This is a genomic window from Streptomyces hyderabadensis, assembly GCF_020404845.1.
Lineage (GTDB): Bacteria > Actinomycetota > Actinomycetes > Streptomycetales > Streptomycetaceae > Streptomyces > Streptomyces hyderabadensis.
On record NZ_JAIOJZ010000001.1, the window covers coordinates 284,106 to 487,569 of the forward strand.

Annotated in this window: 196 protein-coding genes, 1 tRNA gene, 1 other RNA gene and 3 pseudogenes (1 of these 201 running past the window's edge); 116 read left to right on the plus strand and 85 right to left on the minus strand. The window is 72.7% G+C overall.

Translation table 11 applies throughout. The features are described from left to right. Positions 1-951 carry the 5' portion of an NsdA family TPR-like regulatory protein gene (locus tag K7854_RS01275; RefSeq protein WP_226024450.1) on the minus strand. It extends 513 nt beyond the left edge of the window, so only the first 951 of its 1,464 coding nucleotides appear in the window; it begins with the start codon at positions 949-951; its stop codon lies off the left edge, out of view. A 234-nt stretch (positions 952-1,185) separates the two neighbouring features. Between K7854_RS01275 and lipB the strand changes: the two genes are divergently transcribed. From lipB to K7854_RS01295, 4 genes are all read left to right on the plus strand, one after another. Continuing rightward, positions 1,186-1,986 (plus strand): lipoyl(octanoyl) transferase LipB, encoded by an 801-nt coding sequence (lipB, locus tag K7854_RS01280; protein WP_226024451.1) that lies wholly within the window; start codon positions 1,186-1,188, stop codon positions 1,984-1,986. Positions 1,987-2,198: 212 nt separating this feature from the next. Next, positions 2,199-3,152 (plus strand): lipoyl synthase, encoded by a 954-nt coding sequence (lipA, locus tag K7854_RS01285; RefSeq protein WP_226024452.1) that lies wholly within the window; start codon positions 2,199-2,201, stop codon positions 3,150-3,152. A 244-nt stretch (positions 3,153-3,396) separates the two neighbouring features. Continuing rightward, complete coding sequence (locus tag K7854_RS01290) at positions 3,397-3,612, plus strand: SCO2195 family GlnR-regulated protein (protein ID WP_226024453.1); 216 nt, start codon at positions 3,397-3,399, stop codon at positions 3,610-3,612. A 93-nt stretch (positions 3,613-3,705) separates the two neighbouring features. Next, entirely contained in the window at positions 3,706-4,410 is a 705-nt protein-coding gene (locus K7854_RS01295) for a DUF4191 domain-containing protein (RefSeq protein ID WP_226024454.1), read from the plus strand. Between the two features lie 111 nt (positions 4,411-4,521). Here the strand turns inward: K7854_RS01295 and K7854_RS01300 are convergent, their stop codons facing one another. Next, positions 4,522-4,989 (minus strand): RDD family protein, encoded by a 468-nt coding sequence (locus K7854_RS01300; protein WP_052839906.1) that lies wholly within the window; start codon positions 4,987-4,989, stop codon positions 4,522-4,524. A 220-nt stretch (positions 4,990-5,209) separates the two neighbouring features. Here K7854_RS01300 and glnA point away from each other — a divergent pair, with 220 nt between their 5' ends. Continuing rightward, a complete protein-coding gene (gene glnA / locus K7854_RS01305; protein WP_226024455.1) occupies positions 5,210-6,619 on the plus strand; it encodes a type I glutamate--ammonia ligase in 1,410 nt (469 codons plus the stop codon). Positions 6,620-6,800: 181 nt separating this feature from the next. Continuing rightward, positions 6,801-7,061: an SCO2583/SCO2584 N-terminal domain-containing protein gene (locus tag K7854_RS01310; protein WP_030403936.1), complete on the plus strand. Its 261-nt coding sequence runs from the start codon at positions 6,801-6,803 to the stop codon at positions 7,059-7,061. Between the two features lie 22 nt (positions 7,062-7,083). Here the strand turns inward: K7854_RS01310 and K7854_RS01315 are convergent, their stop codons facing one another. Continuing rightward, on the minus strand, positions 7,084-7,923 hold the full coding sequence (locus K7854_RS01315; protein WP_226024456.1) for an SDR family oxidoreductase: 840 nt from the start codon (positions 7,921-7,923) through the stop codon (positions 7,084-7,086). 112 nt (positions 7,924-8,035) lie between these two features. Here K7854_RS01315 and K7854_RS01320 point away from each other — a divergent pair, with 112 nt between their 5' ends. From K7854_RS01320 to K7854_RS01335, 4 genes are all read left to right on the plus strand, one after another. Beyond that, positions 8,036-8,407, plus strand: a complete 372-nt coding sequence (locus K7854_RS01320; RefSeq protein WP_226024457.1) for a winged helix-turn-helix transcriptional regulator — start codon at positions 8,036-8,038, stop codon at positions 8,405-8,407. A gap of 78 nt (positions 8,408-8,485) precedes the next feature. Next, a complete protein-coding gene (htpX, locus tag K7854_RS01325) occupies positions 8,486-9,400 on the plus strand; it encodes a zinc metalloprotease HtpX (RefSeq protein ID WP_226024458.1) in 915 nt (304 codons plus the stop codon). A 102-nt stretch (positions 9,401-9,502) separates the two neighbouring features. Continuing rightward, positions 9,503-10,081 (plus strand): PspA-associated protein PspAB, encoded by a 579-nt coding sequence (gene pspAB / locus K7854_RS01330; protein WP_226024459.1) that lies wholly within the window; start codon positions 9,503-9,505, stop codon positions 10,079-10,081. Positions 10,082-10,168: 87 nt separating this feature from the next. Continuing rightward, complete coding sequence (locus K7854_RS01335; protein ID WP_226024460.1) at positions 10,169-11,356, plus strand: winged helix DNA-binding domain-containing protein; 1,188 nt, start codon at positions 10,169-10,171, stop codon at positions 11,354-11,356. Positions 11,357-11,483: 127 nt separating this feature from the next. Here the strand turns inward: K7854_RS01335 and K7854_RS01340 are convergent, their stop codons facing one another. After that, positions 11,484-11,798, minus strand: coding sequence for a hypothetical protein (locus tag K7854_RS01340; protein ID WP_226024461.1), 315 nt, complete (start codon positions 11,796-11,798; stop codon positions 11,484-11,486). Positions 11,799-11,973: 175 nt separating this feature from the next. On the opposite strand from K7854_RS01340, the gene K7854_RS01345 reads away from it, so the two are divergent. Both K7854_RS01345 and K7854_RS01350 read left to right on the plus strand, forming a co-directional pair. Next, positions 11,974-12,333 carry an arsenate reductase family protein gene (locus K7854_RS01345; protein WP_226024462.1) on the plus strand — a complete coding sequence of 120 codons (360 nt, stop codon included), beginning with the start codon at positions 11,974-11,976 and terminating at the stop codon, positions 12,331-12,333. A gap of 116 nt (positions 12,334-12,449) precedes the next feature. After that, positions 12,450-13,151, plus strand: a complete 702-nt coding sequence (locus K7854_RS01350; protein WP_226024463.1) for an SCO2207 family protein — start codon at positions 12,450-12,452, stop codon at positions 13,149-13,151. Between the two features lie 3 nt (positions 13,152-13,154). Here K7854_RS01350 and K7854_RS01355 read toward each other — a convergent pair whose 3' ends face one another. Further along, positions 13,155-14,027, minus strand: coding sequence for an alpha/beta fold hydrolase (locus K7854_RS01355; protein ID WP_226024464.1), 873 nt, complete (start codon positions 14,025-14,027; stop codon positions 13,155-13,157). A gap of 136 nt (positions 14,028-14,163) precedes the next feature. On the opposite strand from K7854_RS01355, the gene K7854_RS01360 reads away from it, so the two are divergent. From K7854_RS01360 to K7854_RS01390, 7 genes are all read left to right on the plus strand, one after another. Then, positions 14,164-14,640, plus strand: coding sequence for a MarR family transcriptional regulator (locus K7854_RS01360; RefSeq protein WP_226024465.1), 477 nt, complete (start codon positions 14,164-14,166; stop codon positions 14,638-14,640). 135 nt (positions 14,641-14,775) lie between these two features. Further along, a complete protein-coding gene (gene glnII, locus K7854_RS01365) occupies positions 14,776-15,807 on the plus strand; it encodes a glutamine synthetase (RefSeq protein ID WP_226024466.1) in 1,032 nt (343 codons plus the stop codon). A gap of 95 nt (positions 15,808-15,902) precedes the next feature. Continuing rightward, positions 15,903-16,832 carry a DUF6891 domain-containing protein gene (locus K7854_RS01370; protein WP_226024467.1) on the plus strand — a complete coding sequence of 310 codons (930 nt, stop codon included), beginning with the start codon at positions 15,903-15,905 and terminating at the stop codon, positions 16,830-16,832. 109 nt (positions 16,833-16,941) lie between these two features. Continuing rightward, a complete protein-coding gene (locus tag K7854_RS01375) occupies positions 16,942-17,970 on the plus strand; it encodes an SDR family oxidoreductase (RefSeq protein ID WP_226024468.1) in 1,029 nt (342 codons plus the stop codon). 52 nt (positions 17,971-18,022) lie between these two features. Beyond that, the gene (locus tag K7854_RS01380) at positions 18,023-19,300 is read left to right on the plus strand and encodes a sensor histidine kinase (RefSeq protein ID WP_226024469.1); all 1,278 of its coding nucleotides are present in this window, start codon (positions 18,023-18,025) and stop codon (positions 19,298-19,300) included. After that, positions 19,285-19,938: a LuxR C-terminal-related transcriptional regulator gene (locus K7854_RS01385; protein WP_226024470.1), complete on the plus strand. Its 654-nt coding sequence runs from the start codon at positions 19,285-19,287 to the stop codon at positions 19,936-19,938. Before K7854_RS01380 ends, K7854_RS01385 begins: the two co-directional genes overlap by 16 nt. A 159-nt stretch (positions 19,939-20,097) precedes the next feature. Continuing rightward, positions 20,098-21,600, plus strand: a complete 1,503-nt coding sequence (locus K7854_RS01390) for a DUF1996 domain-containing protein (protein ID WP_226024471.1) — start codon at positions 20,098-20,100, stop codon at positions 21,598-21,600. An 80-nt stretch (positions 21,601-21,680) separates the two neighbouring features. Here K7854_RS01390 and K7854_RS01395 read toward each other — a convergent pair whose 3' ends face one another. After that, a complete protein-coding gene (locus tag K7854_RS01395; protein WP_226024472.1) occupies positions 21,681-22,109 on the minus strand; it encodes a hypothetical protein in 429 nt (142 codons plus the stop codon). 134 nt (positions 22,110-22,243) lie between these two features. Between K7854_RS01395 and K7854_RS01400 the strand changes: the two genes are divergently transcribed. The 4 genes from K7854_RS01400 (at position 22,244) to K7854_RS01415 (ending at position 26,680) form a co-directional block, all read left to right on the plus strand. After that, entirely contained in the window at positions 22,244-22,753 is a 510-nt protein-coding gene (locus K7854_RS01400) for a tetratricopeptide repeat protein (RefSeq protein ID WP_226024473.1), read from the plus strand. Positions 22,754-22,814: 61 nt separating this feature from the next. Further along, on the plus strand, positions 22,815-24,746 hold the full coding sequence (locus K7854_RS01405) for a hypothetical protein (protein ID WP_226024474.1): 1,932 nt from the start codon (positions 22,815-22,817) through the stop codon (positions 24,744-24,746). Positions 24,747-24,845: 99 nt separating this feature from the next. Continuing rightward, complete coding sequence (locus K7854_RS01410; protein ID WP_372480978.1) at positions 24,846-25,934, plus strand: PDR/VanB family oxidoreductase; 1,089 nt, start codon at positions 24,846-24,848, stop codon at positions 25,932-25,934. Between the two features lie 56 nt (positions 25,935-25,990). After that, a complete protein-coding gene (locus K7854_RS01415; protein ID WP_226024475.1) occupies positions 25,991-26,680 on the plus strand; it encodes a TetR/AcrR family transcriptional regulator in 690 nt (229 codons plus the stop codon). Here K7854_RS01415 and K7854_RS01420 read toward each other — a convergent pair. From K7854_RS01420 to K7854_RS01445, 6 genes are all read right to left on the minus strand, one after another. Then, positions 26,677-27,033 (minus strand): 5-carboxymethyl-2-hydroxymuconate Delta-isomerase, encoded by a 357-nt coding sequence (locus K7854_RS01420; protein WP_226024476.1) that lies wholly within the window; start codon positions 27,031-27,033, stop codon positions 26,677-26,679. The two genes, K7854_RS01415 and K7854_RS01420, sit on opposite strands and share 4 nt — an antisense overlap. A gap of 55 nt (positions 27,034-27,088) precedes the next feature. After that, complete coding sequence (pulA, locus tag K7854_RS01425; protein WP_226024477.1) at positions 27,089-32,503, minus strand: pullulanase-type alpha-1,6-glucosidase; 5,415 nt, start codon at positions 32,501-32,503, stop codon at positions 27,089-27,091. Positions 32,504-32,710: 207 nt separating this feature from the next. Continuing rightward, positions 32,711-34,444: a glycoside hydrolase family 13 protein gene (locus K7854_RS01430; RefSeq protein ID WP_226024478.1), complete on the minus strand. Its 1,734-nt coding sequence runs from the start codon at positions 34,442-34,444 to the stop codon at positions 32,711-32,713. A 146-nt stretch (positions 34,445-34,590) separates the two neighbouring features. Beyond that, the gene (locus tag K7854_RS01435) at positions 34,591-35,502 is read right to left on the minus strand and encodes a sugar ABC transporter permease (protein ID WP_226024479.1); all 912 of its coding nucleotides are present in this window, start codon (positions 35,500-35,502) and stop codon (positions 34,591-34,593) included. Positions 35,503-35,515: 13 nt separating this feature from the next. Continuing rightward, positions 35,516-36,520 (minus strand): carbohydrate ABC transporter permease, encoded by a 1,005-nt coding sequence (locus tag K7854_RS01440; protein WP_226024480.1) that lies wholly within the window; start codon positions 36,518-36,520, stop codon positions 35,516-35,518. Positions 36,521-36,633: 113 nt separating this feature from the next. Then, positions 36,634-37,905 (minus strand): extracellular solute-binding protein, encoded by a 1,272-nt coding sequence (locus tag K7854_RS01445; RefSeq protein WP_226024481.1) that lies wholly within the window; start codon positions 37,903-37,905, stop codon positions 36,634-36,636. A 390-nt stretch (positions 37,906-38,295) separates the two neighbouring features. Here K7854_RS01445 and K7854_RS01450 point away from each other — a divergent pair, with 390 nt between their 5' ends. Beyond that, a complete protein-coding gene (locus K7854_RS01450) occupies positions 38,296-39,330 on the plus strand; it encodes a LacI family DNA-binding transcriptional regulator (protein WP_226024482.1) in 1,035 nt (344 codons plus the stop codon). Positions 39,331-39,424: 94 nt separating this feature from the next. Further along, the gene (locus K7854_RS01455; protein WP_226024483.1) at positions 39,425-40,288 is read left to right on the plus strand and encodes a phosphatase PAP2 family protein; all 864 of its coding nucleotides are present in this window, start codon (positions 39,425-39,427) and stop codon (positions 40,286-40,288) included. Positions 40,289-40,383: 95 nt separating this feature from the next. Here K7854_RS01455 and K7854_RS01460 read toward each other — a convergent pair whose 3' ends face one another. Continuing rightward, on the minus strand, positions 40,384-43,383 hold the full coding sequence (locus K7854_RS01460) for a bifunctional [glutamine synthetase] adenylyltransferase/[glutamine synthetase]-adenylyl-L-tyrosine phosphorylase (protein WP_226024484.1): 3,000 nt from the start codon (positions 43,381-43,383) through the stop codon (positions 40,384-40,386). A gap of 187 nt (positions 43,384-43,570) precedes the next feature. Between K7854_RS01460 and K7854_RS01465 the strand changes: the two genes are divergently transcribed. Genes K7854_RS01465 through K7854_RS01475 form a run of 3 tightly spaced genes read left to right on the plus strand, consistent with a single transcriptional unit; the run spans position 43,571 to position 44,567 of the window. Continuing rightward, positions 43,571-43,834, plus strand: a complete 264-nt coding sequence (locus K7854_RS01465) for a type II toxin-antitoxin system Phd/YefM family antitoxin (RefSeq protein ID WP_052839935.1) — start codon at positions 43,571-43,573, stop codon at positions 43,832-43,834. Then, entirely contained in the window at positions 43,831-44,085 is a 255-nt protein-coding gene (locus K7854_RS01470) for a Txe/YoeB family addiction module toxin (RefSeq protein ID WP_226024485.1), read from the plus strand. Before K7854_RS01465 ends, K7854_RS01470 begins: the two co-directional genes overlap by 4 nt. A 35-nt stretch (positions 44,086-44,120) precedes the next feature. Beyond that, the gene (locus tag K7854_RS01475; RefSeq protein ID WP_226024486.1) at positions 44,121-44,567 is read left to right on the plus strand and encodes a VOC family protein; all 447 of its coding nucleotides are present in this window, start codon (positions 44,121-44,123) and stop codon (positions 44,565-44,567) included. Positions 44,568-44,616: 49 nt separating this feature from the next. Here K7854_RS01475 and K7854_RS01480 read toward each other — a convergent pair whose 3' ends face one another. The 3 genes from K7854_RS01480 to K7854_RS01490 form a co-directional block, all read right to left on the minus strand. Beyond that, positions 44,617-46,386 (minus strand): NAD+ synthase, encoded by a 1,770-nt coding sequence (locus tag K7854_RS01480; protein ID WP_226024487.1) that lies wholly within the window; start codon positions 46,384-46,386, stop codon positions 44,617-44,619. Positions 46,387-46,469: 83 nt separating this feature from the next. Beyond that, positions 46,470-47,096: a DUF305 domain-containing protein gene (locus tag K7854_RS01485; RefSeq protein ID WP_226024488.1), complete on the minus strand. Its 627-nt coding sequence runs from the start codon at positions 47,094-47,096 to the stop codon at positions 46,470-46,472. Further along, complete coding sequence (locus K7854_RS01490; protein WP_226024489.1) at positions 47,093-47,761, minus strand: thioredoxin-like domain-containing protein; 669 nt, start codon at positions 47,759-47,761, stop codon at positions 47,093-47,095. The genes K7854_RS01485 and K7854_RS01490 overlap by 4 nt, the downstream gene beginning before the upstream one ends. 291 nt (positions 47,762-48,052) lie before the next feature. Between K7854_RS01490 and glnA2 the strand changes: the two genes are divergently transcribed. Beyond that, positions 48,053-49,414, plus strand: a complete 1,362-nt coding sequence (gene glnA2 / locus K7854_RS01495; protein ID WP_226024490.1) for a gamma-glutamylpolyamine synthetase GlnA2 — start codon at positions 48,053-48,055, stop codon at positions 49,412-49,414. A gap of 35 nt (positions 49,415-49,449) precedes the next feature. On the opposite strand, the gene K7854_RS01500 is transcribed toward glnA2, so the two are convergent. Both K7854_RS01500 and K7854_RS01505 read right to left on the minus strand, forming a co-directional pair. Beyond that, positions 49,450-49,701, minus strand: coding sequence for a hypothetical protein (locus tag K7854_RS01500; protein WP_226024491.1), 252 nt, complete (start codon positions 49,699-49,701; stop codon positions 49,450-49,452). 148 nt (positions 49,702-49,849) lie between these two features. Continuing rightward, positions 49,850-51,925 (minus strand): WD40 repeat domain-containing serine/threonine protein kinase, encoded by a 2,076-nt coding sequence (locus K7854_RS01505; protein WP_226024492.1) that lies wholly within the window; start codon positions 51,923-51,925, stop codon positions 49,850-49,852. A 337-nt stretch (positions 51,926-52,262) separates the two neighbouring features. Between K7854_RS01505 and K7854_RS01510 the strand changes: the two genes are divergently transcribed. Both K7854_RS01510 and K7854_RS01515 read left to right on the plus strand, forming a co-directional pair. Continuing rightward, entirely contained in the window at positions 52,263-53,873 is a 1,611-nt protein-coding gene (locus K7854_RS01510; protein ID WP_226024493.1) for an amidohydrolase family protein, read from the plus strand. A 431-nt stretch (positions 53,874-54,304) separates the two neighbouring features. Continuing rightward, positions 54,305-54,535 carry a hypothetical protein gene (locus K7854_RS01515; RefSeq protein ID WP_226024494.1) on the plus strand — a complete coding sequence of 77 codons (231 nt, stop codon included), beginning with the start codon at positions 54,305-54,307 and terminating at the stop codon, positions 54,533-54,535. A 6-nt stretch (positions 54,536-54,541) separates the two neighbouring features. Here K7854_RS01515 and K7854_RS37770 read toward each other — a convergent pair whose 3' ends face one another. The 5 genes and pseudogenes from K7854_RS37770 to K7854_RS01540 form a co-directional block, all read right to left on the minus strand. Next, positions 54,542-54,712, minus strand: coding sequence for a DUF397 domain-containing protein (locus tag K7854_RS37770; RefSeq protein ID WP_372480979.1), 171 nt, complete (start codon positions 54,710-54,712; stop codon positions 54,542-54,544). Then, positions 54,657-54,770 (minus strand): annotated as a pseudogene (locus tag K7854_RS01525) (Scr1 family TA system antitoxin-like transcriptional regulator); the annotation flags it as partial. The pseudogene K7854_RS01525 and the gene K7854_RS37770, both read right to left, overlap by 56 nt. A 55-nt stretch (positions 54,771-54,825) precedes the next feature. Next, on the minus strand, positions 54,826-55,698 hold the full coding sequence (locus K7854_RS01530; RefSeq protein ID WP_226024495.1) for an alpha/beta fold hydrolase: 873 nt from the start codon (positions 55,696-55,698) through the stop codon (positions 54,826-54,828). 71 nt (positions 55,699-55,769) lie between these two features. Beyond that, positions 55,770-56,996, minus strand: a complete 1,227-nt coding sequence (locus K7854_RS01535) for an MFS transporter (RefSeq protein ID WP_226024496.1) — start codon at positions 56,994-56,996, stop codon at positions 55,770-55,772. 115 nt (positions 56,997-57,111) lie between these two features. Then, the gene (locus tag K7854_RS01540) at positions 57,112-58,164 is read right to left on the minus strand and encodes an endonuclease/exonuclease/phosphatase family protein (protein WP_226024497.1); all 1,053 of its coding nucleotides are present in this window, start codon (positions 58,162-58,164) and stop codon (positions 57,112-57,114) included. A 321-nt stretch (positions 58,165-58,485) separates the two neighbouring features. Between K7854_RS01540 and panB the strand changes: the two genes are divergently transcribed. The 3 genes from panB (at position 58,486) to K7854_RS01555 (ending at position 61,404) form a co-directional block, all read left to right on the plus strand. After that, entirely contained in the window at positions 58,486-59,361 is an 876-nt protein-coding gene (panB, locus tag K7854_RS01545) for a 3-methyl-2-oxobutanoate hydroxymethyltransferase (RefSeq protein WP_226024498.1), read from the plus strand. A 190-nt stretch (positions 59,362-59,551) separates the two neighbouring features. After that, the gene (locus K7854_RS01550; RefSeq protein WP_226024499.1) at positions 59,552-60,583 is read left to right on the plus strand and encodes an ATP-binding cassette domain-containing protein; all 1,032 of its coding nucleotides are present in this window, start codon (positions 59,552-59,554) and stop codon (positions 60,581-60,583) included. Beyond that, complete coding sequence (locus K7854_RS01555; RefSeq protein WP_226024500.1) at positions 60,580-61,404, plus strand: ABC transporter permease; 825 nt, start codon at positions 60,580-60,582, stop codon at positions 61,402-61,404. Before K7854_RS01550 ends, K7854_RS01555 begins: the two co-directional genes overlap by 4 nt. A 12-nt stretch (positions 61,405-61,416) precedes the next feature. On the opposite strand, the gene K7854_RS01560 is transcribed toward K7854_RS01555, so the two are convergent. Beyond that, positions 61,417-64,782 (minus strand): AfsR/SARP family transcriptional regulator, encoded by a 3,366-nt coding sequence (locus K7854_RS01560; RefSeq protein WP_226024501.1) that lies wholly within the window; start codon positions 64,780-64,782, stop codon positions 61,417-61,419. Positions 64,783-65,020: 238 nt separating this feature from the next. On the opposite strand from K7854_RS01560, the gene K7854_RS01565 reads away from it, so the two are divergent. After that, the gene (locus tag K7854_RS01565; RefSeq protein ID WP_226024502.1) at positions 65,021-65,818 is read left to right on the plus strand and encodes a site-2 protease family protein; all 798 of its coding nucleotides are present in this window, start codon (positions 65,021-65,023) and stop codon (positions 65,816-65,818) included. A 6-nt stretch (positions 65,819-65,824) separates the two neighbouring features. Here K7854_RS01565 and K7854_RS01570 read toward each other — a convergent pair whose 3' ends face one another. Both K7854_RS01570 and npdG read right to left on the minus strand, forming a co-directional pair. Further along, positions 65,825-66,013, minus strand: a complete 189-nt coding sequence (locus K7854_RS01570; protein WP_226024503.1) for a hypothetical protein — start codon at positions 66,011-66,013, stop codon at positions 65,825-65,827. Positions 66,014-66,066: 53 nt separating this feature from the next. Next, positions 66,067-66,786: an NADPH-dependent F420 reductase gene (gene npdG, locus K7854_RS01575; protein ID WP_226024504.1), complete on the minus strand. Its 720-nt coding sequence runs from the start codon at positions 66,784-66,786 to the stop codon at positions 66,067-66,069. A 131-nt stretch (positions 66,787-66,917) separates the two neighbouring features. Here npdG and K7854_RS01580 point away from each other — a divergent pair, with 131 nt between their 5' ends. Next, entirely contained in the window at positions 66,918-67,532 is a 615-nt protein-coding gene (locus K7854_RS01580; RefSeq protein ID WP_052839956.1) for a hypothetical protein, read from the plus strand. 180 nt (positions 67,533-67,712) lie between these two features. After that, on the plus strand, positions 67,713-69,044 hold the full coding sequence (locus K7854_RS01585; protein WP_226024505.1) for an MFS transporter: 1,332 nt from the start codon (positions 67,713-67,715) through the stop codon (positions 69,042-69,044). Positions 69,045-69,079: 35 nt separating this feature from the next. Here the strand turns inward: K7854_RS01585 and K7854_RS01590 are convergent, their stop codons facing one another. Continuing rightward, positions 69,080-69,322, minus strand: a complete 243-nt coding sequence (locus K7854_RS01590; protein ID WP_052839957.1) for a hypothetical protein — start codon at positions 69,320-69,322, stop codon at positions 69,080-69,082. Between the two features lie 57 nt (positions 69,323-69,379). Between K7854_RS01590 and map the strand changes: the two genes are divergently transcribed. Beyond that, entirely contained in the window at positions 69,380-70,237 is an 858-nt protein-coding gene (map, locus tag K7854_RS01595) for a type I methionyl aminopeptidase (protein ID WP_189750008.1), read from the plus strand. 133 nt (positions 70,238-70,370) lie between these two features. Further along, on the plus strand, positions 70,371-71,018 hold the full coding sequence (locus tag K7854_RS01600) for a biliverdin-producing heme oxygenase (protein ID WP_226024506.1): 648 nt from the start codon (positions 70,371-70,373) through the stop codon (positions 71,016-71,018). 40 nt (positions 71,019-71,058) lie between these two features. Here the strand turns inward: K7854_RS01600 and K7854_RS01605 are convergent, their stop codons facing one another. Genes K7854_RS01605 through K7854_RS01620 form a run of 4 tightly spaced genes read right to left on the minus strand, consistent with a single transcriptional unit; the run spans position 71,059 to position 75,649 of the window. After that, positions 71,059-71,703 (minus strand): PhzF family phenazine biosynthesis protein, encoded by a 645-nt coding sequence (locus tag K7854_RS01605; RefSeq protein ID WP_164270598.1) that lies wholly within the window; start codon positions 71,701-71,703, stop codon positions 71,059-71,061. A gap of 8 nt (positions 71,704-71,711) precedes the next feature. Further along, positions 71,712-72,551 (minus strand): hypothetical protein, encoded by an 840-nt coding sequence (locus K7854_RS01610; protein WP_226024507.1) that lies wholly within the window; start codon positions 72,549-72,551, stop codon positions 71,712-71,714. Between the two features lie 41 nt (positions 72,552-72,592). Beyond that, positions 72,593-74,188, minus strand: a complete 1,596-nt coding sequence (locus K7854_RS01615; RefSeq protein ID WP_226024508.1) for an HtaA domain-containing protein — start codon at positions 74,186-74,188, stop codon at positions 72,593-72,595. A 30-nt stretch (positions 74,189-74,218) separates the two neighbouring features. Continuing rightward, positions 74,219-75,649: an HtaA domain-containing protein gene (locus tag K7854_RS01620; protein ID WP_226024509.1), complete on the minus strand. Its 1,431-nt coding sequence runs from the start codon at positions 75,647-75,649 to the stop codon at positions 74,219-74,221. A gap of 113 nt (positions 75,650-75,762) precedes the next feature. Between K7854_RS01620 and K7854_RS01625 the strand changes: the two genes are divergently transcribed. The 5 genes and pseudogenes from K7854_RS01625 to K7854_RS01640 all read left to right on the plus strand — a co-directional run bounded on the left by K7854_RS01625 (position 75,763) and on the right by K7854_RS01640 (position 79,811). Next, entirely contained in the window at positions 75,763-76,791 is a 1,029-nt protein-coding gene (locus K7854_RS01625; protein ID WP_226024510.1) for a heme/hemin ABC transporter substrate-binding protein, read from the plus strand. Next, complete coding sequence (locus K7854_RS01630; RefSeq protein ID WP_226024511.1) at positions 76,788-77,882, plus strand: FecCD family ABC transporter permease; 1,095 nt, start codon at positions 76,788-76,790, stop codon at positions 77,880-77,882. Before K7854_RS01625 ends, K7854_RS01630 begins: the two co-directional genes overlap by 4 nt. After that, complete coding sequence (locus K7854_RS01635) at positions 77,879-78,721, plus strand: heme ABC transporter ATP-binding protein (protein ID WP_226024512.1); 843 nt, start codon at positions 77,879-77,881, stop codon at positions 78,719-78,721. Before K7854_RS01630 ends, K7854_RS01635 begins: the two co-directional genes overlap by 4 nt. Before the next feature lie 3 nt (positions 78,722-78,724). Further along, positions 78,725-78,937, plus strand: a pseudogene (locus tag K7854_RS37775) (hypothetical protein); the annotation flags it as partial. Continuing rightward, entirely contained in the window at positions 78,876-79,811 is a 936-nt protein-coding gene (locus tag K7854_RS01640; protein ID WP_486389169.1) for an SCO2278 family lipoprotein, read from the plus strand. The pseudogene K7854_RS37775 and the gene K7854_RS01640, both read left to right, overlap by 62 nt. Before the next feature lie 16 nt (positions 79,812-79,827). On the opposite strand, the gene K7854_RS01645 is transcribed toward K7854_RS01640, so the two are convergent. Both K7854_RS01645 and K7854_RS01650 read right to left on the minus strand, forming a co-directional pair. Then, positions 79,828-80,559 carry a bifunctional DNA primase/polymerase gene (locus K7854_RS01645; RefSeq protein WP_226024514.1) on the minus strand — a complete coding sequence of 244 codons (732 nt, stop codon included), beginning with the start codon at positions 80,557-80,559 and terminating at the stop codon, positions 79,828-79,830. 116 nt (positions 80,560-80,675) lie between these two features. Further along, a complete protein-coding gene (locus K7854_RS01650) occupies positions 80,676-81,323 on the minus strand; it encodes a TetR/AcrR family transcriptional regulator (protein ID WP_226024515.1) in 648 nt (215 codons plus the stop codon). A 107-nt stretch (positions 81,324-81,430) separates the two neighbouring features. Here K7854_RS01650 and K7854_RS01655 point away from each other — a divergent pair, with 107 nt between their 5' ends. Continuing rightward, positions 81,431-81,607, plus strand: a complete 177-nt coding sequence (locus K7854_RS01655; RefSeq protein WP_226024516.1) for a DUF6243 family protein — start codon at positions 81,431-81,433, stop codon at positions 81,605-81,607. A gap of 19 nt (positions 81,608-81,626) precedes the next feature. On the opposite strand, the gene K7854_RS01660 is transcribed toward K7854_RS01655, so the two are convergent. From K7854_RS01660 to K7854_RS01675, 4 genes are all read right to left on the minus strand, one after another. Continuing rightward, positions 81,627-82,289 (minus strand): response regulator transcription factor, encoded by a 663-nt coding sequence (locus K7854_RS01660; RefSeq protein WP_226024639.1) that lies wholly within the window; start codon positions 82,287-82,289, stop codon positions 81,627-81,629. Between the two features lie 30 nt (positions 82,290-82,319). Further along, positions 82,320-83,306: a small ribosomal subunit Rsm22 family protein gene (locus tag K7854_RS01665; protein WP_226024517.1), complete on the minus strand. Its 987-nt coding sequence runs from the start codon at positions 83,304-83,306 to the stop codon at positions 82,320-82,322. A 541-nt stretch (positions 83,307-83,847) separates the two neighbouring features. Continuing rightward, positions 83,848-84,906: a serine hydrolase domain-containing protein gene (locus K7854_RS01670; RefSeq protein ID WP_226024518.1), complete on the minus strand. Its 1,059-nt coding sequence runs from the start codon at positions 84,904-84,906 to the stop codon at positions 83,848-83,850. A 77-nt stretch (positions 84,907-84,983) separates the two neighbouring features. Then, positions 84,984-86,372 carry a multidrug effflux MFS transporter gene (locus K7854_RS01675; protein WP_226024519.1) on the minus strand — a complete coding sequence of 463 codons (1,389 nt, stop codon included), beginning with the start codon at positions 86,370-86,372 and terminating at the stop codon, positions 84,984-84,986. Between the two features lie 164 nt (positions 86,373-86,536). On the opposite strand from K7854_RS01675, the gene K7854_RS01680 reads away from it, so the two are divergent. Continuing rightward, positions 86,537-87,604, plus strand: a complete 1,068-nt coding sequence (locus tag K7854_RS01680) for a Gfo/Idh/MocA family protein (RefSeq protein ID WP_226024520.1) — start codon at positions 86,537-86,539, stop codon at positions 87,602-87,604. Here the strand turns inward: K7854_RS01680 and K7854_RS01685 are convergent. After that, positions 87,591-89,273 carry an alkaline phosphatase D family protein gene (locus K7854_RS01685; RefSeq protein WP_226024521.1) on the minus strand — a complete coding sequence of 561 codons (1,683 nt, stop codon included), beginning with the start codon at positions 89,271-89,273 and terminating at the stop codon, positions 87,591-87,593. The two genes, K7854_RS01680 and K7854_RS01685, sit on opposite strands and share 14 nt — an antisense overlap. Before the next feature lie 132 nt (positions 89,274-89,405). Between K7854_RS01685 and K7854_RS01690 the strand changes: the two genes are divergently transcribed. Next, entirely contained in the window at positions 89,406-90,197 is a 792-nt protein-coding gene (locus K7854_RS01690; RefSeq protein ID WP_226024522.1) for an SDR family oxidoreductase, read from the plus strand. Positions 90,198-90,460: 263 nt separating this feature from the next. Here the strand turns inward: K7854_RS01690 and K7854_RS01695 are convergent, their stop codons facing one another. Further along, positions 90,461-90,787, minus strand: coding sequence for a nuclear transport factor 2-like protein (locus tag K7854_RS01695; RefSeq protein ID WP_226024523.1), 327 nt, complete (start codon positions 90,785-90,787; stop codon positions 90,461-90,463). 227 nt (positions 90,788-91,014) lie between these two features. Between K7854_RS01695 and K7854_RS01700 the strand changes: the two genes are divergently transcribed. Next, positions 91,015-91,557: a DoxX family protein gene (locus K7854_RS01700; protein ID WP_226024524.1), complete on the plus strand. Its 543-nt coding sequence runs from the start codon at positions 91,015-91,017 to the stop codon at positions 91,555-91,557. Between the two features lie 37 nt (positions 91,558-91,594). Next, positions 91,595-91,933 (plus strand): MazG-like family protein, encoded by a 339-nt coding sequence (locus K7854_RS01705; RefSeq protein ID WP_226024525.1) that lies wholly within the window; start codon positions 91,595-91,597, stop codon positions 91,931-91,933. Positions 91,934-91,994: 61 nt separating this feature from the next. Here the strand turns inward: K7854_RS01705 and xynA are convergent, their stop codons facing one another. Continuing rightward, positions 91,995-92,996 carry an endo-1,4-beta-xylanase XynA gene (gene xynA, locus K7854_RS01710; protein WP_226024526.1) on the minus strand — a complete coding sequence of 334 codons (1,002 nt, stop codon included), beginning with the start codon at positions 92,994-92,996 and terminating at the stop codon, positions 91,995-91,997. A 316-nt stretch (positions 92,997-93,312) separates the two neighbouring features. On the opposite strand from xynA, the gene K7854_RS01715 reads away from it, so the two are divergent. Both K7854_RS01715 and K7854_RS01720 read left to right on the plus strand, forming a co-directional pair. Continuing rightward, entirely contained in the window at positions 93,313-94,362 is a 1,050-nt protein-coding gene (locus tag K7854_RS01715; protein ID WP_226024527.1) for an LLM class flavin-dependent oxidoreductase, read from the plus strand. Positions 94,363-94,448: 86 nt separating this feature from the next. Continuing rightward, on the plus strand, positions 94,449-95,090 hold the full coding sequence (locus K7854_RS01720; protein ID WP_226024528.1) for a LysE family translocator: 642 nt from the start codon (positions 94,449-94,451) through the stop codon (positions 95,088-95,090). 80 nt (positions 95,091-95,170) lie between these two features. Here the strand turns inward: K7854_RS01720 and rnpB are convergent. From rnpB to K7854_RS01740, 4 genes and pseudogenes are all read right to left on the minus strand, one after another. Beyond that, an RNA gene (gene rnpB / locus K7854_RS01725) (RNase P RNA component class A) lies at positions 95,171-95,584 on the minus strand. Between the two features lie 70 nt (positions 95,585-95,654). Further along, a pseudogene (locus K7854_RS37780) lies at positions 95,655-96,482 on the minus strand (DMT family transporter); the annotation flags it as partial. Between the two features lie 19 nt (positions 96,483-96,501). Further along, positions 96,502-97,335, minus strand: a complete 834-nt coding sequence (locus tag K7854_RS01735; RefSeq protein WP_226024529.1) for an AraC family transcriptional regulator — start codon at positions 97,333-97,335, stop codon at positions 96,502-96,504. Positions 97,336-97,363: 28 nt separating this feature from the next. Next, positions 97,364-97,930 carry a Uma2 family endonuclease gene (locus K7854_RS01740; RefSeq protein ID WP_226024640.1) on the minus strand — a complete coding sequence of 189 codons (567 nt, stop codon included), beginning with the start codon at positions 97,928-97,930 and terminating at the stop codon, positions 97,364-97,366. Positions 97,931-98,105: 175 nt separating this feature from the next. Here K7854_RS01740 and K7854_RS01745 point away from each other — a divergent pair, with 175 nt between their 5' ends. From K7854_RS01745 to eda, 4 genes are all read left to right on the plus strand, one after another. Next, on the plus strand, positions 98,106-98,867 hold the full coding sequence (locus K7854_RS01745; protein WP_226024530.1) for a MerR family transcriptional regulator: 762 nt from the start codon (positions 98,106-98,108) through the stop codon (positions 98,865-98,867). Then, positions 98,864-99,496: a hypothetical protein gene (locus K7854_RS01750; RefSeq protein ID WP_226024531.1), complete on the plus strand. Its 633-nt coding sequence runs from the start codon at positions 98,864-98,866 to the stop codon at positions 99,494-99,496. Before K7854_RS01745 ends, K7854_RS01750 begins: the two co-directional genes overlap by 4 nt. Before the next feature lie 35 nt (positions 99,497-99,531). Next, positions 99,532-100,314, plus strand: a complete 783-nt coding sequence (gene yaaA / locus K7854_RS01755; RefSeq protein WP_226024532.1) for a peroxide stress protein YaaA — start codon at positions 99,532-99,534, stop codon at positions 100,312-100,314. 73 nt (positions 100,315-100,387) lie between these two features. After that, entirely contained in the window at positions 100,388-101,062 is a 675-nt protein-coding gene (eda, locus tag K7854_RS01760; protein WP_226024533.1) for a bifunctional 4-hydroxy-2-oxoglutarate aldolase/2-dehydro-3-deoxy-phosphogluconate aldolase, read from the plus strand. Here the strand turns inward: eda and K7854_RS01765 are convergent. Genes K7854_RS01765 through K7854_RS01775 form a run of 3 tightly spaced genes read right to left on the minus strand, consistent with a single transcriptional unit; the run spans position 101,037 to position 103,889 of the window. Beyond that, the gene (locus K7854_RS01765; protein ID WP_226024534.1) at positions 101,037-102,257 is read right to left on the minus strand and encodes a bifunctional RNase H/acid phosphatase; all 1,221 of its coding nucleotides are present in this window, start codon (positions 102,255-102,257) and stop codon (positions 101,037-101,039) included. The two genes, eda and K7854_RS01765, sit on opposite strands and share 26 nt — an antisense overlap. Positions 102,258-102,291: 34 nt before the next feature. Then, positions 102,292-103,035, minus strand: a complete 744-nt coding sequence (locus K7854_RS37650) for a zinc ribbon domain-containing protein (RefSeq protein ID WP_308112522.1) — start codon at positions 103,033-103,035, stop codon at positions 102,292-102,294. Further along, on the minus strand, positions 103,032-103,889 hold the full coding sequence (locus K7854_RS01775; protein ID WP_226024536.1) for a Nif3-like dinuclear metal center hexameric protein: 858 nt from the start codon (positions 103,887-103,889) through the stop codon (positions 103,032-103,034). The genes K7854_RS37650 and K7854_RS01775 overlap by 4 nt, the downstream gene beginning before the upstream one ends. 209 nt (positions 103,890-104,098) lie before the next feature. On the opposite strand from K7854_RS01775, the gene K7854_RS01780 reads away from it, so the two are divergent. Both K7854_RS01780 and K7854_RS01785 read left to right on the plus strand, forming a co-directional pair. Next, the gene (locus K7854_RS01780) at positions 104,099-105,352 is read left to right on the plus strand and encodes a hypothetical protein (protein ID WP_226024537.1); all 1,254 of its coding nucleotides are present in this window, start codon (positions 104,099-104,101) and stop codon (positions 105,350-105,352) included. Between the two features lie 97 nt (positions 105,353-105,449). Then, positions 105,450-105,617: a hypothetical protein gene (locus K7854_RS01785; RefSeq protein ID WP_226024538.1), complete on the plus strand. Its 168-nt coding sequence runs from the start codon at positions 105,450-105,452 to the stop codon at positions 105,615-105,617. Positions 105,618-105,688: 71 nt separating this feature from the next. Here K7854_RS01785 and K7854_RS01790 read toward each other — a convergent pair whose 3' ends face one another. Beyond that, entirely contained in the window at positions 105,689-106,615 is a 927-nt protein-coding gene (locus tag K7854_RS01790; RefSeq protein ID WP_226024539.1) for a MaoC/PaaZ C-terminal domain-containing protein, read from the minus strand. A 140-nt stretch (positions 106,616-106,755) separates the two neighbouring features. On the opposite strand from K7854_RS01790, the gene K7854_RS01795 reads away from it, so the two are divergent. The 4 genes from K7854_RS01795 (at position 106,756) to K7854_RS01810 (ending at position 110,438) form a co-directional block, all read left to right on the plus strand. Beyond that, positions 106,756-107,682, plus strand: coding sequence for an ABC transporter ATP-binding protein (locus tag K7854_RS01795; RefSeq protein ID WP_226024540.1), 927 nt, complete (start codon positions 106,756-106,758; stop codon positions 107,680-107,682). Continuing rightward, positions 107,679-108,395, plus strand: coding sequence for an ABC transporter permease (locus K7854_RS01800; RefSeq protein ID WP_226024541.1), 717 nt, complete (start codon positions 107,679-107,681; stop codon positions 108,393-108,395). Before K7854_RS01795 ends, K7854_RS01800 begins: the two co-directional genes overlap by 4 nt. Positions 108,396-108,444: 49 nt before the next feature. After that, positions 108,445-109,659, plus strand: coding sequence for a sensor histidine kinase (locus K7854_RS01805; RefSeq protein ID WP_226024641.1), 1,215 nt, complete (start codon positions 108,445-108,447; stop codon positions 109,657-109,659). Positions 109,660-109,805: 146 nt separating this feature from the next. Then, a complete protein-coding gene (locus K7854_RS01810) occupies positions 109,806-110,438 on the plus strand; it encodes a response regulator transcription factor (RefSeq protein WP_226024542.1) in 633 nt (210 codons plus the stop codon). A gap of 532 nt (positions 110,439-110,970) precedes the next feature. Here the strand turns inward: K7854_RS01810 and K7854_RS01815 are convergent. Further along, positions 110,971-112,425, minus strand: coding sequence for an MFS transporter (locus tag K7854_RS01815; protein ID WP_226024543.1), 1,455 nt, complete (start codon positions 112,423-112,425; stop codon positions 110,971-110,973). A 305-nt stretch (positions 112,426-112,730) separates the two neighbouring features. Between K7854_RS01815 and K7854_RS01820 the strand changes: the two genes are divergently transcribed. From K7854_RS01820 to K7854_RS01840, 5 genes are all read left to right on the plus strand, one after another. Further along, positions 112,731-114,488, plus strand: a complete 1,758-nt coding sequence (locus K7854_RS01820) for an MFS transporter (protein WP_226024544.1) — start codon at positions 112,731-112,733, stop codon at positions 114,486-114,488. Between the two features lie 95 nt (positions 114,489-114,583). After that, the gene (locus K7854_RS01825; protein WP_226024545.1) at positions 114,584-115,252 is read left to right on the plus strand and encodes a class I SAM-dependent methyltransferase; all 669 of its coding nucleotides are present in this window, start codon (positions 114,584-114,586) and stop codon (positions 115,250-115,252) included. 22 nt (positions 115,253-115,274) lie between these two features. After that, complete coding sequence (locus K7854_RS01830; protein ID WP_226024546.1) at positions 115,275-116,258, plus strand: N-acetylmuramoyl-L-alanine amidase; 984 nt, start codon at positions 115,275-115,277, stop codon at positions 116,256-116,258. Positions 116,259-116,416: 158 nt separating this feature from the next. Next, positions 116,417-117,280 (plus strand): DUF5336 domain-containing protein, encoded by an 864-nt coding sequence (locus K7854_RS01835; RefSeq protein ID WP_226024547.1) that lies wholly within the window; start codon positions 116,417-116,419, stop codon positions 117,278-117,280. A gap of 122 nt (positions 117,281-117,402) precedes the next feature. Beyond that, a complete protein-coding gene (locus K7854_RS01840; RefSeq protein ID WP_226024548.1) occupies positions 117,403-117,696 on the plus strand; it encodes a hypothetical protein in 294 nt (97 codons plus the stop codon). A 30-nt stretch (positions 117,697-117,726) separates the two neighbouring features. Here K7854_RS01840 and K7854_RS01845 read toward each other — a convergent pair whose 3' ends face one another. Genes K7854_RS01845 through K7854_RS01855 form a run of 3 tightly spaced genes read right to left on the minus strand, consistent with a single transcriptional unit; the run spans position 117,727 to position 120,970 of the window. Further along, a complete protein-coding gene (locus tag K7854_RS01845) occupies positions 117,727-118,824 on the minus strand; it encodes a prenyltransferase/squalene oxidase repeat-containing protein (protein ID WP_226024549.1) in 1,098 nt (365 codons plus the stop codon). Further along, positions 118,821-119,555 (minus strand): class I SAM-dependent methyltransferase, encoded by a 735-nt coding sequence (locus K7854_RS01850; RefSeq protein WP_226024550.1) that lies wholly within the window; start codon positions 119,553-119,555, stop codon positions 118,821-118,823. Before K7854_RS01850 ends, K7854_RS01845 begins: the two co-directional genes overlap by 4 nt. Beyond that, on the minus strand, positions 119,549-120,970 hold the full coding sequence (locus tag K7854_RS01855) for a glycosyltransferase family 4 protein (RefSeq protein ID WP_226024551.1): 1,422 nt from the start codon (positions 120,968-120,970) through the stop codon (positions 119,549-119,551). Before K7854_RS01855 ends, K7854_RS01850 begins: the two co-directional genes overlap by 7 nt. 163 nt (positions 120,971-121,133) lie before the next feature. Between K7854_RS01855 and K7854_RS01860 the strand changes: the two genes are divergently transcribed. Continuing rightward, on the plus strand, positions 121,134-121,787 hold the full coding sequence (locus K7854_RS01860; RefSeq protein ID WP_372480980.1) for a TetR family transcriptional regulator: 654 nt from the start codon (positions 121,134-121,136) through the stop codon (positions 121,785-121,787). A 12-nt stretch (positions 121,788-121,799) separates the two neighbouring features. Here K7854_RS01860 and K7854_RS01865 read toward each other — a convergent pair whose 3' ends face one another. Continuing rightward, positions 121,800-122,471, minus strand: coding sequence for a phosphotransferase (locus tag K7854_RS01865; protein WP_226024552.1), 672 nt, complete (start codon positions 122,469-122,471; stop codon positions 121,800-121,802). Between the two features lie 318 nt (positions 122,472-122,789). Between K7854_RS01865 and K7854_RS01870 the strand changes: the two genes are divergently transcribed. From K7854_RS01870 to K7854_RS01895, 6 genes are all read left to right on the plus strand, one after another. Beyond that, entirely contained in the window at positions 122,790-124,043 is a 1,254-nt protein-coding gene (locus K7854_RS01870) for an SCO2321 family membrane protein (RefSeq protein ID WP_226024553.1), read from the plus strand. Beyond that, positions 124,040-124,708 (plus strand): SCO2322 family protein, encoded by a 669-nt coding sequence (locus K7854_RS01875; RefSeq protein WP_226024554.1) that lies wholly within the window; start codon positions 124,040-124,042, stop codon positions 124,706-124,708. Before K7854_RS01870 ends, K7854_RS01875 begins: the two co-directional genes overlap by 4 nt. Positions 124,709-124,799: 91 nt before the next feature. Further along, on the plus strand, positions 124,800-125,948 hold the full coding sequence (locus tag K7854_RS01880; protein ID WP_372480981.1) for an energy-coupling factor transporter transmembrane component T: 1,149 nt from the start codon (positions 124,800-124,802) through the stop codon (positions 125,946-125,948). Continuing rightward, entirely contained in the window at positions 125,945-127,636 is a 1,692-nt protein-coding gene (locus K7854_RS01885) for an ABC transporter ATP-binding protein (protein WP_226024555.1), read from the plus strand. The genes K7854_RS01880 and K7854_RS01885 overlap by 4 nt, the downstream gene beginning before the upstream one ends. Then, on the plus strand, positions 127,633-128,484 hold the full coding sequence (locus K7854_RS01890; protein WP_226024556.1) for an ECF transporter S component: 852 nt from the start codon (positions 127,633-127,635) through the stop codon (positions 128,482-128,484). Before K7854_RS01885 ends, K7854_RS01890 begins: the two co-directional genes overlap by 4 nt. Before the next feature lie 244 nt (positions 128,485-128,728). Beyond that, the gene (locus K7854_RS01895; RefSeq protein WP_226024557.1) at positions 128,729-129,142 is read left to right on the plus strand and encodes an aggregation-promoting factor C-terminal-like domain-containing protein; all 414 of its coding nucleotides are present in this window, start codon (positions 128,729-128,731) and stop codon (positions 129,140-129,142) included. A gap of 95 nt (positions 129,143-129,237) precedes the next feature. On the opposite strand, the gene K7854_RS01900 is transcribed toward K7854_RS01895, so the two are convergent. Then, the gene (locus K7854_RS01900) at positions 129,238-130,239 is read right to left on the minus strand and encodes a GlxA family transcriptional regulator (protein ID WP_226024644.1); all 1,002 of its coding nucleotides are present in this window, start codon (positions 130,237-130,239) and stop codon (positions 129,238-129,240) included. A 147-nt stretch (positions 130,240-130,386) separates the two neighbouring features. On the opposite strand from K7854_RS01900, the gene K7854_RS01905 reads away from it, so the two are divergent. From K7854_RS01905 to K7854_RS01915, 3 genes are all read left to right on the plus strand, one after another. Further along, complete coding sequence (locus tag K7854_RS01905; RefSeq protein WP_226024558.1) at positions 130,387-130,977, plus strand: cysteine hydrolase family protein; 591 nt, start codon at positions 130,387-130,389, stop codon at positions 130,975-130,977. Between the two features lie 30 nt (positions 130,978-131,007). Next, a complete protein-coding gene (locus K7854_RS01910; RefSeq protein WP_226024559.1) occupies positions 131,008-131,166 on the plus strand; it encodes a hypothetical protein in 159 nt (52 codons plus the stop codon). 97 nt (positions 131,167-131,263) lie between these two features. Continuing rightward, positions 131,264-132,919 carry a DUF8823 domain-containing protein gene (locus K7854_RS01915; RefSeq protein WP_226024560.1) on the plus strand — a complete coding sequence of 552 codons (1,656 nt, stop codon included), beginning with the start codon at positions 131,264-131,266 and terminating at the stop codon, positions 132,917-132,919. On the opposite strand, the gene K7854_RS01920 is transcribed toward K7854_RS01915, so the two are convergent. Then, complete coding sequence (locus K7854_RS01920; protein WP_226024561.1) at positions 132,873-135,062, minus strand: bifunctional glycosyltransferase 87/phosphatase PAP2 family protein; 2,190 nt, start codon at positions 135,060-135,062, stop codon at positions 132,873-132,875. The genes K7854_RS01915 and K7854_RS01920 overlap by 47 nt on opposite strands. A gap of 410 nt (positions 135,063-135,472) precedes the next feature. Here K7854_RS01920 and proP point away from each other — a divergent pair, with 410 nt between their 5' ends. The 3 genes from proP (at position 135,473) to K7854_RS01935 (ending at position 138,113) form a co-directional block, all read left to right on the plus strand. After that, on the plus strand, positions 135,473-136,858 hold the full coding sequence (proP, locus tag K7854_RS01925; RefSeq protein WP_226024562.1) for a glycine betaine/L-proline transporter ProP: 1,386 nt from the start codon (positions 135,473-135,475) through the stop codon (positions 136,856-136,858). 71 nt (positions 136,859-136,929) lie between these two features. Continuing rightward, on the plus strand, positions 136,930-137,445 hold the full coding sequence (locus K7854_RS01930) for a GNAT family N-acetyltransferase (protein WP_226024563.1): 516 nt from the start codon (positions 136,930-136,932) through the stop codon (positions 137,443-137,445). Continuing rightward, positions 137,442-138,113, plus strand: a complete 672-nt coding sequence (locus K7854_RS01935; RefSeq protein WP_226024564.1) for an O-methyltransferase — start codon at positions 137,442-137,444, stop codon at positions 138,111-138,113. The genes K7854_RS01930 and K7854_RS01935 overlap by 4 nt, the downstream gene beginning before the upstream one ends. 13 nt (positions 138,114-138,126) lie before the next feature. Here K7854_RS01935 and K7854_RS01940 read toward each other — a convergent pair whose 3' ends face one another. Then, positions 138,127-138,525 (minus strand): FHA domain-containing protein, encoded by a 399-nt coding sequence (locus tag K7854_RS01940; protein ID WP_226024565.1) that lies wholly within the window; start codon positions 138,523-138,525, stop codon positions 138,127-138,129. 81 nt (positions 138,526-138,606) lie between these two features. On the opposite strand from K7854_RS01940, the gene K7854_RS01945 reads away from it, so the two are divergent. After that, the gene (locus tag K7854_RS01945) at positions 138,607-139,014 is read left to right on the plus strand and encodes a DnaJ family domain-containing protein (RefSeq protein ID WP_226024566.1); all 408 of its coding nucleotides are present in this window, start codon (positions 138,607-138,609) and stop codon (positions 139,012-139,014) included. A 10-nt stretch (positions 139,015-139,024) separates the two neighbouring features. Here the strand turns inward: K7854_RS01945 and K7854_RS01950 are convergent, their stop codons facing one another. Together K7854_RS01950 and K7854_RS01955 are read right to left on the minus strand one after the other, a co-directional pair. Continuing rightward, positions 139,025-139,516 (minus strand): hypothetical protein, encoded by a 492-nt coding sequence (locus K7854_RS01950; RefSeq protein ID WP_226024567.1) that lies wholly within the window; start codon positions 139,514-139,516, stop codon positions 139,025-139,027. A gap of 3 nt (positions 139,517-139,519) precedes the next feature. After that, entirely contained in the window at positions 139,520-140,197 is a 678-nt protein-coding gene (locus tag K7854_RS01955) for a hypothetical protein (protein ID WP_226024568.1), read from the minus strand. 164 nt (positions 140,198-140,361) lie between these two features. On the opposite strand from K7854_RS01955, the gene K7854_RS01960 reads away from it, so the two are divergent. Continuing rightward, entirely contained in the window at positions 140,362-140,862 is a 501-nt protein-coding gene (locus K7854_RS01960) for a GNAT family N-acetyltransferase (RefSeq protein WP_226024569.1), read from the plus strand. Positions 140,863-141,024: 162 nt separating this feature from the next. Next, positions 141,025-142,182, plus strand: a complete 1,158-nt coding sequence (locus K7854_RS01965; protein ID WP_226024570.1) for a peptidoglycan-binding domain-containing protein — start codon at positions 141,025-141,027, stop codon at positions 142,180-142,182. Positions 142,183-142,209: 27 nt separating this feature from the next. Here K7854_RS01965 and K7854_RS01970 read toward each other — a convergent pair whose 3' ends face one another. Together K7854_RS01970 and K7854_RS01975 are read right to left on the minus strand one after the other, a co-directional pair. Beyond that, positions 142,210-142,875 (minus strand): HAD-IA family hydrolase, encoded by a 666-nt coding sequence (locus K7854_RS01970; protein WP_226024571.1) that lies wholly within the window; start codon positions 142,873-142,875, stop codon positions 142,210-142,212. 255 nt (positions 142,876-143,130) lie between these two features. After that, positions 143,131-143,712: a TMEM165/GDT1 family protein gene (locus K7854_RS01975; RefSeq protein WP_226024572.1), complete on the minus strand. Its 582-nt coding sequence runs from the start codon at positions 143,710-143,712 to the stop codon at positions 143,131-143,133. A gap of 478 nt (positions 143,713-144,190) precedes the next feature. Between K7854_RS01975 and K7854_RS01980 the strand changes: the two genes are divergently transcribed. From K7854_RS01980 to K7854_RS01995, 4 genes are all read left to right on the plus strand, one after another. Next, entirely contained in the window at positions 144,191-144,835 is a 645-nt protein-coding gene (locus tag K7854_RS01980) for an HNH endonuclease family protein (protein ID WP_226024573.1), read from the plus strand. 123 nt (positions 144,836-144,958) lie between these two features. After that, complete coding sequence (locus tag K7854_RS01985) at positions 144,959-146,692, plus strand: alkaline phosphatase D family protein (protein ID WP_226024574.1); 1,734 nt, start codon at positions 144,959-144,961, stop codon at positions 146,690-146,692. A 281-nt stretch (positions 146,693-146,973) separates the two neighbouring features. Continuing rightward, positions 146,974-147,432, plus strand: a complete 459-nt coding sequence (locus K7854_RS01990; protein ID WP_226024575.1) for a DoxX family protein — start codon at positions 146,974-146,976, stop codon at positions 147,430-147,432. Between the two features lie 166 nt (positions 147,433-147,598). Beyond that, positions 147,599-148,237, plus strand: coding sequence for a DedA family protein (locus K7854_RS01995; RefSeq protein ID WP_226024576.1), 639 nt, complete (start codon positions 147,599-147,601; stop codon positions 148,235-148,237). Between the two features lie 244 nt (positions 148,238-148,481). Here the strand turns inward: K7854_RS01995 and K7854_RS02000 are convergent, their stop codons facing one another. Continuing rightward, complete coding sequence (locus tag K7854_RS02000; protein ID WP_226024577.1) at positions 148,482-148,721, minus strand: DUF2277 domain-containing protein; 240 nt, start codon at positions 148,719-148,721, stop codon at positions 148,482-148,484. Between the two features lie 4 nt (positions 148,722-148,725). Continuing rightward, on the minus strand, positions 148,726-149,157 hold the full coding sequence (locus K7854_RS02005; protein ID WP_226024578.1) for a GNAT family N-acetyltransferase: 432 nt from the start codon (positions 149,155-149,157) through the stop codon (positions 148,726-148,728). Between the two features lie 115 nt (positions 149,158-149,272). On the opposite strand from K7854_RS02005, the gene K7854_RS02010 reads away from it, so the two are divergent. Further along, a complete protein-coding gene (locus K7854_RS02010) occupies positions 149,273-149,629 on the plus strand; it encodes a DUF8825 domain-containing protein (protein ID WP_226024579.1) in 357 nt (118 codons plus the stop codon). A 57-nt stretch (positions 149,630-149,686) separates the two neighbouring features. On the opposite strand, the gene K7854_RS02015 is transcribed toward K7854_RS02010, so the two are convergent. From K7854_RS02015 to K7854_RS02025, 3 genes are all read right to left on the minus strand, one after another. Next, positions 149,687-150,385, minus strand: a complete 699-nt coding sequence (locus K7854_RS02015) for a DUF305 domain-containing protein (RefSeq protein WP_226024580.1) — start codon at positions 150,383-150,385, stop codon at positions 149,687-149,689. A gap of 89 nt (positions 150,386-150,474) precedes the next feature. Continuing rightward, positions 150,475-151,008 (minus strand): DUF6153 family protein, encoded by a 534-nt coding sequence (locus tag K7854_RS02020; RefSeq protein WP_264086741.1) that lies wholly within the window; start codon positions 151,006-151,008, stop codon positions 150,475-150,477. Positions 151,009-151,090: 82 nt separating this feature from the next. After that, positions 151,091-151,165 (minus strand) — tRNA-Val (locus K7854_RS02025). 332 nt (positions 151,166-151,497) lie between these two features. Between K7854_RS02025 and K7854_RS02030 the strand changes: the two genes are divergently transcribed. The 3 genes from K7854_RS02030 to K7854_RS02040 all read left to right on the plus strand — a co-directional run bounded on the left by K7854_RS02030 (position 151,498) and on the right by K7854_RS02040 (position 154,019). Further along, positions 151,498-152,268, plus strand: a complete 771-nt coding sequence (locus tag K7854_RS02030) for a DUF4097 family beta strand repeat-containing protein (RefSeq protein ID WP_226024582.1) — start codon at positions 151,498-151,500, stop codon at positions 152,266-152,268. Positions 152,269-152,339: 71 nt separating this feature from the next. Beyond that, on the plus strand, positions 152,340-153,743 hold the full coding sequence (locus tag K7854_RS02035; protein ID WP_226024583.1) for a coiled-coil domain-containing protein: 1,404 nt from the start codon (positions 152,340-152,342) through the stop codon (positions 153,741-153,743). 57 nt (positions 153,744-153,800) lie between these two features. Beyond that, positions 153,801-154,019, plus strand: coding sequence for an FmdB family zinc ribbon protein (locus K7854_RS02040; protein WP_011028303.1), 219 nt, complete (start codon positions 153,801-153,803; stop codon positions 154,017-154,019). 46 nt (positions 154,020-154,065) lie between these two features. On the opposite strand, the gene K7854_RS02045 is transcribed toward K7854_RS02040, so the two are convergent. Next, positions 154,066-154,710 carry a response regulator transcription factor gene (locus tag K7854_RS02045; protein WP_226024584.1) on the minus strand — a complete coding sequence of 215 codons (645 nt, stop codon included), beginning with the start codon at positions 154,708-154,710 and terminating at the stop codon, positions 154,066-154,068. Further along, entirely contained in the window at positions 154,701-155,843 is a 1,143-nt protein-coding gene (locus K7854_RS02050) for a sensor histidine kinase (protein WP_226024585.1), read from the minus strand. Before K7854_RS02050 ends, K7854_RS02045 begins: the two co-directional genes overlap by 10 nt. Before the next feature lie 132 nt (positions 155,844-155,975). On the opposite strand from K7854_RS02050, the gene K7854_RS02055 reads away from it, so the two are divergent. Further along, entirely contained in the window at positions 155,976-156,830 is an 855-nt protein-coding gene (locus K7854_RS02055; protein WP_226024586.1) for a DedA family protein, read from the plus strand. Here the strand turns inward: K7854_RS02055 and K7854_RS02060 are convergent. The 3 genes from K7854_RS02060 to K7854_RS02070 all read right to left on the minus strand — a co-directional run bounded on the left by K7854_RS02060 (position 156,748) and on the right by K7854_RS02070 (position 161,358). Beyond that, positions 156,748-157,560 (minus strand): HAD family hydrolase, encoded by an 813-nt coding sequence (locus K7854_RS02060; RefSeq protein WP_226024587.1) that lies wholly within the window; start codon positions 157,558-157,560, stop codon positions 156,748-156,750. The two genes, K7854_RS02055 and K7854_RS02060, sit on opposite strands and share 83 nt — an antisense overlap. After that, positions 157,560-160,115, minus strand: coding sequence for a phosphoribosyltransferase (locus K7854_RS02065; protein ID WP_226024588.1), 2,556 nt, complete (start codon positions 160,113-160,115; stop codon positions 157,560-157,562). The genes K7854_RS02060 and K7854_RS02065 overlap by 1 nt, the downstream gene beginning before the upstream one ends. A gap of 79 nt (positions 160,116-160,194) precedes the next feature. Next, positions 160,195-161,358 carry an HpcH/HpaI aldolase/citrate lyase family protein gene (locus K7854_RS02070; protein ID WP_226024589.1) on the minus strand — a complete coding sequence of 388 codons (1,164 nt, stop codon included), beginning with the start codon at positions 161,356-161,358 and terminating at the stop codon, positions 160,195-160,197. A gap of 208 nt (positions 161,359-161,566) precedes the next feature. On the opposite strand from K7854_RS02070, the gene K7854_RS02075 reads away from it, so the two are divergent. Continuing rightward, positions 161,567-162,544 (plus strand): TerD family protein, encoded by a 978-nt coding sequence (locus tag K7854_RS02075; protein ID WP_226024590.1) that lies wholly within the window; start codon positions 161,567-161,569, stop codon positions 162,542-162,544. Positions 162,545-162,617: 73 nt separating this feature from the next. Here K7854_RS02075 and K7854_RS02080 read toward each other — a convergent pair whose 3' ends face one another. The 6 genes from K7854_RS02080 to K7854_RS02105 form a co-directional block, all read right to left on the minus strand. Further along, positions 162,618-163,355, minus strand: a complete 738-nt coding sequence (locus K7854_RS02080) for a TerD family protein (protein ID WP_159327465.1) — start codon at positions 163,353-163,355, stop codon at positions 162,618-162,620. 151 nt (positions 163,356-163,506) lie between these two features. Next, a complete protein-coding gene (locus K7854_RS02085; protein WP_226024591.1) occupies positions 163,507-164,649 on the minus strand; it encodes a DUF475 domain-containing protein in 1,143 nt (380 codons plus the stop codon). 49 nt (positions 164,650-164,698) lie between these two features. Further along, positions 164,699-165,274, minus strand: a complete 576-nt coding sequence (locus tag K7854_RS02090; RefSeq protein WP_003976437.1) for a TerD family protein — start codon at positions 165,272-165,274, stop codon at positions 164,699-164,701. 153 nt (positions 165,275-165,427) lie between these two features. After that, positions 165,428-166,003, minus strand: a complete 576-nt coding sequence (locus tag K7854_RS02095) for a calcium homeostasis/redox stress adaptation protein (RefSeq protein WP_102930837.1) — start codon at positions 166,001-166,003, stop codon at positions 165,428-165,430. A gap of 153 nt (positions 166,004-166,156) precedes the next feature. Further along, complete coding sequence (locus tag K7854_RS02100) at positions 166,157-166,612, minus strand: peroxiredoxin (RefSeq protein WP_226024592.1); 456 nt, start codon at positions 166,610-166,612, stop codon at positions 166,157-166,159. Positions 166,613-166,757: 145 nt separating this feature from the next. Further along, positions 166,758-167,195, minus strand: a complete 438-nt coding sequence (locus K7854_RS02105; RefSeq protein WP_007449195.1) for a DUF3052 domain-containing protein — start codon at positions 167,193-167,195, stop codon at positions 166,758-166,760. A gap of 436 nt (positions 167,196-167,631) precedes the next feature. Between K7854_RS02105 and aceE the strand changes: the two genes are divergently transcribed. After that, positions 167,632-170,388, plus strand: a complete 2,757-nt coding sequence (aceE, locus tag K7854_RS02110) for a pyruvate dehydrogenase (acetyl-transferring), homodimeric type (RefSeq protein ID WP_226024593.1) — start codon at positions 167,632-167,634, stop codon at positions 170,386-170,388. A gap of 518 nt (positions 170,389-170,906) precedes the next feature. On the opposite strand, the gene K7854_RS02115 is transcribed toward aceE, so the two are convergent. Further along, positions 170,907-172,517 (minus strand): MFS transporter, encoded by a 1,611-nt coding sequence (locus tag K7854_RS02115; protein ID WP_226024594.1) that lies wholly within the window; start codon positions 172,515-172,517, stop codon positions 170,907-170,909. A gap of 114 nt (positions 172,518-172,631) precedes the next feature. Between K7854_RS02115 and K7854_RS02120 the strand changes: the two genes are divergently transcribed. The 3 genes from K7854_RS02120 (at position 172,632) to K7854_RS02130 (ending at position 175,532) form a co-directional block, all read left to right on the plus strand. Beyond that, on the plus strand, positions 172,632-173,315 hold the full coding sequence (locus tag K7854_RS02120) for a TetR family transcriptional regulator (RefSeq protein WP_226024595.1): 684 nt from the start codon (positions 172,632-172,634) through the stop codon (positions 173,313-173,315). Between the two features lie 54 nt (positions 173,316-173,369). Then, entirely contained in the window at positions 173,370-174,590 is a 1,221-nt protein-coding gene (locus K7854_RS02125) for an alpha/beta hydrolase family protein (protein WP_226024596.1), read from the plus strand. 66 nt (positions 174,591-174,656) lie between these two features. Then, a complete protein-coding gene (locus K7854_RS02130) occupies positions 174,657-175,532 on the plus strand; it encodes a DUF4429 domain-containing protein (RefSeq protein WP_226024597.1) in 876 nt (291 codons plus the stop codon). 110 nt (positions 175,533-175,642) lie between these two features. Here the strand turns inward: K7854_RS02130 and K7854_RS02135 are convergent, their stop codons facing one another. Both K7854_RS02135 and K7854_RS02140 read right to left on the minus strand, forming a co-directional pair. After that, on the minus strand, positions 175,643-176,656 hold the full coding sequence (locus K7854_RS02135; RefSeq protein ID WP_226024598.1) for an aldo/keto reductase: 1,014 nt from the start codon (positions 176,654-176,656) through the stop codon (positions 175,643-175,645). Then, positions 176,653-177,150, minus strand: coding sequence for a MerR family transcriptional regulator (locus K7854_RS02140; RefSeq protein ID WP_226024599.1), 498 nt, complete (start codon positions 177,148-177,150; stop codon positions 176,653-176,655). Before K7854_RS02140 ends, K7854_RS02135 begins: the two co-directional genes overlap by 4 nt. 97 nt (positions 177,151-177,247) lie before the next feature. Between K7854_RS02140 and K7854_RS02145 the strand changes: the two genes are divergently transcribed. Together K7854_RS02145 and K7854_RS02150 are read left to right on the plus strand one after the other, a co-directional pair. Continuing rightward, complete coding sequence (locus tag K7854_RS02145) at positions 177,248-177,718, plus strand: GNAT family N-acetyltransferase (protein ID WP_226024600.1); 471 nt, start codon at positions 177,248-177,250, stop codon at positions 177,716-177,718. A 19-nt stretch (positions 177,719-177,737) separates the two neighbouring features. Beyond that, positions 177,738-178,565 carry a serine hydrolase domain-containing protein gene (locus K7854_RS02150; protein ID WP_226024601.1) on the plus strand — a complete coding sequence of 276 codons (828 nt, stop codon included), beginning with the start codon at positions 177,738-177,740 and terminating at the stop codon, positions 178,563-178,565. Here the strand turns inward: K7854_RS02150 and K7854_RS02155 are convergent. Further along, a complete protein-coding gene (locus K7854_RS02155; RefSeq protein ID WP_226024645.1) occupies positions 178,562-179,212 on the minus strand; it encodes a pirin family protein in 651 nt (216 codons plus the stop codon). The two genes, K7854_RS02150 and K7854_RS02155, sit on opposite strands and share 4 nt — an antisense overlap. Positions 179,213-179,320: 108 nt before the next feature. On the opposite strand from K7854_RS02155, the gene fasR reads away from it, so the two are divergent. The 5 genes from fasR to K7854_RS02180 all read left to right on the plus strand — a co-directional run bounded on the left by fasR (position 179,321) and on the right by K7854_RS02180 (position 184,340). Beyond that, positions 179,321-180,526, plus strand: a complete 1,206-nt coding sequence (gene fasR / locus K7854_RS02160) for a fatty acid biosynthesis transcriptional regulator FasR (RefSeq protein ID WP_052842855.1) — start codon at positions 179,321-179,323, stop codon at positions 180,524-180,526. A gap of 89 nt (positions 180,527-180,615) precedes the next feature. Then, positions 180,616-181,542 (plus strand): ACP S-malonyltransferase, encoded by a 927-nt coding sequence (locus K7854_RS02165; protein ID WP_226024602.1) that lies wholly within the window; start codon positions 180,616-180,618, stop codon positions 181,540-181,542. Positions 181,543-181,558: 16 nt separating this feature from the next. Continuing rightward, complete coding sequence (locus K7854_RS02170) at positions 181,559-182,590, plus strand: ketoacyl-ACP synthase III (protein ID WP_226024603.1); 1,032 nt, start codon at positions 181,559-181,561, stop codon at positions 182,588-182,590. 102 nt (positions 182,591-182,692) lie between these two features. Further along, entirely contained in the window at positions 182,693-182,941 is a 249-nt protein-coding gene (locus tag K7854_RS02175) for an acyl carrier protein (RefSeq protein ID WP_226024604.1), read from the plus strand. Between the two features lie 109 nt (positions 182,942-183,050). After that, a complete protein-coding gene (locus K7854_RS02180) occupies positions 183,051-184,340 on the plus strand; it encodes a beta-ketoacyl-[acyl-carrier-protein] synthase family protein (RefSeq protein ID WP_226024605.1) in 1,290 nt (429 codons plus the stop codon). Positions 184,341-184,475: 135 nt separating this feature from the next. Here K7854_RS02180 and K7854_RS02185 read toward each other — a convergent pair whose 3' ends face one another. Continuing rightward, the gene (locus K7854_RS02185) at positions 184,476-184,970 is read right to left on the minus strand and encodes a DUF3145 domain-containing protein (RefSeq protein WP_030181266.1); all 495 of its coding nucleotides are present in this window, start codon (positions 184,968-184,970) and stop codon (positions 184,476-184,478) included. Positions 184,971-185,228: 258 nt separating this feature from the next. Here K7854_RS02185 and K7854_RS02190 point away from each other — a divergent pair, with 258 nt between their 5' ends. The 3 genes from K7854_RS02190 to K7854_RS02200 all read left to right on the plus strand — a co-directional run bounded on the left by K7854_RS02190 (position 185,229) and on the right by K7854_RS02200 (position 188,743). Then, positions 185,229-186,146, plus strand: coding sequence for an SGNH/GDSL hydrolase family protein (locus K7854_RS02190; protein ID WP_226024606.1), 918 nt, complete (start codon positions 185,229-185,231; stop codon positions 186,144-186,146). Positions 186,147-186,196: 50 nt separating this feature from the next. Beyond that, entirely contained in the window at positions 186,197-187,171 is a 975-nt protein-coding gene (locus K7854_RS02195) for an aldose epimerase family protein (protein ID WP_226024607.1), read from the plus strand. Positions 187,172-187,453: 282 nt separating this feature from the next. Further along, positions 187,454-188,743, plus strand: coding sequence for a pyroglutamyl-peptidase I (locus K7854_RS02200; RefSeq protein WP_226024608.1), 1,290 nt, complete (start codon positions 187,454-187,456; stop codon positions 188,741-188,743). On the opposite strand, the gene K7854_RS02205 is transcribed toward K7854_RS02200, so the two are convergent. The 3 genes from K7854_RS02205 to K7854_RS02215 form a co-directional block, all read right to left on the minus strand. Further along, complete coding sequence (locus K7854_RS02205; protein WP_226024609.1) at positions 188,715-189,539, minus strand: EI24 domain-containing protein; 825 nt, start codon at positions 189,537-189,539, stop codon at positions 188,715-188,717. The two genes, K7854_RS02200 and K7854_RS02205, sit on opposite strands and share 29 nt — an antisense overlap. Positions 189,540-189,596: 57 nt before the next feature. Then, a complete protein-coding gene (locus K7854_RS02210; RefSeq protein ID WP_226024610.1) occupies positions 189,597-190,016 on the minus strand; it encodes an organic hydroperoxide resistance protein in 420 nt (139 codons plus the stop codon). Between the two features lie 93 nt (positions 190,017-190,109). Continuing rightward, positions 190,110-191,132, minus strand: a complete 1,023-nt coding sequence (locus K7854_RS02215) for an NADP-dependent oxidoreductase (protein WP_226024611.1) — start codon at positions 191,130-191,132, stop codon at positions 190,110-190,112. 128 nt (positions 191,133-191,260) lie between these two features. Between K7854_RS02215 and K7854_RS02220 the strand changes: the two genes are divergently transcribed. Further along, positions 191,261-191,716 carry a MarR family winged helix-turn-helix transcriptional regulator gene (locus tag K7854_RS02220; RefSeq protein WP_226024612.1) on the plus strand — a complete coding sequence of 152 codons (456 nt, stop codon included), beginning with the start codon at positions 191,261-191,263 and terminating at the stop codon, positions 191,714-191,716. 297 nt (positions 191,717-192,013) lie between these two features. Further along, a complete protein-coding gene (locus K7854_RS02225) occupies positions 192,014-192,472 on the plus strand; it encodes a hypothetical protein (RefSeq protein ID WP_226024613.1) in 459 nt (152 codons plus the stop codon). Positions 192,473-192,495: 23 nt separating this feature from the next. On the opposite strand, the gene K7854_RS02230 is transcribed toward K7854_RS02225, so the two are convergent. Beyond that, positions 192,496-193,344, minus strand: coding sequence for an SCO2400 family protein (locus K7854_RS02230; protein WP_226024614.1), 849 nt, complete (start codon positions 193,342-193,344; stop codon positions 192,496-192,498). A 214-nt stretch (positions 193,345-193,558) separates the two neighbouring features. Between K7854_RS02230 and K7854_RS02235 the strand changes: the two genes are divergently transcribed. From K7854_RS02235 to K7854_RS02270, 8 genes are all read left to right on the plus strand, one after another. Beyond that, positions 193,559-194,725, plus strand: coding sequence for a mandelate racemase/muconate lactonizing enzyme family protein (locus tag K7854_RS02235; RefSeq protein WP_226024615.1), 1,167 nt, complete (start codon positions 193,559-193,561; stop codon positions 194,723-194,725). Beyond that, the gene (locus K7854_RS02240) at positions 194,722-195,738 is read left to right on the plus strand and encodes a zinc-dependent alcohol dehydrogenase (protein WP_226024616.1); all 1,017 of its coding nucleotides are present in this window, start codon (positions 194,722-194,724) and stop codon (positions 195,736-195,738) included. Before K7854_RS02235 ends, K7854_RS02240 begins: the two co-directional genes overlap by 4 nt. A gap of 135 nt (positions 195,739-195,873) precedes the next feature. After that, a complete protein-coding gene (locus K7854_RS02245; RefSeq protein ID WP_226024617.1) occupies positions 195,874-196,845 on the plus strand; it encodes a hypothetical protein in 972 nt (323 codons plus the stop codon). Between the two features lie 95 nt (positions 196,846-196,940). Continuing rightward, positions 196,941-198,050 (plus strand): multiple monosaccharide ABC transporter substrate-binding protein, encoded by a 1,110-nt coding sequence (gene chvE / locus K7854_RS02250; RefSeq protein ID WP_226024618.1) that lies wholly within the window; start codon positions 196,941-196,943, stop codon positions 198,048-198,050. Positions 198,051-198,082: 32 nt separating this feature from the next. Beyond that, positions 198,083-199,660, plus strand: coding sequence for a multiple monosaccharide ABC transporter ATP-binding protein (gene mmsA / locus K7854_RS02255; protein WP_226024619.1), 1,578 nt, complete (start codon positions 198,083-198,085; stop codon positions 199,658-199,660). After that, entirely contained in the window at positions 199,657-200,901 is a 1,245-nt protein-coding gene (mmsB, locus tag K7854_RS02260) for a multiple monosaccharide ABC transporter permease (RefSeq protein ID WP_226024620.1), read from the plus strand. Before mmsA ends, mmsB begins: the two co-directional genes overlap by 4 nt. A 67-nt stretch (positions 200,902-200,968) precedes the next feature. Continuing rightward, the gene (locus K7854_RS02265) at positions 200,969-202,117 is read left to right on the plus strand and encodes an aldose epimerase family protein (protein ID WP_226024621.1); all 1,149 of its coding nucleotides are present in this window, start codon (positions 200,969-200,971) and stop codon (positions 202,115-202,117) included. 116 nt (positions 202,118-202,233) lie between these two features. Next, positions 202,234-203,464 (plus strand): pyridoxal phosphate-dependent aminotransferase (locus tag K7854_RS02270; protein ID WP_226024622.1); only part of this gene is annotated, 1,231 nt, incomplete at its 3' end.

Here is a 203,464-nt window from a genome sequence, read left to right on the forward strand (position 1 = left end):
CTGCGCCACCCGGGCGAGCTGCACGGCCTCCCGGCCGTGGCCCAGGTAGACGGCCTGCCGGCTCATGGTGACCAGCACGTACGAGCCGTAGGCCCGGTCCGCCGCCGCCTGGGACAGCCGCAGCGCCTGCACGAAGTACCGCTGGGCGAGCCCGTGCGCCGCGATGTCGTACGAGGTCCAGCCCGCGAGCCGGGTGAGGTCGGCGGCGGCCGCGAAGAGGCGCCGGCCGGTCTGCTCGCCGTAGGTGCCGCGGAGCATCGGCTCCAGCTCGTGCTCCAGGTAGCGCACGAGGGCCTGGCGGGCGTGTCCGCCGCCGTACCGGTCGTCGAGGCTGCGGAACAGCTCGCCGACCGAGCGCAGCGCGGCGAGGTCGCCCCCGCTGACCTTCTGCCCCGGGCCGCGCTCGGCCGGGGCCCGGCGCCTGGCCGGGTCGAGCGGGACGGCGAGCCTCGGGGTCGCGGGGCGGCCCTGCGCGGGGATGCGGACGGGCACCTCGGTGCGGGCCACCTTCTCGTCGGCGCGGCCGATCAGCCAGTCGCGGCTGGGCACCACGAGCCCGGCCGGGGTGAAGGCGATCTTCCGCAGCTCGGCGTGGCTGCCGGAGTCCTTGCGCCACAGCCCGCCGACGATGTCGACCGCCTCCTCCGGGCTCCCGGCGAACTCCAGACCCGCGTAGACGGGCGCACAGGCGTCCAGGCCGAGGTCCTGGGCGGTCAGGCGGCGGCCCAGGCGCCGGGTGAAGACCTCGGCGATCAGGGCCGGGGTGGTGCCGCGGGGCTGCTGGCCGCGCAGCCACCGGGTGACGGACGTCTTGTCATATCTCAGGTCCAGGCCGTGTTCGAGTCCGAGCTGGTCGACGCGACGCGCGAGACCCGCGTTCGAGAACCCCGCTTCGGCGATGAGCGCGGCGAGCTGGCGGTTGGGGGTGCGCTGCGCGGGTCGTTCCGTCATGGTGCGGTGCGGTCTCCTGCCTTCCGGGCGTTCGATTGCCCGGAGCGCCTGTGAGCAGCCCTTATGGCCTCGTGAACGGCGCGAATGTAGCGGAGAGTAAGCACCCGATCGCACAATTCGCCCGGCATTCATCCGATCGTGTGAGGATTGCCCGCCCGGCTGACGGCGCACGGACGGTCGTACAGTGGCGTGGGCACGCTTCGTGCCTTACGACCTTGCAGGGAGGCACGTGCCGTGAGTGAGCTGCGCTTCGTCCGGATGGGGTTCGGTGCCGATCGCGTCGAGTACCAGGAGGCGTGGGACGAACAGCGCCGGGTGCACGCCGCGCGGTTCGCCGACGAGGTCCCCGACACCGTGCTACTCCTCGAACACCCGCCGGTCTACACCGCCGGCCGGCGCACCGAGGACAGCGAACGTCCCCTCGACGGCACCCCGGTGATCGACGTGGACCGCGGCGGCAAGATCACCTGGCACGGGCCGGGCCAGCTGGTGGGCTACCCCATCCAGAAGCTCCCGCGCCCGGTCGACGTGGTGGCCCACGTCCGCCGCCTGGAGGAGGCCCTGATCCGCACCTGCACGGAGTTCGGCGTCCGGACCACCCGGGTGGAGGGCCGCAGCGGGGTGTGGGTCCTGGGCGACCCGGTCGAGCAGCGTCCCGCGCTCGGCGGGCTCTCCCTGGACTTCGACCCCCGGCTGACGGACGAGGAGTTCGACCCCCGCCTCAACGGCCCCGACTACGCCCCGTCCAACGCCGGACAGCGGCGCGAGGACCGCAAGATCGCCGCGATCGGCATCCGGGTCGCCAAGGGCGTCACGATGCACGGCTTCGCGCTGAACGTGAACCCCGACAACAAGTGGTTCGACAAGATCATCCCCTGCGGCATCCGCGACGCGGGCGTCGCCTCCCTGGCGGGCGAACTCGGCCGCGACGTGACCATCGAGGAGGTCCTCCCGGTGGCCGAACGCCACCTCCGCGACGTCCTGGAGAACGCCGAACTGAAGCCGAGGGTCATCGAGAAGACGCCGGCGGCATAAAGCCGGCCCGGCGGCACGAACCCCGCCCGGCGGCACGAATCCAGCGCCGGTGGGCATAAATCCAGCCCGTCCGGCGTTTGAGGACGAGGCCGTTCAGGCCGAAGCGGGGGCCTGGGGGCGGCAGCCCCCAGGGACCAGCACCCTCGCCGGGCATTCAAAACAACGGGCGTACCCTGAAGAACGCCGAAGAATCAAACGCTAGGGAGCCGGTCGTGTCCGCAGTCGCACCCGACGGACGCAAGATGCTGCGCCTGGAGGTCCGCAACAGCCAGACCCCCATCGAGCGCAAGCCCGAGTGGATCAAGACCCGGGCGAAAATGGGCCCCGAATACACCAAGATGCAGAACCTCGTGAAGAGCGAGGGCCTGCACACGGTCTGCCAGGAAGCCGGCTGTCCCAACATCTACGAATGCTGGGAGGACCGCGAGGCGACCTTCCTCATCGGCGGCGACCAGTGCACCCGGCGCTGCGACTTCTGCCAGATCGACACCGGCAAGCCCGAGGCGCTGGACCGCGACGAGCCGCGCCGCGTCGGCGAGTCCGTGGTCACGATGGACCTGAACTACGCCACCATCACCGGCGTCGCCCGTGACGACCTCCCGGACGGCGGCGCGTGGCTGTACGCCGAGACGGTGCGCCAGATCCACCAGCAGACCGCGGAGCGCGAGGCCGGCCGCACCAAGGTCGAGCTGCTGGCCCCGGACTTCAACGCGGTGCCGGAGCTGCTGAGGGAGGTCTTCGACTCCCGCCCCGAGGTCTTCGCGCACAACGTCGAGACCGTCCCGCGGATCTTCAAGCGGATCCGCCCCGGCTTCCGCTACGAGCGCTCCCTGAAGGTCATCACGGACGCCCGCGACTACGGCCTGGTCACCAAGTCGAACCTGATCCTCGGCATGGGCGAGACCCGCGAGGAGATCAGCGAGGCCCTGAAGGAGCTGCACGCGGCCGGCTGCGAGCTGATCACCATCACGCAGTACCTGCGCCCGTCCGTGCGCCACCACCCCGTCGAGCGCTGGGTCAAGCCGCACGAGTTCGTGGAGCTGAAGGAGGAGGCCGAGCAGATCGGTTTCTCCGGCGTGATGTCCGGCCCGCTGGTCCGCTCCTCATACCGGGCCGGACGGCTCTACGGAATGGCCATGGAGCAGCGCCGCTCCGCCACCGTGTGAATTCCCGCACAAGTCACTACTGGCCGGTAATGGCCGAGATGCCGCGGCCCCGACCGTCCTCGCTGATGAGGACACCGGTCGGGGCCGCGGGTCCGTTCCAGGACCCGGCAACGCGGCTTCATGTCCGTTTGACCGGCGGGTCACGCCCTGGTAACACCAATCAGTGACCCTGGAATCACAGCACGTACACCACCGCGTACACCCGTCTCCGTACCCGGAGCCGTACCGAGGGGGGACCTCCACGATGCAGGCCGCGCCCGCCCGACCCACCACCGTCCGTGCCACGGCCATCCCGTCCTTCACCACCGCCCTGCGGGCCGTCGAGTCGCTGCTGATGAGCGGCGGCCAGCGCACCGCCCGGCGCAACGCCTGGAACTCGGTCCTGGAGGACCGCCGCCGCGCCAAGGACCGGATCGAGACGGAGCGCGCGCTGCGCCAGTCCGTCGCCGGCCGCCCCTGAGCCCGGCCCCGGCCCTCCGGCCGCCTTCCCGCCTCCCGCATCCGCCGGGCACTGCCGTCGTCGGCGCTTTCGGGGGCACGTAGACTTCGTGCCATGGCGAGGAAGGAACCTGCAGCGGACGCTGCGAACCCCGGGCGACTGAAGCAGATCGCTCTGACCTACAAGATGACCCGCAAGGCCGACAAGAAGATCGGTCTTGTGCTCGCGGGTGTCGGCATCGTCGTCTTCGGTGTCCTCCTCGCGATCGGTTTCTGGATCGGTCACCCCATCTATCTCGGCATCCTGGGCGTGCTGCTCGCCTTCCTCGCGACGGCGATCGTCTTCGGGCGCCGGGCCGAGCGGGCGGCCTTCGGCCAGATGGAGGGACAGCCGGGCGCGGCGGCGGCCGTACTGGACAACATCGGCCGGGGCTGGACCACGACCCCCGCGGTCGCGATGAACCGCAACCAGGACGTGGTGCACCGCGCGGTCGGCAAGGCCGGCATCGTGCTGGTCGCGGAGGGCAACCCGAACCGGGTGAAGTCCCTGCTCGCGGCCGAGAAGAAGAAGATGAACCGGATCGTCGCCGACGTCCCCGTGCACGACCTGGTCGTGGGCACCGGCGAGGGCCAGGTCGAGCTGAAGAAGCTGCGCACGACCATGCTCAAGCTCCCCCGCGTGCTGAGCGGCCCGCAGGTCACCGTGACCAACGACCGGCTGCGCGCCCTGGGCGACCTGATGAGCAACATGCCGCTGCCCAAGGGTCCGATGCCCAAGGGCATGCGGATGCCCAGGGGCGGCAACCCCAGGGGCCGCTGACCCCGCAGGACTCCGAAGCGCCGGTACGGCGATGGGGGCGGCCCGGTCACTCGGGCCGCCCCCATCGCCGTACCGGCGTCCTGCTGCGCGCGAGGTGGGACGCGCAGCGGGTCAGATCCGGACTTCCACGGTGCGGGCCAGCCGGTCGTGCAGGCCCCGGCCGTCGCGGTCCCAGATCAGCGCCGGCAGGGCCAGGCACAGCAGGACCGAGCGCAGCAGGGCGCGCAGCGGGCTGGGGCGGCCGGTGGCGAGGTCCACGACCCGCAGGCCCAGCAGGCGCTTGCCGGGGGTGAAGCCGACCGTGCCGACGGTCAGCACGCTCAGCACGAAGAAGATCAGCAGCGCCCAGTTGCTCGCGGTCTGCCCGTAGCTGCCCGTGATGAGGCCGTATGCGATCAGGGAGCACAGGGCCCAGTCGACGGCCAGCGCGCCGAGCCGCCTGCCCGGGCGGGCGATCGAACCCGGTCCCTCCTCGGGCAGACCGAGCTGCTCACCGCGGTGTCCGAGATCGGCGCCGGCCTCTTCCACGGCCGCGCGGGGGCCGGAGAGCCACGATCCGATTGCTTGCCTGTTGTCCACCCGAACACGGTACTGCGCCCGTATACGTACCGGGAACGGCGGGGTGTGCGGGCCCCCGAATCGGCCTAGGCTGGGCAGGGAGCCGGTTAACTTCTGCGAAACAAATGGGTCACGCCCGAGAAATCACCCGTCCCTAGGGTCGAGGAAGCGTGTGCCACCCGCACTGGCCGCACCAACGATCTACCAACCCGGCGGGACGGTCGGGAGTAGGAGGAGCTGGATGTTCCAGAACGCCGACGACGTCAAGAAGTTCATCGCGGACGAGGACGTCAAGTTCGTCGATGTCCGGTTCTGCGACCTGCCGGGCGTCATGCAGCACTTCACGTTGCCCGCCGAGGCGTTCGACCCCGACGACGAGCAGGCCTTCGACGGATCCTCGATCCGCGGTTTCCAGGCCATCCACGAGTCGGACATGTCCCTGCGCCCCGACCTGTCCACCGCGCGCGTCGACCCGTTCCGCCGGGACAAGACGCTCAACATCAACTTCTTCATCCACGACCCGATCACGGGCGAGCAGTACTCCCGCGACCCGCGGAACGTGGCGAAGAAGGCCGAGGCGTACCTGGCCTCCACGGGCATCGCCGACACGGCGTTCTTCGGCCCCGAGGCCGAGTTCTACGTCTTCGACTCGGTCCGCTTCGCCACCAGCGCGAACGAGTCCTTCTACCACATCGACTCCGAGGCCGGCGCCTGGAACACCGGTGCCCTGGAGGACAACCGCGGTTACAAGGTCCGCTACAAGGGCGGCTACTTCCCGGTCCCGCCGGTCGACCACTTCGCCGACCTGCGCGCCGAGATCTCCCTGGAGCTGGAGCGGTCCGGCCTGAAGGTCGAGCGCCAGCACCACGAGGTGGGCACCGCCGGCCAGGCGGAGATCAACTACAAGTTCAACACGCTGCTCGCGGCCGCCGACGACCTCCAGCTCTTCAAGTACATCGTGAAGAACGTGGCCTGGAAGAACGGCAAGACGGCGACCTTCATGCCGAAGCCGATCTTCGGTGACAACGGCTCGGGCATGCACGTGCACCAGTCGCTGTGGTCGGGCGGCGAGCCGCTCTTCTACGACGAGCAGGGCTACGCCGGCCTGTCGGACACCGCCCGCTACTACATCGGCGGCATCCTCAAGCACGCCCCGTCACTGCTGGCCTTCACCAACCCGACGGTGAACTCCTACCACCGTCTGGTGCCGGGCTTCGAGGCCCCGGTGAACCTGGTGTACTCGCAGCGCAACCGCTCGGCCGCGATGCGCATCCCGATCACGGGCTCGAACCCGAAGGCCAAGCGCGTCGAGTTCCGCGCCCCGGACGCCTCCGGCAACCCGTACCTGGCCTTCTCGGCGCTGCTGCTCGCGGGCCTGGACGGCATCAAGAACAAGATCGAGCCGGCCGAGCCGATCGACAAGGACCTCTACGAGCTGGCTCCCGAGGAGCACGCCAACGTGGCGCAGGTCCCGACCTCCCTCGGCGCGGTCCTCGACCGCCTGGAGGCCGACCACGAGTTCCTGCTCCAGGGCGACGTTTTCACGCCGGACCTGATCGAGACGTGGATCGACTTCAAGCGGGCCAACGAGATCGCCCCGCTGCAGCTGCGTCCGCACCCGCACGAGTTCGAGATGTACTTCGACGTGTGACCGGCCCGTCGACCGGTGAACCGACCGGCTGACCGGCGCCCCCGTCCCCGTTCTCCGGGGGCGGGGGCGCCGTCGTGCGTGGCCGAAAACCCTTCACAGGGTGCGCGCGGGCCGGGATCATATGTACTGACACGGTTGTTCGAGTCGGATGGACGTCGGGGGGACGGGGAGAGTGCCGGAGATGCCGGAGCGTGACGACGAGGAGCGCGAGTACGACTTGCGGTGGGCGGACGGCGCCGAGCACAAGGAGCCGTCGGCGCGGGCCCGGATGCTCGCCGCGCGCTGGAAGGAGAACCCTCCCGGCCCGGTCCCCTTCCGCGCCGACCCCGACCACGTGGGTTCCGGGCGCCGGTCGTCGTGGGTGTCCACCGCCGTGGTCCTCGGCTGTGTCGCCGCGGTGATCGTGCTGCTCGGCTACCTCAACTTCCGGGCGCCCTACTAGGGCCTGTCCGGCACCCCCGGTCTCAGCGGAACGCGGTGACGTTGCGGGCGGCCCAGTCGGCGAAGGGGCGCGGGGCGCGGCCGAGGACCCGTTCGACGTCCGGGCTGACGCGCTGCTCGGCCGGGCTCGGGTTGCCGAGGATGTCCAGGGTGTCGTCGGCGAGTTCCGCCGGCATGCTCCGGGCCATCCCCGCCCTGGCCTCGTCGCGGGTCAGCTCGTGGAAGGCCACGGGCGAGCCCAGTGCCGCCGCGATGGCCTCCGTCTGCCCGCGCGGAGTGATCACCTCCGGGCCGGTCAGCTCGTACGCGCCGCCCGTGTGCCGGTCCTCCAGCAGACAGGCCGCCGCCACCGCCGCGATGTCGGCCGGGTCGATCACCGGCACCCCGACGTCGCCGAAGGGCGCCGCGACGACCCGTCGCTCGCGGACGGACCCGGCCCACCACAGGGCGTTGGAGGCGAAGCCGCCCGGCCGCAGCACGGCCCATTCCAGGCCGGACTCGCGCACCGTGTCCTCCAGCGCGCGCATCGCGATCCGCGTGCTCCCGAAGGGCCTGGTCACCACGCCGAGGGTGGAGAGCAGGACGATGCGGCGGACCCCGCTGTCCACGGCCTCGCCGATGATGTCGGCGGGGTTGGCGCCGACGGCGTGCAGGTCGCCGGAGAGCAGCAGGAACAGCGACTCGGCCCCGGCCAGCGCGGGCCGCAGGCCGGCCGGCTCGGCGAGGTCGGCCACCTGGTGGCGCACGCCGTCCGGCACCGCCGCCGGGTGCCGGGACACCGCCGTCACCTGCTCGCCCGCCTCCGCCAGCGCCCGCGTCAGCGGCCGGCCGATGTTCCCGGTCGCCCCGGTCACCACGATCATGATCAGCTCCTTGTCGGATGTGCTCAAAATGCCCGGAAGTGCTCCGAGGGCGTTCACGCTAGGAGCGGCAGCTAACTTTTGGTAAGGGCATACCTGGAGGTAAGCTCATGACATGACGGAAGGCGTGCAGCGCACACGGGTCGAGACCGGCGAGCGGTATGACGTGTTTCACACCGACTGCCTGGCGCGGGACATGGTCGACCACGTGACCAGCAGGTGGGGCGTCTGGGTGCTGATCGCCCTGCGGCGCAACGACCTCCGGTTCTACGAGTTGCGCGAGAGCATCCAGGGCATCAGCGAGAAGATGCTGGCCCAGACCCTGCGCGCGCTGGTCGAGGACGGCCTGGTCTGGCGGAGGGTCGAGCCGACGACACCGCCGCAGGTCACCTACGGGCTCACCGAGTTCGGCCGGGACGTCGGCGAGCCGCTGACGGAGCTGTTCGACCGGATCACCCGGCGGCTGACGGCGCTCGGCACCGCCTAGCCGCCGGGACGCCGGTACGCCGGGAGGCCGGGTGCACACTGGACAGCGGGACGAGTGCCCGACTGCGAGGTGGTGCAGATGCAGAGCCGCTTCCGGAGTGACCGGCGGTTGACCGTGCGCATGGGGATCACCCTGTTCCTGCTCGGCCTGCTGTACGTGGGGTTCGTGGCCGCGCTGATCGCGCTGCTGAAGTCCTGGGTGCTGGTCGTGGTGATCGTGGCGCTGGTGTTCGGGGCCCAGTACTGGTTCTCCGACCGGATCGCGCTGTTCGCGATGCGCGGCCGGGTCGTGGAGCGGGACGAGTACCCGGAGCTGCACGGGGTGGTGGACCGGCTGGCGGCGATGGCCGACATGCCGAAGCCGGTGGTCGCGGTGTCGGAGATGGAGATGCCCAACGCCTTCGCCACCGGCCGCAACCCGGACAACGCGGTGGTCTGTGTCACCACCGGGCTGTTGCGGCGGCTGGAACCGGCGGAGCTGGAGGGGGTGCTGGCGCACGAGTTGTCGCACGTGGCGCACAAGGACGTCGCGGTGATCACGGTGGCGTCGTTCCTGGGCGTGATCGCGGGGCTGATCGTGCGGTTCGCCTTCTACTCCCAGCTCTTCGGCGGGCGCCGGGACCAGAACACGATGGCGGTCCTGGCGGTCGTGATGGGCGTCTCGGCGGCCGTGTACGCGCTCAGCTTCCTGCTGATCCGGGCCCTGTCCCGGTACCGGGAGCTGGCGGCCGACCGGGCCGCGGCGCTGCTCACCGGGCGGCCCTCGGCGCTGGCGGCGGCCCTCACCAAGGTCACCGGCGACATCGCGCGCATCCCGACCAAGGACCTGCGCACCGCCCAGGCCTTCAACGCCTTCTACTTCACCCCGGCCTTCGGCAGCGAACCCGGCCTCGGCCGGTTCTTCGCCACCCATCCCAGCCTGGAGCAGCGGCTCGACCAACTGGGCCGGATCTCCGCCGAGCTGGGCGAGGCCGCGGCCCCCGGCAGGACCTGAGGCACGGGAGGCCGCGGGGCGGCGGGACGGAGGGACGGGACACGGGACGGCGCGGGAAGGTCGCGGGACAGCGGGACGGCGCGGGAAGGCGGGCACACGGGCATGAGACTGCTGGACATCCTGCTCGGCCGGACCAGGGCCGTGGGCCCGGATCTCGACCGGCTGTTCGCACTGCCCTCGGCGGCCGTGGGCCTGGAGGCCGCGGCCGGATTCCGGCCGACCGGGCAGGGGGCGGTGTGCTTCGCGACGGTCGAGGGCGCCGCCTTCGAGCGCACGCACCGCGAGATCCGCGCCCTGCTGGACGCGGACGCGGGCCGCACCCCGGTGGAGCTGACCCACGACTCCTACGGCTACTCCTGGCTCGTCTCACACCGCTCCCCGGGGGAGCTGCCGCTCCTGGTGAACGACCTGCACGCGGTGAACAGCACCCTGGAGGGGGCCGGTTTCGGCCCGCGGCTGCTGTGCTCCCTGGCCGGTTTCGCGGCCGACGACGGGCGGCGGCTCGCCCTGGTCTACCTCTACAAGCGCGGCACCTTCTACCCCTTCGCGCCCCTGCCCGGCGGGCGGCAGCAGCGGGACAACGCGCTGGAGCTGCGGATCCGGGCGGCACTGGCCGACGAACTGCCGGTGGAGGACGACCTGGGCCGCTGGTTCCCGGTGTGGGGGGCGCCCGGACTCTGAGCCGCCGGGGACCGCCGCCTGTCAGTGGGGTCGGGCACGATGTCCGTACCGAGGACGCTACGGACGTGACGACGGGCGGAGGGCCCCATGGATGGCGGCGGACGACGGCACATCGGGATGGACGAGCGGCGGCACCGGCTGGCCCTGCGGCAGCGGCTGGCGGGGGCAGCGCGGGCGGGGAGCCCGGAGGAGGTCGCCGGATCGCTGGTGGCGCTGCACGGCACGGACCCGGCGGCGGTGCACCTGGCAGTGGGCGCGCGGCTGGCGGACCCGGCGAAGACCGTGGGCGAGACCGAGCGGGCGCTGTACGAGGACGGGACGCTGGTCCGAATGCACGGCATGCGGCACACGGTGTTCGTGTTCCCCACCGAGCTGACGGCGGTCGTGCACGCCTCCACCGGCCGCACCGTCGCCGCCCGGGAGCGGGCCAGACTGCTCAAGAACATGGCGGCGGCCGGTGCGCCGGACGCCGCCTGGCTGGCTGAGGTGGAGGAGTCCGCACTGGCCGCGCTGGCCCGGCGCGGCCAGGCCACGGCGGCCGAACTGGCCCGCGACGAACCGCGCCTGAAGGAGCAGTTCGTCTACGCGGCCGGGAAGAGCTACGAGGGGGTGCACACCGTCTCCACCCAATTGCTGAGGGTGCTGGGCGTCGAGGGCAAGGTGGTGCGGGGGCGGCCGCTGGGCTCCTGGACGTCCAGCCAGTTCCGCTGGGCACCGGCGCCCGACCATCCCGAGCTGGACCCGGGTGAGGCCCAGGCCGAGCTGTTGCGCCGGTGGCTGACGGCGTGCGGTCCGGCGACCGAGGACGACCTCAAGTGGTGGACCGGGTGGCGGGTGACGGAGGTGCGCCGCGCGCTGACCGCGATCGGCGCGGAGGCGGTCTCGCTGGACGAGGGGACGGGGTATGTCGTCTCCGGTGACACCGGCCCGGTCGCCGCGCCCGCCGAGCCGTGGGCGGCACTGCTGCCCGCGCTGGATCCCACCGCGATGGGCTGGCAGCAGCGGGACTGGTTCCTCGCCCCCGAGCTGCGGCCGCCGCTCTTCGACCGCAGCGGCAACGTCGGACCGACGGTGTGGTGGAACGGCCGCGTGGTCGGCGGCTGGGCGCAGCGCGCGGACGGCGAGGTCGTCTGGCGGATCCTGGACGGTGACGGCATCGGCCGCGACGCGCAGAACGCGATCGCGGCCGAGGCGGAGCGCCTGGCGTCCTGGGTGGGCACGGCCCGGGTCACCCCCCGCTTCCGGACTCCGCTGGAACGGGAGTTGTCGGCGTAGGGGGGCGGACTCGGCGCCTGGTGTCAGCGCCGGGTCGGCAAGCCCAGCCCCTCTCGGGGTGCCCCCGCTGGGAGGGCGACGCGGGCGCCGGGCACCGCGAAAAGACACACGGCACCCGGCGCCGACGTCACCGCGAGTACCGCATCAACGCCCGCACCATGTGGCACGTGGTGTCCGACGGCGGGTGAACCCCGATGGTCAGCGCGGCGCTCCGGATCCTCTCGTTGCGCGCCTGGTCGGGCAGGTAGACGCCGGAGTCGAGCAGGGCGATGGCGAGGCGCATCGCCTTGAGCCGGCGGTTGTGCGTCACGTACCACTCGCGCGGGCGGCCCGCCGGCAGCGGACGCTTCGCCACGGGTTCGTACGGCAGGTCGAGCAGGACGGGCCGCTTGGCGGTGGACTGGGTGGGCAGCGGCTTCGGCTTCAGTGCGGCAGCGGGCACGGGCATCCTCCTGTCGCGGTCAGGGCGCCGTCCGGACTTCCCGGCGACACCCTCGAACACTGCTTCTATTTTACTGCCCACCACTGACAAAAGCCCCTGCCCACAAGGCCTTTCGGGGCCGCTGGGACCCACGTGGTGAACGAGTTCGCGCACCCCTCGGGCTACCGTGTGCGGCATGGAGATCTGGATCAATCCGGCCTGCTCGAAGTGCCGCAGCGCGATCAGCCTGCTCGACGCGGAGGGGGCCGACTACACCGTCCGCCGCTACCTGGAGGACGTGCCGAGCGCGGCGGAGATCCGCGAGGTGCTCACCAGGCTCGGACTCGAACCGTGGGACATCACCCGCACCCAGGAGGCGGCCGCGAAGGAACTGGGCCTGAAGGACTGGGCCCGTGACGAGGCGTCACGCGACCGCTGGATCACCGCGCTCGCCGAGCACCCCAAGCTGATCCAGCGCCCGATCATCACGGCGGACGACGGAACGGCCGTCGTGGCCCGCAGCGACGAGGCGGTCCGGGACGCCCTGTCCCGGTAGCCGGGCCCAGGAGTGTGACGCAGGTTACGGGCGCGCTTCGGCGCGACCGGTGAGTAACTGCGTTCGGTATCTCGTACATAGCGGCGTACGCTCCCCTACCTCTTCAGGAGGCGCGGATGTCGCGCAGGAGAACTCTCGGTACGAAGAAGAAGATCGCGCTACTGGTCGGCGCCGCCACGGTGGCCGGTGGCGGCGCCTTCGTCATGGCGAACGCCTCGAACGCCGCGCAGACCACCCAGGACGCACGGACGAAGGCCGCCCAGGACTCGGGCGTCTGCCAGGGCCTGGCCACCGCGCTCGGCAACAACCAGCGGTTCATCGAGGGACAGCGGGCCAATCCGGACGCGCAGTCGCAGGCCCGGATCGAGAACCGCGAGGCCGTCATCGCGGAGATCGAGCGCAAGCAGGCGGCTTCCGGGTGCGCGGTCGGGGAGTCGGCTCAGGACTCCCAGGCCGCGCAGCCGCCCCAGGCCGACGACGCCGCGCAGCAACCGCCGCAGGCCGGAGGAGCCGAACAGACCGGAGGTGCCGGAGAGACCGGAGGAGAGGCCGGGCAGGCCGGGCAGGCCGGCGAGCAGGTGTGTGCCGGTTCCACCGTCACCCTCTCCGGCGAGGGCGGTCCGCCCGCCGCCTCCAGCAACCAGTTCCCGGTGGGCACCGTGCTCAGGGTGACCAACCTCGACAACGACAAGTCCACGACCGTGGAGGTGAACTCGGTCTCGGGAAGCTGCGCGCTGCTCAACAACGCGGCGTTCGAGCAGGTCCGTGAGGAGGGCAAGTTCCTGATCCGGCGGGCGCTGATCGAGAAGGTCGGCTGAGGCTCAGTCACCCGGCGCGGCCAGGAAGTCGCCGAGGCGGCGGCCCAGACCGGGCGGCGCGGACTGCGGCAGCGCGTGGTGGGACACGTCCGGCAGGATCTCCGTCTCCACCCGCGGCAGCAGGGTCCGCGCCCGGGCGGCCACCTCGGCGGGGTCGTGCGTCCTGCTGCCCCCGGCCAGGAGCAGCAGGACCGGCACGTCCAGGGCGCGCAGCGCCCCGGGGGCCGGGCGCGGTCCGGTGACCGGCCTGCGCTCCGGGAAGCCGACGGCGGCCTCCTGGAGGGCGAGCCAGTCGGCGTCGAGGGGGGTCGCGCCGGTCTCCCAGTCCAGGAAGGCGCGGACCCGGCGCGGCGTCGGCCGCAGCAGCATCGGCAGCGCGCGCAGCAGGTAGGCCGTCTGGAACCCGGCGAAGCACTGGGTCGGGTCCAGGAGGAACAGGCGGCGTACCCGGTCGGGTGCGTGCAGGGCGTGGTGCAGGGCGATCCAGGCGCCGTAGGAGTGCCCGCCGAGGTCGGTCCCGGCGATGCCGAGGCCGTCGAGGAGCGCGTCCAGCCAGCCGGTGAGGTCGGCGACCGTACGGGGGTGGCGGTCGCCGGCCGGCGTGCTGCGGCCGGGGGCGCCGACCAGGTCGACGGCGTGCACGCGGTGGGTCCGGGACAGCTCGGCGGCCTGGGCGTACCAGGACGCGGAGGTCGCCGCTCCGCCCCCGGGCAGCAGGACCAGGGGGCGGGCGCCGGCCGGGCCGGTCAGGTGGACGTGCGTCTCGCCGAACGGGGTGGGCACGGTCACCCCCTCGGTGCCCGCGGGCCACTTGGCCATGACCTTGTCGTAGGCGTCCCGGAAACGGCCGGCGTCGTACGGACCGCGAGCGCTCATGGGCGGTACCCCCTGTTTCGTTCGCTCCCCTGCTCCCTGCTCGGCCGGTATTATCTCGCTGAACGAGATACTTGTCGAGCGAGGCGACCGCCGGGACGAGCGGGTCGATCGCCGACGGGACCGAAGGGAGCGCCCCATGCCCGACGAGGGACCGGAGATGGAGCTGGTCCACCTCCTGCGCGCCGTCGCCGTCGAACTGGGCGCGCACAGCGCCCGGTTCGCCCAGCGCAACGGCATGCACCCCACCGACGTCCGCGCGCTCATCGCGCTGATGGACGCCGCACGCGCGGGCGAGGCGATGACCGCCGGGCGCCTGGGTACCGCGCTCGGCCTGAACTCCGCGGGCACGACGGCGCTGGTCGACCGGCTGGAGCGGGCCGGCCACGTGCGCCGGGTGCGCGACGGACGGGACCGGCGCCGGGTCACCGTCGAGGTGGACGAACGGGCCGTGGCGCTGGGCCGGTCCCACTTCGGGCCGCTGATCGGGCGGACGGTGGAGCTGCTGCGCGGGTACGACGAGCGGGAACTGGCGGCGATCAGGGGGTTCCTGACCGGCGTACGGGAGGCCGCCGGGGACGACGGGCGTGAACCGCACCACAACGACCCCGGGTAACACGGGGTTCACATACGGGCAACGGTCGGGAAATCGCCCGTTGGCACGCTGCACGGCAGTAGCCGCGGCACCCTGCCGCGCCAGCACCGCCGCACCCGCACGTGCGCCGAGACCCACCCCGAAGGATGTGGCCCCGTGACCTTCAAGGCTGAGTACATCTGGATCGACGGCACCGAGCCGACGGCCAAGCTCCGTTCCAAGACGAAGATCATCACGGGTGCCCCCGCCGGCCTGGACGCGCTGCCGGTCTGGGGCTTCGACGGCTCCTCCACCAACCAGGCCGAGGGCAGCTCCTCGGACTGCGTGCTCAAGCCGGTCTTCTCCTGCCCCGACCCGATCCGCGGCGGCGAGGACATCCTGGTGCTGTGCGAGGTCCTGGACACGGACATGACGCCGCACCCGAGCAACACCCGCGCCGCGCTGGCCGAGCTGGCCGGGCGCTTCGCCGCGCAGGAGCCGGTCTTCGGCATCGAGCAGGAGTACACCTTCTTCAAGGGCGCCCGCCCGCTCGGCTTCCCCGAGGGCGGCTTCCCGGCCGCGCAGGGCGGCTACTACTGCGGTGTCGGCTCGGACGAGATCTTCGGCCGCGACGTCGTCGAGGCGCACCTGGAGAACTGCCTGAAGGCCGGTCTCGGCATCTCCGGCATCAACGCCGAGGTCATGCCCGGCCAGTGGGAGTTCCAGGTCGGCCCGCTGGCCCCGCTGGAGGTCTCCGACCAGCTGTGGGTGGCGCGCTGGCTGCTCTACCGCACCGCGGAGGACTTCGGGGTCTCCGCCACCCTCGACCCCAAGCCGGTCAAGGGCGACTGGAACGGCGCGGGCGCGCACACCAACTTCTCCACCAAGGCGATGCGCGAGGGCTACGACGCGATCATCACCGCCTGCGAGTCGCTCGGTGAGGGCTCCAAGCCGCTGGACCACGTCAAGAACTACGGTGCCGGCATCGACGACCGCCTCACCGGCCTGCACGAGACCGCCCCGTGGAACGAGTACTCCTACGGGGTCTCCGACCGCGGCGCCTCGGTGCGCATCCCGTGGCAGGTCGAGAAGGACGGCAAGGGCTACATCGAGGACCGCCGTCCCAACGCCAACGTCGACCCGTACGTCGTGACCCGCCTGCTCGTCGACACCTGCTGCACCGCGCTGGAGAAGGCCGGCCAGGTCTGACGCCGGCCGACTCCGACGACTCCGGCACCCACTACTCCGGCCCGGCCACTGCGGCCCGGGCCGGAGTTGTCAGTGGCGCGTGCGATGGTGGGGGCATGGAGATCGACGGGGACCTCGCCATCAGGGTCGAGACGGAGAACTGGCAGACGCACACCCGGATCCGGGCGGCGGAGCTGCGGGAGCTGGTGCTGCGCATCGGCCGGGCCGGCGACCGCTTCCTGGTGGTCCAGCGGATACCGGACGTCCCCGACGTGTTCGCGCAGGTGTGGCACGAGGAGGGCGGGGGGTACCGGCTGGAGCACCGGTCCGCCGCCGACGCGTTCTTTGGCACCGACCTCGACGACCCGCACCGCGTGGCCGCCCTCCTGACCGGCTGGGCACGCCAGGAGCCCGGCTGGGACGCGGGCGTCGCCTGGGAGCCGATCCCCGTGCCGCCGCACGAAGAGGTCCCGGACCTGCCGGACGAGGTCCGCGAACAGGTCGAGCGCCGGGTGCGCGAGCTGCTCCGCTGCGGCTACGACAGCCGGCGGACGCTGTCCGAGATCGCGGAGGATTACCTGGTCGGCGGCGAGTACGGCGCACGACCGGTGTCCCCCGCCCAGGCCCGGCAGTTGGTGGACCGGCTGTGGCTGGAGCGGCTGGCCGAGCAGGAGTCCTGGGGCGAGGAGACCACCGACCCGGACCGCCTCACCCGGGTGTTCCGGGCCCTGGACGCGGCCGGTGTCACCGCCCGGGAGAACTTCACCTGCTGCCGGGGCTGCGGCACCGCGGAGATAGGCGCCGAGCGCAAGGGCGCCCGGGGCTTCGTCTTCTTCCACCGGCAGAGCACCGAGGCCGCCGCCGAGGGGCACGGACTCATGCTGCACTACGGCGGTTTCGACGGCTCCGAGGAGACCACCACGGCCGTCGGACACGAGGTCGTGGCGGCCTTCGCGGGGTCCGGGCTGCGCACGGAGTGGGACGGCGACCCGGGCCGGGCCATCACCGTCGCCCCGCTGGACTGGCGCAGACGGCTGGAGGGATGACCGGACCGGCCCCCGACGCCCACGACGCCGTGCCGCCGCCCGTCTGCTGACGGTCTGCTGACGGCAGAGAGGTGTTCCCCGCGGCCGCCGCGCCCGGCACAGTGACGGCATGAGGCTACTGGTGCTGGGCGGTACGGAGTTCGTGGGGCGGGCCGTGGTGGAGGCGGCGCTCGGCCGCGGCTGGGAGGTGACGGTCCTGCACCGCGGACGGCACGCCCCGCCGCCCGGGGCGCGGACGCTGCACGGCGACCGCACCGCACCCGACGGGCTCGGCGCGCTGGCCGAGGGCACCTGGGACGCCGTCGTCGACACCTGGTCGGCGGCGCCCCGCGCGGTGCGGGACGCGGCGCGGCTGCTGCGGGACCGCGCCGGACGGTACGTGTACGTGTCGAGCTGCTCGGTGTACGCCTGGGCCCCGCCCGCCGGGTACACCGAGGACGCCCCGCTCGTCGAGGGCGCCTCGGCGGACGCCGGGCAGAGCGACTACGCCCGGGACAAGCGGGGCGCCGAGCTGGCCGCCCTGGACGCCTTCGGCGCGGACCGCTCGGTGCTCGTACGGGCCGGTCTGATCCTCGGCCCGCACGAGAACGTCGGCCGGCTGCCGTGGTGGCTGGACCGCATGGCCCGCGGCGGCCCGGTCCTCGCGCCGGGACCGCGGGACCTGCCCCTGCAGTACGTCGACGTGCGCGACCTCGCCGACTGGGTGCTCGGAGCGGTGGAGCGCGAGCTGGCCGGGCCGTACAACCTGGTCTCCCGGCCCGGGCACACCACCATGGGAGACCTGCTCGACGCCTGTGTGAAGGTCACCGGCGGCACGGCGCGGCTGCGCTGGACCGCACCCGAGACCGTCCTCGCCGCCGGTGTCGAGCCGTGGGGGCAGCTGCCGGTGTGGACGCCCCCGGGCAGCGAGCTGCACGACGCCCTGCAGGGCGCGGACGTCTCCCGGGCCCTGGCGACGGGCCTGGTCTGCCGGCCCGTCGGCGACACCGTGGCCGACACCTGGACCTGGCTGCGCAGCCTCGGCGGCCCGGCACCCCTGCGCCCGGACCGGCCGCCGGTCGGACTGGACCCGGAGACGGAGGCGAGGGTCCTGGCCGCCGACGGGCCCGGCGGGGGTGTATCTGGCACCACCCCCTGACCGGGGTGCCCGGACCAGTGCCCCGGACCGCCGCCTCGGCGAGACTGATGTCATGAGCATCGAGACGAAGAGCACCGCACGGCAGCCACGGTCGGGCGCGCGGATACAGGGCATGGCGCTGTCGGCCGTGCGGGGGCTGGCACTGACGTTCATCACCCTGCCCGGCGCGGTGGTGTGCTTCTGCCTGGCCGTGGTGTCCATCGCCCTCGTCCCGATCGGTGTCGGCATCGTCACCACGCCGTGGGTGCTGACGGGGGTGCGGGCGTTCGCGGACCGGCGCCGGCTGCTCGCCGCCGAGTGGGGCGGGGTGCGGATCCCGCGGGCGTACCGGCCGCTGCCCGAGGACGCCAATCCGTGGGGCCGCACCTTCGGGATGCTCCGCGACCCGGCGACCTGGCGGGACATCCTCTGGCTGCCGGTCGACATGACCGCGGGCTTCGTCACCGCGCTGCTCGCCCTCGTCCTGCCGCTCTACCCGCTGGAGGGCTTCGCCATCGCGGCCGGGCTGTGGCGGGTGCTGCCGGACGGGTACTGGTACGGCTTCGTCAAGGTCACCGACCAGACCTCCGCCTTCTACGCCGCCGGGCTGGGCGCCGTGCTCCTCCTGGCCGCGTTCTGGCTCGCCCCGCTCCTGCTGCGCGCCCACTTCCGGCTCACCGGTGCGATGCTCGGCTCCGGCCAGGGCGAACTCGCGGAGCGGGTACGGGTACTGACCGAGACCCGGCGCGACGCCGTCGACACCTCCGCCGCCGAGCTGCGCCGCATCGAGCGCGACCTGCACGACGGCGCGCAGGCCCGGCTGGTCGCCGTCGGCATGGACCTGGGCACCATCGAGGCACTGCTGGAGAAGGACCCGGCGAAGGCCAGGGAACTGCTCGCGCAGACCCGGCAGTCGTCCGCCGACGCCCTGACCGAGCTGCGCGAACTCGTGCGCGGCATCCATCCCCCGGTGCTCGCCGAACGCGGCCTGGGCGACGCGGTACGCGCCCTGGCGCTGCGGCTGCCCGTCGCCGTCGAGGTCGAGGTGGACCTGCCCGGCCGTGCCGAGGCCCCGGTGGAGTCGGCCGCGTACTTCGCGGTCAGCGAGACCCTCACCAACGCCGTCAAGCACTCCGGCGCCGACCGGATCTGGATCGACATGCACTACGCGGAGGCGCGGCTGCGCATCTCCGTCACCGACAACGGCAAGGGCGGTGCCGTGATCGGAGCGGGCTCGGGCCTGGCCGGTGTGGAGCGCCGACTCGGTACATTCGACGGCGTCCTGGCCGTCAGCTCGCCCGCGGGCGGCCCCACCATGGTCACCATGGAGATCCCTTGCGCGTTGTCCTAGCCGAAGACCTGTTCCTGCTGCGCGACGGACTGGTCCGGCTCCTGGAGGCCCACGACTTCGAGATCGCCGCGGCCGTCGAGACCGGCCCCGAGCTGTCCCGGGCGCTGGCCGAACTGGAGCCGGACGTCGCCGTGGTCGACGTCCGGCTCCCGCCCACGCTCACCGACGAGGGCCTGCAGTGCGCGCTCCAGGCCCGCCGCGACCGGCCCGGGCTGCCGGTGCTGGTCCTCTCCCAGCACGTGGAGCAGCTGTACGCGCGCGAGCTGCTGGCCGACGGGAGCGGCGGGGTGGGGTACCTGCTCAAGGACCGGGTGTTCGACGCGGAGCAGTTCGTGGACGCCGTACGGCGGGTGGCGGCGGGCGGTACGGCGATGGACCCGCAGGTCATCCAGCAGCTGCTCAGCCGGCGTGCGGCGGAGGACCGGCCGCTGGAGCGGCTCACCCCGCGCGAGCTGGAGGTGCTGGAGCTGATGGCGCAGGGCCGGACCAACGCGGCGATCGCCGGCAAGCTCGTCGTCACGGAGCGGGCGATCGCGAAGCACACGGCGAACATCTTCGCGAAGCTGAGCCTTGAGGTCTCGGACGACGACAACCGCCGTGTGCTGGCGGTTCTGGCGTATCTGGACCGCGGCCGCTGACCCTTTCGCGCGTCCCGCCCGTCCCACGGGCCCCAGCAAATCCTCGGACGGGTGAACACCTCAGGAGCGGCTTCCGTATGGAGGGGAGCCGCTTCACTCCTGTCGGGCGCCCTCGATGCCCCGCAAGCGATGCCCCCGCAAGGAAGTTTGAGGAGTTCCATGGGACGCAACACGAGAAAACGCCGTACGCCGCTGGCCACCAAGATCGTAGCCGGGGCGGCGGCCCTGGCGGTCGGCGGGGGCGGGCTGGTCTGGGCCAACTTCTACGCTTCGGCGCACGAGGAGCACGGGGGCCACAACCGCACCAGGTCGGCCGGCGCGCAGGTCGCGACGATCGACTGCCCCGACGTCGGCCAGAAGATCCGGGACGTGCCGGACCGGGCGCGCGGGGAGGTGGACGGCGAACTGGCCACGATGGACAGCCAGATCACCAACGCCTACCAGCGCCTCGCCACCACGCGGCGGGCACAGGCGGGTGACTCGCAGTTCGTCCAGAACTCCATCCTGGGGCCGCTCAAGGACCGGCGGAAGGCGATCATCGACCGGATCCAGCTGGAGATCAACCGGGCCGGCGGCAGGGCCGACGACAACCTGGACGAGCTGGCCGCATGCCAGGGACGCCCCGCCGACCAGCAGCAGAACGGCGACGGCCAGAACGGCGGCGGTCAGGACGACGGCCAGGACCAGGACGGCCAGAACGGCGACGGCCAGGGCCAGGACGACAACGGCAACGGTGTCGCCGGTCCGGTCGCCGACGACTTCATCGACATCAACGACGTCCAGCCGAACTCCCGCAACAGCCGCAACGGCCTGGCCGCCGACGGCGACGGCGGCTCCACCGGCACCTTCACCACGGACTGCGGCGTCAACGAGAACAACCTGTTCAACAGCGACAACCTGATCGCCGCCCCGGGCGTCGACAACGGCGCGCACCACACCCACGACTACGTCGGCAACCAGGACAACGACGCCTTCTCCAGCGACGAGGACCTGGCGAACGCGGACACCTCGTGCCAGAACCAGGGCGACAGGTCCACGTACTACTGGCCGGTGCTGCGCCTCCAGGACGGTACGCAGGAGTTCGACGCGAACGACCAGGGCGGCGGCGCCGAGGGGAACATCGGCAAGATCCTCAAGCCGGCCCAGGCCGAGCTGAAGTTCGTCGGCAGCCGGCAGGGCGACGTGGTCGCGATGCCGAAGTTCCTGCGCATCATCACCGGTGACGCCAAGTCGTTCACCAACGGCGACGCGAACGCCAACACCTCGTGGAGCTGCTCGGGCTTCGAGGACCGGCAGGTGACGGACAAGTACCCGCTGTGCCCCGAGGGCAGCCAGGTGCTGCGGACGACCAACTTCCAGAGCTGCTGGGACGGCCAGAACATCGACAGCGCCAACCACCGGGACCACATGGCGTTCGTCCAGGAGGACGGCAGCTGCCCGGAGGGCTTCCAGGCCGTTCCCCAGCTCCAGGTCCGCCTCGCGTACGACATCCCCACCCCGACCGTCGAGAACGGCCAGGTGCAGAACCCGTACGCGGTGGACAGCTTCCCGGAGCAGCTGCACAAGCCGATCACCGATCACAACGACTTCATCAACGTCATGGACGAGGACCTGATGAACGAGGTGGTCGACTGCATCAACCGCGGCGAGGACTGCCAGTAGGAGGCGAGGTCCGGACCGTACGGAAGTGGGCCGGTGGCGGGGATCCGCCGCCGGCCCACTCCGTGCTTCCGCACGCCCGTTCAGCCACCGTGCCCGGAGTGCCCGCCGCCCCCGTGCCGGACGCCCTGCTCCAGGGTGCCGCCGAGCCGGCCGCGCAGGTCCGCCACCACGTCCTCGTGGCCGACGGCGACCCATTTGCGGCCGACGAGGTAGTAGCCGCCGTAGTCCTTGGCGGTGTTGATCCACTCGCGCTGGCCGCGGTCGGTGGAGAAGGTGGCGAGGACGTACTTCTCGTCGCCCTTCCCGCACAGGGCCTGGCGGATGGTGTCGGCGTCGGTCTGCATGTCCGGGGTGCACTCGGCCTCGGCGGCCAGGTGTTCCAGGCTGCCGGTCGCCGTGGCGGGCACGGCGTCCCGGCCGTCCCCGCCGTCCCCGTCGGCGCCGCAGCCCGTCAGCGCCAGGGCCGCCGCAAGGGCGGCCGGCGCGAGCATCGGTCGGGTCAGCCTCATGTGTTCCTCCGGTCCGCTGGGGCGACATGCCGCACGGAGCCCCGGCGCGGGGCCCCGTCATCGATACGGGCGCGGGGTGCGAAGTACTCAGGAGCGCGGGTGCCGTTGTGCGGGCACCGTGCGAGAGTGGGCCCGTGGACCAGGACTGGGAAGAGCGCGTGACGGCCGCCTGGGCGGCATTCGAGGACTACGCCGAGGAGGATGCCGCCGACTTCCGGGCGGTGATCGACGCCCTCGCCGACGAGTTGCCCGCGGACAGCCCGCTGGGCCTGTTCGAGCGGGCCTGCGCCTGGGACTCGACGGGCCACTCCGACCGGGCCGTGCCGCTGTACCGCGAGGCGCTGGAGCGCGGGCTCGGCGAGGTGAGCGCCTACAAGGGGCGCCGGGCGAAGATCCAGCTCGCCAGCTCGCTGCGGAACACCGGGCACCCGGAGGAGGGCGTGAAGCTGCTCTCGCCGGAACTGGTGGCGCCGTCCGACGAGTTGGACGACGCCGTGCGGGCCACGCTCGCGCTCTGCCTGTCCAGCATGGGCCGTGACCGCGAGGGCCTGTCCCTGGTGGTCGGCGCGCTCGCGCCCCATCTGCCGCGCTACCAGCGGTCGATGGCCGCCTACGTGCGTGCCCTGGTGGAGCCCGAGGAGTAGCGGGGCCCGGCCCGGGGCGGCGCCACGGTGACCATCGCCGCGTTCGCTCGTTCTGCTGAACGTGCAGCCACAGGATGTCGCCCCGCGCCCCGCACCGTCCTCCGCCTCCTCGGCCGATCCGGTCGTCGACGTCGAGCAGGCCGAGGCCGCGCTCGTCGAGCACTATCCGCGCCTGGCCCGGCTGGCCTACCTGGTGCTGCCGCCGGGCCTGGGCCGGGGCCGCCGCGTCCTGACCGCGCACGCCCTCGCGCAGCGCGCCCTGCCCCGGAACCGCACGACCACCCCGGTGATCCCGGCCCAGTCCACCGGCCGCGAGGTCGACCCCGGGTATGCGCTGGTCCGGCTGCGGGTGGTGCGGATGGCGCTGGAGGCGGGGCTTCCGCTGCGCCGGCGGGCGTGGCCCCGGCGGTCCCAGCTGCCGCCGCTGCTGCCCCACGTGCGGGGCCTCAAGCTCTTCCCGCGCTCGGGCGGCGCCGACGAACTCGCCCTGGACCAGCGGCTGTCCGCGCTCTCCGGTCCCGGCCGGGCGGCGTACGTGCTGCGCGGTCTGGAGCGGCTGCCCGACGACGGGGTGCGGCAGGTGCTCGCCGCCGCCCAGGTCGCCGACGTGGACGCCGCGCTGCGGGAGGCCGACGGGGTGCCGGGGCAGTACGGGCTGCTCGGCTCCCCCGAGTTCGACCCCTGCTCGCTGCAGGCCCGGCCGACCGATCTGCTGCGCCGACGGCAGCACACCAAGGCCGCGCTGGTCGCCGGGGCGGCGCTGGTGGTGTGCGGGGCGCTGCTCGGGCTGCCCGGGGACGGCTGGGGGCCGGACGGTGCCGCCGCCCCGCCGTACGCGCAGAACCCGGCGGCCGAGGCCGCGCTCGACCCGGGCAAGCTGGCGAAGGCCGCGCCCGCCGCCTGGAAGACGTCCGCGCGCACGGACTTCTCGGTCTGGCCGGCCCGCGGTGACCTCACCGGCGACCAGGAGCTGCTGCGCCGCGCCCTGGCGGTCTGGGCCCGGCCCGGCGAGAGCGTGGGGGTGTCCGCGACGCCGGGGACCCAGACCGGCGGTCCGGCCGGTCCGCCCCAGCTGCTGTACGCCGGGGACGTCGACAACGCGCGCGTGGTGATCCTGCACGACGGTCTGCGGCTGGTCCGGTACGCCGAGCCGAAGGACGGTTCCGCCGGTGCCGCCCTGGACTTCGCGCGGACCGACGGGGCCGGCCGGGCGGCGGCGACCGCCGTGGTGCTGGGCCGCGCCGACGGCAACGTCCGGTACCTGACGGCGCCCTGGGTGACGAAGGCGGCGGGGCGCGATCTGGTCGAGCCGGACTCCGGGGCCAAGGAGCTGACGCTCACCGACGGCGTGACCTCCCCGCTGGCCAGCCCGGTGCAGCAGCAGTCCGGGGCGTGTACGTCGTGGAACGCGCTGGAGCTGACCGACGGTTCCGACACCCGGGTGGTGACCGACCTGGGCGAGCTGGTGCCGGCCCGGCTCACCACCGGGCGCCCCGGTTCCGCGAAGGACGCCTCGGGCACGAAGGCGCTGGACGCCTGGGCGCCGTACGCCTGCTCGCTGGGGGCGGTGCGCGGGCAGGGGGTGCGGTCGGTGAACGCCTGGGTGTTCGCGACGCAGCCGCTGCCCGACGGCACGGGGTCGGGCGCCTGGGTGTGCACCCGGGCGGAGACCTGGCGCGGTGCGGGGGCCCGGGTGCTGGCGCAGTTCCGGACGCCGGGCGGGGTGCAGGGCGCGGTGGCGGCGAAGGCGCAGGACGTGCCGGCCTGCGGCGAGCGGGATCCCCAGGTGCTGGCCGGGGTGCTGTGGAAGTCGCAGGGCGGGCACTGGTACCTGCTCGCGGCGGGCGGCCCGGACACCGAGTCGATCGAGGCGACGGGCGGCATCAGCGACTCCGCCGACGGCAACCTGCTGACGGCGAAGGCCGAGCAGGGCGCGCGGGCCGAGCTGAAGGGGACGCTGGACAGCGGGCGGACGATCGGCGGACTGCGCTAGCCGGCGCCGGTCCGGTCGATACCGGCCTAGTTGACACTGGCGTCAACAAGTATCGGCGGGAGGGTTCCGCCGGAGCGTACCCGTCAGTACATTGACGCCATGTCTAACAAGCCTGTCCTCCTCATGACACGGCTGCGGAAGCCGACGCCCCTGCTCCTCGCGGCCGGTGCCGCGCTCGTCGTCCGCCGGGTGGTGCGGCGCCGGGCCCAGGGCTCGCCGCCGCGGCCGCTGCCCGCGCCGGACTCTCCGGGCTCCGGGCGGCCCCGCTCCCGCGGGCTGACCCTGCTGGTGACCGCGCACGAGCGGCTCGCCGACGGGGTGGTGCTGCTCCGCCTGGAGGGGACCGGCCTGCCCCGCTGGGAGCCGGGCGCCCACCTGGACCTGGTGCTGCCGTCGGGGCTCGTACGGCAGTACTCGCTGTGCGGCGACCCGGAGGACACCTCGTCGTACACGGTGGCCGTGCGGCTGGTCGAGGACGGGCGGGGCGGTTCGCGCGAGCTGCACGAGCAGGTGCAGGAGGGCACGGAGCTGGAGGTGCGCGGACCGCGCAACCGCTTCCCGCTGGTCGAGGCGCCCGCCTACGCGTTCGTCGCCGGGGGCATCGGCATCACGCCGATACTGCCCATGCTGCGGGCGCTGCCGGAGGGCACCGACTGGCGGCTGCTGTACGGCGGGCGGACGCGGGCGTCGATGCCGTTCCTGGAGGAGATCGAGAAGCTGGATCCGGAGAGCCGGAGGGTCAGCGTCGTCGCCGAGGACGAGGACGGACGGCCCGAGGCCGGCGCCTTCCTGGCCGGCCTGCCCGAGGGCGCGGCCGTGTACTGCTGCGGTCCGGAGGGCCTGATGACGGCCGTGGCCGAACGCCTCCCGGAGGGCGCCGCCCTGCATCTGGAGCGGTTCGCGCCGCGTACGACGGCCGACGGCGACGGGGAGTTCGAGGTGGAGCTGCGCCGCAGCGGGCGCACGCTGACCGTGCCGGGCGACTCCTCGGTGCTGGCCGCCGTGCGCGCCGAGCTGCCGAACACCCCGTACTCCTGCGAGCAGGGCTGGTGCGGCACCTGCCAGCAGAAGGTGCTGGAGGGGGAGATCGATCACCGGGACGAGCTGCTGACCGACTCGGAGCGCGGCGACTCGATGCTCATCTGTGTGTCCCGGTGCCTCGGTACCCGGCTCGTGCTCGACATGTGAACACCGGCGTCCGGTCCGGCCCGTTCGGGGCCGGATTCGATCGGTAAGGTGTTCGTATGACTACCGGGGTACGCCGCAGAATGGGCGTCGAGGAGCGGCGGCAGCAGTTGATCGGCGTCGCGCTCGATCTGTTCAGCCGCCGCTCGCCCGACGAGGTCTCCATCGACGAGATAGCGTCGGCCGCGGGCATCTCGCGCCCGCTGGTCTACCACTACTTCCCCGGCAAACTCAGCTTGTACGAGGCCGCGTTGCAGCGTGCCTCGGACGATCTGGCGGCCCGGTTCGTGGAGCCGCGCGAGGGCCCGCTGGGCGCGCGGCTGCTGCGCGTGATGGGCCGCTACTTCGACTTCGTCGACGAGCACGGCCCGGGCTTCTCGGCCCTGATGCGCGGCGGCCCGGCCGTGGGCTCGTCCACGACCAACGCGCTCGTGGACTCCGTGCGGCAGGCCGCGTATGTCCAGATCCTTTCGCACCTGGACGTCACCGAGCCGCCCGCGCGGCTGGAGCTGGTCGTGCGCTCCTGGATCTCGCTCGCCGAGTCGACGGCGCTGCTCTGGCTGGACGGCCGCCGCATCCCGCGCGCCGAGCTGGAGGCGCAGCTCGTGCACGACTTCGCCGCGCTGCTGGCGGTGAGCGCCGCCTACGACGAGGAGACGGGCGCCCTCCTGCGCCGCGTGATCGCGGACGAACCGGCCGACGGCCCCTTCGCGGACCTGGTCGGCCGGCTCACCGGATTCATGGACTAGCTCTCGTACTTCCGGTACGACGGGTCGAGGTCGCGGACCTCGGCGGAGGCGTGCAGGGCGAGGCCGTCGCCCGGCTTGGCGTACTGCCGCAGCAGTTCCAGGACGGCCTCGGTCAGCCGCGCCTTGGTCTCGTCGGTGCGGCCCGCGAGCAGCCCGAGCGTGACGTGCACGACGGCGTGCCCCTCGGGGTCGGGACCGACGACGGTGTCCTCGGTGCGGCGGAACTGCGTCTTGCACGCCGGCGGCTTCGCGGCCGCGATCTCGACCACGGCCTCGTGCAGGGCCCGCGCGAAGGCGGGCCGGTCGAAGTCGTCGGCGAGCCGGTCGGAGTAGTCGACGGTGATCTGCGGCATGAGCCCTCCCGTTGCGTGAACAGCAGGGCTCACCCTAACCACAGGTCCGCCGGCCTCAGCGGGTCCGCTCGAAGACCGCGACGGTGCGGCCCGGCACGGTGAACGTGCCGGTCTTCGCCGTGTACGCCGACCCCTTCACCACCGCGTCCGCGCCCGCGGCCTGCACCGGGTGCAGCCGGTAGCCGGTCCCGGCCGCCGCCGCCACGCGCTGCTCCTGCCGCTCGGGCGTGGCGTTGAAGACGACCACGAGGTCACCGAGGCGCATGGTGATCACGCCGGGCGTCTCGTCCTTGCCGGAGAGCGGGAAGGAGAGCCGGGACTGCACCTGCCCGGCGGTGGTGAGGGAGAAGTCCCGCTCGCTCGTCCGGATCCTCAGCAGGTCCCGGTACGCCGCCGAGGTGGCGGTGATCTGCGGGCAGCCGGCCTTCACCGCGCCCAGCAGGGGCTTGGCGTAGGGCCACTTGTCCTGGTTGTCGGCGGCCGGCGGCAGGCCCCGGCCGAAGCCGTTGCCGTCGGCGCAGTTCCAGTGCAGGGCGTTGAACCAGTCGCCGCTGTCGTAGGAGTTGCGGTCCAGGGACTTGGAGCGCAGCAGGTCGGTGCCCGCCTGGGAGAGCGCCGGGCCCTGCGAGAGGGCGGCGGTCGCCATGGCGAGGACCTGCATGCGGGCCCGGTCGTCGGCGGAGGTGTCCTTGGGCAGCTTGAAGGCGAGCGCGTCGAACAGGGACTCGTTGTCGTGCGCGTCGGCGTAGGCGAGGGCGTCGCCGGGTGCCGCCGCGTATCCGGCGGGGGCGCCGTTGTAGTCGACCTCGGAGCCCTTGACCTCCTTGCCGTCGGTGTCGGTGAAGGCGTAGTCGGCGAGGTTGCCGGTCAGCCCGACCTTGATCAGGTCCTGGTAGTGCAGCAGGCGCGCCTTCTGCTCGGCCTCGGTGCCGTTGGCCTTCGAGGAGTTGGGGTCGGTGTAGAGGCCGGAGGCGAAGCCCTGGACGCCGGGGTCCTCGTCGAAGGGGCCGCCGCCGCGCACGGCGTCGCGGGCCCGGTCGGAGAAGGTGGCGACGCCGGTGCCGGCCATGTTCTTCTGAGTGGCCTGGACGAAGCGGGCGTCGTCGGCGACCTCGCCGAAGTTCCAGCCCTCGCCGTACAGGATGATCTTCTTGCCGTCGACGCCGTCCTTCTCGGGCGTCAGCTCGTCCAGCGCCTTGCGGACCGCGAGGATGTTGGCCTTGGGATGGTGGCCCATGAGGTCGAAGCGGAAGCCGTCGACCTTGTACTCCTTGGCCCAGGTGACGACCGAGTCGACGACGAGCTTGCCCATCATGGCGTTCTCGGTGGCGGTGTTGGCGCAGCAGGTGCTGTTGGCGACCGAGCCGTCGGCCAGCAGCCGCTGGTAGTAGCCGGGCACGATCCGGTCCAGGACGCTCGTCTCGGCCTGGCCGCTCGCGGCCGTGTGGTTGTAGACGACGTCCATGACCACGCGCAGGCCGTCCTCGTTGAGGGCCTTGACCATCTTCCGGAACTCGACCGTGCGCGCGGTGCCGTCCGGGTCGGTGGCGTAGGACCCCTCGGGGACCGTGTAGTGGTACGGGTCGTAGCCCCAGTTGAAGGCGTCCTTGGCGGCGGCCTTGGTCACGCACTCCTGCTGCTTCTCGGAGTCCGCCGGGAGGGCGGCGAGGTCGCAGTCGGGCGTGGTCTGCTCGGACTTCCGCTCGGGGATGGTGGCGATGTCGAAGGCGGGCAGCAGGTGCACGTAGGAGGTACCGGCCTCGGCCAGCTCGCGCAGATGCTTCGAGCCGTCGCTCTTCTTGTCGGTGAAGGCCAGGTAGGTGCCCCGGTGGCCTGCGTCCGCCGTCGGGTCGGCGACGGAGAAGTCGCGGATGTGCAGCTCCTGGATCTGGGCGTCCCTGAGCGGCACCGCCTTCGGCTTGTCGTAGTCGTTCCAGACGCGCGGGGCGAGAGAGCGGTCGTCCAGGTCGACGACGAGGCTGCGCTCGGAGTCGGTGGTCAGGGCGAGCGAGTACGGGTCGGTGACCTCGTTGGTGACGACCTTGCCCGCGGTGGGCGCCCAGACCGTGACGGCATACCGGTAGGGCTCGCCCTTCCAGGACTTCGGGCCGGTGACGGACCAGACGCCGGTGGCGTCGTCGCGCCGCATCCGCACCGTGCGGTCGCCGATCTCCAGCTTCACGTCCTGCGCGGTCGGCGCCCACACGGAGAGGGTGGGGCGGCCGTGCCGGAAGACCGGGCCGAGGTCGGCCTTCGTCGCGGCGGCGGCCCAGAGGTCGTCCAGGACACCGGCGGTCTGCACGCCGGTCGCCGCGAGCACGGCACCGGTGGCGGTGCGCTGGGTGGCGACGACCTGGCCGCGCAGGGCCTCGCGGACCCGGTCGCGGTCGCGCGGGTCGACCGACCAGGCGGTGTACTCCTTCAGGTGCGGGAACTTCGCCTTCTGGGCGTCGGTGAGAGCGCTCTTGGTGAGGCGGAGCCACTGCTGGTCGTCGCCGGTGAGCCGGCCGCCCTCGGCGGTGATCGAACCGGTGCGGGAGGCGAGCAGCTGGGTGGAGGCGGCGCCCTCGGAGCCGTTCCAGGCGACGGTGTCCCGGTCGATCCAGACCGCCTTGGAGGTGGTGAGGTCCACGGCCGCCGCCGAGCCCGCGGGCTGCGGCAGCAGGTGGTCCTCCTGACCGCTCAGCAGCCACACCTCGTGACCGTCGGCCTTGAGGTCCAGGGCCTGGTCGGTGGGCAGGTCCTTCTCGTCGCCCTTGTGGACGATGTAGCTCAGGCTGCTCGCGCCCTCGGTGAGGAGCACCTCGAAGACCGCGCCGTAGGGGTCGGTCCTGACCGGCTGGAGCGGCTTGGCCCAGTCGGTGGGGTTCGCGGCGTCGCCCCAGACGTGCAGGCCCCAGCCGTCGTAGTCGCCGTCGGCCCGGTGGTAGTGCAGTACGGCCTTGGTGGTGTCCTGGGCCGGGTACTCGGGCCGCTCCGTGGCGACCTGCTCCTTGCCCTGCTCGATCCACACCTCGCCGGTCTCGGTGACGTCGATGCTGCGGTCGGCGGCGACGTCCTTGTTGCCGTCCTTGTCGATGACGAGGAAGCCCACGTCGGAGGCGCCGGGCTTGAGCTTGACGTAGGCGAAGGCGCCGTAGGCGTCCCGGCCGCTGAAGGGGTGGCTCTTCGGCCACTCGGTGGCCTCGCCCTCGGCGAGGTCGCCCCAGGCGTACAGGCCCCAGTCGTCGTAGTTCCCGTCCGCGCGCTCGTAGTGGACGACCGCGTAGTCCCGGAAGGCGGCGGTGGGCACCTCCTCGGCGGGCGGGGTGCCGGTGGTGGAGGCGGCCGTGGCGCTCGCGGTGCGGCCCGCCGAGTCGACGACGACCGCCTTGTAGCGCAGGGCGGTGCCGGCCGGGGTGTCGGCGCCGATGGTGTGGGTGACCTTGTAGGGGGCGTGGTCGGCGGTGCCGAGGGTGCGCCACCTGCCGTCGCCGGTCTGGGCGGCGAAGACGACGCGGCTGAGCTGTCCGCCCGCGACGTCGGCGGTCAGCTCGACGGTTCCGGTGGCGCCGGGGTCCGGGGCGCGGAGGGTGATCGTCGGCTTGGCGGCGGGCGGGGCGAGCGGGCCCGCGGCCTTGAGGACGACGGCCGACCGGGCGGGGACGGTGACGGTGACCTTCTTGTCGGCTCCCGACTTCACGGTGGCGTCGGTGCCGTAGAGGCCGCGGAAGGTCATGCCGGCCGAGCCGGTGGCGAAGGTGGCGGTCTTCGCGGCGTCGGCGTTGTTGAAGGCGACGACGTACTCGGTGCCGGTCTTCGCGTCGGTGCGGGAGACGGCGTAGATCCCGGGGCCGTCGGCGGCGTACCGCTCGGTCTGGACGCCGTCGGCGAGGGCGGGGTTGGCCTTGCGGAGCTTGGCGAGAGCACTGATCTGCCGGTAGAGCGGGGCGCTCGTGTCGTAGGCCGCGTCGGCGTGGGTGCGGTCGGTGCCTAGCTGGTCGTCGTCGAGGTAGTCGGCGGTGCGGGAGGCGAACATCGGCTGGCGGGCGTCCTTGTCGCCGCCCGCGCCGGTGAAGCCCTGCTCGTCGCCGTAGTAGATCACCGGGTTGCCGCGGCTGAGGAACATCAGCTCGTTGGCGAGCCTGTCCTTCTGCAGCAGTTCGGCGTCGGTGGCCTCCGGGTCGTCCTGCTTCAGGAAGGTCCCGATGCGGCCCATGTCGTGGTTGCCGAGGAAGGTGACCTGCTCGTACGCGTTGGCCTTGTCGGTCGTGTACTTGTAGTCGTCGCCGAAGACTGAGGCGAGTCTCTGCGCGCTGCCGCCCTGGGAGGCGTAGGCGCGGGCCGCGTCCTGGAAGGGGAAGTCCAGGGTGGAGTCCAGGCGGCCCTCGGTGACGTAGGGCGCGGTGACGGAGGTGTCGGCGGAGTAGACCTCGCCGAACATGAAGAAGTCGTCGCGGCCCTTCTTGGCGGCGTAGGCGTCCAGGGCGGTCGCCCACTGGGTCCAGAACTCCATGTCGACGTGCTTCACGGTGTCGATCCGGAAGCCGTCGATGGCGAAGTCCTTGACCCACCGCTGGTAGATCTTCTCCATGCCGCTGACGACCTCGGGACGCTCGGTCCACAGGTCGTCGAGGCCGTTGAAGTCGCCGTAGGTGGCCGACTCGCCGGCCCAGGTGGAGTCGCCCCGGTTGTGGTACATGGCCGGGTCGTTGAGCCAGGACGGCACCTTGAGGTCCTGCTTCGCGGCCGGTACGACCGGGGTGCGCGGGAAGGAGTCGCCGTCCACCCGCGGGAACCGGCGCTCGCCGTCCGCGTAGTCGGCGTCGTCGAAGGGCTGTCCGTCCTTGGTCAGGTAGGGGAAGGCGCCCTTGGAGAGGTAGTCGTAGGACTTCTCCTGGTAGTCGACGACGTCGGCGGTGTGGTTGGTGATGACGTCGAAGAAGACCTTCATGCCCTTGGCGTGGGCCTTGGAGATGAGGTTCTTCAGGTCCTGGTTGGTGCCGAAGTGCGGATCGACCCGGGTGAAGTCGGTGATCCAGTAGCCGTGGTACCCGGCGGAGGCGTCCTTGCCGGTGCCCTGCACGGGCTGGTTCTTGAAGATGGGCGCCATCCAGATGGCGGTGGTGCCCAGGCCCTTGATGTAGTCGAGCTTCTCGGTCAGGCCCTTGAGGTCGCCGCCCTGGTAGAAGCCCTTGTCGGTGGGGTCGTAGCCGGTGGTGAGCCGGGTGCCGGTCAGGCCGCCCCTGTCGTTGCGGGCGTCGCCGTTGGCGAAACGGTCCGGCAGGACGAAGTAGAACTGCTCACGCGTCAGGTCGTGGCGTGCGGCGGTCCTCGCCAGCTGCGCGTCGGACGGGGGCGCGGGCGGGGTGTCGGCCCGTGCGGCGAGCGGGGGGAGCAGGGCGGCGGCGAGCGCGGTCACGGTGACGGCCGCGACCCGTCTCACTCGTGCGGTGCGGCGCGTGGCAGGCGCCGGCCATCTCGGTATCACAGGCGTGAGCTCCTTGCGAATACGGCTCGTTCGGGTCCGACCCCGGCGAGACCGTAGCGCTGCCGCAAGTCTTGCGGCAAGACTTGCGAAAGTAACGGAAAGGATTTTCACAGGACTTGCCCGGGTCACCCGGCGGGCCCGCGGACGCGCGAGGGCCCGCCACTCCCCTGGGGAAGCGGCGGGCCCTTCAGCGGTCCCAAGGGAGCGTCAGGCGCGGGTCCACCACACCGTGGTGTCCGCCGGCACCTTCGCCTCGCCGGCCGCCTCGGTGATCTCGCCGCTGGCCAGCAGGACGCGCCCGTACGCGGGCGTCGCCACCGACTCGCCGGTGGTGTTGGCGACGCACACGAAGTCGCCGCGCCGGAAGGCGACGACGCCCTCGGGGGCGCGCAGCCACTCGACCGCGTCGCCCGCGCCGAGGTCGGCGGTGGAGCGGCGGACGGCCAGGGCCGCGCGGTACAGCTCCAGGGTGGAGCCGGGCGTGCCGGTCTGCGCCTCGACGCTCAGCTCGCCCCAGCCCGCCGGCTGCGGCAGCCAGCTGCCGCCGTCGCCGAAGCCGTACGAGGAGCCCTCGCGGGTCCACGGGATCGGCACCCGGCAGCCGTCGCGGAAGCCGTCCTGGCCCGCGCCCCGGAAGTAGGCCGGGTCCTGGCGCACCTCGTCGGGCAGGTCGACGACGTCCGGGAGGCCCAGCTCCTCGCCCTGGTAGACGTAGGCCGAGCCGGGCAGGGCCAGCATGAGGAGGGTCGCGGCGCGGGCCCGGCGCAGGCCCAGGGCGCGGTCGCCGGCCAGGCGGATCTGGGTGCCGAGGCCCGCCGGGTTGGCGAAGCGGGTGGCGTGCCGGGTGACGTCGTGGTTGGACAGGACCCAGGTGGCGGGGGCGCCGACCGGGCGCATGGCGTCCAGGGTGCGGTCAATGACCGTGCGCAGTTCCTCGGCGTCCCAGTGGGTGCCCAGGTACTGGAAGTTGAACGCCTGGTGCAGCTCGTCGGGGCGGACGTAGTTGGCGGTGCGCTCGACGGTCGGGGTCCACGCCTCGGCGACGAAGATGCGCCCACCCGTCACCCGCCCCCGCCCTTCTGCGGAAGGCCCTTCGGGCCCCATTGCATCGCTGTACTCGTCGAGGATGCGGCGCCACTGCCGGTAGATCTCGTGCACGCCGTCCTGGTCGAAGAACGGCATGACATCGTTGCCCAGCAGCTTCAACTGCTCGTGGGATCCAAGGTCGGGCAGGCCCTCGGCCTTCACCATGCCGTGCGCGACGTCGATGCGGAAGCCGTCCACGCCCATGTCCAGCCAGAACCGCAGGATGGAGCGGAACTCGTCGCCGACGGCCGGGTGCTCCCAGTTGAAGTCGGGCTGCTCGGGGGCGAACAGGTGCAGGTACCACTCCCCCGGCGTGCCGTCGGGCTCGGTGACCCGGGTCCAGGCGGGGCCGCCGAAGATGGACTCCCAGTCGTTGGGCGGCAGTTCGCCGTTCTTCCCCTTGCCGGGGCGGAAGTGGTAGCGGTCCCGCAGCGGCGAGCCGGGGCCCTCCGCCAGGGCGCGCTTGAACCAGTCGTACTGGTCGGAGGAGTGGTTGGGCACCAGGTCGACGATGATGCGCAGGCCCAGCGCGTGGGCGTCGCGGATCAGGGCGTCGGCGTCCAGGAGGGTGCCGAACATCGGATCGACGGCACGGTAGTCGGCGACGTCGTAGCCGGCGTCGGCCTGCGGGGAGGCGTAGAAGGGGCTGAGCCACACGGCGTCCACGCCCAGGTCGCGCAGGTACGGCAGGCGGGTGCGGACACCCTCCAGGTCGCCCATGCCGTCGCCGTTGCTGTCGGCGAAACTGCGCGGGTACACCTGGTAGATGACCGCGTCCCGCCACCAGTCGGGGCGCCCTGCGACGGTGGCGACGGCGGAGGTGGGGGCCGGTGCGGCGGAGTGCTGCTGGCTCATGTCGTCCTTGGTACGTAGCGGAACGGAGTGGAGGCATGGGTGGGCGCGGGCGGGGGAAGGGCGGCCGGCCGCGGTGCAGCGGGGTCGGATGGGCACCGCGGCCGGACGTTTCCGGGTCGGGCTCTCGGCCCTCGGTGATCGGGCGATCAGCCCTTCGTGCCGCCCGCGGTGAGGCCGGTCACCAGGTTCTTCTGCACGAGGTAGAAGAACGCCGAGACGGGTATCGCGACCAGCACGGCGGTGGCCGCCATCAGGTTGCGCTGCGCGTCGTGCTCGCTGACGAAGCTCTGCAGTCCGACGGCGAAGGTGTACTTGGTGTCGCTCAGCATGAACGTCGAGGCGAAGGCGACCTCGCCGAAGGCCGTGATGAAGCTGTAGAACCCGGCGACCGCGAGGCCCGGCCGGGCCAGCGGCAGGATCAGCCGGAAGAAGGTGCCGAACGGGGTCAGCCCGTCCACCCGCCCGGCCTCGTCGATCTCGAACGGGATGGTGTCGAAGTAGCCCTTGAGCAGCCAGGCGCAGTACGGCACCGCCGTGGAGCAGTAGACGAGGATCAGTCCGAAGTAGCTGTCGATGAGCTGCAGCTCCGACAGGAGCTGGTACATCGGCACGATCAGGACCGCGATGGGGAACATCTGGGTGACCAGCAGGACCCACATGAGCTTCCGGTAGCCGGGGAAGCGCATCCGGGAGACCGCGTAGCCGGTGGTCGCGGCGACCAGCACGCCGATGACGGTGGTGCCCAGCGAGACGATCAGCGAACTCTTCAGCCAGTCGAAGAAGTTGGTGTCCTGGAGCACGAACGCGTAGTTGTCGAAGGTCATCTTCGACCAGATGCGTCCGGGGTGCAGGTAGTCGTTCTTGTCCGGGCCGAGGGACAGGTAGACCAGCCAGGCGACCGGGAAGAGCGCGACGAGGCTCGCGACGGTCAGCACGCCGTGGGAGGCCAGCGACGCGGCGCGGCTGCGTTCGCCGCGGCGGCGCACCTTGCCCGGCGGCGCGGTGGGCGCGGTGATCTGCTCGGCGGGGGCCTGGGTGGGTGCGGTGCTTGTACTCATGGCGGCTCCTGCCTCAGTTCGCGAGCTGCTGCTCATTGCGGTTCAGCCAGCGGCGGTAGAAGGAGGTGAAGACGATCAGGATGGCCAGCAGCAGGATGCCGTAGGCCGCGGACTGCGCGAAGTCGCGCGGCTGCTGCCCGAAGCCGAGCTGGTACGCCCAGGTGACGAGGATCTGCGCGTCGGGGGCGGTGTTCCCGAACAGCAGGAAGATCACGGCGAACTGGTTGAAGGTCCAGATGATGCCGAGCAGCACGACGGTGGAGCTGACCGAGCGCAGACCGGGGAGCGTGACGTAGCGGAAGCGCTGCCAGGCGTTGGCACCGTCCATCTCGGAGGCCTCGTAGAGGCTGTTGTCGATGGACTGCAGGCCGCCGAGGAGCGAGACCATCATGAACGGCACACCGCACCAGGTGTTGACCATGATCGCGGAGAACCGCTGCCAGAAGGTGTCCTCCAGCCAGGCCGGCGTCGGCAGGTGCAGCCAGTCCAGGGCGGAGTTGACGATGCCCTGGTCGGCGAGCATGAAGCGCCAGCCGAAGACGGTGACGAAGGTGGGCACGGCCCAGGGCAGGACCAGGACCAGCCGGTAGAAGGTGCGGCCGCGCAGCTTCTGGTTGAGCAGCAGGGCGAGCCCGAGGCCGATGAAGAAGTGCAGGCCGACGCAGACCGCCGTCCACACGATGGTCCAGATGAAGTGCGACCAGAAGCGGTCGTAGGCCGTCGGGCCCCAGAGGATGTCGGCGTAGTTGTCCAGGCCGACGAACTTGTAGGTGGCCTCGATCTCGTTGACGCCGATGGTGCGCGCGCTGTTGAGGCTGTTGGCGTCGGTGAGGGTGAGGTAGAGGCCGTAGCCCAGCGGGTACAGCACGAGGACGCCGATCACGACGGCCACCGGCGCGATCATGGCGTAGGCGTACCAGTGCTTCTGGTAGCCGTCTTTCAGACGCCGGCCGAGGCCGGGCCGCGGGGTGCGGTCACCGCGGCGCTTGCCGGTCGCGCGGTCGATGGTGACTGTCATGGTTCGACACCTTCGGGAGCGATCATCGGGAGGATCGGAAGATCAGGGGTGCGGCGCACGGCCGGTGACCGCCGGGCCCCTCCCCCAGTGCGGGGGCCCGGCGGTCGCTGGGGCTACTTGCTGAAGTCCGGCACCAGCTTGGCGATCGCGGTCTCGACGTCGCCGAGGCCCTCGTCCAGGGACTTCTTGCCGCCGGCGATCTGCGGCAGCTCGTCGTCCAGCGGCGTCCACAGGGAGCTGTACTCGGGCAGCGCCGGGCGCGGCTGGGCGGCGGGCAGGACCGTCTGGAAGCCGGCGATGCCCGGGTCGGCCTTGACCTTGGCGGTGTAGGCGTCGTCGCGGGTGGGCAGCGTGGAGTTCTTCAGGGCGACGGTCTCCTGGGACTTCGCCGAGGTCATGAACTTCACGAACTTCAGCGCCGCCTCCTGGTGGGCCTTGTCCGAGCCGGCGTAGACCGAGAGGTTGTGGCCGCCGGTCGGGGCGCCCGCCTTGCCGGTGGAGCCGGCCGGGACGGTGGCGATGCCGAGGTTGTTCTTGTCCTTGAAGGCGGAGCCCTTGTAGAAGTTGGTGATCTCCCACGGGCCCTGGATGATCGAGGCGACCTTGCCGCTGACGAACGCCTCCTGGATGTGGGCGTAGGCGTCCGCGGTGGTGTCGGCCTTGTGCAGGCCCTTGCCGTCGAAGAGGCTCAGCCAGGTGCCGTAGCCCTTCTTCGCCTCGGCGGAGTTGACGGTGACCTTCTTGGCCTCGGCGTCGACCGTGTCGGTGCCCTCGCCGTACAGGAACGGCTGCGCGTAGTAGCCGGCCGTGGAGGCCCAGTAGCCGTCGGCGCCGGTCTTGTCCTTGATGGTGGCGGCGGCCTTCTTCAGGTCGTCCCAGGTCTTGGGAACCTCGACGCCGGCCTTCTCGAAGAGCGCCTTGTTGTAGACGAAGGCGAGGGTGTCGGTGACCAGCGGCACGCCGTAGGTCTTGCCCTCGTACTTGGCCTGCTCGATCAGGTTGGGCTGGAACTTGTCCTGCTCGGCGAGGGCCTCGGTGCCGTCCAGCGGCAGGAAGAAGCCCTTCTTGGCGAAGGCGGGCGTCCAGCCGACCTCGGAGCGCAGCACGTCGGGGGCGCCCTTGGAGCCTGCGGCGGTGTCGAACTTGTTCTGCGCCTGGTCGAAGGGGACGTTGACGAAGTTGACCTTGACGCCCTTGTTGGCGGCCTCGAACTCCTTGACCAGGGCCTTGTAGGTCGGCGCCTCGTTGGTCGCGTTGGAGGTGTCCCAGTAAGTGATGGTGACCGGTCCGCCGGACTCGCTGTCGCCGCCGTCGTCTCCGCCGCACGCCGTCGCCGCCAGGGCGAGGGACGCCACCAGCGCGGTGGCCGCTATGCCACGCCGCATGAGTTCTCCTTGAGGGTGAAAGCCCGTGTGGTGCAGGGTGCGGGCCCGTCCGCCGCTCCTGCCGTCACCGACCGCGCCATCGCCGCCGTCGGGCGACGTGAACGTAACAGCGTTGTAAGCGCGGCGAAAGGTCTTGCAGCAAAAAAGTGCAAGAGATCTCCGAAGTTATCCGGGCGTGACCTCTCGGCGACCGTCATGAGACGCTTGTTTACGGGGGTCGAGCGGTATCGGGCCGGTTGTGCAAGACTCTGCAAGCTCTTGCCGCCACTTTTTCGAGGGAGCGCGATGACGCAGCAGCCCGCGCCGGGCCGTCCGGCAGGCCGCCCAACCGGCCGCCCACGGCGCCCGATCGGTGTGCAAGGAGGCGGCCGACAGGTACAGTCCACCCCTGTGACCACACGGCTTGCCGACATCGCTGCCCAGGCGGGGGTGAGCGAAGCGACCGTCAGCCGCGTCCTGAACGGGAAGCCGGGCGTCGCCGCCACCACCCGCCAGTCCGTGCTCGCCGCCCTCGACGTGCTGGGCTACGAGCGCCCGGTGCGGCTGCGGCAGCGCAGCGAGGGCCTGGTCGGCCTGATCACCCCGGAGCTGGAGAACCCGATATTCCCCGCGCTGGCCCAGGTCATCGGGCAGGCGCTGACCCGCCAGGGCTACACGCCGGTCCTCGCCACCCAGACGCCGGGCGGCTCCACGGAGGACGAGCTGACCGAGATGCTGGTCGACCGCGGGGTGGCCGGCATCATCTACGTCTCGGGGCTGCACGCCGACACCACCGCCGACATGCAGCGCTACGAGCGGCTGCGGGCCCAGGGCGTGCCGTTCGTGCTCGTCGACGGCTTCTCCTCGCAGGTCCAGGCGCCGTTCATCTCCCCCGACGACCGGGCCGCGATGAGCCTGGCGGTCACCCACCTCGTCTCGCTCGGCCACACCCGGATCGGACTGGCCCTCGGGCCGAAGCGGTTCGTGCCGGTGCAGCGCAAGATCGAGGGGTTCGTGCGCAGCATGCAGGAGCAGCTGGGCCTGAGCGCCGAGACGGTGGAGAAGGAGCTGGTCCAGCACTCGCTGTACACCCTGGAGGGCGGCCAGGCGGCGGCCGCCGCGCTCATCGGGCGGGACTGCACGGCGGTGGTCTGCGCCAGCGACATGATGGCGCTGGGCGCGATACGGGCGGCCCGGCAGCAGGGCCTGGACGTGCCCAGGGACGTCTCGGTCGTCGGGTTCGACGACTCGCCGCTGATCGCCTTCACCGACCCGCCGCTGACCACGGTCCGCAAGCCGGTGCCCGCGATGGGGCAGGCGGCGGTGCGCACGCTCCTGGAGGAGATCGGCGGGACGCCCGCGCCGCACAGCGAGTTCGTGTTCATGCCGGAGCTGGTGGTGCGCGGCTCGACGGCGTCGGCGCCGGGCGAGCGCGGCCGTCCCTGACCCGGTGGGGGGCGGCGGCTCCGGGTCGGATGCGGGTCGGATCCACCTGGGGGATGATCGGTGGAAGAGGGCTTTTCTGGCAGACTTCATGCCTATGGGTGACGCGACCGTGAGGACTCGGGAACGCCTGGAGGACGGCGTTCCGCACCCCGTCACGGAGACGACGGGGAAGGGGCTCGTGCGCCGGCTCCGCACCCCGCGCCGCCCCCGCCTCTGGTTCGAGATCCTGCTGATCGCGCTCAGCTACTGGACGTACTCCCTCGTCCGCAACGCGGTGCCGGAACAGCGCACGGCCGCGCTGCGCAACGCCGACTGGATCTGGCGGGTCGAGCAGCAACTGGGCATCGCCGTCGAGGAGTCCGTCAACCACGCCGTGAACTCGGTGACTTGGCTGGTCGTCGGCATGAACTACTACTACGCCACGCTGCACTTCGTGGTGACCCTGGGTGTCCTGGTGTGGCTCTTCCGCAGCCATCCCGGCCGCTACGCTGCGACCCGGCTGGTGCTCTTCGCGACCACGGGCGTCGCCCTGGCCGGCTACTACCTGTACCCGCTCGCCCCGCCCCGGCTGATGAACGGCGGGCACTTCATCGACACGGTGATGGTCCACCAGACGTGGGGGTCGATGGCCTCCGGGGACCTCAAGAACATGTCCAACCAGTACGCCGCGATGCCGTCGATGCACATCGGGTGGTCGGTGTGGTGCGGGCTGACGATCTTCGCGCTGGCGTCGGTGCCGTGGGTGCGGGTGCTGGGGCTGGTGTATCCGGCGCTCACGCTGGTGGTGATCGTGGCGACGGCGAACCACTTCTGGCTGGACGCGGTGGGGGGCGTGCTGTGCCTGGCGTTCGGGTACGGGGTCGCTGCCGCTTGGTACGGGAGGCTGCCGTACGCGTTGCCTCGCCTGGTGCCGGTCGCTGCGCGGCGGCGGAGGGTGTGGTTGCCGGGGCGCGCGTAGCTGCGGGTACGTGCGAGGGGGCGCGAACCGGCGCTGGCCGGGTGCCGCTGCGCCCACCCGTGCCGCCCCAGCGGCACGACTGCCCGCAGCTGCGGCTACGCGTAGAACAGGTCTTCCACCACCGTCCTCGCCCGGCGGGCCGTGCGGCGGTACTCGTCGAGCATGTCGCCCGCGTGACCCGAGCCGTGGCCCAGGTAGCGGCCGACGGCCGCCAGCTCGCGCGGGTCGGTCGGGAAGGTGTCGCCCGCCCTCCCCCGCACCAGCATCACCGCGTTGCGCACCCGCGTCGCCAGCACCCACGCCTCGTCGAGCGTGGCGGTGTCCTCCGGTGAGACCAGCCCGGCGTCACGGGCGGCGGCCAGCGCCGCGCGCGTCCCGGTGGTCCGCAGCCCGGCGATCTCGTGCCCGTGCCGCAGCTGGAACAGCTGCACGGTCCACTCCACGTCGGACAGGCCGCCGGGACCCAGTTTGGCGTGCAGCTTGGGGTCGGCCCCGCGCGGCAGCCGCTCGGACTCCATCCGGGCCTTGAGCCGCCGGATCTCCCGTACGGCGTCCTCCGTCAGCCCGCCCGCCGGGTAGCGCAGGGGGTCGATCAGCTCGATGAAGCGCCGGCCCAGCTCCTCGTCCCCGGCGACGAACTCGGCCCGCAGCAGGGCGTGCGACTCCCACCCGAGCGACCAGCGCCGGTAGTAGGCCGCGTACGACTTCAGGGTCCGCACCAGCGGCCCGGACCTGCCCTCGGGCCGCAGGTCGGCGTCGATCAGCAGCGGCGGGTCGGCGCTGGGCACCTGGAGCAGGCGGCGCATCTCGGCGACGACCTTGTTGGCGGCGTCGCCCGCCTCCCGTTCGTCCACCCCGTCCCGGGGCTCGTGCACGAAGAGCACGTCCGCGTCCGAGCCGTAGCCCAGCTCGTGTCCGCCGAAGCGGCCCATGCCGATGATCGCGAACCGGGTGGGCAGGACGTCGCCCCACTTGTCCCGCACGACCGCCCGCAGCGTCCCCGCCAGCGTCGCCGCCGTCAGGTCGGACACGGCGCCGCCGACCAGGTCCACCAGGGCGCCCTGGTCGGCCTCGACGGGCTGGGCCTCGGTGCCGTAGGAGCCGACGATGTCCGCGGCGGCCGTGCGAAACAGCTCCCGGCGCCGTACGCCGCGCACCGCGGTGACGGCCTGCACGGCGTCGTCGGCGCGCCGGACCGCGGCGAGGGTCTCCTGCTCCAGCTGGGCCCGGCCGCGCGGCCGCAGTCCCCCGGCGACGCCGTCGCCGAGCAGCGCCACGGCCTCCGGGGCCCGCATCAGCAGGTCGGGGGCGAGCCGCCCGGCGGAGAGCACCCGGGCGAGGTTCTCGGCGGCGGCGCCCTCGTCGCGCAGCAGCCTGAGGTACCAGGGGGTGGTGCCGAGCGCGTCGGAGACCTTGCGGAAGTTGAGCAGTCCGGTGTCCGGGTCGGCGGAGTCGGCGAACCAGCCGAGCAGCACGGGCAGCAGGGTGCGCTGGATGGCCGCCTTGCGGGTGACGCCGGACGCGAGCGCCTCCAGGTGCCGCAGCGCGGCGGCGGGGTCGGCGTAGCCGAGGGCGACCAGGCGCTCGCGGGCGGCCTCGGGGCTGAGCCGGGCCTCGCCGGGGGCGAGCTGGGCGACGGCGTCGAGCAGCGGCCGGTAGAACAGCTTCTCGTGCAGCCGGCGTACGACGGAGGCGTGCCGCCGCCAGGCGCGCATGAGGCCGGCGACGGGGTCGGTGCGCAGGCCCAGCGAGCGGCCGAGGCGGCGCAGGTCGGCCTCGTCCTCGGGCACCAGGTGGGTGCGGCGCAGCCGGTGCAGCTGGATGCGGTGCTCCATGGAGCGCAGGAAGCGGTACGCCTCGTCGAGCTGGGCGGCGTCGGTGCGGCCGACGTAGCCGCCCGCGGCGAGGGCCGCCAGCGCGTCCAGCGTCGTGCCGCTGTGCAGCGAGGTGTCCGCCCGCCCGTGCACCAGCTGGAGGAGCTGCACGGCGAACTCGACGTCCCTGAGGCCGCCGGGACCGAGCTTGAGCTGCCGGTCGACCTCGGCGACGGGGATGTTCTCCACTACCCGGCGGCGCATCTTCTGCACGTCGGGGACGAAGTTCTCCCGGTCGGCGGCCTGCCAGACCAGGGGCTGCAGGGCGGCGACGTACTCGGCGCCGAGGCCGGGGTCGCCGGCCACCGGGCGGGCCTTGAGCAGCGCCTGGAACTCCCAGGTCTTGGCCCAGCGCTGGTAGTAGGCGAGGTGGCTGCTGAGGGTGCGCACCAGCGGGCCGTTGCGGCCCTCGGGGCGGAGGTTGGCGTCGACGGGCCAGATGGAGCCCTCGACGGTGGTCTCGGAGCAGATCCGCATCATGTGCGAGGCGAGCGAGGTCGCGGCCCGCAGTGCCTTGGTCTCGTCGGCGTCCGTGCCTTCGGCGGGCTCGCCCACGAAGATGACGTCGACGTCGGAGACGTAGTTCAGCTCGTGTCCGCCGCACTTGCCCATCGCGATCACCGCCAGCCGGCACCGCGCCGCGTCCTCGGGCGCGGCGGCCTCGGCGAGGGCCAGGGCGGCGCGCAGGGTGGCGGTGGCGAGGTCGGCCAGCTCGGCGGCGGTCTCGGCGACGTCGATGGTGCCGCACACGTCGCGGGCGGCGATGGACAGCAGGCAGCGCCGGTAGGCGATCCGCAGGGACACCGGGTCGGTGGCCTCGGCGAGCCCCTGTTCGAACTCCTCGACCCCGCGGTGCAGGTCCCGCGGCTCGTACGTCACCAGGGCCTGCCAGTCCCCCGCGTGCCGGGCGAGGTGGTCGGCGAGCGCCTCGGAGGCGCCGAGCACCCCGAGGAGGCGGTCCCGCAGCGGCTTGGCCGCTATCAGGGTGTCCAGCAGCTCCCGGCGGGCGGTGGGGTCGGGCTGCGCCTCCAGGAGCCGGACCAGGCCGTGCAGGGCGAGGTCCGGGTCGGCGGTGGCGCCCAGCGCCTCCAGGAGCACCGGGTCGGCGCGCAGCTCGGCCAGCTCGGCGCCCTCCAGCAGCCGTTCGGCGGCCGAGGGATCGGTGAAGCCGTGCCGCAGCAGCCGCGTGAAGGTACTGCTCCTGCGCCCCGGCGCCGTCATCCCGGCCTCCTGTCGGACTGCGGGCACCCGGGCCCGGTCGGATCAAGGTCGTACGGGCTGAGCGTAGCCGGGGAACGGCGCGCGGGCGCCGGGGCGTACCCCTCTCGCTCGCCCGGTCCCGCTCTTCCGGTGGCCCGCCACGGACTCGTACGATATCTTGTACAAGCCGAGGAAGGGAGGCACTGGTATGTCCATCACCGCCAGCGAAGCCCGTCAGAATCTGTTCCCGCTGATAGAGCAGGTCAACGAGGACCACGCCCCGGTGCACATCACCTCCCGCAAGGGGAATGCCGTGCTCATGTCCGAGGAGGACTTCACGGCGTGGACGGAGACGGTCCACCTCCTGCGCTCGCCCAGGAACGCCCGCCGGCTGCTCGACTCCATCGCCGAGGCCGAGGCGGGCGACGCCCGGCAGCGCGAGCTGATCGACCCGGACGCGGAGCGGGCGTGAGGATCACTTTCACGTCCCACGGCTGGGAGGACTACGTCCACTGGGCCGAGAACGACCGGAAGGTGACCCAGCGGATCAACAAACTGATCACCGACATCACCCGTGACCCGTTCAAGGGCATCGGCAAGCCCGAGCCCCTCAAGGGCGACCTCTCCGGCTACTGGTCACGGCGCATCGACGACACGCACCGTCTCGTGTACAAGCCCACCGACGACCTGCTGGTCATCGTTCAGGCGCGCTACCACTACTGACCCCCGCGACCGACGACAGCCGAAGGAGTCACGCCATGGACTTCACGCTCGAAGTCATCCCGCTGCCCGTGAGCGACATCGACCGCGCCCGGGACTTCTACCGCGACAAGGTCGGCTTCCACGTCGACATCGACCAGGAGGTCATGCCCGGCATGCGGATCGTCCAGCTGACGCCCCCGGGCTCGGGCTGCTCGGTCGCCCTCGGCGACGCCATCTGGGACATGGCCCAGGGGCAGACCCGGCCGGAACCGGGTTCGTACCAGGGCCTGCAGCTGTGCGTCGCCGACATCAAGGCGGCCCACGCGGAGCTGACCGCGCGGGGCCTGGACGTCTCGGAGCCGGTGCAGTACGCCCCGGACGACGGCGCCACCTTCATGTACTTCAAGGACCCGGACGGCAACGGCTGGGCGATCCAGGAGTACCGGCGCCGGGCGGCGGAGCCGCTGCACAAGGTGCTGGCGGACCTCAAGCGCGGGGGCTGACCGGTACGGGGGTCGCCCCCGGGGGGTGTGCCCACGGGGGTGTGCCGCCTCAGCCGGTCTCCCGCCAGCGGTTGGTGACCGGCAGGCGGCGGTCCTTGCCGAAGCCCTTGGGCGAGATCTTGGTGCCCGGCGGGTACTGCCGCCGCTTGTACTCCGCGGTGTCCACCATGCGCAGCGTCCTCGCCACCAGCTCCCGGTCGTACCCGGCGGCCACGATCTCGTCGGCGCCCCGGTCGCGGTCGACGTACAGGGCGAGGATCGCGTCCAGCACCGGGTAGTCCGGCAGCGAGTCGGTGTCGACCTGGCCGGGGCGCAGCTCCGCGCTCGGCGGCTTGGTGATCGAGTTCTCCGGGATCGGCGGGGTCCGGCCGCGGTCCCGGGCCGCGCGGTTGCGCCACTCGGCGAGCCGGAAGACCGAGGTCTTGTACACGTCCTTGATGGGCCCGTACGCGCCCACCGAGTCGCCGTACAGCGTCGAGTAGCCGACCGCCAGCTCCGACTTGTTGCCGGGGGCCAGGACCAGGTGGCCCTCCTGGTTGGAGAGCGCCATCAGCAGCGTGCCGCGCAGCCGGGACTGCAGGTTCTCCTCGGCCAGGCCGGTCAGCTCCAGCGCGCCCGTGTACGCGTCGAACATCGGCTCGATGGAGACGGTGCGGTAGTGCAGGCCGGTGCGCCGGGCCAGCTCGGCCGCGTCGTCCCTGGAGTGCCCCGAGGAGTACTTGGAGGGCATCGAGACGCCGTACACGTGCTGGGCGCCGAGCGCGTCGCAGGCGATCGACGCGACCAGCGCGGAGTCGATGCCGCCGGACAGTCCGATCAGCACCGAGCGGAAGCCGTTCTTCGTGACGTACGCGCGCAGGCCGGTGACGAGCGCCGAGTAGACCTCCTCGTCGTCGTCGAGCGGCTCGGCGTGGCCGCCGGACCGCCACGGCTCCCCGGCGGGCAGCGGCTCCTCATCCGCGGCCGGTCCGGGGAGCGTCACCCGGTCGATGCGCAGCCCGTCGTCCACGACGCCGGCGGGCGGCTCCGCCTCGGCGGCGGGCAGGTCGAGGTCGAGGACCATGCAGCCCTCGGTGAACTGCGGCGCGCGGGCCAGGACCGCCCCGTCCCGGTCGACGACGATCGAGTCGCCGTCGAAGACCAGCTCGTCCTGCCCGCCGGTCATGGCGAGGTAGGCGGTGGTGCACCCGGCCTCCTGGGCGCGTTTGCGCACCAGCTCCAGCCGGGTGTCGTCCTTGTCCCGCTCGTACGGGGAGGCGTTGACGGAGAGCAGCAGCCCGGCCCGCGCCGCGCGGGCGGCCGGCACCCGGCCGCCGTCCTGCCACAGGTCCTCGCAGATGGCCAGCGCCACGTCCACGCCGCGCACCCGCACCACGGGCAGGGTGTCGCCGGGCACGAAGTAGCGGAACTCGTCGAAGACCCCGTAGTTCGGCAGGTGGTGCTTGGCGAAGCGCAGCGCCACCTCGCCGCCGTGCAGCACGGCCGCCGCGTTCTGCGGGGCGCCGGCCGGCTGGCCGTACCTGGGCTGCGCGGTCGTCGAGCGGTCGAGGTACCCGACGACCACGGGGACCTCGCCGAGGCCCTCGTCCGCCAGCCGCGCCGCGAGGTCGCGCAGGGCGGTGCGGGATGCCTCGACGAAGGAGGACCTGAGGGCCAGGTCCTCCACCGGGTACCCGGTCAGCGTCATCTCCGGGAACGCCACCAGGTGCGCTCCCTGCCCGGCCGCGTGCCGGGTCCAGCGCAGGACGGATGCGGCGTTGCCGTCGATGTCGCCGACGGTGGAGTCGATCTGGTTCAGGGCGAGTCGTAGTCGGGGCACGGGTCCCACTGTAATCGTCAGAACGACGCAATGGGGCGTCGCGTGTGTTACGGCGTGATGTCCGGGACCTCACGCACGTGACCTCACGTCCGCGGCTTCGCGCCCCGCTCGGCCAGCAGGTCGGCCATCAGCCGGATCTCCGACTCCTGGGACTCCACCATCCCCTGAGCGAGCCGCTTCTCCACGCCGACCGTGCACCGCTCGACGCACCCCTTCGCCATGTGGACGCCGCCCTTGTGGTGCTCGGTCATCAGCTGGAGGTAGTAGACCTCGGCCTGCTTGCCGTCCAGCGTCCCGAGCTTCTTCATCTCGGCGTCGGTGGCCATCCCGGGCATCAGCGAGCCCTCACCGGCCAAGGGCGCGTCGCCCATGCCCATCCAGGTCATCGGCGGGTCGGAGGACACCTTGGGCAACGCCCACAGGTCGAGCCAGCCGATCATCATGCCGCGCTGGTTGGCCTGGGTCTGCGCGATGTCGTACGCGAGCCGCCGCACCTCCTCGTCGTCGGTGCGGTCGCGCACGATGTACGACATCTCCACGGCCTGCTGGTGGTGGACCGACATGTCCCGCGCGAACCCGGCGTCCGCGGAGTCGGCGGCCGGGACCCGGCTGCCGCCGTCGTCCCCGGCGACCGCGTAGGTGATCCCGCCGGCCGCGACGAGGACCGCCGCCGCGGCCCCCGCGATCCAGCCGGCCCGTTTCGGGGTCACTGGGACAGCCCGTTGGTGCACGCGGCCCCCGGCTCGGGGGTCTGCTCGCCCTGGACGAACTTCTCGAAGAACTTGTCCACGTTCGGGTCGTCGGCGCCGGTCACCGTGCGCTGGTGCCCCCAGGCGGACAGCATGATCGGGTCTTTCTGCTTGTCGTCGGGGCTCATCAGCGAGTACGGCGTCTTCTTGACCTTGGCGGCCAGCTTGTCGACGTCGGCCTTGGGGGCCTGGTCGGTGTACGTCACCCAGACGGCGCCGTGCTCCAGCGAGTGCACGGCGTTCTCGTTGTTCAGCGGCTTGGTGTAGACGTCGCCGTTGCAGTTCATCCAGACCTGGTTGTGGTCGCCGCCGACAGGGGGCTCGACGGGGTAGGACACCTTCTCGGTGACGTGGTTGCGCCCCAGGTCGCCCTCCCAGGTCCGTACGCCGTCCGCGCCGGTGACGAACTTGCCGGAGGTCTTGCCGTCGGAGGCCGTGTCGCCGGAGGAGTCGTCGGACTGCGACCGGACGAGGAACACGCCGCCGACGACGAGACCGGCGACGACCACGGTGCTCAGCGTGATCGTGAGGATCCGGTTCCGGCGGTTGCGGGCCTCCTCGGCGCGCCGCATCTCGGCTATGCGGGCCTGTCGCGCCGTGTTGCTGCTCTTCTTGGCGGAACCCATGGGGTGTTGCCCTTCTGGGAAGACTTCTGGAGACGGACGAGCGTGAGGGTCCGCTGATCGTAATGGCGCGGGGCCCGTCCTTCGTAGGGCGGGCACAGGATCCGTCCCGGCCGGATCCCCGGAATGGCCCGATCGAACAGGTGGCCTCTACGCTGCGGTCACGGGGTGGGCCGGCCGACGGAGGTCCGCAACGCATACGTAACGGCGCTGTGGTGTGATGCTCAGGTGCCCGGCCGCCTCCCGCCGTACCGGAGACAGGCGGCCTGACCAGCAAGGATGGGGAAGCGGAAGATGGACAAGCAGCAGGAGTTCGTGATCCGGACGCTGGAGGAGCGCGACATCCGGTTCGTACGCCTGTGGTTCACGGACGTTCTGGGCTTCCTCAAGTCCGTCGCCGTGGCCCCGGCCGAGCTGGAGCAGGCCTTCGACGAGGGCATCGGCTTCGACGGCTCAGCGATCGAGGGCTTCGCCCGGGTCTACGAGTCCGACATGATCGCCAAGCCGGACCCGTCGACCTTCCAGGTCCTGCCGTGGCGCGCGGAGGCCCCCGGCACGGCCCGCATGTTCTGCGACATCCTCATGCCGGACGGCTCGCCCTCCTTCGCGGACCCGCGCTACGTCCTCAAGCGCGCCCTGGCCCGCACCTCCGACCTGGGCTTCACCTTCTACACCCACCCGGAGATCGAGTTCTTCCTCCTGAAGGACAAGCCGGTCGACGGCTCGGTGCCGACCCCCGCCGACAACTCCGGCTACTTCGACCACACCCCGCAGAACATCGGCATGGACTTCCGCCGCCAGGCGATCACGATGCTGGAGTCGATGGGCATCTCGGTGGAGTTCTCCCACCACGAGGGCGCCCCCGGCCAGCAGGAGATCGACCTGCGGTACGCGGACGCGCTCTCCACGGCCGACAACATCATGACCTTCCGCCTGGTCATGAAGCAGGTCGCGCTGGAACAGGGCCTCCAGGCCACCTTCATGCCGAAGCCGTTCTCGGAGTACCCGGGCTCGGGCATGCACTCGCACCTGTCCCTCTTCGAGGGCGACCGCAACGCGTTCTACGAGTCCGGCGCCGAGTACCAGCTCTCCAAGGTCGGCCGCTCCTTCATCGCGGGCCTGCTGCGGCACGCGGCGGAGACCTCCGCGGTCACCAACCAGTGGGTGAACTCCTACAAGCGCATCTGGGGCGGCACCGAGCGCACGGCGGGCGCCGGCGGCGAGGCCCCGTCCTACATCTGCTGGGGCCACAACAACCGCTCGGCCCTGGTCCGCGTCCCGATGTACAAGCCCGGCAAGACCGGCTCGGCCCGCGTCGAGGTCCGCTCCATCGACTCCGGCGCCAACCCGTACCTGACCTACGCCGTTCTCCTGGCCGCCGGCCTCAAGGGCATCGAGGAGGGCTACGAACTCCCGCCGGGCGCCGAGGACGACGTCTGGGCCCTCTCCGACGCGGAACGCCGCGCCCTGGGCATCGAGCCCCTTCCCCAGAACCTGGGCGAGGCCCTCGCCCTGATGGAACGCAGCGACCTCGTCGCCGAGACCCTGGGCGAACACGTCTTCGACTTCTTCCTCCGCAACAAGCGCCAGGAGTGGGAGGAGTACCGGTCGCAGGTCACGGCCTTCGAACTGCGCAAGAACCTGCCGGTGCTGTAACTGGGCCGGGGGCGGCCGTCCGGCCGCCCCCTCCCCTACGCCTTGCCCGTGCCGGGCGGGCGCTTCCTCTCCTCGCGCCGGCTCGCGGCGTCCGATCCGCGCCATGCCATCCACCCGACGGCGCCGAGCGCGGCGAGGCCTGCCGCACCCGCGCCGAGCAGCTCACCGGTGGCGTCCGCCTGCCCTGGCGTCCGGGGGCGGAGCACGCCTTCAGGGTCCGCGACCACGGTCAGCTCCTGGCCGACGTCGTAGAGGTCGGTCGTCGTCTCCAGCTCCGGCCCGGGCACGCGGGAGCCGTCCTCGCGCCTCAGCTCGTACCCGATTCCTCGCCGAGGCGGCGTGGATCGAGCCTCCGACGGTATCCAAGGGGCTCACGTGACCCCGTGTCGGCGCCGGTCAGGACATCGCGCAACTCTTCCCGGCAGAGTGGGGGGCTCAGCGAGCGGTCCCCGAGGGGAGCTTCCACAGGCGTACGCCGGTGTTCTTGGTCGCTTCGGACTCGGTGGTGCCCGGGGCCGGGGTCTCCTCGGGGGCGCCGCCGCCCGCGGTGCTGCCGGCGAGGAACCGTCCGTCCGGGCTGAAGGCCAGTTCGCGGATGTCGGCGCCGAAGCCGGTCTCGTCGTCGGCCAGGATGGCGCTGGGCTTGCGGTCGGCCAGGTTCCACAGGAGCACCCGGCCTTCGGCGGTGACGGCGAGGGTCCTGCCGTCGGGGCTGAACGCCAGGTCCCGGGCCTCGGTGACGAAGCGGTGGGTGAGGGTGGCCTTCAGGCGGCCGGTGGTCACGTCCCACAGCCGTACGCCGCTGCCCTGGCCGCCGGTGGCGAGGGTCTTGCCGTCGGGGCCGAAGGCGACGGCGTAGGTGACGTCCTCCAGGGCGAGGTCGTGGCGCGGACCGCCCTGGCCGTAGGGCTCCGGGTCGAGCCGGGTCAGGTCCCACAGCTTGGCCGGCTCGTTCTCCACCTGGTAGCGCTGGTCGGAGAAGTCGCCCACGGAGGCGAGTGTCCTGCCGTCGGGGCTGAACGCCATGTCCGTCGCGTGCAGGTTCTGCGACAGGTGGGCCCGCGGGTCCGCGCTGCGGCGGCCGAGGTCCCACAGGTTGGCACCCGCACTGTCGCCCAGGGCGATCCACTTGCCGTCGGGGCTGAGGGCGAGGGAGTAGGCCGTTTCCTCGATGCGGCGGACCTCCCGGCGCCGGACCACGTCCCAGACGCCGACCAGGTGGGTGCCGGTTCTCGTGACCAGGGTCTTCCCGTCGGCGCCGAACGTCACGCCGACCACTGGGCTCGGGTCCCCGGACCAGTTCTTCTCGGTGAGCGTGGCACGCACCTTGCGGGTGGCGGCGTTCCACAGCCGCACCTTGCCGTCCTCGCCGCCGGTGGCGAGCGTCGCGCCGTCCGGGCTGAACGCGACGCCGCTGGTCCCTTCGGCGAAGATGTCGGTCGCCGCGACCACGGGATACGGCTGCTTGCTCTTCGGGGGCTTCCCGGACGAGGGCAGCAGCGTCACGACCAGGACGACGACCAGCGCGATGGCGGCGACAACGCCGAGCAGGGCGGCGTACGGCGGGGTGGACGGGGTCTCGGCGTCGGCGTCCGGGGCCGGGGTGCGCGCCGGGGCCGTGGCGGTGGGCGCGTCCGGACCGGTCGCCGGGGGCGCGGACACGACGGTGGGGGTGCGGCCGTCGTCGAAGTCCCCGTTCGCCGCCCGGCCGCAGAGCCGGATCACCTCGGCGGGCGTCGGCCGGCGTGCCGGGTCCTTCTCCAGGCACAGCGCCACGACGCCGCGCACGGACTCGGGGCAGTCGTCGAGGTCGGGGGCCGCCTCCAGGATCCGGTACGCCACTCCGTGGTCGCTGCCGCCGCCGAAGGCCAGCCTCCCGGTCGCGGCGAAGTGGGCGACGAGGCCGAGCGCGAACACGTCACCGGCCTCGGTGACCTCCTGCCCCCGGATGTACTCGGGCGCCATGTAGGCCGGCGTCCCGGCGCGCATCCCCGTGGCGGTCAGGGCGGTGACGTCCGCGGCGCGGGCGATGCCGAAGTCGATGACCTTGGGTCCGTCGGCGGTGAGGACGATGTTGGAGGGCTTCAGGTCGCGGTGGATCACCCCGGCCGCATGGATCGTCTCCAGCGCCTCGGCGACCCCGGCCGTCAGCGCGAGCACCTCGGCGGCGGGCAGCGGTCCCCGTTCGCCGACGGCCTGCTGGAGGGAGGGCCCGGGGGCGTAGGCCGTGGCCAGCCAGGGCTCGTCGGCCTCCAGGTCGGCCGCGACGACGGGCACGGTGTAGAGCCCCTGCACCCGCCGGGCCGCCGCGACCTCCAGCGCGAACCGCCTGCGGAACTCGGGGTCGGCGGCGTACGCCCGGTGGACGACCTTGACGGCCACGGCGCTCCCGGCGGGCGTACGCCCCAGGTAGACGCGCCCCATCCCGCCCTCGCCCAGCAGCCGCTCCAGCCGGTAGGGACCGATCTCGGCCGGTATGCCACTGGCGGGACGGGACATACGGTCCGTCATTCCGCGTTTCCGCTACTGCCGCAGCTGCTCCTGAACCAGTGCCTCATGTCTCCCCCAGCAGCACCTGCTCGACGAAGGGCCGGTGATTCCTCGGCGGTCAGGGCCCCGGCGCGGATGGCACCATAGCGCAGTTCACGGTCCGCAGCTGCCGTGGGTCACCGAAGGGCGGCTGCTGTAGGCGGTGTTGGCCCTGCCGACCGCCGTGCCGGTCATGTGTCCCCCGATCCAGCCAAAAAAGATGAATCTTCAACTTAATAGTTGAACGCTCAACTTACTCAGTCTAGTGTCGGAGCTGTGGAGAAGACCCACAAGACGCTCGCAGACGAGGAGACGTCCGGTGATCGGAAGAGCGGGAGACGAGAGCGAGTCGGGGGAGTCGGCCGCTGCGCGGCAGGGGCGGCGTGGCTTTCTGAAGGCCTCCGCGGCGGCCGCCGCCGGGGCAGGCCTGTTCACCGTCGGTTCGGCGGCGCCGAGTGCCGCCCAGGAGGGCGGCGGTGACCGGCCGCCGAAGGACACCGGGCGGCCCGGGCGCCGTTACCTCATCCGGGGCGGTGCGGTGATGTCCATGGACCCGGACGTCGGCGACTTCGAGACGGCCGACGTCCTGGTCGAAGGCAAGAAGATCGTCGACGTCCGGCCCGGCATCCGCGCGGCCGGCGCCGACGTGATCGACGCGCGGGGGCGCATCGTCGTGCCGGGCTTCGCCGACACCCACCACCATCAGTTCGAGACGGCACTGCGCGGAACCCTCGCCGACGCGGTGCTCTTCGACGACCACTCGGGCTCGCCGAGCGCGGTCCCCAACTACGCCGATTTCGTCCTCACCCGGATGGCACCGGCGTACCGACCGCAGGACGTCTACATCAACGTGCTGTTCTCGGGCCTCACGCAGCTCGACGCCGGCATCACGACGGTGCACGACACCTCACAGATCCACCATTCCCCCGAGCACTCCGACGCCTCCGTCCAGGCGCTCGTCGACAGTGGGCGGCGGTCGGTGCTCCAGTACACCGCGGGTGATGCGCGCCCCGAATCCCGGTTCCCGGAGGATGCCCATCGCCTGCGGAACCGGTGGTTCTCCTCCGACGACCAACTGGTGGGCATGGCCATGGGCGGCGAGTTCTACGCCGGCGGCGAGGAGTCGTGGTCCCGGGCCTGGAAGATCGGCCGCCAACTGGGCCTGCAGATCACCGCGCACGTCGTCTCCGGCTCGGGAGTCGGGCCCGTCGTCGACGACTTCGCCCAGGGCACCGCCGGAATCGACAAGGACCTCGGAGCGGGAGACGACACCCTGTTCATTCACATGACAGGCGTGTCGGACATGGCGTGGCGGCGGTTCCGGGACGCCGGCGTGCAGGTCTCGGCGGCCTTCCCGATCGAAATGGCCATGCGCCACGGAACGCCGCCCATCCTCAAGATGCAGGAACTCGGCATGGAGCCCTCACTCAGCTCCGACGTCGAGACGACGATGGCTCCCGATCCGTTCACGCTGATGCGCTCCGCGTTCACCATGCAGCGCATGCTGGTCAACCAGATGATCCTGGAGCAGGGCGACTTCATGCCGCCCGACCACTGGCCGACACCGGCCGAGGGGACGCCGGACCTGCTCACCGTCCGCGACGTGCTGCGCTTCGCGACTCTCAACGGCGCCAAGCACCTGCGGCTGGACCACAAGTCCGGCTCGCTCACCCCCGGCAAGGAGGCCGACATCGTCCTCCTCGACGCGACCGCACCCCATGTGACCCCGCTCAACAACGTGCCGGGAGCGGTCGTCTCGCTGATGGACCGGAGCAACGTCGAGACGGTGATCGTCGCGGGCAAGGTACGCAAGTGGCGGGGCCGGCTGCTCGACGTGGACCTGCACCGGCTGAGCGGCGAACTCGAGGCGTCCCGCGATCACCTCTTCAAGACGGTCGGCGTCAAGCGGGACCTGTTCGGGCCGAGTTGACCCGGAAGGGGATGCCGGGCAGGCGGCGATGGCGTTGTGTCACACCCAGATGTGTCACACCCCGGTGCGCCGTGGACCGGCCCCGGATCGGTCCCGGAAACCCCCGGTATCTCCACAGCGTTCATCGCTCGGTCGCACGGTCGGGGCGCGGTCACCGCCCACTGGCCGGACCGCGCGCGTCGCGGCGCCGCAGAGCCCTTCGCCCCAGGGGATGGCGTGAAGATCCGGACGGTTTCCCCGACCGCATTCACACACTGGTGAAGTCGGCGGCGCCGGGCAGCGGCGGGCAGCGGCTCGTCGATGGTGGGCCGTTCGACCCCGTGCTTTGATCGGTGCGCGGCACGCCGGTGGCCCTGCCGGAACCCCCAACTCCGGACGTCGGGCCTGCGCACCGCACCGCTCCCCTTCCCCACGAAAGGAACAGACCTGCCATGAAGACTGTCCCCCAGGTCGAGACGGCCGAGATCTCCGACGCGGACCTGGACCAGGTGTCCGGCGGCATCGGCCTCACCGCGAGCACGGCCCTCTTCGCGGGCGACGGCGCCCTCGGTGCCGGCCTCCACGCGGAGTCCGGCCCGTTCGCCTTCACCGGCGGCATCGGCGCCTCGGCGCCCTTCGGCGGCGCGGCGGCCCAGGGTCAGGTCCACACGACGATGGCCTGAGCCCGGTCAGGACATCCGGGCCGCCGCCCCCACGAACCCCGTCCACGCCGTCCTGGTGACGGCGAGGCGGGGGCCGTGGGGGCGCTTGGAGTCGCGGACGTGGATGGTGGCGGAGGCTATCGGTGCCGTCCTCGAACTTGAGCACCTGCATTCGTCCGCCTCCCGGGTGGTCGCCACGAGACGTGGGCATCACCTGGATCTCCACATGGCGCAGTTGCGCCACTTCCAGCAGGTGCGCACGGGATGCGGCCACCCTGTCACCCGGACGTGCGGCACCGTTCCCGGCGGCGTCAGCGGCCCGCGCGGTGCGTCAGCGACGTCAGGATCTCCTCGGCGTGCGTCCACAGCAGGGCCCCGCCGATGCCGGGGACGACACGGCGGCGGGCGCCGGGGATGCGGGAGGCGAGCAGGGCGCCGTTGTCGGGCGAGTGGGCGGTGTCGTGCTCGCCGTACCAGATGTCGACGGGCAGGGCGAGGGAGCCGAGGGCGAAGGGCCACCGTCCCATGGCCAGGACGGTGTCGCGGGCGTAGCCGGCCGCCGCGCCCCGGGCGAATCCCTCGGCGAGGGCTTGGCGGTAGGCGGCAAAGAAGCCTGGGTCCCGGTACACGGCGAGGTCGCAGTCCGGGCTTCCGTCCATGACCAGGTCCCACATCCTTTCGGCGTCGAAGCCCGCGAAGAACTCCTCGGCGCCTGAAGGGTCGTGCACCGCGCGTTCGGTCAACGCACGCAGTTCGGCGGGCAGTACGGCGGCGAACTCGGGGGCCGCCACCTCGTCGGCGGCCGATACCAGGGCCAGCGCGGAGGCGAAGCCCGCCGCCGCGCAGGCGAGGGCGAACGGAGCGCCCTGCGAGTTGCCGACCACGGCGGGGCGGTCGATGCCGCGCCGGGCACACAACTCCCGTGCATCGGCGGCGAAGTCGGCGAAGGTCCGGCCGGGGGCGGGCGTGGACGCGCCCAGGCCGGGCCGGTCGACGGAGACGAGGCGGATGCCGATCGCGGCCACGGCGCCGGGGCCGAAGCCGAGGCTTCGGCTGGTGGCCGCGCCGGGGCACAGCAGAACCGGCGTGCCTTCCTGCGGGCCCCACTCGGCCCAGCCGAGCAGGCGTCCGTCCGGCAGCCGGGTCTCACCGAGGCGGGCGGGGGCGGTGGTGTGGACGATCATGGCCCCATCATGCTGCGGGGCGGGCCGCTTGGCACCGCCCTTTCCGCCGACGCGCGCCGGACGGGGGCCCGTCACCGCCGTACCGACTCTGCCGCCTCCGGCACGTGCCCCGCGACCACCCGCTCGCGACCGGTGACCCAAGTGGTGGCCGCGTGCCGCCGGTCCACCGCCCAGGCCGTGCCCGCGACCGCGAGGCCGAGGACCGCCAGGGCCGCGCCCGCCGTCGCCGGGGAGGTGACCCCGAAGCCCGCGGCCAGCGCGAGGCCGCCGATCCAGGCGCCGCCCGCGTTGGCCAGGTTGAAGGCGGCCTGGTTGGCGGAGGAGGCCAGGGAAGGGGCGGCCGCTGCCTTCTCCATGACCATGAGCTGGAGGGGCGAGCCGGTGACGAAGGCGGCCATGCCGAGCAGGGCCACCGACGCGGCCGCCGTGACCGGCGTACGCATCAGGAGGGGGAACAGGGCGAGGACCACGACCAGGGAGGCCAGGCCGCCGAAGAGGGTGCCGCGCAGGGAGTGGTCGGCCAGGCGCCCGCCCAGCAGGTTGCCCGCGGTGGCGCCGACGCCGAAGAGGGCGAGCAGCAGCGTCACGCTGGTCTCGGCGAACCCGGCGGCGTCGGTCAGCATCGGCGTGATGTAGCTGTAGGCGGCGAAGAGCGCGCCGAAGCCCGCGACCGTCGTGCCCAGCGCCAGCCAGACCGGCAGGGAGCGCAGGGCGGCCAGTTCGCCGCGCAGGCCGGTGGCGGGGGCGGGGGCGCTGTCGCGCGGGATGAGGAGGGCCAGCGCGGCTATCGCCGCCACGCCGATGGCGCTCACGCCGAGGAAGGTGGCCCGCCAGCCGAGCTGCTGGCCCATCGCGGTGGCGGCCGGGACGCCGACGATGTTGGCGACGGTGAGGCCGAGGAACATCAGGGAGACGGAGCGGGCCTTGCGTTCCGGCGCGACCATGCCGGTGGCGACGACCGCGCCGACGCCGAAGAAGGCGCCGTGCGGCAGGCCGCTGACGAAGCGGGCGGCCAGCAGGGAGACCTCGCCGGGGGCGACGGCCGACAGGGCGTTGCCCGCCACGAAGAGCGCCATGAGGGCGATCAGGACGGCCCGGCGGGACATCCGGGTCGTGGCCGCGGCGAGCAGCGGGGCGCCGATGACGACGCCGAGCGCGTAGGCGGAGACGAGGTGGCCGGCGGTGGGGATGGAGATGTCCAGGTCGTCCGCGACGTCGGGCAGCAGGCCCATCATCACGAACTCGGTGGTACCGATGCCGAAGGCGCCCACGGCAAGGGCGAGCAGGGCCAGGGGCATGAAGGGTCTCGCCTTTCGAGAGCGGAGTGCGTACGGGAGGGACGGGTCCAGGGGGACGACTGTATGTTCCCGTACGGAACAAAGACTCTCAGGGCGGGTATTCCGCAGGCGAATTTCAGGAAGCCGTTGTGTCGACCTTCACACGCGCGGCGATCGGCAGGTGGTCGCTGCCGGTCGCCGGGAGGGTCCAGCTGGTCATCGGTTCCACGCCGGTGACCAGGATCTGGTCGATGCGGGCCATCGGGAAGGAGGCCGGCCAGCTGAAGCCGAAGCCGTCGCCCACGGCGCCCTGCGGGGAGCGCAGCTGGGAGGTGATCGCGGTGAGCGAGCGGTCGTTCATGGTGCCGTTGAGGTCGCCGAGGAGGATCTTGCGGGGCAGCTTCTCGTCGGCGATGGCCTCACCCAGGGCGTCGGCGCTCTTGTCCCGCTGCCGGGCGGTGAACCCGGCCTCCAGCTTCACCCGTACGGAGGGCAGGTGGGCGACGTAGACCGCGATCGGCCCGGACGGGGTGGTGACGGTGGCGCGCATCGCGCGCTTCCAGCCCAGCTCGATGTCGACCGGCTTCACGGCGCTGACCGGGTACTTGCTCCACAGCCCGACGGTGCCGACGACCGCGTGGTGCGGGTACTTCGCCGCCAGCGCCTTCTCGTACGTCGGTACGGCGGACGCCTTCAGTTCCTCCAGGGCCAGCACGTCCGCACCGGCGGCGGCGACGGCACGGGCGGTACCCGCCGGGTCGGCGTTGTCGGCGTTGACGTTGTGCGTGGCCACCGTGAGGTCGCCGCCGGAGCCGGTCTTGTCGAAGAGCAGGCCGCCGAAGAGGTTGAGCCACACGCTCACCGGCAGAATCAGCGCGATCAGCGCCGTCGCCGACTTGCGGACCAGGGCGATCACCAGCAGGACCGGGATCAGCAGACCGAACCACGGCAGGAAGGTCTCGGTGAGGCTGCCGAGGTTGCCGATGGCGTTCGGGATGTGCGAGTGGGCCGCCATGACCGCCGCCAGGAGCAGCGCGACCGCGGCGGTGACCAGGCCCCGGCGCCAGATCCGGCGGTCGCCGCGCCAGCCGCCGACCGCCCGGCCGAGCAGGCGCCGAATCCGGGTCTCCCGGCGCTCTGGGTCCGAGCCGCCGCCGTCCGTCTCCGTCATGTACGCCTGCTGCGCCATACCGTCGCCTCACTGCCTGCTGTGCACACCGTCGCCCCCTGTGACTCAGCACCATAGGGGATGATCGGTTCCGATCCCGCCGTCCCTGGACGGCCGTACGGGCACGAGGACGTACGGGCCGCCCCACGGAGTTCCGTACTGCGCCGGGACGGGCGGCTCTGTGACACAACGGGCACATTTGCCCCCGTGAGCCACGCCCTGCCCCTCAGACGGAGCCGGTGACTGGGGTCCCCTAGCCGTCGGGGCGCGACAAGTGCCACCATGGAAGGGATCCGGGGACGCCGTCAGGGTGCCTCGAGATGACATGAAGGAGCCGTTGCCATGACGCAGCTTTCGGCTGCCCAGACGCCGCAGCGCACCCCCGCCGACGGGAGCAGGGCGCTGTACGGGGGCAAGATCAACCGCCGTATCACCGTCCGGGACATCACCGCCGCCAAGGAGCGCGGCGAGAAGTGGCCCATGCTCACCGCGTACGACTCGATGACCGCGTCCGTCTTCGACGAGGCCGGCATCCCGGTCATGCTCGTCGGCGACTCCGCGGGCAACTGCCACCTCGGCTACGAGACCACCGTGCCGGTCACGCTGGACGAGATGACGATGCTCTCGGCCGCGGTCGTCCGGGGCACCAGCCGCGCCCTGATCGTGGGCGACCTGCCCTTCGGTTCCTACCAGGAGGGCCCGGTGCAGGCGCTGCGCTCGGCGACCCGGCTGGTCAAGGAGGCCGGGGTCGGGGCGGTCAAGCTGGAGGGCGGTGAGCGGTCGCACGAGCAGATCCGGCTGCTCGTCGAGTCCGGCATCCCCGTCATGGCGCACATCGGCCTCACCCCGCAGTCCGTCAACTCCATGGGCTACCGGGTGCAGGGCCGCGGCGAGGAGGCGGCCCAGCAGCTGCTGCGCGACGCCAAGGCGGTGCAGGACGCGGGCGCCTTCGCGGTCGTCCTGGAGCTGGTGCCGGCCGAGCTGGCCGCCGAGGTGACCCGGACGCTGCACATCCCGACGGTCGGGATCGGCGCAGGTCCGGACACCGACGCCCAGGTGCTGGTGTGGACCGACATGCTGGGGCTGACCGGCGGCCGGGTGCCGAAGTTCGTCAAGCAGTACGCCGACCTGCGCAAGGTCATGGGCGACGCGACGAAGGCGTACGCCGAGGACGTGGTCGGCGGCACCTTCCCCGAGGACGAGCACTCCGTCCACTAGCTCCGTCGGCCCGTTCCGCCCACCCGTAGACCATCGCGGTACGACCACCGGCCCCGCCGATCTTCCCCCGTCGGCGGGGCCGAGTGCTTCCCCGGGGCGGGGCGGGGGTGTCTGCGGGACGTCGGTGGAACCGGGCGGCTGTCGGCGGGATGTCGGTGGTTTGTCGGTGGGGCCTGCCATCGTCTGGGGCATGAAGCGAATCGACGACATCCCCCGGGCCGCGGACAGCGCGGTCACCGTGCGGGGGCTGGTCAAGCACTACGGCGAGACCAGGGCGCTGGACGGCGTCGACCTGGACGTGCGCGAGGGCACCGTGATGGGCGTGCTCGGGCCGAACGGCGCCGGCAAGACCACCCTCGTACGCATCCTGTCCACCCTCATCGCCCCCGACTCCGGCCAGGCGCACGTCGCCGGGTACGACGTGGTGCGCCAGCCGCGGCAGCTGCGCCGGGTGATAGGACTGACCGGGCAGTACGCCTCCGTGGACGAGAAGCTCCCCGGCTGGGAGAACCTCTACATGATCGGCCGGCTGCTCGACCTGTCCCGCCGGGACGCGCGCAGCCGCGCCGACGAGCTGCTGGAGCGGTTCTCGCTCACCGAGGCGGCCAAGCGGCCCGCCTCCACCTACTCCGGCGGCATGCGGCGCCGCCTCGACCTGGCCGCGTCCATGATCGGGCACCCGGCCGTGCTGTTCCTGGACGAACCGACCACCGGCCTCGACCCGCGCACCCGCAACGAGGTGTGGGACGAGGTCAAGCGGATGGTCGGCGACGGCGTCACCGTGCTGCTCACCACCCAGTACATGGAGGAGGCCGAGCAGCTCGCCTCCGAGCTGACCGTCGTGGACCGCGGCAAGGTCATCGCGAACGGCGGCATCGAGGAGCTGAAGGCCAAGGTCGGCGGCCGCACCCTGCGGGTCCGCCCGGCCGACCCGCTGCAGCTGCGCCCGCTCGCCGCCTACCTGGACGAGCTGGGCATCACCGGGCTCGCCAGTTCCACGGTGGACGCCGAGCGCGGTGCCGTGCTGGTGCCGATCCTCAGCGACGAGCAGCTGACGGCCGTGGTCGGCGCGGTCACCGCCCGCGGCATCACCGTCTCCGCGGTCACCACCGAACTGCCCAGCCTGGACGAGGTCTTCCTGTCCCTCACCGGCCACCGCGCCAGTGCTCCGCAGGACCCCGCCCCGGCCACCGACGACACCCGCGAGGAGGTCGCCGTATGAGCGCCGCCACGTACGCGCCCGACGCCCGGACCGCCCCGGACGCGCGGATCACCCCGCGCGCCCACCTCCGGCACACCGGCGCGCTGATCCGCCGCAACCTGCTGTGGATCCGGCAGGACCCGGAGTCGATGTTCGACGCCATCCTCTTCCCGATCGTCTTCACGCTGCTGTTCGTGTACGTGTTCGGCGGCTCCATCGGGCAGTCCCTGGGCGGCGGTCAGCAGGCGTACGTGCAGTACGTCATCCCCGGCCTGATGGCCATGATGGGCATGAACATGGCCCAGGGGGTGGGGACCGGCTTCAACCAGGACTTCAACTCCGGTGTCATGGACCGCTTCCGGTCGCTGCCGATCGGCCGCGGCTCGGTGCTGTTCGCGAAGATCGCGGTGGAGTTGCTGCGGATGCTGTTCGCGACCGCGGTGCTGCTGGTCGTCGCCGTCCTGGTCGGCTTCGACATCACCGACTGGGCGGGGCTCCTGGCCTCGGTGGGGCTGTCCGCGGTGTTCGGCTCGGCGCTGATGTGGGTGTTCCTGACCCTCGGCGTGATCATGAAGAACGCGCAGTCCGTGCAGGCGATGGGATTCCTGGTGCTGATGCCGCTGCAGTTCGGCTCGTCGATCTTCGCGCCGACCGACTCGATGCCCGGATGGCTGCGGGCGTTCACGGACTACAACCCGCTGTCCTCGCTGGCGGACACCGCGCGCGGCCTGATGGTCGGCGGCCCCGTGGCGCACGACCTGTGGGTGACGCTGGGCTGGTCGGCCGTGCTGACGGCGGTGATGGCGCCGATCGCCGTCCACAAGTTCCGCACCAAGAGCTGAACCGCGCACGCGTCAGACGAGGGCGACGGCCTCCTTCGGGGAGAGCCGGCCGCCCTCGGCGTACGCGGCGTCGTAGGCCTCGGTGCCGAGCGCCTCGCGGACCCGCTCGACGGCCCGCCCGCGCGCGTCCCGCTCCATGCCCGTGGCCACGTGCCCGGGCGGCAGCATCGCGTCGGCGGCGCCGATGCACCGGGCGCCGTCCGCGGCCCGCCCTCCGCCGTCCAGGCGGGCCAGGGCCATCGCGGCGATGGTCAGGTACGCGGAGCGCATGTGCGGGGCGATGGCCGCGGACAGCGGGTCCTCGGCCTTGTGCAGCGAGGTGCGGATGCCGCTCAGACACTCCTCGTGCCGGCCCTCCAGCGTGGCGAGCCACGCCTCGGCGGCGATGATGAACGCGTCGAAGACGACGAAGTGGGCGATGGAGAACTCCTCGCGCAGCAGCCTCAGCTGCTCGCCGGCCTCGGCGGTGCGCCCCGTCATGCCCAGGTGCCCGGCGAGGAACAGCCGGGCGGCGGGCATCGCGCCGTTGTGGCCCGCCCCCGCCGTGCGGTCGATCACCTCGCGCAGGACCCGCTCGCCCCGCTCCGGGTCGCCCGCCTCCAGGAGCACGCTGCCGAGGCGGGCCTGGAGGACGTCCACCTGGGCGTGCGCGCCGAGCCGCTCGGCGTGCTTGGCGGCGGCCCGGTAGTCGGCGGCGGCCAGCCGGTACTCGCCGACGCGCTCACGGGCCTCGGCCCGCCCGGAGAGCGCCTCGGCCATGCCCCAGGCGTCGCCGAGCCGGTCGTAGATCTCCAGCGACTCGTCGGCGTCGCGGACCGCGTCGCCGGCCCAGTCGGTGCGGTTGGCGAGCATGTTGGCGCGCATCTGCAGGGCGCCGGCCAGCTCCCACTCGTAGCCCGGGGTCTCGCGGCAGGTGCGCACGGTGGCGTCCATGATCTTGCGCAGCCGCGCCATGTCACCGGTGAGCATCACGGAGTAGAACCAGAGCAGGCCGGGGCTGGAGCAGGTCTGGGGCATGCCCGGCTCGTAGGTGTCCGCGATGACGCGCAGCTTGCGCTGGGCCGCCGGGTTCTGCCAGGCGTCCAGCTCGGTGTCCATGCAGGCCAGATGGGCCAGGTGCACCCCTCGCCAGGCCTCGGCGAGGACCTCGCCGGTCATCGGGGGCGGCGCCGAGGTGCAGCGCTCCCAGACCGGCCGGGCGCGGGTGACCGGTTCGGTGAAGGGGTCCGGGCCGAGCGCCATGACCTCGGCGAACCAGTTACGCGCCTCCACCCGCAGGTCGCGCATCTGCCAGTACCAGACCAGCGACAGCGCCAGGCACAGCGCCTCCTGCTCGTCGCGCTCGGCGATGGCGTGGCGCAGCGCGGTGCGCAGGTTCTCGTACTCGCGCTCCAGCCGCTCGATGGCGGCGAGCTGCCGCGCGCCGCGCAGCAACGGGTCGGTGGTGCGGGCGAGTTCGCGGTAGTACGTCAGATGGGCGCGGGCCGCGGCGGGCCGCCCGCCGGTCTCGTCGAGGCGTTCGCCGGCGTATTCGGCGACGGTCTCCAGGAGCCGGTAGCGCATGCCGTCGCCGGATAGGCGGTCGGTCACGGGCGCCGCCACGACGAGGGACTTGTCGACGAGGGAGCCGAGGGCGTCCAGCGCGGCGGGCCCGCACACGGCCTCCGCGGCGGCGAGGTCGCAGCCGCCCGCGAAGACGGACAGCCGTCCCAGCACCTCGCGTTCGCCGGCGTCGAGCAGGTCCCAGGACCAGTCGACGACCGCGCGCAGCGTCTGCTGGCGGGGCAGGACGGTGCGGCTGCCGGAGGTGAGCAGGCGGAAGCGGTCGTCCAGCCGGTCGGCGATCTGGCGCGGGGTGAGCATGCGCAGCCGGGCGGCGGCCAGTTCGATGGCCAGCGGCAGGCCGTCGAGGCGGCGGCAGATCTCGGCGCAGGCGGCGGCGGTCTCCTGGTCGGCGTCGACGCGGAAGCCGGGGCGGGCGGCGGCGCCCCGGTCCGCGAGCAGCCGCAGCGCGGCGGGCTCGGACAGCGGCTCCACGGGACGCAGCGACTCGCCCCGTACGCCGAGGGGTTCGCGGCTGGTGGCGAGGACGGTGAGGTGGGGGCAGCGGGCGAGGAGTTCCTCGGTGAGGCGGGCGGCGGCGTCGACGACGTGCTCGCAGTTGTCGAGGACGATCAGCATGCGGCGCCGGCCGCAGTGCTCGACCAGCCGCTCGACGGCACGGGCCTGCCCGTCGGCGCCGGTGACGGCCCGCATCTCCTCGGCGCCGGCGCGGTAGAGCACCGTCTCCCGGGCGCCGACGGCGGTCAGCACGGCCTCCGGTACGTCGGCGGGGTCGTCGACGGGAGCCAGCTCGGCCAGCCACACCCCGTCCCGCGCCACCTCCCCGGCGCCCTCGGCGGCCTCCTGCGACAGCCGGGTCTTCCCGGCGCCGCCGGGCCCGAGCAGGGTGACGAGCCGGGTGGCCGCCAGGTCGGCCCGCAGCGCCTCCACGTCACCGTCCCGCCCGACGAAGGAGGTGAGCCGGGCCCGCAGATTGCCCCGGGGGCGGGCAGCGGTGGCGGGTGCGCGGGGCGCTTCGGCGGGCGCGGACGCCCCGGGCGAGCGGGGCGTCCCGGTCCCCGGTGGGGCGTCGGCGGGCACGGGCCTGGCCGGGTCGGCGGGCGCCAGCAACCCGCCGTGCAGGGCGCGCAGCTCCGGTCCCGGGTCGGTGCCCAGACGGTCGGCGAGGAGGCGGCGCACGTCCTCGTAGGCGGCCAGCGCCTCGGCGGTGCGGCCGGTGTCGCGCAGCGCGCGCAGCCGCAGCGCCTGCAGGGGCTCGTCCAGGGGGTGGCCGTCGCACAGCGCGGTCAGCTCGGGCAGCGACTGCTCGGCCTGCCCGAGGTCGAGGGCGGCGGTGTGGCGGGCCCGCAGGGCGTCCAGGCGCCGGGTCGTCCAGCGGGCCGTCTCGGCGGTGCGGTCGGGCAGGTCGGGCAGGACGGGGTCGCGCCACAGCGCGAGGGCGTCGTCGAGCACGGCGGCGGCCTTGGCCGCGTCGCCGTCGGCGAGGGCGCGGGTGCCCTCACCGGCGAGCCGCTCGAAGCGGTGCAGGTCGACGTCGTCGGGGACGGCGGCGAGCCGGTAGCCGCCGTCGGCGGACACGACCGCATCCGCGCCCAGCGCCCGGCGCAGCCGCCCGACCAGCGCCTGCAGGGCGCCCGGCGCGTCGGCGGGCGGGTCCCCGTCCCAGACCTCCTCCACCAGCAGTCCCGCGGGGACGGCGCGGCCGGCCCGGAGGGCGAGCACGGTCAGCAGGGCACGCAGCCGCGCCCCGCCGAGCGGGACGGCCGTGCCGTCGGGACGGAGTACCTGTGTGGTGCCGAGGATGCGATAGCGCACGGCCCCATTGTCCCCGCTGCCGTCGGAGCCGGTCACGGGGTTTTGGCCGCCCGGCGTGGCCGGGCTCCCCCGGCCCGCTCCGCGGCACGGTCCCCGCCCCGTGCCGCGGCACGCCGTCCCGCCCTCTCCCCCGGTCCCGGAACCGTCCGCCCCGCACGGGACGTTCTCCCCGTGCGCCCGGTACGGTCGGGCAGTCCCGCAGGTGCCAGCCGCGCGAGTCCGACAGTCAGGGAGTGCCATGTCCACCGCCACCGCCCGCCCCAGTGACCGGAGGATCAGTCCCGTCTTCCTCGGGATCGTCGCCGTCGCCGCGGTCACGGGCTGGGCCACCTGGACCGGCTTCGCCGAGCAGCCGGGGCTCGCCGTCTTCCTGTTCGTCACCGCCGCGTGGGTCGTCTCGCTGTGCCTGCACGAGTACGCGCACGCCCGCACCGCCCTGCACAGCGGCGACATCTCGGTCGGCGCGAAGGGCTACCTCACGCTGAACCCGGTGAAGTACACGCACGCGCTGCTGAGCATCGTGCTCCCGGTGCTCTTCGTGATCATGGGCGGGATCGGCCTGCCCGGCGGCGCCGTCTTCATCGAGCGCGGGCGGATCCGGGGGCGCTGGCGGCACAGTCTGATCTCGGCGGCGGGCCCGCTGACCAACGTGCTGTTCGCCGTGGTGTGCACGGCGCCGTTCTGGCTGGACGCGCTGGACGGCGTGCCGCGGGACTTCCGGCTCGCGCTGGCGTTCCTCGCGCTGCTCCAGGTGACGGCGGCGATCCTGAACTTCCTGCCGGTGCCGGGGCTGGACGGCTACGGCGTGATCGAGCCCTGGCTGTCGTACAACGTGCGGCGGCAGGTGGAGCCGCTCGCGCCGTTCGGGCTGCTGATCGTGTTCGCGCTGCTGTGGATCCCGGCGCTCAACGGCGCCTTCTTCGACGCGATCGACGCGCTGCTGCGGGGCCTCGGGATCGGCGAGATCGACACGTACTGCGGCTTCGAGCTGTACCGCTTCTGGCAGACCGACCCGCTGTGCACGCCGGGCGGCTGACGCCGGTCAGGAGGCGGCGGACGTGCGCCGGGCGTCCCGGCCGCGCTTGACGTAGTACCAGCACATGTTGGACGACAGCCCCGACAGCAGCACCCACACGACGCCGATCACGACGCTGCCCTGCACGAAGGAGACGACGGCGGCGGCCACCGCGAGGACGCAGACGACCAGGGCGTAGAGGGCGAGGCGGGGCATGGGAACGGCTCCTGTCGGGGGGACACTGGTACCGACCAGTGTCCCCCATCGCCTCATACGTCCGTGACGCGGAGCCCGGCGTGCGCCTTGTAGCGGCGGTTGACGGAGATCAGGTTGGCGACCAGCGACTCGACCTGGTGGGCGTTGCGCAGCCGTCCGGCGAAGACGCCGCGCATGCCGGGGATGCGCCCGGCGAGGGCCTGCACGATCTCCACGTCGGCGCGCTCCTCGCCGAGGACCATCACGTCGGTGTCGATCTCGTCGATCTCCGGGTCCTGGAGGAGGACCGCCGAGAGGTGGTGGAAGGCGGCGGCGACCCGGCTGTCCGGCAGCAGGGCGGCGGCCTGCTCGGCGGCGCTGCCCTCCTCGGGCTTGAGCGCGTAGGCGCCCTTCTTGTCGAAGCCGAGCGGGTTGACGCAGTCGACGACGAGCTTGCCGGACAGTTCCGCACGCAGGGATTCCAGGGTCTTGGCGTGTCCGTCCCACGGTACGGCGACGATCACGACGTCGCTGCGGCGGGCGGTCTCGGCGTTGTCGGCGCCCTCGACGCCGTGCCCGATCTCCTCGGCGGCGGCCTCGGCGCGCTCGGCGGCGCGGGAGCCGACGATCACCTTCTGGCCGGCCCTGGCGAGGCGGTAGGCGAGGCCCTTGCCCTGGGGCCCGGTGCCGCCGAGCACGCCGACGACCAGCCCGGAGACGTCGGGCAGGTCCCAGGGGTCCTTGGCCGGGGCCTTGGCGGGGGCCTTCTGTGCAGCACTGTCGGTAGAGGTCATGGGCCGACCCTACGTCCGTGACGGCCGGTCCCGGGGTACGGGTCCCGCCGGGCGGAGGGCGGTCCCCGGGCCGGGTGAATCCGGGGCGAACGCCGGACCGCGCGGCCGGGGTTGCGGCAGGATGCGGCCGCATGGACGCCGTACGGGTCGCGCTGCTGCGGGAAGTGCTCGCCGGGACCGAGTGGCTGGGGGCCACCCGGAGGTTCGCGGGGGCGCTGCGGGGGTCGGTGGTCCCGCACGGGGGCGGCCTGCTGCTGGTGGGCACCCCCGGGTTCGAGCCCTGGCACCTGGCGGCGCACCTGGTGGACGAGGCCGCCTGGTCGGGGACGCCGGAGCTGGCGCCGACGCTGGTCCGGCACGACGCGCGGCCCTCGGACCCGGCGCATCTCGCGGTCGGCCTCGGGCGGCTGGCGGCGGCCCGGCGCGGCGAGACGCTGCTGGTGGTCACGCCCGACGACCCCGGCGCCCCGCTGCTCGAGCGGGTGCACGACGCCCGCCGGGCCGGTGCGACGGTGCTGGCGCTGGGCACCGACCGCGAGCCGGGCGAGCGGGAGCTGACGGCGATGGCGCACGAGACGCTGACCGTCCCGGACGGCGCCGAGCTGGACCTGGACACGGTGCAGCACCTGGTCAGCGCCTCGGCCGGGGAGAACGCGGTGCCGCCACCCCGCGGCCGCCGCCGCTTCCGCGACCGCCTCTCCCGCCTCGCCGACCACCTGACGGCCCCACCACCGTCGGGCTGGTGACGGGCTTGCCGGAAAACCCGCCGCGCCCTCGCTTGCGGCTCCGCCCTCGCACACCGCACCAACCTCCCCACCCCCCTCGCCTCGCCGACCGCCCTGCAGCCCCACCACCGTCGGGCTGGTGACGGACCCGCCGGAAAACCGGTTGCCCGTGCTCCGGCGGCGGCCGGACGATGACCCCTCGTGACCGAGACCTCCCCCACCGACGCCCCCGCCGACAGACCCGCGGGCCCGCCCACCGGCCTGCGTGCCCTGCTGCCGGACCTGTCCCCCTGGCGGGCCTCCCGGGACTTCCGGCGGCTGTGGGTCTCGGGGCTGATCACGAACTTCGGCAGCTTCCTGACGTTCGTCGCGCTGCCGGTGCAGATCAAGGAGCTGACGGGCTCGGCGGCCGCGGTGGGCGCGATCGGTGCCGTGGAGCTGGTGCCGCTGGTGGTGTTCGGGCTGTACGGCGGTGCGCTGGCCGACGCCTGGGACAAGCGGCGGCTGATCCTGTGGACGGAGGCCGGTCAGGGCGTCCTGTGCGCGGCGCTGCTGGTCAACGCGCTGATGCCGAGCCCGGCCGTGTGGCCGCTGTACGTGATCGCCGCGTTCACCTCGGCGCTCGGCGCGGTCCAGCGCCCGGCCCTGGACTCCCTGATCCCGCGGATCGTGGCCCACGAGCACCTGCCGGCCGCCGCCTCGCTGAACGCACTGCGCTGGCAGGTCGGCGGGATCGCGGGCCCGGCGCTGGCGGGCGTGGTGGTGGCGTACGCCGGCCTCGGCTGGGCGTACGCGGTGGATCTGGTCACCTTCGCCGCCTCGGTGGCGCTGGTGGTCGGTCTCGCCTCCGCGCCCGCCTCGCACGAGGCGCGCAGGCCGTCCTGGGCGGCGATCGCCGAGGGCGCCCGGTACGCGTGGAGCCGCAAGGAACTGCTGGGCACGTACGCGGTCGACGTCGCGGCGATGCTGCTGGCGATGCCCCTCGCGGTGCTGCCCTTCCTGGCCGACGAGCTGGACGCCGAGTGGTCGCTGGGCCTGATGTACGCGGCGATCCCGGCGGGCTCGCTGCTGGTGAGCGTGAGCAGCGGCTGGACCTCGCGGGTGCACCGGCACGGGCGGATGGTGGTGCTGGCGGCGGCCGGGTGGGGCGCGGCGATCGCCGCGGCGGGCTTCGCCGGGAACGTGTGGCTGGTGCTGCTGTGCTTCGTGCTCGCCGGGGCCTGCGACATGGTCAGCGGCGTCTTCCGCAGCGCGATGTGGAACCAGACCATCCCGGACGAGCTGCGCGGCCGGCTCGCCGGGATCGAGCTGCTGTCGTACTCGGTGGGCCCGCAGCTCGGCCAGGTCCGGGCGGGCGGCACGGCCGCGCTCACCGGGGTGCGGGCGTCGGTGTGGTCGGGCGGGCTGCTGTGCGCGGGCGCGGTGGGGCTGCTGGCGCTGTGCCTGCCGACGATGATGACGTACGACGCGCGGACGAACGAGCACGCGGTGCGGCTGCGCGAGAAGCGCGCAGCCGCCGCCGCGAGCGGGTGACCGGCCCGCGCCTGACTGGCCGGCTCGGCGCGTGCTCAGTCGTCCCGGTCGCCGTCGGCACCGCCCGCCGAGGAGGCGTCGTGCCACCGGGGGTCGTTCTCCCACTCGAGGTTGCGCTCGCGGGCGGTCTGCATCGCGTGCTCGGCCTCGGTGCGGGAGGCGTACGGCCCGAAGCGGTCCCGGCCCGGGCAGTCCGGGCCCTCCTCGACCTTCTGGTGCTCCAGGCAGTAGTACCACTCGCCCGGTTTGCCGACCGTGCGCTTCTTGAACAGGGCCATGGACAGCTCCTCTCGCCACCGACATGTTCCCCCACGGCCGCTGGTTAGACTCGCTGCATGTCTGGCCAGTCGCTGCTCGTACCAGGGGAGCTGTCCCCCACCCGTTCCGTGCCCGGAAACATCCGCCGGCCCGAGTACGTCGGCAAACCCGCGCCGACGCCGTACACCGGTCCGGAGGTGCAGACGCCCGAGACGATCGAGGCGATGCGCGTGGCCGGGCGGATCGCGGCGCGGGCGATGGAGGAGGCCGCGAAGCACATCGCGCCCGGTGTGACGACGGACGAGCTGGACCGGGTGGCGCACGAGTACATGTGCGACCACGGCGCCTACCCCTCGACCCTCGGCTACCGGGGCTTCCCGAAGTCCCTGTGCAGCTCGGTCAACGAGGTGATCTGCCACGGCATCCCCGACTCCACGGTGCTGCGCGACGGCGACATCGTGAACCTCGACGTGACCGCGTACATCGGCGGGGTGCACGGCGACAACAACGCGACCTACCTGGTCGGCGACGTGGACGAGGAGAGCCGGCTGCTGGTCGAGCGGACCCGGGAGTCGCTGGCCCGCGCGATCAAGGCGGTCAAGCCGGGCCGGCAGATCAACATCATCGGCCGGGTCATCGAGTCGTACGCCAAGCGGTTCGGGTACGGGGTGGTGCGGGACTTCACCGGCCACGGCATCAACTCCTCGTTCCACTCGGGCCTGATCGTCCCGCACTACGACAGCCCGCACGCGACGACCGTGATCCAGCCCGGGATGACCTTCACCATCGAGCCGATGCTGACGCTCGGGACCCACGAGTACGACATGTGGGACGACGGCTGGACGGTCGTGACGAAGGACCGCAGGCGGACGGCGCAGTTCGAGCACACGCTGGTGGTGACGGACTCGGGCGCCGAGATCCTCACGCTGCCCTGACGACCTCGTACGCCCGGAACGGCCCGCTCTCCCCGGAGGGCGGGCCGTTTCGCGTCGCGGTGGGTAGGCTTTTACCGACAGGCCGTCGGCAAGCCTATTGACTTAGGTAAGCCTAACCATAGAAAATCCCGCCATGGACTCCTTCTCGACCCTCATCCGCACGGCGTCCCACGAGCAGCACGTGGAGGCGGAGACCTCCACCTTCATGAGCGACCTGCTCGGGGGCCGGCTCGGCGTGGACGCGTACGCGCGCTACACCGAGCAGCTGTGGTTCGTCTACGAAGCCCTGGAGGCCGGCGCCGGACGGCTGGCGGCCGACCCGGTGGCCGGGCCGTTCGTCCGGCCGGAGCTGCTCCGGCTGGCCTCCCTGGAGCGGGACCTGGCGCACCTGCGCGGCGCCGGCTGGCGCGCGGGGCTGACCGCCCTGCCCGCCACCGAGGCGTACGCGGCCCGGGTGCGCGAGTGCGCCGAGGAGTGGCCGGCCGGGTACGTCGCCCACCACTACACGCGCTACCTCGGCGACCTGTCGGGCGGGCAGATCATCCGCGACAAGGCCGAACGGACCTGGGGTTTCGCGCGGAAGGGCGACGGGGTCCGCTTCTACGTCTTCGAGGAGATCCCCAACCCGGCCGCCTTCAAGCGGGAGTACCGCGAGCTGCTGGACGGCATCCGCGCGGACGACCTGGAGAAGCAGCGGGTCGTCGCCGAGTGCAAGCGCGCCTTCGCGCTGAACACGGCGGTGTTCCGGGCGCTCGGCGAGGAGTTCCCGCTGTCCGCCTGAGCCGGTCGCCGGCGGGGTGCGCCGAGCGGGGCGGTCGCCGTCAGCGCTCCAGGCGTACCCGCCCGCCGATCTCGACCCAGCCCTCGGGCTGCGGGGCGGTGAGGATCTGGGAGCCGACGCCCTGGGTGATGTTGAGGGCGCGGCCCAGGCGACCGGTCAGCAGCAGCGCCGCCGCACCGGTCGCCTCGTCCTCGTCGATGCCGTCGTCGCGGCCGGGGAAGGCGCGGGCCCGCACCCGCCCCGCCGCCTCGTCCTCCCACGCCCAGGCGTAGATCCACTCCCCCTTCGGGGGCACGGCGAGGTCGTCGACCTCGGCGACGGTGGCGTACTGGCGCAGGGTGCGCGGCGGGGCCCACTCGGGCCGGGCCTCGATCCAGCTGAACTCGCCGTCCAGCCGGGCGCCCACCACCCCGGCCCGCGTGACGAGTTCGGGCACGTCGAGCAGCCAGGCGGTGCCGACGCAGGGGTGCCCGGCGAAGGGCAGGCGCAGGGTGGGCGTGTAGATGTCGACGACGCCGCGCTCGGGGTCGTCCACGAACACGGTCTCGCTGAAGCCGAGTTTGGCCGCCAGCTCCTGCCGCCGCTCGGGCTCGGGCAGTACGGATCCGTCCCGGACGACGCCCAGTTCGTTGCCGTAGCCGCCGTTGGGCGCGCAGAAGACACGCAGCACGTCGTAGTCGGTCACCGGTGCATTCAAGCATCATCCGCGGGCGGCCAGAGCGGCGTGGGGGCCTCGTCGTAGGGGAGGCCGGCGAGCGCGTCCGCGTACCCGCGTTCCAGGGCGGCGCGTTGCCGTTCGGTCCCGGGTCCGGCGACGCGCTCCGCCAGCCGGGACATCCGCTCCGCGTGCCCCTCGGCGACCGCGTCGGCGGTCCGCCGCCACTCCGTCTCGTCCGGCAGCCGGGCCAGCACCGTGCAGGCCGGTTCGGCGCCCTCCGCCAGCGCCGCCACGGCCCGGTCGTGCCCGTCCAGGATCAGCCAGCCGTCGAGGAACGACACCCACCACAGCAGGACCGGGGCGAGGGTGCCGTCCCGGGCGTGCTTGCGGTACGCCTTCACGCGCGGCGCGTCGGGGGGCGAGAGCGGGCGCAGGGGCAGGACGCCGTGCCAGCCGCCTCCGCAGAGCAGTTCGAGGACGGTGTCGGGCCAGTCCCGTACGAAGTCCTCGGTCCAGATGCCCGGCGGGAACGAGGCGCGTGCGGTGAGCGACCAGCGTCCGTCGTGCAGCGGACCGTGCGGGGTGTCCTCCAGCCACCGGGCGCAGCGGTGGCGCCAGTCGGCGGCCGGCGTGCGCAGCCACGCGGCGCGCAGCGGCGGCAGCGGGGAACGGTGGCCGGGCAGGCGGCGCAGGTGCAGCTCGCGGCAGCAGCCGTCGCCGTGCCACCAGGCCCGGGTGAGGGGCCGCTCGCCCTGGTGGAGGGTGGGCGGGCCGCCGTCCCGGGCCCGGACGAATCGCAGCGGTGGCGGGCCGGGGCGGCCCCGGACGTCCAGGACCAAAGGTCCCCCGGTCGCTTCCCGCACCGCCCGTTCCATACGGCCAGTATCGGGTCCCGGCCGCCCCGGCCCGCAAGGGATTACTCGGCGGACCCCGCCTGGGTCCGGCGCCTGCGGGTCGCGTACACCGCGCCCGCGCCGACCACGACCGCGACACCGGCCGCCGCGCCCAGCGCCGGGCCGGGTATGTCCGAGCCGGTGGAGGCGAGGCTGCCGCCGCCGATGGAACCGCCGGTGGTGGTCCCGGTGCCGCCGACGGTCGAGCCGGTGCCGCCCGCGGTGCCCGTGCCGCCGCCGGTGGAGCCGCCCGCCGTGCCGGAGCCGCCCCCCGTGCCGCCGGACGTGCCCGAGCCGTCGCCGCCCGGCAGTCGGGCGTCGTCGCTGAGCGCCACCGACAGGTCGACGCTGTCGAGCGCGGTGCCCGCCTGGTAGAAGTCGCCGAAGGCCTTGGCGCCGGCCGCGGTGAGGGTGGCGGCGACGTCGTCGACGGTGATGACGTCCTTGGCCGCCGTCAGGTCGCCGGACTTCGCCTTGAGGTCGGCCAGCACCACGCCCTTGGTCTGCGTGCCGAGGCTGTCGACGTCGGCGCTGAGCGTGCCGGTGCCGCCGTCGAGGGTGGCCTTGAGGTTGCTCAGGGTCAGGTCGAGGCCGTAGGTGGCGCCCGACTGGTGGCCCTTGAAGTTGACGGCGCCCTTGAAGGCGGCGGTCAGCTTGCCGGCGTCGGTGTCGTAGGTGCCGGTGGCGTCCTTGAAGGTGAACGCGCCGTTCCCGGCGGCCTGGACGGCGCCGCCGGAGACGGTGACCTTGCCCTTGGCGACGGGACCGACGACGTACGCGCGGAAGGACTCCTTCACGCCCCAGCCGAGGGTGCCGTCGGCGACGGCGCCCTTGGCGGGGGCGGCGGTCGCGGGGGCCGAGGGCGAGGCGCTCGTGCTCGCCGTGGGGCTCGGGCCCTGGGTGGCCGGCGTGGTCTGCGGGTCGGTCGGTTCCGGGTCGGTCGGGCCGCCGGTCGGCTCCTTGGAGGGTTCCGGGGTGGTGGGCTGCCCGCTGGGCTCGGTCGTGGGACCGGTGCTCGGTTCCGTGGTCGGCGGCGTCTTCTTGACCACCGTCAGCGGGTCTCCGGCCGCGCCCGCGTAGCCCGCGCTGCCGAGGTACTCCCCCGCCTCGGCGGTGAGGGTGGTCGCCATGTCGGTCATCGTGCGGGTCACGGCGACCTTGGCGAGCGGCACGTCGTCGCCCTTCTTGGCGGGCGTCGCGCCGGAGGTGTCGACCGTGGTCACGTCGGCGGTGATCTCACCGGCGCCGCTGTCGAAGCGCACGTCGGTGAGCGTGACCTCGAACTGGTGCGCGGCGGAGGCGCTGACCAGCTTGCCCTGGAAGGCGAGGTCCACGGTGTGCGCCGTGGTGTCGTAGGTCCCGGTGCCGTCGGTGAAGGTGAAGGCGCCGTTGCCCGCGGCCTGACTGGCGCCCTCGGAGGCGGTGAAGCTGCCGAACATGCCGACGTACGTCCGGTAGGACTGCTTGATGCCCCAGGTCAACTCGTAGTCGGCGAGCGGTGCTTCGGCCGCCGAGGCGCTGGAGGCGCCGCCCAGCGTGGCGAGGGCGGTGGCGCCGAGGGCGGCGGCCGTGGCCACGGCGGCGGCCAGTGCGGTGGAGCGGCGTCGTCTGACGGGCATGGCTCGGTTCTCCTTGGGTGTCGGGGGTGTTCAGCCCTGGTCCGGGTCCGCGGGGGACGCGGCGGGCCGGGCGCGGCGCCTGCGCAGGGCGACGGCCACGAGGGCCGCGGCCGCCAGCAGCAGGGCACCGGCCGCGAGGGAGACGGGAAGTGCGGGGAAGTCGCCGTCGTCGGTGGTGGCCGCGACGGGGGCGGCGGAGGTGTCGGCGCCGGTCTTCTCGGGCTGCGGGCTCGCGCTCGCGGTGGGCTCGCTGCCGAGGTCGGGCAGGGCGGGCAGTTCCGCGTCGGCGGTGAGGGCGACGGCCAGGGACACCGGGTCCATCGCGGTGCCGGCCTGGTACATGCCGCCGAAGGCCTGCGCGCCGCGGGCGGTGAGCTTCGCCGGGGCCTCGGTGACCTTCACCAGGCCGCCGGCCGGCTTCAGTTCGCCCGCCGTGAAGGTGACCAGGGGGACCCTCTTCTCCTTGACGTCCGGGCTCGTCACGTCGGCGTACAGCGTGCCCTTGCCGTCCTCGACGACGGTCCGTACGTTGCCGAGGCTCAGGTCGAGGCCGTGGCCGCCGGTGAAGCGCACGGTGCCCTCGAAGGCGGCGGTGAGGCCGCCGTCCTCGTACGTCCCCTCGCCGCCGGGGAAGCGGAAGAGCGCGCCGCCGTCCTGGGCGCCCGCGGAGAGGGTCCACTCGCCGTCGGCGATGTCGCCGGTGACGTACTCGCGGAAGGTGCGGCGCACCCCCCAGTCGACGGCACCGTCCCGGACGGCGCCGCCGGACGTCTTCGCGGGCTTCGGCGACGTCGCGGACGGGGAGGGGGTGCCCGACGGCTGCTTCTCCTTCCGCGGCGCGGACGCCTCGACGTCGGCGGACAGGCTCACCGGGTCGAGCGCGGTGCCCGCGGTGTAGTACCCGGCGAAGGAGCGGGCGCCCTCGGCGGTGAGGGTGGCGGGCAGGTTGTTCAGCGCCACCGTGGTGGCGGCGCCCCGCATGTCGATGCCGCCGAGGGAGAGGGCGGCGAAGGGCACCTGACGGGACGTCGTGACCGCCCCGGTGTCCTTCGCCTTGCTGACGACGTCCACGTAGAGCGTGCCGGTGGAGCCGGAGATGCTCACGGTGGGACGGCTGAGGGTGAGGTCGAGCTGGTGGGAACCGGCGCTCGTGCGGTGGCCGAGGAAGTGGACGCCGCCCGTGAAGGCGGCGCGGAAGGCGCCGGTGGCGGCGTCGTAGGTGCCGTTCGCCGAGTGGAAGCGGAAGGCGCTGCCGCCGACGGTCGCCGCGCCCTGGGTCAGCGAGTAACTGCCCTTGGCGATGGGCCCGGTGACATAGCTCTGGAACGAGGACTTGATGCCCCAGTCGAGCCGTCCGCCCTGCACGGTCCGGCTCTCGGCGTGGGCGGCGGTCACGGACAGCAGGGCGCCCAGAAGGGCCGCGCACACCACGGTGACCAGGGCGCGAAGGCGGGCGGGCATGCGAAGTCCTCCGGATCGGGGGGCCGGTAGCGAACAAAGGTAAGGCTAACCTAAGCTTTAGTCGACCCCGCACCGGCCGCTCGTCCGCGGCCCGAGGAGAGGAACGGACCACCGTGCGACGCTTGCGCAACCGACTGGCGGGAGCACTGCTGTCCGTGCTCGCCCTGTCCCTGACCGCGACCGGATGCGGAGGCTCCTCCGAGGCCACGCCCGGCGGCGGGACACCCTCCCGGAGCGCACCCGCCGGGGCGTCCGTCGCCAACCGCGTCGAGCCGCTCGCCCAGAGACCCGAGCCCCGCCTCCCGGTGACCGTCCCCTCCGCCGACGGCGAGCGGGTGACGGTGGAGGCGGCCGAGCGGATCGTCCCCCTCTCGGGCAGCCTCAGCGAGATCGTCTTCACGCTCGGGCTCGGCGACCGGGTCGTCGCCCGGGACGTGACCGCCACCTTCGAACAGGCCGCGAAGCTCCCGGTGGTGACCCGGGGCCACGACGTCTCCGCCGAGAGCGTGCTGTCGCTGAGGCCCGACCTGGTGCTCGCCGAGACCACCACGGGCCCCGAGGAGGCGGTGGACCAGATCCGCGCCGCCGGCGTCCCGGTGCTTTTCGTCGAGGCGGCCAAGGGGCTGGACGACGTGGGCCCGCGCATCCGGGCGGTCGCCGACGCCCTCGGCGTACCGGCGGCCGGCAAGGAGCTGACCCGGCGCTCGGAGCAGCGGATCGAGGCCGTGCGGGGGGACGTTCCGCACGGGGAGAAGCCGCGGGTCGCCTTCCTCTACCTGCGCGGCTCGGCCTCCGTCTACCTCATCGGCGGCAAGGACTCCGGCGCCGGTTCGCTGATCGAGGCGGCCGGGGCGGTGGACGCCGGGGCCGCCTCCGGCCTCGACAAGGACTTCACCGCCATCACCAGCGAGGCCCTGGTGAAGGCGGCGCCGGACGCGATCCTCGTGATGAGCAAGGGACTCGAATCGGTCGGCGGCGTCGACGGGCTCGTGAAGATCCCCGGTGTCGCCCAGACCCCGGCCGGGATGGACCGCCGGATCGTCTCCGTCGAGGACGGCGTACTGCTCAACTACGGCCCGCGCACCGACCAGGTGCTGAAGTCGGTCGTGGCGCAGCTCTACGGCGAGGACGGCGCCAAGTGACCGTACTGGACAAGCCGGTCCGCCCCCAGGCGCCCGCGGACCCCCCGGCCGCGCCCCGCGCCCGGCGCTCCACCGCCTGGCTGCTGACCGCCGCCCTCGCCGCCGGTCTGCTGGTCCTCGTCCCGGTCGCGGCCGGCACCGGCGCCTACCCGATCCCGGTCGGCGACGTGCTCGGCTCGCTGCTGCACCGGACGGGGCTCGGCGGCACGGAGCTGGACCGGGTGGCCGAGTCGGTGCTGTGGAACGTGCGGTTCCCTCGGATCGTGCTGGCGCTGCTGGTGGGCGCCTCGCTGGGCTGCGCCGGGGCACTCATGCAGGGCGTGTTCGGCAACCCGCTGGCCGAGCCGGGCGTCATCGGCGTCTCCTCGGGCGCGGCGGTCGGCGCGGTCGCCGCCATCGCGTTCGGCCTGAACTTCCTCGGCACCTGGACGGTCTCCGTCTTCGCCTTCGTCTCCGGCCTGGTCACGGTACTGATCGTCTACGCCATGTCCCGCTCGGGCGGCCGTACGGAGGTCGTGACCCTGATCCTCACGGGCATCGCGGTGAACGCCTTCGCGGGCGCGCTGATCGGTCTGTTCCTGTTCTTCGCGGACACGGCGGCGGTCAACCAGATCACCTTCTGGCAGCTGGGCTCGCTCGCCCAGGCGACCTGGCCGAAGGTGCTGGCGGTCCTGCCGTGCGCGGCGCTCGGTCTCGGGCTCGCCCCGCTGTACGCCCGCCGCCTCGACCTCCTCGCCCTCGGCGAACGCCCGGCCCGCCACCTGGGCGTGGACGTGGAGCGGCTGCGGATCGTACTCGTCCTGGTGATCGCCCTGCTGACCGCCGCGGCGGTGAGCGTGGCCGGTGTCATCGGCTTCGTCGGACTCGTCGTCCCGCACCTGCTGCGGATGCTGGCCGGGCCGGGACACCGCTTCCTGATCCCGGGCAGCGCGCTGCTCGGCGCGCTGGTCCTGCTCGCCGCCGACCTGGCCGCCCGCACGGTCGCGGAACCGGCCGAACTGCCGCTCGGGGTGCTGACGGCGCTGCTGGGCAGTCCGTTCTTCTTCTGGCTGCTGCGCCGCACCCGGCGCAGGCAGGGAGGCTGGGCATGAGAAGTGTGAAGCTGCCGCGGCTGGTGCCGTCCCGTCCGGTGCCGCCGCCCCCGCCCGCACCGGGCGAGGTCCTCGCCGCGGCCGAGGGCCTGCGCGTGCGCCTCGGCGGGCGGCCGGTCCTGGACGGGGTGGACGTGGAGGTCCGCGCCGGTGAGGTGCTCGCCCTGGTCGGCCCCAACGGTGCGGGCAAGTCCACCCTGTTGGGCGCGCTGGCCGCCGACGTCCCGGCCGCCGAGGGCGTCGTCCGCGTGCACGGCCGCCCGGTGGCGGACTGGTCCGCGCACGAACTGGCGCTGCGCCGGGCGGTGCTGCCCCAGTCGGCGTCGCTGTCGTTCCCGTTCGCGGTGGCGGAGGTGGTCCGGATGGGCCGGGCGCCCTGGGCGGGCGGCGACCGCGAGGACGAGGACGACACGGCCGTGGCCGAGGCGATGGCCCGCACGGAGGTGACCGATTTCGCCGAACGGCCGTTCTCCTCGCTCAGCGGCGGCGAACGGGCCCGCGTGGCCCTCGCCCGCGTCCTCGCCCAACGCGCTCCCCTCCTCCTGCTCGACGAACCGACCGCGGCCCTGGACCTCAGGCACCAGGAACTCGTGCTGCGGTTGTGCCGTCAGCGGGCCCGGGCCGGGGACGCGGTGGTCGTCGTGCTGCACGACCTCGCGCTGGCGGCGGCGTACGCGGACCGGGTGGCGCTCCTGCGCTCGGGCCGGATCGCGGCCGGCGGCCCACCGTCGGAGGTGTTCGCCGAAGGGCTCCTCTCCGAGGTCTACGACCAGCCGGTGGAGGTGTTCCCGCACCCGCGCACCGGCGCCCTGCTGGTCGTCCCGCACCGCGAGCCCTGACCGGAGGTCACGGTGCGGCCGCTGTACCCGGTCCCGGCACTCGCGCTCCTCCTCACCCCGGTAGGGTTCGCCTCCGGGAAGGGGAAGGTGAAGGAACCTGATGAGCCAGGACCGCGGCCCTCGACGGCCCCGCAGGCTTGGGAAGTACGCGCTCATATCCGCCTCGGCGACCACTTTGTCGCTGACGGCGAGCGGCTGCGTGGTGGTGCACGGTGAGCGCGAAGTGCTCCCCTCGGCCACCCGCGCCGAGGCCGCGAAGGCGCTGGAGCAGTTCACCACCGCCTACAACGCGGCCGACAAGGCGTACGACGCCGCCCTGGACGCCGACCACACCACCGGCGCCCTCGCCGCGATCGACTCGGCGCGGCTGAAGGCCGGGGCGACCAACCACCCGGACGGCAATCCGGCGCACCAGCCGCTGGAGCTGACCGACGCGAAGTTCACGATCCCGAAGAAGGCGGGCTGGCCGCGCTGGTTCGTCGCGGACACCAAGGCCAACAAGGGCGGGACGGCACGCTGGCTGCTGGTCTTCACCCGCGACGGCCTGGACCAGACCTGGGAGGCGGCGTACCTGACGCTGGTCGCCCCCGGCAAGGTGCCCGAGTTCAAGACCGACCGGGACGGCTGGGCCGAGGCGGTGCCCGCGAACTCCACGGACGTGAGCGTGCCGCCGGCCGACCTGAGCAAGGACTACACGACGTATCTGCAGGACGGCGGCAAGAGCTTCGCGGACGGCGTGCACACCAGCTCCTGGCGCGCGCTGCGCGAGAAGCGGTCGACCCGCCCCGGGCTGGTCACGCAGTACATCGACGAGCCGCTGACGAACGGCGACTACGCGCCGCTGGCGCTGCGCACCAAGGACGGCGGCGCGCTGGTGTTCTTCACCAGCCGGCACTTCGAGAAGCAGACCGCCGCGCGGGGCGCGTCCGTGCCGGCACCGAACAAGGACGTGCTGGCCCTGACGGACGGCGAGATCAAGCAGTCGCTGACGATGGAGTTCGTCTCCAACGAGGTCGCGCTCGACCCGGCGGACGGGCAGGTGTCGATACTGGGCCGGGTCCAGGGCCTGACCTCGGGCAAGGGCGAGTAGGAGAAGCCCGGGAGGCTCAGCGGCGCAGCGGCCAGGAGGCGCCGGCGTGCTCGCCCTCCGCGTCGGCGTGCCGGGCACAGGCGTCGGTGAGGGTCTCCAGCAGGGTCAGCGGATCCGGCAGCGGGTGCTCGGGACCGCGCACCCAGTGCACCGTGCGGTCCTCCCCGGGCAGCCGGGCCGGCGGCACCAGCACGTAGGAACCGCGGCAGTGCCAGCGCAGTCCGGGGTGCTCGTCCATGGTCTCGGGGTGGCAGTCCAGCTCGCAGGGCCACCACTCGTCCTCGTCCTCGGGGGTGCCCCGGGTGAGGGTGAACAGCAGCATGCGCCCGTCGTCGCTCTCGGCGACCGGCCCGACCGCGACACCGGCGTCGAGCAGCCTGCGCACCGCCTCCCGACCGGCCTCCAGCGGCACGTCCAGCACGTCGTGCACCATGCCGGTCGCGGTGATGAAGTTGGCCTCGGGCTGGTGCCGGGCCCAGCGCTCGATCTGCGCGCGGTCGGTGGTGGACTGCGTCTGCCAGGCGAACGACACCGGGTGCCGGGCCGGGGTGGGACAGCCCACGCGCTCGCACGAGCAACGGTATCCGGCGGGGTGCGCGGCGGGCGCCAGGGGCAGTCCGGCACCGGCGGCGGCGAGCAGCAGGTCCTCCCGGCCACCGTCCGAGGCGGCCTCCTTGGGGCGGCGTCCGCGCAGCCACGAGGAGAGTTTGCCTTGCAGACCGCTCCGACCGCCGAACTCCGCGCTCATCTATCCCCTTGCCTCGCCGTCGTGCGCTCCAGGATGCCCTATCGTCGCACCATTCCGCGCTTCGGGGTCGCGAAGGGACAAACTTCCCTGGTCAGGCCTCTTCGGTCAGGGTTTGGTCAGCGCGGGGCGAGACCGTGCAGCGCGTAGTCGACGAGGGTGTCGGTGTAGGCGTGGGAGACCGGCCCCGTGTGCTGCAGCCAGCGCTGGGCGAGCGGTGAGACGAAGAGTTCGAGGGCGATGCGCGGGTCGATCTCCGCTCGCACCTGCCCGGCCGCCTGGGCGGCACGCAGGCGGTCGACGTAGAGCTGGAGCGAGGGCTCCAGGAGCTTGGCGACGAACTCCCGGCCCAGCTGTTCGTCGACGAGACCCTCCGCGGCGAGAGCCCGGGACGGTGCCTCGAACTTGGGGTCGTACAGCTCGTCGACGGTGGCGCGCAGCACGGTCTTGAGGTCGGCGGCGATGTCGCCGGTGTCCGGGATGGCGTAGGACGCCCCCTGCCCCTGTGCGCGGGCGGCCTGCTCCCCGAGGTCGAGGAAGGCCTCCAGCAGGACCTCCGCCTTCGAGGACCACCACCGGTAGATCGTCTGCTTGCCGACACCGGCACGGGCGGCGATGCCCTCGACGGTGGTCTTCGGGTAGCCGACCTCCCCGACCAGGGCGAGGGCGGCGTCGTAGATGGCCCGGCGGGACCGCTGACTGCGCCGGGTGGCGTCGGGCTGCGGGCGCTCGGGGGCGGTGGGGACGGGTTTCCGGGTGGTGGCCATGCTCCGAAGTTATCAGGTTGACAAGACGGAACGTCTCGCCGAGAGTGAGAAGGAACCGATACGAGACGAACCGTCTCGTATTCCCTACGCATCTGGAGGGACGACCCATGACCCGAGGTGGAAACGGAAACCTGCTGGGTGTCGGCGGCACGCGCCGGAAGCTCGGACGCGACGCCCTGCGCGGCGGCGACCGGGCGGGCCGCGTCGGCGGCCCTGCGCCGCAGGCCCAGAAGCAGGAACTGCTGCGCAGACTGCGGGAGCGGCAGCAGAAACCGGCGAGCTGACCGAGGCGTCCCCGGCCGCTCAGCGGCGTGGCGCCCGCGCGTTCTCCAGGTAGTGCAGAACGGCCGCCACCCGCCGGTCGACCTGGTCGGCCGGGGACAGGTCGAGCTTGGCGAAGATGCTGCGGATGTGTTTGTGGACGGCGCCGTCGGTGACCACGAGCCGTCCGGCGATGGCGCTGTTGCCCAGCCCCTCGGCCATCAGGCCGAGCACCTCACGCTCCCGCGGGCTGAGCCGCTCCAGCCGGGTGTCCTGCCGGGTCCGGGTGAACAGCTGGGCGACGACCTCCGGATCGATGGCGGTGCCACCGTCCGCGACCCGCCCGAGCGCGTCCATGAACTCCTCGACCCGCCCCACGCGCTCCTTGAGCAGATACCCCAGACCGCCCACTCCCCCGGTCAGCAGGTCGGTGGCGAAGGACTGCTCCACGTACGCGGACAGCACCAGGACGGCGAGTCCGGGGCGCCGCCGCCGCGCCTCGACGGCCGCGCGGACGCCTTCGTCGGTGTGGGTGGGCGGCATGCGCACGTCCAGGATGGCCACGTCGGGTTCGTGCGCGTCGATGGCGTCGAGCACCGACTCGGCGGTGTCCGCGGTGGCCACCACGTCCAGGCCCTCGGCCCGCAGCAGCAGGGCGAGCCCCTCGCGCAGCAGCGGGTCGTCCTCGGCGATCACGATCCGCAGGCCGCGGCGAGCGTCGCGTTCCACTCTTCGTCAGTCCTCCCCGGGCGGCCAGGAGTCGCCCCAGGCCGCGTCGCGGGCCGCCTTGTAGAGGTCGCCGTGCCGCTTGGTGACCGTGCGCCGCCGCAGTTGCTCGTCGGGTTCGCACAGGTCGAGCAGCACCTGCCCCTTGCGGATCTGCGGACGCCGGACCACCCGGGAGGCGGCGGGTTCCGCGGGGAGCCGGGTGGCGGCGACATAGCTGAACTTCTCGTCCTCGTACGCGAGGGACCCGCTCTTGACCTGCCGGTGCAGGCTGGACCGGCTGACCCGGGCCGCGAAGTGGCACCAGTCCGCGCCGGGCACGATGGGGCAGGCGGCACTGTGCGGGCAGGGCGCGGCGACCCGGAACCCGGCGGCGATCAGCCGGTCGCGGGCCTCGATGACACGGGCGTACCCGGCGGGCGTGCCGGCCTCGACGATCACGACGGCGCGGGCGGCACCGGCGGCGGCGTCGACGAGGGCGGCGCGGTCGGGCCCGGTCAGCTCGTTCAGCACGTAGGACACCGTGACGAGATCAGTGCTCTCGATGTCGAGCGCCGCTCCGATCCGCGAGCGCCGCCAGCGGACCTCGCGCAGGGCGGGCAGCGAGGCGGCGATCTCCCGGCCGAGGGCGAGCGCGGGCTCGGCCCAGTCGAGCACGGTCACCGGACGCGTCCCGGCCCAGGTGTCGCTGACCGCCCAGGTCGCGGCGCCGGTCCCGCCGCCCACGTCCACGTGGCCGCCGGGCACCCAGCCGGGCACGGCCGCGGCGAACGCGTCCAGCGCGGAGCGCACCGCGGCGAAGGTGGCCGGCATGCGGTAGGCGGCGTAGGCGACGACGTCGGCGCGGTCGCGCAGGATGGGGGCGTCGGTCGGGGTGTCCCCGCGGTAGTTGGCGATCAGCCGCTCCACGGCCTGCGCGGCCTGCCGGGGCGGCAACCCGTCGACGAGGTCGGCGAGGGCGGCGCGCAGGGCGTCGGCGGGGGCGGGGTGGGTCACGGGGCCGATTGTACGAGGCACTCCGTGGGTGGGGGAGCTTGGTCACCCGGGGTGGGCATGGGGGCCGCGGTGGTCCGGCGCTCCCTTGGCACCCGGCGTGGGTGTGGCCGCCGGGGTGGGGAGCGCAGCCCGGCGTTACGGGGTGCCGCCGCGCCCACCCGTGCCGCCCCAGCGGCACGACTGCCCGCAGCTACGCGGCATGCGACTGCCCGCAGCGGCGGCGGCTGGCGACGGCCCGCAGCCGAGGCGGGGGCGACGCGGCGGGAAAGTCGCGTACGGCGGGAAGGGGACGTGTCGGGGGGTGTTCGCCCGCAGCGGTTGGCGCGTCAACGCCGGGCACTTCTCGGCCAACCGATTCCGCGCCGTTCCGAGGACGAACACCCCCCGGCGCGGCCCCGACCCACCCACCGAACCCAAGGCGCAACGCGCACCCCCACCAAACCCGCACAGGCGCCGCAGGCATACCGCACCCCCCACCACCCGCACAAGCGCCGCAGGCACCCGCGGCCACCACCCGCACAGGCCGCCGCAGGCACCCCCCTCAGCCGCCGGAGGCACCCCGCACCGCCCGCGCCACCCGCGTACACAGTGCCGCACGCGGCCGGTTGTCCGGTGCCCGGCGCCGTGGGTGGACCGTGTTGGCGAGGAGCACGACGAAGGTGTCCGTAGCCCGGTCGAGGACCAGCATCGTCCCGGTGAACCCGGTGTGCCCGGCCGCCCCGCGCCCCGCGAGGCCGCCCATGAACCACGGCTGGTCCAGGGCGAAGCCCAGCCCCGGCGCCGCCAGCAGCAGCTCCACGAAGTCGGGCCCGAGGATCCGCGCCGGCCCGTGGGAGCCCCCCGCGAGCAGCGTCCGGCAGAAGACCGCGAGGTCCCGCCCCGTCGAGAACAGCCCCGCGTGACCGGCCACCCCGCCCAGCGCCCAGGCGTTCTCGTCGTGGACGACCCCGCGCAGCATCCCCCGGTCCACCTTGGCCCACGGCCGCCGCTGGTCCTCCGTGGCCGCCGCACCGGGACACGGTCCGAACCGCGTCGCCGCCATGCCCAGCGGCCGGGTGATCCCGTCCCGGACGAGGACGTCGAGGCCCCGCCCGGTGATGCGCTCCAGCACCTGTTGCAGCAGCAGCATGTTCAGGTCGGAGTAGCAGTACGTGCCCGGCACCCCCACCGGCGGCTCCGCCCGCAGCCGCCGCAGCCGTTCCTCGTCGTCGGCGCAGTCGTACAGCGGGAGTTCGGGCCGCAGCCCGGAGGTGTGGGTGAGCAACTGCCGTACGGTGACCCCGTGCCGCGCCGCGGCCCGGAAGTCCGGCAGGTAGGCGCCGACCTCCGCGTCGATGCCGAGCGTGCCCCGCTCGATCTGCTGCACGGCGGCGACCGCCGTGAACAACTTCGTCAGCGAGGCGAGATCGAACGGCGTGTCCACCGTCATCGGCACCCGCGACCCCGCCGGCAGCTCCACGCCCCGGTCGGTGCGCGGATCGTGGGAGGCGTAGCGCACGGCGAACCCCGCCGCCTCCTCGACCGCGAGCACCGGCCCGCGCCCGACGGCCACGACCGCGCCCGCCGCCCAGGGACGTTCGCCGGTGGTGAGGTCGTGCACGTCGGCGACGACACGCCGCAGCTGCCCGGGGTCGAGTCCGGCCCGCTCCGGCGTGTCGCCGCGCAGTCTCGCAGCGCTCAGTTGTCTTCTCCCTCGCCTGCTCCCCGCCCGACCGCACGTTCACCCGACCGCTCGCCCGCACGTTCGCCCGACCGCTCGCCCGACCGCTTGCCCGCCTGCTCGCCCGCCCGCGCGGCCGGGACCCGGCACAGCGTCACGAGGAACCCGAGCGCCACCACCGCGGCCACCAACTGGACCACGGCCATCGGCACGGCGGTGTCCTCCCCCGCGATCCCGACCAGCGGCGAGGCGACCGCGCCGATGAGGAAGGAGGAGGTACCGAGCAGTGCCGAGGCGGATCCGGCGGACGTCTTGACCCGCATCAGCGCGAGCGCCTGGGTGTTGGGCAGGCTGATGCCCATCGCCGACATCAGCACGAACAGCACGGCGGCGACCGGTCCGAGCCCGACCTCGCCGAAGACGCCCAGGGACATCAGCAGCAGCACGGTCGCGGCGGCGATCACGATGACGAGGCCGAGGCCGAGCACCCGGTCCAGCCTGACCCGCCCGACGAGGATCTTGCCGTTGATCTGTCCGACCACCACGAGGCCGATCGAGTTGAGGCCGAACAGCAGGCTGAACGTCTGCGCGGACGCCCCGTAGATCTCCTGCATGACGAACGGCGACGCCGCCACGTAGGCGAACAGCGAGGCGAAGGCGAAGCCGCCCGCGAGCATGTACCCGGTGAAGGCCCGGTCGGCGAGCAGCCCGCGCATCGCGCGCAGGGTGTCGCCGACACCGCCCGCGTGCCGCTCCTCGACGGGCAGCGTCTCCGGCAGTTTGGCCCACACGACGGCACCCAGCACCACCCCGACCACGACGAGGACGACGAACACGCCCCGCCAGTCGGTCACGCGCAGGATCTGCCCGCCGATGAGCGGCGCGACGACCGGCGCGACGCCGGAGATCAGCATGAGGGTGGAGAAGAAGCGGGCCATGGCCACGCCGTCGTACAGGTCGCGCACGACGGCCCGGGCTATGACGATCCCGGCGGCACCCGCGAGTCCCTGGACCAGCCGGAAGGCGACGAGGAGTTCCACGTTCGGCGCGACGGCGCACAGCGCGGTGGCGACGACGTAGACGGCGAGACCGGCCAGCAGCGGGCGCCGCCGCCCCCACTTGTCGCTCATCGGTCCGACCACGATCTGCCCGAGGGCCATGCCGGCCAGACAGGCGGTGAGCGTGAGCTGGACGGTCGCGGCGGGTGCGCTCAGGGACCGGGTGACCTCGGGAAGCGCGGGGAGGTACATGTCCATCGCCAGCGGCGGCGTGGCGGTCAGGCTGCCGAGGATGAGGGTGACGAGAAGACTGACCCGCCGAGCGGCGGACAGCGTTGGCGGTACGGGTGACGACTGGGACGACTGAGACGTTTCCGGCATGTGTGTGGACGGCCCGCGCTCGGGCATGTGATGTGCCCCTCCCTCTTCTACAGATCCGCCACCTATGCTCTCAGCTCGTACGGACTGCAACGAACAAACTCGAACGACGACCAACGAACGACAACCGAACGACCAAAGACGAACAACGAACGACGAACGAACCTGAGCGAGGGTGGGGCAGGGTGTCAGCGGTGACCGGGCAGAAGGTGCGCTGGGGGATTCTCGCGACCGGCGGGATGGCGGCGAGGTTCACGGCGGATCTGGTCGATCTGCCGGACGCGGAGGTCGTGGCGGTGGCCTCGCGGACCGAGGCGTCGGCGAAGGCGTTCGCCGAGCGGTTCGGGATACCGCGGGCGTACGGCGACTGGGAGACGCTGGCACGGGACGAGGACCTCGACGTGGTGTACGTCGCGACCCCGCACTCGGCGCACCGGACCGCGGCCGGCCTGTGCCTGGCGGCGGGCCGGAACGTGCTGTGCGAGAAGCCGTTCACCCTGAACGCCCGCGAGGCGGCGGAACTGGTCGCGCTCGCCCGCGAGAAGAACGTCTTCCTCATGGAAGCGATGTGGATGTTCTGCAACCCGCTGGTGCGGCGCCTGAAGTCGCTGGTCGACGAGGGCGCGATCGGCGAGGTCCGCAGCCTCCAGGCGGACTTCGGCCTCGCGGGCCCCTTCCCGCCCGCGCACCGGCTCCGCGACCCCGCGCAGGGCGGCGGCGCGCTGCTGGACCTGGGGGTGTACCCGGTGTCGTTCGCGCAGCTGCTGCTCGGCGAGCCCGCGGACGTCGCGGCGCGAGCAGTGCTCTCCGAAGAGGGCATCGATCTCCAGACGGGCGCACTGCTCTCCTACGAGAGCGGCGCTCTCGCCTCGGTGCACTGCTCCATCACCGGCGGTACGCCCAACTCCGCGTCGATCACCGGCTCCGAGGGCCGTATCGACGTCCCGAACGGCTTCTTCTTCCCGGACCACTTCGTGCTGCACCGCACCGGCCGGGACCCGCAGGAGTTCCGCGCCGACCCGGCCGACGGACCCCGCGAGAGCCTGCGGCACGAGGCCGAGGAGGTGATGCGGGCCCTGCGCGCCGGAAAGACCGAGTCACCGCTGGTCCCCCTCGACGGCACCCTGGCCGTGATGCGGACGCTCGACGCGATCCGTGACCGCGTCGGCGTCCGCTACCCGGGAGAGACGGGAGAGACGAGAGAGACGGGAGCAACAGGGGAAACCGGCGACACGGCGGAGCCGGTCGTCACACCGGCTTGAGCCCCGGCTCCCCCACCTCCGTCACGAAGGACCCGGCGGTCGTGAGCGGCGCCCCCTCGGTGCTGACGTGGGACACCGTCTTGAAGTCGGCGCGCGCCGACTGGCGGCCCAGTGCGACCGTGGCGTAGCCGCGCAGCCCGTTGAAGAACTTCAGGTGCGGGTTGGCGGTCATGAGGGTGTCCCAGTTGGACGGCTTCGCGGAGCCGTCGCCGCCGCTGGTGACGGAGGTGGTGACGATCTCCGTGCCCAGCGTCCGGGAGTCCGGGTCGCCGAAGTCGCGCTTGATGTCGAAGCCGTAGGAGACGTGCACGTCGCCGGTGAGGACCATGAGGTTCTCGATCCCGGCGGCCTGCGCGCCGGCCAGGACCCGCTCGCGGGAGGCCGGGTAGCCGTCCCAGGAGTCCATGGACACCTTGGACGGCGTACTCGTGGAGTTGTACCGCTGGGAGAAGGTGACCTGCTGGGGCACCACGTTCCACAGGGCGTTCGACCGGTGCCAGCCGTTGATCAGCCAGCGCTCCTGGGCGTCGCCGGTGAGCGTGCGGCTCGGGTCCTCGGACTCGGGCCCGGGGAACTGCCAGCCGTCGCCGTACGCCTGGTTGGAGCGGTACTGCCGGGTGTCGAGGACGTCGAACTGGGCGAGCCGCCCCCAGTGCAGCCGGCGGTAGAGCTTGAGGTCCGGGCCGTCGGGCAACTGCGGGCGCCGCAGCGGCATGTTCTCCCAGTAGGCGCGGTAGGCGGCGGCCCGGCGGATGAGGAACTCCTCCGGCGGGACGCTGTTCTCCGGCGTCTCGTCGGCGTAGTTGTTCTCGGTCTCGTGGTCGTCCCAGGTGACGACGAAGGGGTGCGCGGCGTGCGCGGCCCGCAGGTCGGGGTCCGACTTGTAGAGGGCGTACCGCAGGCGGTAGTCCTCCAGCGTCACCGTCTCGTGGTTGAAGTGGGCGGGCAGGGTGCCCGCGGGGTAGGCGCGGGAGCCGCCGGTGGCGTTGACGGCGTACTCGTAGAGGTAGTCGCCGAGGTGGAAGACGACGTCCACGTCCTCCTGGGCCAGGTGCTTGTAGGCGGTGTAGTACCCCTGGTCGTACTTCTGGCAGGAGACGAGGCCGAAGGTGAGGCCGGAGACCCGGCTGTGCTGCGCGGGGGCGGTGCGGGTGCGGCCGGCCGGGCTGACGTAACGGCCGGCGCGGAAGCGGTAGTAGTAGACGTGGCCGGGTGCCAGGTGGTCGACCTCGACGTGCACGGTGTGGTGGAACTCGGGGTGGGCGGTGGCCCGGCCTCTTCTGACGACGCGTCGGAACCGTTCGTCCAGGGCCAGTTCCCAGCTCACCTCGACGCGTTTGGCGGGCAGCCCGCTGTCGGCCTGGTACGGGACCGGGGCCAGGCGCGTCCACAGCAGCACGGAGCCGGGCTGCGGGTCGCCCGAGGCGACGCCGAGCGTGAACGGGTCGGCGGAGAGCTGGGCCGGGTCCAGCTCGGCGGCGCTCGCGGTGCCGGCGGCCGGCAGGTTCACGGAGAAGGCGAGCGCGGCGGCGGCGCCGGTGACGGTCAGGAAGCGGCGGCGCCCCAGGCTGCGGGCGGCGGCGCGGAGTTCGGGCGCGTGCGAGGACTGCGACTGGGCCGGGACCGGGCTCGGGACCGGGGCCGGGGCCTGGTGGTTCGCGGGTGTCATCCGTTCCTCCCCTTGCGGTGGTTGCAAGGGGGATTCGAAGGGCCGGGAACGACCCGGGCTTGGCGCGGACATGGCGATCGCATGTCGGACGGATGAGTTCCGCATGTTCCGCGACCCGTACGCTGCGGACTCATGAACACCGCGAGAACCACCGACGAGGAACCCGCCGGCGCACGGAAGGTCGCCGTCGTCACGGGCGCCGGATCCGGCATCGGCCGGGCGGTAGCCGTCGAACTGCTCACCGCCGGCTGGTCGGTGGCCCTGGCCGGCCGCCGGCCGGAGCCCCTGGCACAGACGGCCGCGGCGGCACCGTCCGGAGGCGGCACGGCGCTCACCGTCCGCGCCGACGTGTCGCGCCCCGAGGACGTGGCGGCCCTGTTCGGCGCCGTGCGCGACCGGTTCGGACGACTGGACCTGCTGTTCAACAACGCGGGGACGTTCGGCCCCGGCGGCGTGCCGGTCGAGGAACTGCCCTACGAGGCCTGGCGGCACGTGGTGGACACCAACCTCAACGGGGCGTTCCTGTGCGCGCAGGCGGCGTACCGGCAGATGAAGGAGCAGGACCCGCAGGGCGGGCGGATCATCAACAACGGATCGATCTCGGCGCACACGCCGCGCCCGCACTCGGTGGCGTACACGGCGACCAAGCACGCGCTGACGGGCCTGACCAAGTCGCTCTCGCTGGACGGCCGTCCCTACGGCATCGCGGTCGGCCAGATCGACATCGGCAACGCGGCGACCGAGATGACGGCCGGCATGCAGACCGGCGCGCTCCAGGCCAACGGGGAGACGGCACCCGAGCCGGTGATGGACGTCGCCGACGTGGCGCGCACGGTGCGGCACATGGCGGAACTGCCCCTGGAGGCCAACGTGCAGTTCGCGACCGTCATGGCGACGGCGATGCCGTACGTGGGGCGCGGCTGAGCTGATTCACACAATCGGAATTTCAAGGTCCGCAGTATTGCGGCTGGTGAAGGACGTATGCTCAAATCTCCTTCACCAGAACTTCACACTCGAAGCGTTGGCCTTCCACAAGGCACCCCACGAGGCGCCCCGCAGGCACCCACGAGGCGCCTCTGCAAGGCACTCCACGACGCTCCAAGGGCCATCCCGAGGGGGGAGGCGGCAGCCGTTCCGCCGCACCGGCGCACGCCGGTGGACGGAACGGCTGCCGCACCGTTTCCCGGTTACGCCTGCCCGGTCTCGAAGCGGGCGATCCGGCCCTCCTCGTCCACGGTGAAGTCCCAGCGGGTGCGCATCTCGCCCCAGGTGTCGTTGCGGTAGCGGGCGATGAGGGCGCGCCCGCCGTTCGACTCGTTCTCGACCTCCATGTGGCCGTTGGAGGAGAAGATCTCCCGGTCGATCCACTGGTCGAGGTCCCGGTCGTCCCCGTCGTCGGCCATGGTGGCGTCCGGTGCGAGCAGCTCCTGGAAGGCCTCGCGGTCGTGGGCGTTGACGGCGGCGACGAAGGCGCGGACGGCCGGGTCGCTGAGTCGCGTGGTCTGAATCGTCATGGCCGCAGCGTCACACCGGCTCCGCACCCCCGCCACCGGAACCCCCCCCGCCCTGCCCCCACCCGCCACCACCACACCCGCTCCCCTGTACCCACCGGCCTGCACCCACCGCACCCACTCCCCTGCACCCCACCGGCCACCACCCGAACGGCGCCCCGTGACGGGCCCGGAGGCCGTCGAGGGGCGACGGTGGACAGATGAGCCGCCCCTGTCCGCGAGGAGTCGAAGTGAAGTGCTGTGACCGGCGTGATGTGGGGCTGCTGCTGCTCCGCCTGGGTACCGGCGGCGTCCTGGCCGCGCACGGCGCGCAGAAACTGCTCGGCTGGTTCGGCGGCGGCGGCCTCGGGGAGACCGGCCGGGCGATGGAGGCCATGGGCTACGCACCCGGCCGGGCCAGCGCCACCGCGGCGGGCCTCGCCGAGGCGGGCGGCGGGACGCTGCTGGCGCTGGGCCTGGCCACCCCGGCCGCGGGCGCGGCGGCGGCCGGCGCGATGGCGGGCGCCGCGGCGGTGCACGCCCCGAACGGCTTCTTCGCCCAGGCCGGCGGCTACGAGTACGCGGCCTCCCTCGGCCTGACCGCCGCGGGCCTCGCCGTCTCGGGCCCCGGCCGCCTCTCCCTGGACCACGCCCTCGGCCACGCGGTCAACCGGAACTGGATGGTCCCCGCCGCCTTCGCGGTGACGGCGGCGGCCACGACGGTGGTCGTGGGTGCGCGGAACAGGCGGCTGCGCAGGGCGGCGGAGGGGCAGCAGGAGCCGCTGTTCGAGTGACGGCCGCGGGGACCGGGACCATGGCACGCTGCTCCCCATGAGCGACCACCCTGACGGCGCCCGAGCCGACCTCTGGAACACGATCGACGACCTGTGGAAGTGGCTGCAGGCGGACCAGCCCGTCGGCGGCCGGGAGGGCCTGCTGCTGCGCATGCTGAAGCTGTCCGAGGAGGTCGGCGAGGTCGCCGAGGCGGTGATCGGCGCGACCGGCCAGAACCCGCGCAAGGGCGTCACCCACACCTGGGACGACGTGGAGGCGGAGCTGTGCGACGTCGTGATCACGGCGATGGTGGCGCTGCGGACCCTGACACCCGAGGCCCGGGAGGTGTTCGCCCGGCACCTGACGCGGGTGGCGGGACGGTCGCTGGGCACATGAGCGCGCGCGGAGGCCCGCACCCGTGGGAGTCGGTCACGAGTGCGGGCCGGTCGGGGCCGGGTCAGCCCGCGCTGCAGGACACGCTCGGCCAGGTCCAGTTACCGTTGGCCTGGATGGTGGCACCCCAGTTGTTGCCGCTGCCGTTGGACTTGGCGGTCAGCGTCTGCGCGCTCGGGTAGCTCGCGTTGACGTTCCAGGTCGACATGACCTTCGCCGGTGACGGCACGTTCATCGTCACCGTCCAGTCACTGGCACCACTCACGGAGACGTTAAGGTTGTACCGATCCCCCCACTTCTCTCCGGCGGACAGCGTCGCGGCACAGCCACCCCCGTTGCCGCCGCCACCGCCGCCGCCACCGCCACCGGTGCCCCCGACGTTGATGTTGGAGCTGCCGCTGCTCTGGTAGCCCTCGGTGGCCATGATCATGTAGTAGCTGAAGCTGCCGAGCGGCATCCCGGCCCGCGCCCACGCGTCGAAGTGGTTGCCGGTGGTGATGGTGCCGCCGGTCCGCTTCGACTGCCGCACGCTCCAGTACTGGTCGAAGGTGCGGGTGCCCTCGACGGAGGGGGCGTTGTACCGCGTCGTCTTGTAGATGTCGTAGGTGCCGCCGTCGCTGGTGACGGTGCCCTTGAACTCGCCCGTGGGCCGGTAGGTGCCCCAGTTGTCGACGATGTAGTACTCGACGAGCGGGTTCGAGGTCCACCCGTAGAGCGCCAGGTACGCGTTGCCGGACGGGTTGAAGCTGCCCGAGTACTGCACGGTCCTGCGCCCGCCGTTGCTCCAGCCCTTCCCCGCGACGAAGTTGCCGGTGTTGCGCCACGAGGTGCTGTACTGACCGCCGGAGCCCATGTTCATGGAGACGGTGCCCTGGCTGTCGGTCCAGAACGAGTAGTAGTAGCCGTTGTTGGTGCCCTCCTGATTGGTCGTGACGACCGTGTCGGCCTGGGCGGTGCCCGGCAGCATCAGCGCGGCGAGCGCGGCGAGGGCGACGGCCCAGGCGCTCCGGACGAGCAGGGTGACGGGACCGCGTCTGCGACGCCTCTGTGGAACGAGCAGGTTCATGGGGGGTGTTCCTCTCCTGCGGGTTCGGACAACGGCGACAGTGTTGACCTGCACCCATCAAGCGTCAACAGTTTCGGTAATTATTTCGAAACCTTCGTGACACGAGATCGAGCCATGAGAGGCACGAAACCGCAGACCACTCCCCTTGACTCCAAATCCGGCGCACATCCCCCACAGCCACCCCACCAGGCCGAACAGAAAGCCGGACGGGTAGATTCGAAACTTTCGAAGCGCCCTGCGCCCTGGACAGTCGCTCCCCGACCTCACATCCTCGGTGGAGGCAGAGCACCGTTCCCCACAACGGAGGTTGGCGCTCGTGAAGTTCAGCTACGCGATGCTCCCGGACTACCCGCTGGCCGAGTCCCTGGAGTCGATCCGGCTCGCCGACGAACTCGGGTTCCACGCCTGTTACGCCGCCGACGAGACCTGGCACAAGGACCTGTGGCTCCTCTTCGCCGCGGCGGCCGGCCGCACCGACCGCATCCGCCTGGGCCCCAGCGTCTCCCCGGTGACGCTGCGCGAGCCGACCCTGATCGCCCAGGCCCTCGCCACGCTCGACGAACTCTCCGGCGGCCGCGCCGAAGGCGTCCTGTCCAGCGGCAACTTCGGCCTGCTGGCCCAGTACCGCATCGACTGGGCCCGCACCAGGCCGCTGTCCCGGGTCAAGGAGGCCCTGCACGTGATGCGCACGTTCCTGGACGAGGGCGCGATCACGCACGAGGGCGAGTTCTTCTCCTACGACGGCCTGTTCACCTTCGCCCGCCCGGTCCAGGACCGCCTGCCGCTGAAGCTCGGCGCGATGCGCGGGCCCAAGTCCTTCGAGGCGGCCGGGGAGTTGTCGGACGGCTGCCACCACGCCCTGAGCTACACCCGCGAGGCCTACGACTACGCGGTGCGGCACATCAGGGCGGGCGCGGAGCGGGCCGGCAAGGACTGGCGCTCGCTGGACATCGGCGCCTGGGTGGTCTTCGCCACCGGCCCCGACTCGGCGGTCGCCAAGGAGGCGGCACGCAGCATGGTCGGCATCTACGCCTCCTCCATGCCCGAGGAACAACTGCGCCGCAACGGCGTCGACCCGGCGGAACTGAAGCCGGTCGTCGACGCGATCGCCGCCGGCGACCTGGCCCGCGGCATCGAACTCACCACCCCGGAGATCGCCGACCGCCTCTCGGTCGCGGGCACGCCCGAGGAGTGCCGGGAGAAGATCGCCCGGGACATCGCCCCCAGCGGCGTCAACCACATGATCTGCGCCATCACCGACCGCGCTCTGGTACGGGCGTTCACTGGACGGGACCTCACGGAGGCGGCGGACGTGAACACCCAGCTGCGGCTGATCGCGGAGCGGGTGATGCCGAGGGTCGGGTGAGGGCGTGGCCGGGTGGCGCGAGGCAGGCCACGAGCCTCGGGAAAAGGGGCTGAGGCCCGGCGCCCGGCCATGCTTCGATGGGCGCCATGCTGTCCTCCGACCGCTTGCTCGCCTTCGCGGCGATGTCGTTCCTGCTGATCGTGGTCCCCGGGCCCAGCGTGCTGTTCGTGATCGGGCGGGCGCTGGCCCAGGGACGCCGGGCGGCTCTGACCACGGTCGTGGGGAACACGGTGGGCGCCTATGTGCTGGTCGTGGCCGTGGCGCTCGGTGTCGGGTCGGTCGTGGAACGCTCGGTGCTCGTCTTCACGGCGCTGAAGCTCGTCGGCGCGGCCTACTTGGTGTACCTGGGCGTACGGGCCTGGCGGAAGCGGGGTTCGTTGCAGGCAGCGGTCGGCGCGGACGGGAGCGCGCACCGCGGCGGGCTGCGCACCCTGTGGGAGGGGTTCGCGGTCGGGGTGGCGAACCCCAAGACGATGGTGTTCTTCGCCGCCGTGCTCCCCCAGTTCGTGGACCGCGCCCAGGGACACGTGGTGGTCCAGATGCTGGTGCTGGGCCTGGTCTTCAATCTCATCGCGGTGGCCTGCGACAGCGTGTGGGGGCTGGCCGCGGCGACCGGCCGCGACTGGTTCGCCCGCTCACCCCGGCGGCTCTCCCTGGTCGGCGGAATCGGCGGCCTCACGATGATCGGCCTCGGTGTCACCGTCGCGGCGACGGGGCGCAAGGACTGACGCGGACCCACGAGGACTCACGACGACTGACCCGGCCCGGCTCACACGAAACCAGGTCGCCCCCTCGGGGGCAGAGGCGGCAGACGAGTCGGGCTGTACGCCGGGTTCTGTTCCGACGGGGCCTCGCGGTCCCGTCGGCGACGGCCATCCATCTAGGGCCGGCGTTGCCACCGGCCTCCAGCGGTCTACCCGCGGACTCGGGCGGGCAGCCCTCGGTCGTCCGCGCAGGGCCGCCCCTTCTTGCGAGGAGGCGTCCCCTCTTGACCTTGCTCCGGGTGGGGTTTACCTAGCTGCCCAGGTCGCCCTGGGCACTGGTGGTCTCTTACACCACCGTTTCACCCTTACCGGGGGCCGAAGCCTCCGGCGGTCTGCTTTCTGTGGCACTGTCCCGCGGGTCACCCCGGGTGGCCGTTAGCCATCACCCTGCCCTGTGGAGCCCGGACGTTCCTCGGGAAGTCCCGTGAGGGACTCCACGCGGCCGCCCGCCCGGCTCGTCTGCCGTGTCGACCATGGTACCCGGCGGACCTCCCGCCCCGGACCGGCGGCGGACGTCGCGAGGACCGAGCCGGCCAGGATCAGGGTGAAGGCGGCGCCGATGCCGAGGGTGAGGTCCTCGCCCAGGAGGAGGGCACCCGCGGCGACGGCGACCGCCGGGTTGACGTAGGTGATGACGCCGGCGCGGACCGGACCGACCTCCTTGATCAGCTCCAGGAAGGCCACGAAGGCGATCGCCGTGCAGACGACGCCGAGACCGGCCAGGGCGGCCAGGGCCTCGCCGGAGGGGAGGGTGGCGGGCCGGGTCAGGAAGGCGGCGGGGGCGTAGACGACGGCGGCCAGGGTGAGGCACGGGGTGATGAGCTGGAGGGTGGGGACGTCCTTGAGGTGGCGGGCGGCGATCAGCGGGGCCGTGGCGTAGCCGACGGCCGTCACCAGCACCTCGGCCAGCGAACGGGCGTCGCCGCCGGTGAGGTGCGGCACGGTGAGGACGGCGACGCCCCCGAGGCCGAGGCCGAGGCCGGTGACGCGGCGGGCGCCGACTCGTTCCCCGGCGCCGAAGAAGCGGGCCAGGAGCACGCCGACGATCGGCACGCCCGCGATCAGCAGCCCGGCGGTGGAGCTGGACAGGTGCCGCTCGGCGTCCGTCAGGGTCCACCAGGGGCCGATGATCTCGATGACGGCGAAGGCCAGCATCGGCTTCCAGTGGCGCCGTACGGTGCCGAAGAGGTTTCCCTTGCGCAGGGCGAAGGGGAGCAGGAGTGCCGCGCCGAGCGCGCAGCGCGCGAACACCACTGCGGACGGGGACACCTCGTCCACCGCCACCTTGATCATCAAGTAGGGGACGCCCCAGACCACTCCCATCAGGGAGAACAGGAACCAGCCGCGTGCAGTCATGCGGGGAGTCTCGGCCGCCTCACCCCGCGCGGTCTTGAACGCTGTTGCGGTACGCCGCCGGGGTCACGCCGAGGACCCGGCGGAACCAGCGGGTCAGGTGCGCCTGGTCGGCGAAGCCCACCAGCGCCGCCGCCTCAGCCGGGCGCAGGCCCGCGTCCAGGAGCCCGCGCGCCCTGGCCACCCGGTGCTGGGCGAGCCAGGCGTACGGCGGCATCCCCGTCGCCGTACGGAAGGCGCGCAGGAGTTGGTAGCGGGACAGGCCGAAGTCGGTGGCGAGGGCCGCCAGGGACGGCGGGGCGAGGAGTTCGTCGGCGAGGCGGTCGCGTACGAGGCGGGCGACGCGGTCGGCGCCGGGGACCGTGTCGTCGCCCGCGCGGGCGGTGGAGTGGCGGCGGGCGAGCGCCGTGAGCAGCCAGGGCAGGCGGGATTCCGCCTCCAGCGGGTCGGGGCAGCGGGCCAGGTCGGTGTGCGCGGCGCGCAGGGCGGCGGCGAGTTCCGGGTCGTCGAGGACGGGTTCGCGGAAGTGCGGGAGGGCGGCGGTGCGGGTGCCGTCGGTGAGGAGGCCCGGGGCCGCGTACAGGGCGCGGTACGAGTAGCCCTCGGGGGCGGCGGGGCCGCCGGTGTGCACCTCGCCCGGTTCCAGGACGACGATGGAGCCCGGCCCGGAGTGGATGTGCCCGCCCCGGTAGGCGATGACCTCCAGGCCGCCGACAGTGACGCCGACCGTGTATTCGTCGTGGGCGTGCGGGGCGTAGACGTGCCGGTCGAAGCGGGCCGTGAGGAGGTCGAGGGGCGGGCCGGCCGTCCCCAGCCGTGCCCTGGTCCAGCGTGCTTGCTCGCCTCGTGCGTCCATCGCCGACCACCCCCCTGCCCCTACGGGATCAGAGGAAGTCGGTGGTGTCCAGGTCGAAGGCGAAGGGGGTGGGGAGGGTCAGCGGCTTTCCGAAGGCGACGGTGCAGTGCTGCTGGTAGTCGTCCTGGCCCGGGTCGCTGAACAGCGTGATCGACGACTCCTGACGGTCGACGAGCAGGTAGAACGGAACGCCGCCACGCGCGTATGCACGGCGCTTGGTCTCGCGGTCGACCCTGGGCTTGCTGGAAGTCACCTCCAGCACCAGTGAGACACCGTCGCAAGACATCCAGGGCTCGGCCCCCCGATAGAGCCTGGACCTCCTGGGCGCAAAGGTGCCGTCGGGGATCATATGGTCCGCCATGAGGCCGTCGGCGTTCTCCAGCTTGAGGCCCTTGTTACCGGAGAACTGCATGCGGGTCGCGGAACCTCGGTACATCTGGTCCACGATCAGCTCAATGTAATCCTCGTGGTCCCCATCCGGCGGCGGTGTCACGACGATCTCCCCTTCGATCAGCTCCGCCCGGAACCCCTCCGGGGTGTCCAGGGCGAGAAACCACTCCAGCAAGAGGTCCTGCGTGATCGGTTCGTGTGCCATGGCAGTCATGTCACGCCCCTCCTTCGGTCGCTCGCCAGACTGGGACATCGGCTGATCACCTGTCCGAGAGATCGGAAACCGTTCCCTCGATCGTGGCACAGGAACGAGGCCCCTGTCCGGAAGGCGGGCTCGTCGTGCTTGACCCTGTCGCAACGTCAACGTTTCTACTGGGGCCATGCGGATCGGAGAACTCGCCGACGCCGTCGGCGTCACCACGCGGACCGTGCGGCACTACCACCACCAGGGCCTGCTGCCCGAGCCGGAACGGCTGGCCAACGGGTACCGGACGTACACCCTGCGGCACGTCGTCGTGCTGGCCCGGATCCGGCGGCTGACCGAGCTGGGGCTCGGTCTCGCGGAGGTGCGGGATGTGCTCGCGGACGAGGCCGGGAAGGACCTGGCCGAGGTGCTTCAGGAGCTGGACGCGGATCTCGCGCGGCAGGAGGCGGCGATCCGGGAGCGCCGGGCGCGGTTGCGGGCACTGCTGGAGACGGAGGGCGGGCTGCCGACCGAGGGGCCGGTGTCGCCGGAGCTGGCCGGGCTGTTCGCCGGGATGGGGGACGTGTCCGGCTCGCCGATGGCGCTGCGGGACCGGGAGATGCTGGCGTTCATGGAGAGCGTGGCGGGCCCGGAGGAGCGGGAGGGGCTGCTGACCGCGCTGCGCGACGCGTTCGAGTCACCGGAGTCGGTGGCGCGCGCCCACCAGGCGTACGCACTGCTGGACGAGCTGGCGGACGCCGGGGCCGACGATCCCCGGGTGCCCGGGGCGGCGCGGGCGCTGGCCGAGTGCATCCCCGCGCAGCTGCTGCCCGCGGAGGACGTCGACCTCGACTCCGGGCACGGCATCCTGCGCGCCATGTACGCCGACTTCGCGCCGGGGCAGGCGGAGGCGGTGCGGCAGGCGCTGGCCCTCGCCTCACGGGGGCGGCGGTCGTGAGGGGTGCCCGGTTCGCCACGGCCCCGTCCTTCGTCACCGTCCCCTTCCTCCTGGTCCGGCACGAGCTGCGGCTGCTGGTGAGCCTGTGGCTGTGGGCGGCCCGGCGGACCGAAGGCGCGGTGGCCGGCGGATCGGTCTTCGGGTACGCGCGGGGGCAGGGCGCGATGATGGCCGGGTTCGCCTTCGTGTGCGTCGTCGAGTCGCTGACGATGTCCGTGCTGCTGCGGGACTGGCCCGCCGTCCATCACGTGGTGCTGGTGCTGGACGTGTACACCGTGGTGATCGTGGTGGGGCTGCACGCGGCGTCCGTGGTCCGGCCGCACGTCCTGGACCCGGCCGCGGGGACGCTGCGGATCCGGCGGGCGGTGCACGTGGACGTACGGATACCGCTGGAGCGGATCGCCTCCGTCCGGCGCGAGCTGCGCGCGACGCACGAGCGGACGGACGGCGAGCTGGATCTCGCCGTGGGGTCCCAGACCTCGGTCACCGTCGAGCTGGCCGGGCCCGTCGCCCACGTCTCCTTCTTCGGACGGCGGCGCGAGGTCCGGGTGGTGCGCTGCCACGCCGACGATCCCGGGGCGCTCGTCCGGGCCGTCGAGCAGGCGCGGCAGGGGTACGCCGTACCCTGATCGGGAGCCTGTGGCTCGTGAGTGAAGGAGTACGTGTGCTTGTCCTGCTGCCGCCGTCCGAGGGGAAGGCCGCGTCCGGCCGGGGCGCCCCGCTGAAGACCGGGTCGCTGTCCCTGCCGGGGCTCACCGCGGCCCGGGAGGCCGTCCTCGGGGAGCTGGTGGAGCTGTGCGCGGGCGACGAGGAGAAGGCGCGCGAGGTGCTCGGGCTGAGCGAGGGCCTGCGCGGCGAGGTCGCCAAGAACGCGGAGCTGCTGACGGCGGGGGCGCGTCCGGCCGGGGAGATCTACACCGGTGTGCTGTACGACGCCCTGGACCTGGCCTCGCTGGACGCCGCCGCCAAGCGGCGGGCGGCCAGGTCGCTGCTGGTGTTCTCGGGGTTGTGGGGTGCCGTGCGGGTGACCGACCGGATCCCCTCCTACCGGTGCTCGATGGGCGTGAAGCTCCCGGGGCTCGGGGCGCTGGGCGGGTACTGGCGGGCGCCGATGGCCGAGGTGCTGCCGGAGGCGGCCGGGAGCGGGCTGGTGCTCGACCTGCGGTCGGCGGCGTACGCGGCGGCGTGGAAGCCGAAGGGCGAGGTCGCCGCGCGGACGGCGACCGTGCGGGTGCTGCACGCGCCGACCCGGAAGGTGGTCAGCCACTTCAACAAGGCGACCAAGGGGCGGATCGTACGGAGCCTGCTGGCGTCCGGCACCGCGCCCGAGGGGCCGGCGGAGCTGGTGGCGGCGCTGCGGGAGCTGGGGTACGAGGTGGAGGCGGAGGCGCCCGCGAGGGCCGGGCGGCCGTGGACGCTGGACGTGCTCGTGGACGAGGTTCACTGACCCGCCGACGGCGGTCGTTGCATCCAGCGCAACGGTGATTGCAGGGAGTGCGTTTGGGCGGCACGATGAGGGCATGAGTTCTCCGCTGCCCTCCTCCCCCGCCGCCTCGGTGCTGGATCTCGCGCCCGTCGTGCCCGTCGTGGTCGTCGACGACCTCGCCGACGCCGTGCCGCTCGCCAGGGCGCTCGTCGCCGGCGGGCTGCCCGCGATCGAGGTGACGCTGCGGACGCCGGTCGCCCTCGACGCGATCCGGGCCATCGCCGGTGAGGTGCCGGGCGCGGTGGTCGGCGCGGGCACGGTCGTCACGGCGGAGCAGGTCGCCGAGGTCGTGGCGGCCGGGGCACGGTTCCTGGTCAGCCCGGGGTGGACGGAGGCGCTGCTGGAGGCGATGCGGGCGTCCGGGGTGCCGTTCCTGCCGGGGGTGTCGACCACCTCGGAGGTGGTGGCGCTGCTGGAGCGCGGGGTGCGGGAGATGAAGTTCTTCCCGGCCGAGGCCGCGGGCGGCACCGCCTATCTCAAGGCGCTCGCCGCACCGCTGCCCCAGGCGCGCTTCTGCCCGACCGGCGGCATCTCCCCGGCCTCCGCGCCGGAGTATCTGGCGCTGCCCAACGTCGGCTGCGTCGGCGGCAGTTGGATGCTGCCCAAGGACGCGGTGGCCGGGCGGGACTGGGGGCGCGTCGAGGCGCTGGCCCGCGAGGCGGCGGCGCTCGGCGCGGGCGGGCTCAGCGCAGGTGGGACGTCTCGTTGAACAGCCGGACGCTCGCGCCGCCGTCCGCGTAGTACGCCACCGCCGACAGCGACGCCGCCGACAGCTCCATCCGGAACAGCGACTCGGGCGGGGCGCCCAGGGCGAGTCGCAGGAACGTCTTGATCGGCGTGACGTGGGAGACCAGCAGCACCGTGCGGCCCGCGTACGCCGCGACGAGCTTGTCGCGGGTGGCGGCGATCCGGGCGCCGGTGGCCGCGAAGCTCTCGCCGCCGCCGGTCGGTTCCGCGTCCGGGGAGGCCAGCCAGGCCTCCAGGTCGGCGGGGTACCGTTCGCGCACCTCGCCGAAGGTGAGCCCCTCCCACGCGCCGAAGTCGGTCTCGCGCAGCCCCTCCTCGACCGTCACCTCCAGACCCAGGCGGGCGGCGACGATGCCGGCGGTCTCGCGGGTGCGGGCCAGGGGCGAGGCGACGACCGCCTCGATCGTGCCGCGCCGGGCCAGGCTCTCGGCGACCCTCTCGGCCTGCTCCCGGCCCACGGGCGACAGGGACGGATCGGTGCCGCCGCTCCCGGAGAACCGCTTCTGCGGGGTGAGCGGCGTCTCCCCGTGCCGCAGCAGGACGAAGGTGGCGGGCACCCCCATGTCGGCGGGCCCCCAACCGGACGAGGCCACGGCCTTCGCGGCCCGCACGTCGGCCTCGGCGGCCCGCGTACCGGCGTCGGCGGCCCGCCTACCGGCCTCGGCGGTGGCGGTGGCGGCAGTGGCAGTGGCGGCGTCCAGTTCCGCCGTCGACGCGGCCGGCGACCACTGCTCGCCGCGAGCACCCGCGTCCATCGCCTCGTTGGCCAGGCGGTCGGCGTGTTTGTTGTCCGCGCGGGGGATCCACTCGTACGTCACCCGGCCCGGCGGGAAGACGCGGGCGGCCTCGGTCGCCAGGGGCTTCATGTCGGGGTGCTTGATCTTCCAGCGGCCCGACATCTGCTCGACGACGAGCTTGGAGTCCATGCGGACGCGCACGGTGGCGTCCGGGTCCAGTTCCCTGGCCGCGCGCAGGCCGGCCAGCAGGCCCCGGTACTCGGCCACGTTGTTCGTGACGACGCCGAGGTACTCCGCGGCCTCCCGCAGGGTCTCCCCCGTCGCCGCGTCCAGCACCACCGCGCCGTAGCCCGCAGGCCCCGGGTTGCCCCGCGACCCCCCGTCGGCCTCGACGACGAACTCCCGCGCGGAACCGGTCACCGTATCTCCCACCGATCAGTCACCGACCGGGCCCCTAAAGCCCGGAGTCGGCCGTGCGCACCAGGATGCGGCGGCAGTTCTCGCAGCGTACGACCGTGTCGGGGGCCGTGGAGCGGATCTCGCTCAGCTCGGTGATGGCCAGCTCCTGCCGGCATCCCTGGCAGCTGCGCTGGTACAGCTTGGCCGCGCCGACCCCGCCCTGCTGCTCGCGCAGCTTGTCGTAGAGCTTCAGCAGGTCGTCGGGGACGGAGCCCGCGACGACCTCGCGCTCCTTGGTCACCGAGGCCACCTCGCCGTCCAGCTCCTCGACGGCCGCGTCCCGCCGGGCGGTGGCGTCGTCGATCTTGCCCTGGACCGCGCCGACCCGCTCGGTCAGTTCGGCGACCCGCTCCTGCGCGGACTCGCGGCGCTCCATCACCTCCAGGACGACGTCCTCGAGGTCCCCCTGGCGCTTGGCGAGGGAGGCGATCTCGCGCTGGAGGTTCTCCAGGTCCTTCGGGGAGGTGACGGCGCCGGAGTCCAGGCGCTGCTGGTCGCGGCCGGCGCGCTGGCGCACCTGGTCCACGTCCTGCTCGGCCTTGGTCTGCTCGCGGGCGCAGTCGCTCTCCTCGGTCTGCGCGGCCACGAGCAGGTCGCGCAGCTGGGTGTGGTCCTTGGTCAGCGACTCGATCTCGGCGTGCTCGGGCAGGGACCGGCGCTTGTGCGCGAGCTGCTGGAGCCGCGTGTCGAGGCCCTGGACGTCGAGGAGTCGGATCTGGTCGGCGGGCGCGGCTTTCAGTTGGGGGCTCCCATTGCGCTAGAGGTCGGGGCGGACGCCACCTGGGCGGTCCAGGGGTCGGTGACCGTCTTCGAGACGTGGACCCTGAGGTCCCAGCCGTTGCGGTCGGAGATCTCGTCGAGCTGGGCCGCGCCCAGCTCGCACCAGGGCCACTCGGTGGCCCAGTGCGCCGCGTCGAGCAGCGCGAGGGGGCTGTGGGCACGGGCCTCCGAGACCGGGTGGTGGCGGAGGTCCGCGGTCAGGAAGGCGTCGACGCCGGCCGCCCGTACGTGGTCGAAGAGGCTGTCGCCGGAGCCGCCGCTGACGGCGACGGTGCGTACGGTCGCCTCCGGGTCGCCCGCGACGCGGATGCCCTGCGCCGTGGCGGGCAGCCGCTCGGCGGCGCGGGCGGCCAGCTCCCGGACGGTCAGCGGATGCGGCAGCTCGCACACCCGGCCCAGGCCGCGGCGCCCGGCGGGGTCGCCCGGGTCCGGCACCAGGGGCCGTACGACGTTCAGGTCGAGGGCGCCGGCCAGCGCGTCGGAGACGCCCGGGTCGGCGGTGTCGGCGTTGGTGTGGGCCACGTGCAGGGCGATGTCGTTCTTGATGAGCGTGTGCACGACGCGGCCCTTGAAGGTGGCCGCCGAGACCGTCGTCGTCCCGCGCAGGTACAGCGGGTGATGGGTGACGAGCAGGTCGGCGCCCAGCTTCACCGCCTCGTCGACGATCTCCTGGACGGGGTCCACGGCGAACAGGACCCGGGAGACCTCCCGGTCGGGCTCGCCCACGACGGTGCCGACCGCGTCCCAGGACTCGGCCCGCTCGGCGGGCCACAGGTCGTCCAGCGCGGCGATGACTTCTGACAGACGGGGCACGCGTGCAAGGCTACCTGGAGGTTCTGCGCCGGTGTACCCGCGGACGTACCCGCCGCCCGCCGCCGCGACCGGACGGTCCGGCACAGCACATGGCGTGCCCTTCCCTCAGGCGAATCGTTCCTGTGACACACGTATGTGTGATGGGGACGGTCGCCGGTCCCCCGCCCGTGCGTACGAAAACTAGCTTCGTCGCCGGAGGTGACCGAACGATGACGGCCTGTGCTATCGAGCCTTCGGCGGACCCCGGGAACGGCGGGGGTCCACGGGCGGGCTGCAGCATCACCGCGGAGGGTGCCTACGCCGCACGCCTGGCCCGCGGCGGACCGGGCGGCGACGCCTGGTACCCGGAGCGCTGGACCCTGGACGGCCCCGAGCCGTACGCGGTGCCGCTGCCGGGCAACCAGCCCGAGGAGCCCGGCACCGAGGTGCAGCCGATGGGCGACGGGCGGGTCCTGGTCCACCGGGTCGCGGCCGGCCGGCACGTCTTCGCGCTGCTGTACCCGACCGGACCCGGCACCGGCGAGCTGCCGCTCGGCGCGGTCGAGTGCCCGGAGGAGGCCACCGGACTGCGGCTGCTGCCGCCGGCCCCGGGCGGCGAGCGTGCGTACGCCCTCGCGGCCGGTCCGCGGTCGACGGTGCTGTGGCAGGTGGCGGGCGGCGCCTTCGGGCCCGAGCGGGTGGCGGAGATCCCCGGCCGCTGCTCGGGCGGGGTCTGGCTGGACCGCACCGGCCGGATACTGGCGGTGGACCGGGAGACCGGCGGGCGCACCAAGGCGGTCGTGGTGGACCTGGGGCGGGACGGCGAGGTGTCGCCGCTGCTGCAGATCGCCGCGGACAGCGACGACCGGCTGCTGCTGGCCGACCCGGACAGCGGGCTGGTGCTGATCCGCTCGGACGCCCCCTCCCCGGGGCGGGAGCGGCTCGGCTGGGGCGTGCTGGGCAGCACGCTGCCGGTGCGCTTCCCGGAGTGCCTGCGGCTGCCGGACTGCGTCGTGACGCCGTTCGCCGTCCAGCCGGGGCAGGTGCTGACCCCGGAGCGCTGTGCGGTGGCGCTGCGGGTGGACGGCGCGTTCGGCAGCTGGGTCGGGGTGTGGCGGCCCGCCGAACGGCAGGTGCGGCACCTTCCGGCGCCCGAGGGCTGGTTGACCGGCGCCGGACTGTGGACCCCGGACGGGGAGCTGCGGCTGCCGTGCTCCACGCCGCGGTCGCCGTGCGGCCTGGCCCGGCTGGCCGCACCCGACGCCCCCGCCGCGGAGTCGGGAGAGGCGACTCCAGAGGGATCGGCTCCGCAGGGACCGGCTCCGCAGGGATCGGTTCCGGACGAACCCGCTTCGGAGGAATCCGCTCCGGGCGCACCCGCCGGACCCGTCGCGCCGGACGGCCCGGCGACCGCTCCCGCCTCCGCTCAACCCCGCCCCGTACCGCTGCAACAGGCCCCGCTGGCGCGGCTTGTAACGAAGTAGTGCCGGTTGGCGTGACCGCCTGGATTCCGCCCGAGGTGTGCCGGTTAGACTCGCCCGGCTGTAGGAAAGATCATGTTGACGGGGTGAATTCCTTCCGATGAACGACGCCAGCACGACCCAGCCGATCCAGGCCGCCGGTGCCGACGTTCCCGAGACCGACACCGGACACGGCAAGCACCGTGGACCGGTCTCCAGCCAGGAGGACGGGGCGACTCCCAAGGGCCGTCACCGCAAGCCGGCCGAGGAGTCCGAGACGGCCGCCTGACGGCACAGGCACTCGCAGAGCAAGCGGCTCCGGCCCCGTTCGTCGCATCCGGCGGACGGGGCCGTTGTCGTTCACCCGTACCGGACGACCGTGTCGGCGAGGACGGCCGCGTCGTCGCGCTCGACGGCGCTCACGGTCACCCGCACCTCCCCCGTCCCACCGCTCTCCGTCCCATCCCTCTCCGTCCCGCCTCTCTCCGCCCCGTACCGCCCCGCCCCGGCGGGCCGCCACATCCGCACCCGCAGCGTCTCCCCCGGGTACACCACCCCGGCGAACCGCGTGCGGTAGGCCCGCACCCGGGTCACGTCCCCGTCCAGCAGCGTGTCCACGACCGTCTTGAGCGTGGCGCCGTAGGTGCACAGACCGTGCAGGACGGGCCGGTCGAAGCCGGCGCGCGCGGCGAACTCCGGGTCGGCGTGCAGGGGGTTCCAGTCGCCGGAGAGCCGGTAGAGCAGCGCCTGGTCCTCCCGCACGGCCCGCTCGACGACGTGGTCCGGCGGATCGGCGGGCGGGGGCGCGGGACGTCCGGACGGGCCCCGCTCTCCGCCCCAGCCGCCTTCCCCGCGTACGAAGACCTCGGCCTCGTCGGTCCACAGCGGCCCGTCGGCGTCGCCGACCTCGGTGCGCAGCACGAGGACGGCCGCCGTGCCCTTGTCGTACGCGGCGACGACGCGGGCGGTCGCGGTGGCCCGGCCCCGCACCGGGACGGGCCGGTGCAGGAGCAGCCGCTGCCCGGCGTGCAGGACGTGGGCGAGGTCGACGTCGACGCCGGGCGCGGACAGCGTGGCGATCACCCCCGGGGCGCCGCCCCCGGCCACCGTCGCGAAGCTCGGCAGGACGTGCAGCCGGGACTCCAGGGTGTAGCGCAGCTCGCGCGGGTCGGTGGCGGGCCGGCCCGCGCCGATGCCGAGGTGGTAGAGCTGGACGTCCTTGTGGTCCCAGGCGATCTCCCGGACCCGGGGTGCGGCGCCGAGCGCGCCCGCTGCGTCGATGGGCATGGCCCTGCTCCTCCCGGTCACGGCGACGATCACGACAGCCCCGACCGTACGGGACGCGGGCCGCCCGTGACATTTGTCCTCCCGATCTCCGGACAACCGCATCTGCCGCCCCTGCCCGCCGGCTCCGTAGCGTCACCGGTATGACACCGACACAGGGCGCCACCCCCGCCGTGGCCTTCGCCGGAGCGGCCAAGGCGTACGGCGACGTCCGCGCCGTCGACGGCGTGGACCTGCGCATCGAGCGCGGCGAGACGGTCGCGCTGCTCGGCCGCAACGGCGCGGGCAAGTCGACGACGATCGCGCTGCTGCTCGGCCTGTGCCCGCCCGACGCGGGCACCGTGGAGCTGTTCGGCGGGCCTCCGGAGCGTGCCGTGCACGCGGGCCGGGTGGGCGCCATGCTCCAGGAGGCGCGGGCGGTGCCCCGGGTCACCGTGGCCGAGCTGGTCGGCTTCGTGGGCGGCCGCTATCCGGCGCCGATGCCCGTCGGGCAGGCCCTGGAGCTGGCCGGGATCGCGCAGTTGGCCGGGCGACGGGTGGACCGGCTGTCCGGCGGGCAGCTCCAGCGCGTGCGGTTCGCCCTCGCCCTGGCGGGCCGGCCCGACCTGCTGGTCCTGGACGAACCGACGGCCGCCCTGGACGTGGAGGCGCGGCACGCCTTCTGGCGGTCGATGCGGGCGTACGCCGGGCGTGGCAGCACGGTCCTCTTCTCCACCCACTACCTGGAGGAGGCCGAGGCGCACGCCGACCGGATCCTGGTCGTCGACCGGGGGCGGATCGTCGCCGACGGCACCGGCGACGAACTGCGCCGGGCGGCGGGCGGCAGCCGCGTCTCCTTCGACCTGGCCGGACGGCCCACCGAGGACCTCACGCTGCTGCCCGGGGTGCGCTCGCTGGAGGTGCGCGGGGACCGCGCGCTGCTGCGCACCGAGGACTCCGACGCCACCGTGATCGCCCTCGCGCGGCTCGGCGCGATACGCGGCCTGGAGGTCGCCCCGGCGTCCCTGGACGACGCGTTCCTGGCCCTGACGACGACGGCACCGGTGCCGGAGAAGGAGAGCGTGCGATGAGGGACTACCTGCTCCTCGAAACGCGCCGCACACTGCGCGACCCCGGTTTCGTCGTCGGCGGTGTCGCCGTACCGGTGCTGATGTACCTGCTGTTCACCAACCTCGGGGGCGACGCGGGCGACTGGAAGACCGGCGCGATGGTCGGCATGGCCGCGTACGGCGCGGTCGGCTCCGCCCTCAACACCGGCGGCGGGGTCGCCGAGGACCGTGCCGTCGGCTGGCTGCGGCAGTTGCGGGTGACCCCGATGCGACCGCACCAGGTGGTCGTGGGCCGGGCCCTGACCGCCTCGGTCACCGTGCTGCCCGCGATCACGGCCGTGCTCGCCGCGGGCGGCCTGGTCAACGGCGTACGGCTGGACGCCTGGCAGTGGGCGGCGCTGGCGGTGCTGCTGTGGCTGGGGTCGGTGCCCTTCACGCTGCTGGGGCTCGGCAACGGCTACCGGCTGACCGGGCAGACCACGGGCGTGGCGAACATGGTGGCCAACCTGGGTCTCGCGGTGCTCGGCGGGCTGTGGTTCCCGCTGGCGCTGTTCCCCGAGTGGCTGCGCGCGGTGTCGGCGTACACCCCGACCAACCGCTTCGCGCAGCTGGGCACATCCGTCGCCACGGGGCACGCGCCGCCCGGGGGTGCCATTCTCGTCCTGACGGGCTGGTTGCTGGCCTTCGGCGCGTACGCCGTCCTGTCCTACCGCCGCGGCGCGGCGACCGACTGAGCGCCGCGGGCGCCGAAGTGGAAGGGAGCCGACACCCATGACCGGGACCATGACCGGGACCCGAGGGCGGTTGCGCAGGATGTCGTGCCGTCTGGACGCGTGGCAGCTGGCACGGCAGTCGGATCCGGCCGGGGCGGGCGAGCGGTCGGAGCGGATGGGGCCGCCGCCCACCGGTTTCACGCTGCTGCCGTGGCTGCTGATGGGTCTGGGCAGCCTCGCGAACATCTTCCAGGGCGACAGCTCCAACCCCTGGATCGGCGGCGCGGGCCTGCTCGTCTTCAACTCGCTCTACATCTACGTCGCCTTCCGCTCCTTCGACAAGGAGTTGCGCGAGTCGCCGTCCACCCGGCTGGCGCTGGCCGCCATGGCGCTGGTGACCTGCGGTCTGGCGCTGGCGTACGGGGGCAGTTGGCTGCTCTTCTTCCCGCTGCTCGGCCTGGCCGCGGGGGCGGCGCTGCGCGGCCGGTGGCTGGGGCGGTGGGGCTGGTCGCTGGCCGTGGTGGCGGGTGTCGTGGCCGGCGTCAAGGACGGCTGGAACGGTCTGAACATCGCCTACGGCACCTTCCTCTCGACGATGGTGACGGCCGCGATCCTGAGCCTGTCCGACGCGGTACGGCAGTTGCGCGCCGCCCGGGAGGAACTGGCCACCCGGGCGGTGGCGGAGGAGCGGCTGCGGTTCTCGCGGGACCTGCACGACCTGCTGGGGCACACGCTGTCGGTGATCGTGGTCAAGTCGGAGGCCGCCCGCCGGCTTGCGCCGCGTGACCTGGACGCGGCGCTGACCCAGATCACGGACATCGAGTCGGTCGGCCGCCAGGCGTTGACCGAGGTCCGCGAGGCGGTCACCGGCTACCGGGAGGGCAGTCTGGGCACCGAGCTGGACCGGGCGCGCTCCGCGCTGAGCGCGGCGGACGTGGACCCGGTGGTGCGCCGCTCCGGCCCGCCGCTGCCGCCGCAGGCGGAGGCGCTGCTGGGCTGGGTGGTGCGGGAGGCGGTCACCAACGTCGTACGGCACAGCGGGGCGAGCCGGTGCGAGATCGCGGTCGCGGGCAGCGCGGACCGGGTGCGGCTGACGGTCACGGACAACGGCACGGGTGCCGGGTCCTCCGCCCAGGGGCCGGGCACCGGTCTGACCGGGCTCAGGGAACGCCTCGCGACGGCGGGCGGTTCGCTGACGGCGGGGGCGGAGCCGCGGGGCGGGTTCTCGGTGACGGCGGAGCTGCCGGTGCGGGCGGAGGGGGAACCGGTGGGCGCCCCCGCGTAGTTCCGGCGTGGGCCCGGCGTGGGCCCGGCGTGGGCCCGGCGTAGTCCCGGCGTGGGCCCGGCGTAGTCCCGCGCCGGGTGCGGGCCCCGGTCCGCGGTACGCCTGAGGACCCGGTCCGCGGTACGCCTGCCCTCTACCCTTGCTCCGTGACCGACGAGACGCCCCGCGCCCACCCCGTCCGTGTCCTCCTCGCCGAGGACCAGGGCATGATGCGGGGCGCGCTCGCGCTGCTGCTCGGCCTGGAGGCGGACATCGAGGTCGTCGCGCAGGTGGCGGCCGGTGACGAGATCGTCCCCGCCGCGCTGGCGCACCGCCCCGACATCGCCCTCCTCGACATCGAACTGCCGGGCCAGAGCGGGCTGGACGCCGCCGCCGAGCTGCGGGAGCGGGCGCCCGGCTGCCGGGTACTGATCCTGACCACGTTCGGCCGCCCCGGGTACCTGCGGCGGGCCATGGAGGCGGGCGCCGCCGGTTTCCTGGTCAAGGACGGTCCGGTGGAGGAGCTGGCCGACGCGATCCGCCGGGTGCTGGCCGGGGAGACGGTCGTCGACCCGGCGCTGGCCGCCGCCGCGCTCAGTGCGGGGCCCAGCCCGCTCACCGCGCGGGAGTGCGACGTCCTGCGGGCCTCGGCGGACGGGGCGACGGTCGCCGACATCGCCGCGGTCCTGCACCTTTCGGAGTCCACGGTCCGCAACTACCTCTCCGCGGCCATCGGCAAGACCGGCACCCGCAACCGAACGGAGGCGCTCCGCGCGGCGCGGGGGCAGGGGTGGCTCTGACTGGGCCCGGGGGCGGGTTGTCGGCCGACGGCCGGGGGCGGGTCGTCGGCCGCGGGCCCGTGGGGGTTGCTCGCGCAGTTCCCCGCGCCCCTGAGGGGCACCCACCCGCCCGGCGATATGAGGCGTCCGGAACCGCTCCGGGCCGGGGGCGGGTCGTCGGCCGCGGGCCGGTGGGGGTTGCTCGCGCAGTTCCCCGCGCCCCTTTGGGGCGCTCCGGTGAACCCGGGGAACGGGGATGACGCAAGCTGCTCGCGCCCCCGCGGCGGAGCCGCGCATAGATACCGCCCCGCGCCCCTTTGGGGCGCTCCGGTGAACCCGGGGAAAGGGGATGACGCAAGCTGCTCGCGCCCCCGCGGCGGAGCCGCGCATAGATACCGCCCCGCGCCCCTTTGGGGCGCTCCGGCGGACCCGAGGGAAAGGGGATGACGCAAGCTGCTCGCGCCCCCGCGGCGGAGCCGCGCATGGACACCGCCCCGCGCCCCTTTGGGGCGCTCCACGTACCCGGTGACACAGGGCACCCCGCGGTTCGCGTTCAGTTCGTGCTGCTGGCCGTCGGCTCGGGGTTCGGGCGTCCCGACGGGAGCCAGAGCCACATCAGCAGGGCCGCGAGGACCAGGACGGCCGCTGCCGTGCGGAAGACCAGGGCGTAGCCGTCCGTCAGGGCCACCGGGCCCGCGTCCTCGCCGCCGGCCCGGCTCGCCGCGATCGTCGACATCGCCGCGAGTCCCAGCGAACCGCCCATCGTCCGGGAGGTGTTGATCAGCCCGGAGACCAGTCCGGCGTCCCCGGGCGCCGCGCCGGAGATGGCCAGCGAGGCCAGCGGGGTCGCCGCGATGCCCGCGCCCAGCATCATCAGCACGCCGGGGATCATGATCGCGGTCAGATAGCCGCCGTCCGCGGTCATCGTCGACTGCCAGCCGAAGCCGACCGCCGCGACGAGGGTGCCGACCACGGCCACGTTGCGGGCCCCGAGCACCGGCAGGAAGCGCGGGGCCGCCTTCGAGCCGAGGATCACCGCGAGGGAGCTGGGCACCAGGGCCAGGCCCGCCTCCAGCGGGGAGTAGCCCAGCACGTTCTGCGCGTACAGGGTCATGAAGAACCACATCGAGAACATCGACGAGCCGGACACCAGCATCGCCACGTTCGCCGACGCCACCGACCGCAGCCGCAGCAGCCCGAGCGGCATCAGCGGCGCCGCCGTCCGCGCCTCGACCAGGAGGAAGAGCCCGAGCAGCGCGACCCCGGCCAGCAGCGGCACCAGCGTCGCCGTCGCCGCCCACCCCTCGGACTCGGTCTGCGAGATGCCGTAGGCGAGCACGGCGAGACCGCCGGTCACCAGCAGCGCGCCCGGCAGGTCGAGGCGGCGCCGCGGGCCGCCCCTGCTCTCGGCCAGCCACAGCACCGCGCCGACCAGTACGACCGCGCCCACCGGCACGTTGATCAGCAGCACCCAGCGCCAGGACAGCCCGTCCACCAGGACGCCGCCCACCAGACCGCCCGCGGCACCGCCGCCCGCGCCCACGGCGGTCCAGGTCGCGATCGCGCGGGCCCGCGCCGCGCCCTCCGGCACCGCCGCGGTCAGGATGGTCAGCGTCGAGGGGGCGAGCACGGCGGCGCCGAGGCCCTGGAGGGCGCGGGCGACCAGCAGTTGCCAGCCCTCCTGGGCGAGACCGCCGCCCAGCGAGGCCAGCGTGAAGAGCCCGAGCCCGACCAGGAACATCCGTTTGCGCCCGTACAGGTCGCCGGCCCGTCCGCCGAGCAGCATGAACCCGGCGAAGGCGATGGCGTAGGCGTTGACCACCCACTGGAGCCCCTGGGCGCTCAGTCCGAGGTCGGTGCGCATCGACGGCAGGGCGACGTTGACGACGGACACGTCGAGGACGACCAGGAACTGGCCGGCACAGGCGAGCGCCACCACCAGCCAGGTCGGCGGGGTGCGGCGCGGGGATATCCGGGGGGCGGTGGAGGTACCGCTGGCTTCCAGCATGGGTGTCATGGTCTCAACCCGGGTGCACCCCTTGCATCGGTATTTCGGCCCCGGACCGGCCTAGGTCCCGCGACCTACCGCGCCCCGCCCGCGCCCTGTCTGTCCGCCTGCGCCCCGTCTGTCCGCCCGCACCCCGCCCGTGCACCGCCTGCGCCCCGCCCGCACCCGGTCGTCACCCCAAGAGTCGGTCAAGAATTCGTTAGGGACTCGAAGCAACGGAATAGTTGCCCGGGCGCACGAGGTTCAGCCTGCACACATCCCGATCACGCACCGCATCCCCAACTCCGGCCTGGAGGCCCCACCCCATGTCCCACACGACGACCGACGAGCCCGCGCGGCGAGCGAGCGGGGCCACCGTCCCGGTGCTCGCGTTCGCGGGCATCGTCGTCGCGGTGATGCAGACCCTGCTGGTCCCGGTCATCAAGGACCTGCCCCGACTTCTGGACACCTCACCCAGCAACGCCAGCTGGGTCCTGACCTCCACGCTCCTGTCCGGCGCCGTGGCCACGCCGATCATGGGCCGGCTCGGCGACCTGTTCGGCAAGCGCCGCATGCTGATCGCCAGCCTGTCGGTGATGGTCGTCGGCGCGCTGCTCAGCGCGCTCACCGACGCCCTGGTCCCGATGATCGTCGGCCGTACGCTGCAGGGCTTCGCGATGGGCGCGATACCCCTCGGCATCGGCCTGATGCGCGACATGCTGCCCCGCGAGCGGCTCGGCTCGGCGATGGCGCTGATGAGTTCCTCGATCGGCGTCGGCGGCGGCCTGGCGCTGCCCGCCGCGGCCCTGGTCGCCCAGCACACCGACTGGCACGCCCTCTACTACGGCGCCGCCGGCCTCGGTGTCGTCTCCATCGCCCTGACCCTGCTGGTGGTGCCGGAGTCCCCGCTGCGCGCCAAGGGCTCCTTCGACCTGCCGGGCGCGCTCGGCCTGTCGGCCGGTCTGATCCTCTTCCTGCTGCCGATCAGCAAGGGCAGCGACTGGGGCTGGTCGTCGCCCACCACGCTCGGCCTGTTCGGCGCCGCCGTCGTGGTCCTGCTCCTGTGGGGCCTGATGGAGCTGCGGGTCGCGGCCCCGCTGGTCGACCTGCGCACCACGGCCCGCCGCGAGGTCCTGCTCACCAACCTCGCCTCGATCATGGTCGGCGTCTCCTTCTTCGTCATCTCCCTCGTCCTGCCGCAGCTCCTCCAGCTGCCCTCCGAGACCGGCTACGGCCTCGGCCAGTCGATGGTCGTCGCGGGCCTGTGCGTGGCGCCGCTGGGCCTGACGATGATGTTCACCGCGCCGGTCTACGCCCGCCTGTCCGCCCGCTACGGCCCCCGCACCACCCTCATCATCGGCCTGGTGATCATCGCGGTCGGCTACGCCGGCGGCCTCGGCCTGATGAGCGCCGCCTGGCAGACCGTGGTCACCTCGGTGCTGATCGGCGCGGGCATCGGCCTCGCCTACTCCTCCCTGCCCGCGCTGATCATCAGCGCGGTCCCGGCCTCGGAGACGGGCGCCGCCAACGGCCTCAACACGCTGATGCGGTCCATCGGTACGTCGGTGTCGAGCGCCGTCATCGGCATGGTGCTCGCCAACACGTCGAACGACGTCGGCGGCGTCGCCGTCCCCACCCTGCACGGCTTCCGGGTCTCCTTCCTGATCGCGGCCGCCGCCGTCGTCGTCGGCCTGGTACTGGCCCTCTTCCTGCCGCGGGGCCGCCCCTCCGCGGTCTCGCAGCTGCGGGCGAGCAGCGAGGAGGACGCGAACCTGGCCCGCGCCGAGCAGGCGCTCGCCGGGACCGGGCAGCCGCCGCACGGCTTCCGGGGCCGGGTGCTGGCCGCCGACGGCGCCCCGGTCGCCCGGGCCAAGGTCACCCTGATCGACCGGCACGGACGGCAGGCGGGCGCGACCCTCTCCGCCGCCGACGGCAGCTACGCCCTCGCCGTGCCCGCCCGAGGCCCGTACGTGCTGGCCGCCCGCGCCGCGGGCCACGCCCCGCTCGCCCACGCGGCCACCCACGACGGCGACCGCCCGGTCGACCTGGACCTGCCCCTGCCGGGCGAGACGGTCCCGGCCTGACCTTCCCCGCCCCCGTACCCCCTGTCGCACCGCGCGGCGGGGGGTGCGGCAGCATGGGGCGCCGGCACACCCCGCACCACCACCGAAAGGCCCCCATGACCGCGGCCCCCGCCCCCGCCTCCTCCCCCTCCCCCGACGTCCTGGCCGCCTTCGAGGCCGCGAAGGGGTTCATGCCCGGGCACGAGGGCCGCGCGCTGTACGCCGCCGCCGCGGAGGCGGGCGCGCTGGGGCTGCCGCTGCTGGAGGTCGGCACGTACTGCGGGCGTTCCACCGTCCTGCTCGCCGACGCGGCCCGCCGGGCCGGGGTCACCGCGCTCACCGTGGACCACCACCGGGGCAGCGAGGAGCAGCAGCCGGGCTGGGAGTACCACGACCCTCAGACGGTCGACCCGGAGCTGGGCGTGATGGACACCCTGCCCGCCTTCCGCCGCACCCTGCACCGGGCCGGTCTGGAGGAGCACGTGGTCGCCCTGGTCGGCCGCTCCCCCCAGGTCGCTGCGGTCTGGAACTCCCCGCTCGGCCTGGTCTTCGTCGACGGCGGCCACACCGACGAGCACGCGAACGCCGACTACGAGGGCTGGGCCCCGCACGTGGCCGAGGGCGGGCTGCTGGTCATCCACGACGTCTTCCCGGACCCGGCCGACGAGTTCACCGGCCAGGCCCCGTACCGCGTCTACCTCAGGGCTCTCGCCTCCGGCGCCTTCACCGAGGTCTCCGCGACCGACTCGCTGCGCGTCCTGCGGCGAACGGGCACGGGGATCTGAGGGCCCGGTTAGAGTCGCTGACGTGTCGTACACAGGCCCGGACTTCGAACCTCCCCAGCCCCGCCGCTCCCCGCTGCGCCGCCCGCTGACCGTGGCGCTGGCCGCGCTCGTGCCCGGGGCGCTGCTCGGGTGGGGGGTGTACGCGGCGGTCGGCGGCCCCGACGACGGCGACGGAGGCGGCGCCGACCGCGCGGGCGCCGTACGGACGCCGGCGGCGCCGTCCTCCGACGGTCCGGGCCCGGCGTCCGGGGCCGGTGACGCCAAGCGGCCCGCGGGTTCCCCGACCGCCCCCACGTCCGAGGCACCGTCCGCCTCCCGACCCCCCGCCTCCGGTGCCCTCAAGGGCAAGGTCGTCGTCATCGACCCGGGCCACAACCCCGCCAACTTCCAGCACGCCACCGAGATCAACCGCAAGGTGAACGTCGGCAATCACTGGAAGGAGTGCGACACGACCGGCACGGCCACCAACGCGGGCTGGCCCGAGGCGAAGTTCACCCTGGACGTGGCCCACCGGCTGCGCGACCTGCTGGAGGAGCAGGGCGCGACCGTGAAACTGACGCAGGACGGCGACCGTTCGTACGGACCCTGCGTGGACGAGCGGGCCCGGATCGGCAACGAGGCGAAGGCCGACGCGGCGATCTCGATCCACGCCGACGGGTCGGGGGCGGGCAACCGCGGCTTCCACGTGATCATGCCGGGCCCGGTGCACGAGGGCGCCGCCGACACCCGCGCGATCGTGGCGCCCTCCGCCGAACTGGGCAAGCGCGTCGCGGGCAGCTTCGTGCGCGTCACGGGCACCGCACCCTCGAACTACCTCGGCGACGGCACCGGTCTGGTCACGCGTACGGACCTGGGCGGTCTCAATCTGTCAACGGTTCCCAAGGTGTTCATCGAGTGCGGCAACATGCGCGACAGCACGGACGCGGCCCTGCTGACCAGCGGCAGTTGGCGGCAGAAGGCGGCGGAGGGGATGTCTGAGGGAATCGTGAGTTTCCTGCGCGGGTAGTGATCGGCGTCCCGATCCCTGCGGACAGCCGCAAGGTCCAAACGATAGTGTCGTCCGTACGATGAGGGGCCACCCCCGCGCTTCACACCGGAACCTTTCGGCGCCATCGTGACAGCGACGCCTCTACCGACGACGAGACGACCTACGAAGGACCTGAAGTGAATATCCGCTCGCTCACTCGAGGCGACGGCGTGGTGATCGGAGCAGCGGTGTTGCTGTTGATCGCGTCGTTCCTCGACATCTACTCGATCGAAGGTGCGCCGGACAGCGCCGAAATCCCCAGCCTGTGGGGCAGCGGCTCGGTCGTGCTCGGTGTCGTCCTGGCCGGCGTCATCGGCGCCGCGCTCATCGTCGTGAACCGCGCCATGCCGCAGCCCAAGAAGGTGGCCGGTCTCGACCTCGGCCAGTTCGGCATCGCGTTCACGGTCTTCGCCGCGTGGTGCGCGCTCGGCAACATTTTCGACCCGGCGGGCGCCTTCGACAACGACGGGGGCCTGGACAACATCGGGGCCGGGATCGGCCTGATCCTCGCGCTCATCGCCACGCTGGTCATGGCCGCCGCGGCCGTGGCCACGCCGCTGCTCCCGGCCCTCAAGGGCACGCTGATCCCGGCCTCCCGTCCGGCCGCGCCGCAGCCCTACGGCGGCCAGCCCCAGGGTGGTTACGGCTACCCGGGCGCCCAGCAGCAGCCGTACGGCGGACAGCCGGGACAGCCCGGGCAGCCGGGGCAGCCCGGTCCGTCCTTCGGTGGCCAGCCGCAGCCGGGGCAGCCGCAGCCCGGTCAGCCGCAGGCCCCGCAGCAGGCGCAGGCGCAGCCGGCCGGGGACTTCTCCCCGTTCTGGTTCGCCGTGCCGGTGCCGCGGCCGCTGTTCGCGGAGGACGGCTCCCCGACGCCGATCGCCGAGCTGGCGCCGGGCACCTGGTACCTGGCCGTGGAGCAGCGCGGCGCCAACCTGGTCGCGCAGACCCAGGACGGCCGCCGCGGCGTGCTGCAGGACACCTCGGGCATCCAGCGCGGCTGATCCGCCCCGCCCGCCCGTTCACCTCAACGGCCCCTCGCCCACCGGTAGTTCCGGGCGGGGGGCCGTAGGGTTTCCGTGGGTTCCGTAGGTTTCAAACACACGTCCGGGGCCAGACGGAAGGCATGTCCCCTCGAACGCGCAGTGGGTCCAACTCCGCCGGAACGGCCGTCGCGGTGATCGCGGACATCATGGCCTTCATCCTCGGACTGTGGATCCTGATGTACCTGTTGGACGCCAACCGGGCCAACGACCTGGTGGGGTTCGTCCATGACGCGGCCCGCTGGCTGGCCGGCTGGTCGCACGACCTCTTCACGTTCGACGAGGCGTGGGCCCGGGTCGTGGCCGGCTACGGACTGGCCGCGGTCGTCTACCTGTTCGTCGGCCACGCGATCGCCAACCGCCTGCACCGGCACTGACCGGGCGGCCGGGCGCGCGGGCCCCGGCGTTCAGACGCAGCAGTCCGGGTCCAGTCCCCTCGGCAGCCGGTCGCCCGCGAAGACCTGGCAGGTGGCCTCGTGGCCGCCGAGCGCGGCGACGGCGAGCAGCAGCGAACCGGCCGTCCAGGTGGTCAGTTCGCGGGGCCAGACCGCGTCGTCCTCGAAGACGTACCCCGTCCAGTACAGGCCGCTGTCGGCGTCCCGCAGGTGCTGGATGGACTGGAGGACGGCCAGGGCGTGGTCGGACTCGCCCACCGCCCACAGGGCGAGCGCGAGTTCGGCCGACTCGCCGCCGGTCACCCACGGGTTGGGGTGGACGCAGCGCACGCCGAGGCCCGGGACCACGAAGCGGTCCCAGCTCTCCTGGAGGCGGCTCCTGGCCTCCGTGCCGGTCAGCGCGCCGCCGAGGACCGGGTAGTACCAGTCCATCGAGTAGCGGCCCTTGTCCAGGAACCGCTCCGGGTGGCGGCGGATGGCGTGCCGCAGCGCGCCCGCCGCCAACTCCCAGTCGGGCTGCGGCTCTTCGCGCTGCTCGGCGACGGCGAGGGCGCAGCGCAGGGCGTGGTGGATCGAGGAGCTGCCGGTCAGCAGTGCGTCGGTGGTGCCGGTGCCGTCGTCGTCCTGGCGCCAGCCGATCTGTCCGCCGGGCTGCTGCAGGCGCAGCACGAACTCGACCGCGGCGTGGACGACGGGCCACATCCGCTCCAGGAAGGTGTCGTCGCCGGTGGCGAGGTAGTGGTGCCAGACGCCGACGGCGACGTAGGCGACGAAGTTGGTCTCCCGGCCGCGGTCGGTGACGTCGGCGAAGTCCCCGTCGGCGTAGGCGGCGTACCAGGAGCCGTCCGGGTTCTGGTGCCGGGCCAGCCAGGCGTACGCCCGCTCGGCCGCCTCGTGCTCGTCGGCCGTGTCCAGCGCCATCGCGGCCTCGACGTGGTCCCACGGGTCGAGGTGGTGGCCGCGGAACCACGGGATCGCGCCGTCCTCGCGCTGGACGGCGAGGATGCCCCGGACGGTCGCGGCGGCCTCGTCGGCGGTGAGGACGCCGGGCAGGACGAGGTGTTCGGTGCGCGGGGGGCGGGGTGTGCCCGGGGTGCGGGGCGAGGTCACGCGGCGTCCACCGGCGGCAGGTGCGGCTTGGTCGCGTAGGCCACGAAGCTCTTGCCGATCAGCGGGTTCAGCGCCTGCTCGGCGACCCGGGTCGCCAGCGGCTTCTTCATGATGTCCCACACCAGCAGCTTGTGGTACGCCCGCACCGGCAGCGCCTTGTCGTTGTCGACGCCGAAGGCGCACTTCAGCCACCAGTACGGCGAGTGCAGCGCGTGCGCGTGGTGGGTGCCGTACGGCTTGAGGCCGGCCTCGCGGATGCGGGTGAGGAGCTGGTCGGCCTTGTAGATGCGGATGTGGCCGCCCTCGACCTCGTGGTAGGCGTCGGAGAGGGTCCAGCAGACCTTCTCGGGGCCGTAGCGCGGCACGGTGACCGCGATGCGGCCGCCGGGCCTGAGGACGCGGACCATCTCGGCGAGGACGCCCTTGTCGTCGTGGATGTGCTCCATCACCTCGGAGATGATGACGACGTCGAAGGACTCGTCCGGGAAGGGCAGGGCCAGCGCGTCGCCCTCCATGGCGGTGGCGGTGGCACCGGCCGGGGCCTCGCCGGCCTCCTCCATCGCCGCGAACCACTTGGCGACCTCGCGGATCTCCTCGGCGTTCCGGTCCAGGGCGACCACCCGCGCTCCGCGCCGGTAGCACTCGAACGCGTGCCGGCCGGCGCCGCAGCCGAGGTCCAGGACGCGGTCGCCCGGGGCGAGCGGGAACCGGGAGAAGTCGACGGTCAGCACGAGGCCCTGCTTTCGGGGTAGACGCCGGTGTCACTGGGGGTGGGGGTCGCGGGCACGATCCTCGGGGTGGTCGTGGTGCCGGTCGCGGTGGCGGTCGTGGCCGGGGTGCGCCGGTCGATGGCCTCGCGGTAGCGGGCGACGGTGCCCTCGGCGGCGCGCGCCCAGGTGAAGTGCTTCAGCACCCGTTCGCGTCCGGCCGCGCCGAGCCGCGCGCGCAGTTCGCGGTCGCCGAGCAGCCGGTTCAGTCCCGCGGCCAGCGCGTCCGCGTCGCCCGGCGGCACCGCGAGGCAGGTCTCCCCGTCGGGTCCGGCGACCTCGGGGACCGCTCCGCCGGTGGTGGCGAGCAGCGCGGTGCCGGCCGCCATGGCCTCGGCGGCGGGCAGTGAGAAGCCCTCGTACAGCGACGGTACGCAGGCGACCTCCGCCGACCGCACCAGGTTCACCAGTTCGGCGTCGGAGATGCCCTTGACGAACTCGACGGCGCCTTCGAGGCCGTACCGCTCGATCGCCTGGGCGACGGGCCCCTCAGCGGGCCGCTTGCCGACGACGACGAGGTGGGCCCGGGGGTGCTCGGTGCGCGCCTTGGCCAGCGCCTCGACGAGGAAGACCAGGCCCTTGAGCGGCACGTCCGCGCTGGACGTGGTCACGATCCGGCCCGGCACCCGGGGCACCGACGGGTCGGGCGAGAACAGCTCGGTGTCGGCGCCGATGTGGACGACGTGGATGCGGCTCTCCCGTACGCCGAGGTGGTCGACGATCTCCTGGCGGGAGGTGCCGGAGACGGTGAGCACGGAGGGCAGGCGGCGCGCGACGCGCTTCTGCATCCGGGTGAAGGCGTACCAACGGCGCACCGAGTAGCGGCGCTTGCGACTGTCGGCCGCGTCCAGCTCCAGCTGCCGGTCGACGGTGATGGGGTGGTGGATGGTGGTGACCAGGGGCGCGCCCACGTCGCCCAGCAGCCCGTAGCCGAGGGTCTGGTTGTCGTGGACGACGTCGAAGTCCCCGCGGCGGGCGCGCAGATGGCGCCGGGCGCGCAGCGAGAACGTCAGGGGTTCCGGGAAGCCGCCGGTCCACATGGTGCCGACCTCCAGCGCGTCGACCCAGTCGCGGTACTCGCCGCGTTTCGGGGTGCGGAAGGGGTCGGGCTGGCGGTAGAGGTCGAGGCTGGGCAACTCGGTGAGCAGGAGCCGGTCGCCGACGAGGGGGCCGTCGTCCAGGACGGGGTAGGGCTGGGCGCCGATGACCTCGACGCGGTGGCCGAGGCGGGCCAGTTCGCGGGAGAGGTGGCGGACGTAGACGCCCTGGCCGCCGCAGAACGGGTTCCCCTTGTAGGTGAGGAGTGCGATGCGCAGCGGCGGCAGACCGTCGGCTGCGGGCTCCGGACGCGGACCCGTCTGACTGGCCTCGGCGGTCACTCTGGGCCCCCTCCTCACTGCGCTGTCCCGCGACACTACGTCGGGAGGTTAATCTAGAACAAGTTTCAGACTTGATCGTCAGCGGCTTCGAATCTACCGGCAGGTAGCCGGGCTGTGACGAGTGGATCAGGTGATTCGCGCCACGGGGGAGAAGGTGACCAAGGTGGACCGTCCGGCAGCGGAGGCGTCCGGTCCGGCGCACCGCTCCGCCGCCCCGCCCCTCACCGAGCGGCAGCGGGAGCGCCGCCGCCGCATCCTGCACGCCACGGCCCAGCTGGCCTGCCGGGGCGGCTTCGAGGCGGTGCAGATGCGGGAGGTCGCCGAGTCCTCGCAGGTCGCCCTGGGCACCCTGTACCGCTACTTCCCCTCCAAGGTCCACTTGCTGGTCGCCACGATGCACGACCAGCTGGAGCGGCTGCACGGCACCCTGCGCAAGAGTCCGCCCACGGGCGAGACGGCCGCGGACCGGGTGGCGCAGACCCTGATGCGGGCCTTCGGCGCCCTGCAGCGCGAGCCACGGCTGGCCGAGGCGATGGCCCGGGCCCTGACCTTCGCCGACCGCAGTGTCTCCCCGGAGGTCGACCAGGTCTCGCGGCAGACCACGGCGATCATCCTGGACGCGATGGGCGGCCTGGAGAACCCGACGCCCGAGCAGCTGTCGGCGGTCCGGGTCGTCGAGCACACCTGGCTCTCGACCCTGATCACCTGGCTCGCGGGGCGCACCTCCCTCGGCCAGGTGCGGGTGGACATCGAGACGGTGTGCCGGCTGATCGACCTGACGGAGGCCGGTACCGCAGAGGCCGCGAAGCGCCCCTGAGCGCCCCGCCGTTCACCCCAGGTGGGAGCGGACCAGCGCCGCCGCGGCGGGCAGCAGCTCCACCTCGTCCCGGCTCATGGTCGGGTTGGCCGCCCGTCGCCGCAGCGCCTCGGCGAGGCCGTCCGGCGTGAGTGCGCAGGGGTCGGCGAGCAGCGCGGCCAGGGCGCCCGCGACGGGCCCGGCCAGCGGTCCGCCGGCGGCCGCCACCTGGGCGAGGATCACCGCGGTCATGCCCCAGTCCAGCCCCGGGTCGCCCTCCTCGGCGTTGGACCAGTCGATCACCCGGGGCCCGTCCGCCGTGAGGATCACGTTGTCCGGGTGCAGGTCGAGGTGGAGGACGCGCGCGCCCGGATCCGTGGAGCGGTGCGCGGGCACCCGGTGCAACCCCCGCAGCAGCCCGGCGAGCATGGCGCCCGCCTCCCCGGGCGTCAACGCCCCGTCCAGCCAGGCCCGCAGCATCGTCGGCCCGGTCAGCCGCTCCATCACCAGGTCGGTACGCGGCGACGGCGTCGTGCCGGGCCACACCCGTGGCACCGGGTAGCCGTGCGCCCGCACGTGTTCCATCACCGCGCCCTCGGCCGCCGCGTCCCCGACGCCCTCCCGGTCGCGCCGCAGCACCCACCCCGCGTCCGCCTCGTACACGTCGGCCGAGCGCCCCGCCCCGATCAGTCTCCCCGTCCGCATGCCCGGGAACGTATCCCCCGGCGGGTGCTCCCGTCCCGGCCGCCCCCGCTGCCCGGACCACCGGGCGGGTAAAGTGGCGGCGTCGTCATCACCCGTACGGGGGGAAGCCGGTGCAATTCCGGCGCTGACCCGCAACCGTGAGCCGCCCGCCGGGTCCCTTGGGGCTCCGGGACGGTGAGCCGGACTGCCCCGCACGGATGTGACCGGCTCACGTGCCCGGCGCCCGCCGGTGCACGGGCACCGTCGAGGCATACGGGGCCGAGCCGCCGGGGGTGCCCCGTGCTGCCGGGCCCGCACAGGGAAAGGCACCCGCCGCTCATGAACGTCCGCCGTCGCAGCAGCGCCGCGGCTCTGGCCGCCATAGCCGTGATCGGCGCCGCCACCGCGCCCGCAGTCGCCGCCGATCCGTCGCCGTCCGCCTCCGCGTCCCCGTCCGCACCCGCCGGGCTCTACGGGACCACCGACCCCCAGTACGACGGCGTGTGGCGCCAGTCCCTCGCGCTGCTCGCGCAGGACACGGCGGGCGTGGTCCCGTCCTCGACGGCCGTGAAGTGGCTCACGGACCAGCAGTGCGCGAACGGCGCCTTCGCCCCCTTCCGCGCCGACCCGGCGGCGGCCTGCGACGCCAAGACCCCGGTCGACACCAACAACACGGCCGCCGCCGTCCAGGCCCTGTGGGCCGTCGGCGGACACGGCGACGTCGTCGAGGACGCCCTCGGCTGGCTGAAGTCCGTGCAGAACGAGGACGGCGGCTGGGGCTACAGCCCCGGCACCCCCAGCGACGTCAACTCCACCTCCGTCGTCATCGGCGCCCTGACCGCCACGGAGACGGACCCCGGGAAGGTGGTCAAGGACGGCAAGTCCCCGTACGACGCGCTGCTGACCTTCGCCCTGCCCTGCGCGAAGGACAAGGGCGCGGGCGCCTTCGCCTTCCAGCCCGACAAGGACGGCAAGCTGCTCCCCAACGCGGACGCGACCGCCGCCGGTGTCCTCGGCGCGCTCGGCAAGGGCCTGGTCACCGAGGCCGGCGACAAGGCCGACGCCGCCTCGTGCACCGACTCGGACAAGCCCACCCGGGAGGGCGCCGCCGCCAACGCCGCCGCGTATCTCACCGCCACGCTCGCCAAGGACGGCCACCTCGTCTCCGCCCTCGGCGGCTCCGCCGACCAGCCCGACTACGGCAACACGGCCGACGCGGTGGTCGCCCTCGCCGCGCAGGGCGGGGCGGACCGGGCGGCCGAGCCGCTGGCCTGGCTGGAGAAGAACGCCGCGAAGTGGGCCGCGGAGAGCGGCCCGGCCGCCTACGCCCAGCTGATCTTCGCCGCCCACGCCACGGGCACCGACCCGCGCGACTTCGGTGGCACGGACCTGGTGGCGAAGCTGAACGCGACCGGACCGGCCCCGCAGGGTGCGGCGGCGAAGGACACGGCCACCGCGAGCGACGCGGACCCGGCGGAGGAGAAGGACGACGAATCCGGCTTCGGCGTCTGGTGGTTCGTCGGCGTCTGCCTGGTCTTCGGCATCGGCATCGGCTTCCTGCTCAGCGGCCGCAACAAGAAGCAGCAGCCGTGACGCCCCGCCGCCTCGCTCTTCTCCTCCTGGCCGCGTTCCTGCTGGTCGCGAACGCGGGTCAGGCGCAGGCCGCCGGGTACCGCTACTGGTCCTTCTGGGACCGCGACGGCGGGACATGGGTCTACGCCACCCAGGGCCCATCCCTGGTCCGCCCCTCCGACGGCGATGTGCAGGGCTTCCGCTTCGCGGTGAGCGAGGACTCGGGCGACGCGGCCCAGCCGCGCGGCACCGCGGACTTCGCGACGATCTGCGCAAAGACCCCGGCCGAGGACGGCAGCAAGCGGGTGGCGCTGGTCCTGGACTTCGGCACGGCGTCCGACGCCCCGTCCGGCGAGACCCCGCCCGCCCCGCGCACGGCCTGCGCCCGGGTCTCCCCCGAGGCGACGACGGCCGACGCCCTGGCCGCCGTCGCCGGACCCCTGCGCTACGACACCAACGCCCTGCTGTGCGCGATCGCGGGCTACCCGAAGTCGGGCTGCGGGGAGCAGGTGTCGCAGAAGGAGAACCGGACGACCACGGCAGCCCCGGAGACCGCGGCGGCCAAGGGGGACGGGGAGGACGGGGACGGCCCGTCGGTCGGCCTCTACGCGGGCATAGCGGTGGTGGCAGCCCTGGCCGCCGCGGCAACCTGGCAAGCAAGGCGGCGCAGAAATGCACCCCGCTGAAGCCGCCCAACCTGCGGGCAGTCAGGCCGCCCAACCTGCGGGCAGTCAGGCCGCCCAGCCTGCGGGCAGTCGTGCCGCTGGGGCGGCACGGGTGGGCGCAGGCGGCACCCTGTCAGCGCGGGCAAGCGCCCCCACCCCCGCCGCCACCCACCGGCACCGGGCAACCGCCCTGCACCCCGGCGCCTGGTGGCTCTGGGCGCTAGCCCTGGGCACCGCCGCCACCCGCACCACCAACCCCCTCCTCCTCGCCCTCCTCGTCACGGTCTCCGCCTACGTCGTCATCACCCGCCGCCCGCACACCCCCTGGTCCCGCTCCTACGGCGCCTTCGTCAAACTCGCCCTCGCCGTCCTCCTCATCCGCCTGCTGTTCACCACCGTCCTGGGCTCCCCCATCCCCGGCACCCACACCCTCCTCACCCTCCCCGAAGTCCCCCTCCCCGACTGGGCGCAGGGCATCCGCCTCGGCGGCCGGGTCACCGCGGAGGGCCTCACCTTCGCGCTGTACGACGCGATGAAGCTGGCCACCCTCCTCATCTGCGTCGGCGCCGCCAACGCCCTCGCCAACCCCTCCCGCCTCCTCAAGTCCCTCCCCGGCGCCCTCTACGAGATGGGCGTCGCCGTCGTCGTCGCCCTCACCTTCGCGCCGAACCTCATCGCCGACGTCCAGCGCCTGCGCGCCGCCCGCCGCCTGCGCGGCCGCCCCGACCGCGGCGTCCGGGGCCTGCTCCAGGTGGGGCTCCCCGTCCTGGAGGGCGCCCTGGAACGCTCCGTCGCCCTCGCCGCCGCGATGGACGCCCGCGGCTACGGCCGTACCGCCCGGGTCCCGGCCCCCGTCCGCCGTACCACCGCCGCCCTCACCCTCGGCGGCCTGCTCGGCATCTGCGCCGGGACGTACGGCCTGCTGACCGCGGCGGGCGGCACGTACGGCATCCCCGTGCTGCTGGCCGGCGTCGCCGCCGCCGTCGGCGGCCTGTGGCTCGGCGGCCGGCGCACGGTCCGCACCCGCTACCGCCCCGACCGCTGGGACGCCCGCGCCTGGCTGGTCACCGCGTCAGGCGCGGCGGTGGCGGCGCTCCTGTTCCTGGCCGCCGCCCGCGACCCGGCCGCACTGCACCCGGGGGTGGTCCCGCTGGTCGCCCCGGCCCTCCCGCTGTGGCCGGCGGCGGCCGTACTCGTCGGGCTGCTCCCGGCGTTCATCACCCCCGCACCCGAGCCCGTATCCGCCAAGGAGCCGTCGTGATCCGCTTCGAGGACGTGTCGGTCACCTACGACGGCGCGACCGAACCCACCGTCCGGGGCATCGACTTCGAGGTCCCCGAGGGCGAACTCGTGCTGCTCGCCGGTCCCTCCGGCGTCGGCAAGTCCACCGTCCTCGGCGCGGTCGGCGGCCTCGTCCCGCACTTCACCGGCGGCACGCTGAGCGGCCGGGTCACCGTGGCCGGCCGCGACACCCGCACCCACAAGCCGCGCGAACTCGCCGACGTGGTGGGCACGGTCGGCCAGGACCCGCTGTCGCACTTCGTGACCGACACCGTCGAGGACGAACTGGCCTACGGCATGGAGTCGTTGGGCCTCGCCCCGGACGTGATGCGCCGCCGCGTCGAGGAGACCCTGGACCTGCTGGGCCTGTCCGACCTGCGCTCCCGCCCGATCGCCACGCTCTCCGGCGGCCAGCAGCAGCGGGTCGCCATCGGCTCGGTCCTCACCCCGCACCCCGACGTCCTGGTCCTGGACGAGCCCACCTCCGCCCTGGACCCCGCCGCCGCCGAGGAGGTGCTGGCCGTCCTCCAGCGCCTGGTCCACGACCTCGGTACGACGGTCCTGCTGGCCGAGCACCGCCTGGAGCGGGTCATCCAGTACGCCGACCAGGTCGTCCTGCTCCCGGCCCCCGGCGAGGCACCGCTCATCGGCGCCCCGGCGGACGTGATGGCCGTCTCCCCGGTGTACCCGCCGGTGGTGGAGCTGGGCAGGCTGGCGGGCTGGTCGCCGCTGCCGCTGACGATCCGGGACGCCCGCCGCCGGGCGTCCGGGCTGCGGGACGGCCTGGCCGACCGGCAGATCCCGGACCGCACCCCGCCGCCGTCCGCACCGCTCCCGGCACCCCCCGCCCCCCGGCCCGCCCCCGCCCGGTGGCGCCGCCGCGGGAAGGCCCAGCAGGCCACCTCCTCCCCTGCCCCGTACGCCGCCGAGGTCTCGTCCCTCGCCGTGCGCCGCGACCGCGTGCAGGCCCTGCGCCACGTCGACCTGACGGTCGTCCCCGGCGAGACGGTCGCCCTGATGGGCCGCAACGGCGCCGGGAAGTCGACGCTGCTCTCGGCACTCGTGGGCCTCGTCGCACCGTCGGCGGGTTCGGTGCGGGCCGGGGACGCCGTACCGCACCGCACGGCCCCCCGGGACCTCGTACGGCGGGTCGGCCTGGTTCCGCAGGAGCCCCGGGACCTGCTGTACGCCGACACGGTCGCCGCCGAGTGCGCGGCCGCCGACCGGGACGCGGATGCGGCGCCCGGCACCTGCCGTTCCCTGCTCTCCGAACTGCTCCCCGGCGTGGCGGACGACACGCACCCCCGTGACCTGTCGGAGGGTCAGCGCCTCACCCTCGCGCTGTCCGTCGTCCTGACCGCCCGTCCGCCCCTCCTCCTCCTGGACGAGCCGACGCGCGGCCTGGACTACGCGGCGAAGGCCCGGCTGGCCGGCATCCTGCGCGCCCTGGCGGCCGAGGGTCACGCGATCGTGCTGGCCACGCACGACGTGGAACTGGCCGCCGAGCTGGCCCACCGGGTGGTCCTGCTCGCCGAGGGCGAGGTGATCGCCGACGGCCCGGCCGCGGACGTGGTGGTGGCCTCCCCGTCCTACGCCCCGCAGGTGGCGAAGGTGCTGGCGCCGCGCAAGTGGCTGACCGTGGCCCAGGTGCGGGAGGCGCTGGCATGACCGGCGGCTCCGCTCCGCAGCGCCAGGCGCGCGCCGTACGCCTCGGCCCCCGTTCGGTCGCCGCCCTGGTGCTGGTCAGCGCGGTGGGCGTGGCGGGCTTCGGGTGGCCGTTCCTGGCCCCGCCGGACGCCTCGCTGAACGCGCACGCGCAGGACGCGCCGTGGCTGTTCGCGGGCGTGCTGGTGCTGCTGGTGGCGGTGGTGGCGGCGACGATCTCGGAGTCGGGTCTCGGCCCGAAGGCCGTGGCGATGCTCGGCGTCCTGGCGGCGGCGGGCGCGGCCCTGCGTCCCATCGGCGCGGGGACGGCCGGCCTGGAGCCGATGTTCTTCCTCATGGTGCTCAGCGGCCGGGTCCTCGGCCCCGGCTTCGGCTTCGTGCTGGGCTCGATCACCATGTTCGCGTCCGCGCTGCTGACGGGCGGGGTGGGGCCGTGGATGCCGTTCCAGATGCTGGCGATGGGCTGGTTCACGATGGGCGCGGGCCTGCTGCCGGGCCCCGACCGGCTGCGCGGCCGCGCGGAGCTGCTGATGCTGGCGGCGTACGGCTTCCTGGCGGCCTTCGCCTACGGCACGGTGATGAACCTCGCGGGCTGGACCTTCATGAACACGCTCGCCTCGAACATCGCCTTCGACCCGGACGCCTCGGTCCCCGACAACCTGGCCCGCTTCCTGGCCTACTGCCTGGCCACGTCACTGGGCTGGGACGGCGGCCGCGCCGCCATGACGGTCGTGCTGACCCTCTCCCTCGGCACCCCGCTCCTGCGGGCCCTGCGCCGCGCGACCCGCAGGGCGGCCTTCGAGGCGCCGGTCACGTTCGAGCAGGCCGACGAGGTGAGCCGCCCCACGTGAGCCGCCTCACCTACGAAGCGGCCTCGTAGCCGGGGACCGCTCGCCGGCCGGGCCGCACGGCGCCCCGGCGCGGCACCGGCCACCGGCGCTACGACCCTCCTTAGCAAAAGGGACGATTGCGGACGACCGGCCCGCCTGTTTCCCTGAACCGGTCGCCAGGCGCCGACGCCCTCCCGGGCAGCGGCGCCGACGCATGCCGGGCCGGTGTGCGCCGACGCCCCTGTCCCCGAAGAAAGGCCCTCCGTTGACCGCCGCGTCCCTCCTCCGTTCCGTCGCCACCCCGAAGAAGGCCCTCGCGGGTGCCGCCCTGGCCGCGGCCACCTGCGGCTCCCTGATCGCCGCCGCGCCCGCGCAGGCCGCGACGCCGGCCTCCTCGGCGCAGGCGACCGCGAAGAAGATGATCGGCGACTCGGCCGAGTTCCAGTGCTTCTCGAAGATCGTCGACCACGAGAGCGACTGGGACATCCACGCCACCAACGCCTCCAGCGGCGCCTACGGCCTGGTCCAGGCCCTGCCGGGCTCGAAGATGGCCTCGGCGGGCTCCGACTGGAAGACCAACGCGGCCACCCAGATCGAGTGGGGCCTGGACTACATGAAGGACCGCTACGGCAGCGCCTGCGACGCCTGGAGCTTCTGGCAGTCCAACGGCTGGTACTGACCCGCCTCCTCGCCCCGCTCCCCCGTTCACGAAGGCGGCGGCCCCTGATCCCGGGGCCGCCGCCTCCGTGTGGTGGCACGCCGCGCCAAGCCGGACTAGCTGTGGGTGCTCACCGCGGTCCGGAAGCGGCGGCGGTATTCCGTCGGGGTCGTGTCGAGTCTGCGGCGGAAGGCTCTGACCAGGGTGTCGACGGTGCCGAAGCCGCAGGCGGTGGCGATGTGCTGGAGGGTCGCGTCGGTGGATTCGAGCTGCTGGCGCGCCGCTTCCACGCGCGCCGACTCGACGTACGCGTACGGGGTGGTGCCCAGCTCGGTCTTGAAGATGCGGGTGAGCTGCCGGTCGCTGACGTGGGCGTGGGCCGCGAGGTCGGCGACAGTGAGGGGCTCGGCGATGTGGCGCAGGATGTGGTGGCGGAGGTCCTCGACGCGCCGGGTCGTGGAGACCTGCTCCAGCGGGACGCTGAACTGGCTCTGTCCGCTGGGCCTCTTCAGGTACATCACGAGCTGCCGGGCCACCCGCAGCGCCACCGCCTCGCCCAGGTCGTCGGCGACGAGGGCGAGGGCGAGGTCCAGGCAGGAGCTGATGCCCGCGCCGGTCCACACGTCGCCCTCGCGGATGAAGATCGGGTCGGCGTCGACCCGGACCTCGGGATGCTCGTCGGCGAGCTGCCGCGCGGTCGACCAGTGCGTGGTGGCGCGCTTGCCGTCGAGCAGCCCGGCGGCGGCCAGGACGTGCGCTCCGACGCAGACGGACGTGACCCGCCGGGTCCGTTCCGCGAGACGCCGCACCCACTCGACCACGGTGGGGTCGGTGAGCGCCCGGACCCGGCGCCGGTCGTCGAGTTCGACCGCGCCGGGCACGATCAGGGTGTCGATGCGCCGCCCGGACAGGTCGTCGAAGGTGGCGTCGGGCAGGACGCGGACGCCGGCGGCGGTGGTGACCGGGCCGGTGGCCGCGGCGGCGAGCAACACCTCGTAACCCGCCGCGTGCTCCGTCTCGCGCCGCGCGAGGGAGAACACCTCCGGCGGTCCGGTGACGTCGAGCAGGTCGACGCCCTCGAAGAGCACGACGACGATCAGTCGTCCCACGCAGTTCACGGTCCCTCCCACGGTCACCCGGCCACATCCCTACACGGTCATGTCGGTATCTGCAGGTTAGACGACATTGCCGACATCACCGGGCGGCCCTAGCGTCGTAGGAGCAGGCCAACGACCGTCATTCCCAACCGAATTCAGGGAGCCACCGTGCCCAGAACCACCTTGCGCCGCCTCAGCGGACTCGACGACACCCCCGCCGAGCTCGCCGACTCCACCCTCGTCCTCGTCGACTACCAGAACACCTACACGACCGGCGTGATGGAACTCGACGGCTGGCAGGACGCGCTCGACGCGGGGGCCCGGCTGCTGGCCCGCGCCCGGCGGGAGGGCGCCAAGGTCGTCCACGTCGTGCACGACGGCGGCGAGGGCTCCCCGTACGACCTCGGGGCCGAGATCGGGCAGATCCACCCGAGCGTCGCGCCGGTGGACGGCGAGGCCCTCGTCACCAAGAAGGCGCCGGACTCCTTCTTCGGCACCGACCTCGGCGAGCACGTCGACGCGGCGGGCAACAACGACCTCGTCGTCATCGGCTTCATGACGCACATGTGCGTGGCCTTCACCGCCCAGGGCGCCTTCCTGCGCGGCAACCGCCCCACGGTCGTCGCCGACGCCTGCGCCACCCGCGCCCTGCCGGTCGCGGACACCGAACTCGACGCCCGCCAGGTCCACTACGGCGCCCTCGCCACCATCGCCGACATGTACGGGGTCGTCGTCCCGTCGCACGACTCCCTGACCTAGGCCGAGCTTCTCCCGCTCGTCGAAGGGCGCATGGGCACCACGGCCGGCCGGGCCGACCCGAGGGCCCGGGCGGTGATCGCGACGGCGTGCGCGTGCCTGGACGCCGCCTCGATGGCGTGGGTCGTCAACGACGGCCAGGGCGACATCATGGACCTGTACGACGAGTGCGTGGCCGCGGTACGCGGCTGATCCGCCGCCCGGTCCAGGTCAACGTTTCTGTTCGATTTATCGTCTTCGCACGTGTCCCCGCCGTGCACCCCGACGACGCCGAACGGAAAACCCGACCGTGGCCCCTGCCGAACTGACCGTCCCCCGGACCGAACGGCGTCGGGACAGACGCGCGAGCGACACCCTGCGCGCCTTCGGGCGCCGGCATCGCGTGCCGCTGCTCGCGACCCTGCCCACCATCCCGCTGTACGCGGTGTGGTGGGCGTTTCTCGCCACCGGCGGCGGTGACCTCGCCGCGCAGGAGGCGTGGGCGGACTTCGCGTCGCGGCACGGCGGTTCGGCCTACGGGCTGTTCTGGTACGGCGGGGTGCACACCGCCAACTACAGCGTCATCTCGCCGTACTTGATGGCGCTGGTCGGCGTGCGCGCCGTCACGGTCGGGTCCGGGCTCGCCGCCTCCTGGCTCGCGGCCGTGCTGATCGTGCGGTGCGGGGTGCGCAGGCCGGTGTGGCCCGCGCTGCTCGCCTCCCTCGCGCTCTGGTGCGACGTGGCCTCGGGCCGGACCACCTTCGCGCTCGGCGTCGCCCTCGCGCTGGCCGCCTGTGTGCCGCTGGTGCGGGAGCGGCGGCTGTGGCTCGCCGCCGGGTACGCGGCGCTGGCGACGTCGGCCTCGCCGGTGGCCGGGCTGTTCCTGGCCGTCGTGGGGGCGGCGTTCCTGCTGGTGCGGGACTGGCGGCGGGCCCTGGTGCTGCTCATACCCCCGGCGGCCGTCGTCGGGCTGACGACGCTGTTCTTCCCCTCCACGGGGGAGCAGCCGATGCCGTTCGCCCGGATATGGCCGCCGGTCGTGCTCGGCCTCGCCGTCACCGTGCTGGCCCCGCGTACCTGGCGGGTCGCCCGGTGGAGCGGGGCCGTCTACGCGTTCGGGACCGTGCTGACGTATCTGATCGCCTCGCCGGTCGGCACCAACGTCGAGCGGTTCGCGGAGCTGTTCGCGCCCGCCGTGCTGCTGGCCGCGCTGCTCACCGCCCCTCCCGCGCTCACCGCGGCCCGGTCGCGGCGGCTGGTGTCGGGGCTGCTGGCCGTCTCGGTCGTCTACTCCGCGGGGTGGGTGGGCAAGAAGACCGCCGACGACCTGAAGGTGTCCACCGTCGTACCGGACTGGGCCGCCGAGACGGACGGTGTCGTGGGCGCCCTGAAGGGGCTCGGCGCCGATCGCGCGCGGGTGGAGGTGGTGCCCGCCCGCAACCACCGCGAGGCCACCCTGCTCGCCCCGCACGTCAACCTGGCCCGCGGCTGGAACCGGCAGCTCGACGTGGAACGCGGGCGCCTCTTCTACGACGGCACCTTCTCCGCGGCCACCTACCGGGAGTGGCTGGACCGGTGGGCGGTGGGCTTCGTGGTCGCCCCGCTCGGCAAGCCGGACGGTCCGGCGAGGGCCGAGGCCGAGCTGGTGCGGGACCCGGAGCTGCGGCCCGCGTGGCTGGAGCCCGTCTGGCGGGACGCGCACTGGCAGGTCTTCCGGGTACGGGACGCCGTACCGCTGGTCTCCGCGCCCGGCACCGTCGTGACCGCCGCCCCCGCCGATCTGGTGCTGCGCGTGGCGCGGCCCGGCCCGGTGACCGTGCGGATCGCCTGGTCGCCGTGGCTGCGCAGCGACGGCGGGTGCCTGGCGCGGGACGGCGAGTTCGCCCGGCTGACCGTCGACGCGCCGGGCGAGTACCGGATCAGCTCCCGGTACGGTCCTTCGCCGGGGGCGGGGGGTCGCTGCTGACGCCGGCCCCCGCGGCGGGCTCCCCGGCGGTCTTCGCGCCCGCCGCGGGCTCCTCTGCCGTCTTCGCGCCCGCCGCCGGTTCCCCGGCCGTCCGGGCCGCCACCGCCGCCACCGCCGCCACCGCCGCCACCGCCGCCACCGCCGTGGCCGTCCTGGCCCTCGGGCCCTGGAACCAGTACGTCAGTCCGAAGCCCGCCGCGACCACGGCCGCGCCGCCCACCGCGTCCAGGACCCAGTGGTTGCCGGTCGCCACGATCGCCGAGACGGTGAAGAGCGGGTGCAGCAGGCCCAGCGCCTTCATCCACACCCTGGGCGCGATGATCGCGATCACCATCCCGCACCACAGCGACCAGCCGAAGTGCAGCGACGGCATCGCCGCGTACTGGTTGGTGAGGTGCGTCAGCGTGCCGTAGTCCGGCTTGGTGAAATCCTGCACGCCGTGCACGGTGTCGATGATGCCGAGCCCCGGCATCAGCCGCGGCGGGGCGAGCGGGTAGAGCCAGAAGCCGACCAGGGCCAGCAGGGTGGCGAAGCCCAGGGAGGCGCGGGCCCAGCGGTAGTCGACCGGGCGGCGCCAGTACAGGACGCCGAGGACGGTCAGCGGCACGACGAAGTGGAACGACGTGTAGTAGAAGTCGAAGAAGTCCCGCAGCCAGCCGACCTTCACCACCGCGTGGTTGATCGCGTGCTCGATGTCGATGTGCAGGAAGCGCTCGATGTCGAGGATCTGCGTCCCGTGCTCCTCGGCACGCTCCCGGCCCGCCGAGTTGCTGCCGCCGGTCGCCGCGAGGCGGACCTGGGAGTAGGCGGCGTAGGTGACCCGGATGAGGAGCAGTTCCAGCAGGAGGTTGGGACGGGTCAGGACCCGGCGCAGGAACGGCAGCAGCGGGACGTGCTTGAAGCGGGTCGGCACCGGCGGCGCGTAGGCCGTCGGAACCGGGTTGTCGAAGTACGGCGACGTGCGGGCCAGGAAGGGCACGGCGACGGCGGCGGCCAGCGCGGCCAGCAGCACGACGTTGTCCCGCAGCGGGTACAGGGCCGACATGTTCGGCAGCATCATCTTCGCGGGCAGCGTCATCACCAGGACGACCGCGACCGGCCACACGTACCGGTCGGAGGCCCGCTTGCCGACCCGGCCGACCACCGCGGGCAGCACCCACAGCAGCTGGTGCTGCCAGGTGGCCGGGGAGACGGCGACGGCCGCGCAGCCGGTGACGGCGACGGCGAGCAGCAGCTGGCCGTCGCGGGCGTAGCGCACGGCGCGGCGCAGGGCGAGGATGGCGACGGCCGCGCCGAGCAGGAGGAAGAGGGCGATCTCCAGCGGGCCGTTGAGGCCCAGCCGGAGCAGGGCGCCGTGCAGCGACTGGTTGGCGAGGTCGTCGGCCTCGCCGCCCAGGCCGACGCCGGCCATGTGGTGCACCCAGTACGTGTACGAGTCCTGCGCCATGGCGGCCCAGGCGACGGCGGTGCAGGCGACGAAGGTGACCGCGGTGGACAGGGCGGCGCGTCGGCGGTCGGTGAACCAGAGCAGCGGGACGAAGAGCAGGACGGTCGGCTGGAAGGCGGCGGCGACGCCGATCAGCACGCCGCCCACGCGGTCGCCCCGGGCCCCGCGCACGGCGAAGCAGCCGAGCAGGACGAGGAGGACCGGGATGATGCTGGTCTGCCCGAGCCAGAACGCGTTGCGCACCGGGAGCGAGAGCATCAGCAGGCTGATGGCGACCGGCGCGGCCAGCAGCGCCGTACGGCGTCCGACCGGCTGGGGCAGGGCGCGGGCGGCGACCAGGCCGAGGGCGACGACGAGCAGCAGCGAGCCGAAGGTCCAGCCCCAGCCCAGGGCCTGCTCGGCGGCGCGGGTGAAGGGTTTGAGGACCAGGCCGACGAACGGCGTGCCGGTGAACTGCGTGGAGTCGTAGAGCGACCCCTCCACGTGCAGGACGCCGTGCTCGCCCACCCAGGTCTCCAGGTCCGTCAGGCGCTCCCCCTGGGGGGTGCTGAGGACCGCGGCCACCTGCCGTACGGCCAGGACGGCGGCGATCAGCCACAGACCGAGGCGTGCGACCCGCCAACGTGCTCTGCTCACGTCGGCGGCCGAGGCTCCGAAGGACTCCGCCGGTCGCCCACTGTGCTCCGCATTCGCCACGCCTCGTCGGCCTCCCGCCCCGCTCGTACCCTGCGTACCGCGCTCGTGTACGCAGTGTGTCGTCCCTGCGAACCCTACGAGGCTCGCACCACCCCCGGAGGAAGACGCGAGCACCCCCCACTCAACCTGACAGCCGTCCGCAGTTCGATTCGGGGAGCGAGAAGGATCACAGCTCGCGACCGGGCGGACGGCGCGCGGCGCGCGCATGTCCCCTGCGTGTACGCCATTTTGGTGCACAGTGCAACGAAAAGCATACCGGGCGTAAGCGGCGCATCAGCGCCTATGGTCGCTTTTCTGCCCGTGGCCGCGTGCCGCGGGCTCTTTCCGGCCCGGCGACAGCGCCCGCCGTGCGGGTCGTGGCGTTCCTCCGCCTCCGTCCCTGTCCCCGTCGAAAGTAGGCGAGCGTAGTTTTGTCGGCCGCCCCCGTCGCCGCTGCTCCTCCGTCCCGTACGACCCCCGCACCCGTCCCGCGTGCCGCCGGCGCGCCCACCGCCACCGATCCCGCGCTCGTGCGGCGCGCCGTCAAGGCGGCGGCCCTGGGCAACGCCATGGAGTGGTTCGACTTCGGCGTCTACAGCTACATCGCCGTGACGCTGGGCAAGGTCTTCTTCCCCTCCGGCAACCCGACCGCGCAGCTGCTGTCCACCTTCGGCGCCTTCGCTGCGGCGTTCCTGGTCCGGCCGCTGGGCGGCATGGTCTTCGGCCCGCTCGGGGACCGCGTCGGGCGGCAGAAGGTGCTCGCCCTGACGATGATCATGATGGCGGCGGGCACGTTCGCCATCGGACTCATCCCGTCCTACGCGACGATCGGCGTCTGGGCGCCGGTGCTGCTGCTGGCCGCGCGGCTCGTGCAGGGCTTCTCCACCGGCGGTGAGTACGCGGGCGCCTCCACCTTCATCGCCGAGTACGCGCCGGACAAGCGGCGCGGCTTCCTGGGGAGCTGGCTGGAGTTCGGCACGCTCGCCGGGTACATCGGCGGCGCCGGTCTGGTGACGCTGATGACGGCGCTGCTCTCGGACGGCGACCTGATGTCGTGGGGCTGGCGCATCCCGTTCCTGATCGCCGGGCCGATGGGCATCGTGGGGCTGTACCTGCGGATGCGTCTGGAGGAGACCCCGGCGTTCGCGGCCGAGGTGGCGAAGGCGGAGACGGAGCGGCCGAAGGTGCCGCTGCGGGAGATGGTCACCGGCCAGTGGCGGGCACTGCTGCTCTGCGTCGGCCTGGTGCTGGTCTTCAACGTCACCGACTACATGCTGCTGTCGTACATGCCGAGCTATCTGACCAGCGAGCTGGAGTACGACGAGACGCACGGGCTGCTCGTGGTGCTGGGCGTGATGGCGCTGATGATGGTCGTCCAGCCGTTCGCGGGCGCGCTGACCGACCGGGTCGGGCGGCGGCCGGTGATCGCGGCGGGCTGCGCGGGCTTCCTTCTGCTGTCCGTCCCGGCGCTGCTGCTGATCCGCGAGGGCAGCCTGCTCGCGGTGGCGCTGGGCATGGGCGCGCTGGGCATGCTGCTGGTCTGCTTCACGGCGTCGATGCCGTCGGCGCTGCCGGCGCTGTTCCCGACGCGGGTGCGGTACGGCTCGCTGTCGATCGGCTTCAACGTCTCGGTGTCGCTGTTCGGCGGGACGACGCCGCTGGTGGTGACCGCACTGATCGGGGCGACGGGCGACATGATGATGCCCGCGTACTACATGATGGCCGCGGCCGTGGTCGGCGGCGTGGCGGTCTGGTTCATGACCGAGTCAGCGGGACGCCCGCTGCCGGGCTCGGCACCGGCGGTGGAGGGGCGTTAGGCACCCCGGGCGGGAGCCGGCCCCCCGGCGCTGCCGCTGCGGCCTCCGGGCCGCTCTGCCAGACTGCCGGGGTGATGGTCAGACTTGCGGAAGAGCGAGACTTCCCCGGCTTCCTCGGCCTGGCGGCCCAGGTGGAGCACTGGTTCGGCCCGATGGTCGAGGACGCGGGGTTCCATGAGGCGGTGCGCGAGCACATCCGCCGGAACGAGGCACTCGTCGCCGTGCCCTCGGACCCGGGCACGGAACCGGACCCGGGCACGGACACGGACCTGCTCGGCGGGCTCCTGTTCGGGGCGGGCGCGGACACGCCGGTCCACCACGTCCACTGGCTGGTCGTGTCGCAGCGGGCGCGGGCGGGCGGAGTGGGCCGTGAGCTGATGCGGGACGCGCTGCGCAGGTGGGTGCGGGGACCGGCCGACGTCGAGGTGGTCACGTTCGGGGCCGACCATCCCGGCGCTGCCGCGAGCGGCGCCCGCGCCTTCTACGAGCGCCTCGGCTTCACCCCCGCCGAAACGGTCGCGCCCGGCCCGGAGGGCGGCTCCCGCCAGCTCTTCCGCCGCACCGTGGCCGCGGGAGGCCCGGTATGAGCGAGTCACGGCTCTGGGACGAGGTCGACGCCTACTTCACCGGCCACCTCGCGCCCGAGGACGAGGCCCTGGCAGCCGCCCGCCGGGAGAGCGACGCCGCCGGACTGCCACAGGTGAACGTCACCGCCGGCCAGGGCAAACTCCTGCAGCTCCTCGCCCGGATCCAGGGCGCCCGCACCATCCTGGAGATCGGCACCCTCGGCGGCTACAGCACCATCTGGCTGGCCCGCGCCCTGCCCGCCGACGGCCGGCTGGTCACCCTGGAGTACAGCGCCCGGCACGCGGAGGTCGCCGTCCGCAACATCGCCCGCGCCGGCCTCGACCCCCTCGTCGACGTACGCGTGGGCCCCGCCCTGGAGTCCCTGCCGAAGCTCGCCGACGAGAACCCGGCGCCCTTCGACCTGGTCTTCATCGACGCCGACCGGCGCAACGACCCGCACTACCTCGAGTGGGCCCTGAGGCTCACCAGCACCGGCAGTCTGATCGTCCTCGACAACGTGGTCCGCGGCGGCCGCGTGGCCGACGCCGACGACACCGCCGCGGAGCTGCTCGGCATCCGCGCCGCCGTCGAGCTGATCGGCAGCCACCCCCGGCTCAGCGGCACCGCGGTCCAGACGGTCGGCCCCAAGGGGTACGACGGGTTCGCCCTGGCGCGCGTGCTGCCCTGACCGGCGGCCGGGCCTACACCTCGTGGTAGAAGCCGACGTTGACGCTGCGCGGCTCGGCGCGGTCCTGGACCACCACCTCGCCGCTGCCGCCCCTGGGCAGCGGCACGGTGCCGCCGTACGTCATGGGCTGCGCCGCCGTGTGCCCGCCGACGGTCAGCCGGACCTCGCAGGAGGGGTCCGGCTGGGAGCCGCGCAGCCAGGTCAGCCGCCAGGTGCCGTCCGGGCCGCACCGGAACTCCAGGTGCACCCGGGACACGAACAGCCAGTCGTCCGGCGTCGACAGCCGGCACACGGACCTGTCCCTGCCCACCCGCAGCACGGCGTCCGGCTCGCTGGGCGCGTCGGCCATCTGCATGCCGGCCGTGGCGCCCGCGTCCGCCGCGGTGACGGCGGCCATGGTGAGTTCGAGCACGTGCGCTCCTTCGAGGTCCGTCGGCTTGTCGCCGCCGCATGATAGATCGACCGGTGGAGTGGTGTCCGGCACAATGGGGACATGACCGAGCGGAAGCCACCCGGCGTCGACTTCGAGTCCTGGGTCGACAAACAGATTCGAGACGCGGACGCCCGAGGCGAGTTCGCCGAGCTGCCCGGCGCCGGCAAGCCGCTGCCCACCGAGATGGACAGCACCTACGACGAACTGTGGTGGGTCAAGCGGAAGATGGCCCGCGAGGGTTTCTCCGTGCTGCCGCCCACGCTGGCTCTGCGCAAGGAGGCGGAGGACGCCCTGGAGGCGGCGGCGAAGGCACCGTCGGAGCGGGTGGTGCGCCGCATCGTCGAGGAGATCAACGTCAAGATCCGCGACGTCATGTTCAAGCCGCCGCCCGGCCCCCCGCTGGGGCTGAAGCCCTACGACGTCGACGAGGTCGTACGGCAGTGGCGGGAGGGCCGGGCGGAGCGGTGACGCCCGTGGTTCACAGGCGCATCAGACGGTCCGCCAGCTCTCGGTAGTCCCGCAGGGCCAGGCGGAGTTGCTCGGTGTCGGTGCTGGGCGCGCCGCTGTCCGGCCCGACCTCCTGCCAGGAGGTGCGCAGGGTGCGGCGGCGGTCGGCCACGGCATCCGTGAAGCGGGCGGCGATCTCCTCCAGGACCCGGTCGGCCTCCTCGACGGAAGCACGCGGCGCGTCGACGAACCCGGCCACGGCGTGGTGCAGCCGCCGACCGAGCCGGTCGGAGTCACCGGGCGCTAGGAGCGGCCCGGCGGGCGTGGCCGCCGAGGGTGCTTCGGCAGCGACCGCGGACTCGGCGGTTGCCCCGGGCTCGGTGGTGGTCCCCGGTCGGGCGGGGGCGCCCGCACCGGCGGTGGTGCCGGGCTCGCGCGCGACGTCGGGTCCGGCAGTGGTGCCGCGCTCGCGCGCGATGTCGGGTCCGGCGGTGGGACCGCGGTCGCCTGTCGTGTCGGGCATGCCTCAGCTCTCCTTCGGCCGGCGCTTGCCGAGCGACCACGCGTGGGTCGTGCGGGGCGCGTGGGCGGCGGGGGCCGGTTCGCCGGCCTCCGTGCCGGTCCGCCGCCGCCCGGCGTCGTGACGGTCCGGGCGTACCAGCGCCTCGAACAGCGCTCGGGCCTCGACCAGGGACGCGCGCATCTCCTCCGTGCCCGCACCGCCGTCCCGCGCGTCGTCCACGCGGGCGTGCGTCACGCGGTGCACACGGCGGTAGCCCTCCACATGGTGGACATGGTGCACGGACAGCGCCGTGAGCTGCTCCTCGTACTGTCCGCCGTCCGGGAAACCCCGCGCGGCGGCGAGTTCCGCGAGCAGCCGGTCCGCTTCGCCGACCGCCTCGCGCGGGGAGTCGACGAAGCGCTCCTGGGCCGCCGCCCAGCGCGCCTCGAAGCGCTCGCGCTCGGCGGGTTCCAGCGGGCGGGTGCGCAGCGACCCGTGCCGCCGCACCCGTTCGGCCAGTTCCCGCTCGGCGGCCTTGGTGTCACCGTCGTGCCGGGCCACGGCCAGGTCGTACTCGGGCCCGAAGCGCCGCTTCAGGCTTCCGCCGTGCTGGGGGCCCCGTGCGCGCAGGGCGAGGACGGCCGCGACGACGAGCACGACCGCCACGATCACGATCAGAGCGATGATCACGCCTGTGGACATGAGTGCCTTCCGGGTTTTCGGCCTGCCGGCTCTCCGAGCGGGCCGGTTCGCCGTTCGTGTTGCCCCGCAGTCCGCGCTCAAACGGCGCACGGCGTGCGCCGAGCCCGCACGGGTGGGAAAATACGCTTGCCCGGCACGCCGGTACCCCGCCGACAATGCCCGTCATGACCTGGACCGTCGCCCCGGAACCGTACGACTCCCCCGTCGCCGCCGCCCTCTGGCGCGCGTACTACACGGAGGTGAGCGACCGCTGGTACCAGCTGCACGAGGGGCGCGCCACGGACCCCGACGAGCTGGAGCGGGAGATCGCCGCGTACCCCGGGGCCGACCTCGTACCGCCCCGGGGCCGGCTGCTGGTCGCCCGCCACGGCGGCGAACCGGCCGGCAGCGCGGGCTTCCGGCTGCTGGACGACACCACCGCCGAGCTGACCCGGGTGTTCCTGTACGGCCCGATGCGCGGCCGGGGCGGCGCCGCGCTGCTCGTGCGGGCCGCCGAGGACGCGGCACGGGCGGTCGGGGCCCGGCGCATGGTCCTCGACACACGGGGCGACCTCGTCGAGGCCCGCGCCCTGTACGCGCGCCTCGGCTACACGGAGACCGAGGCGTACAACGAGAGCCCGTACGCCGAGCACTGGTTCCACAAGCCGCTGTGCCGGGAGTCCTGAGCGGGCTCAGCCGCCCACGCGCGCGGTGTGACCGGTTATGACCGTTTCAGTCCGCCAGGAAGCCGGTATTCCGGGGGCGTGTGCGCCCAAGTATGGAGAAGATCTGCATAATCTCTGGAGTTCGCGAGGGGAGTCGCGAGTCGCGAGGGGAGGGACGAACGCGTGGATCAGCAGAGGGAGCCGTCGCAGGAGCGGCCTGCGGGGGCCTCGTGCCCGGAGTGCGGCACGCCCAGGGCGGCGGACAACACGCCGTCCTGCGCCTGCGGAACCAGGGCGTCCGACGCCCTGCGCGACGCCCGCACCGCCCAGGCGGCAGCGGCGGAGGACTTCGACCCGCTGCGCATACGGCCGTACGTCGAGCTGGACGGGACCGACAAGCCGTCGGACACACCCGCCGCACCCGGCGCACCCGATGCATCCGGCGCATCCGACGCATCCGCTGAACGCCGCGCCGCACCCGCACCCGCGACCGCTTCCGCTTCCGCTTCCGCTTCCGACCCGGACGCCACCATGACGCTGCGCGCGGTGGACGCGGAGGCGACCTCCGCGCTGCCGACACCCCTCGCGCCCTCGACCGGGTCACCCAGCGCGCACGACCTGCGCCTGTTCGACGCGTCCACCACCGCGCCCCTCCCACAGGTGGATCCGGGAACGGCGGACGCCCATGGTTCGGCGGACGGCGGTGGACGACCGCCGCGGAGGCGACGCAAGGGCGTGCTGCTGAGCGCGGCCGGAGCGGTCGTGGTCGTGGTCGGCGCTGCGGGCTTCGCCGGCGGACTGTTCTCCTACGACACCCCGTCGCGCGACGGGGCGCTGCCGGACGAGGTCCGGGCGAGCGTGCCGGATCCGTCGACCAGCGAGGCCTCGCCGAGCGCGGAGCCGAGCGCGTCGTCCGCCGCACCGTCACCAACCGCGTCCCGCTCCGCGTCCGCGTCCGCTTCCCCGTCGGCCAGTGCGAGCGCCTCCGCCTCGCCGTCCGCGTCGAGCGCCTCGCCCACACCGTCCCGGTCGGCCGAGCCGACGCGGAGCACGACCGCACCGGCCGACGACGCCCCGCAGGAGTCCGAGGAGGAAGGACTCGCTCCGGGGGACGTCGGCCCCACGCTGCGGCGCGGCGACCAGGGCCCGGAGGTCGTCGAACTCCAGCAGCGTCTGACGCAGAAGTGGATGTACTGGGGCGATCTCAACGGCAACTACAACCGCCAGGTCGAGGACGCCGTCCGCCAGTACCAGTGGGAGCGCGGCATCCGCACCGACGGTGTCGGCGTCTACGGCCCGGACACCCGCCGCAAGCTGGAGTCGGAGACCCGGGAGCCGTAGCGGCGGCGGGGCCCTTGGCGGTCGGCGTCAGCCGATGTGCAGGCGCAGGCTGCCGTCCGCGTCGGCCTCGACCCGTACCCGCGTCAGGTCCTCGACGACCACGTCGGGCCCGTGGAACCCGGCCCGGGGTCCGACCCCCACGACCCGCATCCCGGCGGCCCGCGCGGCCGCGATACCGGCGCCGGAGTCCTCGAAGGCGATGCAGTCGGCGGGGGCGATGCCCAGTTCGGCGGCGCCCTTGAGGAAGCCCTCCGGGTCCGGCTTGCTCGCGCCGACCGACTCGGCAGTGACCCGGACGTCCGGCTGGGCGAGTCCGGCGGCGGCCATCCGCGCGGTGGACAGGGCCACGTCGGCCGAGGTCACCAGGGCGTGCGGCAGGCCGCGCAGCGAGGCGAGGAAGTCCGGCGCGCCGGGGATCGCGACGACGCCCTCGGTGTCGGCGGTCTCCTCGGCGAGCATGCGCGCGTTGTCGGCGTAGTTCTGCTCCATGGGCCGGTCCGGCAGCAGCAGCGCCATCGAGGCGTAGCCCTGCCGTCCGTGGACGACCTTCATGACCTCGTCGCCGTCCAGCCCGTGCCGGTCGGCCCAGCGTCGCCAGACGCGCTCGACGGCGGCGTCCGAGTTGACGAGGGTGCCGTCCATGTCCAGCAGCAGGGCACGGGCGGGCAGAACGGTGGTGGCGGTGGCCGTCATCGGCAGACTCCAAGGCGCGAGGAGGAAACAAGGCGGCCCCGCCCGCCGGTCAGGGAGAACGGGCGGGAGCCACTTTGTTCACCCACGGTACAAAACAGACCGGGGTTCGCGCCACCGCGCCCGGCACCCAGCCGACCCCGGCAGGCGCCCGGCAGGCGCCCGGCAGGCCCCGACACGCGCCCGGCCTGCCCCCGCACACGCTCAGCCGGCCGGCCGGCGCCCAGCCCGCGCCCAGCCCCCGCGCCCAGCCCGCGCTCAGCCCGCGATCGCCTCCCACAGGCTCCACACGCCGAGGCCCAGCATGAGCACCGCCGCGACCTTCGTGATCAGCCCCAGCGGCACCCGCTTCATCAGGGCCTTCCCGCCGACGATGCCCAGTCCGGCCACCGCCCACAGCGCGAGCACCGCGCCGAGGCCTACCGAGATCGGGTCGTCGTAGCGCGCCGCCAGGTTGGCCGTCATGATCTGCGTCAGGTCGCCGAACTCGGCGACCAGGATGAGCATGAATCCCGCCCCGGCGACCTTCCAGAAGGACTGGTCCTCCGGCTTGCGGATCTCCTCGTCCTCGTCGTCCTTCTTCATCAGCAGCACGGCGGCGCCGCCCAGGAACAGCACGCCGGTAACCGCGTGCACGATCTGCTGGGGCAGCAGCGTCAGCACACTGCCGGCCGCGACCGCGAGCACGACGTGCACGAGGAAGGCGGCGGCCACGCCCGCGAAGACGTACGAGGCGCGGTAGCGGGTGCCGAGGACGAGACCGGCGAGCGCGGTCTTGTCCGGCAGTTCGGCGAGGAAGACGACACCGAAGACGAGCGCCGTCACGGTCAGGCTGATCAAGATTCCTCAATCGGTCGGGGCCACCCCACCGAGAGTGCTGATTGCGCGGACTTCACGATCTCCGCGACGCGCGACACCTCGGCACGGCAGCACACGGATCCACCCCTGCCGTACGGCACGGGCGTGCACTGCTTGCCGAAGGTCTCGCTGGCCTGCCCCGCGTACGAGGCCTGCCTCCGGGCGCCGGCTCAGGCGGGCTGAGCAGTATGTCGACGGTCCGGCGAAGAGCTACTCCCCTTCTGCGCCGTCCATAGTACGCGACACCCCGGGCGGTGCCGAGGGCCGAAGGTCCCGTCCGGGGACCCTCGGCGCCCCGCCCGGGCTCTCACCCCCACTCCCGTCACGAGTCTCGTCACGCTTCTAGACGTGCCATGCACACGTCACTAACTTCTTACCGACCGCACACCCGTGCGCCATGCGGCGCCGCGAGCATTCCCCTGCCCGCGTCCCAACACCCCCACATCCCAAGGGAGTTCGCATGCCGAAGTTCTACGCGCGTCGACGGCTCGGTTTCCTCGCCGCGTTCACCGGGCTCATAGCCTCCGCCGGGCTCCTCAACGGCCCGGCCGCCTCCGCCGCCCTCCCCACCCCGGTCAGCGCGGCCACCGCCCGCACCTACCTCGCCAACCTCACGGTGGCCACCGAGGACCGCACCGGCTACGACCGCGACCTCTTCCCGCACTGGATCACGCAGTCGGGCACCTGCAACACCCGCGAGACGATCCTCAAGCGCGACGGCACGAACGTCGTCACCGACTCCTCCTGCGCCGCCACCAGCGGCAGCTGGTACTCCCCCTACGACGGCGCCACCTGGTCCGCCTCCTCCGACGTCGACATCGACCACCTCGTGCCGCTCGCCGAGGCCTGGGACTCCGGCGCCGACTCCTGGACCACCTCGCGGCGGCAGTCCTTCGCCAACGACCTGACCCGGCCCCAGCTCCTCGCCGTCACCGACAACGTCAACCAGTCCAAGGGCGACCAGGACCCGGCCACCTGGATGCCCTCGCGCAGCGCCTACCGCTGCACCTACGTGCGCGCCTGGGTGCAGGTGAAGTACTACTACGGCCTCTCGGTCGACTCGGCGGAGAAGTCCGCCCTGCAGGGCTACCTCGCGAACTGCTGACACCCCGCCCGGCATCCGTTCCGCCGCCCGTCCGTCGTCCGTTGCGCCGTCCGTTCGGCGCGGAACCTCCCCGCCGGCCTCCGTCGTTCCGTACCGTACGGGGCGACGGAGGAGAGGATCATCATGGCGGAACTGCGCCTGGGACCACTGCTGAGGTACACCGACGGTTCCCGCGCGACCGTCTGGGTCGAGACGGACGGCCCCTGCACCGCCGAGGTGCGCTGCGCCGACGGCGCCCGGGGCACGGCCCGCAGCTTCCTGATCGCGGGCCACCACTACGCCCTGGTCCAGGTCGACGGGCTGACGCCCGGCACGGCGACGGAGTACGAGGTGCTCCTCGACGGGGCGGGAGTGTGGCCGCCGCCCGACTCCCGCTTCCCGCCCTCCGTGATCGCCACGCCCACGGACGACGACGGCATGCGCGTCGCCTTCGGCTCCTGCCGCTGGGCGGCGCCGCCCGCGGGCGGCAAGGACCGGGTGGGGCCCGACGCGCTGGACACCCTCTCCGCCCGCGTCGCGGCCGACCCCGACGGCGCCCGTCCCGACGTGCTGCTGCTCCTGGGCGACCAGGTGTACGCCGACGAGATCTCCGACGCCACCCGCCACTGGATCGCCGGCCGGCGCGACGTGGCCGCGGGCCCCGGCGACCAGGTCGCGGACTACGAGGAGTACACCCGGCTCTACTACGAGTCCTGGCTCGACCCCGAGGTGCGCTGGCTGCTGTCCACCGTGCCCAGCTGCATGATCTTCGACGACCACGACGTCATCGACGACTGGAACACCTCCGCCGCCTGGCTCGCCGACATGCGGGCCACCGACTGGTGGCAGGAGCGGCTGCTGAGCGGGCTGATGTCGTACTGGGTCTACCAGCAGCTGGGCAACCTCTCCCCGGACGAACTGGCCGCCGACCCGCTCTACACGGCCGTCCGCGAGGCGCCCGACGGCACCGCGGTCCTGCGGGAGTTCGCCACCCGGGCGGACGCCGATCCGACCTCCGTCCGCTGGAGCTACCGGCGCGACTTCGGGCGCATACGACTGCTGATGGTCGACTCCCGCGCGGCCCGCGTCCTGGAGGAGGGCCGCCGCACGATGCTCGACCCGGGCGAGGCCGCCTGGCTGCGCGAACAGGTCCTGGACGGGCGGGGCGAGAGCGGGAGCGGGAGCGGAAAGGCGAGTGGAAACGCGGGCGGGGACGCGAGTGGGAGTGGGACTCGGAGCGGGGGCGAGGGCGGCTACGGCCGCGGCGCGTACGACCACCTGCTGATCGGCACCTCCCTGCCCTGGCTGCTGCCCCACCTGGTGCACGACGTGGAGGCGTGGAACGCGGCGATGTGCGGCGGCGAACGGGGCGCGCGCTGGGCGCGGCTCGGGGAACGGATCCGGCGCGGGGCCGACCTGGAGCACTGGTCCGCCTTCCCCTCCTCCTTCGACGCCCTCGGCGACCTGATCGCCGAGGCCGGTACCGGGCCGGGGGCTCCCGCGACCGTGAGCGTGCTGTCGGGCGACGTCCACCACGCCTACGTGGCCGAACCGTCGTGGCCCGGGCGGACACCCGACGCGCGGGTGGCCCAGCTGACCTGCTCCCCCGTCCACAACTCCGTGCCGCTCTCGATCCGGCTGGGCTTCCGCTTCGGCTGGAGCGTCCCGGCGCGTGCGCTCGGGCGGCGCATCGCGCGGCACGGACGCTGCGCCCCGCCGGCGGTGGGCTGGCGCCGGACGGGCGGACCCTGGTTCGGCAACCAGATCATGACACTGACCCTGCGGGGGCGGTCGGCGCGGCTGCGCCTGGAACAGGCCCGGGCGAAACGCGACGGGACCACCGTGCTGCGCAAGGTGACGGACCGGGAGCTGGCGTAGGCGGGCCCGGCGGCGCGGTGGCCCTCATGGGCCGGAGGGGTGCGCCCCGCATGGGGCAGGGGGGGTCCGGGGAATGATTTGAGACACGCAGGAGGGCCGCGGCGCGGGAGTGGGAGCGCTCCCACCTGCCTCGGCGACAACGGCGAGCAAGTGACCACACGTCAGGCTATGGCTAGATGTTGAACTTGCAAGTACTCATTAGGCTCACCTAACGTGGGCGCCCACTCGGTTCCGTCCCCCACCGGCCCGTCCCGGCCGGCCGACCGAAGGAGCACTCCCCCATGCCCACACGCCTCAACAGCGCCACCGCCCAGCCGTACGTACTCGGTCTGTTCCGCATGGTCGTCGGCCTGCTCTTCGCCTGCCACGGCGCCGCCTCACTCTTCGGCGTCCTCGGCGGTGCCGCCGGGGGCGGCACCATCGACGCGGGCACCTGGCCGGGCTGGTACGCGGCCGTGATCCAGCTCGTCGGGGGCGGCCTCGTCCTGCTGGGCCTCGGCACCCGGCCGGCGGCCGTCATCTGCTCCGGCTCCATGGCCTACGCGTACTTCAAGGTGCACCAGCCGAACGCCCTGTGGCCGATGGAGAACGGCGGCGAGGCCTCCGTCATGTTCTGCTGGGCCTTCCTGCTGCTCGCCTTCGCCGGTTCCGGCGCCTTCGGCCTGGACCGGCTCCTCGCCCGGCGCACCTCCGAGCGGGAGCAGTCCGCCCCGGAGCGACAGGCGCCGGTCGCGGCCTGACCGGCGCCGCCGCCGCGCGTGTGAACGCCGCGCGTCGATCACACAAGCCCCCTGTGAAGCCTCTGTCACACCCCGGGCGTACGCTGTATGGCTGTCATCGGCCGCTCCTGCCGTCCCCGCGTCTCGCGGCAAGGCCCGGCCCACGGGGGAGGATCGGGGAGTTGTGGTGGTCGAAGGTCTGGGAAGTATCGGGTCGCTGGTCAGCAGCCCATGGATCTATGCGCTGGTGGCCGTTTCGGTACTCCTCGACATCTTCCTGCCGGTGCTGCCCAGCGGGGTCCTGGTGATCACGGCGGCGACCGCGGCGGCCGCGGGCTCCGGAGCGGCGGCCGCCGGGCGGGTGCCGCAGGACGTTCCCGACATCCTCGTCCTCACGCTCTGCGCGGCGACCGCATCCGTCGTCGGCGACCTGGCCGTGTACCGCCTCGCCTGGCGCGGCGGGGCACGGCTGGACCGCGCGATCGCCCGGTCCCGGCGGCTGACCACCGCGCAGGAACGTCTCGGCGGTGCCCTGGCCCGCGGCGGCGGCGCCCTCGTCGTACTGGCCCGGTTCGCCCCGGCCGGCCGCTCGGTCGTCTCGCTCGTCGCCGGCGCGGCACACCGCCGTGTCCGCGAGTTCCTCCCCTGGTCGGCGCTGGCCGGGCTGGCCTGGGCCGCGTACAGCGTGGCCCTCGGCTACTTCGGCGGCCAGTGGCTGGGCGCGACCTGGCTGGCGACGGGCGTGTCACTGGTGGCGCTGTTCGGCGCGGGCGCGGGCGCGGCGTACCTGATGCGCAGGCAGCCCCGGACGACGGAGGCCTCGTAGCACCGCCGGCCTCCTGACAGCGCGGACCGCGCCCCCACCGCCGGCCTCCTGTCGCCGCGGATCGCCCCCACCGCCGATCTCCTGAAGCGTCTGGCGCAGCCGGTCGACGGCGAGGCGGGTGGTGACGCGCACCAGGTAGCCCCTCGGCTCGCGCACGGCGGACCGGTCGGTGCCAGACGCCGCGCCCCCGTGGCGACGGAAGTCTCGCGCGGGTGCCGGGTGGAGTCACCGCCCGGCGTCAGCATCAGGAGGCGCGTCGCGCTCCGGCGCCGCCTGCTCCCCGTATCTCCAGGCCCGCGAGCAGTTCGGCGGTGGCCTTGGCGACGGCTTCGACGGCGTCGTCGAAGACCTCGCGGTTGTGCGCGGCGGGCGCACGGAAACCGGAGACCTTGCGTACGTACTGAAGGGCGGCGGCCCTGATCTCGTCCTCGGTGGCCTCCTCGGCCAGCACGGGCGGACGCAGGGTCTTGATGCTGCGGCACATGACGTCAGTCTCCCGTCTCCAGGTCCACTCGCCAGTCGTTCGACCTGATCCAGTGGCCCTTCGGATACTCGAAGTCGACCTGCCCGAGGAGCGTGAACCCGGCCCCGCGGCAGACCGCGTTGGAGGCGACGTGGTCGACGCTCGGGAACGCGTGCAGATACCGGTGGGACCCGGCCGCGCGGGCCGCCTCGCTCACCGCGCGGGCCGCCCGCAGGGCCAGCCCCCGCCCCTGGAACTCCGGCAGCACGCCCCACCCCGTCTCCCAGACCTCGGTGTCCCGCCAGGTCCGCCGCCAGTAACCGACGCTGCCGACGGTCTCGCCGCCGTCCGCCCGCGTGATCCGGTACATCTGGCCGGGGACCGACTCCACGTACCGCCGGTGCCGGGTCAGAAGCTGCTCCTCGCTCTCCGCGATCCGCTCGTCCACGCCGTCCATGTCTTTCACGGTAGGGCAGGGGTCTGACAGTCGGGCCGGGCCGTGCGGCCACCCTTTCGCGTGAACCACCGAAGGGAACGCGCGCCTCAAATTCGAACAGGCGTATCATTGGCGCGTGGCTACGACCTATGATTTCCCCAGTGACCTCCTCGCCGGTCAGGAGGAACTGCATCAGGTCCGGGCCGAGCTGTCGGCCCTGCTGAAGAGACTTCCCTGGTCCGTCGAGCCACTCGACGGATTCAGCGACGACAACGGCTGGCGGAAGGTCGAACGCCCGGCCTCGCCCGGCTGGTCGGCGGACGAGCAGGCCGAGGTCGAGAAGCTCCGTCGGCGCGAGCGCGAGCTCGCCGTATTCGTCAGCACCCATCGCTACTGGTCGGAGACGACCGGCCCCGACCAGGTGAGCGCCCGGTCGGCGCTGAAGCACGCCCATGAGGCCCCGCTCCCGGAGTCACCGCCCGGGGACGCCTGAGGAGCGCCGCCCGGGCGGGACTCGTGAGCGCGGCCGAGGGCCCGGCCGCCTACCGGGTCACTTCTTGCCGAGGAGCTTGTTCATCTCCGTGATCTCGGCGTTCTGTGCGGTGACGATGTCGTCGGCCAGCGCCTTGGCCGGGGCGTAGCGGCCCTCGGCCTTCTCGGTCCCGGCCATCTCGACGGCCCCCTCGTGGTGTTCGACCATCATGGTCAGGAACATCGTGTCGAACACCCGGCCCGAGGCCTGCTCCAACTCCGCCATGTCCTGGTCGTCCATCATCCCGGGCATGCCCGAGTGTCCCGAGTGGTCCATGCCGGGCATCGGCTCCGCCGACCCCGTCGAGGTGTTCGAGGCCGCGGGCTCCGGCACGTCCTCGCCCCAGGCCGTCAGCCAGCCGGTCATGGTGGTGATCTCCGGGTCCTGTGCCTTCTCGATGCGGGCGGCGAGGTCCTCGACCTCGGCCGACGCCGACCGGTCCGCGGCCAGCCGCGCCATCTCGAGCGCCTGCCGGTGGTGCGGGATCATGCCCTGCGCGAAGGCGACGTCCTGGGCGTTGTGCGCCTTCTCTCCGGTCTCGTTCCCGGGGGTGCTTCCGGCGTCGGCGCTCGCGGACGCGGAGCCGTGCGGGCCCTCGTGGGCGCTGCCGCCGCTGTCGTTGCCGCTGTCGCCTCCGCAGGCGGCGAGGACGAAGGCGGCGGTGGCCGTGGCCGCCACCAGGGCGGTACGGCGCGTGAGGGTACGGATGCTGTTCATGCGTGAACTCCTGCTGTGATCTGCGGTGAAGGGGATGGACAGGCCGGCGCACCGCGCGGCGTTGGGGCAGCGCGGGTGCGGGGCGGTGTCTAGATCCGCAGGAGCTGGAGTTCGGCGAGGGAGGGCGGCGCCCGCGCCCCGTCCGGGGCGTCGACCGCGTGCACGCGTACGGTCCCGTCGCACCCGACGACGGGGACCGGGTCGGGAACGGGCGCCGGCAGCGCCGGTCCGTCGCCCACCGCGCCGGACGCGCACATCGCGTCGGCGTGCTGGAGATGTCCGCCGCCGCAGGAGCCGTCGCCCTGCGGACACCCGGCGTGCGCCGCACCGGTGTGCGCCGCGTCGGTATGTGCCGCATCGGTGTGCGCCCCGCCTGCGGCCGTCGGCGCGGACGGTGTCGAATGCCCGGTCGGCGCCGTCGCGGCCGTCGGCAGGTGGGCGTCCCCGGCCCTCGGCGCCGCCGACGCGAGCGGATGCCCGGCGGAGTGCTCCGGAAGGCCGCCGCCGGGGCCCAGGCCGTGCATGCCGAGGAGCCCGGCGAGCAGTCCGAGCACGCAGACGGCCCGCCACCAGCGCACGGGCGGTCGCTGGACGTGCTGCTCGGGACTCCTCACGGACCTCATCCTAGGGAGGCCGGGAACGACCGCACGCGTAAGGCCCCCGGAAGATCTCTGGGGGCCTTACGCACCGGCACGACGCCGGTCCTGGTGGGCGCGGACGGTTTCGAACCGCCGACATCCTGCTTGTAAGGCAGGCGCTCTACCCCTGAGCTACGCACCCATGACGAGTCGACAGCCTACATGGCCCGGGGCGCTGCCCGGCAAACCCATTCGTGCAGGGGCAGGGCGGGGGTTCGGGATGGTGCCGGGTTCGGGTCGAGGCCGGGGTCCGGGGTGCGGCCGGGGTCCGGGGTGCGGCCGGGGGCCAGGGTGCGGCCGGGTTCGGGTCGGGGCCCGGGCCGGGGGTTAACCCCACCGTCGATCCGGTAGCGGCCTGGATCCCGCCCGGGCCGCGTGCTCCGTACGGTCGAAGAGCCTCGCCGAACAGGTCTCCGCCCACCGCGGAGGACCCGGGTGCGGCACCTCGTCGTCCGTCCCAGGGGGAGACCGCCCATGCCCGCCCGTACCGTTCCCGTCCGCGTGTCCGCCGCCGTCGGTGCCGTCGCCGTTCTCGTCGCGGGCCTGAGCGCCTGTGCCTCCGCGTCGGACGACAAGGACCCCGAGCACCGGTCGTTCGCGCTCCCGGGCAGCACGCTCACCGTCGACTCCGACGATTCCGCGCTGGAGATCGTCTCCTCGGACGACCACGCCTCCGGGAAGGTCGAGGTCACCCGGTGGTTCTCCGGCTCGGTCGCGGTCGGCTCGGACCCCGAGGTGACCTGGAAGATGGACGGCGACCGGCTGGTGCTGCGGATGCACTGCTCCGGCGTGGTCGCCGACTGTGCGGCCAAGCACCGCATCGAGGTGCCGCGCGGCGTCGCCGTCAACGTGAAGGACGGGGACGGCAGCGTGCGCGCGAGCGGGTTCGAGGACGCACTGAAGATCCGCACCGGCGACGGCTCGGTGCACGTCACCGACTCCTCCGGGCCGCTGGAACTGCGCACCGACGACGGTTCCGTCCGTGCCTCGGTCTCCTCCCGCCAGGTGCGGACGCACACCGGCGACGGCTCGGTCCGGCTGGAACTCGGCACCGTCCCGGACCAGGTGGAGTCCCGCACCGGCGACGGCTCCGTGACGATCTCGCTGCCCCGCGCCACGTACAAGGTGTCGACCGACACCGGCGACGGCTCGGTCGACGTGTCCGTGCCCACCGACGACACCAGCGCGCACGTGGTCGACGCCCGGTCCGGTGACGGCAAAATCACCGTCCGGACCGCGAACTGACCGGCCCGTGTGTTCGTCCCTAACGGGTGGGAGAATGAACCCGGGCAGGACGGACGACACGGGAGAGGGATGTGACGGCGACACCATCGCAGCCGTACTCGCCGATGGTGGCGCGCGCCCGGCGCCTGCCGCACCGCTTCCGCCGTCGGCGGACCGGCCCGGTCGGTGACGCCCTCACCCTGATGGGCCTCCCCCTGCTGGCCGTGTTGGCGCTGCCTGCGGCGTTCGCCGGGGGCGGTACCCGGCGCTGGTTCGGCGGGCGGGCCGAGAGCCAGCGGGCCGAGGCCCAGACCGCGAAGGACGACGCGGCCGCCGCCTTCTACGAACTGGACACCGCGCAGCGGGACCTGAGGATCTCGATAGAGACGATCGCGGCCGTCGACTCCTCCCCCGCCGCCCGGCGTGCGGTCACCGACTTCGAGGCCCTCGGCCGGCGCATCGACGAGGTCAGCCACCAGTACATCAGCGCCGTCGACGCCCACGACCTGGACCGGGACGACCTGGAGGCATCGGCCGCCTCCCGCGCCCGCACCGAACTGACCGCCGCCAAGACCGAGCTGGGCCGGGTCAAACAGGAACTGGACCGCTTCGCCGAAGGCCTCGGCCCCCTCCTGGGCAAGGCCGAGACCCAGCTGGCCCGGCTGGCACCCGCCGTCGAGCGCGCCCGGCAGGCCCTGCTCGCCGCCTCCAACGCCCTGGACGCCGCGCGCGGAGCCGGCCTGGCGGCGGACGACCTCGCCACCCGTCTCGCCACCCTCGGCCCGGAGCTGACCCGGCTGAACCAGGGCGCGGGACAGCACGGGGTGCCCCAGACGCTCGACCGGGCCGCCCGGGTCACCCGCGAGGCCGAGGCGGTCCGCGCCGAGGCGGAACGGCTGCCCGAGCGCGCCGCCGAGATCGGCCACCGCCTGGTCTCCCTGCGCACCCGCGCCCAGGCGCTGACCACCCGTACCGAGCAGGTCGAGCCGGTCCTGAGCGAACTGCGGCGCCGGTTCACCGCCGCCTGCTGGCAGGACCTCCAGCACGTGCCGGAGCAGGCGACCGAGTCGGTCCGCCAGGCCGAGCGGAAACTGGCCGAGGCGCAGACCGCCCGTGACGAACAGCGCTGGCCCGACGCCACCGCCCTGCTGTCGACCGTACGAGCCCTGCTGAACTCGACCGACGAGGCCGTCTCGGCGGCCGGCGACCGGCTGCGGCAGCTCAACGCCGTGCAGAAGGATCCGCAGCAGGAGATCGAGCGCACCCGCTTCGCCATCCGCGACGCCCAGCGCCTGGCCATGGCCGGGCGCAACACTCCCGATCCCCGGCACGCGCGCCCCCTGGACGAGGCCGTGGCCCGGCTGGAACGGGCGATCGCCACGCTGGAGGGGCGGCACCCCGACTACTGGCACTTCCTGACGGAGACGGAAGCGGTCCGGGAGACGGCGGCCCACGTGGTCGCGCAGATCCGTGAGGAGCGGGGAGCCGGTCACTGATCGGCGAGGTCTCCGGACCCGGGCCGTCCGGTCCGCCGTGCCGGTTAATCTGTGCGCATGCCTCGCTACGAGTACCGCTGCCGCAGCTGCGGCGACACCTTCGAACTGAGCCGTCCCATGGCCGAGTCCTCCGCACCGGCCGCCTGCCCGGCGGGCCACGACGACACGGTGAAGCTGCTGTCGACGGTCGCGGTCGGCGGCTCGGCCTCCGCGCCGGCGCCGTCGTCGGGCGGCGGCGGGGGCGGGGGTTGCTGCGGCGGCGGGTGCTGCGGCTGAGGCCAGTCGCCGAGACGGCGCCGCACCGGCCGGCCCACGGCTCCCGTCAGCTCCCCAGGTAGCGCAGCACCGCCAGCACCCTGCGTGAATAGCCCTCACCTCCGGTCAGCTCCAGCTTGTCGAAGATCGCGTTGGTGTGCTTCTCCACCGCGCTCTGCGAGATGTGCAGCCGGCGCGCGATCGCCGCGTTGGTGTGGCCCTGTGCCATCTCCGCCAGCACGTCCCGCTCCCGCACGGTGAGCCGGGCGAGCAGGTCGGTGTGCGTCGTGCGGCCGAGCAGCTGACGGACCACCTCCGGGTCGAACGCGGCGCGTCCTGCGGCGACCCGCTCCAGGGCGTCCAGGAACTCGTCGACCTGGACCACCCGGTCCTTGAGCAGATATCCCACCCCTTCCGTCTCCCCCGTGAGCAGCTCGGTCGCGTACCGCTTCTCGACGTACTGCGAGAGGACCAGCACTCCGACCTCCGGCCACCGCCCGCGTATCTCCAGGGCCGCGCGCAGGCCCTCGTCCGTGTGCGTGGGCGGCATCCGGACGTCGGCGACGACCACGTCCGGCGGGTCCTCGGCGACCGCCTTCAGCAGCAGCTCGGCGTTGCCGACGGCCGCGAGGACCTCGTGGCCCTCCTCCGCCAGCAGCCGCACCAGCCCCTCCCGCAGCAGGGTCGAGTCCTCCGCGAGGATCACCCGCATGGCAGCTCCGCGGACACGAGGGTCGGCCCTCCCGGCGGGCTGACCACGCTGAGGCTGCCGTCGAGGGCGGCGACGCGCCGGGCGAGTCCGAACAGTCCGCTGCCCGCGGCGTTCGCCCCGCCGCAGCCGTCGTCCCGCACGCTCACGTACATCCGTCTCTCCTCCGCTCTGACCGCGACGCTTATCCGGGTCGGCGCCGCGTGTTTGACCGCGTTCGTGACCGCCTCGCAGACCACGAAGTACGCGACGGTCGCGACGGCCTGCTCGGGCTCCTCGGCGAGGTCGTACTCCACCCCCACCGGTACGGACGCCCGCTCGGCCACCGTCTCCAGGGCCGCGCGCAGCCCCGCCTCGTCCAGCGTGGTCGGGTAGATCCGCCAGGCCACCTCGCGCAGCTCGTCCAGGGCACGGCGGCTCTCGTCGTGGGCCTGGCTCAGCAGCCCGTCCCGGCGGGCGGCGTCCTGGCTGCGGCGGGCCCGGCCGAGCAGCATGCCGAGGGCGACGAGGCGCTGCTGCACGCCGTCGTGCAGGTCCCGCTCGATGCGGCGCCGTTCGTCGGTCACGGCGTCGACGACCGCGGCGCGGCTGGCGGACAGCTCGGCGATCCTCCGCTCCAGCTCCTCCTGGTGGCGGGGCCCGAGGAAGTGCCGCGCCAGCTGCCCCTCCAGTCCGACCACGCCGAATATTCCCTGCACGGCGAGGAACACGAGGAACAGGCCGCCCAGACTGCCCAGGACCAGCGAACCGGGGTTGCGTATGCCGTCCAGCAGGAGCCACCCGTACAGCCCGAAGGTGCCGTACGCCAGGCCGATGGCGGCCGTCAGCATCACGACTCCGCCCAGGACGCCCAGGGCCCAGCGGCAGGCGACGTACCGCAGCGCCCGCACGTCCTCGTACGCGGGCGTGACGCGGAGGCCGAGCCACATCCGCAGCCGGGCCCGCTCCAGCTCCGCCAGGATCCGCGCGCCCGCGAGGACCGGGCGCAGTACGGCACGGCGCCCGTCCGGCCAGGCCGCCACGGGGAGCACGGCCACGCCGGCCAGCAGGGTGAAGAGCAGCTCGACGGCGGCCGCGGCGGTCCCCATGATGAGGCCCACCCCGCACCGCACTGCACGTCGCGCCATGTTTCGCATGATCGCGAGGCTAGCCGGGCGCGACAGCGGCGCACACTGCGGAAAACCGCAATTCCCGCCTGCGGTGTACCGCAGCCGATCATGCGGTCTTCCTCAGGGTCCCTTCAGCCGCGATTTTCTAGCGTGGTCGTCATGACAGCCATCGCAGCGCAGCCGGCCGCGGACAGCGGTGCGGCACCGCAGTGGATCAACGACCTCATGGACGCCCTCGGCGCACCCGGCGCCGGTCTCGCCATCGCTCTGGAGAATCTCTTTCCTCCCCTGCCGAGCGAGGTGATCCTGCCGCTCGCCGGGTTCGCGGCGAGCTCCGGCCGCATGAACCTGATCGCCGTTCTGCTGTGGACGACGGCGGGTTCGGTGATCGGCGCGCTCGCCCTCTACGGGATCGGTGCCCTGCTCGGCCGGGACCGCACGGTGGCGATAGCGGGGAAGCTGCCGCTGGTGAAGGTGTCGGACATAGAGAAGACGGAGGCGTGGTTCCTCCGGCACGGCACCAAGGCGGTGTTCTTCGGCCGGATGATCCCCATCTTCCGCAGTCTGATCTCGGTACCGGCGGGCGTGGAGCGGATGCGGCTGCCCGTCTTCCTCGCCCTGACGACGCTGGGCAGTGCGATCTGGAACACCGTCTTCGTGCTCGCCGGCTACGCCCTGGGGGACAACTGGTCGGAGGTCTCGGACATCGCCTCCACGTACTCGAAGGTGATCCTCGCGGCAGCCGCCCTGGCGCTGGTGGTCTTCATCGGCATGCGTCTGCTGCGACCGGGCGCCGGCCACCGTCGGCGGCGGCGCGGACAGGACGGACGGCAGGAGATACGGCCGCCGGCCGACGACGACGGCCGCCCCGGCGACGGCAGCCACCTCGACGACGGTGGCCACCTCGGCGCCGGGGACCCGGACAGGGGGTTCAGCGAGTCGGACCCGCCGCCCGCAGGAACTCGCGGAGGATCCGCTCACCGGCCAGGACGCCGCGCTCGGGCAAGGCGCTGATCGTCGGAGCCGTCCAACCGGAGTCGGCCAGTTCGCCGTGACCCGGGCGCCAGCCGCGGTCGGCGGCGAGGAGCAGGTCGGCGTCGAGCAGCGAGTCTCCGGCGGCGAGGGTGAGTTCGGCTCCGGTGCGGCGGGCGACCTCGTGCACGGCGGCGCTCTTGGTGAGCGGTTTGGGGACGGCGTAGATCTTGCGGCCCTGGAGGGACACGGTCCAGCCGCGGTTCTCGGCCCACACGGCGAGTTCCTTCACCCAGTCCTGGGGCAGCAGGTCGCGTTCGACGACCAGGTAGGCGAAGAGGTCCTCGGCGACCCGGTGCTTGCGCACCCACAGCGGGTCGGCGGTGCTCATCAGGTGGTCGCGGACCTCGGCCAGAGACGCGCATTCGTCGGCCAGCCGAGCGGTCACCCGGGCGTGCCAGCCGGGGTCGGAGACGCCGTCCACCAGAAGGTGACCGCCGTTGGCGCAGATCGCGTACTTCGGTGCGGGACCGGGGAGGTTGATCCGCTGGTACTGCTTGCGGGTGCGGGTGGTGGTCGGCACGAAGACCGCCGAGTCGCCGAGGTCGGTCAGCAGTTGGGCGGCCGTCTCGGTCAGATAGGAGAGGGGTTTGCTCTCGTAGACCTCCACGCACAGCAGGCGGGGTGCCCTCAGGTCGGGCATGGTGAGCCCGAGGGCGGCCGCGGAGTAGATGAGTGTGCGGTCCAGGTCGCTGGCGACGAGCACGGACATCAGAGCGTCACCGCCTTGCCGTCGGCACCCGTGGCGCCCCGCGTGTACTGGGGGTGGATCAGCCCGACGCAGGTGTACGGCAGGTCGGCGACCTCCTCCACGGGGACGCCCCGCTGTGCCGCCAGCAGGCGGACGTGGTCCAGGTCGGCGCCGGCACCGGCCCGGGCCAGGACCTTCCACGGGACGCGGCGCAGCATCACCCGCGTGGTCTCGCCGACGCCGGGCTTGACGAGGTTCACGTCGTGGATGCCGTACTCCTCGCTGATGCGCTCGACGGCGGCCCAGCCTTCCCAGGTGGGGGTGCGGTCGGCGGAGAGGAGTTCCTTCGCCTGGGCGTCGACCGAGTCCGCGACGTCGGGGAAGCGTGCGGAGACGGCGTCGAGGAAGGCCGTCGACAGGTCGGCGCCGGCGAGTTCGCGGTAGAACTTCGCGCCGTGGAAGTCGTGCGGGCCGACCAGGTCGGCGCGGAGCACGGTGCGGGATATCAGTCCGGAGACGGTGGAGTTGAGGCAGGCGGAGGGGATGAGGAAGTCGTCACGGGTGCCGTAGGTGCGTACGCAGGAACCGGGGTCGGCCAGTACAGCGATCTCCGGATCGAAGCCGGTGATGCCGTCGGAGGCCTCGAATTCGCGCAGGGCGGCGGCGAGTTCGCGGGTGATGGCGCCCTTGCCGGTCCAGCCGTCGACGAAGACGACGTCGGCGGGGTCGTGGTGGTCGGCCAGCCAGCGCAGCGCGTTGGCGTCGATGCCGCGTCCCCGGACGATCGAGACGGCGTAATGAGGGAGGTCGAGACCATGACGGAACTGCGCCCAGCGGCGCATCAGAACGCCGACGGGGGTGCCCGCCCGGGCGAGGGAGACCAGGACGGGGCGGGGCGACCGTTCCGCGAGGACGGTCTCGGTGACGGCGCCGACGGCGCGCGCCAGCCGCGCGGCGGACGTCTCCAGTGCCGCGTGGAACAGCTGCTGGTACTGCTCGCTGGGCTGGTACTCCACGGGCAGCGACTCCGCGTAGTGCGCGCCGCCGCTCTGGATCGCCTCCTCGCGCTCCTCGGTCGGCGCCTCCAGCGTCACGTCCGAGAGGTCCTGGAGCAGCCAGCCGACCTCGTCGGGCGCGTACGAGGAGAAGTCGGGGCCGCGCAGGGGCTCGGGCAGCATGGAGGGCCTTTCGGGGGCGTGCGGGGGGCGCGGGACGTACGACGGGACGACCGCGAGCAGGACGTGGGGGACGTGGGCGGCGAGCCGGCCCGACAGCCCGTCCGGCGCGTGCAGCGCGGGGGTGTCGGCGGCGGAGTCGACGACGGCGACGACGGCGTCGAAGCCGGCGCCCGCGACGTTGTAGGCGTAGCGCTCGCCGGGGCCGTCGGCCGGGTCGTCGTGCGCGGGGAAGACCAGGCGGGTGCGTATGGCGTAGCCGGGATCGTCGACGGCGAGGACGGGAGAGCGGGTGGTGGTGGAGTAGCGCACGGCGACCTCGCCGTCGACGAGCTGTTCCAGCGCGTGGGCGAGGCGGAGTGGGGCGTACATGAGTTCCTCGAAGCCGAGGACGAGGACCTGGCGGGCCCCGGAGGGCAGCGCCTCGGCGATCCGTGCCGCCATGGCGGGCAGGGCGGCCTCCAGCCGGGTCCGGTGGGCCGCGGTGAAGCCGTGCCGCCCTCCGTCGGGCACGTCGTGGGGCCAGTGCAGCTCGACGCGCCGGACGGTTCCGGGCGACGCCGCGGCCGGGAGCCGGCCGGCCGCGTCCGCGGTCGGGTCCGTGACCGAGCCGGTGATCGGCTCCGTGGCCGCCGTCTCGTGGCGGGCGACCAGTTCCTGGCCCTTCTCCAGCACTCCCGGGGGAAGTTGGACGGTACCGGAGGCGGTGGTCACCAGGTCCACGCGGGCGCCGATCTCCCGGGCGAAGTCGTCCAGCCGGCCGGCGTCCGCGGGCGAGCGCATGTCGACCAGGGCCACCACGACGTACCGCGTGCGGGGATAGCGCTCGTGCAGGGCGCGCACGGTGTTGAGGACCGTGTTGCCGGTGGAGAACTCGTCGTCGACGAGGACCAGCGGCCCGTCTCCGGACAGCAGTGCGGGGTCCTCCGGCAGCAGGAGGTGGGAGGTCGCGTGCGAGTGGGACTCCTCGAAGCCGCCCGCCCGGGCGACCGTGGCGACCGGGCGGCGGGTGGAGTGCAGGTAGGGGGCGGGGCCCAGGCCGTCGGCGACGGAGTGGCCGAGTCCGGTGGCGGTCTCCGCGTAGCCGAGGACGACCGCGCGTGCGGCCGCCTCGGCGCCGAGCAGGTCGCGGACGCGTCGGCCGAGGGCCAGGCCGTGGCCGTAGACGACGCAGGGCGACTGGGGGACGTGTTTGCCGAGCACGTTGGAGACGAGCAGGTGCGCCCGCTTGGGGTTGCGGCGCAGGGCGAGCCCCAGCAGGCCGGTCAGCGCCTGGTCACCGGTGAGTTCGACACCGAGCCGCTCGGCGACCCAGCTGCCGGACCATGCGCCGGCGGCCTCTCCGCCGGCCTCTCCGGTGCGCTCTTCGGCGGGCCCCTCGGCGTGCGCCCTCTCGGTCATGTACTCGTGCCTCCCGTTGTCCGCCGTGGCCCGGGCCCCGGCGTCGGTCATGGATCGCTTGCGTCCGGTCGTCCGGTGTTCAGTCGGCCAGTCCGGCGGCGAGCAGTTCCACGAAGCCGATGTCCTCGTTCGCCACCCCGAAGATCTCGGCGCGCAGCAGGGTCCGCTCGGCCCAGGCGCGGTGGGGCTTCACCTCGTTCATCTTGTTCGTGTAGGCCGACCTCATCACACCTCCGCCGCACCGTTCGGGCCGCAGGATGTCCTGGGCGTCGCTGAACTCCTCGTGGCTGACCACGGACAGTGCGTGGACGGGGAGCACGTGCGAGGGGTGGATGCAGGTCTTGCCCAGCAGGCCGTTGGCCCGGTCCAGGGAGATCTCGCGCAGCAGGCCGTCCATGGAGTGCTCGATGAGCTTCTGGCGCAGTTCGACGGCCTGGCCCTCCAGGAAGGGGCTCTGCCGCAGCTGCGGTTTGAACATCCTCTCCTGGACGCGGAAGTACTCCCACACGGGTCCGGTCACCGTGAATCCGGTGCCGTCCGCGCGGGCGAGCATGTTGACCACGTCGGCGATCACGGAGGCGACGATCTGGACGTCGTAGGCGGTCATGTCGGGTCCGCGGCGCAGCCCGTAGGAGGAGCAGAAGTCGGTCACGCCGAGCCGCAGGGCGAGCACGCGGTCGCGGTACTTGTCGACGGCGCGGAAGATGCCCTCCAGCGTCTGGACCCGGGACTCCCGGTACAGCAGGTCCGGGGACTCGAGCACCGGCATGGCGAAGAGCCTGCGGCCGCTGGCGGCCTCGGCGGCGGTGAGCGCCTCCAGGAAGGGCATGCCGCGTTCCTCGGTGAACTTCGGCAGCACGAATCCCGACAGCAGCCGGACGGCGGGGCCCAGGCGCCGGACGAGGTCGGGGATCTGCTCGGGGGTGCGGACCCGGATGAACAGCAGAGGAGTGTCGTCGGAACGTTTCTCCAGGTCCGTGAGCTGACGGACGAGGTTCGCCTCGCCGACCGGTACGTCGGCGTCGTCGATCGAGTCCTCCAGGCACAGCACCATCGACACCACCCCGCGCGCACCCTGCTTCAGGATGTCCTCGGCGAGGCTCGGCCGGGTGGCCGGGCTGTAGAGGGTGGCGCCCAGAGCCGCGGACAGCAGCCGGGCCGGGGAGTCCGCCGTGAAGGAGCAGGGCTCCTGATGAAAGAGACGTTTCCGTACATCAGGGGCTATCTGTCCGAAATGACGCATTTAAACTCCCCCGTGGTGTCTGGACGACCTGGAATCGTCGAAAGGTGGCCGGTAATAGTACGTAGGTATCCATGTCGGAGGTTCCCACCGGGCATGAATTCCAGGTAACCCGGCCGTGTCGGCGACGGCGACCCGGGGCGGGCGGACACGGGCCGCGTACTCGCCCCCGCGTTGTCGTGACCAGGACCGAGAGGGCAGGATGACTGGCATGACGCACGCGATGCTGAAGGGGTCGAACGTCCCGCTGCAAGCCACCACGGTACGCGCCGTGCTGCGCTGGACCCCCGGGCAGGGGGTTCCCGACGTCGACGCCTCCGCGCTGCTGCTGGGGCCGGACGACCGCGTGCGTTCCGACGAGGACTTCGTCTTCTACAACCAGCCACGGCACCCCTCCGGTCAGGTCTGGCGGCTCGGCAAGAAGCGGGTCGCCGAGGGCCTCACCGACACCATCCAGACGGACCTCTCCCGTGTCGAGCCCTCCGTGGGCCGCATCCTGCTGGTCGCCTCGGCGGACGGCGTGCCCTTCGACCGCGTCCGCTCCCTGCGCATCCTGCTGCACGACGCCGCGGCCGAGGGGGAGCCGCTGGCGTACTTCGACGTCAAACCGGAGACCGGCCAGGAGACGGCGCTGATCTGCGGGGAGCTGTACCGGCGCGGGGACGGCTGGAAGTTCCGGGCGCTGGGCGAGGGCTACTCCAACGGGCTCAAGGGCCTGGCGACCGACTTCGGCATCTCCGTGGACGAGTCGGAGGGTGCGGAGGACCCCATGGCGGCCCCCCGGCCCGAACCGGCCCCGACGGCACCGGCCGCGCCCTCCGCCCCGTCCCAGGCCACTCCCGACCAGCCCACGCCCGCCCAGTCCATGCCCGCTCCCCAGGTCGTCGGCCCCGATCAGCCCACGGCCGTGCAGCCCCTCCCGGAGGCCTCACGGCCACTGCCGCCGGAGCAGCCCACCGGCGTACCGGCGCAGCCCGCGTACGGCTATCCCCAGCCGCCGGCCGCCCAGCCCGCCTACGGCTATCCCCAGCCGGAGGCAGGCCGGCCCGGGTACGGCTATCCGCAGGCGCCCGCGGCGGCCGGGGTCACCGGCGCGCAGTCCGGCTACGGCTACCCGCAGCCGGTCACCGGGGTACCCGATCCGGACTTCCGGCTGCCCCCGCAGGGACCGCAGTTCGTCGGCCGGTAACGGCCACGGGCCGCCCCCGCCCCCGGCCGCGAAAGGGCCCGGCGGGTCGGTTACGGCCGGTCCGGGCCGGGGCTCATCGTTCCGCCTTGCTCTTGTGCCCCCGGCCCCATTGCAGGCCCCAGCCGTACAGCCGGTCCAGCTCGCCCTGGAAGCCGTACACGAACTTCACCTCGCGGCGGACGAGGATCTCGTCCTTGACGTTCTCGATCATCACCACGGCGCAGGACCGCGCCTGGGGGTGCCGCTCGTCGAGGCCGATCTCGATGCGCGGACCGTTGCTCGGGTAGAGCGTGACGATGGCGTGGGTCCGGTCGAAGGCCGGGGTCTGGTCGTAGATGTAGGCGAAGAGCAGCAGGCGCTTGATGGCGTCCTTGTGGTCGAGGTTGACGTAGATCGTCTCGCCGGAGGCCGAGCCGAAGCGGTCGTCGCCGCTGAGCTTGACGTAGGGCGGGGCGTTGACGTCGCCCAGGAAGCCGCCGAGCGGCTGGACCACGCCCCGGGTGCCGTCCTTCAGTTCGTAGAGGCAGCCGAGGTCGAGGTCGACGTTGACCATGCTCTGGCTGTGGCCGACGACCTCGGGGGGCTTGAGCGCCTTGAAGGGGTGCCGCAGCAGGCTCTCCCGCTGGGTGCCCCCGATGTCCGAGGACCGCATGCGCCAGGCCAGGTTGATGCGCAGGTTGCCGGTCGCCGCGCCCTGCTTGGTCAGGGAGACCTGACTGTGCCGTTTGGTCAGCTGTATGGAGTTGGTCGCCGCGCTGCCCGAGTCGAACTCGGACTCGCGGCCACGCCACAGCCCGTCCAGGAAGCCCATTCCCGCCCCACCTTCGCGTCACCGCCGACGGGGCGGCCCCGAGGAGTCGTCCTCGTCGGCCGCCCCGCTCAGAGCGTTCCTCGTCCGGGCCGGGTTCACACCAGGGGTACGGGCGCACCGGGGGCGCGTCCCGGCCCGGGGATCAGGGGCTTCACACCCCGGAGGAGACCTCCGCCTTCTCCTGGTCGCCGTCTCCCCCGGCCGCCGCCAGTGCGCGGTTGCGGCGCACCGAGGAGAAGAAGGACCAGGCGATCAGGGCGACACCGACCAGGCCGGTGATGATCTCGTGGATCTCGTACTGGATGGTGACCAGCAGGATCACGGCGAGCGCGCCGATGGCGTAGTGGGCGCCGTGCTCCAGGTAGACGTAGTCGTCGAGGGTGCCCTGGCGGACCAGGTAGACCGTGAGCGACCGGACGTACATGGCGCCGATGCCGAGGCCGAGGGCCATCAGCACGATGTCGTTGGTGATGGCGAAGGCGCCGATGACCCCGTCGAAGGAGAAGGACGCGTCCAGGACCTCCAGGTAGAGGAACATGAAGAACGCGGCCTTGCCCGCCAGCTTGACGGCCGACTTGGGCTTGCCGGTGCGCGCGGCCTCTTCCTCGGCCTCGTGCTCGCGTTCCTCCTCTTCTTCGAGCTTGTCCTCGAAGTAGCCGGAGAGACCGCCGACGATCATGTAGGTGATCAGACCCGCGATGCCCGCCAGCAGGACCGTCTCCGCCTTGTCGGCATGGGCGCCGCCGTGCTGGTGGGCGTGGGCGCCGAAGGTGATCGCGGAGACGAGCAGCACGATCAGGGCGATGCAGACCGACAGCATGTCGACCTTGCCGAGCTTGGCCAGCGGACGCTCCAGCCAGGCCAGCCACTTGATGTCCCGGTCCTCGAAGATGAAGTCGAGGAAGATCATCAGGAGGAACATGCCACCGAACGCGGCGATCGACGGGTGGGCGTCCGTCACCAGCTCCTGGTAGCGGTCCTTGTCGGTGAGCGCGAGGTCGACGGCCTCGATCGGTCCGAGCTGGGCGCTGATCGCCACGATCACGACCGGGAACACCAGGCGCATGCCGAACACGGCGATGAGGATGCCGATGGTGAGGAAGATCTTCTGCCAGAAGGCATTCATCTTCTTCAGGATCCCGGCGTTGACCACCGCGTTGTCGAAGGACAGCGAGATCTCCATGATCGAGAGGATCGCGACGATGCCGAAGGCGGTCCACCCCCCGTAGAAGATCGCCGCGACCAGGCCGAGCGCGGTGACCGCGAACGACCAGCCGAAGGTTTTCAGAAGCACTGGCTACCCAATCGTGTGTGTACGGGGCTCCCCCGCGCCGTACTCGGCTTTACGAAACGTTGACTCCGAAGTCTAGAGCGATGCCCCGAAGCCCCGACGCGTACCCCTGCCCCACTGCACGGAACTTCCACTCGCCCTGGTATCGGTAGAGCTCGCCGAAGATCATCGCGGTCTCCGTGGAGGCGTCCTCGCTGAGGTCGTAGCGGGCCAGTTCTTGGCCGTCGGCCTGGTTGACGACCCGGATGAAGGCGTTGCTGACCTGGCCGAAGGTCTGACCGCGCTCGTCGGCCATGTGGATCGAGACCGGGAAGACGATCTTGTCGCAGTGGGCCGGCACCTTGGAGAGGTCGACCAGCAGCGACTCGTCGTCGCCGTCGCCCTCGCCGGTGAGGTTGTCGCCGGTGTGCTCGATCGAGCCGTCCGGGCTCTTGAGCTGGTTGTAGAAGACGAACCACTCGTCGCCGAGCACCCGGCCGCTGCTGCACACGAGTGCGCTCGCGTCGAGGTCGAAGGGTGCTCCGGTGGTGGAACGCGCGTCCCAGCCGAGTCCGACCAGTACCTGTGTGAGGTTCGGTGCGGCCTTGGACAGGGAGACGTTGCCGCCCTTGGCAAGCGTGACGCCCATGGTGATGGTCCCCTCCCCGGGTGATGGTTCTTGGTTTCCTGCGCGTCCGGCGCCGCACGTAAACCGTGCGGCGCCGGACGTATCGAGACCGTGGCCTCACCGGACGCCCGGGGCCCTCGCCCCGGCCGTTCGGTCACTCGGTGGCTCCAGGCCTCAGACGTTCACGCCGAAGTCCTGGGCGATGCCGCGCAGGCCGGAGGCGTAGCCCTGGCCGATGGCCCGGAACTTCCACTCGGCGCCGTGGCGGTACAGCTCGCCGAAGACCATGGCGGTCTCCGTGGACGCGTCCTCGCTCAGGTCGTAGCGGGCGATCTCGGCCTCGCCGGCCTGGTTGACGACGCGGATGAACGCGTTGCGGACCTGGCCGAAGGACTGCTGGCGGTTCTCGGCGTCGTAGATCGACACCGGGAAGACGATCTTCTCGATGTCGGCGGGGACACCGGCGAGGTTGATCTTGATCTGCTCGTCGTCGCCCTCGCCCTCACCGGTGAGGTTGTCACCGGTGTGCTCGACCGAGCCGTCCGGGCTCTTCAGGTTGTTGAAGAAGATGAAGTGCGCGTCGCTGGCGACCTTGCCGGCGCTGTTCAGCAGCAGCGCGCTGGCGTCGAGGTCGAAGTCGGTACCGGTCGTGGTGCGGATGTCCCACCCCAGACCGACGATGACCGCGGTCAGGCCGGGGGCCTCCTTGGTCAGCGATACGTTGCCGCCCTTGCTGAGGCTGACTCCCACGAGTCCTCCATTGGTGTCCAGGGGCGGGGTGCCCCGTAGTGCGTGGATATCGGATCAACGAGTCGATCCTAGTGACGGGTTCCCGCCCCCCGCAGTCCCCGGAGCCGACGAATCACGTGGTGTCGCCACGCGCCGCCGGTCCGCGGGCGCCGGTCACAGGGCGTCGAGCGCCTTCACGTACTCGGTCAGGTCACGCGCGTCCGGCAGACCGTTGACCACGGTCCAGCGCACGACGCCCTCCTGGTCGATCACGAAGGTGCCGCGGACGGCACAACCCTTGTCCTCGTCGAAGACGCCGTAGGCGCGCGAGACGTTGCCGTGCGGCCAGAAGTCGGACAGCAGCGGGTACTCCAGGCCCTCCTGCTCGGCGAAGACCCGCAGCGTGTGGATGGAGTCGTTGGAGACGGCGAGCACCTGGGTGTTCCGGTCGGAGAACTGCGGCAGGTTGTCCCGCACCTCGCACAGCTCACCGGTGCACACGCCGGTGAAGGCGAAGGGGTAGAAGAGCAGCACGACGTTCTTGCCGCGGAACTCGGACAGCCGCACGGTCGCGCCGTGGTTGTCCTTGAGTTCGAAGTCGGGGGCCTTGTCGCCGACCTGGATCGCCATGTCCCGTTCGTCCCTTCCGCAGGAGTTCTCCGTAAGTGTTTCGCTGGGAACACCCTACGCAGGGAAGGTCACGGACCCGCGGACGGGCCGACAGCTGCCCGCTGCCGGTCCGTCCGGGGTCCGGAGTGTCACGGAGCCCGGCGGACTACCGCTTGGACTTGGCGGCCTTGGGCGTCGCCAGCCGGCTGCCGCTCCAGTCCTTGCCGACGCTGACGCTCTTGGACGCCGTCAGCCCGGCGGTCGTCGAGGCTTCCGAGATGTCACTGGCCTCGACGTACCCGTCACGGCCGGTCTTCGGCGTGAGAAGGAGGATCGACCCGCCCTCTTCGATGTACGTGGTGGCATCCACCAGCGCATCCGTCAGGTCGCCGTCGTCGTCACGGAACCACAGCACGACGGCATCGGCCACGTCCTCGTAGTCCTCGTCCACCAGCTCGCCCTCGACGGCGCCCTCAATGGCCTCGCGGAGCTCCTGGTCGACGTCGTCGTCGTAGCCGATCTCCTGGACCACCTGCCCGGGCTGGAAACCCAGCCTGGCGGCAGGGTTCGTCCGCTCCTCCGCGTGGTCCGCGGTCGCGCTCACGGGTTGCCTCCTGATCATGTTTCGGTAGATGTCTTGAGCCACGCGCGTGCGCGAAGCTTGGCCGTAGTCCACACGGGCGGGACGGATCGCGCAAGTACCCGGCGACTGGGACCGCCGAAACGGTGACGATCCCGGCCGTGTCGCCGCAACTCCAGCCATGCCGTCCAGCCCGAAGGTGACGTACACCACACCTATCTGCCCCGTTTGCGTATTTGGGAACCATGTGTGGGTACGAGACTCGAATGAACGTGCCCCCGATCCTCACGGGAGAACCGGTTACCCCACGGTACAGATGACGATCGCCCCCGCGAGGTACACGATGGGGAACCAGCGGGGGAATCGGCGCACACACCCGTAATGGCATCCGAAACGGCACCCGGGAAAGGCACCCGGGAAGTCACCCGGAAAAACGGCCCTCCGACAGCGAAGGAACAGCGTGGCTTCCGCATCCGATCGCAGTGATCGCAGTCCGATCATCATTGGCGGCCTTCCCAGTCAGGTTCCTGACTTCGACCCCGAGGAAACCCAGGAGTGGCTCGACTCCCTCGACGCCGCCGTCGACGCGCGCGGCCGGGAGCGGGCCCGTTACCTGATGCTGCGGCTGATCGAGCGGGCCCGCGAGAAGCGCGTGGCCGTGCCCGAGATGCGCAGCACGGACTACGTCAACACCATCCCGACCAAGAGCGAGCCGTTCTTCCCCGGCAACGAGGAGATCGAGCGCAAGATCCTCAACGCCACCCGCTGGAACGCCGCGGTGATGGTCTCGCGCGCGCAGCGGCCCGGTATCGGCGTCGGCGGCCACATCGCGACCTTCGCCTCCTCCGCCTCCCTGTACGACGTGGGCTTCAACCACTTCTTCCGGGGCAAGGACGAGGGCGACGGCGGCGACCAGGTCTTCTTCCAGGGGCATGCCTCACCGGGCATCTACGCGCGCGCGTACCTGCTGGACCGGCTCAGCGAGGAGCACCTCGACGGCTTCCGCCAGGAGAAGTCCAAGGCGCCGCACGCGCTGTCCTCCTACCCGCACCCGCGGTCGATGCCGGACTTCTGGGAGTTCCCGACGGTCTCCATGGGCCTCGGTCCGATCGGCGCGATCTTCCAGGCCCGGATGAACCGCTACATGCACGCGCGCGGGATCGCGGACACCTCCAAGTCGCACGTGTGGGCCTTCCTCGGCGACGGCGAGATGGACGAGCCGGAGTCGCTGGGCCAGTTGTCCATCGCCGCCCGGGAGGGCCTGGACAACCTGACCTTCGTGGTCAACTGCAACCTCCAGCGCCTGGACGGCCCGGTACGCGGCAACGGCAAGATCATCCAGGAGCTGGAGTCGGTCTTCCGGGGCGCCGGCTGGAACGTGATCAAGCTGGTCTGGGACCGCACCTGGGACCCGCTGCTCGCCCAGGACCGCGACGGCGTGCTGGTCAACCGCATGAACACGACCCCGGACGGCCAGTTCCAGACGTACGCCACCGAGTCCGGCGCCTACATCCGCGACCACTTCTTCGGCGACGACCACCGGCTGCGCGCGATGGTCGAGAACATGACCGACGACCAGATCCTGCACCTGGGCCGCGGCGGTCACGACCACCGCAAGATCTACGCGGCGTACAAGGCGGCGCTGGAGCACAAGGGCCAGCCGACGGTGATCCTGGCCAAGACGATCAAGGGCTGGACACTGGGTCCGAACTTCGAGGGCCGCAACGCCACGCACCAGATGAAGAAGCTGACGGTCGACGACCTCAAGCGCTTCCGCGACCGGCTGCACCTGCCGATCTCCGACAAGGAGCTGGAGTCCGGCCCGCCGCCGTACTACCACCCGGGCCGGGACACGGAGGAGATGCAGTACATGCACGACCGCCGGCTCGGTCTCGGCGGGTACGTGCCGACCCGGGTCGTGCGGTCGAAGCCGCTCGCCCTGCCGGACGACAAGACGTACGCGACCGTGAAGAAGGGCTCGGGTCAGCAGTCCATCGCGACGACGATGGCCTTTGTGCGGCTCCTGAAGGACCTCATGCGGGACAAGGAGATCGGCAAGCGGTTCGTGCTGATCGCGCCGGACGAGTACCGCACCTTCGGCATGGACTCGTTCTTCCCGAGCGCGAAGATCTACAACCCGCTGGGGCAGCAGTACGAGTCCGTGGACCGGGACCTGCTGCTCGCCTACAAGGAGGCGCCGAACGGGCAGATGCTGCACGACGGCATCTCCGAGGCCGGCTGCACGGCCTCGCTGATCGCGGCGGGCTCGGCGTACGCCACGCACGGCGAGCCGCTGATCCCGGTGTACGTCTTCTACTCGATGTTCGGTTTCCAGCGCACCGGCGACCAGTTCTGGCAGATGGGCGACCAGCTGGCGCGCGGTTTCGTACTGGGCGCGACCGCCGGCCGTACGACGCTGACCGGCGAGGGCCTCCAGCACGCGGACGGCCACTCGCAGCTGCTCGCCTCGACCAACCCGGCGTGCGTGGCGTACGACCCGGCCTTCGGCTTCGAGATCGCGCACATCGTCAAGGACGGCCTGCGGCGGATGTACGGCGGGGACGAGCAGCACCCGCACGGCGAGGACGTCTTCTACTACCTCACCGTCTACAACGAGCCCATCCGGCACCCGGCCGAGCCGGAGAACGTGGACGTCGAGGGCATCCTCAAGGGCGTGTACCGCTTCAGCGAGGGCACCGGCGGCTCGATCCCGGCGCAGATCATGGCGTCCGGGGTCGCGGTGCCGTGGGCCGTCGAGGCACAGCGCATCCTCGCCGAGGAGTGGAACGTGCGGGCCGACGTCTGGTCGGCGACCTCGTGGAACGAGCTGCGGCGCGAGGCCGTGGCCTGCGAGGAGCACAACCTGCTGCATCCCGAGGAGGAGCAGCAGGTGCCCTACGTGACGCGGAAGCTGGCGGGTGCGCAGGGGCCGTTCGTGGCGGTGTCCGACTGGATGCGGTCGGTGCCGGACCAGATCGCGCGGTGGGTGCCGGGGACGTACCAGTCGCTGGGCGCGGACGGCTGGGGTTTCGCGGACACGCGCGGGGCGGCGCGGCGGTTCTTCCACATCGACGCGGAGTCGATCGTGGTGGGCGTGCTGAGCGAGCTGGCGCGGGAGGGGAAGGTCGACCGGTCGGTGCTGAAGCAGGCGATCGACCGGTACCGGCTGCTCGACGTGGCGGCGGCGGACCCGGGCGTGGCCGGCGGGGACGCGTAGGGCCGGACACCGGCCGGTGCGCGCAGGGCGATGCGCGTAAAGCCCGGACACCGGCCGGTGTCCGGGCGGCGGCGACGCCCTGCCGCGGCTGGAACATGCCGGGGCAGGGCGTCGCCGCTCCGTCGAGCCGGATCGGTCCCAGGAGTGTGCCGACGCCTCCGTCGACGCGGGGCCGCGCGGTCCGGCCCGGTCCATGACCTCGTCCGGCCATGTGAGCGGGGGTGCCTGCGCGCTTCCCGTCCGAAGCCCGCCGCCATCAACTCCCGGAACTCCTCGTGGGGTTCGGGTACCCGCGTGCGGCGTCTCATGCCTGGCACCCGGCCAATTCGCGCCGCTTCGAACGTGCTGCCTGCGCGCCGCCCCCCTCCGGCAGCGCGCCGCAGCCTCGCGCCCTCCGTGCCCTGCGGAGGACTTGACCCACTGTGACCTGCGGGGTCGGGCGGAGGGGAAGGGTTCGCGGCCCTGTCACCCTGATGGACGAACCGGGTGGCAGGGCCGGGGGACCTCGCGGGCGTGGCTCAGATGTGGCCCACGCCCGCGCCCGCCTCCGCGTTCTCACCGCGCTTGGTGAGGAAGGCGACGCACACCGCCACGACCGCGACCCCGGCGGCCACCAGCGAGGCCAGGCTCATGCCGGAGATGAAGGTGTCGTGGGCGACGTCGGTGATCTTCCCGGCGACCTCGGCCGGGGTGCCCGGGGGCACCGGCGGGACGCCGACCCGGACCGCCTCGGAGGCCTGGTGCGCCTGTTCCGGCGTCAGCTCGGGGAGTCCCGCGTCCGTCCAGTTGCCGGCCAGGTCGCTGTCGACCTTGGAGGCCATCACGGCGCCCAGCACGGCCGTGCCGAGGCTGCCGCCGATCTGCATCGCCGCCTGCTGGAGGCCGCCCGCGACGCCCGACAGCTCCATGGGCGCGTTGCCGACGATGACCTCGGTGGCGCCGACCATGACGGGCGCGAGGCCGAGGCCCAGCAGGGCGAACCAGAGCGACATCAGGGCGCTGCCGGTGCCCGTGTCCAGCGTGGAGATGCCGAACATGGCGATCGCGGTGAACGCCATGCCGCCGGCCAGCGGGATGCGCGGACCGACCTTGGTGATCATCGCGCCGGCCAGCGGCGAGGCGACGATCATCATGCCGGTGAGCGGCAGCAGGTGCAGACCGGCGTCGACGGGGCTCATGCCGTGGACGTTCTGCAGGTAGAAGGTGACGAAGAACAGACCGCCCATGAAGGCGATGGCCATCAGCACCATCAGGACCACACCGGCCGACAGCGGCACCGAGCGGAACATCGCCAGCGGGATCAGCGGCTCCCGCACCTTGGTCTCCCAGACCGAGAACAGGGCGAAGCCCACCACCGAACCGCCGATGTACAGCCAGGTCTGACCGGAGCCCCAGCCCCACTCGGGCGCCTTGATCAGGGCCCAGACGAGGGCGAACATCGAAGCCGACAGCAGCACGATGCCGAGGACGTCGAAGGAGCGCGGCGCGTTCTCGGCCCGGTGGTCCAGCAGGATCATGACGCCGAGCACGACGGCGACGACGCCCACGGGCACGTTGATGAAGAACACCGACTGCCAGTTGACGTGCTCGACCAGCACACCGCCGAGGATCGGGCCGCCCGCGGTGGAGGCGCCGATGACCATGCCCCAGATGCCGATCGCCATGTTGAGCTTCTCGGCCGGGAAGGTGGCCCGCAGCAGGCCGAGCGCGGCCGGCATCAGCAGCGCGCCGAACAGGCCCTGGAAGACCCGGAAGACGATGACCGCCGCGATGCTGCCGGACAGTCCGATGGCGCCGGAGGAGGCGGCGAAGCCCGCCACGCCGATCAGGAAGGTCTGCCGGTGGCCGAAGCGGTCACCGAGCTTGCCCGCGGTGATCAGGGCGACCGCGAGGGCGAGGAAGTAGGCGTTGGTGATCCACTGGACGTCCGCGAGGCTGGCGTCCAGGTCGTCCTGGATGGCCGGGTTGGCGATCGCCACGATGGTGCCGTCCAGGGCCACCATCATGACCCCGACCGCGACGGTGACGAGGGTGACCCACGGATGGCCGCGCCATCCCTTGGCGGGCGCCGAACCCGCCGGGGTGCCGTCACCCGGTCCCGGCTTGTCGAGGGTGGTCTGACTAGTCATACCGCCGAGGCTAATGACAGCCTCTGACAGTTGACAAACCAATTCACGAGTCAGTAACTGACATGTCATTCCCATATAGCCTGAACAGGGGAAACCGCTCGAAGGAGACGACTTTTGAAGGTGGCCGGCACATCGGCGCCGCCGGAGACCGCGCCCGCGGCCTCCCGCCCCGGGCTGCGCGAACTCAAGAAGCAGCGCACCCGGGACCTGCTGCTGCGCTCCGCCCTCGAACTGTTCACCGAGCGCGGTTACGAGGAGACGACCGTCGACGACATCGCCGAGGCCGCCGACGTCTCGCAGCGGACCTTCTTCCGTTACTTCGCCTCCAAGGAGGAGGCGGCGTTCTTCGTGTCGCGGCTCGCGGAGTCCCGCTTCGTCGAGGCCGTGCACGCCCGGCCGCCCGGGGAGGCGCCCCTGGACGCGCTGCGCCTGGCCCTCGCGGAGAGCTGGGACACCATCGGCGAGGCGGTCGAGCAGGTGGTCCCGCTCGAACTGCACATGCGTTTCTACCGGGTGATCGAGTCGACGCCCGCGCTGCTCGCCGCCCATCTGCGGCGCGCCACGGAGCTGGAGGAGGAGATCGCCCGCGTCGTCGCCGGCCGCGAGGGCCTGGACATCGACCGGGACCCGCGGCCCCGCGTGGTCGTGGCCGTCTTCGGAGCGGTGATGCGGGTGACCGAACGCATCTGGTCGGCGCGCGACGACGCCGGTCTGGCGGCGCTGCGGGATCTGACGGCCACTTACCTCGATCAGGTGACGCCCGCGCTCACCGGGGACTGGCGCGGCCCCGAAACGTGATCCGTGTCACTGGATTCACGCGAGACCGGCCCGTTCTCCTAGTGTGTCCTCCCAGTGACTTCCTTCGACACCTCCCCGCAGCTGAACGTCTGGCGCGCCCTGCTCGCCCTGGCCGTGGTGTTCGTGATGCTGGCGACCACCGGCTGGACCGCCCTGCGCAACCAGCGGGGCCCCACGGCCCTCGAAGCGTCGGTCACGGCCTGGGAGCACGGCCGGATCGACGGGCGGCGGCTGCCCGACGCCCAGGCGGCACCCGCCCGGCTGGCCCGCTTCTTCGCCTCGCTCACCGCATGGCAGCGCACCAGCCTGGCCCACCGGTATCCCCTGGCCGTCGGCAACATGAACGGTGCCCCCGTCCAACTGCGCTACCTCGCCAACCGCTCCGCGCTGCAGGAGGCGCGGTCGGTGGAGCGCGCCCGCATGCACGACAAGCGCCTGTCCCCCGCCGGACAGCGCGAGGCCGGCCGCCGGATGCGCAACTACGAGTCCCTGCTCGACCCGGGCCGGCACATCCTCGCCTTCGACCCGGCGGGCTCGGGCCGGGTCGCCGAGGTGTTCGGCAACCTGAACCGCGCCGACCGGGTGTCCGTCGTCGTGCCCGGCGTCGACACCGAACTGCTCACCTTCCAGCGCACCGACCGCAAGAAGTACGCGGCGCCGGCCGGCATGGCCAAGTCGCTGTACGCGGCCGAGCGCGCGGCGAGCCCCGGTACCGACACGGCCGTGATCGCCTGGGCCGACTACACCTCCCCCAGCGGCCTCGGCATGGAGGCGGCCACCGCGAACCGCGCCGAGCACGGGGCCGTGCGGCTGAACGCGCTGCTGCGGGCGCTGCCCGGCCGGTCCCCGGTCTCCCTCTTCTGCCACAGCTACGGCTCGGTGGTGTGCGGTCTGGCCGCCGACACGCTGCCCGGCCGGGTGAGCGACATAGCGGTGGCCGGCAGCCCCGGCATGCGTGCCGAGAACGCCTCCCACCTGGACACCTCCGCCCGCGTGTGGGCGATGCGGGACGCCGACGACTGGATCCAGGACGTGCCGTACCTGGAGGTCGGCGGCCTCGGGCACGGCGCCGACCCGGTGTCCGCCGGCTTCGGGGCGCGGGTGCTCTCCGCGCGGGACGCCCGCGGGCACAGCGGCTACTTCGTGCCGGGCACGGACAGCCTGCGGAACTTCGCGGGGATCGGGGTTGGCGCATACCGCACGGTCGCCTGCGCCGACGAAGACGACACATGCCGGGCGGGTTTGTCCGCGGCGACGACGGCCGGACGCGCGTAGAGGCGCAGAAACTCCGGTTTGCACGGGGAGGGGACGGGAAGGCTCGTGCCGCATACGATGAGCCGCATGGGTGACGTACTGGCCGGATTTCATGCCGCCTGGGAGTTCGAGTCCGACTCCGTGCTCATCCGCTACGAACGGGGGATTCGAACACCCAAGTTGTTCCAGGCCCTGGGGGAACGCCGGGTGCCCCTGGAGGCGATCGCCGGCGTGACGCTCACGCCCGGCAGACGGGGCACCGTCGTGCTGCGCGTCGAGCCGCGCGCGGGGGCCGATCCGCTGATCGAGGCGGCGGCCGGGCAGCTGAAGGAGAGCGGCGACCCCTACCGGCTGGTGCTGCCCGCCGAGCGGGAGACGCTCGCGGAGTACTACGCCGACGAGCTGCGGGCCCTGCTGACCGAGTCCGGCAAGACCGAGCGCTACCTGGTCGCCCCGCCCGAGGCACCGTTGCACTTCAAGGCGTACGACGGGAAGGCGTCCTTCGACGGGACGGCGGTGTCCTTCCGGTGGTCCTGGACGGGCGCGTCGTCGGCGAAGTGGAAGGCCGGCGACCAGAGCTTCCCGGTCGCCGACCTGGGCGGGGTGGAGTGGCGCTCCCCCGAGATGTTCGAGGGGTACCTGCGGCTGCTGCCGCGCGACGCCGAGGCCGCGGCCGCGCCGGCCGCACCGGCCGTCCCGCAGGCCGACCAGGATCCGGCGGCGGTCGTGTTCGGGCTCGGGTACGGGCCGGTGCACGAGTCACTGCCGTTCGCCGCGGCGGTGCTGGCGGCGGTGCGGGAACGGAGCGCCTCGGCGCCCGTGCCGGTACCGGTGCCGGCACCCCGGCGGGACCCGGCCGACATCGCCGAGCGGATCCGGCACCTCGGGGAGCTGCACCAGCAGGGGCTGGTGACGGACGAGGAGTTCTCCTCGAAGAAGGCGGAGTTGTTGGCGGAGCTCTAGCGTCTGCCGGGCTTCTGTTCCGCTTCCGGGTGCGGTCCCGTGGTGGCCGGTCGCGCCCGCGCGGCGGAGCCGCACATCGATGCAGCCCCGCGCCCCTTCGGGGCGCTTCCCTACTCCCGTCCGGCAGACGCGAACGTCATGTCCGCGTAGCGGTCGCCCGCGACCTTCTCCGCGATCGGCTCCAGCAGGGACAGCTCGTCGTCGGTCAGGACGATCCCCGTCGCCGCCGTGTTCTCCGCCACCCGCGTCGGCTTCCGGGTGCCCGGGATCGGGATCACCGGCAGGCCGTGGACCTCGGCCCGCTGCTGGACCCAGGCCAGGGCTATCTGGCCGAGGGTGGCGCCATGGGCCTCGGCGACCGTGCGGACCGGGGCGAGGAGCGCCGCGTTGGCCGCCGCGTTGTCGCCGGTGAAGCGGGGCTGCTGGTGGCGGAAGTCGTCGTCGGCCAGCCCGTCGGTACTGGTGACCGAGCCGGTGAGGAAGCCCCGGCCCAGCGGTGAGTAGGGCACCAGGGCGACGCCCAGCTCGGCGGCGGCCGGTACCACGCCCGCCTCGATGTCCCGGCTGAACAGCGACCACTCCGACTGGACGGCCGCGATCGGGTGGACGGCGTGCGCCGCCCGCAGCTCCCGGGCGGTGACCTCGCTCAGGCCGAGGTGCCTGACCTTGCCCTCCCGCACCAGCTCGGCCATGGCGCCGACGGTCTCCTCGATCGGCACGTTCACGTCGCGCCGGTGCATGTAGTAGAGGTCGATCACGTCGAGGTCGAGGCGCCGCAGGCTCGCCTCGACGGCCTCGCGGATGTACGGCGCGTCGTTGCGGATGATCCGCCTGGTCGGCTCGTCCGGGGGGATCGACAGCGCGAACTTGGTCGCGACGACGACGTCCTCGCGGTGGGCCTTGAAGAACGGCGCCAGGAACCGCTCGTTCTCGCCCGCGCCGTACGCGTCGGCCGTGTCGTACAGCGTGACGCCCAGCTCCAGCGCCCGTTCCAGGGTGGCCCGGGAGGCGTCGGCGTCGGCGGGGCCGTAGGCGAAGCTCATGCCCATGCAGCCCAGGCCCTGGACGCCCACCCGCGGGCCCGCGGTGCCGAGCCGCGCCGTCGGGATCCTGCTGTCGTTCATCGGTTGCCCTCCTCTTCCCGGGTGCGTCCGGCGTCCCCGTAGAAGCTGATCTTCCGGTCGAGTACGGCGAGGGTGTCCCGCAGCTCGGCGATCCGCGCCAGCACGTCGTGGCGGGTGGCCTCCAGCAGTTCGCGCCGCTCGGGGTAGGTGCTCTCGCCCTCGCGCACCAGCTCCGCGTACCGGACCATGTCGGCGACCGGCATGCCGGTCAGGCGCAGTTTCCCGACCAGGTCGAGCCAGTCCAGGTCGCGGTTGCTGTAGCGGCGCTGGCCGGTGTGCGAGCGGTCGATGTGGGACATCAGCCCGATCCGCTCGTACCAGCGCAGGGTGTGGGCCGTCAGGCCGGTGACGGCGACGACCTCGCTGATCGTGTAGCGGTCCTGCCCGTCGGGGCGCGGGTGGCGCGGGGGCGGGAAGGAGCAGATGTCCGTTCCGGTGGCTTCTGTGGTGGCGTTCGGCGCGAGGGTCCCGGCCGTGGTCTGCATCACCGTCATGACCTCAACGCTATGACCTTGGAGTGCACTCCAGGCAAGCGCGTACGGCGGGAAATCCACAGGACACGCGCCCCGGCCCGTCATTAGCGTGCGGGGCATGAGCCTCGTACGCCGTGCCGTGGCCGAAGACGCGCAGGAAGTGCTCCGTCTCCGCCAGGTGATGATCGATTCCATGGACCCGGACGCTCCCACCGACTGGCAGGCGGGTGCGCTGCCCGGCCTGCGGGCGGCGCTGGCCGATCCGGACGGGAGTTTCGCGGCGTTCGTGGTCGACCACCCGGAGCGGCCGGGCGCGCTCGCGGCGCTGGTGGTGGGGACGCTGGAGTACCGGATCGGCGGGCCCGGCCGCCCGGCGAGCGGCCTGCTCGGATACGTCTTCAGCGTCGCCACCGACCCGGACGCCCGGCGCCGCGGGTACGCGCGCGCGTGCATGGACGAGCTGCTGGAGTGGTTCCGCGAGCGGGGTGCCGGGCACGTCATGCTCACGGCCTCCCCCGACGCCGAGCCCCTGTACGCGTCGATGGGCTTCACGCGCGACACCACCCCCTCGATGCGGCTGTACCTCTGAGCCGCTTAGGCTCGACGCCATGTCCTTGAACAGCCTCGCGTCGATCGAGAACTGGCCGGTCCCCACCGCGGCGGCGGGCGTCGTACGGGCGGACGGCACGGCCCTCGGCACCCACGGCCCCGTCGCGCACCGCTTCCCGCTCGCCTCGGTCACCAAGCCGCTGGCGGCGTACGCGGCGCTCGTGGCCTACGAGGAGGGCGCGATCGAGCTGGACGAGCCCGCCGGGCCGCCCGGGGCGACGGTCCGCCACCTGCTCGCGCACACCTCGGGGCTGGCCTTCGACGAGCACCGGACGACCTCCGCGCCCGGGGAGCGCCGGCTGTACTCCAACGCCGGTTTCGAGCAGCTGGGCGACCACATCGCGAAGGCGGCGGACATGCCGTTCGCCGAGTACGCCCGGCAGGCGGTGCTGGAGCCGCTGGGCATGACGGCGACCTCGCTGGAGGGCTCCCCGGCGAAGGACGGCGTGTCCACGGTCGGGGACCTGCTCCGCTTCGCCGCCGAGGTGCAGGCGCCCCGGCTGCTGGACCCGCGCACGGTCGCCGAGGCGATGACGGTCCAGTACCCGGGCACCAAGGGCGTGCTGCCGGGCTACGGCCACCAGAACCCCAACGACTGGGGCCTCGGCTTCGAGATCCGGAACGGCAAGTCCCCGCACTGGACGGGGGCCTCGTCCTCGCCGCGCACCTTCGGCCACTTCGGCCAGTCCGGCACGTTCCTGTGGATCGACCCCGACGCCGGGCTCGCCTGCGTGGCCCTCACCGACCGGGCCTTCGGCCCCTGGGCGGTCGAGGTCTGGCCGCCCTTCACGGACGGGGTGCTCGCGGAGGTACGGAGCCGGTCCTAGGCCATCTCCCACATCAGCACCTCGGCCGGCGCCACGGCCACCGCGGCCATCCCCTCGGCGTCCGTGACGCGGGCCGCGTCGCCCGGGCCCAGTCGCTCACCGTCCAGGTCCACCTCGCCCCGCACCACGTGCACGTACACGTGCGCCCCGTCCGGCACCGCCGTCCGCTCCCCGGCGGTCAGCCGGCGCACGTGCAGCATCGCGCCGGCCTCCGGGACGGCGTACGGGGTGGAGTCGGCGATGCCGCGGACGATCTCGTAGGCGGGGTCGCCGCCGGGCTCGTGCGGGGCCAGCCACATCTGGACGAAGGTGAGGGGGACGGCCGCGTCGTTGCGCTCGACGTGCCGGACGCCGCCCGCCGCGCTGAGGCGTTGCACGTCACCGGCGCGTACCACCGTCTCGTGGCCCGTGCTGTCGCGGTGGGTCAGCTCGCCCTGCACCACCCAGGTGACGATCTCGGTGTGGCTGTGCGGGTGCTCGTCGAAGCCCGCGCCGGGCGCGAGGCGCTCCTCGTTGCAGGCCAGCAGGGCACCGAAGCGCAGGTTGCCGGGGTCGTAGTGGGGGCCGAAGGAGAAGGCGTGGCGGGAGACGATGCCGGCCGCCTCGTCGCCCCCGGGGTAGCGCTCGTCCGCGCGCCGTACGTCCATCACGTGGTCCACCGTAGTCCCGGCCCGGAGCGGCCCGGAGCGCGGCCGAGGCCCGCAGAACCGCCCCGGCGGCACACCCGCCCGGCCCGATAAGGCAGTCTTGTCCCCGTGCCCGAACCCGAAACCGGCAAGCCCGACGCCCCCGCCCAGCCCGCCCACCCGCACACCGCGACCCTGAAGCGGCTGGAGCAGTCCTCCGGATCGCTCGCCGCGCAGGCCATCGCGCGCATGGACGAGACGCTGCCGTGGTACCGGGCGATGCCACCGGAGAACCGTTCCTGGATCGGGCTGGTCGCCCAGGCCGGCATCGCCGCGTTCACCGAGTGGTTCCGGCGGCCGGACGCGCCCCAGGCCATCTCGACCGACGTCTTCGGCACCGCCCCGCGCGAGCTGACCCGGGCGATCACGCTGCGGCAGACCGTGGAGATGGTGCGGACCACCATCGAGGTGATGGAGTCCGCCATCGACGAGGTCGCCGCGCCCGGCGACGAGTCGGTGCTGCGCGAGGCGCTGCTCGTGTACGCCCGGGAGATCGCCTTCGCGACCGCCCAGGTCTACGCGCAGGCCGCCGAGGCACGCGGTGCCTGGGACGCCCGCCTGGAGTCCCTGGTGGTGAACGCCGTGCTCAGCGGCGAGGCCGACGAGGGGGCCGTGTCACGGGCCGCCGCCCTCGGCTGGAACTCGCCGGAGCACGTCTGCGTCGTGCTGGGCACCGCGCCCGACGGGGACTCCGAGCTGACCGTGGAGGCCATCCGGCGGGCCGCCCGGCACGCCAAGCTCCAGGTGCTGACCGGGGTGCTCGGGGACCGTCTGGTGGTGATCGCCGGGGGCCGCAACGACCCGCTGGCGGTGGCGAAGTCGCTGATCGGGCCGTTCGCGCAGGGGCCGGTCGTCGCCGGGCCCGTGGTGCCGGACCTGCTGGCCGCGACCCGGTCCGCACAGGCCGCCGCGGCCGGGCTCAAGGCGTGCACCGCCTGGCAGGACGCGCCGCGCCCGGTGCTCGCCGACGATCTGCTGCCGGAGCGCGCGATCGCCTCCGACCCGTCCGCTCGTGAGCAGCTGGTGGAGGAGATCTACAGACCACTGGAGGAGGCGGGGGCGGCACTCCTGGAGACGCTCAGTGTCTATCTCGAACAGGCGAGCAGTCTGGAGGGCGCCGCCCGGATGCTCTTCGTTCACCCGAACACCGTGCGCTACCGGCTCCGACGTGTGACTGACGTCACCGGATGGTCGCCCTCTGATGTACGGTCTGCGTTCACACTGCGGATCGCGCTGATCCTGGGGCGTCTGGCCGACGGAGATCCGCAACTCTAAGCTTTTGTGCAGGGTCCACAAAACCCGCTCCCGTTCTTCGTCCCTGTCCCCACGGGCGGTCGTGGCCGTCCTCAAGAGAGAGTGTGAGAGTGCTCGTACTCGTCGCTCCCGGCCAGGGCGCCCAGACGCCCGGCTTCCTGACTGACTGGCTCGCCCTTCCCGGCGCCGCGGACCGCGTCGCCGCGTGGTCCGACGCCATCCAGCTCGATCTCGCCCACTTCGGCACCAAGGCCGACGCGGACGAGATCCGTGACACGTCCGTGGCCCAGCCGCTGCTGGTCGCCGCCGGTCTCCTCTCCGCCGCGGCACTCGGTGACATCCCCGGGTTCGCGCCCGGCGCCGTCGCGGGCCACAGCGTCGGCGAGATCACCGCCGCCGCCTTCGCGGGCGTCCTCGACGACACCGCCGCGCTGACCCTCGTACGCAAGCGGGGCCTGGCCATGGCCGAGGCCGCCGCGGTGACCGAGACCGGCATGTCGGCGCTGCTCGGCGGCGACCCCGAGGTGAGCATCGCGCACCTGGAGAAGCTCGGCCTGACCCCGGCGAACGTGAACGGCGCCGGCCAGATCGTGGCGGCCGGCACCATGGAGCAGCTGGCCGCGCTGAACGAGGACAAGCCCGAGGGCGTCCGCAAGGTCGTCCCGCTGAAGGTGGCCGGCGCCTTCCACACGCAGCACATGGCGCCCGCGGTGGACCGGCTCGCCGAGGCCGCGAAGGCGCTGACGCCGGCCGACCCGAAGGTGACGTACGTCTCCAACAAGGACGGGCGGAGCGTCGCCACCGGCGCCGAGGTGCTGGAGCGGCTGGTCGGCCAGGTCGCCAACCCGGTGCGCTGGGACCTGTGCATGGAGACCTTCAAGGAGCTGGGCGTCACCGCGATCATCGAGGTGTGTCCGGGCGGCACGCTGACCGGGCTCGCCAAGCGGGCGCTGCCCGGCGTCAAGACGCTGGCCCTGAAGACCCCCGACAACCTCGACGCGGCCCGCGAGCTCGTCGCCGAGCACATCCAGGCCTGACAAGGAGCGCGAGAGCATGTCGAAGATCAAGCCCAGCAAGGGCGCCCCGTACGCGCGCATCCTCGGCGTCGGCGGATACCGTCCGACCCGGGTGGTGCCGAACGAGGTGATCCTCGAGAAGATCGACTCGTCCGACGAGTGGATCCGCTCGCGCTCCGGCATCGAGACCCGGCACTGGGCCGGACCCGAGGAGACCGTCGCCGCGATGTCGGTGGAGGCCTCCGGCAAGGCCCTCGCGGACGCCGGGATCGACGCCTCGCAGATCGGTGCCGTGGTCGTCTCGACCGTGTCGCACTTCAGCCAGACCCCCGCCATCGCCACCGAGATCGCCGACCGGCTGGGCACGGACAAGGCCGCGGCCTTCGACATCTCGGCCGGCTGCGCGGGCTTCGGCTACGGCCTGACCCTGGCCAAGGGCATGGTCGTCGAGGGCTCGGCGGAGTACGTGCTGGTCATCGGCGTGGAGCGGCTGTCGGACCTGACCGACCTGGAGGACCGGGCCACGGCCTTCCTGTTCGGCGACGGGGCCGGCGCGGTCGTGGTCGGCCCGTCCCAGGAGCCGGCCATCGGCCCGACGATCTGGGGCTCGGAGGGCGACAAGGCCGAAACGATCAAGCAGACGATCCCCTGGGACCGCTTCCGGGTCGGCGACGTCTCCGAGCTGCCCCTCGACTCCGAGGGCAACGTCAAGTTCCCCGCGATCACCCAGGAGGGCCAGGCGGTCTTCCGCTGGGCCGTGTTCGAGATGGCGAAGGTCGCGCAGCAGGCGCTGGACGCCGCCGGGATCAGCCCGGACGACCTGGACGTCTTCATCCCGCACCAGGCCAACGTGCGGATCATCGACTCGATGGTGAAGACGCTGAAGCTGCCGGACCACGTCACGGTCGCCCGTGACATCCGCACCACCGGCAACACCTCGGCCGCCTCGATTCCGCTCGCGATGGAGCGGCTCCTGGCGACCGGCGACGCGAAGAGCGGCGACACCGCACTCGTCATCGGCTTCGGGGCGGGTCTCGTCTACGCCGCGACGGTCGTTACCCTCCCCTAGGCACTCCGTGCCGGATCACCCGGTCCGGGACGGAGAGCAGCAACACCCGCCGCGACGCGGCGGACCGCCACACCCTCTGGACAACAACGAAGGAGCGCCACCATGGCCGCCACTCAGAAAGAGATCGTCGACGGTCTCGCGGAGATCGTGAACGAGATCGCCGGCATCCCGGTTGAGGACGTCCAGCTGGACAAGTCCTTCACCGACGACCTGGACGTCGACTCGCTGTCCATGGTCGAGGTCGTCGTCGCCGCCGAAGAGCGCTTCGACGTCAAGATCCCGGACGACGACGTCAAGAACCTCAAGACCGTCGGCGACGCGACGCAGTACATCCTCGACCACCAGGCCTGATCCGCCGATACTCGGGCATACCCCGGGTATCGGACAGATCCGGGCAGACTGCCCCGCCACCCGGCGGTGGCGCCGTACGAATCCGTATCCCGTTGGAGAAAGAATTCCCGTGAGCTCGACCAATCGCACCGTGGTCGTCACCGGTATCGGCGCAACCACACCGCTGGGTGGCGACGCAGCCTCGACCTGGGAGGGTCTGGTCGCCGGCAAGTCCGGAGCCAAGCCCCTGGAGCAGGAGTGGGCCGCCGACCAGGCGGTCCGCATCGCCGCACCGGCCGCCGTCGACCCCTCCGAGGTCATCCCGCGGCCGCAGGCCCGCCGCCTGGACCGCTCGGCGCAGTTCGCGCTGATCGCGGCGCAGGAGGCCTGGAAGGACGCCGGGTACGTCGGCAAGGCCGGCGAGAGCCCCGCCGAGGACGGCGCGGCCCACGTCGACCCCGACCGGCTCGGCGCGGTCATCGCCTCCGGCATCGGCGGCGTGACCACGCTGCTCGACCAGTACGACGTGCTGAAGGAGAAGGGCGTCCGCCGCGTCTCCCCGCACACCGTCCCCATGCTGATGCCGAACGGCCCCTCGGCCAACGTGGGCCTGGCCGTGGGCGCCCGGGCGGGCGTGCACACGCCGGTCTCGGCCTGCGCCTCGGGCGCCGAGGCCATCGGCTACGCCATCGAGATGATCCGCACCGGCCGCGCCGACGTCGTCGTCGCGGGTGGCACGGAGGCGGCGATCCACCCGCTGCCCATCGCCGCGTTCGGCAACATGATGGCGATGTCCAAGAACAACGACGACCCGCAGGGTGCCTCGCGTCCGTTCGACACGGCGCGCGACGGCTTCGTCCTCGGCGAGGGCGCGGGCGTCCTGGTCCTGGAGTCCGCCGAGCACGCCGCCGCGCGCGGCGCGCGTGTCTACGCCGAGGCGGTCGGCCAGGGCATCTCCGCCGACAGCCACGACATCGTGCAGCCGGAGCCGGAGGGCCGCGGCATCTCCGCCGCCCTGCAGAACCTGCTGGACCGCAACGACCTGGACCCGGCCGAGATCGTGCACGTCAACGCGCACGCCACCTCGACGCCCGCCGGTGACATCGCCGAGCTGAAGGCGCTGCGCAAGGTCCTCGGCGACAACGTGGACCACATGGCGGTCTCCGCCACCAAGTCGATGACCGGTCACCTCCTCGGTGGCGCGGGCGGCGTGGAGTCCGTGGCGACCGTGCTCGCGCTGTACCACCGGGTGGCACCGCCGACCATCAACGTCGAGAACCTCGACCCGGAGGCCGAGGCCAACGCGGACATCGTCCGCGGCGAGGCCCGCAAGCTCCCGGTGGAGGGCCGGATCGCCGCGCTGAACGACTCGTTCGGCTTCGGCGGGCACAACGTCGTCCTCGCGTTCCGGACGGTCTGACCGGCTGAGCCGACCGACCGTTTGATGGCCCGGCCCCCATGGGGTCCGGGCCATCGCCGTTCGTGTGCGGGTTGTGTGCCGGCTGCGGGTCCGGTGCGGTTGCTCGCGCAGTTCACCGCGGCCCTTTCAGGGCGCTCACACCACCTGGTGCAGCCAGCGGACCGGGGCGCCCTCGCCCGCGTGCCGGAAGGGCTCCAGTTCGTCGTCCCAGGGCTTGCCGAGGAGCTTGGCGAGGTCCGACTCCAGGTCCGTCTCGCCGCGCTGGGAGCGGACCAGGGCGGCGCGCAGCCGGTCCTCGGGGATCATGATGTCGCCGTGGATGCCGGTGACGGCATGGAAGATGCCGAGGTCGGGGGTGCAGCTGTAGCGCTCGCCCTCGGCGTTCGCGGAGGGTTCCGCGGTGACCTCGAAGCGCAGCAGCTGCCAGCCGCGCAGTGCGGAGGCGAGCTTGGAGGCGATGCCGGCCTGCCCCTGCCAGGAGAACTCCGAGCGCCAGGTGCCGGGCGCGGCGGGCTGCCGGATCCAGTCCAGGCCGACGCGCGTGCCGAGCACCCCGGCGATGGCCCACTCGACGTGCGGGCAGAGCGCGCGCGGCGCGGAGTGCACGTACAGGACTCCACGTGTCGTCACCGGAACCTCCGGGCTGAGCGGGACATCTCGGAACGGGTGGAACGGGCCGTGGCCGGGCGGGCCACGTTCATGGCGAGGCTACCGTGCGACGGGGCAAGGAGTGTGACGTACCGTCGGTCCCGCCGCCGACAAACCCGCGCCATTCACCCGGCAGGACGCTTGTACGGGTGTGAGCCGTTGCATCGCCGCCCTCGGGAACCCTCGCGCGGTGTCATGGGTTGAGCACGGTGGAGGCACGAGGCGAGGGGTGGGACCGGTATGGGCCGAGGGACGGACCAGGGGACGCGGTACGGGCGTCGCCGGGCGCGTGCCGCGCTCGCCGTGCTGACCGCCGCCGCCCTGGGCGTGGGCGTGGCGGGCTGTGACGCCGTGGGCGGCGACTCCCCCGCCCCTTCCGGCAGCGCGTCGAAGCGGGCGAAGACGGCACCCGCCTGGGACACGAGCCCGGCGTCGGTCGCCGCCGTCGGTGATTCCATCACCCGCGGCTTCGACGCCTGCGCCGTGCTGTCGGACTGCCCCGAGGTGTCATGGGCGACCGGCAGCAGCGCGAAGGTCGACTCGCTCGCCGTGCGGCTGCTGGGGAAGGCGGACGCGGCCGAGCACAGCTGGAACTACGCGGTCACCGGGGCCCGGATGGCGGATCTGACCGGTCAGGTGACGCGGGCGGCGAAGCGGAAGCCGGAGCTGGTGGCGGTGATGGCCGGGGCGAACGACGCGTGCCGGTCCACGACCTCGGCGATGACCCCGGTGGCGGACTTCCGGGCCCAGTTCGAGGAGGCGATGGCCACCCTGCGCAAGAAGCTTCCCAAGGCGCAGGTGTACGTGTCGAGCATCCCGGACCTCAAGCGGCTGTGGTCCCAGGGGCGCACCAACCCCCTGGGCAAGCAGGTGTGGAAGCTGGGCATCTGCCCCTCGATGCTGGGCGACGCCGACTCCCTCGACTCGGCGGCGACCCTGCGGCGCAACACGGTGCGGGACCGGGTGGAGGACTACAACGAGGTGCTGCGCGAGGTCTGCGCGAAGGACCGGCGGTGCCGCACCGATGACGGCGCGGTCCACGCGTTCCGGTTCGGCACGGACCAGTTGAGCCACTGGGACTGGTTCCACCCGAGTGTGGACGGCCAGGCGCGGCTGGCGGAGATCGCCTACCGCGCGGTCACCGCGAAGGCGCCGTGAGGCGGGCCTGACCTGCGCATGTCCTGGAGTCGAGCACTAGAGTTCCGCACATGAGCGAACTCTTCGGCACACTTTCCGACGGCACCCCGGTACACCGCTGGACCCTGGAGCGGGCCGGCGTACGGGTACGGGTCCTGTCGTACGGCGGGATCGTGCAGTCGGCCGAGGTTCCGGACCGGGACGGGAACACCGCCGACGTGGTGCTGGGGTTCGCCGACCTGGACGGCTATGTGACGCACCCGGAGCCCTACTTCGGCGCGCTGGTCGGGCGGTACGCCAACCGGATCGCGGGCGGGCGCTTCCCGCTGGACGGGCGGACGTACGCGCTGGCGCCCAACGAAGGGCCGAACGTGCTGCACGGCGGTGAGCGCGGCTTCGACAAGCGCGTGTGGGAGGTGGCGGCGGTCGCGGACGGCGTCCGGCTGAGCCGGGTCTCCCCGCACGGCGAGGAGGGTTTCCCGGGACGCCTGGAGATGTCGGCCACGTACACGCTGGACGGTTCGGGGGCGCTGCGGATCGTGTACGAGGCGGTCACGGACGCGCCGACCGTGCTGAACCCGACGAACCACAGCTACTTCAACCTGAGCGGCTCCGGGCACGCGGGCGGGCACGAACTGCGGCTGGCCGCCTCCCGGATCACGCCGGTCGACGCCGGCCTGATCCCGGCGGGTGCCCCGCAGGACGTGTCGGACACGCGCTTCGACTTCCGGCGGGCGCGCAAGGTCGGCTCGGGCTACGACCACAACTTCGTGCTGGACAAGGGCGTGACCGACACCGCCGAGGAGGTCGCCGAGCTGTACGACCCGGCGTCCGGGCGGGTGCTCACGGTGGCGACCACCGAGCCGGGGCTCCAGCTGTACACCGCCGACCACCTGGGCGAGCCCTTCGCCCCCGGTGACGGGATCGCGCTGGAGACCCAGCACTTCCCGGACTCGCCGAACCGGCCCGACTTCCCGAGCACGGTGCTGCGGCCGGGCGAGGTGTTCCGCTCGGAGACGGTGTACGGCTTCTCGGTGCGCCGGTAGGCCACCCCGGGCCAGGGGCACCGGGGGCCGAGCCCCGGCCCGGCCGTCAGGTCCCGGGCCGGGGCTGTTCGCGGGGGCGCGCTCACCGGCGTCCCGGGTCCGACGGTAATCGCCGCGGTGATCGGGCGGTCCACGATCGGGTGCCCGATCAGGAGTTCGTACGAACCCTTCACAAACGGCCACGAGTCGGTCGGCCATGCGCCATGGCGCATGGCCCTTCCGTCACGCGATACTGCCGCCGTTCCGGCAGCACCCCACGGCGACGGAAGGACCTGGACTCCCTTGAGACCCATACGTGTTCGGATCGGCGTACTCGGACTGGCCCTGGCGGCGGGGCTCGCGGCCCCCACGACGGCGACGGCGGCTCCCGAGGCGGGCAGTGCCGCCCCCGCACCGACCGTGGAGGAGCGGCGGCTCGACGGGGAGGTGCCCCGGGAGATCCTGCGGCGCTCCGGATTCGCCGCGGTGGCACCGGCGTTCGCCCGGGGGCTCGGGCGGGCGGACTCCTACCGCGAGGCACGTGCCGTCGTGGCGCGCGAGGGCGCGGCGCTGTGGCGGCGCGCGGTGGACCGGGTGCAGGGCCGCGGGCCGGCCCGCGGGGACCTCAGCCGGGACGACGACCGGCCGCTGTACTGGGCGCGGCTCGGGATGACGCGGGAACTGCGCACCTGGGAGCCCGGGTTCGGGCTGGGCGAGCGGCAGCGGGCCGCGCTGCTGACGGAGCTGGAGCGCACCTCGCGCGGTCAGACCGACCTCCGTCTGCCGCGCGGCGGGCACGGCGGGCACGGCAAGGGCATGAAGCGGGTGCTGCTCACCGGCTTCGACCCCTTCACGCTGGACCGCGACATCCGGATCTCCAACCCGTCCGGCGCCGTCGCGCTCGCCCTGGACGGCACGGTGATCGACACCCCGGACGGTCCCGCCCGGGTGGAGACGGCCGTGTTCCCGGTGCGCTGGGCGGACTTCGCCGAGGGAGCGGTGGAGCGGGCGCTGCGGCCGTACCTGCCGCGGGTCGACCTGTTCACCACCGTGAGCCAGGGCCGGGTCGGGCGGTTCGACGTGGAGCGGACCAACGGCGCCTGGCGGGGCGGCTTCCCGGACAACGACAACGTCTCCCGCACGGAGACCGTCCCGGTGGCCGACCCGGCCGCGCAGCCGCAGTGGACGACGACCACGCTGCCGTACGCGGCGATCACGGCGGCGGACACCGGCCGCTTCCCGGTGTACGACAACACGACGGTGACCGAGATCCCGGCGGGCGGCACCGAGCCGGTGGTACGGCCGGACGGGCCCACGCCCGGTTCGACGGCCCGGGAGGGCGGCGGCGGGAACTACCTGTCCAACGAGATCGCCTACCGCGCGACGCTGCTGCGGGACCGGCTCGGACTGCACGGCACGCTGCCGGGCGGGCACGTGCACACCCCGGTGCTGCAGTTCGGGGCCGGGAACGCCGATCCGGCGACGGGGGCGGTCACCGACCCGGAGTTCGTGCGCAACCGGCTGGACATCGTGGCGCAGACGCGGGCGATCGTGGGTGTGGCGGTCAGTGCCGCGGGGGCGGACCGGGGCTGACCGCGGGGTCGGCGGGGTCGTTTCCGGTCCGGTCGTCGGCATCGTCGCGGGTCTCCTCGCCCAGCAGTTCGCGGGCGAGGAGCGTGGCGCCGGCGACCGCGCCCGGCATCAGGAACACGGCGACGAACGGCACCAGGAAGGAGACGCCCAGCGGGGTGCCGAAGCCCCAGACCAGCATCCTGCGCGAGCGCAGCAGGGCGAGGCGTTCGCGCAGCTCGACCCCGCGGCGCTGGAGGGCAACGGCGGTCAGTTCCTCGGTGAGGAAGAAGCCGGTGACGAAGAAGCCGATCACCGGGACCACGGTCTGCCCGACGACCGGGATGAAGCCGAGCGCGAAGAGCAGCACGCCCCAGAGCGCGGCGCGGACCACGATCCGCAGGCTGTCGCGGCCGGAGATCCACAGCTCGCGCCAGAGCGGCAGGTCGGACTCGGGGGCGGTGCCGTCCGGGGAGACGTCCCGGTCGACCCGCTCGGACAGGGCCTCGTAGAAGGGCTGGCCGACCAGCAGGGTGACCGCGGTGAAGGTGAGCACGGCCAGCAGCAGGGCGAGGGCGAACAGCACGGCGGTGAGGAAGCCGCGGAAGAGCCCGAGCCAGGGGCTCGACCAGTCGTCGGCGAACGGGGTCGCCCAGCCGACGAAGTCCTCGCCCCACAGCGCGAGGGCGACCAGCACGCCCACGTACAGGACCAGGGTGATCAGGCCCGGGACGAGCCCGAAGCCGTAGCTCCGGCCGTGCCGGGCCACCCAGCGCTGGCCCTTCAGAAGGTGGCCGAATCCCGCCCCAAGATCACGCATGGGCGGCACTCTACCGGTCGGCGCGCCGGACCGTTTCCGGTCCCGGCGCGGCCCCGGTCAGGCGAGCGTCACGGTGATGTTGCCGCGGGTCGCCTTCGAGTACGGGCAGACCTGGTGGGCCTTCTCGACCAGCGACCGCGCGGTGGCGGCGTCGACGGACGGGATCTCGGCGGAGATCTCGACGATGATCCCGAACCCGTCGTCGTTCTTGCCGATCCCGACCTTGGCGGTCACGGTGGAACCGCTGATGTCGGCACCCTCCTGGCGGGCCACGACGCCGAGCGCGCCCTGGAAGCAGGCGCTGTACCCGGCGGCGAACAGCTGCTCCGGGTTGGTGCCGGCGCCGTTGCCGCCCATCTCCTTGGGCGGGTTCACGACGAGGTCGAGCTTGCCGTCGTCGGTGGCCACCCGGCCGTCACGGCCGTTCTCAGCGGTGGCGACGGCGGTGTAGAGGACTTCGGACTGCTGGATGGGCATACGGGTGTCTTCCTCCTCGGTCCGCCGTGACTCGCGCCCACGATCACGACGGATTTCGGAAAGACGCTACCGCATGCCGGAATCTTCGGGAAGTCAGAGCTTGACGATCATCTTTCCGGTGTTGTCGCCCCGCAGGACCCCGAGGAACGCCTCCAGGTTGTTCTCGATGCCCTCGACGACCGTCTCGCGGTACTTCAGCTCGCCGGTGCGGACCCAGGGGCCGACCTCCTCGACGAACTGCGGCTGGAGGTCGTAGTGGTCGCCGACCAGGAAGCCCTCGATGCGGCCGCGGGTCTGGATGAGCCGGGCGAGGTTCTTCGGGCCGGGCGCGGGCTCGGTGTTGTTGTAGACGGAGATCGCGCCGCAGATGGCGATGCGGCCGTTGAGGTTGAGGGAGCCGATGGCGGCCTCCAGGTGGTCGCCGCCGACGTTGTCGAAGTAGACGTCGACGCCGTCCGGGGCGGCGGCACGCAGCTGCTCGCTCACCGGGCCGTTCTTGTAGTTGAAGGCGGCGTCGAAGCCGTACTCGTCGAGGAGCAGCTTGACCTTCTCGTCCGAGCCGGCCGAGCCGATGACGCGGGAGGCGCCCTTGAGCTTCGCGATCTGCCCGACCTGGCTGCCGACCGCGCCCGCGGCGCCCGAGACGAAGACGGAGTCGCCCTCCTTGAAGGAGGCGGTGCGCAGCAGGCCGACGTAGGCGGTGAGCCCCGTCATGCCGAGCACACCCAGGTACGTCGACAGGGGCGCCGCGTCCGGGTCCACCTTGACGGCGCTCTTCGCGTCCACGGCGGCGTACTCGCGCCAGCCGAGGAAGTGCAGGACGTGGTCGCCGACGGCGATGCCCTCGGCGTTGGAGGCGACCACCTCGCCGACCGCGCCGCCCAGCATGGGCTTGCCCAGCTCGTAGGGGGCGGCGTAGGACTTGGCGGCACTCATGCGCCCGCGCATGTACGGGTCGACGGAGACGTACAGGTTGCGCACCAGCACCTGCCCGTCGCCCGGGGTGGGGACCTCCGCCTCGACGAGCGCGAAGTCCTCGGGCTTGGGCCAGCCGACCGGGCGGGTGACCAGGTGCCATTCACGGTTGACGGCGGGGAGGGCGGGGGAGTCGGTCATGGGGCACCTTTCCTGAGGCTTGCTTCCTGGGGCTTGCTCGGACTTGCCTGGCGAGAATGTTTCATGCTCTGAAACAACCATGCGGCTGAACATTTCAGCTTGTCAAACAACTGGGTACCCTGGATCGCATGGCCACACCACGCGACACGACCCGCCGCCCCGACGCTCTCACCCTGGAAGTCGTCGAGCTGATCGGCGAGGTCGTGGCCCGCTTCCACGCGGACTACGAGGAGGCGGCGGCGGAGCGCGCCCTGACCGGCGCGCAGGCCAAGCTGCTGAGCCTGCTGACGCTGGAGCCGCTGCCGATGCGGAAGCTGGCCCAGAAGCTGAAGTGCGAGCCGTCGAACGTCACGGGGATCGTGGACCGGCTGGAGGCACGGGGCCTGGTCGAGCGCCGCCCCGACCCCGCCGACCGACGCGTGAAGGTCGCGGCGGCCACGCAGGAGGGCCGCCGGGTGGCCCGGGACCTCCGCGAATCCCTCCGCTTCGCCCGGGAGCCGCTGGCGGGGCTGTCGGAAACGGAGCGCGTGGCTCTGCGGGACGCGCTGCGCCTGATGGTCGGTGAGGGCCCGCCGGAGGACTGACCGTCACCGCATGTCGAACTCGTACTGCAGTCGAAGTCGCCGACGACATGGGATCACTGCCGGGCGATCGATTCCGCCAACCCGAAGGAGGGCCCGGCAGATACTGGTCGAATGGATGGATCAAGGGCTTCTTGGGTCAACACCACGCACGATTGGTCCGCCGTCGTAGACGCGGACCATCTCGGTCGAATCCGCCGGAGGGCTGCAGAATTCACACCGGGCGGGCCGGAACACCTTGTTCTTGAGACCGTTGCTTACGCTGCTGATGAGGCAGCGGGCAGGGGCGGCGGGCGGTGTGTGGTCACGCTGCACATCGACGGGTCGGTGTCGGTGGAGGATGACGGCCGAGGCACCGACACTCGAATCGACGAGCATGGCTGCGTGGTGAAGAAGCCGGTCATGGCTACGAAGGATCTCCGCTTCTTCGATCTATCGGAAACTGAACGGCTACCGGACGGACATCCGCGTCGCGGCATGTCCGTCGTCGCGGCGCTCAGCGAGTGGCTGATTCATACCAACCGCCGTCTCAACGGATCCTGGAGCCAGCGCTATGAGCACAGTGTCCCGGTGAGTGATCTGATGCCCGTCGAGGCCGACGGGACGACGGGGACCTGCGTCCACTTCCTTCCGAGCGAAGCCCTTCGTTCGGAGTGGGCGTTGACCGAGAGCGATGTGGCGCGATGGTCCGAGCAGTGGCCCGACCTCACTACCCGCCTCGACGACCGGCGCGACGGCAGGAGCCGGTCATGTCCGTGACGGGCGAATACCGAGGCGCGGGGCTACGTGCACCACCACAGGAAGCGGTCGCAGGTTTCCGTGGGGGTCGGGTCCGGGGACTGCGGTGGGGAGGGGGTGGTTGTCGGGGGCGGGTCGTCGTCGGTGTCCGGGGAGGACGGGTCCGGGTCGGCGGGACTGGCCGGGTCCGGGGGCTGGGGGCGGGAGGCTGACGGAGGGGCGGAGTCTGTCGCCGTTTCGGACTTCGTCGCCCCCGGGGAGGACGACGGGGATGCCGACGCCGACGCCGTCGTCGACGCCGATGCGTCGGGGGACGGTGTGCCCGAGGGGGTGGTCCTGTCCGAGGTGTCGTCGGCCGGGATCGCCGACGACTCGGCCACCTCGCGGGTCGCCTCGCCGTCCGTCGTCTCGCCGGCCGCTGCCGCCGGTTCCTCCGCGGAGTGCGGGGCGTCCATGCCGAGTTCGGCGAGGCTCAGTCCCCCGGCGGCCAGGACGAAGCCCGCGGCTACGAGCAGGGTGCGGCGGCGGCGCCTGCGGTGGGCGGCGGCCTTGCGGTCGCGGCGGCTGGAGCGGGGGCCGGGCGGGGTGGCGTCGTCGAGGTCCTCGTCGAGGGGGTCGTGCGTGGGGCCGTCGGCGTCCTCGCCGAGGGGCTCGTGCGTGGGGCCGTCGGCGTTCTCGTCGGCGGTGCCGTCCGGGGCGTCGTCGAGCTTCCGCCCCGGGGCTTCCCGGGGGGCGTCGTCGGCCGTCGTCGGCTCGACCCCGTATCGCCGGTCGAAGACCTCACTCGCCGTCAGAGCGTCGTCCGACGAACGGAGTTCGTGGGCGGGCGTGCCGCACCCCGGGCAGGCGAGGGCGCCGTTGAGGTGCCGTCGGCACGGGTGGCAGTAGTCCATGACGCGGGAAGGTTAAGTTCCGGGACGGGCGCGTTCCTAGAGGTCACTGTGAAAGTTGTGTGGGGAAGCACTTCGCCGACGCCTCTCCCCCGCCTCGAAACTGCCGAAACCGTTATGGGTCCGACCCATTGACACTCCCAGCACCCCGTCCTTACTGTCACGCCAGCATTTCGAACGAGTGACGAAATATCGAACAGAGCGAAGGGCAGCCGCCGTGCGCATCACCGGAATCAGCACACACGTGGTCGGGACGCCGTGGCGCAACCTGACCTACGTCCAGGTGCACACCGACGAGGGGATCACCGGAGTCGGCGAGACCCGGATGCTGGGGCACACCGACGCCCTCCTCGGCTACCTGAAGGAGGCCGAGGCCAACCACATTCTCGGTTCGGACCCGTTCGCTGTCGAGGACCTGGTCCGCCGCATGAAGTACGGCGACTACGGCCGCGCGGGCGAGATCGTGATGTCCGGCATCGCCGTCGTCGAGATGGCCTGCTGGGACATCAAGGGCAAGGCCCTCGGCGTCCCCGTGTGGCAGCTGCTGGGCGGGAAGGTCACCGACAAGGTCAAGGCTTACGCCAACGGGTGGTACACGACCGAGCGGACGCCGGAGGCGTACCACAAGGCCGCGCAGCAGGTCATGGAGCGCGGGTACCGGGCGCTGAAGATCGACCCGTTCGGCACCGGGCACTTCGAGCTTGACCAGCAGCAGACGAACTACGCGGTGTCGCTGATCGAGGCCGTGCGGGACGCGATCGGGCCGGACGCCGAGCTGATGCTGGAGATGCACGGGCGGTTCTCGCCCTCCACGGCCGTACGGCTCGCGCGGGAACTCGCGCCGTTCAAGCCCGCCTGGCTGGAGGAGCCGGTTCCGCCGGAGAACCTCAGGGCGCTGAAGAAGGTCGCCGAGAAGGTCGACATGCCGGTCGCCACCGGGGAGCGCATCCACGACCGGATCGAGTTCCGCGAGCTGTTCGAGGACCAGTCGGTGGACGTCATCCAGCCCGACGTCGGTCACATCGGCGGCATCTGGGAGACCCGGAAGCTGGCGGCCACCGCCGAGACGCACTACATGCTCATCGCCCCGCACAACGTCGGCGGGTCCGTGCTCACCGCCGCCAGCCTCCAGGTCGGGTTCACCACGCCGAACTTCAAGATCCTTGAGCACTTCAACGACTTTGCGGACGCGGAGATCAAGAAGGTCGTGAAGGGCGCCCCGCAGGTGGACCCGGAGGACGGGTGCTTCCACCTCTCCGACGCACCCGGTCTCGGCGTCGAGCTGGACACCGACGCGGCGGCCGAGTTCCCGCAGCAGCAGGCCCGCTTCGACCTGTGGGCCGAGGGCTGGGAGAAGCGCGCCCCCAAGGGGACCGGGGCGTGAGCGGCGCCGTCGTCGTCGAGGCGCCGGGGGCGCACCGGCTGGTGCCGCACGAGCCGCGGGAACCGGGGCCCGGCGAGGCGCTGGTGCGGGTGCACGCCGCCGGGATCTGCGGCAGCGACCGGGAGGTCTACCAGGGCAACCGGCCCGAGGGGTACGTGCGTTACCCGCTCACGCCCGGGCACGAGTGGTCCGGGACCGTGGCGCGGGTCGGCACCGGCGTACCGGACTCGCTCGTCGGCCGGAAGGTGGTGGGCGAGGGGTTCCGCAACTGCCAGGTGTGCGACCGCTGCCACGCGGGCGAGACGACGCTGTGCACCGCCGGGTACGAGGAGACCGGGTTCACCCAGCCGGGCGCCATGGCGCCGACGCTGACCCTGCCCGCCCGGCTGCTGCACGTGCTGCCCGACGGCGCCGACCTCACCGCCGCCGCCCTGCTGGAGCCCGCGGCCTGCGTCGCCGCCGCCGCGCTGAAGGCGAACGCCCGGCCCGGCGAGCGGGTCGCGGTCGTCGGCACGGGCACGCTCGGCATGTTCGCCGTGCAGTTCCTGCGCGCCGCCTCCCCGGCCGAACTGCTGGTCGTCGGGACGCGCGGGGACCGGGAGGCGCTGTCCCGGCGGTTCGGCGCGACCGGCTTCCGCACCAAGGACCAGCCGCTGCCGGACGACTTCGACGTCGTGATCGAGACCGCCGGGTCCGCGGACGCCGCCCGCACCGCCGCCGCGCTGCTGCGCCGGGGCGGGCGGCTGGTGCTGACCGGCATCCCGGCGCCGGGCGCCGACGGGCTCGACCCGACCGACCTGGTGGTGCGGCAGCTGGAGGTGCACACGGTCTTCGGGGCGCCGCCGGACGCCTGGGCGCACACGGTGCGGGTCTTCGCGGCCGGTCTGCTCGATCCGCGCCCGCTGGTGACGCACGAACTGCCGCTGGCCCGGTTCTCGGAGGCCATCGAGCTGGTGGGCTCCGGCGACCCCAAGGTCGGCAAGGTGCTGCTGCACCCGGACCCCCACCCCTGAGCCGTACGCCGGTGCGGGGGCGACCTGACGGCCTCCGCACCGGCGTGCACCCACCGGACCGGACACCGCGCGCCCCAGTCACCCATGGCCACGGCCGCGAACTTCGTCCGACATACCGAACACTAAGGAACGCTTGTGACCGACGCTTCCGCCACGGCCGCCGCACGCAGGCCCGGTGAGCAGGCCCTCACCGCCCTCGGCCTGGCCGCGCCCGACCCCGATCCCGCCGACGCCTCGCCGCACTCCTTCCCGGGCGGCGGCCGCTGGCGCACCGAGATCCCGTCCTGCGAGGGTCCGGAGGCGCTGGGGGTGGTGCTCAAGGAGTCCTCACGCCTCGACGTGCCGATCCACCGGATCAGCCAGGGCAGCGGCGTGTGGATGCTGACCGACGCCGAGATCACCGAGATGGTCGAGGCCACCGCCGAACGCGACATCGAACTCTGCCTGTTCACCGGCCCCCGCGGCACCTGGGACATCGGCGGCTCCACCCGGACCGACTCGGGCGGCGCGGGCCTCAGGGCGCGCGGCCACGCCGCGGTCGCCGGGTGCGTCGAGGACGCCGTGCGGGCGAGCAAGTTGGGCGTCAAGTGCCTGCTCGTCGCCGACGAGGGCGTGCTGTGGACACTGCACCGGGCCCGCGCCGCCGGCCTCCTGCCCGCCGACACCACCCTGAAGCTCTCGGCCCTCGTCGGACCGGTCAACCCGGCCTCGTACGCGGTGTACGAACGGCTCGGCGCGGACTCCATCAACGTGCCCAGTGACCTGACACCGGATCACCTGACCGAAATACGTCGGGTTTCGGCCGCGCCGATGGACATGTACATCGAGGCTCCCGACGACCTCGGCGGCTATGTGCGCATGTACGAGGTCGCCGAGCTGATCCGGCGCGGCGCCCCGCTGTATCTGAAGTTCGGCCTGTCCAAGGCGCCCGGGATCTATCCGTACGGCCACCACCTGCGGGAACTGACGCTGGCCAGCGCCAAGGAGCGGGTGCGGCGCGGCCGGCTCGCCCTCGACCTGCTCGCCCGGCACGGGGCGGACGGGGACATGGCGCCGCTCGGCACCCGGCTGCCGGGGCCGCTCAACCGGTTCGAGATCTCGTCATAACGTTCCGGAAACTCCCTTCTCAAAAGACGACACGACCGCGCACAATCCCACACACCTGCGTCGCCGATCCAGCCCTCACCTCAAGGATGATGACCATGCGCAACCGCAGAGCCGCACTCGCCGCGATAGCCTCCGCCGCCTCGCTCGCCCTCACCCTGACCGCCTGCGGCCAGAACAGCGAGGGCGGCAGCGAGGAGGACAAGTCAGGCAGCGACGGCGCCACCGTCGGCATCGCGATGCCGACCAAGTCCTCCGAGCGCTGGATCACCGACGGCGCCAACGTCGAGAAGGAGCTGAAGTCCAAGGGCTTCAAGACCAAGCTGGTCTTCGGCGAGGACGACCCGGACCAGCAGGTCTCACAGATCGAGAACATGATCACCCAGGGTGTGGACGCCCTGATCGTCGCCGCGATCGACAACAAGTCCCTCGGCAACGTCATGCAGCAGGCCAAGGACGCCGACATCCCGGTCATCTCCTACGACCGGCTGATCCTCGGCACCGAGAACGTCGACTACTACGCCTCGTTCGACAACGAGAAGGTCGGCGAGCTGCAGGGCGGCTACATCGTCGACAAGCTCGGTCTGAAGGCCGGCGAGAAGGGCCCGTTCAACATCGAGCTGTTCGCCGGCTCCAACGACGACAACAACACCAAGTACTTCTTCAACGGCGCCATGAAGGTCCTCAAGCCCTACATGGACAAGGGCCAGCTCGTCGTCCGCTCCAAGCAGACCGCGCTCAACCAGGTCACCACCCTGCGCTGGGACGGCGGCACCGCGCAGAAGCGCATGGACGACCTGCTCACCTCCAGCTACCGCAGCGCCCGGGTCGACGCGGTGCTCTCGCCCTACGACGGCATCTCCATCGGCATCCTGTCCGCGCTGAAGTCCGACGGCTACGGCTCCGGCAGCAAGAAGATGCCGGTCGTCACCGGGCAGGACGCCGAGATCGCCTCGGTCAAGTCGATCAAGGCGGGCCAGCAGACCCAGACCGTCTTCAAGGACCTGCGCCAGCTCGCCAAGGTCGCCGCGAACATGGTCGATTCGGTGCTGAACGACAAGAAGCCCGAGGTCAACGACACCAAGTCGTATGACAACGGTGCCAAGGTGGTCCCCGCCTACCTGCTCCAGCCGGTCAGCGTCGACAAGTCCAACTACGAGAAGGTCCTCGTCGACGGCGGCTACTACACCGCGGACCAGCTCAACTGACCGGGTTCCCTCAAGGATTGGAAGGCACGACCATGGCGGGACCCGTCCTGGAAATGCGCTCGATCGTCAAGACCTTTCCCGGTGTCAAAGCGCTGTCGGACGTCACGCTGACCGTTCGCCAGGGCGAGGTCCACGCCATCTGCGGGGAGAACGGCGCCGGCAAGTCGACCCTGATGAAGGTCCTCTCCGGAGTCCACCCGCACGGCAGTTACGAGGGGGACGTCCTCTTCGAGGGCGAGACCTGCCGGTTCAAGGACATCCGGGCGAGCGAACAGCACGGCATCGTGATCATCCACCAGGAGCTGGCGCTGGTGCCGTACCTGTCCATCGCGGAGAACATCTTCCTCGGCAACGAGCACGCCAAGCGCGGACTGATCAACTGGAACGACACCCTCAGGCACGCCACCGAGCTGCTGCGCCGGGTCGGTCTCGACGAGCACCCCGAGACCCGCGTCGCCGACATCGGCGTGGGCAAGCAGCAGCTGGTGGAGATCGCCAAGGCGCTGTCCAAGAAAGTGAAGCTACTCATCCTCGACGAGCCGACGGCGGCGCTCAACGACGAGGACAGCGGCAAACTCCTCGACCTGATCCTTCAGTTGAAGGATCAGGGCATGACCTCGATCATCATCTCGCACAAGCTCAACGAGATCCGCCGGGTCGCCGACTCGGTCACCATCATCCGCGACGGGCGCTCCATCGAGACGCTCGACGTGAAGGCGGCCGAGACGACCGAGGACCGGATCATCAGCGGCATGGTCGGCCGCGACCTGGAGAACCGCTTCCCGGACCGGACCCCGCACCAGGCCGAGAAGGGCGCGGCCCCGGCCCTGGAGATCCGCAACTGGACCGTGCACCACCCCATCGACCAGCAGCGCAAGGTCGTCGACGACGTCTCGATCGCGGTCCGGCGCGGTGAGATCGTCGGCATCGCCGGACTCATGGGCGCCGGCCGCACCGAGCTGGCGATGAGCGTCTTCGGCCGCACCTACGGCCGGTACGCGGGCGGCACGGTCCTCAGGGACGGCAAGGAGATCCGCACGAAGACCGTCCCGGAGGCGGTCGGGCACGGGATCGCGTACGTCACCGAGGACCGCAAGCACTACGGCCTCAACCTCATCGACACCATCAACCGGAACATCTCGCTGACCGCGCTGGGCAGGGTCTCCAAGCGGGGCGTGGTCGACGAGCACGGCGAGCGGCAGGTCGCCGAGGACTACCGCAAGTCGATGAACATCAAGGCGCCGACCGTCTTCGAGCCGGTCGGCAAGCTGTCCGGCGGCAACCAGCAGAAGGTCGTCCTCAGCAAGTGGATCTTCGCGGGTCCCGAGGTGCTGATCCTGGACGAGCCCACGCGCGGCATCGACGTGGGCGCCAAGTACGAGATCTACACGGTCATCGACCGCCTGGCGGCCGAGGGCAAGGCGGTCGTGTTCATCTCCTCCGAACTGCCGGAGCTGCTCGGCATGTGCGACCGCATCTACACGATGGCCGCGGGACGGCTGACCGGCGAGTTCTCGCGGGCCGAGGCCTCGCAGGAGGCGCTGATGCGGCAGATGACGAAGGACAAGCAGGACCAGAAGTCCCTGAAGGACGAAGAGGTAAGCCGATGAGCACGGACGTGACCGCCAAGACCCCGGCCCCGGCGCCGCCCGGCAGAGAGGGCTCGGCCTCCGGCGGCGGCCTGCTGCAGCTCATGCTCGACGGCATGCGCCGCAACATGCGCCAGTACGGCATGCTGATGGCCCTCGGCCTGATCGTGGTGCTGTTCGCGGTGTGGTCCGACGGGGACCTGCTGCTGCCGCGCAACGTCTCCAACCTGGTGCTGCAGAACAGCTACATCCTGATCCTCGCGATCGGCATGATGCTCGTCATCATCGCGGGCCACATCGACCTGTCGGTGGGCTCACTGACCGCGTTCGTCGGTGCGACGGCCGCCGTCCTGATGGTCAACCACGACCTGGCGTGGCCGGTGGCGGTGATCCTCTGCCTGGCCATCGGCGCCGCCGCCGGTGCCGTACAGGGCTTCTTCATCGCCTACCTCGGCATACCGTCGTTCATCGTGACCCTCGCGGGCATGCTGCTCTTCCGCGGTCTGACGGAGATCTTCCTCAAGGGCCAGACCCTCGGCCCGTTCCCGAAGGACCTGCAGAAGATCGCCAACGGCTTCCTGCCCGAGGTCGGCCCGAACACCAACTACCACAACCTCACCCTGCTGCTGGGCATCGCGCTCATCGCCTTCGTGGTGTACCAGGAGGTCCGCGACCGCAAGCGGCAGCAGGAGTTCGCCCTCGAGGTGCCGCCGCTCAACCTCTTCCTGCTCAAGCTGGTCGCGCTGGTCGCCGCCGTCCTGGTGGTCACGCTGCTGCTGGCCAGCTACAAGGGCGCCCCGATCGTGCTGCTCATCCTCGGCGTGCTGGTGGTCGGCTTCGGCTACCTGATGCGCAACGCGATCATCGGCCGCCACATCTACGCCATCGGCGGCAACCTGCCGGCGGCCAAGCTGTCGGGCGTGAAGGACAAGAAGGTCACCTTCCTGGTCTTCCTGAACATGGGCATGCTCGCGGCCCTGGCGGGCCTGGTCTTCGCCGCCCGCTTCAACGCGGCCTCGCCCAAGGCGGGCCTCAACTTCGAGCTGGAGGCCATCGCCGCCTCGTTCATCGGCGGCGCGTCGATGAGCGGCGGCGTCGGCACGGTCCTCGGCGCGATCATCGGCGGTCTGGTCCTCGGCGTGCTGAACAACGGCATGAACCTCGTCGGCATCGGCACCGACTGGCAGCAGGTCATCAAGGGCCTGGTGCTGCTGGCGGCGGTCGGATTCGACGTGTGGAACAAGCGCAGGGTCGGTTCGTAACGGATCTCGGGCCCCGCCACTCACGGCGGGGCCCGCTTCTTCTCACGGAAGTACAGGAGCCGCACGTATGGAACTGAGCAGACGAACGGTCATCGCGTCGGCGGCAGCGGCCGGGGTGGCCGCCACCGCGGCCGGCGGCACGGCGCACGCGTCGGGAGGCAGGAAACCGGTGAAGGAACTCTTCGGCAAACTGGCCGACGGGACGAAGGTGTACCGCTGGTCGCTGGAGAACGGCGGCACGCGGATGAAGGTGCTGTCGTACGGCGGTGTCGTGCAGTCCCTGGAGATCCCGGACCGCCGGGGCCGCTACGCGGACGTCTCGCTGGGCTTCGACAACCTCGACGACTACGTCGCCCGCAGCCCGCACTTCGGCGCCCTGATCGGCCGGTACGGCAACCGCATCGCCAAGGGCCGCTTCACCCTGGACGGCAAGGAGTACCAGCTCTCCGTCAACGACGGGGAGAACTCCCTGCACGGCGGCGCCCTGGGCTTCGACTACCGGGTGTGGGACGTCGAGCCGTTCACCGACGGTCCGGACGTCGGCCTGGTGCTGCACTACACCAGCGTCGACGGCGAGATGGGCTACCCGGGCACGCTCAGGGCGACGGTGACGTACACCCTCACCCGGCGCGGCGACTGGCGCATCGACTACGAGGCCACCACCGACAAGGCCACCGTCGTCAACCTCACCAGCCACGTCTACTGGAACCTGGCCGGCGAGGGCAGCGGCACGATCGAGGACCACGAGCTGTCGATCGCCGCCTCCCGCTACACGCCCACCGACGCCGGTCTGATCCCGACGGGCGAGCTGGCGAAGGTGTCCGGCACGCCCTTCGACTTCCGGCGGGCCAAGCCGATCGGACGGGACATCCGCGACGCCCACCCGCAGCTGGTCACCGCCAAGGGCTTCGACCACAACTGGGTGCTCGACAAGGGCATCACCGACCGCCCCGAGCACATCGCCACCCTGCGCGAGCACACCTCCGGCCGCACCCTGCGCATCGCCACCGACCAGCCCGGGCTGCAGTTCTACTCGGGCAACTTCCTCGACGGCACCCTGACCGGCACCGGCGGCTCCCTCTACCGCCAGGGCGACGCCCTGTGCCTGGAGACCCAGCACTTCCCGGACTCGCCGAACCAGCCGTCGTTCCCGTCCACGGTGCTGCGGCCCGGCGAGACCTACCGGACGTCGACGGTGCACTCGTTCGACGCGTGAGGCACCCGGATCCGGGCGCACACTTTCTTCACATGCGTTGAACGGCGCCCCGTCCGCCTCCGTATACAAGGGCGGCCCGTGTCCCCCGCGCGGGCCGCCCACTCACGGAGGTCCACTTGTCCGGCAACGTCACCTCGTTGTTCCGCAGCACCGCGGCGCACAGCCCCTCGATGGCGGCGCTGACGCGGGAGAGCGGCGAGGCGGCGGGCGCGGGACCGGTGGACTTCTGCATCCCCTGCAACCCGTACTTCCCCACCCCGGCGATGTTCGAGGAGCTGGCCGGCCGGCTGCGGGACATCATCACGTACTACCCGAGCAGCGCCGACACCATCACCGCCGAACTGTGCAGCCTGCTCCAGCTCCCGCCGCAGTGCGTGGCGATGGGCAACGGCTCCACGGAGCTGATCACCTGGATCGACCACCTGCTGGTCCGGGAGTCCCTCGCCGTCCCCGTCCCCACCTTCGGCCGCTGGACCGACCAGCCCATGGAGACCGGCAAGCGGGTCGACATGTTCCCGCTCCAGGAGGCCGGCGGCTTCGCCCTCGACCTCGCCCGCTACGCCGAGTTCGTCCGGGCCAGGGGCACCCGGGCCGTGGTCGTCTGCAACCCCAACAACCCCGACGGCGGCTATCTGCACAAGCAGGCGCTGGTGCAGTTCATGGACGCGATGGCCGACCGGGACCTGGTGGTGATCGACGAGTCCTTCCTGGAGTTCGCCGACGCGGAGGCCGAACCCAGCGTGGTCCAGGAGGCGATGCTGCGCCCCAACGTCGTCGTGCTGCGCAGCCTCGGCAAGAACTTCGGGCTGCACGGCATCCGCTTCGGCTACCTGGTCGCCAACCCGGCGCTCGCCGGCCGGGTGCGCGCCATGCTGCCCAAGTGGAACCTCAACTCCTTCGCGGAGCACGTGGTGTTCATGCTGCGCGACCACGGTCCGGAGTACGCGCAGAGCCTGCACCAGGTGCGGCGCGACCGCCTGGAGATGGCCGCCCAGCTGTCCGCGCTGCCCGGTCTGACCGTCTACCCGTCGCAGGGCAACTTCCTCTTCGTCCGGCTCCCGGTGGGCGCGGAGGGCACCGCCGTGCGCGACCGCATGCTCACCGAGCACCGGGTGCTGGTCCGGGAGTGCGGCAACAAGATCGGTTCCTCCAGCCGCTTCCTGCGTCTCGTGGTGCGCCCCCAGGTGGATGTGCGTCGCCTGGTGTCCGGCCTGGAACAGGTGCTCTACGGGGCCGGGAGGGGAGCCGCCGTGCCCGGGCCGGCCACCGGGACCGGCTACAGCTCGGGCACGGCGGCGGTGGACCGCCTGATGCACGAGACCAACGGGTCCGGCATGCGCGCGATCA

Bases quoted from the DNA above. Each gene is read 5' to 3' on its own strand.
- K7854_RS01290 (WP_226024453.1), top strand. From the start codon at position 3,397: ATGCAGGCCGCGCCCGCCCGACCCACCACCGTCCGTGCCACGGCCATC.
- K7854_RS01295 (WP_226024454.1), top strand. From the start codon at position 3,706: ATGGCGAGGAAGGAACCTGCAGCGGACGCTGCGAACCCCGGGCGACTG.
- glnA (WP_226024455.1), top strand. From the start codon at position 5,210: ATGTTCCAGAACGCCGACGACGTCAAGAAGTTCATCGCGGACGAGGAC.
- K7854_RS01310 (WP_030403936.1), top strand. From the start codon at position 6,801: ATGCCGGAGCGTGACGACGAGGAGCGCGAGTACGACTTGCGGTGGGCG.
- K7854_RS01315 (WP_226024456.1), bottom strand. From the start codon at position 7,923: ATGATCGTGGTGACCGGGGCGACCGGGAACATCGGCCGGCCGCTGACG.
- K7854_RS01320 (WP_226024457.1), top strand. From the start codon at position 8,036: ATGACGGAAGGCGTGCAGCGCACACGGGTCGAGACCGGCGAGCGGTAT.
- htpX (WP_226024458.1), top strand. From the start codon at position 8,486: ATGCAGAGCCGCTTCCGGAGTGACCGGCGGTTGACCGTGCGCATGGGG.
- pspAB (WP_226024459.1), top strand. From the start codon at position 9,503: ATGAGACTGCTGGACATCCTGCTCGGCCGGACCAGGGCCGTGGGCCCG.
- K7854_RS01335 (WP_226024460.1), top strand. From the start codon at position 10,169: ATGGATGGCGGCGGACGACGGCACATCGGGATGGACGAGCGGCGGCAC.
- K7854_RS01345 (WP_226024462.1), top strand. From the start codon at position 11,974: ATGGAGATCTGGATCAATCCGGCCTGCTCGAAGTGCCGCAGCGCGATC.
- K7854_RS01350 (WP_226024463.1), top strand. From the start codon at position 12,450: ATGTCGCGCAGGAGAACTCTCGGTACGAAGAAGAAGATCGCGCTACTG.
- K7854_RS01355 (WP_226024464.1), bottom strand. From the start codon at position 14,027: ATGAGCGCTCGCGGTCCGTACGACGCCGGCCGTTTCCGGGACGCCTAC.
- K7854_RS01360 (WP_226024465.1), top strand. From the start codon at position 14,164: ATGCCCGACGAGGGACCGGAGATGGAGCTGGTCCACCTCCTGCGCGCC.
- K7854_RS01370 (WP_226024467.1), top strand. From the start codon at position 15,903: ATGGAGATCGACGGGGACCTCGCCATCAGGGTCGAGACGGAGAACTGG.
- K7854_RS01375 (WP_226024468.1), top strand. From the start codon at position 16,942: ATGAGGCTACTGGTGCTGGGCGGTACGGAGTTCGTGGGGCGGGCCGTG.
- K7854_RS01380 (WP_226024469.1), top strand. From the start codon at position 18,023: ATGAGCATCGAGACGAAGAGCACCGCACGGCAGCCACGGTCGGGCGCG.
- K7854_RS01390 (WP_226024471.1), top strand. From the start codon at position 20,098: ATGGGACGCAACACGAGAAAACGCCGTACGCCGCTGGCCACCAAGATC.
- K7854_RS01395 (WP_226024472.1), bottom strand. From the start codon at position 22,109: ATGAGGCTGACCCGACCGATGCTCGCGCCGGCCGCCCTTGCGGCGGCC.
- K7854_RS01410 (WP_372480978.1), top strand. From the start codon at position 24,846: ATGTCTAACAAGCCTGTCCTCCTCATGACACGGCTGCGGAAGCCGACG.
- K7854_RS01415 (WP_226024475.1), top strand. From the start codon at position 25,991: ATGACTACCGGGGTACGCCGCAGAATGGGCGTCGAGGAGCGGCGGCAG.
- K7854_RS01420 (WP_226024476.1), bottom strand. From the start codon at position 27,033: ATGCCGCAGATCACCGTCGACTACTCCGACCGGCTCGCCGACGACTTC.
- K7854_RS01430 (WP_226024478.1), bottom strand. From the start codon at position 34,444: ATGAGCCAGCAGCACTCCGCCGCACCGGCCCCCACCTCCGCCGTCGCC.
- K7854_RS01435 (WP_226024479.1), bottom strand. From the start codon at position 35,502: ATGAGTACAAGCACCGCACCCACCCAGGCCCCCGCCGAGCAGATCACC.
- K7854_RS01440 (WP_226024480.1), bottom strand. From the start codon at position 36,520: ATGACAGTCACCATCGACCGCGCGACCGGCAAGCGCCGCGGTGACCGC.
- K7854_RS01445 (WP_226024481.1), bottom strand. From the start codon at position 37,905: ATGCGGCGTGGCATAGCGGCCACCGCGCTGGTGGCGTCCCTCGCCCTG.
- K7854_RS01455 (WP_226024483.1), top strand. From the start codon at position 39,425: ATGGGTGACGCGACCGTGAGGACTCGGGAACGCCTGGAGGACGGCGTT.
- K7854_RS01460 (WP_226024484.1), bottom strand. From the start codon at position 43,383: ATGACGGCGCCGGGGCGCAGGAGCAGTACCTTCACGCGGCTGCTGCGG.
- K7854_RS01465 (WP_052839935.1), top strand. From the start codon at position 43,571: ATGTCCATCACCGCCAGCGAAGCCCGTCAGAATCTGTTCCCGCTGATA.
- K7854_RS01475 (WP_226024486.1), top strand. From the start codon at position 44,121: ATGGACTTCACGCTCGAAGTCATCCCGCTGCCCGTGAGCGACATCGAC.
- K7854_RS01490 (WP_226024489.1), bottom strand. From the start codon at position 47,761: ATGGGTTCCGCCAAGAAGAGCAGCAACACGGCGCGACAGGCCCGCATA.
- glnA2 (WP_226024490.1), top strand. From the start codon at position 48,053: ATGGACAAGCAGCAGGAGTTCGTGATCCGGACGCTGGAGGAGCGCGAC.
- K7854_RS01505 (WP_226024492.1), bottom strand. From the start codon at position 51,925: ATGACGGACCGTATGTCCCGTCCCGCCAGTGGCATACCGGCCGAGATC.
- K7854_RS01515 (WP_226024494.1), top strand. From the start codon at position 54,305: ATGAAGACTGTCCCCCAGGTCGAGACGGCCGAGATCTCCGACGCGGAC.
- K7854_RS01530 (WP_226024495.1), bottom strand. From the start codon at position 55,698: ATGATCGTCCACACCACCGCCCCCGCCCGCCTCGGTGAGACCCGGCTG.
- K7854_RS01535 (WP_226024496.1), bottom strand. From the start codon at position 56,996: ATGCCCCTGGCCCTGCTCGCCCTTGCCGTGGGCGCCTTCGGCATCGGT.
- K7854_RS01540 (WP_226024497.1), bottom strand. From the start codon at position 58,164: ATGGCGCAGCAGGCGTACATGACGGAGACGGACGGCGGCGGCTCGGAC.
- panB (WP_226024498.1), top strand. From the start codon at position 58,486: ATGACGCAGCTTTCGGCTGCCCAGACGCCGCAGCGCACCCCCGCCGAC.
- K7854_RS01550 (WP_226024499.1), top strand. From the start codon at position 59,552: ATGAAGCGAATCGACGACATCCCCCGGGCCGCGGACAGCGCGGTCACC.
- K7854_RS01555 (WP_226024500.1), top strand. From the start codon at position 60,580: ATGAGCGCCGCCACGTACGCGCCCGACGCCCGGACCGCCCCGGACGCG.
- K7854_RS01565 (WP_226024502.1), top strand. From the start codon at position 65,021: ATGTCCACCGCCACCGCCCGCCCCAGTGACCGGAGGATCAGTCCCGTC.
- K7854_RS01570 (WP_226024503.1), bottom strand. From the start codon at position 66,013: ATGCCCCGCCTCGCCCTCTACGCCCTGGTCGTCTGCGTCCTCGCGGTG.
- npdG (WP_226024504.1), bottom strand. From the start codon at position 66,786: ATGACCTCTACCGACAGTGCTGCACAGAAGGCCCCCGCCAAGGCCCCG.
- K7854_RS01580 (WP_052839956.1), top strand. From the start codon at position 66,918: ATGGACGCCGTACGGGTCGCGCTGCTGCGGGAAGTGCTCGCCGGGACC.
- K7854_RS01590 (WP_052839957.1), bottom strand. From the start codon at position 69,322: ATGGCCCTGTTCAAGAAGCGCACGGTCGGCAAACCGGGCGAGTGGTAC.
- map (WP_189750008.1), top strand. From the start codon at position 69,380: ATGTCTGGCCAGTCGCTGCTCGTACCAGGGGAGCTGTCCCCCACCCGT.
- K7854_RS01600 (WP_226024506.1), top strand. From the start codon at position 70,371: ATGGACTCCTTCTCGACCCTCATCCGCACGGCGTCCCACGAGCAGCAC.
- K7854_RS01610 (WP_226024507.1), bottom strand. From the start codon at position 72,551: ATGGAACGGGCGGTGCGGGAAGCGACCGGGGGACCTTTGGTCCTGGAC.
- K7854_RS01615 (WP_226024508.1), bottom strand. From the start codon at position 74,188: ATGCCCGTCAGACGACGCCGCTCCACCGCACTGGCCGCCGCCGTGGCC.
- K7854_RS01620 (WP_226024509.1), bottom strand. From the start codon at position 75,649: ATGCCCGCCCGCCTTCGCGCCCTGGTCACCGTGGTGTGCGCGGCCCTT.
- K7854_RS01635 (WP_226024512.1), top strand. From the start codon at position 77,879: ATGAGAAGTGTGAAGCTGCCGCGGCTGGTGCCGTCCCGTCCGGTGCCG.
- K7854_RS01645 (WP_226024514.1), bottom strand. From the start codon at position 80,559: ATGAGCGCGGAGTTCGGCGGTCGGAGCGGTCTGCAAGGCAAACTCTCC.
- K7854_RS01650 (WP_226024515.1), bottom strand. From the start codon at position 81,323: ATGGCCACCACCCGGAAACCCGTCCCCACCGCCCCCGAGCGCCCGCAG.
- K7854_RS01655 (WP_226024516.1), top strand. From the start codon at position 81,431: ATGACCCGAGGTGGAAACGGAAACCTGCTGGGTGTCGGCGGCACGCGC.
- K7854_RS01675 (WP_226024519.1), bottom strand. From the start codon at position 86,372: ATGCCCGAGCGCGGGCCGTCCACACACATGCCGGAAACGTCTCAGTCG.
- K7854_RS01685 (WP_226024521.1), bottom strand. From the start codon at position 89,273: ATGACACCCGCGAACCACCAGGCCCCGGCCCCGGTCCCGAGCCCGGTC.
- K7854_RS01690 (WP_226024522.1), top strand. From the start codon at position 89,406: ATGAACACCGCGAGAACCACCGACGAGGAACCCGCCGGCGCACGGAAG.
- K7854_RS01695 (WP_226024523.1), bottom strand. From the start codon at position 90,787: ATGACGATTCAGACCACGCGACTCAGCGACCCGGCCGTCCGCGCCTTC.
- K7854_RS01705 (WP_226024525.1), top strand. From the start codon at position 91,595: ATGAGCGACCACCCTGACGGCGCCCGAGCCGACCTCTGGAACACGATC.
- xynA (WP_226024526.1), bottom strand. From the start codon at position 92,996: ATGAACCTGCTCGTTCCACAGAGGCGTCGCAGACGCGGTCCCGTCACC.
- K7854_RS01720 (WP_226024528.1), top strand. From the start codon at position 94,449: ATGCTGTCCTCCGACCGCTTGCTCGCCTTCGCGGCGATGTCGTTCCTG.
- K7854_RS01735 (WP_226024529.1), bottom strand. From the start codon at position 97,335: ATGGACGCACGAGGCGAGCAAGCACGCTGGACCAGGGCACGGCTGGGG.
- K7854_RS01740 (WP_226024640.1), bottom strand. From the start codon at position 97,930: ATGGCACACGAACCGATCACGCAGGACCTCTTGCTGGAGTGGTTTCTC.
- K7854_RS01745 (WP_226024530.1), top strand. From the start codon at position 98,106: ATGCGGATCGGAGAACTCGCCGACGCCGTCGGCGTCACCACGCGGACC.
- eda (WP_226024533.1), top strand. From the start codon at position 100,388: ATGAGTTCTCCGCTGCCCTCCTCCCCCGCCGCCTCGGTGCTGGATCTC.
- K7854_RS01780 (WP_226024537.1), top strand. From the start codon at position 104,099: ATGACGGCCTGTGCTATCGAGCCTTCGGCGGACCCCGGGAACGGCGGG.
- K7854_RS01785 (WP_226024538.1), top strand. From the start codon at position 105,450: ATGAACGACGCCAGCACGACCCAGCCGATCCAGGCCGCCGGTGCCGAC.
- K7854_RS01790 (WP_226024539.1), bottom strand. From the start codon at position 106,615: ATGCCCATCGACGCAGCGGGCGCGCTCGGCGCCGCACCCCGGGTCCGG.
- K7854_RS01795 (WP_226024540.1), top strand. From the start codon at position 106,756: ATGACACCGACACAGGGCGCCACCCCCGCCGTGGCCTTCGCCGGAGCG.
- K7854_RS01800 (WP_226024541.1), top strand. From the start codon at position 107,679: ATGAGGGACTACCTGCTCCTCGAAACGCGCCGCACACTGCGCGACCCC.
- K7854_RS01805 (WP_226024641.1), top strand. From the start codon at position 108,445: ATGACCGGGACCCGAGGGCGGTTGCGCAGGATGTCGTGCCGTCTGGAC.
- K7854_RS01815 (WP_226024543.1), bottom strand. From the start codon at position 112,425: ATGCTGGAAGCCAGCGGTACCTCCACCGCCCCCCGGATATCCCCGCGC.
- K7854_RS01820 (WP_226024544.1), top strand. From the start codon at position 112,731: ATGTCCCACACGACGACCGACGAGCCCGCGCGGCGAGCGAGCGGGGCC.
- K7854_RS01825 (WP_226024545.1), top strand. From the start codon at position 114,584: ATGACCGCGGCCCCCGCCCCCGCCTCCTCCCCCTCCCCCGACGTCCTG.
- K7854_RS01840 (WP_226024548.1), top strand. From the start codon at position 117,403: ATGTCCCCTCGAACGCGCAGTGGGTCCAACTCCGCCGGAACGGCCGTC.
- K7854_RS01865 (WP_226024552.1), bottom strand. From the start codon at position 122,471: ATGCGGACGGGGAGACTGATCGGGGCGGGGCGCTCGGCCGACGTGTAC.
- K7854_RS01870 (WP_226024553.1), top strand. From the start codon at position 122,790: ATGAACGTCCGCCGTCGCAGCAGCGCCGCGGCTCTGGCCGCCATAGCC.
- K7854_RS01890 (WP_226024556.1), top strand. From the start codon at position 127,633: ATGACCGGCGGCTCCGCTCCGCAGCGCCAGGCGCGCGCCGTACGCCTC.
- K7854_RS01910 (WP_226024559.1), top strand. From the start codon at position 131,008: ATGGGCACCACGGCCGGCCGGGCCGACCCGAGGGCCCGGGCGGTGATC.
- K7854_RS01935 (WP_226024564.1), top strand. From the start codon at position 137,442: ATGAGCGAGTCACGGCTCTGGGACGAGGTCGACGCCTACTTCACCGGC.
- K7854_RS01945 (WP_226024566.1), top strand. From the start codon at position 138,607: ATGACCGAGCGGAAGCCACCCGGCGTCGACTTCGAGTCCTGGGTCGAC.
- K7854_RS01950 (WP_226024567.1), bottom strand. From the start codon at position 139,516: ATGCCCGACACGACAGGCGACCGCGGTCCCACCGCCGGACCCGACATC.
- K7854_RS01955 (WP_226024568.1), bottom strand. From the start codon at position 140,197: ATGTCCACAGGCGTGATCATCGCTCTGATCGTGATCGTGGCGGTCGTG.
- K7854_RS01960 (WP_226024569.1), top strand. From the start codon at position 140,362: ATGACCTGGACCGTCGCCCCGGAACCGTACGACTCCCCCGTCGCCGCC.
- K7854_RS01970 (WP_226024571.1), bottom strand. From the start codon at position 142,875: ATGACGGCCACCGCCACCACCGTTCTGCCCGCCCGTGCCCTGCTGCTG.
- K7854_RS01980 (WP_226024573.1), top strand. From the start codon at position 144,191: ATGCCGAAGTTCTACGCGCGTCGACGGCTCGGTTTCCTCGCCGCGTTC.
- K7854_RS01985 (WP_226024574.1), top strand. From the start codon at position 144,959: ATGGCGGAACTGCGCCTGGGACCACTGCTGAGGTACACCGACGGTTCC.
- K7854_RS01990 (WP_226024575.1), top strand. From the start codon at position 146,974: ATGCCCACACGCCTCAACAGCGCCACCGCCCAGCCGTACGTACTCGGT.
- K7854_RS02000 (WP_226024577.1), bottom strand. From the start codon at position 148,721: ATGTGCCGCAGCATCAAGACCCTGCGTCCGCCCGTGCTGGCCGAGGAG.
- K7854_RS02005 (WP_226024578.1), bottom strand. From the start codon at position 149,157: ATGGACGGCGTGGACGAGCGGATCGCGGAGAGCGAGGAGCAGCTTCTG.
- K7854_RS02015 (WP_226024580.1), bottom strand. From the start codon at position 150,385: ATGAACAGCATCCGTACCCTCACGCGCCGTACCGCCCTGGTGGCGGCC.
- K7854_RS02020 (WP_264086741.1), bottom strand. From the start codon at position 151,008: ATGAGGTCCGTGAGGAGTCCCGAGCAGCACGTCCAGCGACCGCCCGTG.
- K7854_RS02030 (WP_226024582.1), top strand. From the start codon at position 151,498: ATGCCCGCCCGTACCGTTCCCGTCCGCGTGTCCGCCGCCGTCGGTGCC.
- K7854_RS02040 (WP_011028303.1), top strand. From the start codon at position 153,801: ATGCCTCGCTACGAGTACCGCTGCCGCAGCTGCGGCGACACCTTCGAA.
- K7854_RS02045 (WP_226024584.1), bottom strand. From the start codon at position 154,710: ATGCGGGTGATCCTCGCGGAGGACTCGACCCTGCTGCGGGAGGGGCTG.
- K7854_RS02050 (WP_226024585.1), bottom strand. From the start codon at position 155,843: ATGCGAAACATGGCGCGACGTGCAGTGCGGTGCGGGGTGGGCCTCATC.
- K7854_RS02055 (WP_226024586.1), top strand. From the start codon at position 155,976: ATGACAGCCATCGCAGCGCAGCCGGCCGCGGACAGCGGTGCGGCACCG.
- K7854_RS02060 (WP_226024587.1), bottom strand. From the start codon at position 157,560: ATGTCCGTGCTCGTCGCCAGCGACCTGGACCGCACACTCATCTACTCC.
- K7854_RS02065 (WP_226024588.1), bottom strand. From the start codon at position 160,115: ATGACCGAGAGGGCGCACGCCGAGGGGCCCGCCGAAGAGCGCACCGGA.
- K7854_RS02070 (WP_226024589.1), bottom strand. From the start codon at position 161,358: ATGCGTCATTTCGGACAGATAGCCCCTGATGTACGGAAACGTCTCTTT.
- K7854_RS02075 (WP_226024590.1), top strand. From the start codon at position 161,567: ATGACGCACGCGATGCTGAAGGGGTCGAACGTCCCGCTGCAAGCCACC.
- K7854_RS02080 (WP_159327465.1), bottom strand. From the start codon at position 163,355: ATGGGCTTCCTGGACGGGCTGTGGCGTGGCCGCGAGTCCGAGTTCGAC.
- K7854_RS02090 (WP_003976437.1), bottom strand. From the start codon at position 165,274: ATGGGCGTCACGCTTGCCAAGGGCGGCAACGTCTCCCTGTCCAAGGCC.
- K7854_RS02100 (WP_226024592.1), bottom strand. From the start codon at position 166,612: ATGGCGATCCAGGTCGGCGACAAGGCCCCCGACTTCGAACTCAAGGAC.
- K7854_RS02115 (WP_226024594.1), bottom strand. From the start codon at position 172,517: ATGACTAGTCAGACCACCCTCGACAAGCCGGGACCGGGTGACGGCACC.
- K7854_RS02130 (WP_226024597.1), top strand. From the start codon at position 174,657: ATGGGTGACGTACTGGCCGGATTTCATGCCGCCTGGGAGTTCGAGTCC.
- K7854_RS02135 (WP_226024598.1), bottom strand. From the start codon at position 176,656: ATGAACGACAGCAGGATCCCGACGGCGCGGCTCGGCACCGCGGGCCCG.
- K7854_RS02140 (WP_226024599.1), bottom strand. From the start codon at position 177,150: ATGACGGTGATGCAGACCACGGCCGGGACCCTCGCGCCGAACGCCACC.
- K7854_RS02145 (WP_226024600.1), top strand. From the start codon at position 177,248: ATGAGCCTCGTACGCCGTGCCGTGGCCGAAGACGCGCAGGAAGTGCTC.
- K7854_RS02150 (WP_226024601.1), top strand. From the start codon at position 177,738: ATGTCCTTGAACAGCCTCGCGTCGATCGAGAACTGGCCGGTCCCCACC.
- K7854_RS02155 (WP_226024645.1), bottom strand. From the start codon at position 179,212: ATGGACGTACGGCGCGCGGACGAGCGCTACCCCGGGGGCGACGAGGCG.
- K7854_RS02170 (WP_226024603.1), top strand. From the start codon at position 181,559: ATGTCGAAGATCAAGCCCAGCAAGGGCGCCCCGTACGCGCGCATCCTC.
- K7854_RS02175 (WP_226024604.1), top strand. From the start codon at position 182,693: ATGGCCGCCACTCAGAAAGAGATCGTCGACGGTCTCGCGGAGATCGTG.
- K7854_RS02190 (WP_226024606.1), top strand. From the start codon at position 185,229: ATGGGCCGAGGGACGGACCAGGGGACGCGGTACGGGCGTCGCCGGGCG.
- K7854_RS02195 (WP_226024607.1), top strand. From the start codon at position 186,197: ATGAGCGAACTCTTCGGCACACTTTCCGACGGCACCCCGGTACACCGC.
- K7854_RS02205 (WP_226024609.1), bottom strand. From the start codon at position 189,539: ATGCGTGATCTTGGGGCGGGATTCGGCCACCTTCTGAAGGGCCAGCGC.
- K7854_RS02210 (WP_226024610.1), bottom strand. From the start codon at position 190,016: ATGCCCATCCAGCAGTCCGAAGTCCTCTACACCGCCGTCGCCACCGCT.
- K7854_RS02215 (WP_226024611.1), bottom strand. From the start codon at position 191,132: ATGACCGACTCCCCCGCCCTCCCCGCCGTCAACCGTGAATGGCACCTG.
- K7854_RS02220 (WP_226024612.1), top strand. From the start codon at position 191,261: ATGGCCACACCACGCGACACGACCCGCCGCCCCGACGCTCTCACCCTG.
- K7854_RS02230 (WP_226024614.1), bottom strand. From the start codon at position 193,344: ATGGACTACTGCCACCCGTGCCGACGGCACCTCAACGGCGCCCTCGCC.
- chvE (WP_226024618.1), top strand. From the start codon at position 196,941: ATGCGCAACCGCAGAGCCGCACTCGCCGCGATAGCCTCCGCCGCCTCG.
- mmsA (WP_226024619.1), top strand. From the start codon at position 198,083: ATGGCGGGACCCGTCCTGGAAATGCGCTCGATCGTCAAGACCTTTCCC.
- mmsB (WP_226024620.1), top strand. From the start codon at position 199,657: ATGAGCACGGACGTGACCGCCAAGACCCCGGCCCCGGCGCCGCCCGGC.
- K7854_RS02265 (WP_226024621.1), top strand. From the start codon at position 200,969: ATGGAACTGAGCAGACGAACGGTCATCGCGTCGGCGGCAGCGGCCGGG.